Origin of the sequence: Corynebacterium sputi DSM 45148 (assembly GCF_000427865.1) — a bacterium.
Classification (GTDB): domain Bacteria; phylum Actinomycetota; class Actinomycetes; order Mycobacteriales; family Mycobacteriaceae; genus Corynebacterium; species Corynebacterium sputi.
Genome location: NZ_ATYV01000008.1, coordinates 1 through 163,878, shown reverse-complemented (window position 1 = coordinate 163,878; position 163,878 = coordinate 1). Strand labels below are relative to the sequence as shown.

Annotated in this window: 161 protein-coding genes, 6 tRNA genes, 3 pseudogenes and 1 riboswitch; of the genes and pseudogenes, 96 read left to right on the top strand and 74 right to left on the bottom strand. The window is 61.8% G+C overall.

Annotated elements, in window-relative coordinates:
- Positions 1 to 64: 64 nt before the first annotated feature.
- Positions 65 to 253, top strand: a pseudogene (locus YWU_RS15375) (IS3 family transposase); the annotation flags it as partial.
- Between the two features lie 286 nt (positions 254 to 539).
- On the opposite strand, the gene YWU_RS0105470 reads toward YWU_RS15375, so the two are convergent.
- Positions 540 to 2,645 carry a PhoX family protein gene (locus tag YWU_RS0105470; protein WP_027019672.1) on the bottom strand — a complete coding sequence of 702 codons (2,106 nt, stop codon included), beginning with the start codon at positions 2,643 to 2,645 and terminating at the stop codon, positions 540 to 542.
- Between the two features lie 243 nt (positions 2,646 to 2,888).
- Here YWU_RS0105470 and lysS point away from each other — a divergent pair, with 243 nt between their 5' ends.
- The 6 genes from lysS to YWU_RS0105440 all read left to right on the top strand — a co-directional run bounded on the left by lysS (position 2,889) and on the right by YWU_RS0105440 (position 11,456).
- Positions 2,889 to 4,433 carry a lysine--tRNA ligase gene (gene lysS / locus YWU_RS0105465; protein WP_027019671.1) on the top strand — a complete coding sequence of 515 codons (1,545 nt, stop codon included), beginning with the start codon at positions 2,889 to 2,891 and terminating at the stop codon, positions 4,431 to 4,433.
- A 287-nt stretch (positions 4,434 to 4,720) separates the two neighbouring features.
- The gene (locus YWU_RS0105460) at positions 4,721 to 6,139 is read left to right on the top strand and encodes an acyl-CoA dehydrogenase family protein (RefSeq protein ID WP_027019670.1); all 1,419 of its coding nucleotides are present in this window, start codon (positions 4,721 to 4,723) and stop codon (positions 6,137 to 6,139) included.
- Positions 6,140 to 6,184: 45 nt separating this feature from the next.
- On the top strand, positions 6,185 to 7,393 hold the full coding sequence (locus YWU_RS0105455) for an acyl-CoA dehydrogenase family protein (RefSeq protein WP_027019669.1): 1,209 nt from the start codon (positions 6,185 to 6,187) through the stop codon (positions 7,391 to 7,393).
- Positions 7,394 to 7,553: 160 nt separating this feature from the next.
- A complete protein-coding gene (locus YWU_RS0105450; RefSeq protein ID WP_034647150.1) occupies positions 7,554 to 8,543 on the top strand; it encodes an arsenic resistance protein in 990 nt (329 codons plus the stop codon).
- Between the two features lie 9 nt (positions 8,544 to 8,552).
- Positions 8,553 to 9,941, top strand: a complete 1,389-nt coding sequence (locus YWU_RS0105445; protein WP_084141826.1) for an MFS transporter — start codon at positions 8,553 to 8,555, stop codon at positions 9,939 to 9,941.
- Positions 9,942 to 9,992: 51 nt separating this feature from the next.
- Positions 9,993 to 11,456, top strand: coding sequence for a metallophosphoesterase family protein (locus YWU_RS0105440; protein ID WP_084141824.1), 1,464 nt, complete (start codon positions 9,993 to 9,995; stop codon positions 11,454 to 11,456).
- 129 nt (positions 11,457 to 11,585) lie between these two features.
- Here YWU_RS0105440 and YWU_RS0105435 read toward each other — a convergent pair whose 3' ends face one another.
- Positions 11,586 to 13,307: an AMP-binding protein gene (locus YWU_RS0105435; protein ID WP_027019665.1), complete on the bottom strand. Its 1,722-nt coding sequence runs from the start codon at positions 13,305 to 13,307 to the stop codon at positions 11,586 to 11,588.
- Positions 13,308 to 13,540: 233 nt separating this feature from the next.
- Positions 13,541 to 14,899 (bottom strand): magnesium transporter, encoded by a 1,359-nt coding sequence (mgtE, locus tag YWU_RS0105430; protein ID WP_156892725.1) that lies wholly within the window; start codon positions 14,897 to 14,899, stop codon positions 13,541 to 13,543.
- 198 nt (positions 14,900 to 15,097) lie between these two features.
- Here mgtE and YWU_RS15370 point away from each other — a divergent pair, with 198 nt between their 5' ends.
- Entirely contained in the window at positions 15,098 to 17,719 is a 2,622-nt protein-coding gene (locus YWU_RS15370) for an ATP-dependent Clp protease ATP-binding subunit (RefSeq protein WP_084141834.1), read from the top strand.
- A 363-nt stretch (positions 17,720 to 18,082) separates the two neighbouring features.
- Here YWU_RS15370 and YWU_RS0105420 read toward each other — a convergent pair whose 3' ends face one another.
- Entirely contained in the window at positions 18,083 to 18,937 is an 855-nt protein-coding gene (locus YWU_RS0105420; RefSeq protein WP_027019663.1) for an HhH-GPD family protein, read from the bottom strand.
- Between the two features lie 90 nt (positions 18,938 to 19,027).
- On the opposite strand from YWU_RS0105420, the gene YWU_RS0105415 reads away from it, so the two are divergent.
- Both YWU_RS0105415 and YWU_RS0105410 read left to right on the top strand, forming a co-directional pair.
- The gene (locus YWU_RS0105415; protein WP_051260071.1) at positions 19,028 to 19,648 is read left to right on the top strand and encodes a carbonic anhydrase; all 621 of its coding nucleotides are present in this window, start codon (positions 19,028 to 19,030) and stop codon (positions 19,646 to 19,648) included.
- Positions 19,649 to 19,729: 81 nt separating this feature from the next.
- Entirely contained in the window at positions 19,730 to 20,407 is a 678-nt protein-coding gene (locus YWU_RS0105410; protein ID WP_156892724.1) for a hypothetical protein, read from the top strand.
- Between the two features lie 31 nt (positions 20,408 to 20,438).
- Here the strand turns inward: YWU_RS0105410 and disA are convergent, their stop codons facing one another.
- Genes disA through YWU_RS17450 form a run of 3 tightly spaced genes read right to left on the bottom strand, consistent with a single transcriptional unit; the run spans position 20,439 to position 23,685 of the window.
- Positions 20,439 to 21,539 (bottom strand): DNA integrity scanning diadenylate cyclase DisA, encoded by a 1,101-nt coding sequence (gene disA, locus YWU_RS0105405; protein ID WP_084141821.1) that lies wholly within the window; start codon positions 21,537 to 21,539, stop codon positions 20,439 to 20,441.
- Positions 21,482 to 22,885, bottom strand: coding sequence for a DNA repair protein RadA (gene radA / locus YWU_RS0105400; protein WP_027019659.1), 1,404 nt, complete (start codon positions 22,883 to 22,885; stop codon positions 21,482 to 21,484). Before radA ends, disA begins: the two co-directional genes overlap by 58 nt.
- A 23-nt stretch (positions 22,886 to 22,908) precedes the next feature.
- Positions 22,909 to 23,685, bottom strand: coding sequence for a hypothetical protein (locus YWU_RS17450; RefSeq protein WP_051260070.1), 777 nt, complete (start codon positions 23,683 to 23,685; stop codon positions 22,909 to 22,911).
- Positions 23,686 to 23,838: 153 nt separating this feature from the next.
- Here YWU_RS17450 and YWU_RS0105390 point away from each other — a divergent pair, with 153 nt between their 5' ends.
- From YWU_RS0105390 to rlmB, 3 genes are all read left to right on the top strand, one after another.
- On the top strand, positions 23,839 to 24,405 hold the full coding sequence (locus tag YWU_RS0105390; RefSeq protein WP_027019658.1) for a CarD family transcriptional regulator: 567 nt from the start codon (positions 23,839 to 23,841) through the stop codon (positions 24,403 to 24,405).
- A 100-nt stretch (positions 24,406 to 24,505) separates the two neighbouring features.
- On the top strand, positions 24,506 to 25,918 hold the full coding sequence (gene cysS, locus YWU_RS0105385; protein ID WP_027019657.1) for a cysteine--tRNA ligase: 1,413 nt from the start codon (positions 24,506 to 24,508) through the stop codon (positions 25,916 to 25,918).
- Between the two features lie 42 nt (positions 25,919 to 25,960).
- A complete protein-coding gene (gene rlmB, locus YWU_RS0105380; RefSeq protein WP_027019656.1) occupies positions 25,961 to 26,905 on the top strand; it encodes a 23S rRNA (guanosine(2251)-2'-O)-methyltransferase RlmB in 945 nt (314 codons plus the stop codon).
- Between the two features lie 125 nt (positions 26,906 to 27,030).
- On the opposite strand, the gene YWU_RS15360 is transcribed toward rlmB, so the two are convergent.
- The 3 genes from YWU_RS15360 to YWU_RS15355 are packed head-to-tail and all read right to left on the bottom strand — an operon-like array spanning position 27,031 to position 29,679.
- On the bottom strand, positions 27,031 to 27,927 hold the full coding sequence (locus YWU_RS15360) for a metal ABC transporter permease (protein ID WP_034647146.1): 897 nt from the start codon (positions 27,925 to 27,927) through the stop codon (positions 27,031 to 27,033).
- Positions 27,927 to 28,634, bottom strand: coding sequence for a metal ABC transporter ATP-binding protein (locus tag YWU_RS0105370; RefSeq protein WP_027019655.1), 708 nt, complete (start codon positions 28,632 to 28,634; stop codon positions 27,927 to 27,929). Before YWU_RS0105370 ends, YWU_RS15360 begins: the two co-directional genes overlap by 1 nt.
- Positions 28,627 to 29,679 (bottom strand): metal ABC transporter solute-binding protein, Zn/Mn family, encoded by a 1,053-nt coding sequence (locus YWU_RS15355; protein WP_051260069.1) that lies wholly within the window; start codon positions 29,677 to 29,679, stop codon positions 28,627 to 28,629. Before YWU_RS15355 ends, YWU_RS0105370 begins: the two co-directional genes overlap by 8 nt.
- A gap of 90 nt (positions 29,680 to 29,769) precedes the next feature.
- Here YWU_RS15355 and YWU_RS0105360 point away from each other — a divergent pair, with 90 nt between their 5' ends.
- Positions 29,770 to 30,846, top strand: a complete 1,077-nt coding sequence (locus YWU_RS0105360) for a LacI family DNA-binding transcriptional regulator (RefSeq protein ID WP_027019654.1) — start codon at positions 29,770 to 29,772, stop codon at positions 30,844 to 30,846.
- Position 30,847: 1 nt separating this feature from the next.
- Here the strand turns inward: YWU_RS0105360 and otsB are convergent, their stop codons facing one another.
- The gene (otsB, locus tag YWU_RS0105355) at positions 30,848 to 31,645 is read right to left on the bottom strand and encodes a trehalose-phosphatase (protein ID WP_156892723.1); all 798 of its coding nucleotides are present in this window, start codon (positions 31,643 to 31,645) and stop codon (positions 30,848 to 30,850) included.
- 34 nt (positions 31,646 to 31,679) lie between these two features.
- On the opposite strand from otsB, the gene YWU_RS15350 reads away from it, so the two are divergent.
- On the top strand, positions 31,680 to 32,246 hold the full coding sequence (locus YWU_RS15350; protein WP_051260067.1) for a flavin reductase family protein: 567 nt from the start codon (positions 31,680 to 31,682) through the stop codon (positions 32,244 to 32,246).
- Between the two features lie 11 nt (positions 32,247 to 32,257).
- Here the strand turns inward: YWU_RS15350 and YWU_RS0105345 are convergent, their stop codons facing one another.
- From YWU_RS0105345 to YWU_RS0105335, 3 genes are read right to left on the bottom strand one after another with little or no spacing between them, the layout of a single operon-like run.
- Positions 32,258 to 32,752 (bottom strand): META domain-containing protein, encoded by a 495-nt coding sequence (locus YWU_RS0105345; RefSeq protein WP_027019652.1) that lies wholly within the window; start codon positions 32,750 to 32,752, stop codon positions 32,258 to 32,260.
- The gene (locus YWU_RS0105340) at positions 32,749 to 34,185 is read right to left on the bottom strand and encodes an alpha,alpha-trehalose-phosphate synthase (UDP-forming) (RefSeq protein ID WP_027019651.1); all 1,437 of its coding nucleotides are present in this window, start codon (positions 34,183 to 34,185) and stop codon (positions 32,749 to 32,751) included. Before YWU_RS0105340 ends, YWU_RS0105345 begins: the two co-directional genes overlap by 4 nt.
- A 2-nt stretch (positions 34,186 to 34,187) precedes the next feature.
- Positions 34,188 to 34,511, bottom strand: coding sequence for a hypothetical protein (locus YWU_RS0105335; protein WP_027019650.1), 324 nt, complete (start codon positions 34,509 to 34,511; stop codon positions 34,188 to 34,190).
- A gap of 246 nt (positions 34,512 to 34,757) precedes the next feature.
- On the opposite strand from YWU_RS0105335, the gene YWU_RS0105330 reads away from it, so the two are divergent.
- Positions 34,758 to 34,830, top strand: a tRNA-Thr gene (locus tag YWU_RS0105330).
- 156 nt (positions 34,831 to 34,986) lie between these two features.
- Entirely contained in the window at positions 34,987 to 35,949 is a 963-nt protein-coding gene (locus YWU_RS15345) for a tyrosine-protein phosphatase (protein ID WP_034647143.1), read from the top strand.
- Positions 35,950 to 35,967: 18 nt separating this feature from the next.
- On the opposite strand, the gene YWU_RS18780 is transcribed toward YWU_RS15345, so the two are convergent.
- Together YWU_RS18780 and YWU_RS0105315 are read right to left on the bottom strand one after the other, a co-directional pair.
- Entirely contained in the window at positions 35,968 to 36,096 is a 129-nt protein-coding gene (locus tag YWU_RS18780) for a hypothetical protein (protein ID WP_276201917.1), read from the bottom strand.
- A 210-nt stretch (positions 36,097 to 36,306) separates the two neighbouring features.
- Entirely contained in the window at positions 36,307 to 36,540 is a 234-nt protein-coding gene (locus YWU_RS0105315; RefSeq protein WP_027019649.1) for a hypothetical protein, read from the bottom strand.
- 161 nt (positions 36,541 to 36,701) lie between these two features.
- Here YWU_RS0105315 and YWU_RS0105310 point away from each other — a divergent pair, with 161 nt between their 5' ends.
- Positions 36,702 to 37,133: a low molecular weight phosphatase family protein gene (locus tag YWU_RS0105310; protein ID WP_027019648.1), complete on the top strand. Its 432-nt coding sequence runs from the start codon at positions 36,702 to 36,704 to the stop codon at positions 37,131 to 37,133.
- Here YWU_RS0105310 and YWU_RS0105305 read toward each other — a convergent pair.
- The 3 genes from YWU_RS0105305 to YWU_RS0105295 all read right to left on the bottom strand — a co-directional run bounded on the left by YWU_RS0105305 (position 37,106) and on the right by YWU_RS0105295 (position 39,356).
- Entirely contained in the window at positions 37,106 to 37,885 is a 780-nt protein-coding gene (locus YWU_RS0105305) for an esterase/lipase family protein (protein WP_084141819.1), read from the bottom strand. The two genes, YWU_RS0105310 and YWU_RS0105305, sit on opposite strands and share 28 nt — an antisense overlap.
- Complete coding sequence (locus YWU_RS15340) at positions 37,812 to 38,867, bottom strand: esterase/lipase family protein (protein WP_240484063.1); 1,056 nt, start codon at positions 38,865 to 38,867, stop codon at positions 37,812 to 37,814. The genes YWU_RS0105305 and YWU_RS15340 overlap by 74 nt, the downstream gene beginning before the upstream one ends.
- Before the next feature lie 72 nt (positions 38,868 to 38,939).
- On the bottom strand, positions 38,940 to 39,356 hold the full coding sequence (locus YWU_RS0105295; RefSeq protein ID WP_027019646.1) for an HIT family protein: 417 nt from the start codon (positions 39,354 to 39,356) through the stop codon (positions 38,940 to 38,942).
- A gap of 115 nt (positions 39,357 to 39,471) precedes the next feature.
- On the opposite strand from YWU_RS0105295, the gene purD reads away from it, so the two are divergent.
- Positions 39,472 to 40,752 carry a phosphoribosylamine--glycine ligase gene (gene purD, locus YWU_RS0105290; protein WP_027019645.1) on the top strand — a complete coding sequence of 427 codons (1,281 nt, stop codon included), beginning with the start codon at positions 39,472 to 39,474 and terminating at the stop codon, positions 40,750 to 40,752.
- 15 nt (positions 40,753 to 40,767) lie between these two features.
- Positions 40,768 to 41,931, top strand: a complete 1,164-nt coding sequence (locus tag YWU_RS0105285; protein ID WP_027019644.1) for a pyridoxal phosphate-dependent aminotransferase — start codon at positions 40,768 to 40,770, stop codon at positions 41,929 to 41,931.
- Here YWU_RS0105285 and trhO read toward each other — a convergent pair.
- A complete protein-coding gene (trhO, locus tag YWU_RS0105280) occupies positions 41,915 to 42,862 on the bottom strand; it encodes an oxygen-dependent tRNA uridine(34) hydroxylase TrhO (RefSeq protein ID WP_027019643.1) in 948 nt (315 codons plus the stop codon). The two genes, YWU_RS0105285 and trhO, sit on opposite strands and share 17 nt — an antisense overlap.
- 171 nt (positions 42,863 to 43,033) lie before the next feature.
- On the opposite strand from trhO, the gene YWU_RS0105275 reads away from it, so the two are divergent.
- The 4 genes from YWU_RS0105275 to YWU_RS0105260 all read left to right on the top strand — a co-directional run bounded on the left by YWU_RS0105275 (position 43,034) and on the right by YWU_RS0105260 (position 47,002).
- On the top strand, positions 43,034 to 43,924 hold the full coding sequence (locus YWU_RS0105275; RefSeq protein ID WP_027019642.1) for a DUF4299 family protein: 891 nt from the start codon (positions 43,034 to 43,036) through the stop codon (positions 43,922 to 43,924).
- An 89-nt stretch (positions 43,925 to 44,013) separates the two neighbouring features.
- On the top strand, positions 44,014 to 44,538 hold the full coding sequence (locus YWU_RS0105270; RefSeq protein WP_027019641.1) for an HXXEE domain-containing protein: 525 nt from the start codon (positions 44,014 to 44,016) through the stop codon (positions 44,536 to 44,538).
- A 115-nt stretch (positions 44,539 to 44,653) separates the two neighbouring features.
- Complete coding sequence (gene purB, locus YWU_RS0105265; RefSeq protein WP_034647141.1) at positions 44,654 to 46,081, top strand: adenylosuccinate lyase; 1,428 nt, start codon at positions 44,654 to 44,656, stop codon at positions 46,079 to 46,081.
- Positions 46,082 to 46,165: 84 nt separating this feature from the next.
- Positions 46,166 to 47,002: a MerR family transcriptional regulator gene (locus YWU_RS0105260; RefSeq protein WP_051260065.1), complete on the top strand. Its 837-nt coding sequence runs from the start codon at positions 46,166 to 46,168 to the stop codon at positions 47,000 to 47,002.
- Between the two features lie 24 nt (positions 47,003 to 47,026).
- Here the strand turns inward: YWU_RS0105260 and YWU_RS0105255 are convergent, their stop codons facing one another.
- The 3 genes from YWU_RS0105255 to YWU_RS0105245 form a co-directional block, all read right to left on the bottom strand.
- Positions 47,027 to 47,593: a TetR/AcrR family transcriptional regulator gene (locus YWU_RS0105255; RefSeq protein WP_027019638.1), complete on the bottom strand. Its 567-nt coding sequence runs from the start codon at positions 47,591 to 47,593 to the stop codon at positions 47,027 to 47,029.
- On the bottom strand, positions 47,586 to 48,788 hold the full coding sequence (locus YWU_RS15335; RefSeq protein ID WP_051260064.1) for an SGNH/GDSL hydrolase family protein: 1,203 nt from the start codon (positions 48,786 to 48,788) through the stop codon (positions 47,586 to 47,588). The genes YWU_RS0105255 and YWU_RS15335 overlap by 8 nt, the downstream gene beginning before the upstream one ends.
- A gap of 128 nt (positions 48,789 to 48,916) precedes the next feature.
- The gene (locus tag YWU_RS0105245) at positions 48,917 to 49,585 is read right to left on the bottom strand and encodes a superoxide dismutase family protein (protein WP_027019637.1); all 669 of its coding nucleotides are present in this window, start codon (positions 49,583 to 49,585) and stop codon (positions 48,917 to 48,919) included.
- Positions 49,586 to 49,665: 80 nt separating this feature from the next.
- Between YWU_RS0105245 and YWU_RS0105240 the strand changes: the two genes are divergently transcribed.
- Entirely contained in the window at positions 49,666 to 50,676 is a 1,011-nt protein-coding gene (locus tag YWU_RS0105240; RefSeq protein WP_156892722.1) for a winged helix DNA-binding domain-containing protein, read from the top strand.
- Here YWU_RS0105240 and YWU_RS15330 read toward each other — a convergent pair.
- From YWU_RS15330 to YWU_RS0105215, 5 genes are all read right to left on the bottom strand, one after another.
- Entirely contained in the window at positions 50,664 to 51,758 is a 1,095-nt protein-coding gene (locus tag YWU_RS15330) for a heparan-alpha-glucosaminide N-acetyltransferase domain-containing protein (protein ID WP_051260063.1), read from the bottom strand. The genes YWU_RS0105240 and YWU_RS15330 overlap by 13 nt on opposite strands.
- Positions 51,759 to 51,761: 3 nt before the next feature.
- Complete coding sequence (locus YWU_RS15325; protein ID WP_240484062.1) at positions 51,762 to 52,475, bottom strand: lysozyme family protein; 714 nt, start codon at positions 52,473 to 52,475, stop codon at positions 51,762 to 51,764.
- Between the two features lie 237 nt (positions 52,476 to 52,712).
- Positions 52,713 to 53,591, bottom strand: a complete 879-nt coding sequence (locus YWU_RS0105225; protein ID WP_027019635.1) for a MaoC/PaaZ C-terminal domain-containing protein — start codon at positions 53,589 to 53,591, stop codon at positions 52,713 to 52,715.
- A 36-nt stretch (positions 53,592 to 53,627) separates the two neighbouring features.
- On the bottom strand, positions 53,628 to 54,971 hold the full coding sequence (locus YWU_RS0105220) for a 3-oxoacyl-ACP reductase (RefSeq protein ID WP_027019634.1): 1,344 nt from the start codon (positions 54,969 to 54,971) through the stop codon (positions 53,628 to 53,630).
- A 48-nt stretch (positions 54,972 to 55,019) separates the two neighbouring features.
- The gene (locus tag YWU_RS0105215; RefSeq protein WP_027019633.1) at positions 55,020 to 56,330 is read right to left on the bottom strand and encodes an acetyl-CoA C-acetyltransferase; all 1,311 of its coding nucleotides are present in this window, start codon (positions 56,328 to 56,330) and stop codon (positions 55,020 to 55,022) included.
- 115 nt (positions 56,331 to 56,445) lie between these two features.
- Between YWU_RS0105215 and YWU_RS0105210 the strand changes: the two genes are divergently transcribed.
- The 7 genes and pseudogenes from YWU_RS0105210 (at position 56,446) to purL (ending at position 63,871) form a co-directional block, all read left to right on the top strand.
- Positions 56,446 to 57,339 (top strand): phosphoribosylaminoimidazolesuccinocarboxamide synthase, encoded by an 894-nt coding sequence (locus YWU_RS0105210; protein ID WP_027019632.1) that lies wholly within the window; start codon positions 56,446 to 56,448, stop codon positions 57,337 to 57,339.
- An 18-nt stretch (positions 57,340 to 57,357) separates the two neighbouring features.
- Positions 57,358 to 59,451: pseudogene (locus tag YWU_RS15320) on the top strand (S9 family peptidase); the annotation flags it as partial.
- A gap of 89 nt (positions 59,452 to 59,540) precedes the next feature.
- Positions 59,541 to 60,242 (top strand): DUF2334 domain-containing protein, encoded by a 702-nt coding sequence (locus YWU_RS0105200; RefSeq protein ID WP_027019631.1) that lies wholly within the window; start codon positions 59,541 to 59,543, stop codon positions 60,240 to 60,242.
- 41 nt (positions 60,243 to 60,283) lie between these two features.
- Positions 60,284 to 60,562, top strand: coding sequence for a thioredoxin domain-containing protein (locus YWU_RS0105195; protein WP_027019630.1), 279 nt, complete (start codon positions 60,284 to 60,286; stop codon positions 60,560 to 60,562).
- 96 nt (positions 60,563 to 60,658) lie between these two features.
- A complete protein-coding gene (gene purS / locus YWU_RS0105190; RefSeq protein ID WP_027019629.1) occupies positions 60,659 to 60,901 on the top strand; it encodes a phosphoribosylformylglycinamidine synthase subunit PurS in 243 nt (80 codons plus the stop codon).
- Positions 60,898 to 61,563 (top strand): phosphoribosylformylglycinamidine synthase subunit PurQ, encoded by a 666-nt coding sequence (purQ, locus tag YWU_RS0105185; protein ID WP_027019628.1) that lies wholly within the window; start codon positions 60,898 to 60,900, stop codon positions 61,561 to 61,563. Before purS ends, purQ begins: the two co-directional genes overlap by 4 nt.
- A 13-nt stretch (positions 61,564 to 61,576) precedes the next feature.
- The gene (gene purL / locus YWU_RS15315) at positions 61,577 to 63,871 is read left to right on the top strand and encodes a phosphoribosylformylglycinamidine synthase subunit PurL (RefSeq protein WP_034647136.1); all 2,295 of its coding nucleotides are present in this window, start codon (positions 61,577 to 61,579) and stop codon (positions 63,869 to 63,871) included.
- 80 nt (positions 63,872 to 63,951) lie between these two features.
- Here the strand turns inward: purL and YWU_RS0105175 are convergent, their stop codons facing one another.
- Entirely contained in the window at positions 63,952 to 64,932 is a 981-nt protein-coding gene (locus YWU_RS0105175; RefSeq protein ID WP_051260061.1) for an acyl-CoA thioesterase, read from the bottom strand.
- 96 nt (positions 64,933 to 65,028) lie between these two features.
- Here YWU_RS0105175 and YWU_RS0105170 point away from each other — a divergent pair, with 96 nt between their 5' ends.
- From YWU_RS0105170 to purM, 3 genes are all read left to right on the top strand, one after another.
- Positions 65,029 to 65,418 carry a sterol carrier family protein gene (locus YWU_RS0105170; protein ID WP_027019626.1) on the top strand — a complete coding sequence of 130 codons (390 nt, stop codon included), beginning with the start codon at positions 65,029 to 65,031 and terminating at the stop codon, positions 65,416 to 65,418.
- 105 nt (positions 65,419 to 65,523) lie between these two features.
- Entirely contained in the window at positions 65,524 to 67,032 is a 1,509-nt protein-coding gene (purF, locus tag YWU_RS0105165; protein ID WP_205618301.1) for an amidophosphoribosyltransferase, read from the top strand.
- A gap of 52 nt (positions 67,033 to 67,084) precedes the next feature.
- Positions 67,085 to 68,161 carry a phosphoribosylformylglycinamidine cyclo-ligase gene (purM, locus tag YWU_RS0105160; RefSeq protein ID WP_027019624.1) on the top strand — a complete coding sequence of 359 codons (1,077 nt, stop codon included), beginning with the start codon at positions 67,085 to 67,087 and terminating at the stop codon, positions 68,159 to 68,161.
- 105 nt (positions 68,162 to 68,266) lie between these two features.
- Here purM and YWU_RS0105155 read toward each other — a convergent pair whose 3' ends face one another.
- Positions 68,267 to 68,467: a DUF3073 domain-containing protein gene (locus YWU_RS0105155; RefSeq protein WP_027019623.1), complete on the bottom strand. Its 201-nt coding sequence runs from the start codon at positions 68,465 to 68,467 to the stop codon at positions 68,267 to 68,269.
- A gap of 187 nt (positions 68,468 to 68,654) precedes the next feature.
- Entirely contained in the window at positions 68,655 to 69,677 is a 1,023-nt protein-coding gene (gene ygfZ / locus YWU_RS0105150; protein ID WP_240484061.1) for a CAF17-like 4Fe-4S cluster assembly/insertion protein YgfZ, read from the bottom strand.
- A 65-nt stretch (positions 69,678 to 69,742) separates the two neighbouring features.
- Here ygfZ and YWU_RS0105145 point away from each other — a divergent pair, with 65 nt between their 5' ends.
- Complete coding sequence (locus YWU_RS0105145; RefSeq protein WP_027019621.1) at positions 69,743 to 70,597, top strand: aminodeoxychorismate lyase; 855 nt, start codon at positions 69,743 to 69,745, stop codon at positions 70,595 to 70,597.
- A 14-nt stretch (positions 70,598 to 70,611) separates the two neighbouring features.
- Here YWU_RS0105145 and YWU_RS0105140 read toward each other — a convergent pair whose 3' ends face one another.
- Both YWU_RS0105140 and YWU_RS15310 read right to left on the bottom strand, forming a co-directional pair.
- Positions 70,612 to 71,250 (bottom strand): heme-binding beta-barrel domain-containing protein, encoded by a 639-nt coding sequence (locus YWU_RS0105140; protein ID WP_027019620.1) that lies wholly within the window; start codon positions 71,248 to 71,250, stop codon positions 70,612 to 70,614.
- 81 nt (positions 71,251 to 71,331) lie between these two features.
- Positions 71,332 to 72,096, bottom strand: coding sequence for an LmeA family phospholipid-binding protein (locus tag YWU_RS15310; protein WP_051260059.1), 765 nt, complete (start codon positions 72,094 to 72,096; stop codon positions 71,332 to 71,334).
- 68 nt (positions 72,097 to 72,164) lie between these two features.
- Between YWU_RS15310 and YWU_RS0105130 the strand changes: the two genes are divergently transcribed.
- From YWU_RS0105130 to YWU_RS15305, 7 genes are all read left to right on the top strand, one after another.
- Positions 72,165 to 72,842: a winged helix-turn-helix transcriptional regulator gene (locus YWU_RS0105130; protein WP_027019619.1), complete on the top strand. Its 678-nt coding sequence runs from the start codon at positions 72,165 to 72,167 to the stop codon at positions 72,840 to 72,842.
- Positions 72,843 to 72,923: 81 nt separating this feature from the next.
- Positions 72,924 to 73,721 (top strand): mycothiol synthase, encoded by a 798-nt coding sequence (gene mshD, locus YWU_RS0105125; protein WP_034647134.1) that lies wholly within the window; start codon positions 72,924 to 72,926, stop codon positions 73,719 to 73,721.
- Between the two features lie 227 nt (positions 73,722 to 73,948).
- Positions 73,949 to 75,037: a phosphate ABC transporter substrate-binding protein PstS gene (pstS, locus tag YWU_RS0105120; RefSeq protein WP_027019617.1), complete on the top strand. Its 1,089-nt coding sequence runs from the start codon at positions 73,949 to 73,951 to the stop codon at positions 75,035 to 75,037.
- Between the two features lie 92 nt (positions 75,038 to 75,129).
- Positions 75,130 to 76,179, top strand: coding sequence for a phosphate ABC transporter permease subunit PstC (gene pstC, locus YWU_RS0105115; RefSeq protein WP_027019616.1), 1,050 nt, complete (start codon positions 75,130 to 75,132; stop codon positions 76,177 to 76,179).
- A gap of 87 nt (positions 76,180 to 76,266) precedes the next feature.
- Positions 76,267 to 77,124, top strand: coding sequence for a phosphate ABC transporter permease PstA (pstA, locus tag YWU_RS0105110; protein WP_420805290.1), 858 nt, complete (start codon positions 76,267 to 76,269; stop codon positions 77,122 to 77,124).
- 40 nt (positions 77,125 to 77,164) lie between these two features.
- Complete coding sequence (pstB, locus tag YWU_RS0105105; RefSeq protein ID WP_027019614.1) at positions 77,165 to 77,941, top strand: phosphate ABC transporter ATP-binding protein PstB; 777 nt, start codon at positions 77,165 to 77,167, stop codon at positions 77,939 to 77,941.
- An 89-nt stretch (positions 77,942 to 78,030) separates the two neighbouring features.
- Entirely contained in the window at positions 78,031 to 78,363 is a 333-nt protein-coding gene (locus YWU_RS15305) for a helix-turn-helix domain-containing protein (protein WP_084141808.1), read from the top strand.
- Between the two features lie 12 nt (positions 78,364 to 78,375).
- On the opposite strand, the gene YWU_RS0105095 is transcribed toward YWU_RS15305, so the two are convergent.
- The 5 genes from YWU_RS0105095 to YWU_RS0105075 all read right to left on the bottom strand — a co-directional run bounded on the left by YWU_RS0105095 (position 78,376) and on the right by YWU_RS0105075 (position 82,504).
- On the bottom strand, positions 78,376 to 78,975 hold the full coding sequence (locus tag YWU_RS0105095; RefSeq protein WP_027019613.1) for a ClpP family protease: 600 nt from the start codon (positions 78,973 to 78,975) through the stop codon (positions 78,376 to 78,378).
- Complete coding sequence (locus tag YWU_RS0105090; protein WP_027019612.1) at positions 78,972 to 79,592, bottom strand: ClpP family protease; 621 nt, start codon at positions 79,590 to 79,592, stop codon at positions 78,972 to 78,974. Before YWU_RS0105090 ends, YWU_RS0105095 begins: the two co-directional genes overlap by 4 nt.
- A 182-nt stretch (positions 79,593 to 79,774) precedes the next feature.
- Positions 79,775 to 80,503, bottom strand: a complete 729-nt coding sequence (phoU, locus tag YWU_RS0105085) for a phosphate signaling complex protein PhoU (protein WP_027019611.1) — start codon at positions 80,501 to 80,503, stop codon at positions 79,775 to 79,777.
- 80 nt (positions 80,504 to 80,583) lie between these two features.
- The gene (gene dusB / locus YWU_RS0105080) at positions 80,584 to 81,705 is read right to left on the bottom strand and encodes a tRNA dihydrouridine synthase DusB (RefSeq protein WP_051260058.1); all 1,122 of its coding nucleotides are present in this window, start codon (positions 81,703 to 81,705) and stop codon (positions 80,584 to 80,586) included.
- Positions 81,706 to 81,844: 139 nt separating this feature from the next.
- Positions 81,845 to 82,504 (bottom strand): helix-turn-helix domain-containing protein, encoded by a 660-nt coding sequence (locus YWU_RS0105075; protein ID WP_027019609.1) that lies wholly within the window; start codon positions 82,502 to 82,504, stop codon positions 81,845 to 81,847.
- Positions 82,505 to 82,787: 283 nt separating this feature from the next.
- Here YWU_RS0105075 and YWU_RS0105070 point away from each other — a divergent pair, with 283 nt between their 5' ends.
- The 4 genes from YWU_RS0105070 to YWU_RS0105055 all read left to right on the top strand — a co-directional run bounded on the left by YWU_RS0105070 (position 82,788) and on the right by YWU_RS0105055 (position 85,469).
- Positions 82,788 to 83,105 (top strand): hypothetical protein, encoded by a 318-nt coding sequence (locus YWU_RS0105070; protein ID WP_027019608.1) that lies wholly within the window; start codon positions 82,788 to 82,790, stop codon positions 83,103 to 83,105.
- Between the two features lie 181 nt (positions 83,106 to 83,286).
- Positions 83,287 to 84,255 carry an RDD family protein gene (locus YWU_RS0105065; RefSeq protein ID WP_027019607.1) on the top strand — a complete coding sequence of 323 codons (969 nt, stop codon included), beginning with the start codon at positions 83,287 to 83,289 and terminating at the stop codon, positions 84,253 to 84,255.
- Between the two features lie 91 nt (positions 84,256 to 84,346).
- Complete coding sequence (locus tag YWU_RS17445; RefSeq protein ID WP_051260057.1) at positions 84,347 to 85,330, top strand: phosphatase PAP2 family protein; 984 nt, start codon at positions 84,347 to 84,349, stop codon at positions 85,328 to 85,330.
- A gap of 66 nt (positions 85,331 to 85,396) precedes the next feature.
- Positions 85,397 to 85,469 (top strand) — tRNA-Lys (locus YWU_RS0105055).
- A gap of 59 nt (positions 85,470 to 85,528) precedes the next feature.
- On the opposite strand, the gene YWU_RS17440 is transcribed toward YWU_RS0105055, so the two are convergent.
- The 6 genes from YWU_RS17440 to YWU_RS0105035 form a co-directional block, all read right to left on the bottom strand.
- Complete coding sequence (locus YWU_RS17440; RefSeq protein ID WP_338025275.1) at positions 85,529 to 86,806, bottom strand: MFS transporter; 1,278 nt, start codon at positions 86,804 to 86,806, stop codon at positions 85,529 to 85,531.
- Between the two features lie 15 nt (positions 86,807 to 86,821).
- Complete coding sequence (locus tag YWU_RS18115) at positions 86,822 to 87,010, bottom strand: hypothetical protein (RefSeq protein ID WP_169718880.1); 189 nt, start codon at positions 87,008 to 87,010, stop codon at positions 86,822 to 86,824.
- Positions 86,989 to 87,327, bottom strand: a complete 339-nt coding sequence (locus tag YWU_RS17435; protein WP_051260055.1) for an MFS transporter — start codon at positions 87,325 to 87,327, stop codon at positions 86,989 to 86,991. The genes YWU_RS18115 and YWU_RS17435 overlap by 22 nt, the downstream gene beginning before the upstream one ends.
- Positions 87,328 to 88,095: 768 nt before the next feature.
- A complete protein-coding gene (locus tag YWU_RS15290; protein WP_240484059.1) occupies positions 88,096 to 88,566 on the bottom strand; it encodes an SRPBCC domain-containing protein in 471 nt (156 codons plus the stop codon).
- 6 nt (positions 88,567 to 88,572) lie between these two features.
- A complete protein-coding gene (locus tag YWU_RS18575) occupies positions 88,573 to 88,719 on the bottom strand; it encodes an SRPBCC family protein (protein WP_240484058.1) in 147 nt (48 codons plus the stop codon).
- 1 nt (position 88,720) lies between these two features.
- A complete protein-coding gene (locus YWU_RS0105035; RefSeq protein ID WP_027019606.1) occupies positions 88,721 to 89,074 on the bottom strand; it encodes an ArsR/SmtB family transcription factor in 354 nt (117 codons plus the stop codon).
- A 189-nt stretch (positions 89,075 to 89,263) separates the two neighbouring features.
- On the opposite strand from YWU_RS0105035, the gene YWU_RS0105030 reads away from it, so the two are divergent.
- Together YWU_RS0105030 and YWU_RS0105025 are read left to right on the top strand one after the other, a co-directional pair.
- Complete coding sequence (locus tag YWU_RS0105030) at positions 89,264 to 90,784, top strand: FAD-binding oxidoreductase (protein WP_027019605.1); 1,521 nt, start codon at positions 89,264 to 89,266, stop codon at positions 90,782 to 90,784.
- A 25-nt stretch (positions 90,785 to 90,809) separates the two neighbouring features.
- The gene (locus YWU_RS0105025) at positions 90,810 to 92,186 is read left to right on the top strand and encodes an SAM-dependent methyltransferase (RefSeq protein ID WP_240484057.1); all 1,377 of its coding nucleotides are present in this window, start codon (positions 90,810 to 90,812) and stop codon (positions 92,184 to 92,186) included.
- 39 nt (positions 92,187 to 92,225) lie between these two features.
- On the opposite strand, the gene YWU_RS0105020 is transcribed toward YWU_RS0105025, so the two are convergent.
- Positions 92,226 to 92,795 (bottom strand): hypothetical protein, encoded by a 570-nt coding sequence (locus YWU_RS0105020; RefSeq protein ID WP_027019603.1) that lies wholly within the window; start codon positions 92,793 to 92,795, stop codon positions 92,226 to 92,228.
- A gap of 89 nt (positions 92,796 to 92,884) precedes the next feature.
- Positions 92,885 to 93,430 carry a GNAT family N-acetyltransferase gene (locus tag YWU_RS0105015; RefSeq protein ID WP_027019602.1) on the bottom strand — a complete coding sequence of 182 codons (546 nt, stop codon included), beginning with the start codon at positions 93,428 to 93,430 and terminating at the stop codon, positions 92,885 to 92,887.
- Positions 93,431 to 93,598: 168 nt separating this feature from the next.
- Here YWU_RS0105015 and YWU_RS0105010 point away from each other — a divergent pair, with 168 nt between their 5' ends.
- The 8 genes from YWU_RS0105010 (at position 93,599) to YWU_RS0104975 (ending at position 101,284) form a co-directional block, all read left to right on the top strand.
- Positions 93,599 to 95,101, top strand: coding sequence for an MFS transporter (locus YWU_RS0105010; RefSeq protein WP_034647128.1), 1,503 nt, complete (start codon positions 93,599 to 93,601; stop codon positions 95,099 to 95,101).
- 49 nt (positions 95,102 to 95,150) lie between these two features.
- Positions 95,151 to 95,708, top strand: a complete 558-nt coding sequence (locus tag YWU_RS0105005; protein ID WP_027019600.1) for a TetR/AcrR family transcriptional regulator — start codon at positions 95,151 to 95,153, stop codon at positions 95,706 to 95,708.
- Positions 95,709 to 95,729: 21 nt separating this feature from the next.
- Positions 95,730 to 97,868 (top strand): alpha/beta hydrolase family protein, encoded by a 2,139-nt coding sequence (locus tag YWU_RS17430; RefSeq protein WP_027019599.1) that lies wholly within the window; start codon positions 95,730 to 95,732, stop codon positions 97,866 to 97,868.
- Positions 97,865 to 98,410 (top strand): DUF1990 family protein, encoded by a 546-nt coding sequence (locus YWU_RS0104995; RefSeq protein WP_084141806.1) that lies wholly within the window; start codon positions 97,865 to 97,867, stop codon positions 98,408 to 98,410. The genes YWU_RS17430 and YWU_RS0104995 overlap by 4 nt, the downstream gene beginning before the upstream one ends.
- A gap of 245 nt (positions 98,411 to 98,655) precedes the next feature.
- A complete protein-coding gene (locus YWU_RS0104990) occupies positions 98,656 to 98,883 on the top strand; it encodes a CbtB domain-containing protein (protein ID WP_027019597.1) in 228 nt (75 codons plus the stop codon).
- Between the two features lie 11 nt (positions 98,884 to 98,894).
- Positions 98,895 to 99,671, top strand: a complete 777-nt coding sequence (locus YWU_RS0104985; RefSeq protein WP_205618299.1) for a CbtA family protein — start codon at positions 98,895 to 98,897, stop codon at positions 99,669 to 99,671.
- A 3-nt stretch (positions 99,672 to 99,674) separates the two neighbouring features.
- The gene (locus tag YWU_RS15280) at positions 99,675 to 100,265 is read left to right on the top strand and encodes a histidine phosphatase family protein (protein WP_051260054.1); all 591 of its coding nucleotides are present in this window, start codon (positions 99,675 to 99,677) and stop codon (positions 100,263 to 100,265) included.
- 29 nt (positions 100,266 to 100,294) lie between these two features.
- The gene (locus YWU_RS0104975) at positions 100,295 to 101,284 is read left to right on the top strand and encodes an MsnO8 family LLM class oxidoreductase (RefSeq protein ID WP_027019595.1); all 990 of its coding nucleotides are present in this window, start codon (positions 100,295 to 100,297) and stop codon (positions 101,282 to 101,284) included.
- 16 nt (positions 101,285 to 101,300) lie between these two features.
- On the opposite strand, the gene YWU_RS0104970 is transcribed toward YWU_RS0104975, so the two are convergent.
- Positions 101,301 to 101,975: a metal-dependent transcriptional regulator gene (locus tag YWU_RS0104970; protein ID WP_034647176.1), complete on the bottom strand. Its 675-nt coding sequence runs from the start codon at positions 101,973 to 101,975 to the stop codon at positions 101,301 to 101,303.
- Positions 101,976 to 102,227: 252 nt separating this feature from the next.
- Between YWU_RS0104970 and YWU_RS0104965 the strand changes: the two genes are divergently transcribed.
- Positions 102,228 to 102,830 (top strand): manganese efflux pump MntP, encoded by a 603-nt coding sequence (locus YWU_RS0104965; RefSeq protein WP_027019593.1) that lies wholly within the window; start codon positions 102,228 to 102,230, stop codon positions 102,828 to 102,830.
- Here YWU_RS0104965 and YWU_RS0104960 read toward each other — a convergent pair.
- Positions 102,762 to 103,328 carry a hypothetical protein gene (locus tag YWU_RS0104960; RefSeq protein ID WP_027019592.1) on the bottom strand — a complete coding sequence of 189 codons (567 nt, stop codon included), beginning with the start codon at positions 103,326 to 103,328 and terminating at the stop codon, positions 102,762 to 102,764. The two genes, YWU_RS0104965 and YWU_RS0104960, sit on opposite strands and share 69 nt — an antisense overlap.
- Positions 103,329 to 103,434: 106 nt before the next feature.
- Here YWU_RS0104960 and YWU_RS0104955 point away from each other — a divergent pair, with 106 nt between their 5' ends.
- From YWU_RS0104955 to YWU_RS0104925, 7 genes are all read left to right on the top strand, one after another.
- Positions 103,435 to 103,980 (top strand): 2-oxo-4-hydroxy-4-carboxy-5-ureidoimidazoline decarboxylase, encoded by a 546-nt coding sequence (locus YWU_RS0104955; RefSeq protein WP_240484056.1) that lies wholly within the window; start codon positions 103,435 to 103,437, stop codon positions 103,978 to 103,980.
- The gene (gene uraH, locus YWU_RS0104950) at positions 103,977 to 104,315 is read left to right on the top strand and encodes a hydroxyisourate hydrolase (protein ID WP_027019590.1); all 339 of its coding nucleotides are present in this window, start codon (positions 103,977 to 103,979) and stop codon (positions 104,313 to 104,315) included. The genes YWU_RS0104955 and uraH overlap by 4 nt, the downstream gene beginning before the upstream one ends.
- A 153-nt stretch (positions 104,316 to 104,468) precedes the next feature.
- Positions 104,469 to 105,713, top strand: coding sequence for an aromatic ring-hydroxylating oxygenase subunit alpha (locus YWU_RS0104945; protein WP_084141803.1), 1,245 nt, complete (start codon positions 104,469 to 104,471; stop codon positions 105,711 to 105,713).
- 8 nt (positions 105,714 to 105,721) lie between these two features.
- On the top strand, positions 105,722 to 106,747 hold the full coding sequence (locus YWU_RS0104940; RefSeq protein WP_051260053.1) for a PDR/VanB family oxidoreductase: 1,026 nt from the start codon (positions 105,722 to 105,724) through the stop codon (positions 106,745 to 106,747).
- The gene (guaD, locus tag YWU_RS0104935) at positions 106,744 to 108,021 is read left to right on the top strand and encodes a guanine deaminase (RefSeq protein WP_240484055.1); all 1,278 of its coding nucleotides are present in this window, start codon (positions 106,744 to 106,746) and stop codon (positions 108,019 to 108,021) included. Before YWU_RS0104940 ends, guaD begins: the two co-directional genes overlap by 4 nt.
- Positions 108,022 to 108,119: 98 nt before the next feature.
- Positions 108,120 to 109,541 (top strand): NCS1 family transporter, encoded by a 1,422-nt coding sequence (locus YWU_RS15275; protein ID WP_051260052.1) that lies wholly within the window; start codon positions 108,120 to 108,122, stop codon positions 109,539 to 109,541.
- Between the two features lie 800 nt (positions 109,542 to 110,341).
- Complete coding sequence (locus YWU_RS0104925) at positions 110,342 to 110,989, top strand: PDDEXK family nuclease (protein ID WP_027019586.1); 648 nt, start codon at positions 110,342 to 110,344, stop codon at positions 110,987 to 110,989.
- Between the two features lie 12 nt (positions 110,990 to 111,001).
- Here YWU_RS0104925 and YWU_RS15270 read toward each other — a convergent pair whose 3' ends face one another.
- Genes YWU_RS15270 through YWU_RS0104885 form a run of 8 tightly spaced genes read right to left on the bottom strand, consistent with a single transcriptional unit; the run spans position 111,002 to position 119,524 of the window.
- Positions 111,002 to 112,429, bottom strand: a complete 1,428-nt coding sequence (locus YWU_RS15270; protein ID WP_034647127.1) for an amidohydrolase family protein — start codon at positions 112,427 to 112,429, stop codon at positions 111,002 to 111,004.
- Complete coding sequence (locus tag YWU_RS15265; RefSeq protein ID WP_051260051.1) at positions 112,426 to 113,121, bottom strand: pyridoxamine 5'-phosphate oxidase family protein; 696 nt, start codon at positions 113,119 to 113,121, stop codon at positions 112,426 to 112,428. The genes YWU_RS15270 and YWU_RS15265 overlap by 4 nt, the downstream gene beginning before the upstream one ends.
- The gene (locus YWU_RS0104910; protein WP_205618298.1) at positions 113,121 to 113,906 is read right to left on the bottom strand and encodes a creatininase family protein; all 786 of its coding nucleotides are present in this window, start codon (positions 113,904 to 113,906) and stop codon (positions 113,121 to 113,123) included. The genes YWU_RS15265 and YWU_RS0104910 overlap by 1 nt, the downstream gene beginning before the upstream one ends.
- The gene (locus YWU_RS15260; protein WP_084141800.1) at positions 113,903 to 115,339 is read right to left on the bottom strand and encodes an FAD-binding oxidoreductase; all 1,437 of its coding nucleotides are present in this window, start codon (positions 115,337 to 115,339) and stop codon (positions 113,903 to 113,905) included. Before YWU_RS15260 ends, YWU_RS0104910 begins: the two co-directional genes overlap by 4 nt.
- Positions 115,339 to 116,553, bottom strand: coding sequence for a nitrate ABC transporter substrate-binding protein (locus YWU_RS0104900; RefSeq protein WP_051260050.1), 1,215 nt, complete (start codon positions 116,551 to 116,553; stop codon positions 115,339 to 115,341). Before YWU_RS0104900 ends, YWU_RS15260 begins: the two co-directional genes overlap by 1 nt.
- A gap of 60 nt (positions 116,554 to 116,613) precedes the next feature.
- Positions 116,614 to 117,537, bottom strand: coding sequence for an ABC transporter permease (locus tag YWU_RS0104895; protein ID WP_027019583.1), 924 nt, complete (start codon positions 117,535 to 117,537; stop codon positions 116,614 to 116,616).
- Complete coding sequence (locus tag YWU_RS0104890; protein WP_027019582.1) at positions 117,534 to 118,289, bottom strand: ABC transporter ATP-binding protein; 756 nt, start codon at positions 118,287 to 118,289, stop codon at positions 117,534 to 117,536. Before YWU_RS0104890 ends, YWU_RS0104895 begins: the two co-directional genes overlap by 4 nt.
- 8 nt (positions 118,290 to 118,297) lie before the next feature.
- Positions 118,298 to 119,524, bottom strand: coding sequence for an amidohydrolase family protein (locus YWU_RS0104885; RefSeq protein WP_027019581.1), 1,227 nt, complete (start codon positions 119,522 to 119,524; stop codon positions 118,298 to 118,300).
- A 420-nt stretch (positions 119,525 to 119,944) separates the two neighbouring features.
- Here YWU_RS0104885 and YWU_RS0104880 point away from each other — a divergent pair, with 420 nt between their 5' ends.
- Both YWU_RS0104880 and YWU_RS0104875 read left to right on the top strand, forming a co-directional pair.
- Complete coding sequence (locus YWU_RS0104880) at positions 119,945 to 121,024, top strand: PDR/VanB family oxidoreductase (protein WP_084141797.1); 1,080 nt, start codon at positions 119,945 to 119,947, stop codon at positions 121,022 to 121,024.
- Positions 121,021 to 122,361, top strand: a complete 1,341-nt coding sequence (locus YWU_RS0104875) for an amidohydrolase family protein (RefSeq protein WP_027019579.1) — start codon at positions 121,021 to 121,023, stop codon at positions 122,359 to 122,361. The genes YWU_RS0104880 and YWU_RS0104875 overlap by 4 nt, the downstream gene beginning before the upstream one ends.
- A 290-nt stretch (positions 122,362 to 122,651) precedes the next feature.
- On the opposite strand, the gene YWU_RS0104870 is transcribed toward YWU_RS0104875, so the two are convergent.
- Positions 122,652 to 123,716 (bottom strand): isopenicillin N synthase family dioxygenase, encoded by a 1,065-nt coding sequence (locus YWU_RS0104870; protein WP_027019578.1) that lies wholly within the window; start codon positions 123,714 to 123,716, stop codon positions 122,652 to 122,654.
- A 126-nt stretch (positions 123,717 to 123,842) separates the two neighbouring features.
- Here YWU_RS0104870 and YWU_RS0104865 point away from each other — a divergent pair, with 126 nt between their 5' ends.
- Together YWU_RS0104865 and YWU_RS0104860 are read left to right on the top strand one after the other, a co-directional pair.
- On the top strand, positions 123,843 to 124,697 hold the full coding sequence (locus YWU_RS0104865; protein ID WP_027019577.1) for an Fpg/Nei family DNA glycosylase: 855 nt from the start codon (positions 123,843 to 123,845) through the stop codon (positions 124,695 to 124,697).
- A gap of 88 nt (positions 124,698 to 124,785) precedes the next feature.
- A complete protein-coding gene (locus YWU_RS0104860) occupies positions 124,786 to 125,214 on the top strand; it encodes a pyridoxamine 5'-phosphate oxidase family protein (protein ID WP_027019576.1) in 429 nt (142 codons plus the stop codon).
- Between the two features lie 120 nt (positions 125,215 to 125,334).
- Here the strand turns inward: YWU_RS0104860 and YWU_RS0104855 are convergent, their stop codons facing one another.
- A complete protein-coding gene (locus YWU_RS0104855; protein ID WP_051260049.1) occupies positions 125,335 to 126,273 on the bottom strand; it encodes an ABC transporter substrate-binding protein in 939 nt (312 codons plus the stop codon).
- A 94-nt stretch (positions 126,274 to 126,367) separates the two neighbouring features.
- On the opposite strand from YWU_RS0104855, the gene YWU_RS15255 reads away from it, so the two are divergent.
- Positions 126,368 to 127,387: an MBL fold metallo-hydrolase gene (locus YWU_RS15255; protein ID WP_156892720.1), complete on the top strand. Its 1,020-nt coding sequence runs from the start codon at positions 126,368 to 126,370 to the stop codon at positions 127,385 to 127,387.
- Positions 127,388 to 127,419: 32 nt separating this feature from the next.
- Here YWU_RS15255 and YWU_RS15250 read toward each other — a convergent pair whose 3' ends face one another.
- The 8 genes and pseudogenes from YWU_RS15250 to YWU_RS0104815 all read right to left on the bottom strand — a co-directional run bounded on the left by YWU_RS15250 (position 127,420) and on the right by YWU_RS0104815 (position 135,477).
- Positions 127,420 to 127,827, bottom strand: a complete 408-nt coding sequence (locus YWU_RS15250; RefSeq protein WP_156892719.1) for a PRD domain-containing protein — start codon at positions 127,825 to 127,827, stop codon at positions 127,420 to 127,422.
- Between the two features lie 79 nt (positions 127,828 to 127,906).
- Positions 127,907 to 128,227: a CAT RNA binding domain-containing protein gene (locus YWU_RS17855; RefSeq protein WP_084141794.1), complete on the bottom strand. Its 321-nt coding sequence runs from the start codon at positions 128,225 to 128,227 to the stop codon at positions 127,907 to 127,909.
- 15 nt (positions 128,228 to 128,242) lie between these two features.
- Positions 128,243 to 128,497, bottom strand: a pseudogene (locus tag YWU_RS17850) (family 1 glycosylhydrolase); the annotation flags it as partial.
- 463 nt (positions 128,498 to 128,960) lie between these two features.
- Positions 128,961 to 130,523 (bottom strand): NAD(P)-binding domain-containing protein, encoded by a 1,563-nt coding sequence (locus tag YWU_RS0104835; protein WP_051260047.1) that lies wholly within the window; start codon positions 130,521 to 130,523, stop codon positions 128,961 to 128,963.
- 165 nt (positions 130,524 to 130,688) lie between these two features.
- The gene (alc, locus tag YWU_RS0104830; protein ID WP_027019572.1) at positions 130,689 to 131,747 is read right to left on the bottom strand and encodes an allantoicase; all 1,059 of its coding nucleotides are present in this window, start codon (positions 131,745 to 131,747) and stop codon (positions 130,689 to 130,691) included.
- Positions 131,748 to 131,790: 43 nt separating this feature from the next.
- Positions 131,791 to 133,326 carry an allantoinase AllB gene (allB, locus tag YWU_RS0104825; protein WP_027019571.1) on the bottom strand — a complete coding sequence of 512 codons (1,536 nt, stop codon included), beginning with the start codon at positions 133,324 to 133,326 and terminating at the stop codon, positions 131,791 to 131,793.
- Positions 133,323 to 134,675 (bottom strand): DUF6986 family protein, encoded by a 1,353-nt coding sequence (locus tag YWU_RS15245; RefSeq protein ID WP_051260046.1) that lies wholly within the window; start codon positions 134,673 to 134,675, stop codon positions 133,323 to 133,325. The genes allB and YWU_RS15245 overlap by 4 nt, the downstream gene beginning before the upstream one ends.
- 40 nt (positions 134,676 to 134,715) lie before the next feature.
- On the bottom strand, positions 134,716 to 135,477 hold the full coding sequence (locus tag YWU_RS0104815; RefSeq protein ID WP_276201916.1) for an aspartate/glutamate racemase family protein: 762 nt from the start codon (positions 135,475 to 135,477) through the stop codon (positions 134,716 to 134,718).
- A 344-nt stretch (positions 135,478 to 135,821) separates the two neighbouring features.
- On the opposite strand from YWU_RS0104815, the gene urtA reads away from it, so the two are divergent.
- From urtA to urtE, 5 genes are all read left to right on the top strand, one after another.
- Positions 135,822 to 137,135 (top strand): urea ABC transporter substrate-binding protein, encoded by a 1,314-nt coding sequence (gene urtA / locus YWU_RS15240; protein ID WP_051260045.1) that lies wholly within the window; start codon positions 135,822 to 135,824, stop codon positions 137,133 to 137,135.
- A gap of 1 nt (position 137,136) precedes the next feature.
- A complete protein-coding gene (gene urtB / locus YWU_RS0104805; RefSeq protein WP_027019569.1) occupies positions 137,137 to 138,021 on the top strand; it encodes an urea ABC transporter permease subunit UrtB in 885 nt (294 codons plus the stop codon).
- A gap of 143 nt (positions 138,022 to 138,164) precedes the next feature.
- Positions 138,165 to 139,202, top strand: coding sequence for an urea ABC transporter permease subunit UrtC (urtC, locus tag YWU_RS0104800; protein WP_169718882.1), 1,038 nt, complete (start codon positions 138,165 to 138,167; stop codon positions 139,200 to 139,202).
- Complete coding sequence (locus tag YWU_RS0104795; RefSeq protein ID WP_027019567.1) at positions 139,199 to 139,930, top strand: ABC transporter ATP-binding protein; 732 nt, start codon at positions 139,199 to 139,201, stop codon at positions 139,928 to 139,930. The genes urtC and YWU_RS0104795 overlap by 4 nt, the downstream gene beginning before the upstream one ends.
- Before the next feature lie 64 nt (positions 139,931 to 139,994).
- Entirely contained in the window at positions 139,995 to 140,741 is a 747-nt protein-coding gene (urtE, locus tag YWU_RS15235) for an urea ABC transporter ATP-binding subunit UrtE (RefSeq protein ID WP_084141788.1), read from the top strand.
- A 98-nt stretch (positions 140,742 to 140,839) separates the two neighbouring features.
- On the opposite strand, the gene YWU_RS15230 is transcribed toward urtE, so the two are convergent.
- Positions 140,840 to 142,201, bottom strand: coding sequence for an AI-2E family transporter (locus tag YWU_RS15230; RefSeq protein ID WP_084141785.1), 1,362 nt, complete (start codon positions 142,199 to 142,201; stop codon positions 140,840 to 140,842).
- A 358-nt stretch (positions 142,202 to 142,559) separates the two neighbouring features.
- Here YWU_RS15230 and YWU_RS0104780 point away from each other — a divergent pair, with 358 nt between their 5' ends.
- From YWU_RS0104780 to YWU_RS0104740, 9 genes are all read left to right on the top strand, one after another.
- A complete protein-coding gene (locus YWU_RS0104780; protein ID WP_027019566.1) occupies positions 142,560 to 142,865 on the top strand; it encodes an urease subunit gamma in 306 nt (101 codons plus the stop codon).
- 8 nt (positions 142,866 to 142,873) lie between these two features.
- Positions 142,874 to 143,647, top strand: a complete 774-nt coding sequence (locus YWU_RS0104775) for a type IV pilus inner membrane component PilO (protein WP_027019565.1) — start codon at positions 142,874 to 142,876, stop codon at positions 143,645 to 143,647.
- A 17-nt stretch (positions 143,648 to 143,664) separates the two neighbouring features.
- Positions 143,665 to 144,072: an urease subunit beta gene (locus YWU_RS0104770; RefSeq protein ID WP_034647124.1), complete on the top strand. Its 408-nt coding sequence runs from the start codon at positions 143,665 to 143,667 to the stop codon at positions 144,070 to 144,072.
- Positions 144,069 to 145,790 (top strand): urease subunit alpha, encoded by a 1,722-nt coding sequence (gene ureC / locus YWU_RS0104765; RefSeq protein ID WP_027019563.1) that lies wholly within the window; start codon positions 144,069 to 144,071, stop codon positions 145,788 to 145,790. The genes YWU_RS0104770 and ureC overlap by 4 nt, the downstream gene beginning before the upstream one ends.
- A 3-nt stretch (positions 145,791 to 145,793) precedes the next feature.
- On the top strand, positions 145,794 to 146,516 hold the full coding sequence (locus YWU_RS0104760; protein ID WP_034647122.1) for an urease accessory protein UreF: 723 nt from the start codon (positions 145,794 to 145,796) through the stop codon (positions 146,514 to 146,516).
- 34 nt (positions 146,517 to 146,550) lie between these two features.
- Entirely contained in the window at positions 146,551 to 147,168 is a 618-nt protein-coding gene (gene ureG, locus YWU_RS0104755) for an urease accessory protein UreG (RefSeq protein ID WP_027019561.1), read from the top strand.
- Positions 147,169 to 147,239: 71 nt separating this feature from the next.
- Complete coding sequence (locus tag YWU_RS15225) at positions 147,240 to 148,151, top strand: urease accessory protein UreD (RefSeq protein WP_051260044.1); 912 nt, start codon at positions 147,240 to 147,242, stop codon at positions 148,149 to 148,151.
- 11 nt (positions 148,152 to 148,162) lie between these two features.
- Positions 148,163 to 149,008 carry a threonine/serine exporter family protein gene (locus tag YWU_RS0104745; protein WP_027019560.1) on the top strand — a complete coding sequence of 282 codons (846 nt, stop codon included), beginning with the start codon at positions 148,163 to 148,165 and terminating at the stop codon, positions 149,006 to 149,008.
- A gap of 20 nt (positions 149,009 to 149,028) precedes the next feature.
- Positions 149,029 to 149,445, top strand: coding sequence for a threonine/serine exporter family protein (locus YWU_RS0104740; RefSeq protein ID WP_156892718.1), 417 nt, complete (start codon positions 149,029 to 149,031; stop codon positions 149,443 to 149,445).
- On the opposite strand, the gene cls is transcribed toward YWU_RS0104740, so the two are convergent.
- Both cls and YWU_RS0104730 read right to left on the bottom strand, forming a co-directional pair.
- Positions 149,439 to 150,962: a cardiolipin synthase gene (gene cls / locus YWU_RS0104735; RefSeq protein ID WP_034647119.1), complete on the bottom strand. Its 1,524-nt coding sequence runs from the start codon at positions 150,960 to 150,962 to the stop codon at positions 149,439 to 149,441. The genes YWU_RS0104740 and cls overlap by 7 nt on opposite strands.
- 226 nt (positions 150,963 to 151,188) lie before the next feature.
- Positions 151,189 to 152,289 carry a baeRF3 domain-containing protein gene (locus tag YWU_RS0104730; protein ID WP_027019557.1) on the bottom strand — a complete coding sequence of 367 codons (1,101 nt, stop codon included), beginning with the start codon at positions 152,287 to 152,289 and terminating at the stop codon, positions 151,189 to 151,191.
- Between the two features lie 154 nt (positions 152,290 to 152,443).
- Here YWU_RS0104730 and YWU_RS0104725 point away from each other — a divergent pair, with 154 nt between their 5' ends.
- The 8 genes from YWU_RS0104725 (at position 152,444) to YWU_RS0104690 (ending at position 155,670) form a co-directional block, all read left to right on the top strand.
- Positions 152,444 to 153,439, top strand: coding sequence for a zinc-dependent alcohol dehydrogenase family protein (locus YWU_RS0104725; protein WP_338025274.1), 996 nt, complete (start codon positions 152,444 to 152,446; stop codon positions 153,437 to 153,439).
- Positions 153,440 to 153,510: 71 nt separating this feature from the next.
- Positions 153,511 to 153,813 carry a hypothetical protein gene (locus YWU_RS0104720; RefSeq protein ID WP_027019555.1) on the top strand — a complete coding sequence of 101 codons (303 nt, stop codon included), beginning with the start codon at positions 153,511 to 153,513 and terminating at the stop codon, positions 153,811 to 153,813.
- 122 nt (positions 153,814 to 153,935) lie between these two features.
- Positions 153,936 to 154,011 (top strand) — tRNA-Glu (locus YWU_RS0104715).
- Positions 154,012 to 154,046: 35 nt separating this feature from the next.
- A tRNA-Asp gene (locus tag YWU_RS0104710) sits at positions 154,047 to 154,120 on the top strand.
- 534 nt (positions 154,121 to 154,654) lie between these two features.
- Positions 154,655 to 154,731: transfer RNA gene (locus YWU_RS0104705), tRNA-Asp, on the top strand.
- A 22-nt stretch (positions 154,732 to 154,753) separates the two neighbouring features.
- A tRNA-Phe gene (locus YWU_RS0104700) sits at positions 154,754 to 154,826 on the top strand.
- Positions 154,827 to 154,924: 98 nt separating this feature from the next.
- The gene (locus YWU_RS0104695) at positions 154,925 to 155,377 is read left to right on the top strand and encodes a hypothetical protein (RefSeq protein ID WP_027019554.1); all 453 of its coding nucleotides are present in this window, start codon (positions 154,925 to 154,927) and stop codon (positions 155,375 to 155,377) included.
- Positions 155,378 to 155,385: 8 nt separating this feature from the next.
- Positions 155,386 to 155,670: a GNAT family N-acetyltransferase gene (locus YWU_RS0104690; protein WP_027019553.1), complete on the top strand. Its 285-nt coding sequence runs from the start codon at positions 155,386 to 155,388 to the stop codon at positions 155,668 to 155,670.
- A gap of 81 nt (positions 155,671 to 155,751) precedes the next feature.
- Here YWU_RS0104690 and epsC read toward each other — a convergent pair whose 3' ends face one another.
- The 4 genes from epsC to YWU_RS18770 all read right to left on the bottom strand — a co-directional run bounded on the left by epsC (position 155,752) and on the right by YWU_RS18770 (position 158,548).
- Positions 155,752 to 156,345 carry a serine O-acetyltransferase EpsC gene (gene epsC / locus YWU_RS0104685; protein WP_027019552.1) on the bottom strand — a complete coding sequence of 198 codons (594 nt, stop codon included), beginning with the start codon at positions 156,343 to 156,345 and terminating at the stop codon, positions 155,752 to 155,754.
- 113 nt (positions 156,346 to 156,458) lie between these two features.
- Positions 156,459 to 157,391, bottom strand: coding sequence for a cysteine synthase A (gene cysK / locus YWU_RS0104680; RefSeq protein WP_027019551.1), 933 nt, complete (start codon positions 157,389 to 157,391; stop codon positions 156,459 to 156,461).
- Between the two features lie 147 nt (positions 157,392 to 157,538).
- Positions 157,539 to 158,000, bottom strand: coding sequence for a hypothetical protein (locus YWU_RS18775; RefSeq protein ID WP_027019550.1), 462 nt, complete (start codon positions 157,998 to 158,000; stop codon positions 157,539 to 157,541).
- A 2-nt stretch (positions 158,001 to 158,002) separates the two neighbouring features.
- Positions 158,003 to 158,548: a uroporphyrinogen decarboxylase/cobalamine-independent methonine synthase family protein gene (locus YWU_RS18770; protein WP_027019549.1), complete on the bottom strand. Its 546-nt coding sequence runs from the start codon at positions 158,546 to 158,548 to the stop codon at positions 158,003 to 158,005.
- Positions 158,549 to 158,554: 6 nt separating this feature from the next.
- On the opposite strand from YWU_RS18770, the gene YWU_RS18110 reads away from it, so the two are divergent.
- From YWU_RS18110 to ramA, 3 genes are all read left to right on the top strand, one after another.
- A complete protein-coding gene (locus tag YWU_RS18110; RefSeq protein ID WP_156892717.1) occupies positions 158,555 to 158,821 on the top strand; it encodes a hypothetical protein in 267 nt (88 codons plus the stop codon).
- Between the two features lie 119 nt (positions 158,822 to 158,940).
- Positions 158,941 to 159,147, bottom strand: a riboswitch (cobalamin riboswitch).
- Between the two features lie 151 nt (positions 159,148 to 159,298).
- Positions 159,299 to 160,081: an enoyl-CoA hydratase-related protein gene (locus YWU_RS0104660; RefSeq protein WP_027019547.1), complete on the top strand. Its 783-nt coding sequence runs from the start codon at positions 159,299 to 159,301 to the stop codon at positions 160,079 to 160,081.
- A 377-nt stretch (positions 160,082 to 160,458) separates the two neighbouring features.
- The gene (ramA, locus tag YWU_RS0104655) at positions 160,459 to 161,295 is read left to right on the top strand and encodes an acetate metabolism transcriptional regulator RamA (RefSeq protein ID WP_027019546.1); all 837 of its coding nucleotides are present in this window, start codon (positions 160,459 to 160,461) and stop codon (positions 161,293 to 161,295) included.
- Positions 161,296 to 161,330: 35 nt separating this feature from the next.
- On the opposite strand, the gene YWU_RS0104650 is transcribed toward ramA, so the two are convergent.
- Complete coding sequence (locus YWU_RS0104650; RefSeq protein ID WP_027019545.1) at positions 161,331 to 161,903, bottom strand: cob(I)yrinic acid a,c-diamide adenosyltransferase; 573 nt, start codon at positions 161,901 to 161,903, stop codon at positions 161,331 to 161,333.
- Positions 161,904 to 162,034: 131 nt separating this feature from the next.
- On the opposite strand from YWU_RS0104650, the gene murA reads away from it, so the two are divergent.
- Complete coding sequence (murA, locus tag YWU_RS0104645; protein WP_027019544.1) at positions 162,035 to 163,300, top strand: UDP-N-acetylglucosamine 1-carboxyvinyltransferase; 1,266 nt, start codon at positions 162,035 to 162,037, stop codon at positions 163,298 to 163,300.
- The last annotated feature ends 578 nt before the right edge of the window (positions 163,301 to 163,878 follow it).

Genomic DNA, 163,878 nt, shown 5'->3' with positions numbered 1-163,878 from the left:
AGCCGGGATCGTGCAGTCGATGTCTAGGCGGGGCAACTGTTTGGATAATTCGCCGATGGAGTGCTTTTTCGGCCATCTGAAGCAGGAGATGTTCGTCGGCCGGGACTTCAGCAGCATTGATCAGCTGGCGCTGGAGATTGATCAGTACATGCGTTGGTACAACTACCAGCGGATTCAAGAAAAGCTCGGCGCAATGTCACCGGTGGAGTACCGACAAAGCATTGCGTGGAGGTTCGACTCAGTATCGTGTTAACTACGTCTCTTTAACTTTTGGGGTTCAGTTCATTCGTTTTTCCGCCCCGACACGGATACCTATTCTCGTTTCGATCCGATTTGCAAACGTGCAGGTCAGCGACTTTGGCTAAATCGGACGGTGAAACAAAAGGGGGGTCTGTGAATCGCGGCGAAAACGAAAAGGGGGCAGAGTGGATCTGCGGCGCCAGGTGAGCGTCGCCGACGCACCATCTGCGGCAAAACAACACCCCGATGATCTCCAAAAAGGAGGTCATCGGGGTGCTGTCGTTAGCGAAGCGCTGTAGCTACATGCCGATGGCGCCGCCATCAGTGCGGCGGACCTGGATCACGGCCGGGCGGGGCTGGGAGTCGCCGCCGTCGGGCCAATTGGAGGTGGGGTCTTCGGTGGTGGCCTCGTCGTTCTCGCCGGGGTGCTGGGCGTTGACCATCACTAGGTCGTGCTCGACGATCGGGCCACAGGTCTCCGCGCCGTAGGGAACGGACATAAAGAGCTTGGTAAGGCCGCGGGTATCACCGTCGACGGAGACGGCATACAGGCCGTCGTTCATCTCCATGGCGTAGAGTGCATCGGTGGAGACCCACAGGTTGCCGTACTCGTCGAACGCGAGGTTGTCCGGGCAGGTGATGGGGGAGACCTGCGACTTATCGAAGCCGCCGAAGTAGGTGTACGCCTCATCCGGATCTCCACAGACCAGCAGCAGGTTCCAGGTTCCGGAGGTGCCGGCGTGATCGTCGTCCATCTCGATGACGTAGCCGTTCTTGTTCTCCGTGACCGGGGCGACCTCGGTGACTCCCTCGTACTCACGGCCGGCGGCGTCAGTACCGTCTTCGCCGGTGGCGCCGCGGTACTTGTTGTTGGTCAGAGCGGCGTAGACCTTGCCGGTGATCGGGGAGGGCTCGACGTCCTCGGGACGGTCCATGCGGGTCGGGTTGACGGTGTCCGCTGCCTGGCGGGTGTAGATGCAGACCTCCGCGCCATCGAATCCATCGACGTGTGACTCGGAGGTGCCGTCCGCGTTGGCGGTCATCAGCGGGATCCAGGTGATCGAACCGTCGAAGGCGCCGTCTTCTGGAAGCTGCGCGGAGCCGTCGATCTCGCTTTCGGGGGAGTTGCCGTCGAACTGGGCGACGTACAAGGTTCCCTCGTTGAGGATGCCCATGTTGTGCGCCAGATCGCCCTCGACCATCTTGCGGGAGGAGACGAACTTGTAGATGTATTCGAATCGCTCGTCGTCACCGGAGTAGCAGACCACGGTGCCGTCGTCGGTGATGTAGATGTTGCCGCCTTCGTGCTTGAAGCGGCCCAACGCGGAGTGCTTGATCGGGGTGGACTCCGGGTCTGCGGGGTCGATCTCGACGACGTAGAAGAAGCGGTTCGGCTCGTTCTGCTGCTTCGTCAGGTCGAAACGGTCGTGGAACTTCTCCCAGTTACGAGTAGAGGTCTCGCTGGTGATGCCGTAGCGGGACAGGTTCTCCTGAACCTCTTCGTCCTCGATCTGGTCGAATCCACCGAAGTACTGGTTGCAGTTTTCCTCGCCGGAGAGGATGGTGCCCCACGGGGTGAGGCCGCCGGCGCAGTTGTTTAGAGTGCCGTAGACCTTGGTGCCGGTCGGATCATCCTCAGTCTTCAGCAGGTCATGGCCGGCAGCCGGACCGGCGATCTCGAATTCGGTGTTCGCTGTGATTCGGCGGTTCAGCGGGTGACCAATGACCGGAGTCAGGAAGCCGTCGTCGCCCTTGTCCACGGCCAGCACGGTGAGGCCGTGGGCAGCAAGACCGATGTTGACCTGCTCTTCGGTGGTGTCCTCCGGCGTCCAGTCGTGGAACATCATCGGCTCGGTGGTGTACTCGTGCGAAGAAACGTGGACGAGCTGGCCACCCGGAGTCTCAACGAGTGCGCCGTAGTCGTTGTTAAACCCGTACTGACCTTCCTGGGCCTTGGCGGTCTGATTCTCGAAGTCGAACTTCGGCACGTCCTCGAAGATCGGGTCGCCCCAGGCGATCAGGACACGGTCCTCATAGCCTTCCGGGACGGTGACCTTGTCGTCCATGTTCGGCGAGACCATGTCGAAGCGCATACCGCGCGGGACCTCGTACTCGTTCTCTCCGTCTGAGATGGTGTTGCCACCATTGCCGTTGTTACCGCTGTTGTCACCGCATGCGGCCAAGACGGAGCCGCCGCCGATGACGAGAGCTGCGCCGCCGCCGGCCTGCAGCGCACGACGACGAGAGAACGACTTCTTCACCACATCACCGAAGTAGGCGTTGGCTGACGCGAATTCATTGGGTGCTTCGCCGTTGCAGGCATCGCCACACTTGTAGACGCAGGTGGTCCGGCTGCGGGAGGAGACAAAGCGGTTGGTCAGCAGATTGATGCCGCGAATGGTCATGGGGGTTCCTTACGGGAGAGCTGGGTGAACCTGGGCTGAGTATTCGCTGAGGAAGATAACGATTCTGGGTTGACGTGCGGTTCCCTCTCGGTGGCATTGGAGTGAACAGGCGGTGCGTGAGAGTGGGCGCGGGGTAAACGAGAGGAAACAACTGGTGGTTGAGGGAAGTTTTGTGGGTTTTCTCCGGTAGCCCAGGGCAGGGTGAGTACCGGCACAGCGCGGGGTGGACTACCCTTATCCACCGTGAGTGACGCGAAGAATTCCCCCGTTTCCCAGGCCGCCGACGATCTGCCGGAACAGCTCCGCATCCGACGCGAAAAGCGTGAGCGACTCCTGGCTTCCGGGACCGACGCGTACCCCGTCGAGGTGCCCCGCACGCATTCCCTGGCGCAGGTCCGTCAGCAGTGGGGCCACCTGGAGTCCGGTGAAGAGACCGAAGACCGTGTGACCGTTGTCGGCCGCGTGATCTTCGTCCGCAATACCGGCAAGCTGTGCTTCGCCACCTTGCAGGAAGGCGACGGCACCCAGCTCCAGGCCATGCTCAGTCTCAAGGAGGTCGGCGAGGATCGTCTGGCTGACTGGAAGGCTGACGTTGACCTCGGTGACATCGTGATCGTCGAGGGTCGCGTGATTTCCTCGCGCCGTGGGGAACTCTCCGTCATGGCCGCGTCCTGGCAGATGGCTGCTAAGTCGCTGCGCCCGTTGCCGGTAGCGCACAAGGAGATGAGTGAGGACTCCCGCGTGCGTCACCGCTACACCGACCTGATCATGCGAGAGGAAGCGCGTGCCAACGCAGTCAACCGCATCAAGGTGATCCGTGCGCTGCGGAATGCTTTTGAGCGTCGTGACTTCCTCGAGGTGGAAACCCCGATGCTGCAGACCCTCCATGGTGGCGCTGCTGCACGTCCGTTTGTGACGCACTCCAATGCGCTGGACCTGGACCTTTACTTGCGTATCGCGCCGGAGCTGTACCTCAAGCGCTGTGTTGTTGGCGGTATGGAGAAGGTCTTCGAGATCAACCGCAACTTCCGTAACGAGGGCATCGATTCCACGCACTCGCCGGAGTTCGCGATGCTGGAGTACTACGAGGCCTACGGCACCTACGACGACTCCGCCCGCACCGTCCGCGAAATCATCCAGGAAGTTGTCCAGGAGGTATACGGCAGCACGACTGTCACCCTCGCTGATGGCTCGGAGTATGACTTCGGCGGCGAGTGGAAGCAGATCGAGATGTACCCCTCGCTCAACGAGGCACTTCAGAAGAAGTTCCCCGGCCAGCCCGAGGTCACGGTCGATTCGACCGTGGAAGAGCTCAAGGTGCTTTCCGACGGCGTGGGCCTCGACGTCCCCGCCAAGGGCGGCTGGGGACACGGCAAGCTCGTGGAAGAACTTTGGGAGCACCTGTGCGAGGACCAGCTCGACGGTCCGGTCTACGTTCGTGACTTCCCGGTAGAGACCTCCCCGCTGACCCGTCAGCACCGCAGCAAGCCCGGCGTCACTGAGAAGTGGGACCTGTACGTCCGCGGCTTCGAATTGGCCACCGGCTACTCCGAGCTGGTCGACCCGGTTGTCCAGCGTGAGCGTTTCGAGGACCAGGCTCGCCTGGCCGCCGGTGGCGACGACGAGGCCATGGTTCTTGATGAGGACTTCCTGCAGGCGATGGAGCAGGGAATGCCCCCGACCACTGGTGTTGGCATCGGAATCGACCGCCTGCTGATGGCCTTCTCCGGCCTCGGCATCCGCGAGACTGTGCTCTTCCCGGTCGTGAAGCCGGAGCGCTCCGAGTAGCTGGAGGAATCGTCGGCTCGAATAGGGCCGGCAAGCTGGCTCTTCTCCTGGCCATCCCAGACCCGGGTCCCCTTGTGGGGCCCGGGTTTTGTGGTGCTGGGGGCGTCGTAAAGCGAAGCTTTACAGGCAGTGAACAATCGGCAGACGATAGTTTTCCATCACAGGCGGGGGTGCCTTCACCCCCGAAACATTGGAATGTGCAGGACTTTTAAAATATATATGACACGCGTCACGTCATATGTTTATGGTTATCCATGTAACACCACTGACGTGAAAGGCCAAGACCCATGAGCGACAAGAAGAATCGCGAAGATTCTACGGTCGGGCGCAACAACCCCAAGCGGGACGCGGTTGGTGCCGCGATGCGGTTCCTGACGACCATCACTGGTTCGGACTTCGCCAGCAAGTACGACCTTCAGCCGAAGATCGACCGTGTCGTATACCAGTCGACCAAGTCAGGCTTCAAGACACTCGGCGCAGCGAACCGCCAGTTCAAGAAGGTATCCGGAGCCGGCAAGCCGGAGCGCCCCGCAGCGGAGCTGCAGGCAGAGGCAGAAGCCAAGGCCGAGGCCAAGGCAAAGAAGTTGTTCGACATCACCCCCTCCGAGGATCAGGAAATGATCGTCGCGACGGTGAAGGAGTTCGCGGAGTCCCGCCTCCGTGACGCTGCCTACGAGTGCGACGCCAAGGCTGCCGCACCGGAGACCCTCGCATCTGAGGCTGCCGAGCTCGGTGTCACCCTCATCAACGTCCCCGAGGCATTCGAGGGCATCGCCACCGGCGCCGACGTGACGACCAACGCGCTGGTAGCCGAAGCACTGGCATACGGCGACATGGGTCTGGCCGTCTCCGTGCTGGCACCGGCTGGCGTCGCCTCGACGCTGACCGCACACGGCTCCGACGCACAGCAGAAGACCTACCTGCCGGCGTTCGCAGGCGAAGACGTCCCGGCTGCAGCCGTGGTCATCTCCGAGCCGCGCCCGCTGTTCGACGCCCTCAAGCCGGAGACCAAGGCCAAGCGCGAAGGCTCTGAGCTCGTCCTCAATGGCGTCAAGTCGCTCGTCCCGAACGCTGGAGCCTGTGAGCTCTTCATCGTCGGCGCTGAGCTCGACGGCAAGCCGGTCCTGGTTGTCCTCGAGTCCGACACCGATGGCCTTCACGTCGAAGCAGACCCGTCAATGGGTATCCGCGGTGCCGCACTGGGCCGCCTGATCCTCAAGGACGTCCGAGTCCCGGTCGAGAACGTTCTCGGTGGCGTCGAGGCGCTCACCGCTGAAGGCGACGAGAACGCAACTGAGGCATACCGCGACGTCGTCCGTCGCTCCCGCCTCGGCTGGGCCGCACTGGCCGCAGGCACCGCACAGGCTGTCCTCGACTACGTCGTGCCCTACGTCAACGAGCGTGAGGCCTTCGGCGAGCCGATCTCCCACCGTCAGGCAGTTGCCTTCATGGTTGCCGACATCAAGATCGAGCTCGACAGCCTCCGCATGATCCTCCTCCGCGGCACCGGCCGTGCAGACCAGGGCCTCAGCTTCTCCCGTGAAGCCGCTCTGGCGAAGACCTTCGCAGCGGAAAAGGGCATGAAGATCGGCTCCGACGGCGTCCAGCTGCTCGGCGGCCACGGCTTCACCAAGGAGCACCCGGTCGAGCGTTGGTACCGCGACCTGCGTGCCATCGGTGTCGCCGAGGGCGTCGTCGTCCTGTAATCCCGCCACGAGCACCACAGCGAAACTCCTAAAGAGGAACACATCATGATCAACCTCGAACTCCCCAAGTCCCTCAAGGCGGGCGCCAACCAGGCACATCAGGCTGCGGCCGAGATCTTCCGCCCTATTTCCCGCAAGTACGACCTCGCCGAACACGAGTACCCGCGCGAGCTCGACACCATGGCTTCCCTCATGGACGGCGCCGCTGACGGCGGACTGTCCGTCGCAGGCGCCAAGGGTGGCCGTGGCGACGAGAAGAAGAAGCAGACCGGCAACAAGAACGGCGGCAACATGGCGGCGTTCATCAACGTCATGGAAACCTGCTGGGGCGACGTCGGACTGACACTGTCGATGCCGTACCAGGGCCTGGGCAACTCTGCCCTCGCCGCGGTCGCCACCGACGAGCAGCTCGAGTCCTTCGGTAAGACCTGGGCCGCCATGGCCATCACCGAGCCGTCCTTCGGCTCGGACTCCTCCGCGGTCACCACCACCGCGGTCAAGGATGGCGACGACTACATTCTCAACGGCGAGAAGATCTTCGTCACCTCCGGTGAGCGCGCCGACTCCGTCGTCGTGTGGGCGACCCTGGACAAGAGCCTCGGCCGCGCCGCCATCAAGTCCTTCCTAGTCAAGAAGGGCACCCCGGGATTCACCGTCGAGCGACTGGAGCACAAGCTCGGTATCCGTGCCTCGGACACCGCCGTCCTGCGCTTCAACGACTGCCGCGTCCCGGCTGCGAACCTCCTCGGTTCCCCGGACATCGACGTCAAGAAGTCCTTCGCAGGCGCCATGGCGACCTTCGATAATACCCGCCCGCTGGTCGCTGGCATGGCGATTGGTGTGTCCCGCGCATCCCTTGAGGAGCTTCGTCGCATCCTCGAAGAGGCCGGCGAGACCATCGACTACGACGTGCCGGTCTACTCCCAGTCCGCCGCAGTCGCTGAGTACCTCCGCCTCGAGTCCGACTGGGAGGCCGCATACCTCCTGGCTCTGCGCGCCACCTGGATGGCCGACAACAAGAAGCCGAACACCCTCGAGGCATCGATCTCGAAGGCCAAGGCCGGCCGCGTCGGTGTCGAGATCACCCTCAAGGCAGTTGAGCTCGCCGGTGTCTACGGATACTCCGAGCGCAACCTGCTGGAGAAGTGGTCCCGCGACTCCAAGATCCTCGACATCTTCGAGGGAACCCAGCAGATCCAGCAGCTGGTCGTCGCACGCCGCACACTGGGTCTGTCCTCCAAGGAACTGAAGTAATTCCTCGGTAGCAGGTCAGGACGCTAGCGAAGCATCGATGCAGCCCCCTCCGGAAATCTCCGGAGGGGGCTGCTTCTGTCGGTCTGCTTAGCAGTCGCGTGACAATATGTACACCCTCAGCACTGAAGTGAACCCCAAGAGTCGGAGGGAAGATCACACGATGCCCGCACTGATCAGCCGGGATGCGCTCGAACGTCACCAGGTGTGGTTCTACCTCGTGGCAGCGGTTCTTGGGCTGCTTGTCGGTAGTGCTGTTCCTGGACTGGGCTATGTCGCTGAAGGAATCCTCTGGCCGGTACTCGCGCTGCTGCTCTACGTGACCTTCGTGCAGATGCCCCTGGCGAAGGTCCCGGCGGCGTTCGCCGACGTCCGATTCCTCGTCACCGCCCTGATCGGTAATTTCGTCCTGGTTCCGCTGCTGGTGTGGTCCCTGGTGCAGATGGCACCGAATGACGACGCCTTCCGGATCGGCCTGCTGCTGGTTCTGCTGGTCCCATGCACGGACTGGTTCATCACGTTCACTCAGCTCGGCGGTGGTGACGGCACCCGCGCGATCGTCCTCACTCCAATTCTGCTCATCCTGCAGCTTCTGCTGCTGCCGGTGTATCTCGGGCTCATGACGGGCATCAACGTCGCCGACGTCTTCGCCGTCGCCGATGTCTGGCCCGCACTCCTGGTGGTGTTAATACCGCTCAGTGTGGCTGCGGTCACCGAATCCTGGGCGAAACGACGCAACGTCCGTCGTCGGGTCGTGCAGAGTCTCGGTTGGTGGCCGGTTCCGTTGTTGGCGGTCGTGATTTTCCTGATCGCCGTCGCGCAGGTCAGGGACGTGATGGGGAATCTCAATGTACTGCCGGTGGTCATCGGCATTTCCATCGCGTTCCTCGCCTCAGTTCTCGTTCTCGCGAAGCTTCTCGGAACCGTCGCCCGGCTTCCCACCGCGCAGGGCCGCACGCTCACATTCTCGATGGGCACGCGCAACTCGTTCATCGTTCTGCCATTTGCACTGTCACTGCCGGCTGGGTGGGAGATCGCCGCGATCGTCATTGTGATGCAGGCGTTCGTCGAACTCTTCGGAATGGCCTTTTGTCTCTGGTTCGTACCGCGCGTGCTTTTTCGGGACCGCGCCACAACCCCACAAACGGGTTAATCTTCTTTTATGAGCAACATCACTGGGGCCCACGAATCGAGGACTGGCGATGGGGTGTCGGTGGAGCCGGCGAGGGAGACGTCGGGAAGCAGCTCTTCCACGGACACCAGCCGCGGAGCGGTGGTGGCGTGGGCGTTCTGGGACTGGGGCTCGGCGGCCTTCAACGCAGTGCTGGTGACCTTCATCTTCGCGGTCTACCTCACCGACTCTGTCGGTGCGACGCTTCCCGACGGCCAGAACGCCACATCCCTCTATTCCGGTGCGGTGGCGATCGCCGGCGTGGCCATCGCGCTGATCGCACCCGTGATGGGCAGACGGTCCGACCTCCGCGGAACACGGCGTCGGTCGCTGCGGCTGTGGACGCTGATCACCGTCGTGCTGATGTTCCTGCTGTTCGTGGTGAAGAACGACTCTCCGGAGTACTTCTGGATCGGCGTGGTCGTCATGGCCGTCGCGAACGTCACGTTCGAGTTCGCCGAGGTCAACTACTTCGCGCAGCTGTCGCAGATCTCCACGAGGGAGACGGTTGGACGGGTCTCGGGATTCGGCTGGTCGATGGGGTACTTCGGCGGCATCGTGCTGCTGCTGGTGTGTTACTTCGGATTCGTCGCAGGGGAGGGGGAGACCCGTGGATTCTTCAACCTGCCGGCCGAGGACGGCTTCAATATCCGGATGGTCGCAGTGCTGGCGGCGGTGTGGTTTCTCCTCTCTGCGCTGCCGGCGATGTTCCGCGTGCCGGAGATCGCGCCGGTCGCCGCTGACGGGAAACAGCCGAAGGGCGTCGTCGAGGCATACAAGGATTTGATCGGGCAGATCAAGGGACTGTGGAATACCAACCGTACGGCGACGTATTTCCTGCTGGCATCCGCCGTTTTCCGCGATGGGTTGGCTGGTGTGTTCACGTTCGGAGCAATTCTCGCGGTGACCGTCTACGGACTGTCTGCAGGTGACGTGCTGCTGTTCGGCGTCGCGGCGAACGTGGTGTCGGCTCTCGGTGCTGTAGCCGGTGGATTCCTGGACGATCGAATTGGGCCGAAGCCGATCATTCTCGGATCCCTCGGCCTGATGATCCTGTCCTGCTTGGTGCTGTTCTTCCTTGATGGGGCTACGGGTTTCTGGGTGTTTGGCCTGGTGTTGTGCGCGTTTGTGGGACCAGCGCAATCGGCCTCTCGTAGCTTCCTCACTCGGCTGGCTGGTGAAGGACAGGAAGGTCAGTTCTTCGGTTTGTACACGACCACTGGCCGAGCCGTGAGCTGGATGGCTCCGGCGCTGTTCGGGCTTTTTGTCTGGTTCTCAGGTGCGGACCGTGCCGGAATCCTGGGAATTGCACTGATTCTGCTGGCAGGAGCGGTGATGCTGGCGTTTGTGAAGCCGCCTGTTTCCGAAAATAACCTGTGAGTTTAAGTCACGGACCCCTATCGGCAACTGTTCGGCCGTAATCTGGTTGTTATGAAGCAGATGTCTAGCCGAGCGCTTCGCTCCGTTGCATCGGTTGCGGCTGGCGGTATGGTTCTGGCTCGATCCTCTCGACCGGTATCCAAGCTGTTGGACCCGGATCTTCCGCCGCACCTGACCGGTGACATTGATCGTGACTTGCTGTTGACCTCTGGCACCGGCGGCAGAGTTCGAGCGAAGGACCTAGAGGTGCCGACCGTCACTGACACAACGATCGCTTTCACGTGGGCGACCTACGGTAAAGAGGTACGAACCCCGTATGGTCCTGCTCGTCACACCGTAGGGTCAAACACCGTGGTCCTCATGGGCCCCGCCGATGGCGGCCCGATGAGGGTTGTCTACAACGACGACACTCCGCGGGGTGTCCACCATGCAGTGGTGCGGGGGCTGGATCCGGATCGGAGCTACCGCTTCGAATGCTGGTCGAACGGTTACCGTGCGACTCCGTCGCTCGTGGCTACCCGACGCATGGGCGCGCCCGAAATGACTGGGGTGATTCGTACGCTGCGCAGGCCCGCGGGCGACTTCATCGAGACGATCGCAGTTACGAACGACACCCACATCGGAAAGACGAACCACAGTCGGTTGACGTCTCCAGATGCGGACGGCCTCGATTTCCCCGAGATGCAGCTCGAGGGGCTGGTCGCCGCCGCCAAAGAAGATGGAGCCAGCGCGCTGGTCGTGAACGGCGACTGCACCGATACAAACACCGCTGATCAGGTCCGTACATTCCGGAAGCTGATGAATGAGTTTGGTGAGCAGGACAAAGACTGGTTCGCGGTCCGCGGCAATCACGACAACTTCACGCCTGGCCGGAAGAACACTAAGAAGTCCAACAAGAAGGGCATCAAGGCCGGTGACGACGTGGAGGACAACTTTGGTGACTACTTCACCGGACGTCAGCAACACTGGTCGTCCCGGGTGGGCGGACTTCGCTTGCTTGGGGTGGATACCGCGGACATCTTCGAGGACGGCGGATATATTTCGCCAGAGCAAATGGACGCCTTGCGTGCCGATCTCCTGTCAGACCCAGATCGGCCGACGATCATGTTCGGCCACCATCCAGTGACCATGTGTGCGGGAACCTCCAATATGGGAGGCTCTGACTTCATCCTGGGGCAGGATATGTCGCTGGAGCTGCAGGACATCATGGCCAAATCTCCTGGCGTGATGTCGATGTATGCCGGACACACTCACCGCACCCGTCGTGGCAGCGCAGACATCGGCAGCGCGGACTTTGGCGAGCGTGGTGCCTCCCTCGGCTATCCCGGCGGGTACACCCTGATCCACGTCTACACAGGCGGATATATGGTCACCTACCACCGGATCCCGGCTCGGGATTCGCTCGACTGGTCGGGGCACACTCGCTGGTCGATGTTCGGTATGGAGCCGGAGTACATGCTCGGTTCCCTCTCTGACCGTAACTACACCGTGGATATGGACTTGTCGGGCTTGTAGACCCCGCGTCGTGTCCGCGAGCAGGTGGAGCACCATCGCGCTGAACTTGATGGCAGATAGAGAAGGCCCCGGCTCCGAGTTTTATTTCGGAAACGGGGCCTTCATAGCGAAACCTGGGGCTGAGGCTATTTAGGCGTCAGCCTTGGCTTCTTCCTTCTCCCACGGCTTCGGGAGCTCGCGGGGGACGACCTTGCCGACGCCATTGCGCGGCAGCTCGTCCAGGAACACGGCTTCACGCGGGACGCTGGAGCGACTCAGGTGCTCCTTGACGTAGGTACGCATGGAGTCGTTGTCGATCTTCTTGCCTGCAGCATCGTCCTTGCGGACGATGTAAGCGACTAGTGCCTGGCCGAACTTCTCGTCCTCGACACCGACGACGGCACATTCGCTGACGCCCGGCATGTCGTAGAGGACTTCCTCAGTCTCACGCGGGAACACGTTTTCGCCGCCGGAGACGATCATGTCGTCCTCGCGGCCGCTGATGAAGAGTCGTCCGTGCTCGTCGAGGTAACCGAGGTCACCGGTGCAGACCTGTCCTTCGACGAAGTTCTTGTCGGCACCCGGTCGGGTGTATCCCTCGAACAACATGTTGTTGCCGACGAAGATGCGGCCGTGCTCGCCCTGGGCGAGCGGCTTGCCGTCCTCATCACGGATGGTGATGCGGGTACCCAGCGGCGGGCCGCCGGCAGTGTAGGAGTTCTCGGCGAGTTCGTCCGGAGTCGCGATGGTGGCCCAGGAGACCTCAGTGGAGCCGTACAGCGAGTACAGCGTCGGGCCGAACTTCTCGATGGACTGGCGAACTACCTTTTCCGGGATGGCGGAGCCGGAAGACGCGATGATCTTCGGTGCCATTTCATCGGTGATGGTGAGGTCGTCAGGCATGGCGTCGATGACTCTCTGGAGCATGGTCGGGACCAGGATGACCATGTAGGGGTTGTGGTTCTGGATGACCTGGAGGATGTCCTTCGGGTCAAAGTTGCGACGCAGGATCATTGTCGAACGTAGTGCCATGCACAGCTGGATGTTGGCGAAGCCCCAGGTGTGGAAGAACGGTGCAAGCAGCAGCGACGGACGGTGCTGACGCATCGGGATCTTGCTCATGATCGACGATGCCGGCATCCAAGACTTCGGCTCCGGGCGGCGTGCGCCCTTCGGGGTGCCGGTGGTGCCGGAGGTCAGGATCACGACGCGGCCGCGGCGCGGGCGGGTCGGCAACTTGGCTGCGGGGAGGCTCTCCGGGGGAGCGGTCCGGATCATTTCCTGCATCGAGGTCCAGCCCTCACGCACGCAGGAGGTGTCTTTGTAGTTCTCAAGCCATGCCACGGCGACCGGGCACTGGTCGAAGTCCTCCGGGAGGATGTGGGTGAACTCTTCGTCGATGAACAGGAAGTCGACCTTCTGCTCATGAATGACAGCGAGAGTCTGCTTCGAAGAAGCGCTCGGGTTCAACAGGACGATGTCGGTACCGAGGCGGCCGTGAGCGCACAGTGCCTGGATAAATCCGCGGTGATTGCGGCAAAGAACGCCGATCTTGTCACGCGGACGAATGTACCCGTGGCGCAGGGCGCGGGCGAGCTGGTTGGTGCGGTTGTTCAGGTGCTCGTACGTCAGTGATCCACCATCGTCAATGATTGCGGTGTGGTGGGGATCCCGGGCTGCTGCCAGAGCCAGCAGGCCGGCCGGGACGAAGTCCCACCGGTAGAGGCCCTTGAGGGAATTTGCAGCAGCACCCGGGCCCATGAGACCGAGGACACCTGCCTTCGCGGCGGGAGCCATACCGACGACGAGATCGGTCATGCCGCGAAGGCGCTCACCCACTTTGGGTGTGTGCTTTTCAGGTGCAGCGGTCATCTGTGGCCTCCTGGGAAATAGATCGGATAACAGATGCGAGCATAATTGTGTTGGGCGCCACATGTGGGCTTTTTTAGGAATTATTTTGATAACAAGTGCATTTTTCTGCCCAGCTCGCCCCCTAGAGCCCCTGGCTTTGACCAGGGTAAATAGGCTCACGTCGAGGCGGTAAAAGTTTTGCCAGTAGAGGCTTACTGTGTTCCGGTCAGTCACCCTGGCGGCGCTGGCGCGCGTCAGATTCCCAGAATCGTTGTCGCGATGAGGAAGTAAACGATCAATCCGGAGGCGTCACAGAAGGTCGAGATGAATGGCGTCGAGAACACAGCCGGGTCGGCCCTGATTAGCTTCGCCAGCATCGGCATCAGTCCGCCGACAGTCGCGGCGATCGTGCAGATACTCACCAGCGTCAGGCCGATGATGAGTCCGAAGTCGAAGCCAAAGATAAGCCCGGCAAGGACCAGACCGATGACACCGAGCATCACTCCCAGTAGTGAACCGACGCGGACCTCACGCCAGGCGACCTTCCAGGCGTCGCGGAGGCGGACCTCTCCGACAGCCAGTGCGCGTGTCACCGTCGTTGCGGCCTGCGCGCCAGTGTTACCGGCAGTACCGGTAAGAAGGGGAATGAATAGGGACAGCGTGACGACGGTTGCCAGTGCGTCTTCGAACATGTCCAGCACCTGGACCGTCAAGATGGCAGACAGTGCTAGCACCAGAAGCCACACCACACGGGAGCGGAAGATCTGGTTCACCGAGGTTGCCAGGTAGGGCATGTCGAGGGGTTCGACGGCGCCGGCTCGGGAGGAGTCCTCGAGGTCGGCGCGGTCAACGATGCGGGCGGCGTCGTCAATAGTGAGGACGCCGATCAGGCGTCCCTGCGCATCAGTCACCGGGGTTACCAGGTGGTTAGTCTTAGTCGCGCGACGTGCAGCAGTCTCAGCGTCTTCCGACGCCATGGCGAACTCCGGATCGACCATCAGCTCGGATACGGGCGTGTCGTCAGAGGCGAGTAGAACCTCACGTAGACCGACGACGCCAAGTAGTTCCCGCCGGGAGCCGACCACCATGATCAGATAGACGGTCTCGGCCTCTTCGCCGTGATCGTGGACGGCCTGGATAACCTCAGCCGCGGTCGTGTCCGGTCCTACTCGGATGTACTCCGTGGACATGTGACGGCCGATGGATTCGGCCGGGTATCCCAGCATCGGAGCGGTGAGCTCGCGCTCGTGAGATGACAGTCCTCCCATAAGGCGGGCGGCGACAGAAGCTGGGAGTTCGTCGATAAGCGAGACACGGTCATCCGGGTCCATCGTTTCGAAGACTCCGACGACCTCTTCTTCCCGCAGTCCTTCGATGAGGTCGGCGCGCATCGACGGCTCGAAGCGCTCAAAAACCTCGAGGGCGGTGTCGCGCGGCAGAAGTCGGTAGATGATCGCGCGATCCTGGTGATCTTCGCGCTGGAGCACGTCAACCAGAATAGGGGCGGGCATCTCCACCACCATGTGTTCCGCGGCGACGAGATCATGCTCGCGCAGTAGATCGGCGAGCCGGTCTGCGATTGCGTCTACGTCGTACGCTTCATGGATGGCCATGAGTCGCAATCCTACCCACCGCCCATGATTTCGCCGGATTGCTGTGGCTCGGCTGGCGGTGACCTGTGAAACGCGCAAGGATCAGGCCGTAAACAGCGTGTTCGCTGACGGCGTACGGCTAAGGGGACGTTCCTGGGCACCATCGTCGTTATGCTCGGTGAAAGCCTGAATCAAACCCTGCAGAAGGCGAGGAAAGAGATGTTCGAGAGGTTCACCGACCGCGCACGGCGCGTGATCGTCCTGGCCCAGGACGAGGCTCGCGAGCTCAACCACAATTACATCGGTACGGAGCACATCCTGCTGGGGCTCATCAGCGAGGGCGATGGCGTCGCAGCCAAGGCCCTCGAGTCGATGGGAATCTCCCTGGAGGCAGTGCGTGCCGAGGTTGAGGAGATCATCGGTCGCGGCGCACAGCCGCCGAGCGGCCACATCCCGTTCACCCCCCGGGCCAAGAAGGTCCTGGAGTACTCGCTGCGTGAAGCACTGCAGTTGGGACACAAGTACATCGGCACCGAGCACCTGTTGCTAGGCCTGATCCGCGAAGGCGAAGGCGTTGCGGCACAGGTGCTGGTAAAGCTTGGCGCCGACCTGCCGCGGGTTCGTCAGCAGGTTATCCAGTTGCTGTCCGGCTACCAGGGCCAGGAGTCCGAGGCCGACGGCGGCGCACAGCCGGGTCCGGTCGGCGCGACCTCCGGCAACCGCTCCACCGACACCGGTCAGCAGTCCGGCTCCCTGGTCCTGGACCAGTTCGGCCGTAACCTGACCGTCGCAGCCCGCGAGGGCAAGCTTGACCCGGTTATCGGCCGTGGCCAGGAAATCGAGCGGATCATGCAGGTCCTCTCTCGCCGTACCAAGAACAACCCTGTTCTGATCGGTGAGCCGGGCGTCGGTAAGACCGCCGTCGTCGAGGGCCTCGCACTGGACATCGTCAACGGCAATGTCCCGGAGACCCTGAAGGACAAGCAGCTCTACTCGCTGGACCTCGGTTCCCTGGTCGCTGGATCCCGTTACCGCGGTGACTTCGAGGAGCGCCTCAAGAAGGTGCTCAAGGAGATCAACCAGCGCGGCGACATCATCCTGTTCATCGACGAGATTCACACCCTTGTCGGCGCAGGTGCAGCAGAAGGCGCCATCGATGCAGCCTCGATCCTGAAGCCGAAGCTGGCTCGCGGTGAGCTGCAGACCATTGGTGCCACCACGCTGGACGAATACCGCAAGCACATCGAGAAGGACGCCGCTCTTGAGCGTCGTTTCCAGCCGGTGAACGTTCCGGAGCCTTCGGTGGATCTGTCCATCGAGATTCTCCGTGGTGTCCGCGATAAGTACGAGCAGCACCACCGCGTGTCCATCACTGATGAGGCACTGGTCGCTGCAGCAACCCTGTCGGGTCGCTACATCAACGATCGCTTCCTTCCGGACAAAGCTGTCGACCTCATCGACGAGGCCGGCGCCCGCATGCGCATCAAGCGCATGACCGCTCCGCCGGAGCTCAAGGAGATCGACGAGAACATCGCCAAGGTGCGCCGCGAGAAGGAAGCCGCCATCGACGGGCAGGACTTCGAGAAGGCCGCATCGCTGCGTGACGACGAGCGCAAGCTCGGCGAGAAGCGCCGTGAGCAGGAGTCCAAGTGGCGCTCCGGCGAGTCGGACGTCATCTCTGAGGTCGGCGAAGAGCAGATCGCGGAGGTGCTGGCTCACTGGACTGGTATCCCGGTGTTCAAGCTCACCGAGGAAGAGTCCTCGCGACTCATGCGTATGGAAGATGAGCTGCACAAGCGGATCATCGGCCAGAACGAAGCAGTTGGCGCTGTCTCCCGCGCGATCCGTCGTACCCGCGCAGGTCTGAAGGACCCGAAGCGTCCGTCCGGTTCGTTCATCTTCGCCGGCCCGTCCGGTGTTGGTAAGACCGAGCTGTCGAAGGCTTTGGCAGAGTTCCTCTTCGGCGAAGAGGACTCGCTGATCCAGATCGACATGGGTGAGTTCCACGACCGCTTCACCGCGTCGCGTCTCTTCGGTGCTCCTCCGGGGTACGTCGGACATGACGAGGGTGGCCAGCTGACCGAGAAGGTCCGCCGTAAGCCGTTCTCCGTCGTCCTGTTCGACGAGATCGAGAAGGCACACAAGGAGATCTACAACACGCTCCTGCAGGTTCTGGAAGATGGTCGTCTCACCGATGGCCAGGGCCGCGTGGTCGACTTCAAGAACACCGTGCTGATCTTCACCTCGAACCTGGGAACGCAGGACATCTCCAAGGCCGTCGGACTTGGCTTCACCGGTGTCGGAGAGACCGACTCTGAGGGGCAGTACGACCGGATGAAGGACAAGGTCAACGATGAGCTGAAGAAGCACTTCCGACCTGAATTCCTCAACCGTATCGATGAGATCGTTGTGTTCAGGCAGCTGACGCAGGAAGAGATCGTCGAGATGGTCGACTTCATGCTGAATCGCGTGCGCAACCAGCTCGTGGAGAAGCGGATCTCTCTCGAGGTCAGCGATCGCGCCAAGTCTCTGCTGTCCAAGCGTGGCTTTGATCCGGTGCTCGGTGCACGTCCTCTGCGTCGCACCATCCAGCGCGAGATCGAGGACCAGCTTTCCGAGCAGATCCTCTACGGCCAGGTCGGCATCGGCGATGTCGTCGAGGTCGATGTCGAAGGCTGGGACGGCGAAGACAAGGACATTGGCAAGGGCAAGTTCGTGTTCAACGTCGTTGCTTCCCCGGACAACGTCGACGAGATTGAGGTTCCCGAGGGAACTGACGAGATCGAGCCGCCGGAGACTGCCAAAGCCTCTGACTCCAATGGTGACAACACCAACGAGTAAGCAGCGTTAGGCGTCAGTAGCGCCGCTGCAGGGTAGAGCACCCCACCAGGGAAACCTGGTGGGGTGCTTTTTCATGCCGTGTGGAGATGAGGCTGCTTGCGTAGGTGAGGAGAAAAAGCTGGTGGAAGCAGGGCCCTCCGCGCGTGCGCCGAACACCCTGTCGACGTTGCATATCCGAGTTCGCTGTGCGACATCTACAGGGTGTTCGGGCTACGCAGACAGGTGGTACCCGTGGGACATGGCCAGCGGCCGTGCTTCAACAGTTCCAGTCTGTTGGCACCTGTAAGCGACAACGCCGTGAGAGCACCCTGCCCAGGCCTGACCCACGCGCGCCCGCGCACGTGCCCGCGTTTGCATCTGGTCCTACCGAGGCAGATGGAAGAGCCCCCGTTCGTCCTGCTCTGCCAGGCCGTCCGTCAGCAAAGAATCAAGGGCGCGGGAGCGCTGCACGTCGTCGTCCCAGACGGCGTCTAATAACGATTGCTCGACGGGGGAGTGGGCGGCGCGCAGGACGTCCAGGAGCTTTCCACGAACCTGCCGGTCGGTGCCCTCGAATTTCTGCACGCGACGTTTGGCTGCGGCCAGCTCTGACTCCTCTGGAGCCGGCCGGCCGAGTTGCACCCATTCACATGTCGACTCAACTGGGCACTCGGAGCACCGAGGCGTGCGGGCTATGCACACCGTCGCGCCCAGTTCCATCACGCCTGCGGAAAACTCTGCCGCGTCCCGAGCTGGCAGCAACGAATCCACTGCCACTAGATCCGCAGACTTGTGAGTGCCCGGCAAAAAGACTCCCTGGCGGTGCCTGCGCAACACCCGTCGCACGTTCACATCGACCACCGGAACCGCCGCGTCGAAGGCGAACGCCGCGACAGCGCGGGCGGTGTAGTCACCGATGCCAGGCAGGGAGAGGAGGTGGTCGACGGTGGCGGGGACCTGGCCGTCGTGAAGCGAAACGATGGCCACCGCAGCCTCTTTGAGCCGCAATGCCCGTCGCGGATAGCCGAGCTTGCCCCAGGCCCGCAGAACCTCGTCGGTGCTTGCCGCGGCCAGGTCCGCAGGCTCCGGCCACCGCTGTATCCACTCCTCCCACCGGGGAGCAACGCGAGCGACGGGGGTCTGCTGGCTCATCACCTCACTGACCAAAATGCCCCAGGCTGTAGTCCCGGGGTGTCGCCAGGGCAGGTCGCGGGCGTTGTGCCTGAACCAGTCGATAATTTCAACACTATTTTGACAGTTACCCCCGTTAGGGGCTGGTCTTGAGGTGGGGCTTTCAGGCTGATCATGCACGCGACAACAATAACTTTCATGACTCAAACCCCGGACACCGTGTGGAAAGAACTCATCGATGGCAACCGTCGCTTTATGGACGGTTGCTCCGATCATCCCCATCAGGATCTTGATCGCCGTGCGGAGTTGACCGGCGGGCAGAAGCCGAACGTTGTCGTCCTGGCCTGCTCGGATTCGCGTGTGCCTGTTGAGATCATCTTCGATCAGGGCCTCGGTGACGTCTTCGTGATCCGCACCGCCGGTCACATCACCGACCTATCGGTGCTGGCTTCCCTAGAGTTCGCCGTGGTGTCCCTGGGTGTGAAGCTCGTTGTCGTTCTCGGCCACGAGTCTTGCGGAGCCGTGAAGGCCTCTCTCACTGCGCTCAATGGTGGAGACATGCCGTCCGGGTTCCAGCGCGTGCTCATTGAGAAGGTCACTCCGTCGCTGCTGACCGCCCGTCGTAGCGGTTCCACTTCGCCGGATGAGTTCGAGGCACACCACGTTGCTGAGATCGTCGAGCACATCATCGATCGTTCCCCGGAGATCCAGTCGCGCATCGTGAATGGCCAGGTGGGAGTCGTCGGGATGCGTTATCAGCTCTCTGATGGACGGACTGCGCCGGTGGTGGCTCGGGGCGTCGGGATGCCGGGCGAGTAGCCCGCAGTTGCAGTAACTGGTGTGACACGGGTGCACGCGGGTTAAACCGCTGACGCCCACACAAGTTGTAACCTTGGCAGGGTGACGAACCAGCAGCTGCCCCCTGAGATCTATCGCCGACGCCGGATGGCGGCCATTGTTGCCGCCGTGGTCGTTGTGCTCGTCATCGTCCTGCTGGTGTGGCTGGTCACCTCCGGCGGGGAGGATGGACAGGACACTGCGACGGACGAAGTGGTCACCGCTAGCCGTGAGGACGGCGAGGATGTGACCTCCGTGCCCAGCGAAAGCTCCTCCGCTGAGCGTTCCTCCACGGAGGCGCCGGCGTACCAGTCCAGCGCGCCGCGAGAGACTGTCGACAAGGACACGTGTGAGGTCTCAGACGTGCTTCTCGACGTCCGCCCCGACAGCCTCGTCTACCCCGAAGGCGATGACGCCGAGTTCTTCGTCGAGCTCTACAACCCGACCCAGGGCACCTGCGAGGTCGACATGGTCGAGGTCCCGGTTGGTTTCGTGGTCTATGACATCACCACCAATACCCGTGTCTGGTCGAGCCTTGATTGCCGCGAGGAAGCGGAGGAGGAGATGCTTGACCTCGGCCCGGATGACGAGGAGATCTTCAGCGTCGGCTGGAACCGGACCTCATCGGCACCTGGTGCTTGCGGTGAGTCTGAGCGCGTCGACGTTGGGGCTGGCGAGTTTGCTGTCCACGCTGTGTTCGGTGAGCAGGTCTCGGAGTACGAGACGTTCCGATTGGGCTAAAAACCTAAAACCCCGCTTCCCGACGCCCCCGTTACTTCAACCGATCCAACCCTTGACGGACATGACCGGCCCACAGGGGGCCAACCCCCTCGATGGCCTCGAGGTCGTCCCGCGTGGCTTTGAAGAGAGACGGCAGGGTGACGTAGCGGTCGATGACCTTCTCCATCAGTGAGATCGGTACCCGGGGAATGCGCGCCAGTGCGCGGAATCCACGTGGGTCGATGCGTCCGTTGAAGCTGTCAGAGCCTGAGGGGAATCCCAAGACTTGGGCGACTCCGGCGGCACCGACCAGGTCGGATTCCTGTAATTCGGAGAGCTGCCGCTGGGCATCATCGACCTCAGCGAGACTTGGCATACCGGTGGAGGTCAGCAGGTAGTCGAACAACAACAGCCTGCGATTGGTTTCGGTGTCTGCGACCAGTTCGCGCAGCTGCAGATCGAGCTGGTGGCCATCTGAGCCCAGTTCGATCACGTCGCGGGAGATGGTTTCAGCAGCACGCCGGAGCAGTTCGGACAGTCGCAGCACGCCGAGAACCTCGGCGGCAGAGGCGTAGCCGTCGATCTCGGCGGTGAAGAGGGCCTCGGAGTCGGCATCGAAACGCGCGCGGTATCGCTCGATGGTGGAGAGTGCCTGGTTGGCGTGAGAGAGGATCTCCGAGGAGTCCTTCAGCACATGCCGAACCCCGTCCACGTACACGGTCATGAGATTCATCGACTGGGACACGCTGATGACTGGCCGGCCCGTCTGTAGGGCAGTGCGCTCCGCTGAGCGGTGCCGCGTGCCGGACTCCTCCGTCGGCAGGGATGGGTCCGGCACGAGCTGCACATTGGCCTTGCGGATGCGAGTGGCATTCGCGGACAACACCACGGCGCCGTCCATCTTGCACAGTTCGCGGAGCCGGGTAGGGGCGAAGGGCACGTCGATATCGAAGCCGCCGTCGCAGATGCTCGCGACCTCGTCGTCGAAGCCCATCACGATGAGTGCGCCGGTGCCACCCCGGCGGATGCGCTCCAGGCCGTCCCGGATGGCTGTTCCGGGGGCCAGCTGCATCAGTAGCTCTTGGCTCAGATCATTCACCTGCTCAGAATAGCCGCACGTAGGGTGTCCGCGACTGTTCCTACTTCGTCCCATGTCATGCCGGCGGGAACTTCGGTGCCGCGAGGGACAATCGCGTGGGTGTATCCCATTCGGACCGCCTCCTTCAGACGGCGGTTCGCATCAGGTACTCGGCGTACTTCTCCGGCTAAGCCGAGTTCACCAAGGACGATCGTGCGTTCCCGGATCACTTGATTTCGGATCGAGGAGGCCAACGCCACGGCGATTGCTGCATCAGCGGAAGGCTCTGTCAGGGACATACCGCCGACGGTAGCGACGTAGATCTCCTTGTCCGCCAGCTTCTTCATCCCGCCATGCTGCTGGAGAATCGCAGCCACCATTGGTACCCGTCGCGGATCTAGTCCGGTGACATTGCGCCTGGGATTGTGTTGCTGGGAATCGACCACCAAGCCTTGGACTTCGGCGAGCAATGGGCGGCGACCATCCACGGTCACTGTGATCGCAGTGCCTGGGGCCGGGTCGCTGTGGTGAAGGAAGAGCCCGCTGGGGTCCGGTACCTCGCGAATGCCGTCGGAGGTCTGCTCAAAGCATCCGACTTCATCAGTGGCACCGAAGCGGTTCTTTAGTCCGCGCAGAAACCTGAGGCCAGTGTGGCGGTCACCTTCAAAGTTAAGGACTGCATCCACCAGATGCTCCATGACCCGGGGGCCGGCCACATTGCCGTCCTTGGTCACGTGACCCACCAGAAGGATCGCAGTACCGGTCTCTTTCGCCATGGAGGTCAGCGCAGCGGTGACCGCACGGGCCTGGGCGACGCCGCCGCGGGTGCCTTCCACGCCGTCGGCAAGCATCGTTTGAACTGAGTCCACAATCATCAGGCCGGGGCGGTGCTGCTCGGCCATGTCGAGCACCATCCCAACATCCGACTCCGCGGCCAGCAACAAATTCTTGTCCAACGCACCGGTGCGCTCCGCGCGGAGGCGGACCTGTCCAGGAGATTCCTCACCAGTCACGTACAGGGCAGTGGAGTTGCCAGCTTTTGCCCAGCGGTAGGCGACCTCCAACAGGAGAGTCGATTTTCCTACCCCTGGTTCGCCAGCCAGAAGAATGACCGAACCCGGCACCACTCCGGTGCCGAGTACGCGGTCGAGTTCGCCGATCCCCGTGGCCATCGCGACCGTGTCCCCCGACGCGATGCCCGTGATCGGGCGAGCGGGTGTACTTGCCCCCGCTAGATGTGAAGCCGTGGACCGGGAGGCAGAACTCGCCTTACCGGTCTTCCCCGTGGAACCCCCGCCAACAGAGGCGGGAACAGCTGACTCCGCGAGAGTTCCCCATTCTTTGCAGGACGGGCATTGCCCAACCCACTTGGAGACCCGGTGTCCGCACGCGGTACACCGGTAGGAGGGTCCCTTGGCCACGGAGTGAAGTGCCGCTCAGAGTGTTACTGGACGGTGGTCAGCGGCTGGGTGGTGGTGCCGGTCTCGCCGGTCATTCCATCCTCGTCGACGTCGCCGTCGGCGGCTGCACCCGAACCGGAAGCGGTGCCCGGCTGGTGAGCCTCGTGGTCCGGCAGTCCGTCAACGCGGTACGGGTCGCCCGGCTCCGGGATGTATGCCGAAACGGTGGCGTAAAGGACGATTTCCTCGCTGCTTCCGTCAGATCCGCTGATGTTGAACGTGATGTCGCGGCTCAGGCCAGCGGCATTGTCGTTCTCACCGGTCAGGGTCTCCGGATCGAGCTCGGTGGCGACGTAGCTGATGCAGGACTGGTTCTCGTCAGCAGCTGCGGCGATGGACTGCAGGGCGACATCGGCGTGAGCAACGACGACGCAGTCGCGGCCGAAGGACAGCGGGTCAAAGCTGCCGCCAACCTGGGAGCGAGCCTCAGCGGCGCTCGTGGCGGCGAAGGGGGAGAACTCGACCTCGCTGACACCCTCAACGTCGATGGAGTCGATCGTGTAGGTCACGTCGGCACGCTCTTCATTGACCGCGGTGAACTTCAGAGCGGCGTAGTCGCTCTCCGGGTAAACGATGATGTGTGCGTCACGGATGCCCACACCACTCGGGATTCCGTCCTTGGAGTTCTTGGCACCGTCAACTGCGGCGACCTGGTCCGAGGTCTGGGTCACCTGGCCGGCGCTGCAGGCGGTGAGAGCCAGGGCGGAACCGACGGCAACGGTGGCGATGGCACTGCGGCGCATTACCGACTTGAGCGACATAACTCGCGTCCTCCATGCTGATTCGAGGAAGGGGGCTGAATGAGATCAACCTTATCTGCTTCATATGGTGTTCTCATACTAACGTAGGTCCACGGGGGCATTCACCTGGACCGTGATAGGCTGGCTGGTCGTTGAAAGGGGCGTGGAAACCAGATGGATTTCAAGGTCGGCGATACGGTCGTTTATCCGCACCACGGTGCGGCGAAGGTTGAGGAAATAACTCAGCGCGAGTTCGACGGGGAAGTGCGCGATTACCTCGTCCTGGAGATCCTCCAGAGTGATCTCCGGATTCAGGTTCCGGCGTCCAACGCTGAACTTGTCGGCGTGCGTGACGTGGTCGGAGAGGCAGGCCTACTGAAGGTCTTCTCCGTGCTGCGTGAGACGGACGTTGAGGAGGCAGGTAACTGGTCTCGTCGGTACAAGGCGAACCAGGAACGTCTGGGCTCCGGTGACATCAACAAGGTTGCTGAGGTTGTTCGTGACCTGTGGCGTCGCGACCAGGACAAGGGACTGTCTGCTGGTGAGAAGCGCATGCTGAGCAAGGCCCGCCAGGTCCTCGTCGGTGAGCTGGCGCTTGCTGAGGGTGTTGATGACCCGAAGACTGAGACCCTCTTCGCTGAGATCGAAGAGACGGTCGCGCGTCACCGTGCGGCGAACCCTGCTGCAGCCGAAGAGGCTCCGGCCCCGGTGGTTGATCTCGACGAGGATGAGGACGAGTAAAAGCTCTCGCTTTACGACGTTGTGGTCCGCAGCCGCCCCGCCCCACAGGCAGGGCGGCTGAGTCATTTGTGGACTGGCCCTGGCCGGTATGCTCAAAATCGTGACTTTCCGTATTTACGACACCGCCACACGCTCCCTCAGAGATTTCACGCCGGTCCGTGAGGGCCACGCGTCCATTTACCTGTGTGGTGCCACCCCGCAGGCGCTGCCGCACATCGGCCACGTCCGGTCGGGTGTCGCCTTTGACATCCTCCGCCGCTGGCTGCTGGCCAAGGGTTTGGATGTTGCTTACGTGCGGAATGTCACAGACATTGACGACAAGATCCTCACCAAGGCCGCGGAGAACAACCGCCCCTGGTGGGAGTGGGTGTCGACTTACGAGCGTGAGTTCACCTGGGCCTACGACCAATTGGGCGTTCTGCCCCCGAGCGTGGAGCCCCGCGCCACCGGCCATGTCACCCAGATGGTCACCTACATGGAGCGCCTCATCGAGCGTGGCTTTGCGTATGCGACCGAGGACGGTTCGGTGTACTTCGATGTCGACGCGTGGGTGAAGTCCCCAGACGGCGACTATGGCCATCTCTCCGGCAACCGTGTCGAGGAGATGGAACAGGGCGAGCCGGATTCGCGCGGTAAGCGCAGCCCGAAGGACTTCGCCCTGTGGAAGTCCGCCAAGGCCGGTGAGCCGTCCTGGCCTACCCCCTGGGGAGATGGCCGTCCCGGCTGGCACCTGGAGTGCTCTGCTATGGCGACGTATTACCTGGGACCTCAGTTCGACATCCACTGCGGCGGACTAGACCTGCAATTCCCGCATCATGAGAACGAAATCGCCCAGTCGCATGCGGCTGGAGATCCCTTTGCGAACTACTGGATCCACAACCACTGGGTGACGATGGCTGGCGAGAAAATGTCCAAGTCTTTGGGCAATGTTCTCTCTGTCCCGCACATCCTGAGCCTGGTTCGTCCGGTGGAGCTGCGTTATTACCTGGGTAGTGCGCACTACCGCAGCGTCTTGGAGTACTCGGAGGAATCGCTACTTGAGGCCGCGGCAGGGTACCGTCGCATCGAGTCGTTCCTGAACCGTGCACTCGACTCGTTGGGGGAGGTCCCGGTCGGTGAACCGACTGAGGCATTTGTCGCAGCGATGGACGAGGATCTGGCGGTGCCACGTGCACTCGCTGAAATCCACCGTGCGGTCACCGAGGGCAATAAGGCACTCGGGGCCTCGGATGCCGAATCCGCCGCAGCCTTGGCTGCATCTGCCCGGGCCATGGCGGAAGCCCTCGGCATCGATCCGCTGTCCGAACAGTGGCGGGAGACCGGTGCTGGTGCTTCGGATGCGGCGATTGCCGCCCTTGACGTCCTGATCGGTGAGCAGCTCCGGCTGCGCGCTACCGCCCGGGAGGAAAAGGATTGGGCTGTCGCGGACGCGGTGCGCGACAGGCTGACTGAGGCGGGAGTCGAGGTCACCGATACCGCGGACGGCCCGCAGTGGTCGCTCAGGGACCAGTAGTTCCACCGGGGTCGGTGGGCGGAGAATTTAAAGGAGAAGTTGATGACGGGTAACTCGCAGCGCCGCGGCGCCGTACGCAAGACCAGCAAGAAGGGCTCCGCCGGTGGCACCGGTGGGCACAAGCGCGGCCTGCAGGGCAAGGGTCCGACTCCGAAGGCGGAGGAGCGTACCTACCACCAGGCGTACAAGCGCAAGCAGAAGCAGGAACGCCGCGATCAGGGTCGCCATCAGAAGGAAGAGGGCCCTGAGCTCGTCGTCGGCCGCAACCCGGTGGTGGAGTGCCTGCGCGCTAAGGTTCCTGCCGCCCAGATGTTCGTCGCACTAGGCACCGACAATGACGACCGCCTCGAGGAGGCCGTCCGCGTCGCCAACAGTCGTGGCATCTCCATCACGGAGGTCCCCCGTCATGAGCTTGATCGCATGACCGGAAGCTCCCTGCACCAGGGCATTGGCCTGCAGATCCCCCCGTACGAGTACGCCACTGTGCGTGACCTCGTCGACCGCGTCACCGCCTCCGGCGAGCCCGGCCTGATTGTCTGCCTGGACAACATCACCGACCCGCGCAACCTCGGTGCGGTTGTTCGCTCGGTCGCTGCGTTCGGTGGTCATGGAGTGGTGATTCCGGAGCGTCGTTCGGCGTCGGTCACTGCCGTCACGTGGCGTACCTCTGCCGGTACCGCAGCTCGCCTGCCAGTTGCCCGCGAGACCAACATGGTTCGCTCCCTTAAGGAGCTGCAGAAGGCCGGTTACCAGGTCGTTGGTCTGGATGCCGGTGGCGACCACACCCTGGACACCTACGACGGCACGACCCCCACGGTCATCGTCGTCGGCTCTGAGGGAAAGGGTCTGTCGCGCCTGGTTCGCGAAACCTGTGACACCATCATGTCGATCCCGATGTCCTCTGAGGTTGAATCGCTCAACGCCTCCGTCGCAGCAGGTGTGACTCTCGCAGAGTTCGCCCGTCAGCGTCGCGCAGCCACGAAGTAGGACCACCGCCGGGGCCCCGTCCCGGCAATGTCGACGGCCCACCCTTCAGTCACCGTATCCGCGGTTTTCTCGACCCGGATCGTGAGTCTGTAAGGGTGGGCCTTCTTAGCTCACTGCCGTCGAGATCAGACGGTTTGTGAGTGAGAATGGTGCGGATCAGCCCATCGGCTCGCGGCCACGTCGTCGCGCTTGGCGTTCCGGCCTCGCACCGTCCCGATGATCCGGCACACCACGTAAATGCCAAACGAGATCATGGTGACAAACACGCTTACCGGCATGCCCGGCGCCAGTGACAGGATCACGCCACCGACGGCGGCGGTCTCGGCAAAAATCACCGACAGCATCACGGCCTTCACCGGCGAGGACGTCACCTGAGCTGCCGCAGCACCCGGTGTGATCAACAGCGAGGTAATCAGCAGAGCACCAACGATCTGCACACCCTGCGCCGCTGTCAGGCCGGTGAGGACAGCGAACAGAATCGCCATGGACCGCACCGGAATCCCGGATGCAGCGGCCATCGCCGGATCCGCCGAGGCAAAGATCAGCGGACGCCAGAACAGCACCACTGCAGCGACGACAACTACGGTGACCACCGCGAGCACCCACACGGACGCTCCGGTCACGCCCACGATCTGACCTGTCAACAGTGAGAATGCTGTCGACGTCCGTCCTGGATACAGGTAGATGAACAGCACCGACAGGCCCATGCCGAAGCCCAGGACCACGCCGACGATGGCATCTCGGCTGCCTTTTCTTGCTAGCACTGCCAGCAGGATTGCCGCAGCCACCGATCCGACGACCGCGCCGACTCCGACGGACACCCCGGCCAGCAGCGCCCCCGCTGCGCCCATGAGCGCTAGTTCAGAGGTGCTGTGCACGGTGAAACTCATCTGCCGCATGACGACAATCGGCGTCACCACACCGGACACGATCCCCAGCAGTGCCGCCGCGATGAGGGCAGACTGGACAAATCCCACGTTGAGTAGGGCCGCGGTGTCCGCGAACCACATGGAGGGGTCCATCAGAGCACCACTACCTTTCCCTCGACTCGGGCGACGGTCATCTTCGTCCGGTACAGGTCAGAGAGGTTCTCGGAGGTCATGATCTCGTCAACAGTGCCCACGTCATGCCCATACGGGGTTAAGTAGACGATGCGATCGACGACATCGAGCACGGGATTAATTCCATGCGTCACCAGAACCACGGCAGTTCCGTGGTCGCGGCGGCGCCGATCCAGCCGTTCCACGGTGCGCTTCTCAGCGGCGGGGTCGAGGCTGAGGAGCGGCTCGTCGCACAGCAGCAATTGCGGATTGCGGATGAACGCCTGTGCCTGCCGGACCAGCTGCTGCTGGCCGCCGGAGAGGGTGCCGACACGACGATCGGCAACGCCGGCTGCACCGACGGCCTCAAGAGCCTCCATCGCTTTACGACGCATACTTGCCCTCCGAAACACCCCTGCATCCCCGGAAAGTGCGACAAGATCCCGGGCTCGCATAGGCAGATCCGGGTCAAACATTCGCTGTTGGGGAATGAAGCTCACACGGGCAGAGCAGTCGACGCTGCCCGCGGTGAGAGGACGGGTGCCCAGAATCGCATTGAGCAGCGACGACTTTCCGACGCCATTGGGCCCCAGAATCGCCACGAACTCACCGGACTCCACAGTCAGATCGAGTCCTGACCACAGCGGCTCAATCGCGGCGTTGTGGAACTGAAGAAGTGGTTCACTCATCGGTTGCGGTGGGCTCCGGGGTATTCAACAGGTCTGAGTCGCCCTCGGACTCATCGTCAACGGGGGACTCGGTGCTGTCGGAGCCGGTGGAATTTCCGGCGTCCGGGTTCACTGAGAATTGATCCAACGTCGAAAGGTACAGATCGATGAAGCTCTGCTCTTCGGAGGGTGACTCGAAGACGTCGATGACACGCAGTCCATTGGCAGTCGCGGCATCTAGCAGTCGTGCAGAGACTTGATCTGAGGTCTGCGGTGCGTAGATGAAGTAATCGGCATCGCCGGACTCAATGATTTCGAGCATTGCGTTGACGTCGGCGGCAGAAGGCTCGGCTTCGGCAAGGGTGGCGCTTCGGTAGCCCTCTGGGGTGATCTCCTCCAGGGCGGTGCCTTCGAGGATGTAGTCCGCTACTGGGTGCGCCTGGACGACGGTGCCGGCATCGAGAGTGGCCTTCTTCTCGCGGATTTCCTCCAGGTCGCTCTCGAGTGTGGACATCGAGGCGGAGCCGTCGCCGAGACGCTCGTTGACGGCGTCCGTGAGCTCAGATCCGACAGTCTCAAGAGCCTCGGTGTCGTACCAGACGTGCTCGTTCACTTCGCCGTCATGAGCATGGTCATGGTCATGAGCATGTTCGTCCTCGTGCGAGTGATCGTGATCCTCATGGTCGGTTTCATCGACATCGAGTGCAGAGATGACCAGAGCGTCCGTCTCCGCGGCAGCGGAGGCAAGCCACGCGTCGTAGTGACCGCCGCCGAGGACCACGATGTCCGACTGCTCGACCAATGCCATGTCGCGTGCGGTCGGCTCGTAGGAATGTGGGTCGGTGTTATTTCCGCTGATAATGGCGGTGATGTCGACCTGATCGGTGTCCTCCACGACAGTGTCGGCGATGTCGGCCCACACCTGGGTGGAAGCAGTGACGCGGAGTTCGGCGTCCTCGTTCACGGTGTTTGAGGAGGTGCTATCCGCGGAGCATGCGGTGAGGCTGATCCCCAGGGTGAGGGTGAACGCCGACGCGGCCGCAATGCGGGGGATTCTGGTCTGCATGCAGCAAGCATAGCCTGCAAATGAAAATCATTGCCAGTTAGCGGAGTGTCGTCTCTTCGGACGTCCACGCTGGAAGGTAGAATTTACCCTGTGAATGAAGCATCCCGACGCCGTGTTCGCGGCACCCTTGCGTCCATTGCCGCAGAGGTCGGGGTGTCCAGGACGACAGTCTCCAACGCGTACAACCGCCCAGGCCAACTGTCGACGGATCTGCGCGACCACATTTTGGAGGTCGCTCGGAAGCAGGGCTATCCCGGTCCAGACCCGATGGCTCGGAATCTGCGCACCCGTCGTGCCGGCGCTGTCGGCGTGCTGTTTACCGAGCAGCTCTCTTTCGCCTTCGATGACCCGGCGTCGGTGGAGTTTCTCTCTGGCCTGTCAGAGGAATGCGGTGCCAGAGAATCGTCGATGCTGGTGATTCCAGCCTCGTCTCACGCGGATAAAGAAGGCCTAGACCTGATCAGGGGAGCAGCAGTGGACGGATTCATCGTCTACTCCGTTGCTGACGATGATCCCTTCCTCGACTACGTAGCCAGCCGCGGCCTCCCGACGGTCATCTGCGACCAGCCAACCGACCGCGACGACCTGCCGTTTGNTGGTATCGACGACCGCGAAGCGATTAAACCCGTTGCGCGAGCACTGACAGAGGCCGGTCACCGGAAGGTCGGCATTCTCAATGTCAGACTCTCCCGAAAGCCTCATGACGGCCCTGTCACCGACCAACACCTCATCAATGCCCACCACCATCTCCAGCGCTTCCGCGTTGAAGGTGCGCTTGAGGCACTAGAGGAGGCTGGGGTCGACCGGGCGGATGTGCCCGTTGTCGGACGCCACCTCAATACCCGCGAGCGCAATTACGAGGCAGCTCGCGAATTGCTCACCGGCAATCCCGACCTCACCGCGGTTGTCTGCACCACGGACACACAGGCTCTGGGTGTCCTGAAATACGCCGAAGACAACGGAATCCGCGTCCCTGAGGACCTGTCAGTTACCGGATTCGACGGCATTGAGATCGCCCGTATGGCAGGGCTAACCACCGTCGCCCAGCCGAACCGCGAGAAGGGCCGCGCCGCCGGGCGGGCCCTGTTCTCAGGAGAACTGGGTCGGACAATCCTGCCGACGGAGATGGTCCCCGGGCGGACAGTTGCTGCTCCGAGGAACCACTAGATCAGCGGCTAAGAGCTGCCTCACGTGCATCAGCTAGCGCCTCGAGGAACTGCGTGACCGTCGCGGTGTCCGGCACCCGGCAGGTCGCTGCAGTATCGCCTTCGCCGACCTTGATTCCGACATCCTGCGGCTGTAGAACCTGAAGCACCGTCTCATCAGTGACGTCATCGCCGATGAAGACGATCGTCTTCTCGCCCTCAGCTCCGCGGAAACCAGATAGGTACGACCCCTTCGTGGCTTCCATGACTGTCGCTTCAACCATGCCTTTTCCCTCAGCGGAGTGAATGGGAACGTCGTGGTGGGCGTCGTTAAGCGCCTGAATTTTGTCGCTGGCCTGGGCGAGGATCTCCGCGCGCCGGGCCGGATCCTGCACCGGGCGGACGTGGACCACGCGGTGGGCGGGCTTGCGCTCAAGGAAAGCGCCCTCCGCTGCGGCAGCGTCAACGATCTGCTGCATCGCTGCATCAACCTCGTCGAGACGCTCGCGCTGCGCCTCCGTCAGCTGCAGTCCACCCTCCGGCTCCGCGCCGTGGCTGCCTACCAGGCCCACCGCCGGACCAAGAGCCGATAGCGTGCGCAGCGTTTCCAGATCGCGACCGGACACCAGCATCACTGCGGTGTTCTTAAGCGCGGCCAGCCGGGCAATCGCCTCCGGGTTGCCCTCGCGCAGGTGCACTGCCATCGGGTCGTCGCTGAAGTCCGCGAGAGTGCCGTCGAAGTCGAGAGCGACGAGAAGATCCGGTGCCTCCGCGACCTTCGCCACTGCGTCTGTAACTGAGATCATCTGGGGAGTGTTCACGGTTCCCACTGTAAACGGACTACAGTCGCCCTACATGGAGCACTCGGAAGCACACGCAACACCCTCGGCACTGGCGACTCTCGACGAAATGTCGATCCGCCGGGCGCTCAGCGAGTTCGCGACGGGCGTCACCGTGGTCACCACCTCTGGCCCGGGCGGACCGTATGGCTTCGCGTGCCAGTCCTTCTCATCCTTGAGCCTGAACCCGCCGTTGGTGCTGTTCACGGTGATGAAGTCCTCCCGCACCTGGCCGCATATTGAGTCCAGCGGCACCTTCACGGTCAATGTCCTCACAGAGGAGCAGAAGAGCGTTTCCGCGGCGTTCGGACGTCGTGGCGAGGAAAAGTTCTTGCACGGCCATTGGGAGGCATCCCCACTGGGTAACCCGGTTCTGGGCGGATGCGCCATTTGGATCGACTGCACCGTGGATGCGGTGTACGACGGTGGCGACCACCACATCGTCGTCGGCGCGATCAAGGACATCGGCCACCGGCAGGATTCCTGCCCGCTGGTGTACCACCGCGGTTCGTACGCCAAGCTCACTGCCTCTGGCGTGGACGCCCCGGCGTCAGAGCCGTGGCGCCAGCGCCCCTCGGTGTAAAAAGCTCCGCTTTACGACGCCCCGGCCCCCACCGTCACCGCCGCAAACCCAGGCTGTGCTTCACCCGGTGGCGCCTCCTCAACTGCAGAGACCCGCAGTTCGCCATTGGTCACGGAGATGGTCACCTCGCCCTCGAGCTGTTCCATCAGTCGGCGTTCGAACTCAGCCGCCGATGACGAGCAGTCCTGCTCTCGGAGAATCTCCAGGTCGCTGAATTCGGCGGTGTCTCCGTTGAGCCAATTCAGATTGCCGCCGAACTCACCACATGAGGAGGATCCGGTGTAGGACACGTGCCCGAAGACGATCGATGGAGGGACTACCTCGGGCGGCAGGGCATGGGGCAGCGACGGGTCGTCGTAGACCGCGGAGACCTGCCAGTCATAGCCCAAGACGTCATCGCCATCCTCCGTGGCGGTGCAGCCGGCGGCAACGATGCCAAGGGCCGCGGCACCAGCAATTGCTACGGTGCCGCGAACTACGCGACGGAGAGAGTGACTAGACCTCATCGCCGCAGTTCAGACAGGAAGCTGTCGGCCCACAGGTGCACGTCATGGTCACGAACCTGCTCGTACATCTTCTTCATCCGGTCCTGCAGGTCGTCCTTCGAACCGTTCGTCGCGGCCATGATCGCCCGCTTGACCGACTCGATGTCGTGGGGGTTGCACAGGAACGCGCCATCGAGTTCGTCGGCTGCACCGGTGAATTCAGAAAGCACCAGTGCACCGCGGTAGTCCGCGTGGCAGGCGACGTATTCCTTGGCGACGAGGTTCATGCCGTCTCGAAGGGGGGTCACGACCATGACATCCGCTGCGGTGTACAAGTCGATCAAGGTCCGGAACGGCAGATTGCGGTGCAGGTAGTGGATCACCGGCTTACCGAGCGAGCCGTACAGACCATTAATGCGACCGACGGTCTGCTCGACCTTGATACGCATGCGGCGGTAGTCGTCGACACGCTCACGAGACGGGGTCGCTACCTGGACGAGCACAGTCTCGGCGGGATCGATAGCCCCTGACTCCAGCAGCTCCTCGAATGCTTCCAAACGCTCATGGATGCCCTTGGTGTAGTCCAGACGGTCCACACCAAGCAGCATGTGCTTCGGATTGCCCAAGTCCTCGCGGATCTGCTCCGGATTGGCACCCTCAGCCATCTTCATGACCGAGGGCGAATCGATGGAGATGGGGAAGGACGCAACGCGGACGGGGCGGCCATCCGGAGCGGTGACCGTAGCGGTCGCCACGCGGACGCTGGAGCGGCCCTCAACCTTGAGCTTTGCCGGCAACCCGGTGTGCGGCAGGCCGCTACCGGAGACGTTGGCGCAGAGCTCCAAGAAGTTGTTCGCGAACGAGTCGAGGTGGAAACCGATCAGGTCGGATCCGAGCAGACCGCGGACCAGTTCCTCACGCCACGGAATCTGACGGAAGATCTCCGGCGGCGGGAACGGAATGTGGAGGAAGAATCCGATGGTCACATCTGGGCGCAACTGGCGCAAAATGCCCGGCACCAGCATCAGCTGGTAATCCTGCACCCAGACAATGGCACCTTCGGAGGCCTGGTTAGCGGCCTCGATGGCGTAGCGGTGGTTGACCTCGCGGAAAGACTCCCACCATTCGGTGTCGTACTTCGGTGGGACGATGAGGGAGTGGTGCAACGGCCACAGGGTGCCGTTGGAGAAACCCTCGTAGAAATTCTCGTAGTCGTACTCCGAGAGCTCCACCGGGTAGAGGTGCAGCCCGTTGTCGGTGACGATCTCCTCCGGAGGAGCGTCGTCACCTTCACGGGTGCCGGCCCAGCCGACCCAGGCACCTTCGTTCTCCAGCAGGACTGGAGTCAATGCGGTGACCAGTCCTCCAGGGCTGGCCTCCCATGTGGTGGAGCCGTCTGGTTCCGTCGTCGGCGCGACAGGTAGACGGTTGGCGACGACGACGAAATCAGACATTGTTAGGCCTTCTTTGCAGCTTTCTTGGCGGCCTTTTTGGCCGTCTTTTTCGTTGCTTTCTTGGCGGTCTTCTTGGCTGCCTTCTTAGTCGACTTCCGCGAACGGGTGGTCGGCTTCGGGGCGTTGGCCTCCATCCACTCTGCGTGGACCTTCTTATGCTCAAGACCCTCGGGCTCGATGCCGAGCATGCACATGAGGGTCACGCAGTCATGGAAGTCATCGGAGAACGATGCGACAACCTTGCGGGCTCCAGCGGCGGTTTCCTCTTCAACCTTGACGAGGGCCTCATTCTGGGCGGTGCGGGTGTCGGTTACCTTCGGCGGCACGAATCCTCCTGATTTTGGACTGCGAACGGACAACCTAGTGTACCAGCGCCAATGGTAGGTGAATCCGGCCGGCCCAGCCATCGGTCGAGGATGTGGACAGTGTTCATCTGAGACGTTGCTGAAGCGCGGTCGGAAACACCGATTCGCACCCGCTCAGGCTGGTGGCGGGGTTGATGCGCAACCTCCGTGCAGGACCTAGTAGCATGCAGAGCTGCAATTACCGCCGGGCCGGTGGATGGTTGCACTGCTGGAGTGGCGCAATTGGTAGCGCAACGGTCTTGTAAACCGTAGGTTGCGAGTTCAAGTCTCGTCTCCAGCTCAAATGAGCAGTGCAGTACCTCGCAAGCGGGGTGCTGCCCTGTTTCGTATGAAATCGGTCTTCTTTCCAGGTCGGCCTAGGGAATTCACCCGCTAGTTCATCCAGTTGTTACTGAGTCTTCCAGCATTATTTTTGTGGGAAACATATGTTCAGGCGATGAGAACCACAATTCGTCGGGAAGCCCTGTCAGTCGGTGTGTCCGCGGTCTTAGTCGGTGGTGCGCTATCAGCTCCGGCAGCGGCAGGTGCCTCGTCGGGGTCAGTGGGAAATCTGTACGGGCCCCAATCACCTCTGTACGTGGTGTCCGGTGCATACAGCGAACCGGTATGGGTCGACGTAACCGATGAGAGCGGCAATCAAGCTTCCGGCCCGATTCCCTCGGGCGCGTTGCAGTCCCTGTCCAATTTTCGAGACGTGTCAGGACCGGCCGGGCAGCCGCTGACCACATCTGACGGTCGCACGGTGAAGTCCGGCCTGGCCTATCGATCGAACTCCTTGCATCGGGCCGCAGATTCAGACCTGGCCAACATGGTCGCTGCGGGTGTCACGGAGGTCATCGACCTACGCAATGCCAAGGAAAGGTCGGAGGATCCAGACCGAATCCCGGTCGGCGTGGCCTACACCGTGGCTGATCTGGTGGATCTGTCCCAGGGAGTGTTCTTCGATGAATCACCAGTGGTGACAATCGCCCCAACGTTGGTGGATAAGGTGCCCGCCGCAGTAACCGATGAGCAGGAGCGGAAGGACCTCGGGCAGTTGCTCGGTTATCAATTGATGGCGACAAATTCGGCATCTCACCGTGCCTTCGCCGACACGTTCCGTTCACTCATTGATGCTGATGGTGCGGTGGTGTTCCACTGTTCGGCAGGGAAGGACCGCACCGGATTGGTAGCGGCCTTTCTGCTCAGGATTCTCGGAGTCGACTTGGCGGATATCGACGCTGACTTCCTCGCTAGCAACAGCTACCTGGGGCGGGAGGACTCGGTGAAACTCGAATGGCCGCACGCAACGTGGAATGACATCGACCGGGTGTATGGGAGCTTCGATGCCTTCGTTAGTGGGCCTCTGGGCCTGAATAAGGCTGACATTTCGAAACTTCGGGGCGACTACCTGCAGTAGAAAAGCAGCCGACTGCGATTAGTACTTGACGCCCAACCGGTCCAGAGTCAGCCGCATCATCGGCGTGGGCTTGTTGTGCTTAAGCCACTCTTCGGCGCCCGCGATCTGCCGCTCTTCGGGGGCATCCGTGAGTCCGAGGTCCTGCATGAGTGACTGCCAGCTAACGGGGCCCTTGTTCCCGTTGCGGTTCGTGTCAAGAACCCCTGCTTGCTAGTCAGACTCCCAGGTCTCGGCAAGCGGGCTGGCATCTTCATACAAGGTCACTACGGGCCTCCTGGTCGGGCGATAGGACTTCGATGACCTTACGTCCTGCGGAGCGACCTCCGTCACACGGCTTGGCTTTGTGATGCAGACAATTCAGGCCCGACGAACGCCCTGTCGCTGGTCTGCGGCCTGTGGAGAGAATCTGGCGGCTGACTGAATGTCCGCGCCGGGCGGAGTCAGGATGTCGTCCTGAATGGTGAATTCAGGAAAACCAAGATGTTCTCGAAGTTCACGGTCGCGGCGCTTCCTGGACCACACAGAAGCGGACCAGACCACGGCCATGGTCACCATCACGGCGACGAGCCAGAAGAAAACAGAAATGGACATAGGGAGGACCATAACGGTCTGTTCGCTCTGTGACCAGATGCCCCCGGTTGTTATCCCTCACTAGGACTCGCCTGTGGAGGATTAGACCCCCGAAAGGGTGCTATCACTGATGAAACAGTCAAACGGTCCTATCCTGGGCGATGCGATCGAGGAGAGTGATTATGAAGAAGACTCGAGTCTTGTTTGTAGGTTCCCAAGACATGGGGATGTCCCGCATCGCGGAAGGTCTCCTGAGATACGCCGATCCGAACGCGCTGGTCTCCTCTGCGGGAGTCGATGTCGATCCCGATGACCGAGGCGTTAACCAGGACGCGCGCCAGGCGATGGCAGAGATCGGCGCGCGGTGTGATGGAGACCCGGTGCAATTGACGGCATCAGTCGCCGATCGCCAGGACGTGGTGATTGTCGTCGGAAATGTCGATACCGCAGAGTGCATCGCCCCTGACTGCAGTGAATTTCGATGGGTACTGGAGGATCCCGCCAATCGTGGGATCACCGGAATAGCGCGCTACCGCGTGCTTCGCGATGAACTGAAGGTCCGCATCCACCGGATGGTCGACGGGGGTTACTCTCCGGAGGCCTGCCGCTTCTGAGTGTCATCTCGGAGGATCTCGGCGATCACCTTCGCCACCCTCGGGCTGCTGGGCAACAAATGATGGGGAACCCGGTCCACGACGGTGGCGCCAGGTGCGGCAGGGACGATGACATCTGCAGATCCGTGGACATCTGACCACTGAACTGACTCAGTGCCAGGCACCGCCCCGGTCTTGCGACTGCGAGTGCCAAACTGCTGCCGCACCGCAGAGCCTGCGAACACGGGTGCCAGCGGCGACCACCAGGGCTTCGGCAGACCCAAATGAGTTCCGCCAAGGGCGACAACCTTGCGGATGGGAAAGATGCTGTCCCCATCGCGACGCTCGCTGAACCGCGCCACAATCTCATCTGCAACGCGTGCACCCAGGGAATGCCCCACTAGGTCCACCTGATGGGCACCGGTGCGAGTCAGCACGTCTTGCACGACCTCCCACGCTTCATCAACACACTGGGTGATCGGCGCGGTTCCTCGGTTTCCGTAGGTGGGACAAGCCACCGGCCGATCCCGTAATTCCTCGACCAGTGGCATCCAGCTTCCCCCGCTCGCCACAGTCCCGTGGAAGCAGATGAGTGGGGGAGGGGTGGTGAGGGAGGCGTCGGGAAGCGATGCGTTATTGAACGCGAGAGCGTTCCCCCTCGCCGGAAACCACAGTCCCAGCGGGTAGAGCCGCCTCACGTCACTGAGTCCTCGACTCCGAGAGCTCCTCAGATGCGCCGTCCCCGGCCATCTCCTCAGCAGACTCGGTGTCATTGTCGACCAAAGCTAGAAGCTGCTCGCGGATGATCGGACGAACCCGGCGATCGGACACCATGTCTTCGTGGAGGATCACCGCACGCGGGTAGAGGTCTTGCACGTACATGTTGGTGACGCGGCCGGAGCCGTCATCCTCCAAAAATGTCGACGACGGGGGATTGATGAGCTGATCGGTCTTCGAGGCCAGACACGTGTACGTGACCCCGGGGGCGAGGTCTTTGCTCTCGGAGATGGTTCGCACCGTCTCCGAACCAGCGAGCTGATCGAGGCCTGCACCGCCGAAATACCGCTCAGCGATGTTGTGTACCAGGGACTCGACTGCGTGTTTGCTGGTTTCCGGGAGCCCGGGAATTTTGAGGATGCTGGAGGAGCGGCCCAAAATGTCCGTCCCGTGGTTTGGAGCGGAGATACACACCACGTGATGGATGTCCGCGGGCATGGAATAGGAAAGCATCGTCGACAGCAGACCACCCTGGGAATGGCCGCAGACGATCACTTTCTCCGCGCCAGTGATCTTCTGCACGGCGTGGATGTACGCGCGTACGTGATCGAGAGACTCGTTGACCGGGTTCGTCGCGCGGAAACCGTAGTCCGGTGCGAACACCGCCCAACCGTCCTCACGAAGATCCTTGCCGAGCTCCTGCCACACGCCTTTCGATAAGCCAGTTCCATGAATAAGGATCACCGGCCAGGGACGCTCATCGGTGACCTTCGCTCGCCAGTCGTCTTCGAATATGCCGCGCCGGGTGATCCACGTCGCTACCGGAGCGGCTGCTTCCTTCGCCGAGACCTCACCGGCCAGAGCCTCACGGTCGGACATTTCCCCTTCCGTCGCATCATCGTCCTGATGACCGAGGATCTTGGGGAACTTCGGCAGTTTGAGCTGCAGAAAATCAGACTTCTCCGACTGCTCCTCCGGCAACTTGTCAGCCGCGTTCTCGTTGGAGTCGTCGTCCCTGTGGTCCAGCTTTCGGGTCATCGTCTATTCCTCTGAACGGTGGTAGATCGGTGAACTGGTGTCGGCCCCGGCGGTGGGCGTCTTCTGTGTCGGCTACGGACGACCGTCAGCGTCAGTACCAAGAGCGGCGCGGAGCTTCTCTGCTGCCTCGTCCATCTTCTGCGGGTCTGGGTCCCGGAGCGCGTTGGCCAGAGAGTACCCAGACATGTCTGCTGCCGGGAAGACGTGGACGTGCAGGTGCGGGACCTCAAAGCCGGCGATGAGGTAACCGGCGCGAGGGGCATCGAAGGAATCGACGACGGCGCGGCCGACCATCTGGGCGACCTCGTTGACGCTCGCCCAGACCTCCGGTGAGGCGTCGGTCCACTTGTCGATTTCCTGGACCGGGACCACAAGAACGTGGCCGTATGCGACCGGCTCAATGGTGAGGAAAGCGACGACTGAGTCATCGCGGTACACGAACCGCCCCGGGAGTTCGCCGTTGATGATTTTCGAGAAAACAGTAGCCATGTCTCTACGTTAATCGGGAATCACTGATATCGCCCGGAGAACGCGCATCCTTCTCGGGTGAAGTTGAATCACGGGCTGTGCAGCCGCGGTCGGCGCCTGTGGATAGAATCACCCCATGCGCATCTTCGTCATTGGTAACGGTGCCCGCGAGCACGCCCTCCTCAACGCCTTCAGCACGGACCCGCAGGTGACAGAACTGCACGTTGCCCCGGGCAACGTGGGTATGGAGTCAATCGCGACGCTCCACCAGGTCGTCGCTGATGACCCGGAGGCTGTTGTTTCGCTTTCCGACGCCCTCGTCCCCGACCTCGTCGTCATCGGCCCCGAGGTCCCCCTCGTTGCCGGCGTCGCCGATGCAGTGCGTGCCGCGGGCTACCCGGTCTTCGGGCCGAACGCCGATGCTGCCCAGATCGAAGGTTCCAAGGCGTTCGCCAAGGACGTTATGCAGGCAGCGGGTGTGAAGACCGCGCACGCCGAGGCTATCCAGCCCGATGCCACTGGCGAGCAGATCGACGCCGCTATCGATAACTTCGGCCCGAACTGGGTGGTCAAAGATGACGGACTGGCTGCAGGCAAGGGTGTTGTGGTGACGCAGGACCGCGCTGAGGCTCGCGCCCACGCCGTCGACGTCCTGTCCGCCGGCAACCCGGTCTTGCTGGAGTCCTTCCTGGACGGCCCGGAGGTGTCCCTCTTCTGCTTGGTCGATGGTGAGACCGTGGTCCCACTGGTCCCAGCTCAGGACCACAAGCGAGTAGGCGAAGGCGATACCGGCCCGAATACCGGCGGTATGGGCGCCTACGCACCGCTCGATTGGCTGCCGGAAAACGCAGTCCAGCGCATCGTCGATGAGGTCTGCATCCCGGTCGCTTCGGAGATGTCCAAGCGTGGCGCTCCGTTCCAGGGCCTGCTCTACGCCGGCCTGGCGTGGGGTTCGGACGGCCCGTCTGTCATTGAGTTCAACTGCCGCTTCGGTGACCCGGAGACCCAGGCCGTACTGGCACTGCTGGAGTCGTCTCTGGCCGAGGCCCTGCTGGCCGCCGCCACTGGAAAGCTCGCCGAGCACCCAGAATTGCAGTGGAAGGATGGTTACGCACTGACTGTCGTTCTGGCCTCCCTCGGGTACCCGGCCGCCACCCGCACCGGTGACGTCATCACCGGCGCCGAACCGGGCCGCGAAGTCGATGGTGTTCTGCATGCGGGAACCAAGCGCAACGACAATGGTGAGATCATCTCCGCCGGCGGCCGCGTCCTCAATGTCATCGGAGTTGGCTCCACCCTCGAGGAAGCCCGCAACTCCGCCTACGACACGCTGAAGAGCATCTCCCTGGACGGCTCTCACTTCCGCGGCGACATCGCCCTGCCGGCAGTCGAAGGCCGAATCTCCATCCCGGAGTAACGGATCGAACCCCGCATGATTCCGTCCTCCCGCTCGGACGTTGCTCCGTTCCACGTCATGGACGTCCTAGCAGCGGCGCAGGAGCGCGACCGAACTCACGGTGACGCCCTGTTCCTGTGCACCGGTCAGCCCTCCACGCCAGCACCTGCGCAGGTCTTGGCCGCGGTGGAGGCAGCGGTGTCTACCGAGGTCCTCGGATATACCCCGGCTGTTGGAATGCCGCAGTTGCGACGTGCGATTGCGGACTTCCACAACGCCACCTATCGAGCCGGTGCAGCACCGGTTCGATGGGAGGAAGTGGTGGTGACGACGGGGTCGTCGGGAGGCTTTGTGCAGCTTTTTCTCGCTGCACTGAACCCAGGCGACGAGATCGTTCTCGCCCGTCCCGGATACCCCGCGTACCGCAACACCCTGGAGGCCCTTGGCGCGTCCGTTATCGAGATCGACTGCGGAGCGGAGACTCGTTTCCAGCTCACCGCCGAGATCCTCGACTCGCTGCCATCGGTTCCGCGCGCGGTCATTGTGACCAGCCCGGACAACCCGACCGGAACGATCATCGACGCCGAGGAACTACAAAAAATCTGTGCTTGGTGCGACGCACATGATGTCCTCCTCATCAGCGACGAGATCTACCACGGCATCTCCTACGGCCGCCGCTGCGCCAGCGCCCGCGAATTCAGCGATAACGCTCTAGTGGTCGGCAGCGTCTCGAAGTACTTCTCCATGACCGGCTGGCGAGTCGGTTGGCTCATCGCGCCGGAGTGGCTATTGGCACCGCTGGGGCGCTTGGCCGCGAATCTCACGGTGTGCCCGCCGGCGGTGTCGCAGGTCGCGGCGATGGGGGCGTTTTCTGAGGCCTCGATTGCCGAGCTCGACAGCCACGTCCGCAGGTACGCCGCGAACCGCGACCTGCTCATCCGTGAACTTCCGGGCGCAGGCCTGCCCACTTTCGCCCCGCCGGATGGTGGTTTCTACATCTATGCGGACGTCTCCCACCTCACTGACGACTCAATGGTGTGGTCGAAGGCGCTTCTCGACGCCACCGGTGTCGCCGTAGCCCCCGGCATCGACTTCGACCAGGTCAATGGGCACCGGTTTGTGCGCCTCTGCTTCGCGGGAACGACCGCAGATATCGCCGAGGCGTGCCGGCGCATTGGTGAGTTCACTGGTGATCAGTAGCGGCCAATTCTTTAGCAGCGAGCTCGGTAGCAACCTCTCGGCACTGGTCCTGGCCACAGTGATGCGTCTCCGTTGACCCCGCGCACTCAGCGCACAGCAATATCAGCTGACGGCACTCGTCCTCATTGATGCAGTTCTCGAACTTGTTGGTGGGGGCGTCGCAAAGCACGCAGTGTCCTAACTGCTTGTAGTCCGCGTCGCCCTCCTCGCCGAACTCCATGTGCATGCGCTTGTCGAAGACATAGAGCGAACCTTCCCACAGGCCACTATTGCCGAACTTCTCGCCGTACCGAACGATGCCGCCATCGACCTGGTAGACCTCCTCGAATCCGCGCTCCTTCATGAGGGAACTGAGGATCTCGCATCGGATGCCACCGGTGCAGTAGGTGACGACGGGCTTGTTCTTCAGGTCGTCATACTTGCCGGACTCGATCTCTTCGATGAAGTCGTGGGTCGTCGTCACATCCGGGACGATGGCGTCTTTGAATTTGCCAATTTGAGCCTCGAAGGCGTTGCGGCCGTCGAAGAAGACGACGTCGTCACGCGTCTTGACCAGTTCGTTGACTTCCTCTGGCTTCAGGTGCACGCCACCGCCGGCGACGCCATCCTCGGTCACCGACAGCTCCGCAGGTGCGCCAAATGACACGATCTCGTCGCGGACCTTCACGCTGAGCTTCGGGAAATCCTCCGCGCCACCCTCGGACCACTTGAACTCCATGGTGCTGAAGCCCGGGTACTCGCGAGTCTTGCGGATATACCGCTTGCAGTCGTCGAGGTCGCCGCCGACAGTGCCGTTGATGCCGTGCTCGGAGATCAAGATGCGACCGCGCAGATTCAGCGACTCACACAGGTCGCGCTGCCAGAGCATCACCGCCTTCGGGTCTGCGAGGGGAGTGAATGCGTAGTAAAGGAGGATCTTGCTGATAGCCACGGAACGAGCATAATCCTCCGCATTGTGGCCTACCCCAGAGAGGGGAGCACCCCCGGCCCTGGAGCCAAGAACGGCATTTCCGACTACTCATGGAAGGCAACGAGCGCGCCTGCGACAGCTGCCGTCCCTCAGGAACTCCGGACGGTTGGCAGAGCAATCCGAGAGGAATCTATGAGCCAGACGTTCAGCCTGACCCCGCCGGGACCTCACACGTCACTGACTCTGTGGCAGGCACTCGCCGCGACGAATGAGGAGCTCACGGCATTCATCGTGGATGAACTGCCGATTGATGCGGATGTCCACGGGAAATTGCTCCATGCCCCGTTATCGACGTCGGTCATCACCATCGGCAATCCTGCGCTTAGCGGCCGCGGATTTGAGCTGTCATTCACCAATGGCGCCTATGTGGTCCGTGAGTTCACTCCGACTACCACCATTGATTGGAGGTTCGTTCTGACCTTTATGTCTGACCTGAGCGCGAAGATCGGTGCAGACATCGTCGCGGAGAACGGCGAGACATACACCCCAGACTCGATCCACCGCTTCGATTTCGAGAGTGACATTGCCTCGGGCATTGAAATGCTGACGAGCCTGACGTCGAATGGATCAGTGCCAGTGCTGAGGGGACTTCGGCGAAATGTCGGTCTCAACGCTGAGTTATTGGAAGCCGTCAACCGAGCCGCGTCTCCGGTGGATCAGTTTGAATCGACCTTCATGCGGGTCCAGACATTCCCAGCACATGATGCCCAGCAGTCGTTGATGCAGGACGCGCAGGGACACATCATCGGGGCGTACATGCTGACGGAGGGAGTCCGAACCACGCTTCCACACACTCCCGCGCTGGATTTTCACTACGAAGGAATCGACGCGGCCACGTTCGACAACTGGATGGTCTACCTCTTCGTCGCAACGCCTGAGGGGCCAGAGCTCCTTGGTGCATTACCGCACGCGCAGATGCTTGCTGGTCTCCCGGAGGAAAAGCACTCGCTTCTCGACGCCTACTCCCTCGTCATCGAACCCCTCACCCGAGCGGAGATGCTGGAGATGTGCCGGGGGCGCTAACCCTATCGACGAGCGCATTGTCTGGAGGCGCTTTAGGCTGTCGTCGTCTTAGTTCGGTGGGTGGGTGCGACAGCCGAGGAGCTGCGTCAATGAAGGACACGACCGTCGTTAGTGTGGGGTTGTTCGCCGCGTGGGTGGTGCATGACATCGAGGAGCTCCTCACGATGCGCACCACGTCCCGGCGTGTTCTGCAGAGGTCGCCTAGGTGGGTGCCATTGCCACCAGAACTGGAGCGCAGTGGTATTTCGCAGGCGCAGGTCAATCTCACGGTGGCGCTGATGGCTCCGGTAGTCGCTGCGGCCAGCTGGCGTGGCGCGGTGACCGAGTGCCGCTCGCCGTTCTTTCGAGGCGCTGTTCTCGGCTTCGGATTCCATGGACTTGCCCACCTGGCCGGTTCGTTTGTGGCGCAGGGCTACACCACGGGCCTGCTCACCACGCCCACAGTCGTCTTGCCGTTCTGGCGCAAAGCACACACACTGCTGCGCAGAAAGAACCTGCTTAACGACGCCCCCATCCTCACCACCACCATCGCCCTCTGCGGACTTCCACTCCTCGGTGGAGTGCACGTTATTGCTTGGCGGATCCTCGGAGACCGAGTGTTGGGGGAGAAATAGCTACGAAAACTTCTGGGTATTGAGTGTTCCCCTGGGTGGCATCCGCTGCAGGAATCGGGGTGAGGACAGCAGCCTGACACCGTCCGGGCTGCCTCACCGTGAAATACTGGTCGTCGTGGCCAAGAAGAATATCTCAAACGTCCTTGCTTCCCGCTACGCCTCCCCGGAGATGGCGCAGCTGTGGAGCCCCGAGCAGAAGATCATCATGGAGCGCCAGCTGTGGATCGCTGTGCTGAAGGCCCAGAAGGCCCGCGGCATCGAGGTCCCGGAGGGAACGATCGAGGCTTACGAAGCCGTGGTCGACCAGGTTGATCTCGGGTCCATTGCCGACCGTGAGCGGGTCACCCGCCATGACGTGAAGGCCCGCATCGAGGAGTTCTGTGCTCTCGCTGGCACCGAGCACATTCATAAGGGAATGACCTCGCGTGATTTGACCGAGAACGTCGAGCAGCTGCAGCTCCTGAGCTCCCTGACGCTGGTCCGCGATAAGGCCATTGCCGTCGCTGCCCGCACCACTGAGAAGGCTGTCGAGTACAAGTCGCTGGTCATGGCTGGCCGCTCCCACAATGTCGCCGCGCAGGCGACCACTCTGGGCAAGCGATTCGCCTCTGCCGCTGATGAGATGTTGCTGGGCATTCAGCGTGTCGAGGACCTGCTGGCGCGCTACCCGCTGCGCGGCATCAAGGGACCGATGGGCACTGCCCAGGACATGTTGGATCTGCTTGATGGTGACGAGGCAGCCCTCGCTTCCCTTGAGCAGGAGATCGCCGAGGGTCTGGGTTTCAAGGAGGTCTTCGACTCCGTCGGGCAGGTCTACCCGCGCACCCTGGACTTTGACGCGCTGTCGGCACTCGTTGAGGTCGGCGCTGGTCCGTCGTCGCTGGCCACCACCATTCGTCTGATGGCCGGCAACGAGACTGTCACCGAGGGCTTCAAGGAGGGTCAGGTTGGCTCCTCCGCGATGCCGCACAAGATGAATGCCCGCTCCTGCGAGCGCGTCAATGGTTTCCAGGTGCTGCTGCGCGGTTACATGACGATGCTTTCCGAGCTCGCCGGCAACCAGTGGAACGAGGGCGATGTGTCCTGCTCTGTCGTGCGTCGTGTTGCTCTCGCCGACGCCTTCTTCGCTATTGACGGCATGTTCGAGACCTTCCTTACCGTCCTCGATGAGTTCGGTGCATTCCCAGCGATGATCGAGCGCGAGCTTGAGCGTTACCTGCCGTTCCTGGCGTCGACGAAGGTGCTTATGGCTTGCGTTCGTGCAGGTGTCGGCCGTGAAGAGGCCCACGAGGTCATCAAGGAGCACGCTGTCGCCACCGCTCTGGACATGCGCGAGAAGGGTGCTGATCAGAACCTCGTGGAGCGTCTTGCCGAGGATTCCCGCATTCCGCTGGACCTAGCTGGTCTGGAGGCGGCCTTGGCGGACCGCCATGCTTTCATCGGTGCGGCGGAGTCCCAGGTGGACAGGGTGGCGCAGCGGGTGCAGGAGTACGTCGAGAAGCATCCCGACGCCTCCTCTTACCGCCCCGGCGACATCCTCTAAATAGGGAATCGGCCGGGAAATTTCCCGGCCTTTTTCGTCGCACCCCTTGAATCGGACGCGACGTCAGGTCCTTTGATGAGTCCTATGCGAGAGAGCGAATCGGCTGCACACGGCAGCGACGAGAGCGTCACGGACATTGATGGCTATGGCATCGGTGACACCGCAGACCTGCTCGGCGTGACCGTGCGGACGCTGCGACATTGGGACCAGATCGGCCTGCTGTCGCCGCAGTGGCGCACTGTTGGAGGTCACCGCCTTTACACGGCGGAGGACATCGGTCGTGCACACCGGATTCTTGTCTACCGCGAAGCAGGAGTGGGCCTTGATGAGGTCCGCCAGCTTCTCGACGGGAAATCCGACGAACGCAGCCAACTCATGCGCCAACGGAAGGTGCTTGAGGAAAAAGCCTCGCATCTGCGCCAGATGATCGGCGCAGTCGATGAGCTATTGGAGGCGATTGACATGAACAAACCGATGAGCCCGCAGGACGCCGCGAAGCTGTTCGGCGAAGAGTGGCGACAGGACTGGCAGGACGAAGCTGAGCAGCGGTGGGGAAACACCGACGCCTGGGCGGAATCACAAGAACGACAGAAGAATTTCACCCAGGAGGACTGGGCGGAGATGTACGAACAGCAAGAGCTGATCGTGCAGAAGCTCGCTGAGGCGGTCCGCGCCGGTGCCCACCCCGACTCGGAGATCGGCCGGGAGATCTCGGCGATGCACCGGAAGAGCGTCGGGAAGCATTATGAGTGCGGCCACGGTCGTCAGGTGATCCTGGCGCGGATGTACCTGGCCGACGACCGGTTCCGGCCGGCGTATGAAAAGGGCGGTGAGCCCGGAGCCGTAGAATTCCTCGTCGCAGCAGTTGAAGCAGACGCCCGGGCCAACGGTGTCGATCCGGACGCCGCCCAGTGGGATTGATCAGCTGGATCGAGTAGTCGGTCCCTATTTGGGCCAGCTGCTCAGCGCCCGATCCATGGCGGAGACCGTGTTCTGCCAGGATGTTTCGAGGTCGGGGGCTCTGTGCTCGACTGCGCCAGAGCCTTCAAGTGTGAGCAGCCCGGTGATCGTGGCGGCGACGAACTGGACCGCGTGAACGGCGCGCTCGCCTTCGATGTCATAGCCGTGCAGCGTGGCAGTCATTAGACGCGCCACCCTCGCTGCCTCATCGGACTGTACGGTCTCTGCATCTGCCGAACGTTGCATCGCCTCCCACATTCCGGGATGCGCGAAGGCAAGTTCCCGATGCGCCTGAACCAACCCATGCAGCGCGGCCTGCTGGGATTTTCCTGCCGTTGCCTCAGCGATGAGATCAGCCAAGTTGCCGAGCGAGCGTTGGTGAAGACGACTGAGCAGCTCCGCCTTTCCCGACACATGTGCGTACAGGCTCGGTGGTCTGACACCAAGTTCTCGAGCAATCGCAGACAAGGAGACAGCGTCGTATCCGTCGCGATCTGCAACTGTGACGGCCGTCGACACAATTGACTCTGCGGACGCCCCGACCCTAGGCATGAGCAGTGCTTTCGCGCAGCTTCTGCGCTTCGGCCAGATGGCTGAAGGCACTTGAATCCGAGTGTGCGTACTCAACGAAACGCTCGCCGATGAGGTGGTGGGCGGGGGCGTCGGGATGCAGACCGTCAGCTAACGGATATCGGTCAGCGTCCGCTGCTCCGAATAGTCGAATGCCGTCGAGATAGTGCAGATGTGGGTCGGAGGTGGACCTGGTGCTGAAGACACCGTCGAGTGCGTCACGGATCACCTCGAGAGTGAGCCGGCCCTGCGAGGTCTCCTTCTCATCACCGGTGGCGAGAAACCCTGTGGTTCCTGCGGCCAGGGCTTCCGGGTCCATCGCCAGGGGGCCGGGTGTGGTCTCCTGCAGTCCGCAGTACAGCGGCGACATAACTAGCAGCGGTGTTTCCGGGTGTCCGTCGCGAATGGTGTCGAGGAAGCCGTGCACCGCAGGGACAAATGAGCGCAGCCGCATGGAGTCAGTGTTGGCGATGTTGATACCGATCTTGATTGAGATCACCTCAGCCGGTGAATCCCTGATGACTCGGGCCATGAAGGGGTCGAGGACGGCGCTTCCGCCGAAACCGAGATTCTCCAGATCCAGGCCAAGGCGTCGGGAGGCAATCGACGTCCAGGTTTCAGACGGCGCCGCCGCGTTGGAGCCCTGGCTAATGGAGCTGCCGTAGTGAGTCCATCGGTGCTGGGCATTGTCGGTCACCGGTGAAACGGGGGCATCGGCGTGGAGCGAGACAAGATCCATCGACTCGTTGTGTGGCAGCCACATTTCGATCGTCTTTTCTGCAGAGGGCAGTCCTGTCACATGGGTAGTGCAGTGCTCTCCACTGCGTCGCTCAACTGCTCCCGTGAGCATATTGAACTCCACGACATCTCCACCGGTGAGAGTGTTTCGGGCCGCGAGCTCGCCGTCGATAAGCACATCGACTGTTCCGCGAGGTCGGCTCAAGCCCACATAATTGGTCCAGCGCGAATGTATGACTAACTCAATCTCAGTGGCGCAGGTGCGGAACGTTAGCCGGATACCTGCAGGCTGTGCTTCCATCGCGAGCAATTGAGGGCCAGGAAACTGATGTCGGACCCAGGTGGGTAGGCGGTGTAGTCGGACCCGACCGTCGGCGTGCTCGATTTCTGAGGCGCCTCGGATGATGTCGGCAGTAAGGGGTATGGATCGCATACTCATGCCTATGCCCTATAGGAAAAAACCTAATGGACATAGGCAGCGGGGCAGTGGTTGTCACTTATAGGTGACAACCGCAGTATGCGACCCCTCCTGCTCCTGCAGTGCTAACACTGCCGGCGCGGTTGTAGTTAGCTCGGCTCGATGGCTCCGCAGAGCTCACGGTCACCAGCATCGCCGGTGGACAGCGTGTCCTCATCCGGGCCATCCGGGGCGTAGCGCTCCGGGATGTGAGCGAAGTTGTCCGGGTCCTCGTGGACGATGACTGCGGCGCCGTCGTCGTCGAGAAGCAGCTCGTGGCTCAACTTGTCAGAAAGGCTGCGGATTTCACCGGTGCCGTCATCGTTGATGTAGATCGACGGCAGATCACCGGGGTGGCCGCCACCGTGCTCCGAGTCGCCGTTCAGGTGCCCGCCGGCGGAAGAGAAGTCATCTTCGCAGAGGCCGGTGTCATGCAGGTGCATGCCATGGAACCCGGGGGCTAGGCCGGTGGCGGTGATGTGGACCTCCACCTTGCCGTCCTTGTCGTAGAACGCGGCAGTGCCGGAGTCGTCTCCGTCTTGGTTGACCAGCTGCGCGGTGGCGAACTGCTCGCCCTCCTCGCTAGCGGGGGCATCTGGGTCGGCGGCAGGCTCAGTGGTGCCATTGTTGTCGGTCGTGGCAGCGGTGTTCTCGGTGCCGGACATGTTCTCTCCGTCATCGGCACAGGCAACGGCGGTGAATGCTAGCGCTCCGGCGGCGGCCAGTGCCATAGACGTACGGCGGATGGAGGGCGTGCGGATCATGCTGGTCGAGCTCATTGGGGGACTCCAAACTGTTGGTCGTTCTCGGTTCCTCTAAGGGCTGGTTCCGACCGTACCTGCGTGTGTACTCTCCGGTCATGGATGTACCTGAAGCACGCGTGATCACTCCCACCGAAGCCCGGGCGGCACGGTCACATGCGCAGTGGCTGGATGGTAGGTCTGGGGATGGCCCGTTGGACGTCGCACAGCACATGCTTGCAGTTCAGGCGCAGAACTATGGCGCGGCCCGCAAGGCGCTGTCGATGCGATCGGGCAGAGGCCACACCACTACGGAGGTCGACGCGGCGCTGACCAACGGCGATCTCATCCGCACCTGGCCGATGCGCGGCACCCATCACATCATGGCGGCAGCTGATGTTCGCTGGCTTACGGAGCTGTGTGGGAAGCGGGCACTGGGAGGCGTCGAGAAGCGTCGTGAGGGATTAGGGCTTTCGCTTCCCGAGGTCTCTCTGATCTCCTCCCTCATCATCGACACCACAACCGACACTGCGGCTGAGCGCGATGGCGCGGTTGAACTCGGAAACGGACACAGCGCGTTGACCCGCGATGGGGTGAAGACACTGATGACGGAGGCTGGGGTTGATCCGGATGGTGGACGCAGTTCCCATATCCTGCGCTACCTCTGCCAAATGATGGAGTTAGTGCAAGGGCCCGGGGAGACGTTCACTGCGTTCGATAACTGGGTACCGGAGTCGAAATCTCCTGATGCTCCGATGGTGCACCTGGTCGAACGCCATTTGGCTGCGCGGGCACCGGCGACGGTCGCAGACATCGCGTGGTGGTCAGGCCAGACACAGACGGCGGTGAAGAAGGCGGTGGCAGAGGCCGCAGTCGGAGAAGTGACCATGAACGGTGTGGAGTACCTCGTTCCCGAGGGCTGGGAACCGGCAGGCAAGGCCACGGGAACACTGCAGTTGCCTGCGTTCGACGAGTACCTGATGGGGTACAAAGACCGCACTCTGGCCGTAGACCCGATGCACACGCCAGTGGTTGGGCCGACGAAGAACGGACTGGTGGCACCCGTAGTTGTGCGCGATGGCGTTGTTATTGCGACATGGAAGGGTGACGACATCACTTATCTGGAGTGATCTCGTGACGCCATTGCTATCGCAGTTCTTCCCAGCCCCATTTCTAGCGGTCCGCGGCCGATGAGAAGCGCCCACAGTGAGCACCCGATCAGCAGCGTAATGATGGACGGCCACAGCGGGTTTACAGCCTGGAAGTCCCACAGCGGATCAAAGGTGATTCCGATGATGCCGGGCTGGAACTGAATCCACACCCACCACGACAGGACGTGGGCGGTATATGCCGTCAACGGCATGGACCCCACCGCCCGCAGTGGCCACAGGAGCCATCGCACTGGTGTCGCACAAAGCAAGACGCACAGACCGAGGACAGCGAGGGCGAAACCACCTGAGCCCACTGCTTCGCCGATGCCTGATTCGTGAGGGACGTCGTTAAGCAATGACAGAGCCCGGATGCGGGTGGTGCCTGCCACGGGGCCAAGGACTCCGTAGCCGATCGTGGCCAGCACTGCGCCGACCGCGGTGAGCACCAGCGCTGCGCGAACTTGCCGCTCGAGCAGCATTCGGCCAGCGACGACTCCGGCTGCAATGAACGCCAGCCACATCGCGAATGGGTAGTGCCATCCGGTGTAGCGATAGAGCAGTTCCGAAGCCACCGGGCCCAGTGGGTTGATTCTGCCTACGGCCGCGACGATAACCGGCCCGAGCACCGCTGCGGCCGCAGCGACGGCGATCAGCACTGGCGTTGAGAACCTCAGCAGCCATGTCCCGACCAGGAGCAGAATTCCGTACGCAGGCAGGATGATGTGCAACGGCACAGACAACGTTGCCAACACCGCTCCCAGTACCCAGATCAGTAAGGCTCGGGAGCAGAACAACCGGCGAAGGTATCCCGACGGAGGGGTAGCGGACCCGGCGACCAGCGCCAGGGATACACCCGCCAGCGTTGCGAAGAGAATGGAAGAGCGACCGTCGACAACCCCATCCCATGATTGGGGATCAGACCACGTGAACCGGCTGACGATCATCAAGTGCGCCACCAGCATTCCCAGGAGGGCGATCCCACGCGCCAGGTCCACAGCAGGAATCCGTGCTGGAGACTCCAGCCTCTGGACGTTATTGCGGATCCTGGCGGCGGCGCTCATCGTTTAGGTCTCAGCCCAGTACTGCGTTGCGTACTCCGCGACCTCACGTGCGTAGGCCACTGACTGGTTGTAGCCCATCACCGCAGTGTTCCAGCCTTCATCGGAAATGATCTCCCCACCGGTGTGGCACAACAACGCCGCTGCGGACAATGCAGCGTCATCGATGTGATGCGGATCCGCTACGCCGTCCATGTTTCCGTCCTGACCGATCCAGGACCATGTCTCCGGAATGAACTGCATCGGGCCCACAGCACGGTCCCACTCGTCGTCGCCGTCCATGTCACCGCCATCGGTGTCCGAGATCTCTGCGACGCCGGGACCGCCGTCCAGCGGAATCCCGATGACTGGGGGATCGACAAGACCATCCGGCTCAATGTCGGAGTCGCCATACCGGCCGTGGAATGACTCCACCGCACCGATGCCGGCCAACGTGTTCCACCCCAGACCGCAGTCAGGGGAGGTTACGCTGACTCGGATGGCGGCGCCGGCATAGGCCGCTACCGCCCGGGCCGGAATGCCATGGTCAGCCGAGGTCGCACCGACCCACTCTGGATCAGGAAGATCTGCGATGGGGATCTGTGCCAGATCCACGCCCTCGTCGAAGACCGCAAGGACCGGAACGTGTTGCTCTGGAGCGTCCGGAGCGCCCGAGGCTGCGATGTCCGGAAATGACTTTCCCCCATCGGAACATCCAGCAACTACCAAGGCAGCGGTCAACAGGGTCGCCGTAAGCACCCCACGCGAATACCAGGTGATGTGCGAATTCGTGGACGAAGAAGGCGAAATGACAGGTCCTCGGGTGTCGATGGCGTATCTCCCTTATTCAGCTGATGGTATGGGCGACAGCGGCGTATGAACAGGCGCAGCCTCCGGAAAAAGCTATGGCGCCGACCCCAGAATTGGAGCCGGCGCCTCAGCCGATGATCTGACCTTACAGGTCAGAAAGCCGTACCTCTACAGATCGCGGACGCTCGCAGTGAAGTGCGGACGACGCTTCTTCTTGTCCCACGCCACGATGTCGCGGTCGTTGGATGCCGAGGACTCACCCGACAGGCGAGTAATGGCGACCGGCACCGTTGCCGGCAGCACGACCGGTGCGCCGAAAGCGATGTCGAACTCGAAGGAGCCGCGTGCGTCGGCCTCAGCCAGCGCACGGGAGGCGGTGTACATGCCGTGCGCGATCGCGCCGGGCATGCCCAGTGCCTTCGCGGACAAGCCGGTGATGTGGATCGGGTTCCAGTCGCCGGACACCTTGGCCCACTTGCGGCCGATGCCAGCAGGCAGACGCCAGATGGCAGTCGGTGCCGGAACCTTGAACTTCTCGCGGTCCTTAGATTCAGCAGCTTCGGCGTCCTTCAGACGACGGCCACGGGCCAGGTAGACGGAGCGCTCCTCGACGGCGACTTCACCGTTCTGGGAGACGACGGCGTCGAGGAGAATCTCGGTGCCGACGCGGTGCTCTCGGAAACCGGAGACGCGGACCTCAAGATCGACCGTGGAGTCGACAGCGATGGGCTTGAGCTGCCGGTAGGAGTTGTCGGTGTGGACCAGTCCCATCATCGGCAGCGGGAAGTCGTCGGCGCCCATGAGCTGCAGCTGCAGCGGCATGATCAGCGAGTGGATGTGGCCGAAGAAGGCCTCATCCGATTTCTGCTCGCCACCGACGAGAGCGCGGAACTTCTCGTCCTGCGCACGGGTGACCGGGACGTCCTTGACGGTGAAGGCGTTGACCTCGATCTCGATGGAGCTCGGGCGCTTCTTCGACGCGCCAGCGGCGGCCTTGCCGTACAGCGGAGCGAGGCTGGGGACCTCGGGGAGGGTAACCGTTTTCATGTGTGCCCTTTCCTCAATTCCTGTGGAGTTGCCGGTTTACTGGCCGACGATGTTCTGGCCACACACGCGCACGACGGTGCCGTTGATGCCCAGAGCCTGGTCGGAAGAAAGGAACGCGATGGCGTTGGCAACGTCCACCGGCAGACCACCCTGCTGCAGGGAGTTCACGCGACGAGCGACCTGGCGGTTCATGAACGGAATCGCGGCGGTCATCTCGGTCTCGATGAAGCCCGGAGCGACAGCGTTGATGTTGCCGCCCTTCTCAGCGAAGGTGTCCGCGTATGCGGAGACCATGCCGATGACACCGGCCTTGGAGGCGGCGTAGTTGGTCTGGCCACGGTTGCCGGCGATGCCGGAGGTGGAAGCCAGGGACACCACGCGCGGGGACTCCTGGAATGCCGGGTGTGCGAGGAGCTGCTCGTTCATCTTGAGCTGAGCCTCGATGTTCACGGCGATGACGGCGCCCCACTTGGCCTCGTCCATGTTGGACAGGAGCTTGTCCTTGGTGATGCCAGCGTTGTGGATGACGATGTCCAGGCGGCCGTAGCGGTTCTGGGCAGCGTCAGCAATGTTGTTGCCGGCGTCGTCAGCGGTGATGTCCTGCTGCAGTGCCAGGCCGTCGATCTTGTTCGCGACCTTTGCCAGAGCCTCGCCTGCGGCGGGGATATCGATGACGATGACCTTGGCGCCGAGCTCGTGCATCTGCTCTGCGATAGCAGCGCCGATGCCACGAGCAGAACCGGTCACTGCTGCAACGCGGCCGGCCAGCGGCTTGTCCCAATCCTCCGGCAGGGTGCCGTTGGAGGAGGAGACGCGCAGGAACTGACCGTCGATGAAGGTGGAGCGGCCGGAGAGGAAGAAACGCAGCGCGGAGACAACCGGGCTCGCGGTGACGTCCACACCGTCGGCGACGACGATGCCGTTGGCGGTGGAGCCGCCACGGACCTCGTGGCCCAGGGAGCGGACGATGCCCTCGACGCCGGAGCGCGCAGCGTTGACTGCCGGGGAGTTCTCCTCGTTCGACTCACGGGAGATGAAGACCACTCGGCCGCCCTTGTCGAGCTTGCGCAGGTGCTTCGCAGCAGCCAGGACCGGACCCTGCAGGTCGGTCGGGCGCTCTGCCTCGGTGAGCACGACGACGATGGCGCCGACCTTGTCGTCGCCTGCTTCGTCACGGCGGACCTGGAGCTCCCAGTCACCGAGCTGCTTGGCGACGGCCTCGGCGTCGGCACCGGAACCGGTGACGAGGACCTTGTTGTTCTTCAGGACATCGTCGCCAGCCTTGTGGCGGCGCAGGTGCGGCGGCTGCGGGAGGCCGAGGGACTTAGCGACACCGGTCAGCGGGCCGCCATTGACGAGCTCCTGGTACTTGTCAGACATGTAATGCTCCTAATCGAGTCTTTGCGGTAAAGCGAGAGGTGAGAGGGGTTACGGACGAGCCTCGAGGATGGCGACGACGCCCTGGCCTCCGGCTGCACAGACGGAGACGAAGCCGCGGGAGACCTCACCGGTCTCGTTGGTCTTCTGGCGGAGCATCTTGGCCAGGGAGGCACCGATACGGCCACCGGTAGCGGCGAAGGGGTGTCCGGTAGCAAGGGAGGAGCCGTTGACGTTGAGCTTCTCGCGCGGGATGGAGCCCAGTGCGGAGTCCAGGCCCAGCTTCTCCTTGCAGAACTCCTCGTCTTCCCATGCCTTCATGGTGGCGAGGACGGTGCCGGCGAATGCCTCGTGGATTTCGAAGAAGTCGAAGTCATCGAAGGTGAAGCCATTGCGTGCCAGAATGCGCGGGGTGGCGTAGACCGGAGCCATGAGCAGGCCCTCGTCGCCGTAGACGAAGTCCACTGCAGCGGCCTCGGTGTCGATAACGTCAGCCAGGATCGGCAGGCCACGCTCTTCGGCCCACTCGACGGAGGAGATCAGAACCGAGGAAGCGCCGTCGGTCAAGGTGGTGGAGTTACCAGCGGTCATGGTCGGCTCGGTCTCCAGGCCACGGCCGAAGGCCGGCTTGAGCTTAGCGAGCTTCTCAACGGTGGTGTCCGCACGCAGGTTGGTGTCCTTAGTGACACCGCGGTACGGGGTGACCAGGTCGGTGAAGAAACCCTCGTCGTAGGCACGGGCGAGGTTCTGGTGCGAGGCGGCAGCCAGCTCGTCCTGCTCAGCACGGGTTACGCCCCACTTAGCGGTGGTGATGGCCTGGTGCTCACCCATGGAAAGGCCGGTGCGCGGCTCGCCGGTGCTCGGGGTAGCCGGAGCAAGGTCGGACGGGCGAATCTTGGTCAGTGCCTTGACCTGGTCCAGCGGGGTCTTCTGGCGGTTCGCCTCGAGCAGAGCCTTGCGGGCGCCGTCGGAGATAGCGATCGGAGCATCGGAAGTGGTGTCAACGCCGCCGGAGATGCCGGAGTCAATCTGACCGAGCTTGATCTTGTTGGCGATGGAACCCATGGTTTCCATGCCGGTGGCGCAGGCCTGCTGCACGTCGTAGGCCGGGGTGGTCGGAGCGAGGGAGGTGCTCAGGACGACCTCGCGGACGAGGTTGAAGTCACGCGAGTGCTTCAAAACGGCACCTGCGGAGACCTCACCGATCTCTTCGCCTGCCAGGCCGAACCGTGCGACGAGGCCTTCGATGGCGGCGGTCAGCATGTCCTGGTTGGACTCGTTGCTGTACTCCTTGTTCGAACGAGCGAACGGGATACGATTGCCGCCGACGATGACTGCGCGGCGGATTTCCTGGTTGGCCATGTGACTCGGCCCTTTCGTCTAGGTAGTTGTGACGTGAGTTACTAAAAGTAGACAATACTTATAGACATGTCTGTTGTCACGGGAACACACCGATATGAGGGCTAAGCTTTCCCCCATGCGACCTGAACTTTCTTCGTACAACCACCTGTCTGCCGGAAAAGTCCGTGAGATCTATGACATTGACGATTCGACGCTTTTGATGGAGGTCAGTGACCGCATCTCCGCGTACGACCACATCCTTGATTCCCCCATCCCGGACAAGGGCCGTGTTCTCACCGCGATGAGTGTCTTTTTCTTCGACGCTCTGGACTTCCCGAACCACCTGGCAGGCGCACCGGACGACGAGCGAATCCCCGCTGATTCCCTCGGCCGAGCACTGGTCTGTAAAAAGCTCGACATGATGCCGTTCGAATGCGTCGCCCGTGGCTACCTCACCGGTTCCGGCCTGAAGGAGTACCGCGAATCCGGCACCGTCTGTGGAATTGAGCTCCCGGAGGGCCTTACTGAAGGCTCCCGCCTGCCCGAGCCTATTTTCACCCCCGCAACAAAAGCCGAGATCGGCGACCACGATGAGAATGTGACGTTCGATCGGGTCGTGCAGGACCTCGGCCGCGAGCGCGCAGAACAGCTTCGCGACGCCACTCTCGAGATCTACTCGAAGGCCGCCGCTATCGCCCTGGAGAAGGGCATCATCCTCGCGGATACCAAGTTCGAGTTCGGATTGGACACCGAAGGCAACCTCGTCCTCGCCGATGAGGTGCTCACCCCGGACTCCTCTCGCTACTGGCCCGCAGACACCTGGGTCGAGGGACAGGTCAATCCCTCCTTCGATAAGCAGTACGTGCGCGATTGGCTCACCTCAGCCGAATCCGGTTGGGATAAGGAAGGCGACACCGAACCGCCGTCGCTGCCCAGCGAGGTTGTCACTGCCACCCGCGATCGCTACGTGGAGGCCTATGAGCGCATCTCCGGCAAGAAGTTTGCCGACTGGTACGGTGCCGGGAATTAAAACGAGTAACAGGAGGATCACCGGTACATGAGGACCGTTCACGGCCGAGAGTTCGACGATCAGTGGGAGTGGCTCCGCGAGAAGGAGTCACAGCGGGTCATCGACCACCTGAATGCGGAAAACGCGATCACTGAGGAGGCGACGGCCGATCTGGCGCCGCTACGGGAGACGATCTACAAGGAGATCAAGTCTCGCGTGCAGGAGACTGACATGTCGGTGCCGGTGCGCTCCGGTGGCTGGTGGTATTTCGGCCGCTCGGAAGAAGGCCGATCCTACGGTCTGAGCTGCCGCGTTCCCGCTGAGGGTGACATCCCGCCGGTGACTGCCACCGCTGACGGCGAACCACTGCCGGCGCTGGACGGCGAGCAGATCTTGCTGGACATGGACGCTATGGCTGAAGGACACGAATACTTCAGCCTCGGAGCTGCATCTGTGACTGTTGACGGCACGCTGCTGGCGTACTCCACCGATGTGGTCGGCGATGAGCGCTACAACCTGCGGGTAAAAGACCTTCGTACCGGCGAGCTTCTCCAGGACTCCATCGACGGCATCTCCGCCGGCGCCTCTTGGGTCGGTTCGGAGTACATCTTCTACCAGACCGTCGACGACGCCTGGCGCCCCGATTCGGTCTGGCGCCACCGCATCGGCACCCCGTCCTCTGAAGACGTCCGCGTCTTCCACGAGCCGGACGAATCTTTCTTTGTCGGAGCCGGCACCACCCGTTCCGAGAAGTACCTCATCATCGAGATGGGCTCGAAGATCACCTCCGAGTGCTGGTACATCGACACCTCTGCGCCGGAATCTGCCCCTGTCTGCATCCGCCCGCGCGAAACCGGCGTGGAGTACGAGGTCGAACACGCCATCATCGGAGGTCGCGACAAGTGGCTGGTCACGCACAATCTCACCGGCCCGGACTTCGCGCTGAGCATTTGTGATGCCGGTCCGGTCGGCGATGTCAGCGAGCTCAAGGATCTCGTCCCGCATCTGCCAGGCCGTCGCATCGAGGGCGTCGACTGCTTCGCTAGTTTCATCGTCTTAGCCTTCCGCGAAGGCGGTATCGGCAGGTTGTCAGTGTGGAAGCTCGGCAACGATTCGCTTCCCGACGCCCCCACCGCACACTTCGAACCCCTCCAATTCCCAGAGGAGCTCTACACCGCCGGTGCCGGTGGAAACCCCGAGTGGGACACCACGGTATTCCGATTCGGCTATGGATCGTTCACCACTCCAGGGGAGCTGTGGCAGCTCGATGTCCCAACCGGGAAGCGGACCCTGCTGAAGCGTCAGCCGGTGAAGGGTGGTTATGACCCGGAGGAGTACGTCGCAAAGCGTCTATGGGTAACTGCCCGCGATGGTGTCGACGTCCCCGTGAGCCTGGTGCACCGCGCTGACCTGGACATCACTAAGCCCAATCCGCTGCTGCTGTACGGCTACGGCTCCTATGAAGCGTCGATTGACCCGGGCTTTTCGGTTGCTCGGCTATCGCTGATGGATCGCGGCATGATCTTCGCGATCGCGCACGTTCGCGGTGGCGGCGAGATGGGTCGCGGCTGGTGGGAAAACGGACGCGGACTGTCGAAGAAGAACACCTTCACCGACTTCATCGACGTCGCTGACCACCTGCGTGAATCCGGCGTGACCGATTCGATGGTCGCCGAAGGCGGCTCCGCCGGCGGCATGCTCATGGGCGCAGTGGCGAACATGGCCGGCGACCGTTTCAACGGCATTCTTGCCGCGGTACCGTTCGTCGATCCGCTGACCTCCATGCTGATGCCGGAGCTCCCTCTCACCGTCACCGAATGGGATGAGTGGGGAGATCCCCTTCATGATGCCGAGGTCTACGACTACATGGCTTCCTACTCTCCGTACGAAAACGTCGGCGGCACGTATCCTCCGATTCTCGCGACGACGTCTCTCAATGACACCCGCGTCCTCTACGTCGAGCCGGCGAAGTGGATCGCGCGTCTAAAGGAAGTCGCCGACGGCGGTCCGTTCCTCTTCAAGTGCGAGATGTCCGCCGGCCACGGTGGTGTCTCCGGGCGATACGCCAAGTGGAAGGAAACGGCATTCGAGTACGCCTGGCTGTTGAAGCAGGCCGGCGCCGCCGATAAGTGAGCGGACGTGGTCTTTCCGTCGAATTGAATTAACGGAAGGACCACCGGTGGAACACCCTGTGTTCACCGTGAACTGGTTGGCTTCGGAGCATGAATTCCGAAGCACCGGCACTGGTCGTCTCCATCTCGGGTATCCGTGATGATCGACTTCTTGATGTGGCCCGCTTCGCGACCGCTCTGACGGACCGCGGAGTGGTTCCGTCCCTGCTCGTGGCCCCGCATGCAGGGTCGGATTGGTCGCTGCGTAATTCGCAGGCGGTGATGCGGTGGATTAGGCGCAGGGAAGAGGAAGGTTCTGAACTTCTCCTGGCCGGATTTGACCAGACGGACAAGGGGCGCCGCGGAGAATTCGCTGCCCTCGGGGAACATGAGGCCCGGCTCCGACTGACTGCCGCCACCCGCCAGATGCAGGCGCTGGGGCTGAACACCGACATGTTCGCACCGCCTAGGTGGAATCTCTCCCGGGGCACCAAGGCCGTACTGCCAGACCTCGGCTATCGCATCGCTGCAGATCTCAATGGAGTCCACGACTTGGTCAGCGGGACAGTAGACGCCACCCGCGTCGTGGCGTTCGGTGAAGGCTTCGGAGCGGCCGGGTGGTGGCGCCGGGCAGTGGCCGCGACCATCGAGCGGAACATCGATGCGGGGCGATCCATTCGTCTCTCCGTTTCCGCGTCCCGTCTCTCTGAGCTCAAGGTCCGACGAGACGCCCTGCGCACTATTGATTACGCAGTGAACTCCGGAGCCGTGGCTACCGGGTACCGAACGGTGCCGCTGACCCTCGCTGCCTGAGCTTGGGGCAGGTTCGGGCCTCTCCGAACTATCCTGGCCGCATGTACACCACACTCGACGGACGCACTGTGACAATGGACGACCTGGCCGGACACGTGGTCTTGGTCGCACCAGATAATCCGGACTTCCGGGAGGCCTTGGAGGCCCTCACCGATGAATTTGCCGAACGCGGGTTTTTCGCGGTGTTTGGTGGCGAAGTGGGGGATGGGGGCGTCGGGAAGCCAACGCTTTTCTCGCCGAAAGGCGAGCAGGTCGGGCAGGCCGAGGACCCCGAGGAGGACACCTTCGTCGCTCTGCTTGAGGAGCACCTTCCGGTGTGAGGAAGCGACCTACTCAGGTGCGGCTTAGAAAGCACGCCTCCGGCTTGTAAGCTGGCCCGTGGAGCACTCCACCCAACACTTTCAAGGGAGCAAAGCGTGGCCCGTGTAGTTGTCAATGTCATGCCGAAGGCGGAAATTCTGGATCCGCAGGGGCAGGCCGTCCACCGGGCTCTGGGACGCATCGGCGTCACCGGCGTCGAGGATGTCCGCCAGGGCAAGCGATTCGAGATCGAGGTCGATGACACCGTCACCGACGAAGAGCTGGAGAAGGTCGCTGCGACGCTTCTGGCCAACACCGTCATCGAGGACTACGAGATTGTTCGCGAGGGGGCGCAGTGACGGCTCGTATCGGCGTCATTACTTTCCCGGGCACGCTCGACGACGTTGACGCCGCACGCGCCGTCCGCCTCGCCGGAGCTGAGTCCGTGGAACTGTGGCACGCGGACGCGGATCTGAAGGGCGTCGACGCTGTCGTCGTCGCAGGCGGCTTCTCCTACGGTGACTACCTGCGCTCCGGCGCGATCGCGGCACTGGCCCCGGTCATGGGTTCCGTAGTCGACGCAGCCAAGGGCGGCTTGCCGGTGCTAGGCATCTGCAATGGTTTCCAGATCCTCACCGAGGCTGGACTGCTGCCGGGCGCACTGACCCGCAACGAGGGGCTGCACTTCCTGTGCCGCGACATCAACCTCACCGTAGAGAACAGCAACACCGCCTGGACCAGCCGACTGTCCACGGGCAGTGAGATCCTCATCCCGTCTAAGCACGGTGAGGGCCGCTTCCAGGCCGCACCGGACACCATCCGTCAGCTCGAGGACGAGGGCCGCGTGGTGTTCCGCTACGCCGAGAACCCCAACGGCTCGATCAACGACATCGCAGGTGTCTGCAGCGAAAACGGCCGAATTGTCGGACTCATGCCGCACCCGGAGCACGCCGTGGAGGCGTTGACCGGACCGTCGCTCGACGGACTCGAGCTGTTCCTGTCCGCAGTGGACAACGTCTAGGAGGAATGCGGATATGAAGCAAGACACCGTTGACAACGCAACGTCCACCCCGGACATCGACCAGCCGTGGGCCGAGCTCGGCCTGAAGGAAGACGAGTACGACCGGATCCGTGAGATCCTCGGTCGCCGTCCTACCGACGCTGAACTGGCGATGTACTCCGTCATGTGGTCGGAGCACTGCTCCTACAAGTCCTCGAAGGTGCACCTTCGTTACTTCGGAGAGACCACCACCGACGAGATGAAGTCGAAGATGCTCGCTGGCATCGGCGAAAACGCCGGCGTCGTCGACATCGGCGATGGTTGGGCTGTGACCTTCAAGGTCGAGTCCCACAACCACCCGTCCTACGTCGAGCCGTACCAGGGCGCCGCAACCGGCGTCGGCGGCATCGTCCGCGACATCATGGCGATGGGTGCACGCCCGGTGGCCGTGATGGATCAGCTGCGTTTCGGTGCAGCTGACGCGGCGGACACCCAGCGGGTCCTGCCGGGCGTGGTGTCCGGCGTTGGCGGCTATGGCAACTGCCTGGGTCTGCCGAACATCGGCGGCGAGACCGTCTTCGATAAGTCCTACGCTGGCAACCCACTGGTCAACGCGCTGTGCGTTGGCGTGTTGCCCGTTGAGGACCTGCACTTGGCTTTCGCTACCGGCGAGAACAACCGCGTGGTTCTGTTCGGCTCCCGCACGGGCCTAGACGGCATTGGCGGCGTGTCAGTGCTGGCCTCGGAGACCTTCGAGGATGGCGCTGAGCGCAAGCTCCCAGCGGTCCAGGTCGGCGACCCGTTCGCTGAGAAGGTCCTCATCGAGTGCTGCCTGGACCTGTACAAGGCCGGCGTGGTCGTTGGCATCCAGGACCTCGGCGGCGCCGGTCTGTCCTGTGCTGTTTCCGAGCTCGCCGCTTCCGGTGAGGGCGGAATGGAGGTGGACCTCGACCAGGTGCACCTGCGCGCAGACAACATGACTGCTGCAGAGATCCTGTCCTCGGAGTCCCAGGAGCGCATGTGCGCCGTGGTGGCACCGGAGGACATGGACGAGTTCATGGCGATCTGTCAGAAGTGGGACGTCATCGCCTCCGACATCGGAGTCGTCACGGAGAACCCGAACCTGGTCATCAAGCACCAGGGCGAGATCGTGGTAGACGCACCGCCGAAGACCATCGCTGACGAGGGCCCGACCTACAACCGTCCGTATGCACGTCCGGCTTGGCAGGACGAGCTGCAGGCAGAGCCGACTCTGGCTCGCCCGGAAGGTGCCTCCGAGCTGCGTCAGACAGTACTGGATCTGGCCGCGTCCCCGGCGCTGTGCTCGCGCGGTTTCATCACCGAGCAGTACGACCGCTACGTGCGCGGCAACACCATCGCAGCCAAGCACGCCGATGCTGGCGTTCTGCGCGTTAACGAGGACACCGGCCGTGGCGTTGCCATCGCGACGGACGCCTCGGGCCGCTACACCAAGCTCGACCCGCGTACCGGCGCCCGCTTGGCACTGGCTGAGGCGCACCGCAATGTGTCGGTCACCGGCGCGCTGCCGTATGCCGTCTCCAACTGCCTGAACTTCGGCTCCCCGGAGAATCCGGACGCCATGTGGCAGTTCGCTGAAGCCGTCCGCGGTCTCGCCGACGGTGCTGCTGAACTGGGCGTCCCGGTCACCGGCGGCAACGTCTCCTTCTACAACCAGACCGGCGACGAGCCGATCTTGCCGACCCCGGTCATCGCCGTGCTCGGCATTATTGAGGACGTGGAGAAGACCATCGGCAACCGTCTGGGTACCGCCGACGACGAGGTCCTGTACCTCCTCGGGGACACCACCGACGAGCTCGGCGGTTCCATCTGGCAGCAGGTCGCCCACGACACCCTCGCGGGCATGCCGCCGGCCATCGAGCTCTCTGATGAAGAGAAGCTCACCGAGTTCTTCCACGGCACGATCGTCGCGGAGGGCGAGCACTTCCTCTCCGCCGCTCGCGATCTGTCCGAGGGCGGCCTGTCCCAGGCTCTCGTTGAGGCCTGCATCCAGTCCGGCGTCGGCGCCCAGATTGACCTCGCCGCAGTGCATGACGACGCTTTCGTCGCGCTCTTCTCCGAGTCCGCCTCTCGCGCGCTTGTCGCTGTTCCTGCAGCCGAGGCAGAGAAGCTCGAGGCCCGTGCTGCTCAGGTCGGCGTCACCGCCGCCCGCATCGGTACGGTCACCGCAGACAAGGTTCTGCGCACCGACTCCTTCGAGATCGGTGTCGATGAGCTTGAGACCGCTTGGCGCGGCACCCTCCCGGGCCTTTTCGGCCACGCGGTCGGCGCCAACTCCGTGGTGGAGTAAAAGAGCAAAGACAAAAAACGCTTCCCGACGTTTCTTACCTGCGAGTTAAGGAGAACGTCGGGAAGCGTTTTTTGGTGCTTTTAATCCTTGCGTTTGTCGCTGCGCTCGTCATCAGCGAAGAGCGGCAGCGGCTCGTACTTCTGGCGCAGAGCGCGCAGGCTCAACTCGTGAGCGGCCAGGCGCTTGTCCTCGTCGGTGACGGGGTTGAAGAACGGCACCGGCTGGGCGTTGAACTCCTTGTCGACCGCGACGTAGGTCATCGAGGAATGCAGCGCCTTCTGCAGGCCTCCACGGCCCTCACGCGGCGGGCCGGCGTACACGTGCACCGAGACGTTCATTGACGACTTACCAGTGCTCAGCAGGCGAGCGCGGACCTCCACAAGATCGCCGATGTGAATGGGGCGGTAGAAACGAACGCCGCCGACGTACACCGCGATGGTGTCGCGCCCGGCCCAGTTCATGGTGCAGGCAGTGGCGGCCTCATCAATCCACTCCATCGCAGTGCCACCGTGGACGTTGCCGCCCCAGTTCACGTCTGAGGGCTTAGCCAAGAAGCGAGTAGTGGTCTCCGGGGCGGAGGAATCCGCGGTATACATCTGGGCGCGCATTTCCGCCTCGATGGACTTGCGCAGATCCACGCGAGACAGCGCAGCCTCGCGGACCCGGACCTCCTCTTCGTTGTCCGGCTCGAAGGACGGCACAGTGGTCGGCTTGCCGTCCTGCATCGCCACGAAAATGACCAAGCAGTCCGCAGCGCGGGTGTACTCGCCGGTTCGCGGATCGGCCGAACGGACCTCGTTAACGATATGCATCGACGACCGGCCGGTGTACGCGATCTTCGAGGTGATCTCGACCATGTGGCCGGACGGGATCGGGCGAGTGAAGTTGATGTGGCCGAAGTACGCGGTGACGCAGTACTGCTGCGCCCAACCGGTGGCGCACGCGTACGCGGCCTTATCGATCCACTGCAGTACACGGCCTCCGTGAACGCTGTTAGAGCCGGCCATCAGCACATCGCTGGGGGCGGCGAGAAATCGGAGAGTGACGGAGGAAGAAGGCATGGGGACAACTATACGATTGGCCCGTAGACGGGCAGGAATGACGTCCGTGTGAGTAACCATCAGGGCGCTTGCCGATAGGTGCACAATGGGGGAGTTATGGCGAAAAAGATTGATCCGGCAGAGGTTCGAGCTGCAGTGCTGGCGGTGGAAGATTGGATTCTGGCCTCGGAGGAGGAGATCGCATCCAAGGCGGTTCCAACCCCCTCTCGGCAGGCGACAGCGGCGGCGGTACGGCTTAGCGCGAGGATGCTTGCCCAAGAAGCGCCCGGTCACACCGTTGAGGTTCGAGTGCCGCCATTTGTGGCAGTGCAATGCTTTGAGGGGCCGCGACATACCCGAGGGACCCCGCCCAATGTGGTGGAGACCGATGCCCGCACGTGGCTTCGGATGGCCACCGGGGAGCTCGAATTTGCCGACGCCGAGGTCGATGCATCCGGAGTGCGGGCCGCCGAGATCGCCCACTGTTTTCCCGTTGTCCGCCTGTGACGTGAATCACTGCAGGCCGCTAGTGTGTGGCGCCGTTTTCCCGTGTGACGGTGTCACCGCTATCGTGGGCTTGTGACCGATACCTTGATCACCGGTTCTTCAGCCCTGAACACTCCTTCTTCACCTCTAGACGACCTCGATGAGCAGTCGCCGCGGGAAGAATGTGGCGTATTCGGAGTCTGGGCACCGGGCGAAGACGTGTCCAAATTGACCTACTACGGGCTGTTCGCGCTGCAGCACCGTGGCCAGGAAGCAGCGGGAATCGCCGTCGGAGACGGTGACCAGGTGCTGGTCTTCAAAGACTTGGGACTGGTGTCCCGGGTTTTCGATGAGCAGACCCTAGAGGCCCTGAAGGGGCACGTTGCAGTGGGCCATGCGCGGTACACCACCGCCGGCGCCCCGTCCTGGGATAACGCCCAGCCGATGTTCCGAATGGCTGACGACGGCACCGACATCGCCCTCGGGCACAACGGAAACCTCGTCAATCACATGGCATTGGCTGATGAGGCCGAAGCACTCGGCCTGGTGGACCTGAGTAAGCATCTGCCATCCGACTCGGACATCATGACGATGCTGCTCGCCCACGAGATCGGAAAGCTCTCCGATACCTCCAGTGAGGACCTCGGCGGCCGCACCCGCACCGAAGAAGCGGCACTGAACCTCATGCCGCGGCTGCAGGGCGCGTTCTGCCTGACCTTCACTGATGGCGACACACTGTACGCGGCTCGCGATCGCAACGGAGTTCGTCCGCTGGCGTTGGGCCGCCTGAACAGCGGGTGGGTCGTGGCCTCTGAGACGTGTGCTCTCGACATCGTCGGTGCGTCCTTCGTTCGTGAGATCGAGCCGGGCGAAGTTGTCGCCATTGACGCCTCCGGTGTCCGCTCTTCCCGCTTCGCGGAGAAGAAGTCCGCTGGTTGCATCTTCGAGTACGTCTACCTGGCCCGCCCGGACTCCGTCATTGCGGACCGTTCGGTGAACTCGGTGCGAGTGGAGATCGGACGTCGCTTGGCGAAGGAGTACCCCGCCGATGGCGACATGGTGATTCCGGTTCCCGAATCCGGCACCCCGGCTGCAGTCGGATACGCCCAGGCTTCCGGCATCCCCTTCGGCCAGGGACTGACGAAGAACGGCTATGTCGGACGTACCTTCATCCAGCCGTCTCAGACGATTCGCCAGCAGGGCATTCGGCTGAAGCTGAACCCGTTGAAGGAAGCAATCGCGGGCAAGAAGCTTGTGGTTGTCGACGACTCCATCGTCCGCGGCAACACCCAGCGCGCCCTCATCCGCATGCTGCGTGAAGCCGGTGCCGCTGAGGTACATGTGCGTATCGCTTCGCCGCCGGTGAAGTGGCCGTGCTTTTACGGCATCGACTTCGCATCCCCCGGCGAGCTCATCGCCAATGGCGTAGACCAGGCGGACGTCGTCGGAGGCATCGCCACGGCGATCGGCGCGGACAGCCTCGGCTTTGTGTCTGTCGAAGGCATGACCGAAGCAACGGAACAGCAGGCTGGCGATCTGTGCCGCGCCTGCTTCGACGGCAACTACCCGTTGGGAATGCCGGAGAACAACGCAAATGCGGAATCGGTCCTGCGTATGCAGGCCTCTGCCCGCTGATCTCGACACCCCACCGGCTGAGCCGACCACAACTATCAGGAGCTGAAAACACGTGACCGACAACAAGGGCGTCAACCAGGGAGCCTCTTACGCGGCTGCCGGAGTCGACATCGAGGCCGGAGACCGCGCAGTCGAACTGCTCGCGCCGATCGCTAAGAAGGCGACTCGCCCCGAGGTCCGCGGTGGGCTCGGCGGCTTCGCCGGACTCTTCGCACTGGGTGAGTACCGCAAGCCGCTCCTCGCCGCCGGGTCTGACGGTGTGGGCACCAAACTGGTCGTCGCACAGCAGATGGACAAGCACGACACCATCGGCATCGACCTGGTTGCCATGTGCGTCGATGATCTCGTGGTCTGTGGCGCCGAGCCGCTGTTCCTGCAGGACTACATCGCCGTCGGCAAGGTTGTCCCCGAGCACATCGCACAGATCGTCTCCGGCATCGCTGAGGGTTGTGAGCAGGCTGGCTGCGCCCTCCTCGGTGGCGAGACCGCTGAGCACCCAGGTGTCATGGAGCCCAAGCATTATGACGTCTCCGCCACCGCCGTCGGCGTCGTCGAAGAGGACGAGGTCCTCGGACCGGACCGCGTCCGCGAGGGCGACAGCATCATCGCGATGAAGTCCTCCGGTCTGCACTCCAACGGCTACTCCCTGGCCCGCCACGTCCTGCTGGATACGGCAAACCTGGACCTGAACGCCCACGTGGACGAGCTTGGCCGCACCCTCGGTGAGGAGCTGCTCGAGCCGACCCGCATTTACGCCAAGGACTGCCTGGAGCTCATGAGCGAGGCTCAGGTTCGAACCTTCTGCCACGTCACCGGCGGCGGCCTGACCGCCAACCTTGCCCGCGTGATGCCCGAGGGCTTGACCGCGGACATGTCCCGCAGCACGTGGGCCCCGGCGCCGGTCTTCGGCTTCATCCAGGAGACCGGCTCGGTCGCCCGCGACGAGATGGAAAAGACCTTCAACATGGGTGTCGGCATGATTGCCATCGTCGCCCCGGAGGACCGAGACCGCGCGCTTGCGATCCTCACCGCTCGCCACGTTGACTCCTGGGAACTGGGCACCGTGCGTGCCTCTGCACCGGACGAAGAGAAGGCTGTGCTCGGCGGCGAGCACCCGACCGCCAACTGACACGAGAAGACCCGCCCCGGATCAACGGGGCGGGTCTCTTCGTCTGAGGCTCAGGAATTCGCAGGTCCTAGACCGGCGCACTGCTTCGGGAAAGCGGCGGAGGAGTTACCTCTCGTCCCATTCGCTGTCGGGGCCCCACTCGTCCACATCTTCGTCGCTTTCGAGATCATCGTCTTCGACGTAATCCGCGTGGCTCGAGTCTCCGGTCAGCTCCCGCTGAAGCCGGTCGAGATCCATCTCCGGTGTGTTGTACTTCAGGTTACGTGCAACCTTCTGCTGCTTAGCCTTGGCACGGCCGCGACCCATGACGAGACCCCCTTGCGTGGTCAAGGGCGGACGCTGAGCGTCGGCCCCTCATTTTGTCTATTAGTGATTCCTGCAGAACACCATAGCCGAAAGAGGCATAATTAATCTACGCGCGCACGCAGGCGGTTTGCCGAGTAAGGGGCTGACCGGGGAAGTGCGCGTGGCCGTCAGGGGGTCGTATCAGGGGTCAGTCGCCGCGCCCCCGAAGTTTGTCTACGGCGGCACGTCCTGGCCGAACCGATTCGTCGCGGTCGACAGAACTTGGATCGACGGCCACCGAGCAGTCACCCACCGAGAGATCCACACCCTCTTGTGAGGACCGCTTGACCAGCGCGAGAGCAATCGGACCGTAGTCGCAATGGTCCACAACTGTGCCGACTCGGCCGACAGTGCGTCGACCTGCCGTCACTGGGTCACCGGCTTCCGGGAGGGTCGCTGCGGAGCCGTCGAGCTGCAACATCACGAGCGTGCGGGGAGGTCTGCCGAGATTCTGGACTCGGGCGACGGTTTCCTGCCCCCGGTAACAACCTTTATTCAGGTGAACGGCAGTTTCTATCCACCGTGGAACCTCATGGGGGATGGCCTTCTCGTCCAAGTCCACCGGCTCGGGGCGAAGCGCAGTGACACGCTCGGCTTCCCATGCCATCAGGCCGGTCGGCAAGGCTCCTGTAGCGACGAGACGGTCCCACACCTCCACCAACTCCGAGCGGGGAACCACCACGTCACGCCACTGGCCATGGTCGAGCACGAGGAGTTCCTCCGGCGCGGGGGAGTCGCCGATAAGGGACAGTACTGTGAGATTGGTCTCTTCGATGGTGACGTCTGACCAGAACACCATCATCGTTAGGTACTTGACCAGTGATTCCAGCTGACTCGGGGCAATTATCAGCAGGACGCAGTCCTCGAGGACCACGAGGTCCATATGGTGCAGAATTCGGCCCTGTCCGTCTAGGTCGAGTGCCTCAGTGACTGTGCCTACTTCAGCATTGTCGACCTTCTGAGAGAACAGGGTATTCAGCCAGGTCAGTCGGTCCGCCCCGCCGATCCTCACGACCTTCCGGTCGGATCTGTCGATGACTCCGGAGTTTTCCAGGGCCTTGTGTTGCTCACCAAGCGGGTCGCCGTAATGCCAGGCGACACTTTCCCCGTCGCGCGCCGCTGCGCCGGGCACATGTTTGATGATCGGACTCAGTAGATTTGCGTCGCTCACGTATCCGATCGTAGCGCCAAAGCCTGAGAACGGAACCCCGCCCCGGAGTGGGGCATGATTGAGACATGACTGCCGTTCTGATTGACGTCACTGCGCCGGACGGCCCCAGGGCCGCCGATGTCGCTGCGCCATTCCTCCATGCGGACGACCTTGGGGCTGTCCGTGGCGATGGGGTGTTCGAGACTCTCCTAGTCCGCTCAGGCCACCTATGCAATGCTGACCGCCACCGGGACAGATTCGTGTCCTCTGCGGCGATGCTCGACCTGCCTGCGCCGGATCTTGAACTCTGGGACCGCGGCATCGACTTGGCGTTGCGCCAATGGGCCCAGGGCGGCGGCGGGGAGGCCGCGATGCGGTGGGTGTACTCCCGCGGACGCGAATCGACCGGAACTCCCACTGGGTACATCCTCATGTCGCCGGTTCAGGGCCGTTCGGGCGAGGTACGCGTAATGCTCGCTGAGAGGGGATTCTCCCTTGATCTCGGCTCCCGGGCGCCGTGGGCATTGATCGGGGCTAAGACCCTGTCCTACGCCGCGAATATGGCGGCTCTGCGGTACGCGAAGGGCAACGGCTTCGACGACGTCATCTTTACCTCCGCGGAGGGCAACCTCTTAGAGGGGCCTACCTCGACACTAGTGCTGGTCCGTGGCGACGAACTGCTCACTCCGAACCCCGGTGAAGGGGTGTTGCCGGGAACGACACAGGCCTCGCTATTCGACGTCGCGGCGGACCGTGGCTACACGTGCACCCTGGCCCAGTTGCGGCCGGAGGATCTGCACACCGCGGATTCAGTGTGGTTGGTCTCCTCGGTGCGGATCTTGGCGCGCGTGACGTCGGTGGACGGCCAGGATCTGCGGGCGGTGTCCGCCAGGCAGATCGAGAGCTTCGTTTCGCTGTGCGATGACGCTCTCACCGCGTGAACTAACCGCTGGTTCTAGCCCGCCCAGCGGGAGAGCTGGCCCGAGATTCGCGGAACCATCTCGCCGTCGACGAGGCGCTCGTCGACCCAGCCCAGGTCGTTGTTCGGCATGAGGCCGTACAGGCGCTTGCCCGGGCCCAGATCCTTTGGTCCGGTGGATGTCACCATCGTCGAGGCGGATTCCACCTGCCAAGCCCGCTCGGTCATCGGCTCGCCGTACATGATCTCGACGTAACCGTTGGATCCAGCGACAACCAGTTCGATCTCATCCTTCTCGGAGATGCGCCAGAATCCGGTTTCGCGCGAGTCTTGGCCGGTGGCATTGCCCTCAGAATCGGTACGCCAGATGCGGGAGTCATAGCGAATGTAGTTTTCGCCGTCGTGGGCGAAGATGATCTGCTGACCGACCTCGTAGTCACCGTTGTCGTCATGAGCCTGGCCATGGCCCCGCCAGACGCCGACCAGCGGCAGCAGTGCCAGCAGGCCATCGTGGATGTTCGGGCCCTGTCGGAGGTTAGCGGTGTCCTGCTCAACGGGCAGGTCAGGCAACTCGACGATGTTTCGTCTAGAGGTGCTCTTCGACTGTTCCGCGGCGAGGTTCACGGCGTCGTTTCCATTGAGTTTTTCAGTCATGGTTCCACGATACTTCGCCATCCATGGCCGCCGCGACAGCCGCCCGTACCTCAGTTTCTGGTGTGGTCGTCCCAGTCTTGAGGTTGGTACATGTAACGCGACTTACTTGAAATCAACCTCTTCGCCGGCGCGGGGCAAGAAATCTTCCGGTGAAACGTGGGCGTTTCTCTGCTCACTCTCGATGTTGACGGAGCCGCCCTGCACGAAGATGCGGGTGGGGTTCTGGGGGAGCGGCAGAGTTCCTGACGGGAACGTGATCCGGAAGGCATCCAGGGCCTCATCCTCGGGGACGTCTGATGGGTTGGCCAGCACCTCGGTCGGCGTCAGCTCCACAGTGGCCTGATGGATTCGTAGCTCGACGAGCACGGAGACGGTGTCGTCTGCGCCAGGCGGGGTGCCCTCGAAGATCGCCTCTGCTTCCCAGTTGCCGGCAGGGGAGATGTCTTTGTAGTTCTCGATGAGCAGGTCGGAGATACCCAGCTGTGCCCCCAACGCCACACCATCGAACTGCAACCGGGCGTAGAAGAGCTCGGACAAGGAGTCGGAGAATTCACCGCTCCACACAGATGACGCGGGCACCTGGACATTGATGGCGTCAGCGTTGACGGTAACGAGACCGAACTCTTCGATCTCCATGTCGCGTGATCGGACGGTGACGGAGCTCCACTGCCCGGATAACAATGACGACAAGTAAGCGAATCCGCCCAGGCTCACATACGGCTCCGCGGGAAGATTCTCCGCTTCTCGCAGGTGACGGGCGAGATTTCGCTCGGCGTTGGCCGCCGCGACGGAGTCGACGAGGAAGAGAGCTGCGACGACGGCGACTATTACAGCGCTGAAAATAACGCCCCTGCGTTTGTTAACCACGTGTCTATTTATACCTGAGGGGTTGTTTCACATAATATTTTAAGGAGGACGACTAGGGAGACTGCAGAATGCGACTTGCATTAGTGAGCAACGATCCGGATATCCGGGCGAAGGTGCCGACCCTCGGGTTGCTTAACCACGAGGTGGTTCGGTTGCCGGCGTCGCCGCAGGCCGCCACGATGCTCGACGACGCTACGGTGGTTGTCGTCGACGCTACCGGACCGAACCTTGTAGCGGCGAGGGACATGTGCCGCTCCATTGCCGCAGCCAACCCGGACCTTCCGGTGGCCGTGCTGGCGATGGACACAGCACTGATCGCACTCGACGGCGGTTGGGCAATTGATGACTTCCTGTTGCCCACTGCGACACCGGCTGAGGTGGATGCGCGGCTTCGCCTGCTGCTGGCCCGCCGTCCAGTGCCGGTGACGGAGGAGGCTTCGGTCATCAACGTCGGTGCTCTTGAGGTCGACGAACACACGTACACCGCGCGTATCGACGGCCGGTCGATGGATCTGACCTACAAGGAATTTGAGCTGCTGCGCTACCTGGCAGGAAATGTCGACCGGGTATTCACCCGTGCGCAGCTCCTGCAGGATGTGTGGGGCTACGAGTACCACGGTGGTACGCGCACCGTGGACGTTCACGTGCGTCGCCTGCGTTCGAAACTGGGCACCACCTACGAGGGCCTGATCGCCACCGTCCGCAACGTCGGCTACAAGATCGTGGAGTCCGCGGACGACGAGTGACCTGCAACGTCGTCGCCGGTGCGTCACTTGCTTGTAAATTGCAATTCAGAGGATGAATTCAACGACAGGCAGGTGCCGGTGATGGACGACAGCAAGATTCTGGAAGACGCGGAGAGCCACGATGGCGTGGAGCCGATGGGCGAAGCCTTCGTGAACAGGCTCGACTCCGCGGTGCGCGCGAACATCGACGGACAGTGCGTCGGCATAGCGGTAGAGCATGAGGGCGTTACCGAAGTCGTAGTGCACCCTGCGTACCGACGTCGTGGGGTGGGCACAAAGCTTCTCGACGAGATCGATGCGAAGAAGATCTGGGCACACGGCAATTTACGGGCAGCCCAGGTGATCGCAGAAAAACGTGGTCTGACGGCTGTACGAACGCTGCTCCAGATGTCGATTGAGGACATCCCCACCGAACTGGAGAATGCTCCCGAAGGCGTCGTGGTAGAGACCTACCCGGAAGCCGTGGACAGGCTCGGCGCCCAAGAAATCGACGGCCAATGGCTGGCGGTGAACAACGAGGCCTTTGATTGGCACCCCGAACAGGGGGGTTGGACTCCGGAAGACCTGAATGAGGCTCGCGAAGCCGACTGGTTTGATCCGGAGGGCGTGCTGTTTGCCGTGGAGAAAGGCAGGATCGTTGGCTTTCACTGGACCAAGGTTCACGGACCCGAACTCGGTGAGGTCTACGTTATCGGGCTCTCGAGGCTCTCTCAGGGCCGAGGCATTGGCGGCTGGCTGACCCGCGCCGGGCTAGTGCATCTGGCCTCGAAGGGCGTGAAAACCGTGATCCTCTATGTAGAAGGGGACAACGTGGCGGCCGTCCGTACCTACAAGAGCCTCGGTTTTGAGGTCTCTCGGGAGGACGTTCTCTACGGGTAGGCGCACGATCCGCGCCAAATAGTGACATTGAGCACTCTGGGTCCGAGCGAAGGGAAAGTGACAGCAGGTATTCACCTGTCGTTCACCTACTCGCTGGGATGTGTATACCCAGCGGGTTTAGGTTCTCCTCTTGTTGGATGAGCTCCGTTCCTGGAGCCGAACCGCCGCGCGTCCTTTCTTTATCTGGAACTCACCCAGGGAAGTCGCGCTTAATCCCCGGAGGAAATGTGCTCAACAAGAATCGTCGCCTAGCCGCAATCGTCGGACTGACCGCTGCTGCTGGCCTTACTCTTACCGCCTGCTCTGAGGGCGGCGGAGAGAACTCTCAGGTCGAAGGCCTGGCAGATGTCACCGGTGAGCTGCAGGGCGAGGGCGCTACCTCCCAGCAGCGCGCGATGGACCATTTCGCGGCACTGTTCGAGATGTCCAATCCGGGTTCCACCCTCTCCTACAACGCAACCGGTTCCGGCGCCGGACAGACCCGCTTCCTTGCAGGCGAGGTTGCATTCGCCGGATCTGACTCCGCACTGGACGAGGAGCAGGCTGCACAGGCTGCAGAGCGTTGTGCTGGCAACGAAGCATGGCACCTTCCGATGGTCATCGGCCCGGTCGCTGTCGCCTACAACCTCGACGGCGTGGACATCACCCTTTCTCCCGAGGTCATTGCCCAGATCTTCAACGGTGACATCACCAACTGGAACGACCCGGCTATCGCCGAGCTCAATGAGGGCGAACTGCCCGACCAGAACATCACTGTCGTTTACCGCTCTGAGGAGTCCGGTACTTCCGACAACTTCATGAAGTTCCTGTCCGCTGCCGCACCGGAGGCATGGCCGCACGAGGCTTCCAAGTCCTTCCCGTCCGCCACCGGCTCCGGAGCCAACGGTTCCGCCGGCGTCGTCGACGAGGTCTCTCAGATCCCGGGCGCCATCACCTACGTCGAGACCGGCTTCGCTAAGGACAAGGACCTCGGAGTCTCCAAGATCGACTTCGGCCACGGTGCCGTCGAGTTGAACGCTGACACCGTCGGCAAGGCAATGGACCAGGTCGAGTACTCCGGCGAGGGCAACAACATGGTCGTCGACGCTGACGCCCTATTCTCCATGGATGAGGAAGGCGCCTACCCGCTGGTCCTCACCACCTACGAGATTTTCTGCTCCTCCGGTTACGACGATCAGACTCGCGACCTTCTGAAGAACTTCCTCACCGTCTCGCTTGAGGAAGGCCAGAACGAGGAGCTCGAGGCTCTCGGCTACATCCCGGTTCAGGGTGACTTCAAGCAGAAGCTTACCGACGCTGTCGAGGCCATTAGCTAGTTAGGCCTTTCCTGCGGGCCTGGCCCGCACCCGGCCGCGGATTCAGTTCCGGTTTCCACCGCCAAGCACTTCTCATTCGCAAAGGAACGCCCATGTCATCCTCCATGTTCACTAAGGGAGAATCGTTGTCGGAAACAGAGCCCTCGAGCGTCGCTACCCCCGACATCGCCCCGCAGGGATCCCAGGACCCTAAGTCCTCGGAAGTCGCCTCTGACCGCGGCTCCGTCATCCGCCCGGGTGACCGGGTGTTCCAGATTCTGTCGGTTGGCGCATCCGGCCTGGTCTCCGTTTTCATCGTCGCCATCGCGGTCTTCCTCCTGATCCGCGCGGTACCTTCGCTGCTCAACAATGACGCGAACTTCCTGACGTACAGCCAGGACTGGAACCTGTCGAACACGTCGAGCATGTACTTCGGCATTCCGAACCTGTTCTTCGTCACGGTGATGGTCTCGCTTTTGGCACTGATCATCGCAATGCCGGTTGCTCTCGGAATTGCGATCTTCTTGACCTCGTACGCACATAAGCGGCTGGTTAAGCCGCTGGCTTTCTTGGTGGACCTTCTCGCTGCGGTTCCCTCGATTGTCTACGGACTCTGGGGATTCATGGCGCTGGGACCGGCCCTGTCTTCCTTCTACGTGTGGATGTCGAACAACCTGGGCGGCTTCTTCCTGTTCACCCACTACGGCAACTCACCGGCGTTCGAGACCGGCCGAAACATCTTCACCGGTGGCATCGTCCTGGCGATCATGATTCTCCCGGTCATTGCGGCCACGACCCGCGAGGTCTTCGTTCAGACCCCGCGAGGACACATCGAGGCGGCGCTCGCCCTTGGTGCAACCCGCTGGGAAACTGTCCGACTCGCCGTCCTGCCCTTCGGTAAGTCCGGCTTCATCTCCGGCTCCATGCTGGGCCTGGGTCGAGCACTCGGTGAAACGATGGCGCTCTACATGGTCATCGCGCCGACCTCTCAGTTCCGTGCTTCGCTGCTGGACGGCGGTACGACCTTCGCCACCGCCATCGCGAACGCTGCACCGGAATTCAACGACAACCTGCGTGCAGGTGCTTACATGTCCGCCGGCCTGGTGCTGTTCCTGTTGACCTTCCTGGTCAACTCCGCCGCCCGATCGATCGCAAAGAAATAGGGGAACGACACCATGAATCCCTCAGATAACTCGGTCCTGGAGAACCCGGACGCAAAGGTCTCCACCACAGAGACGACCTTCACCCCGATGACTAACCGTCGCAAGGTGACAGACAAGGCCGCGACTGTCATCATCTACGCGTCGATGGGCCTGGCCCTCGTTCCGCTGATCTGGCTGTTGTGGACCGTTCTCTCCCGCGGACTTCCGATGATCACCTCCGCTGACTGGTGGTCCACCTCCCAGCTGGGTGTCACTGTCGGCGCCGACGCCGGCGGTGCAGCGCACGCGATCATCGGCACCCTCGTGCAGGCGGCTGTTACCTCGGTTCTGACGATCCCAGTCGGCATCTTCGTCGCCATCTACCTGGTCGAGTACGCGGGCAACTCCCGCCTCGGCAAGATCACCACCTTCGCCGTGGACATCCTCTCCGGTGTTCCCTCGATCGTCGCCTCGCTGTTCATCTACTCCATGTGGGTCGTCATGTTCGGCATGAACCGCTCGGGCTTCGCAGTGTCGCTGGCCCTAGTTCTGCTGATGCTCCCGATCGTGGTGCGCAATACCGAGGAAATGCTCCGAGTCGTTCCGATGGACCTGCGCGAAGCTTCCTACGCACTGGGAGTGCCGAAGTGGAAGACGATCGCCAAGATTGTTCTTCCCACCGCACTGTCCGGAATCGTCACCGGCATCATGTTGGCTGTCGCCCGCGTCATGGGTGAGTCTGCTCCGATGCTGATCCTCGTGGCCACATCCCGAATCATTACCTGGGATCCGTTCGGTCAGTCCCAGTCCTCGCTGCCGCTGCTCATGCTCGATATGTACAAGGCCGGTAACACCGGTGCAGCGTTCGACAAGATGTGGGGCGCAGCCCTGACGCTGGTCCTCATCATCGCCTTCATCAACATCGCAGCGCGAGTCATCTCCGCGAAGTTCTCCGTCAAGAAGTAGCCCTCCGGGCAACCCAGAAACACCAGAAAGGTCCAGAGTCATGGCTAAGCGCCTCGATCTGAACAACCTCAACATCTACTACGGCGACTTCCACGCGGTGCAGGACGTTAACCTCCACGTTCCCCCTCGCTCGGTCACTGCCTTCATCGGCCCCTCCGGCTGCGGTAAGTCCACCGTCCTGCGGTGCCTGAACCGCATGCACGAGGTCATCCCGGGTGCGTACTGCGAGGGCGAGGTCCTCCTCGACGGCGAGAACATCTATGACCGCAAGGTCGACCCGGTGGCTGTCCGCAACACCATCGGCATGGTGTTCCAGAAGGCGAACCCGTTCCCGACGATGTCGATCGAAGAGAATGTCGTCTCCGGACTGGTTCTCTCCGGTGAGCGCAACAAGAAGAAGCTCAAAGAGGTCGCTGAGAAGTCCCTGCGTGGCGCGAACCTCTGGGAAGAGGTCAAGGACCGTCTGGACAAGCCCGGCGGCGGCCTCTCCGGTGGTCAGCAGCAGCGTCTGTGCATCGCACGTGCGATCGCCGTGCAGCCGGAAGTTCTCCTCATGGATGAGCCGTGCTCTGCACTGGACCCGATCTCCACCCTCGCGATCGAGGAACTGATCCACGAGCTCAAGGAAGAGTTCACCATCGTCATCGTGACGCACAACATGCAACAGGCTGCTCGTGTGTCCGACCAGACCGCCTTCTACTCCCTCGAGGCCACCGGCAAGCCCGGCAAGCTCATCGAGGTCGGACCGACAAAGCAGATCTTCGAGAACCCGACCAAGAAGGAGACCGAGGACTACATCTCCGGTCGCTTCGGATAAACCACTCCGAGCACACCGGGCTGTCCCCCGGCAGCGAAAAACCGCTCTGAACTCAACGTTCAGGGCGGTTTTTGCGTACGGTGGTGGCTATGGGAAACGTCGTGAAGATGCAGTTCTCCCCGCTCTGGCGGGAGCAGGTGGGTCAGGCCCTGCGGGCCTTGCGCAATGAGAGAAAAGAGCGGCTTAGCGACGTCTCCGAGGCCGCAGGCATCTCACCCCAATACCTCTCAGAGGTGGAAAGAGGGATGAAGGACCCCTCCTCAGAGGTACTGGAGGCGATCGCAGGTGCACTTGGCTCGGATGTCGCGGGCATCATGCGGTTGGCGTACCCGCTGGTGGAACGCACCACCCCGGCTGCGAACTCCGATACCGGCACTGGCACCGGCATTTCCTCTGTTTCTGTGCTGGCTCTGGCGGCGTGAGTCGGCGCTGTCTTAACTGACCTCTCGAGAGGTAATGACCCGGTCGACTATGCCGTACTCTCGTGCCGCCTCGGCGGAGAACACCCGCTGCCGTTCAGAGTCCAGGTGGATCTCCTCAGTGGAGTGGGAGGTGTGGGAGGCAAGGATGGCGTCGAGAAGCGCTCGAGTTCTTTGCATTTCCTCCGCCTCTAGAAGCAGATCGGGAATCGCCGCGCGGCCGCCTTCGGACGCTGGCGGAGCCAGAATGACCCGGCCGTGACGGAGAATCGAACGGCTTCCCTTAGCGCCTCCGGCGAGCAAGACCGCTGAACCTGCGACGGCCTGGCCCACGCAGGTGGTCTCCACATCGGGGCGAATGAACTGCATGGCGTCGTAGATAGCGAGAATCGACGGCAGATCTCCACCTGCGCTATTGAGATAGAGAGACACGGGCAGATCAGACGATTCGCTCTCCAAATGGAGGAGCTGGGAAATGATGCTATTTGCGACCTCATCATTGACGGCGGTGCCCAGGTAGATCACGCGCTCGGTGAGGAGCCTGCTGTAGATATCCAGGGCACGCTCGCCCTCAGGAGTGCGGGTGATGACGTTGGGGATGATGAAACCACTCATGAGTGGACCTCGATGCCGAAGGAAGGGCGGGGTGTGGATAGGACGTCGGAAAGCGAAGTAATGATGCCGTCGATGAACCCGTAGTCGAGAGCCTCCTCGGCGGTGAACCAACGGTCCCGGAGGGAATCGCTGAAGACTTGGTCGATCGGACGCCCGGTGTCCTGAGCGATACAGCCCAGGACGGTATCGCGAGTGTGGGTGATGTCATCGGCCTGGATGGAGATATCTGGAGCAGCCCCTCCGATACCGCCAGAGCCCTGGTGGAGCAGGACCTTTCCGTGCGGCATTGAAAACCGCTTGCCGGAGGTACCCGCAGAGAGCAGGAACTGGCCGGCGGAGTACGCCATGCCGAGATTTACGGTCACCACGTCATTGGGTATGGCACGCATGGTGTCTCGGATCGCGAGCATTCCTGGGACGGAGCCGCCGGGCGAATTAATGACCACGGTGATGTCGGCAGTTGGGTTATCGGTAGACAGAGCAAGCAGCGCCATGCACAGGCGGGTGGAGTTGTCTTGGTCGAGAGCGTCGCCAAGAACGAGCACTCGGCGAGAGTAGAGGGATTCGTGCAAGTGCTGGTCGAGCACGAAGCTGGTGTCGCGTGTGGAATCGGTCATGAAACCGATGCTGGTGCGCTAAGAAGCCGCTGTGGGGCCATTCTGCGGTGGGCGGATCTGCTCACAGCGGAACTGGCCAGATAGATCGACACAGATAAGGAACCGGCGCCGATCACTGAGTGATCAGACGCCGGTTCAGGGCTTGCGCGGAGCCGCGCCGGGGTGGCGGGAAAGAGATGGGCCTAGTTGTCGAAGTGACGTTCCAGGTTGGAGATTCGAGTGCGGAGCTGGTCGAGCTCCTCTTGGCCCTCGATGCGGCCTAGGTACTCACCGGGCTTGTAACCGGTGGCCAGGTAGACGACGCGTGCGGCGACCTCGACGGCGTGGTCAGCGAAGCGCTCGTAGTAGCGGCTCAGCAAGGTGACGTCGACGGTGACCTTGGATGAGTGTGCCCAGGTGTCCGAGGTGGTCAGGGAGAACAGGTGCTGGTGAATGTCATCGATGCTGTCATCCTCCTGCGCCATTGTCAGTGCCATCTCCACGTCATAGGTGGTGAGGATTTCCCGGGTGTGGGTGACGATGCTGTCGCAGACCTTGGCCATCTCGCGGAAGTATCCTTCGGTGTCCGCCGGAACAGCCTTGTCCGGGTGGCGGCGACGGGCAGTCTTGGCAATGTGCACGGACAGAGCGCCCATGCGTGCCATGTCCTCGACGATGTAGATGCCGGAGATGATCTGGCGGAGGTCACCGGCGACGGGACCTTCCAGCGCCAGGAGCTCGATCGCTCGGGTCTCGGATCGCTCGCGGAGCTCATCGAGCTTGTCGACGGATCCCAGGACGGTTTCGGCTGCAGCGATATCGGCGTCGAAGAGCGCCTTGCTGGCCTTTCGGTTCATGTCATGGATCTGGTCGCACATGAGGAGAAGATCATGTGCGAGGTTATCCATCTGTTCGCGGTAAACGGTGCGCATAGAGACGAATCATAAGGCTGGCCAGCTACTTCCGCTCGTTGAACAGGCGGTCAACCGAGATAATTATTCTTTTGGCGGCGTTAGCCGCCCGAATGCATCAGATCTGCGCCTTCTGGAACGGCTTCGTCCTCGGGATCGTCGAGCCAACCGTCGGGAAGCACGACCTTGCCCGGCGAGCCCTGACGGCCACGCGGGCCGTCTGCGTCGATGGGGAGGGAGCCGGCCACGGAGCCGTCGTGAAGCGGTGCGAGAAGTTCCTTGAGGGACTCCACGGAGGTGACCTTCGCCAGGTTCGCGCGAAGTTCACCACCGGCCGGGTAGCCGCGCAGGTACCAACCGATGTGTTTGCGAATATCGCGGCAGGCGAAGCCCTCTCCGCCGTAGTAGGCCATGAGTTCGGTGTGGCGCAGGATGATGTCGGCGACCTCAGTGAGGGTCGGCGGTGTCGGCACTTCCCGGCCCTGCAGTTCAGCAGAGAGCTCCGCGAAGAGCCACGGGCGACCGAGGCAACCGCGGCCGACGACCACTCCGTCGCAGCCGGTCTCGTCCATCATCCGGCGAGCGTCTCCGGCGGCAAAAATGTCGCCATTGCCGAGCACCGGAATCTCACCGAATCCAGAATCGACCATGTGGTTCTTGAGGTTGGAGATCTCCATCCAATCCGCCTGCCCGGAGTAGCGCTGGGAGGCAGTGCGGGCGTGGAGGGCCACCGCGACAGCACCGTTGTCGGCGGCAATACGGCCGGCGTCGAGATGCGTCTTGTTCTGGTCGTCGATGCCCACACGGAATTTCACCGTCACGGGGATCTCGGCAGAGCGGCCGGCATCGGCCACGCCTCGGACCGCTGCGTCGACGATGTTGCCGAACAATCGACGCTTGTACGGCAGTGCCGAACCGCCGCCCTTGCGGGTCACCTTGGGCACCGGGCAACCGAAGTTCATGTCGATGTGGTCGGCCATGCCCTCGTCAGCGATCATCCGGGCGGCACGATAAGTCCACTCCGGATCGGTGGTGTAGAGCTGCATCGACCGCGGATCCTCGTCGTCGGCGAACTCGACCATCGACATGGTCTTCTCATTCCGCTCGACCAAGGCACGCGCTGTAATCATCTCGCAGACGTACAGACCCGCCACTGTTCCCATCCGCTCGCGTTCCTGTTCGCGGCAGAGCGCGCGGAAAGCGACGTTTGTCACCCCGGCCATGGGGGCGAGGACGACGGGGGAGGAGAGTTCATGGGGTCCGATACGCAACTGGGTCACGACACGGATTCTTGCAGTTCGCAGGTGAAGGGGGAAATCCGGTGAGGTGCGAGACAGTGCAGAAGTGCTCAGGGTACAACCTCTACGCTTCTTCCTGTGGATATGCGGTGACAGCGAGGAAGCGGATCGGTAGTTCGATCAGGTCAACCGGGCCGTGTGTGCCTTGTCCGTCGAACATCAGAGAGTCCCCTGGCCCCATTGGATAGTCAGTGTCTTGGAACCGGTACGTCATTCGTCCCTCGAGCACGTAGAGAAGTTCAGTTCCTGGGTGTTGGAAACGTGGATATGAGTCCGAATCATTACGCAAGGTCACCAGGACTGGTTCTAGATGCGGTGCAGCGGAGCCGTCGCCGCGTCCTCGGAAAGACCCCAGGAGTTCATAGAGGTGTCCGTGGCGGGTACCGCGCCCGTCGACTCTCGTGCCCTTGCCGGCTGGGGTGTACGCGGACGGTCGGTCGGCGCATACATCGCGGAAGAGTGTGGGGACAGAGACGTCGAGAGCGCCAGCCAAAGCGGCGACCGACGTGAGCGAGCAGGAAGTTTGGGCGTTTTCGATCTTGGAGAGCATCGCCTTGGACATCCCAGCGCGCTCTGCCAGGCCTGCAACGGACAGCCCGCGCGACTGCCGCAGTTCTCTGACTCGTCGGCCCAGTCCGACTTCAATGGCGGGCTCAGTTCCGGAATCACCGGGCTCGCTGTGCATATCTGGGTAGGCGCGTGCCGACTCGTCGGAGATGCTCATATCTCCCGATGCTAGACATTTCGGCGGTCGTTTTGTCGTCGATGTTGTGGTTTGTATACGCCGAACCGAGAATTCCCAGGAAAAGCTCGCGCGGTCAGACACCGGCATTCAGAAATTTTTGCTTTACGACGTTGCCCACCACCAAATCCCACGACCCCTTACTGAGGACTGTCTCAGATCTTGGGATGGACCTGGATTGTGAATCCCGGGATCCTTTGCGGAGGCGGTGGGTTGTCGTCTTATGGTGGCGGCCACATCGCCCCATCAAGGAAGGACGAAGATCGTGAAGAACATGAAGAACATCCTGGCAGTTGGCGCAGTTGGCGCCCTCGCATTCGGCGCAGCAGCTTGCAACGATGAGGGAGCGAACGAGCCCGAGACGACTACCCAGGAAGTCGAAACGACTCAGCCTGACACCGGCGTTGATGGCGGTACTGACCCCATGGCTCCTGAGGGCGGTACTGACCCCATGGCCCCTGAGGGCGGCCTTGAAGGTGGAACCGGCGGCGACATGGGCGGTGGCGCTGGCGGCGAGATGGGTGGCCAGCCCGGCGCCGGTGATCTCGGTGGCGGAGCTGCAGAGGGAACTGGCGGACTCTGATCCGATCCGGTGACCAGATTTAAGATCTGACGCAGCGGCACCCGCGTTCCTCCGACCCGCGAAGGGTTGGAGTAACGCGGGTGCCAAGCTTTGTGTGAGGAAATTGTCGGAAGTGACGGTATCCTTATAGTCCGTACCCGCGCGGGGGTGCGGCACGCGCGAAGAACGAGGAGAGTTGGCCATGAACGGTAGCCCGCAGGACCGGATCATTAACTTCTATGAGCTGTTCTGCCTCGAGCGCGATTGGGACTCGACCCGGCTCGGTGTCGAGGTCTCCCGGAAGTCAGAGACCAAAGGCGAGCTCGGCGAAGTCGCCTACGGAATTCTCTCTGATGAGAGCAACCGCGCTTGGTATGACCTACAGCTGGATGACTCCGGCTTTGGCAGGATACCCTTCGCGATGTTGCGCTCCCGTGCCATTTTTGGAGACGAGCNACATCTAGCCAGCAATCCCGGCATGCCGGTGTGGCCGGATGGAGATTCTCGCAATGGCCCTCCGACTCCACACCCGCACATGCACCCGCACATGCAGCCGCAGCCGAACCCAGGGCATCCGCAGCAATATCCCGGTAACCAGATGCCGCCGACGGCGAATCCTATCCCCACTGCGAATCCGTTCGCGAGCGCTGCCAACCCGTACCAGCCGCAGAACCCCTACCGTCAAGTTCCCGTCGGTGGGCCGGTGATGCCTTCGCCGGGCATGGCTCCAGGGATGACACCTGGTCTGCCCAATCCCACGGCAAACGCTGAAGCCGGCACGCGCCTGGGAATGAGGTTGGTGGATTTCTTCATCTACTCAATCGCAGCTAGCTTCACCGTGGGGATGATCCCGGCAATCGGACCCGTCCTCATTGGAGTTGGAGCGCCCCTGTGGATGGCGGCCTTCACTAGCTCCACGGGAGCGAGCCCTGCGAAGCATCTGTTCGGATACCGCGTGGCCGATAACAGCACCGGTGAGAAGCTAGAGTTCGGCGCAGCCTTCAAGCGGGAAGCATGGTTGCTATCGCAGTTGTTGTTCTTCTTCCCGGTGCTGATCTTCATGGGCACCATCGGTTCGTCTATTTCGAGCAGCGCGGACAATCGCGGCTACCACGACAATTGGGCCAATTCGCGAGTTACCAAAAAGAACAACCCGGAAATTCAAAGTTAATATTCAGAAAACCAGGTCGGAGGGGCTTCTCGCCCCTATGTGCGGAGAAAACCGGTCTGACTAGGCTGTTCAAGCTGGTAACTTGCGGTGAATGCATTACCGAAGTTCACGCATCGTACGGCTCACCGGATGGCTCGTAGCTGTCCTGGTGTTGCTGGCGGTTGCTACCTACTTTTTCCGGGAAACCCTGTACCGGGGTCTGTCTGGCTGGACTGCTGAATCAGCGGTGCGGTCCTCAATGGCCACCATCATAACGGATCCGGGGCTAGTGCTGCTCGTCTTGATCACTGCGGTCTTGGCCGCCTGGACATGGTTACGGGATCGAGTCGCCTTCGTTCGGCTGGCGTGTGCCGGGGTGGGAGTTATTGCGGCGTATATGACCAGCGAGGTCATCAAGCGGATCGTGCAGCAGGAACGGCCCTGCAACACTTTTGAGGTAGCCACTGTGTTGGTCTGCCGGGAGCCAGGAAACTTCTCGTGGCCGTCGAACCACACAGTGATTGCGGTATCCTTCGCGGCTGCCTGCATTGTTGCTGTTCCCGCTGCGCGAAAACTGGTGGGCTTAGTGATCACTCTCGCCGTGCTGATCGGACTCTCTCGTGTCGCGGTGGGCATGCATTATTTCCACGATGTGTTCGCAGGAATGGCGCTTGGCATCGCAGTGGTGACGATCGTGTCTTTGACCCTCACACCCTTCTTGGAGAGGCTCACCGCGAACTGGAATTGGCTGTGGGGGACTAATCCGCAGGCCCGCGCGGCGATGCCAGCGATGAGCCGTGAGGTTCGCGAGTTCTCCCTGTCGGCGCAGTCGTTGTCCGCTCATGTGAGCGCCTCCCGACGCACTGCTCAATCAGCCACCCCACCCCAAGGCTCCCGATCGACGCTTCGGCCGGCCGGTGTGCGCCCAGCCGGTTCTAGGCCGGCCGAAGGCAGGTCAGTTCGTAGCCGTCCTGCGGGGTCGCGACCGTCGGGTGGTCGGCAGTCGCCGGCGCGTCCGGCACCGCGTCGAGCTGCTTCTGACGGAGAGATTCTTCGACAAGAGGACATCCCTGGATTTCCCGGTGACCACAGGTGACCGTGGGTGTCAGGGGGTGAAATTAAATTCTTGCGGCCGCGCTGCTAATCTCAGTGGCAGCACTGAGGGCCTCTAGCTCAGTTGGTAGAGCTACGGACTTTTAATCCGCAGGTCGTGGGTTCGAGCCCCACGGGGCCCACTGCTCACCCCTTCACCTTTTTCCAGGTGAAGGGGTGGTTTTATTTCGGTGGAGCCAAACTATTCGTCGTTTGGTCCGTCTTCATGGGCGGCTGTTCGCGGCGGGAGATTCCAGTACTCCTTGGCCTGCTTCGTCACGTCATCTACTTGGATGATGATCACGTCCGATGCAGCATTTTGCACGACCTTTGCAGCCACGTCCCCGAGGGAACCACGCTCGGCGCCGATGCCTCGGTTGCCCACGATGATCAGGCTCTTGCGTGAGAAATCGGAAGCCGCCAGTAGCGTATCGGCGACGTCCCCTGGGACAACGAGCTCGTCGTAGTTCCTCAGGCGTTCCTGGTTGAGTTGATTCACGGTGCGCCGCAGGGCGTCTCGGCCGGCCTCTTTGCCAATCAGGTGATGGCGGTTGGGGTCTGCGGGGCCTGATTTCTCATGGTGGAAGACGGAAATGATGGTCAACCGTGCATCGGCTTCCTCAGCGATCTTCATTGCACGACGAACGGCAAACATCGTGTTCTCGGTGCCGTCGGACCCGACGATGACTCGGTCGTAGCCCTGGTGTCCGGCACCGGCGCGGCCCATGGGCACGATGGTGGACTCGCTGGCTTCACTCGGAGCTATAACCCACAACATCGCAACAGAGGCAATGAGCAGCAGTGCTCCGGACAGGAGAATTGCATTGGTGGGGTTGTTTCCGAGGAGGTTCTGGTAGATCCAACCGAAGGTGAGGGTCTGGACGAGCATCGGGACGACGATCATCATGTTGAGGATTCCCATATACACGCCCGATTTGTGGGTCGGGACCATACTCGCCACCATCAGGTACGGAACACCCATCACCGATGCCCACATGATGCCGATGCCGATCATCGGCACCAGGCTCAGCCAGCTACTGCTCGCGGTGGAGAGCCAGACCATGCAGGCACCGCCGATGACGAGACTGAAGGTCTGGTTGAGTCGGCCGCCGTAGCGCTCCACCACCTTCAGGAGGAACAATGCGCTGAGCACTGTGAACAGGTTATAGGTTCCGTTGAGAAGGCCAGACCAGCCGACGGCCACTTGGTATGCCTCGGAATCAACCTCTGGGGACACTCCAAACACTGACTGGCCCACGCTCAGTGCCACGAACTGCCAGTAGATGAACATTGCATAGAACTGGAACGCGAACACGATGCCGATCTTGTGCATTGCCTTCGGCATAACTCGCACCCCAGATGCGATGTCGGTGATGATAGAGAACGGTCCGCCTTTGGCCTCAGCCCGTTCCTTGAGTTCGGCTTTGGTCGGCGGAAGTTCAATTGGCTTGCGCATCGCCATACCGACGGTGATCAGGATGCATACAGCGCCGAGTCAGGAGCAGATGTAGGCCCAGTAGGGGATGCCGTTGGCCGCCACCCCGGGCACGAACTTCTGTGAGATGAAGATCGAGAGGTTAGACAGCACCGCACCGCCACCGGTGAACATACTCTGCACGAGGAAGCCACGGGCGAGCTGGTTTTTCGGCAGTCTGTCGGAGATCAACGCTCGATACGGCTCCATTGCAGTGTTGTCACCGGCATCGAGGAGCCACAGTGCGACGACCGCGAGTCACAGCACCGAAATGAAGGGGAATGCCAGCACGTCAAGATCATCAACAGGGCACCCAGAAGGATGGCTGGCCGACGACGGCCCCATCTCGGATGCCAAGTGCGGTCGGTGATTGCACCGATCAGCGGCTGGATCAGGAGGTCGGTGATCGGGCCCGCCAAGTTGAGGAGCGGGAGCTGGTGCCCGTCTGCACCGAGGGCGGAGAAGAGGGGGTTCACCGCGGTCTGAGTGAGGTCGAATCCGAACTGAACTCCAAAAGAACCCGACATTCATCATGAAGATGTTGCCGGTGGACATCATCGGTTTATGGGTGATGACCTCGTCCGCGTCTTGGAAGTGTGGTTCCTCGCCGGGAGGCAGTCCAGTGTCCTTGGTGCTGGTCATCAGGAAGCCTTCCGGTATTTGCACCGCGTGATCGACAGTGTGTTCTCTAAGCTAAGTGTTAATAATGCAAAACTGTGATGTCGAGTGCATTTTCTTCGGTTCTGCGGTATCCGACGTAAGCTCGGGAACTTTATTTATAAGATATCGGCGCGGTATTTGGTGAGATGTTCTGGGATGCATTTCATGAACACGCACAGGATTGAACTTTGGTGGCTCCCCGTTGGGGCTGGTGGGTGCGTCGTCAAGCGCACGAGTCGGTTCTGGGAACTGCTCTGTGCCGCGCGTGATCGACGGCGACCCCAGCCGCTCTTCGATGCGGCGCTAGAGCTATACCTCGCAGACCACCGGTATGTCATCGAGATGACCCCTGCTTGGGGGAAGCCTAGTGAAGCCCGGGGAGTTATCGGTCAGGGGCCGGTGGGCCTGAAGATTCTTGGGCAACTGAGGCTTTTCGATATGCGGTCCGAGCCTGGCCGGAGGGGATACTGCCGGACCGTGACTTCGCGGTGGGGTCACCTGTCGTCATCGGGATAGGGAGTCAGGCAGCGGAGGGATTGCTGGCAAGCCTGGCTCACCTTCCAGAGCTGACATGGGGGCGTGCTGTACTTGGGGTGGGGGATATGTGAAATAGCAATTCCCTCGTCGCCTGGCTTCTAGTCAATGCTGGTGTCGATGCGGGCAAGTATTCGCCGCCGGCGGGAGGCAGAGCTCCTGGGTGGAATGCGGGGAACGCCCTGGCGCGCACGGGCAAGCGTGTATCGGCGTGATTGTTGTTGGTCGTGCGCCTGCTGCTGAAAATCAGAAGATGCGAGCAGGTCGTCGAGGCGGTTATGAGTCTCCTGCATACCTGCTTCCATCCCTGACTGGATGTGGCCGTCGCGGTTCTGTTTGCTCTGGTGGGTGACGAGAGTGGTGAGTGTTGTGACTCCGTCCGATTCTTCGTAGGTGGTCGATGTGAGGCATTCAGCGTCCGGCATCAACTCGAAGATCTCAGTGGTGACGATGCGATGCAGGGGCTCGATTTCTTGGTAGGTGCCGTGCCAGGAGAGCTCCTGCCCGTCCGCTCCACGTGAGGTGTAGCGCCAGGTTCCACCAACTCGAAGGCCGATCTGGCAGTCGACCATCGGGTGCTATGACGGTCCCCACCAGCGCAGCAAGTGCTCGGGGGTCGTCATCATGTCCGACACCAGTGGCAGGGGTGCCTCGAAGCTGCGCACGATCTGTATTTCGGTGTCCGACCGGAGCGTCACCTGTGCGGATCCGTGTCTGGTGGCCATGTCATTCCTCCGTGAATGAAGTGTTGTGCCCGGCGTGAACTTCTGCGAGGTAGTCATCGAGCCGGTCATACGAGCTATTGATCTGGGCAACGAGGTCGTTAAGCCAGCCATGAAGCGGGTCAAGGCCGGTGCGGTCGATCCGGTACAGGCGCGAGCGCCCGACGTTTCTGCAGCTCACCAGGTTGACTTCCCGCAGTACCCGCAAGTGTTTGGATACCTGCGGCTGAGGGCGTCCAACCTTGTCCACGAGTTCCCCAACCGTGAGTTCACCTTCTGCGAGTTCGTCGAGCATCGCTCGGCGGGTCTGGTCGCCTACAGCATTGAAGGCGTCGGTGGTTGTGGGTGCTCTGGACATGCGCCCATCATATGTCCATATCGACATGCGTAGAAGAGTATTCCTCGCTGAGCGCCGTGCGGCCGCGGTGGATAAGCCTGTGGTCTGCGGGAAGGGCGGTTGCATCGGGCTACTGATTGCTCATCATTGCCCCCTCCATCCCCTCTTTGCCCGATCTGTGCGACAGCGTCATGGATAGGGTGGGTTGGCATGAGCCTGAAGGAACAAGTTGTCCGGATCGCGGGAAAGTTCACCGACTCCGTCCGGATCGGAAATGGATTAGAACAACGGGACCTGTCACCAGTGGGCTGGTGGGCGCACGATCAGGCTGTCCAGCGGTTGAAGGACAGCTTCGAGGCGGTGCCGACAGGTGAGCGAGTGCGTTTGGCGAAGAAGACGTCGAACCTCTTCCGTGGCAGGGATACCGAGTCCGCAGGACTGGATGCCAGTGGCCTTGGAGGGGTAGTCGCCGTTGACCCCGTAGAAAACACCGCCGACGTCCAAGGCATGTGCACCTACGAGGATCTTGTCGACGTCCTGCTGCCACACGGATTGGCGCCCACGGTCACCCCGCAGTTGAAGACAATCACCCTCGGCGGCGCGGTGACTGGAATGGGCGTGGAATCGAGCAGTTTCCGCAATGGCTTGCCGCATGAGGCAGTCCTAGAGATGGATGTTCTTACCGGTACCGGCGAGGTTGTTACGTGCTCCCCGACGCAGAACCTGGATCTTTACCGTGGTTTTCCTAACTCCTACGGCTCGCTCGGATATGCGGTTCGGATCAAGGTCCGGGTCGAGAAGGTGATGCCGTTTGTGGAGTTGAGGCATGTGAGGTTTGGGGACGTCGGGAAGCTCACTGAGGTTCTTGCCCTTATTGCCGAGGGAAAGGCGTACGACGGGGAACGAGTCGACTACCTCGACGGGGTCGTGTTCAGCTTGGACGAGTGCTATTTGGTGCTCGGAAAAGGCACGGATGAAACCGGTCCAGTTAGCGATTACACCCGCGACCAGAGTTATTACCGCTCAATACAGCATCCCGACGGCATCCTGCGCGACCGCCTAACCATCCGCGACTACCTGTGGAGATGGGACATCGACTGGTTCTGGTGCAACCGAGCATTTGGCGCCCAGAATCCGACGGTGCGGGCGCTGTGGCCCCGAGACTTACTGCGGTCGAGTTTCTACTGGAAGATCATCGGATGGGATCGCAAGTTCGATATCGCCGACCGACTTGAGGCACGCGCCGGGCGCCCAGCTCGCGAGCGCGTGGTGCAGGACATCGAGGTGACGCCGCAGAATCTGCCGGAGTTTCTCACATGGTTCTTCACCACCTGCGAGATTCAGCCAGTGTGGCTGTGTCCGATCCGGCTGGCGGACGGCGTGGAGTTACTGGCTGGCACGACTGAGGTCTTGGATTCGCAGGAGGCCACCAAGAATCCATGGCCGCTGTATCCGCTGACACCGGGGGATACCTGGGTCAATGTGGGGTTCTGGAGTTCTGTGCCAGTGGACCTCATGGGTGCAGATGCTCCGGAAGGGGCCTTCAACCGTGAGATCGAAGAGGTTGTTTCCGGCCTCGGCGGGCACAAGTCGCTGTACTCGGAGGCGTTCTACTCCCCTGAGAAGTTCGCCGAACTCTATGGCGGGGACCTGCCGCAGAAGTTGAAGTCCGTGTACGACCCGGATGGACGATTCCCGGGGTTGTACGAAAAAACCGTGAAGTGGCACTGACGGGAACAATCGAAAGGAGCATGACGTGGGAACACGAGGATTTGAACCGCTGACCGTGGGGCAGATCGTGGAGAAGGTGGTCACCCCGCCGGCTCCCTTCCGCGTAGAGGCTTTCGACGGATCGGTCGCTGGCCCGGAAGAGGCTAATCTGACTCTGCGAATCGAGTCTCCGGACGCATTGGCTTACATCGTCACGGCTCCAGGAGACCTTGGGTTGGCTCGGGCGTATATCACCGGTCAAATCACGGTGGTGGGCGACCATCCGGGCCATCCATACCTTCTTTTCGACAACTTGCAGAAGCTATACGACAGCATCCGGAGGCCATCTGGATCCGATATCTGGGCGATTACTCGGTCTTTGAAATCACTGAGGGCCTTCCGTTTTCAGCCGGCTCCTCCCCAGGAGACCTTGCCTGGGTGGAAGCGAGCAGTATTGGAGGGGCTATCGAGGCATTCGCGAGAGCGCGACAAAAATGTGGTGAGCAGGCACTACGACGTCGGCAATGCCTTTTACGAGAAATTCCTCGGCGATTCGATGGGCTACACTTGTGCTTACTATCCGGCATCAGTTGATGGCGGCGCGAACCCGGTGACCGGGCCCGGTGGCGACTGGAATCAGGGCAACTGGCCGAAGGGGGCTGCAGCAAACGAGCCGCTTACCGACGCCCAGGACAACAAACATCGACTCGTATTCGACAAGTTGGACCTGAAAGAGGGAGATCGGCTTCTCGACGTCGGGTGCGGGTGGGGCGGCATGGTTCGCTATGCGGCATCTCGGGGTGTGCGAGTCATTGGCGTCACGCTGTCGAAGGAACAGTACGAATGGGGCAAAGCGAAGATCGAGGAAGACGGGTTGGATGACCTCGCCGAGATCCGCTGCATGGACTACCGCGACGTTCCCGAATCAGACTTCGATGCCGTAAGCGCTATCGGGATTCTCGAGCACATCGGCGTGCAGAATTACGAGGACTATTTCGGCCGACTCTTCGGGAAGCTCCGTCCAGGCGGCAGGATGCTCAATCACTGCATCACTCGGCCGCACAACCGGAAGACGAAAACGGGCCACTTCATCGACCGCTATATCTTCCCCGATGGAGAATTGACCGGTGCCGGCACCGTCATGACGATCATGGAGGACACCGGCTTCGACGTCATCCATCAAGAAGACCTGCGGCCGCATTATCAGCGCACGCTTCACGACTGGTGCGAGCTGCTTGCAGCTAATTGGGATGAAGCAACCCCGCTGGTCGGCGAGGCCACCGCTCGACTCTTTGGTCTCTACATGGCTGGATCTGAGTGGGGTTTCGAGCACAACGTCATCCAATTGCACCAGGTACTTGGGGTGCGACCGGACGAGGAGGGCCGGTCAGAGGTACCAGTCCGGCAATGGTGGGAATCCTGATCCTGCCCTCGCGGTCCCGGTGGGGGCCGGCGGAGGGGATTACCAGCCCTGGACGACCTGCACCATGTCTGAGGCTCCCTGTGCGCAGTGGCGGGGGACTCCGTCCACGTCGTCGATCGGCACCGCGACGCCTGCGAACCGGATCTCCTCGCCGACGTACAACGGATCCAAGTCCCCGGAACTCACCGACGGACGCTGGTTGTTGAAGTCGAACTCAGTGTCCTCCGGGAAGACGACCAGGTCAGGGCGATCATTGTCTGTGACGGACAGGCAGTTGCCAGAGGCGGTGATCAGCCGGCCCTGGTAGATCCCGGCGGAACCGGAACCGTTGGCGGACACGTCCCCGGTGCCGTGCTTCGCGCGGAGACCGGTCGGGCCATCGCCGACCGAAGACACCTCGACCTTGGAGCCACCCTGCGGGGCATCCTGCTGTGACTCCTGTGGCATCTCGGCGGTGCCATTGCCGGTCGGGCCGTTGATGGCTTCACCGGAGTTGGAACCACCATCCGAACACGCTGCGAGTGACACTGCCATCGCCAGTGCGGCGATACCCGCACCAGCAGTTCGGGCGGTTCCTCGGAAGTGCGGGCGGCGGAGTCGGTCAGTCATTGTCGGTTCCTTTCCGGGCAGGTTGTGGCCTTAGGAAAGGTCATTATGGCATTGGGTAGGGAGACGTCGTTAAGCGAGTTCTTGATGCTTTACGACGGTGACTTCCGGTCATCCAGCGTCAGCTGCAGAAAGGCCAGATCGAGCCAGTTGCCGAATTTCGAGCCGACCTGGGGCAGCAGTCCGACCCGTTCGAAACCAAGGCGCTCGTGCATGGTGATTGAGCCGGAGTTCGACGCGTCAATGCCCGCGACCATCGCGTGCTTGCCCAAGTGCCGTGCGCGGTTGATGAGCTGCTCCATCAACTTGGTTCCGATGCCATTGCCCCGCTGATCGTCGCGGACGTACACAGAATGCTCGACGGTGTACCGGTAGCCGTCGAAGGCACGCCAGTCGCCAAAGGTTGCGTAGCCGAGAACCTCTGGGGCACTAGGAGAGTCCTCATCAAAGGAGAGTGAATCCTTCGCCAGCGCCACCAGGACCGGATAACCGGCGCTGACGCGGCCAACCCACCAGTTGAAACGGTTGTCGCGGCTCACGGTGTCTTCGTTCCAAATCGCCGTGGAGTTGCGGACCGCATCATTGTAGATCTCGGTGATGCCCGGGATGGTCTCGGCGGTGGCGTCGGTGATGATCATCGTTGTCCTTGGTGTGTCAGTGTCCAGATGAGGTGGATGAGTTCAGTCTAGACGGCCTCGGCGCAGGTCACAGACGAGTATGTGGTCCTGTTTGGCGAGAATGGACTGAATCGGTAAAAATGTACCGGCGGGACGGTTAAGTTCTGCGGTGACGAATGAGGAGATGTGATGAGTGACGTGCTGGGGCCCGCACGCAGGTGGGGCTCACTCGTGGTGCTGGTCGGTGCGGTCTTGCTACTGGCAGTCGATGCCACTGTGCTGTACCTGGCGGTGCCGGCGCTGACCGCGGAGCTCTCACCGACCTCGACTCAGGTGCTGTGGGTGGGCGACATCTATTCAATCGCCTTGGCAGGGCTTCTGGTGACGATGGGCAACCTTGCTGATCGGATCGGCCGAAAGCGGCTGTTGTTGACTGGCTCCTTCGCCTTCGGCATGGCATCACTGCTGGCAGCGTTCGCCCCGACGCCCGAGGTGCTTATCTTGGCCCGCCTGCTGTTGGGCATCGCTGGTGCGACGATTATGCCGTCGACGCTGTCCCTGATCCGCAACATCTTTACCGACCCTGTCGAGCGCACTCGTGCCATCGCCATCTGGTCTGCCGCCGCTGCCAGCGGTATTGCACTCGGGCCACTGGTCGGCGGTGTTCTGCTGGAGCGGTTCTGGTGGGGGTCGGTGTTCCTGATCAACTTGCCGGTGATGGCTGTGGTCATCATCGTCGGCGCCTGGTTGTTGCCAGAGTCGAAGAACCCGAACCCCGGAGCCTTTGATCTGTTCTCCAGCCTGCTGTCCATGGTCGCGATCGTCCCGTTTGTTTACACGGTCAAGCAGGTCGCGGGAGGAAACCTTGGACCGTCGACGATCGCTGCAATTACCATCAGTGTCGTCGGTTCCATCTGGTTCGTGCGACGACAGCGGCGATCGAACTCCCCGATGATCGACGTCGACCTATTCCGCAATCCAGCCTTCACTGGTGCGGTCCTCGTGAACTTCTTCGCGGTCTTCGCTTTTACTGGTGTGCTGTTCTTCTTCTCTCAGTACCTGCAGCTCGCACGTGGGCTGACACCCTTGGAGGCAGGCATCGCGCAATTGCCAGCAGCGCTGTCGGCAATGGCTGCGGTCGCGGTGGTGGGGCTGCTGCTGGCGAAACTGGGCAGGGGCCGAGCGATTGCCTTTGCCCTGGCGCTCGGTGCGGTCGGACTGACGCTCGTTTCCTACGTTGAAAGCGCGGAATGGCTCGGGTGGGTGTTGTTGGCGATCGTGCCGTTGGGCATGGGAATCGGCATCACCCAGACACTCAGCGTCGATGCAGTGGTCTCTGCGGTGAAGCCCGCTAAGGCTGGCGCCGCGGCGTCCATTTCGGAGACGGCTTATGAACTTGGTGTCGCACTCGGCATCGCCGTTTTGGGCTCGGTAATCTCTGCACTGTACACACGGAATCTGACCGTCCCCGGTGATCTGCCAGCGGAGGCGACCGAACTGGTCGAAGATTCCCTGGCATCCGCGTCGACGGTCTTGGACTACGGCAGCCACGCCTTCATCGCCGCCCAGCACGCGTTTGTCGAGGCGATGCGGTCGACCACTCTCATCGCAGCTGGCGTGATGTTGTTCGCAGCTTTCCTCGCCTATCGGCTGATCCCGAACACGAAGGAGTCAGTGGCTGTGGACCACTGAGCGGAAACGACAAGGAACCACACCTAACCCCACAGAAGGAGGCCCACCCATGGGACGCACCGCTGGCCGGACAGCCGAAGACACCAGACGCAACATCCTCGACGCAGCAGCCCTTGTCATCGGGGAAAACGGCACCAAGGTGCCCGTGACCGTCATCGCCGAGGCAGCCGGCGTATCCAAAGGCGGTCTGCTGTACCACTTCCCAAGCAAAGAGAAGCTCCTCATTGACCTGGCCACGTATCTCCTGGAGCAGTTCCGGGACCTTGTGGAGGAGTTCACCTCCGCAGAGCCAGAAGGAGCAAAAGGCAGGCTCACCCGTGGGTACATCCGCGCCAGCTTTGCCTATGCCAAGGATTTTGCAGAGCAGAAGCGGCACATCGCGTTGGCTTCGAACCTGATGCTGGAGCCCGGTCTCGGAGAGCTTGCGCAGGAAGAGGCGGAACGGTGGAGAACAGATCTGCTTCACGACGGACTCAACCCCGCAACTACTCGACTCATCGTCGCAGCCACCGACGGCGGCAATAGCGCTCCGCTGTGGGGTGCTGTCCTTTCCTACGGTGATCGAGGTGACCTGGAGCGGCAATTGATCGGTCTGACGCGGCGCTAGATTCGCCGGTAGTTTCTGGGCATGACTACAGCACCCGAGGCCCCCGAGGACACTGACGCTCCGCGGCCCCGGACTAGGGCGCGGCGCATTGGGGAGTGGTTTGCCCGGTACTGGCTGACTGGACCTGGACTTAATGGGGCGGCGGTCGGCACTGTCGTCCTGGGCCTGGTGGTGTGGGGTTGGCGAGCGGCAGAGCGCATTGTCCCGTCGGCTTTGGGCATCAGCCTTCTGATTACTGCTGCTGATCTGCTGGTCATCATCGGAGTGGCACTTGCTGTCGTGGTGGTCGGCACCGGCGTGGCGAGGCTTTTTACGCGCCGATTTCCAGTTCCGTTCCTCGCCGCGTTCGCCTCATCCGCAGTGTTGCTTGGCTCGATGGCGCCGGGACCGAGCGTTGGGTGGTGGGCCTGGATGACGACAATCATCGCGCTGTCCGGTTCAGTAGTCGGAGGTGTTATTGGGCATCTATGGGCCGGTCGGCCCACCTACTCGCGGAAGATCCAGATTGCCGCGCGCACCACGGTGTCGGTTGTGGCTCTCGCAGCGATGGTGACTGGAACCATTCTGGTGTGGCCGGGCTCGGGAGAGTCGGCTGAGGACGTCGTAAAGCATGGCGGAAGCGGTACTACCGTGGACAATGCGGCAGATGCCGGACCGTTGGCTGTGACGTTTTTCGCTTATGGCGGGCAAACCGGTAGCGGTCGGTACGGCGATGACGCGGACGTGGCCTCTGGCACCGTCGATGCCTCAGAGCAGCTGCCCGAATGGGCTGATCAACCACTGCGCACCCGCGGTATGGGTTTTGATGCCTCTGAACTTCCCCTCAATGCCACCGTCTGGGCGCCGGACGCAGAGCCACCGGCGGAAGGATTCCCGCTGGTGCTGATCGCACATGGAAACTCCGCAAAGGCCGACAATGAACTCGGATTTGAATACCTCGGTGAGCACCTGGCGAGCCAGGGTTATGTGGTGGCGTCGGTTGAGCAGACGTACCTGAACACCGGGCTGTTCGACACTCTCGGGAGCCTGGAATTGGCGAACCAGATGCGCGCCCGGATGCTGATGGAGCACCTCGATCAGTGGCAGACCTGGGAGAGGGAATCCTCTCCAGAGGTGCCGCGTGTGGATCTGTCGAAAACCGTTCTAGCCGGGCACTCCCGCGGTGGTGAGGCTGCTGCCGTGGCCGCGACAATGCACAACGGGACTGCGAGCACTTCCGTGCCGTGGCCAGTGCCGGACTTACCTGACGTGGACATTAGGACTGTCGTGGCACTCGCTCCAACTGCCGGTGTGATCGTCCCCGTCGCAGAATTGAAGGGGATCGACTACCTCACCGTGTCAGCCACGCATGACGCCGACCTGTCGACGTTCGCCGGAGCCCGCCAGTTCGAGCACACCGCCCCTGGCCCGGATGGAATCTCCGCGGCGGTTCTCCTCGAGAGGGCGAATCACACCCAGTTCAACGAAGATTGGGGCCGCTACGACACTGGTGCAGGAATCTCGACGCGCATGCTCAACACCGCGGTTCTCATAGAGCCTGAAGAGCAGCAACAAGCGACGAAGGGCCTGTTCACAACATTCCTCCGGGACAGCCTGTATGACGACGGCGACGCCCGCGCCTACTTCACCGGCGACATTGAAAGCGCCTCCTGGCTGCCGCCGTCACACCTCCGCGCCGCCGTGAAGACGGGTCTGCCCGAACCAATCGCGGATTTCGCCGGTGCCGCCGTCGAGATGGAGGATTTGCCCAGGCGCTCTGGAAGTTGGGATCACGAGGTCATCCGTATCCGCGGTGAAGGCTCCGACGGATCCGTGGAATTCCGCGTGAACAGCCTCGTGCAGCCGGACGCCCCCGAAGAGGTCACCTTCGACCTCGCTGACGCCGCTCCGGTCGGTTATCGCACCGAACCTATGGCCGTTCGCTCCACCGCTGAGATGCCAGATGGTCCGAGCATCGTGTGCGACATCGGAGAAGTCGGAGCCACCTTCGATGGCCAGTACGGAAAGATCCCGGCGCTCATGCCGAACGGACCAGGTGAGCCGTTCCTCTCTACGTTCACTGTGCCCTCGGAGTGCACCTATGGAGCCGTCGGCGTTGTCATCTCCGTGAGCGGCGTCGGTGAGCAGGGCATTTACCTGGATGGGGTGGAGGTGCGATGAGTCGCGCGAGCAAGGTCACTGCACTGGACGGTGCCACCGCCGGCCGCCTCCGCGCCGCCCCGCTGACCTATCAGCAAGTAGGCCAGTCCGCAGTCGGCCCCGTCGAGGAGTACCGGTGGTTTTCCAAGACCACAGTCCTGACCCGCCGGGACTTCGAGGGCGCTGCCCGAGATCTGCTCACCTGGCAGGTGCAGGCGCGCGCCGGGTTGGCGGTGGCGGCGTCGCAAAGCCCTCTCGTAAAGGGCACGGTGGTGCAGATGACTCTCGGAGTCCGGCCGTTGGCCACGACCATTCCGTGCCGCGTCGTCGAAGTCATCGACGAGCCGACCCGCTGCGGCTTCGCGTACGGCACCTTGCCCGGCCACCCGGAGCAAGGCGAAGAAAGATTCGTTCTCGAACTGCTTCCCGACGCCTCCCTCACCCTCACTATCTCCGCCTTCTCCAATCCCGCGACGTGGTTAACCCGCCTTGGCGGACCGGTGGCCCGCGCGTTCCAAGATGTGATGACGGACCGGTACCTGCGCTCGCTCGATAAGTGCTGAGCAGTGGCGGTCCGAACGGGGGTGAACCGCAAGAAACCCTAGGTGCGGTGGGACTTTCTGAGTAACTTCAGCTTCACGAGGTGAACGGAAGTCGGTGTGAATCCGACGCGGTTGCGCCACTGTATGGATAGGCCACGCTGTCCCGGTTTGATGACACGTCCCGGGTGGCCCTGCTCCGAGTCAGACCCTGACCCTCGTGTGAATCAACCATTCGTGAGTCGCACAAGCTCAGAAGGAGTCCCGTCATGACCTCAGCAGTATCCGTCCCCAATTCAGGTGCGGTGGATCTTCCCGCACTTCCTACCTTGTCCTTGTCTGCGGCCTGGCCGTGGGCAGTGTTCGGGGTGTTGCTTTCCGTCCTCGCGCTGTACTTCGTTGGTGCTGAGCAGGGGGCGACGGCGATCGTCTCCGGTGACGGTGTCCATGAGTGGGTTCATGACGGACGCCACCTCCTCGGATTCCCGTGCCACTAGGAGGTCTGCACATGCTGTCATTGAGGGATTTCCTTGTCCGCGGTTTGATCGCGGGAGTTATCGCGGGTTTCGCCGCGTTTGTTGTGAGCTATGCGGTGGGGGAGCCGCCCATCGAATCGGCCATTGCCATCGAAGAGGCCGCCGGCCGCCATGACCATGGGGAGCATGCCGCAGCGGAGGAAGAGGAGGGGACCGAGGTTTCTCGCGGATTGCAGTCCTCGGCGGGCCTTCTCACCGGCATGCTCGTCGTCGGCGCTGCTTTAGGAGGACTCACGGGTATCGCTACGGGGCTGGCCATGGGCCGGTTCTTTAGCCGTACCGATGTTCGCGTCACTGCTCTCTCGGTTGCTGGGGTGGCTTTTGTCGCGGTGTATTTTGTGCCGTACCTCATCTACCCGCCGAATCCGCCGGCGGTCGGTGACGGCGACACCATTGGTTATCGGACTGGTCTCTATTTCCTCATGTTGGCGATTTCGCTCGCGGGAGTCGCAGCGGCGCTGGCGGTCAGTCACACTCTTCGGTCGAAGGTCGAGTACTGGTACGCCGCGCTCGCGGGCCTTGTCACGTATCTCCTCGTCGCGGTGTTGGCGCTGTCCTTCATGCCGCGGTACGACGAAGTTCCCACCGAAGGTTTCCCGCCCTCACTGCTCTGGGATTTCCGCTTGTCCAGCCTGCTGGTGCAGATCGTGCTGTGGGGCGTCCTTGGCCTAGTCCTCGCAGAGCTCTCTCAGCGAGCGATCCGAGCGAAGTCGGCCCCTGCTTCGCAGCCCCAGCCGGTCAACGCCTAGCCGATGCGCATCACCCTCGTCGCCCATGGGCTCACGTTAGGCAGCAGGCGGGGCATCTTCGGTGACCACACCGACCTGCTTCCCGGCGCACCCCTCCCTCACCTCCCCACCCACCACACCGGACTCATCCTGTCCGGTCCCGAACCCGCCTGTCGGCGTACCGCCGAAATGCTCCAGGGCTCGGTACGGATCGATGATGATCTGCGTGGACCTGATGCAGGGGAGTGGTCAGGCATGTCACTCGATGAGGTAGCCGCGGACCCGGCGTCACTGCAGCAGCTGCGGACTTGGATCGGCAGCCCCTCGGCGGCTCCACCTGGCGGCGAGTCCCTTACCGGGCACCTCGATCGGATCTCTAGCGTTCTCGATTCGGATCAGTGGCCGGACTCTGGGGCAGTCATCGTCGCCAGTTCCTCGACTGTTCGCGCAGCCTGTGTGTACGCGATGGATGCACCTGCTCAGTCGCTCACCAGGCTGGATGTCGCGCCGGGCTCCTATGCCACGATCACTCGACGCCCCGGCGGGCCCTGGCACCTACGCGCCATCGTTCCTCCGTCCCGAAGCGAGAGACACACCACCGAGTCAACGGAATAGTTGACGCGCAGTCAGCCGTTGCACCGGGCATGAAGCTCTCACTGCTCGACCGCTCCCGTACCCGTGTGAACTCTGACGGTGGGCAGGTCGATAGTGCTGATCTGCAGGCGGTGGTGCAGCGCGCCCGCCATGCCGAGGAGCTCGGCTTTCACCGGTTCTGGGTCGCAGAGCATCACGCCGTGCCGGGAATCGCTTCTGGTTCGCCGGCGGTGTTGTTGGCGGCGATCGGGCAGGTCACCTCGTCGATCCGGCTTGGCTCTGGTGGTGTGATGCTGCCGCAGCATCAGCCGCTCATTGTCGCCGAGCAGTTCCGACTATTAGAGGGGCTTTTTCCCGCACGAGTAGACCTGGGGATTGGCCGCTCGGTGGGATTTACCGAACCGGTGCGTCAGGCACTGCGACGACAAGAGCAGAACTCCGACGAGTACCGATCAGATCTCACGGAACTGCTTGGATACCTCGACGACACCGGCACCGTCACCGCTAGGCCGGTCACTGACCCGGTTCCGGTCTTCACGCTGGCGACCGGATCCGGCATGGATATTGCTGCGGCCCTCGGACTGCCTGTTGTTGTCGGCGGCCCGATCGTTCGCTCGCCGGAGATATCCGATCTTCTTGCCCGCTACCGAGAGAACTTCCGACCCTCGGCCTCCACCTCAGGTGCCAGCGAGCCGTACGTGATTGTCAGCCTCGACGCTTATATTGCGGGCACCACCGAAGCCGCACGTGATCTCGCCCTGCCGGAGGCCTGGGCGATGGCGATGTCCCGCCAGCAGGGCGAGTTTCCTCCTCTGGAATCACCAGAGGCGATCCATGAGTATCGGTGGTCGGGGCAGGTAGAAAGGCGCGTCGGGAAGCAACTTGGTCAGGTCGCGGCAGGAACCGCGGCCGAAGTTCACGACAACCTGAGCTCCATTGTCCAGGCCAGTGGGGCCGACGAACTGCTGTTCTCCACCTCGACTTATTCCACCGCAGACCAGCTCCGTCTCGACGAGAAGCTGATGGCCGCCATGGGATAGCGATTCGGACGCGGAATTAGTGCGGGTCGCTGACGTGAATTGCGGTGGCGATGACGGTGCTGAGTTCGATGGTGGTGTCCGCGTGCCGGATCGTCATTAGGCCTGTGGTGCTCATCGGAGTGATGACTTCCAGATCCGACCCGACCGTGATGTTCCGGTCTGAGAGGAATCGGAGGATTGCGGGATTGGCGTCGGAGACTCGAGCGACCCGAACCGTCTCGGTGTCTCGGCAGGAAGTCAATAGCCGTGCCGGAACGCTGACGTCGATTCCCGGCCGAGGGATCGGGTCACCATGGGGGTCGACGGTCGGGTGCCCGAGCATCGCATCAATGCGCTCAATCAACAGATCCGACGCAGCATGCTCTAGGCGATCTGCCTCATCGTGGACCTCGTCCCATTGGAATCCGAGGAACTCCACTAAGTACGTCTCCAGCAGACGGTGCCGCCGCACCACATCCAGAGCGATCCGCTCGCCGGCATCGGTCAATCCGATGTCCCCATAGGGCTCGTAATTGATCAGTTCCTCGCGGGCGAGCTTTTTCAGGTTCGCCGACACCGTCGACGGGGTGACCTGGAGCGCCGAGGCGAGGTCAGAGGTGGTGACGCGAAGACCGTCGCCGGGCCATTCGCTTGCCTTCCAAATGAGGGTGACGTAGTCCTCAATGACGCGGCTGTTCTCCTGCGCGGGCATTTCACCATCCTGCCTGATGTAGTCGGACCAGTCCTGTCGGGAAAAAGTCACATGGACGCGCTCAGACTTACCCGTGGACAGGATACGAAATCCTACCTGAGGAAGGTTTCGCTTCACTCCAAAAGAATTCTGGACGACCCACAACCATAGTTATCCGTAGACACATAACAGGTGTATCGATGACAGTGGTTCATCGCGCGGACATTCCGTCCCACGCCACGCGGGACCCTGCCAGAAAGGCCATCGACCGTCATGCCGTCATGGACAATTCTCCTCGTTGCAGTGGGGATCTCTGTCGACGCATTCGCAGTCGCGTTGGTCAATGGCGTCGGGGTGCGGAAGTTCCTGTACCGGCATGCAGTGATCGTCGCGAGTATTTTCGCAGTGTTCCAGGTCGCGATGCCTCTGCTCGGCTGGTTCTTTGCGTCCCAGTTCGCGCAGTTCCTTGAACCGGTCGATCACTGGATCGCTTTTGTTCTGCTCGTTCTGGTCGGCGCGAAGATGATCGTCGATGCCTTCTCCGGTGACAGTGACGATTGCGCAGATGCCCCGGACCCGAACGCCAAACACTCTTTCGGCATTCGCAGGCTGCTGATTCTTGGCGTGGCCACCAGCATCGACGCTGCGGCAATCGGTGTCTCCTTTGCCGTGCTAGATGTGTCGATCTGGTCCGCCGTCCTCATTATTGGCGTGGTGACCTGGTTCTTGTCATTCGGTGGCGTGCTGATGGGGCAGCGCGTTGGACTGAGGTTCCGCAAGCCCGCAGAGATCTTCGGCGGCCTCGTGCTAATCGCGATTGGTGCCCGAATCCTCGCCGAGAACTACGGACTCATCGCCGCCATGGGTCCCATCTGACGTTGTCGGTACCGAGAGATCCCTCAGCATTCGCCAGGTCATCGCCGTTGTGATACCGGTCGTCAACCGCATCTGCGCCTTCGCACCAAGCGAACCCGCCGAGTGCCGTTGCCGCACATGAAGTCGGGTCTTCGGCCATCCGTCGAGGCCATGTTCCGGGCGCATATAAAAGCCGACTGACATTCCCGCGCTACCGGTGACGACAACGAATTTCGGCTCCTCAGAAAGTGCCACCTTCAGCCCTGATTCAGCCGCGAGCCGCTGCACCCGCGACCAGACCTCGTCGACTGGTGCGTCCACGGTTACTCCGTGGTCGTCATGGACCTGTGCGTCCGCGACTAGGTCGTCGCCCGGCCGGCGTGAATATCGCTCGGCTTCTGCGGCGTCGAATCGTTGGAACATTCGGTCTCGCAAGGCCAGTCCGCCTAGCAGCGCACTTGATCCTGCAGTGATCGCGACGCCCGTCCAAGCTGCGATTCGCTTGTGCCTCGGTTCCATCAGACACCTCCATTATCTGCCCGACATTCTACGTATGAGCTTGTCGTTTGCCGATCCGCAACAGCCGATTTACAGACGGGAAATGGTCGTGTCGGACACTGGTCGCATGACAGTTTCGCCGACGCCCACCGATTCCCCTCCCACCCTCGCCGGTCCCATTACCGTCGAGGAGTTCAATGCTGCCTCGGGTGGGGCATTGGAGGCGTCGTTGAGCGAGCTTTTCGGCAGCGCGGAACTTGCCGCCGCTGTTGTCGCGGTGCGTCCGATGACTGACATTGAGGAGATCTGCGCAACTGCGTCGAAGCAACTGCACTCGCTTCCCGACGACCAGATCCTCACCTCCATCAACGCCCACCCTCCGATCGGCGGAACTGTGGCAGCCGGCAGCCGCTCTGCGGCTGAACAATCCGAAGCTCAGTCCGATGCCGAAGCGCTGGATCGACTGCGGGAGCTACAGCCGGAGTATCGCGATCACTTTGGGTTCAACTTCCTGATCCGTGCTGCGGGCCTGTCGAGCCAGGAGATCTTGGACCAGCTCACTGAACGCATGGGTAATGACCCGGGTCAGGAAATCGACATCGCCCACCGTCAGCTCGACCAGATCAATCAACTGCGCCTGCGCGGATTCATCGCCGAGGAGGAGAACAAATGAGCCTGTCGACCCACGTCCTGGACACGTCCACCGGGCTGCCGGCGGCAGGAATGACCGTTGAACTGGCAGAGGTGAGCTTCGACGGGAAAGATCGCCCGATCGTCACTGTCACTACCGACGCTGATGGGCGCCACAAGTTCCGCGAGTCGCCCGGCGTGGGTGTCTACCGGATGCGCTTTCTCACCGGCGACTACCTGGCCGGCTCCGGGGCCGCGACCTTGTACCCGTGGACTGACGTGACGTTCTCCATCACCGGGGACCGCAATGAGCCGTCTCATCTGCACATTCCGCTGCTGCTGTCGCCGTATGGCTACTCCACGTACCGGGGGAGCTGACCTCCTGTGACCTCACCTCTCATCGCCTCCTCAGCACTGTCCACGGGATGGAACCCCGGTCAGATCGCACACGGTTGTTGACCTGCGCCGATTCCGCGCGCCTGACACCCGACCCTTCTTCTGATCACCAGCCCATCTGAGGAGATGAGAGCAATGACGACCACCCCTGCCACCGATACCCGCTTCGAAGCGGACAGTCCCCTCCAACGTTCCCGACTCTCCCGACCGTCCTTCACCCCGGATCTGACCGGAGTGCAGGGCCAGGGCGCCGGTTCCGTCGGAACCTTGCCCCGAGCTGCCGCAGCCTCGACTGATACCGGCTATGAACCCCAGCCCGGTGACCTGCCGCTGCCGCGCAACCTGACGTTCGAGCCGCGCGACTGGCAGATCATCGCGAAGTATTGGTATCCGGTATCGAAGGTTGAAGACGTCACCGAAGGTCCCACCGGCGTCACTCTCTTGGACATGCCGCTGGTGCTTTACCGCGCAGACGGGGTCACAACTGTCGCCGACGACCTCTGCCCGCACCGCGGCATGAAGCTCAGCCTCGGCGAAAGCCAGCACGACGGCAAAGGCTTAAAGTGCCCGTACCACGGCCTTCGCTTCGGTTCGAATGGCGAATGCACCGACATTCCGGCGCACCCGAAGAACCGGATCCCGGCGAAGATGAACCTCAACTCCTATGCAGTGGAGGAGCGTTATGGTCTGGTGTGGGTGTGTCTCGCAGCGAAGCCTGGCGCAGTTCCTGGCGTCGATACCGTCGCTGACATTCCGCCGGTCCCGCACTGGGATGACGAGGGCTACCAGCAGATCAACTGCCCCATCATCGATATCGAGGCATTCGCCGGCCGCCAGGTTGAGGGCTTCTTGGACGTCGCGCACTTCGCCTTCGTCCATGCGCCATCTTTCGCCCTCGCCGACCAGCCTGAGGTCCCTGACTACACCCCGGTAGTGATCTCTGATGGCTTCGAAGCCGAATACTGGTCGACCATGCCGAATGTTCCGCACACTGCCACCGAGGCAGTCGCCGCCATCCCCGAAGGCTTCAATTGGCTGCGCCACTTCCGCTTACATGTGCCGTTCACCGCGACACTCGTCGTCCATTTCCCAGAGGGCGCGGTCCTCAGCATGATGAACGCAGCCTGTCCGGTCTCGGCGAAAAAGACCCGGCTTTTCGACGCCCGTTGCCGCAACTTCGACACCGACCAACCCGTCCAGGACGTCTACGACTTCAACGTCCAGGTATTCGAAGAAGACCGTGCCATGGTTGAGGCCCAGAAGCCGGAGAACCTCCCGCTCGACCCCGCCTTGGAAGTTCACATCCCCGCGGATAAGTCCTCCATCGCTTACCGACGCGCTCTCCGCGGCATCGGCCTGTCCGAATTCTTCACGGTTTAGGGGCAGCAATGACTACCAGCACCCCGACTACTTCGACCACACCCACGACACTGATGGTCGTCGAATCCATGGCCCGCGCAGGAAAAGACGTCCTGCTCATCGAACTGCGCGCCGCCAACCTCGACACCGACGGCAGCGGAGCAACCCTGCCGGAATGGACCGCCGGCTCCCACGTCGATATCCATCTTGGCCCAGTGCTCCGCCAGTACTCGCTGATCGGCGACCCCTCGGCCGAGGGCTCACGCGACCGCTGGCACATCGCCGTGCGCCGAGACGACATCGGCCGTGGCGGCTCGAAAGTAATCCACGAACAACTCCGCGTCGGCCACACCCTGGAGGTCACCGGCCCTCGCAACAACTTCCCACTTGCTGAACCATCGGATACCGAAAACCCCGGCCGCACGATCCTCCTCGCTGGCGGCATCGGCATCACACCGCTTCTCTCGATGGCCGAAGCGCAGACCGCCGTGGACCTGCCGGTTCGATTCCACTGCTATTCGTCCAACCAGACAACAATGCCGATGTCCGGATGGATGGAGGGGAAGGTGTGGGAAGAGGACGTCGTGAAGCATTTCAGTGAACGAGGCGACAGCCTTCGCACCGCCTCGATGCTGCCGGAGGCGTGCCTACCCGGTGACCACCTATACATCTGCGGCCCAGCCGGATTTATCGACCGCGCCGTCGCGATCGCCGAGGCCGATGGCTGGCCCACCGCAGCCGTTCACGTGGAACGGTTCGCCTTGTCCGAACCGGTCGACCTCACCGGCGACAGCTTCACCGTCACCGCCGCCTCAACCGGAGACACCATGACAGTTGGGGAGAATCAAACCATCGCTGAGGTCCTCCTAGAGCATGGTTACCCCGTGGAACTGTCCTGCGAAATGGGAATCTGCGGCTCCTGCCTGACCGGAGTTGTCGCAGGAACCCCAGAACACCGAGATGAATCCCAGTCGCCGGTTGAACACGCCTCCAACTCGCGGATCAACGTGTGCTGCTCGCGTTCGAAGACACCGTCCCTGACACTGGAGGTGTGAGGTTGCTGAACATTATCAAGGGCCATGTGCTCACCCCAGTCACCGGCGGCGACGTCCTCGACATCCCCCGCGGTGCAGTGGCCTGGTCGGACGGCGCGATCGTAGATGTTGGGCCAGTGGAGGAGGTGCTCCGACGCAATCCCGGCGCCGCGTCAATCCTGGACCACGGCGAACGCCTGATCATCCCCGGGCTCATCGACACCCACGTGCATTTCCCGCAGATCGGCATGATCGCCTCGCCCGGCCATGAACTACTGCAATGGCTGGAGCAGTACACCTTCCCCGCCGAAGCAGCCTTCGCCAATGACGGCCACTGCGACACCGTCGCCGACTTCTTCACTGACCAACTCATCGCCAACGGCGTCACCACCGCATGCGTCTACGGCACGGTCCACCCAGGCAGCGTTGACGCCCTCTTCCGTCACGCCCGCACCCGCGGCCTCAGGATCATCAGCGGCAAGGTCTGCATGGACCGTAACGCCCCCGATGAACTCTTGGACACTCCCGATTCCGCTGCGCAGCAAAGCTTGGAGCTCTATCACCGCTGGCATGGCGTTGACCGGCTCGAATACGCCATCACGCCGCGCTTCGCGCCAACGTCCTCCGACGCGCAACTTCAAGCGCTCGGTGAACTCGCTTCTTCGCTTCCCGACGTCCCCATCCAAACCCACCTCTCCGAAAACTCCGGGGAATGCGCCTGGGTATCCGAACTTTTCCCCTGGGCCACCGATTACACCGATGTCTATGAGAAATTCGGTTTGGTGCGCAGGCGTTCTGTATTCGGCCACGCGATTCATTTGTCCGATTCAGAGCTCAGTCGTTTGGGGGCCGCGGAGGCATCCTTGGCACATTGTCCGACCTCGAACTTCTTTCTCGGCTCCGGAATCTTCGGAGTGAATCAGGCGCAGAAGTACTCCGGCCTGCATGTCGGACTCGGCTCTGACGTCGGTGCCGGCACGAGCCTTAATCCCTTGGCTACCTGCGCTGCGGCCTATCAGGCCTCCCGCATGATCGGGTCTCCATTGTCAGCCACAGAGCTGCTGACGCTGGCGACGCTGTCGAGTGCGGAGGCTTTGGGCGCCGGGAAGCATGTTGGTTCCCTGGAACCAGGCAAGGACGCAGACCTTGTCGTCCTCGACCCTGAGAGTTCCCCGGTGCTGCGCAACCGAGCCGACTATGCCACCACCACGGCGGAACTGCTCTTTGCCCTGATGATGCTTGGCGACGACCGAGCGATCGCAGAGGTCATCGTGGCCGGTAGGCGAGTCAACTGAGGAATCTGTGAGTCTTTTCTGAAGAAACAGAGTTGACATGCGGGGCCACTCAAATGGGAAAGGAACCCACAGCCCGGACCTCCTCGAAAGGCCCCCGCATGAGCGCCCCGTCCGAACCTCTCACAGCCCCTACGGCCCCTCCTCTCGCACCGCCAGCCGGTTCCGCCGACGCTGGAACCGCCGCCTACGACCCGAACCAGTCCGACTCCCTGGCCCCCACCACTAACCGCATCATGGGCAAAACCACGTACATGTTCACGTGGATGGGTGGCTGTATCTCGATCGGCACCTTCACCATGGGCTCCTCTCTGGTCGGTGCCCTCAATCTCTTCCAGGCGGCCGTCGCCATTGGCATTGGTTGTCTGGTGATTGGTGTCGGCCTCGCGCTCAACGGCGCAGCCGGAAACCGGTGGGGCATCCCCTTCGTGATCCACGCCCGATCAATGTTCGGCGTGTCCGGCACCAAAATTCCCGGTCTCATCCGCGCTATTCCAGCAGTGGTCTGGTACGGATTTCAGAGCTGGGTCGGGGCCGTCGCGATCAACACGATTCTGGACGTGATGTTCGACTTCAACAACATCATCCTCGTGTTCGTCCTGTTCCAGGCACTGCAGATTGGCCTGTCCGTCGGCGGCTTCGAGGGCATCAAGTGGCTGGAAAACATCGGCGCGATCTTCATGCTCGCCGCACTGATCTACATCTTCTACGCCGTCGTCAACGAATACGGTTCTGAAATCGGCGAGTCCATGAATGTCGAGGGCTCCTGGGGCGTGCCCTTCTGGGGTGCCACCATGTTGTTCCTCGGCATCTACGCCAACATGATCATTAACGTCAGCGACTACTCCCGCGAGCACACCAAGGGCACCAGCGGTGGTTTCCGCACCGCGCTCTACACATTCGCTCTGCTGCCGGTCACCCTGTTCATGGGCGTCATCGCCTTCATGGTCACCGACGCAACCGGTGCCGTCGACCCGGTCGATGTATTCTCCAATGCCGTGGGCAACCCGGTTCTCCTGGTCGTCACCCTGTTCTCCATCGCCTTTTCCCAGGTCACAACCAACGTTCTAAACAACGTTGTCCCGCCGACTTACGTCCTCATGGACATCTTCAAGATGAAGTTCTGGCACGCCACCGTCATCGTCGGACTCCTCGCACCGCTGACGTTCCCGTGGCTTCTCGTCCGCGACGAATCCGCTGACGGCCTGCAGACCTTCGTGCAGATCTACTCCGCTTTCCTCGGCCCGATTTTCGCCATCATGGTCATCGACTACTTCTTCTTCCGGAAGCAGCGTCTGGCCTTGGAGGAGCTGTACGACACCAACGGCTCCTTCCGTGGCACCAACTGGGCAGCAGTCATCGCTGTCGCCGTTGGCGCCGCCAGTGCTGCACCGTTCGCAGACGTCGGTTGGTACGTCAGCCTCATCCCGGCGGCCGTTGCCTACTGGGTATTGATGAAGGTGCTGCCGTCCTCGAAGAGGTTTCATCCCACCGAGAAGGCGAAACAGGTCGTCCTCGACTGATTTAGGTCTATCGAGCCGCCGCTCGCACACTGCCTTTTCCACCCATACCCAGCCGTTCCCACCCATTCCGCCTGGCGTCCGAGTGAACCGAGTTTCTTGCGGTTCCCTCGGGCGTTTTCGCACGTCCGCTGGGCCCGGATTAGCACATGTATTCGTCACGTGACGAAAAGCTGCAGGCAGTGAGCACTTCCATAACCTCGCTGAGTGGCAGAGACTTCCTCGCAAAGTGGCACTTTAGGGGCGAAAAGCCGCCGAATCTGCCACTTCATGGGTAATCGGGTGACTCGGAGAGGGGTGCTTCTTTCGATTTGAGGGAACCTCACCCCTGGTTCGTCACGTCCAACTAGGTGAGAGGGCCTACAAAGACCAGACGACTGTGCGAAGGCGGCACCATGAACTCACCACAGCACCCATCGACACCGGTTCCCAATCAGGGTTTCCAAGGATTGCACCCGACAGGACCGTTGATCGCAGTTCCGGGTGATGCCACCGCTCGGTCGAAATACCGTCGAGCAACGGCGCGCGGTTTCGCCTGCCGGATTTTCCCGGGTGTTTACATCTCGCAGAATCGCTGGAACACGGCACCGACTTGGGAGAAGACCAGGACGGCCATTGTCTCCGCGGCTTTGGCCTATCGGGCCAGATTTCTGTGTGGTGAAGCCGCGGCGATTCATCACGGATTGTGGTTACCGGAAGATCCTGAGCAGCTGATTCTGGCGTCAGCGAATTCTCGTAGGTACAGCGAAATTCGGAGCAACACAGGGGGCTACCGGGTTCTATTGCGCAGGCGGATCGTACCGGTGGGGGAGGTAGTTCTCCGCGACGGGATTGCGGTCACGACGATTGCCCGGACGGTCGCCGATGTGGCAGCAGCGGTCACGGCGGATGAAGGATGTGCGACTGTGCTGATGGTGATGGAGTCAGCACTGGCGAAGGGGATCTCGAAGAAGGAGATTGCTCGGCACTGCCGGCTGCAGTCGGGGAGTTTGCGGGGAGTGCACACTCAGATGTGCCTGCATCATGCGGGAGAAAGATCGGAGACTGCGGGGGAATCGCTGACGAAAGCGATGTTTCTGGACGCAGGGATGTTTGATGTGAAGCAGCAGGTCAAGGTGTTTGACCCGCATGGACGCGAGAAGGCCCGGGTCGATTTCTTTCTCCCGGAGTACAACATGGCAGTGGAGTTCGACGGTCGAGGGAAATATCTGGGGGAGCATGGGCCGTCGGAAAAGGTCATGCTCCGAGAACATGACCGGAAAATCGACTTGGAAAACCAGGGTTACGTGGTGGTCCAGGTGGGATGGAGGCAGGTCAGGAGTGGAGAGGCACTACGTCTGATCAAAGAGGCAATGAAAAGACATCCCGCCGGCTCCCGAGAAATATCGGGGTGCTGGCGGGAAGCGGAATTGATCGGGTGGGACGAGAACGGTGAGAAGGTCTGGGATTAGTGCGACTGGGGATTAGTACTGGAAGGCAGGTTCGAAGCCGCCGGATTGGGCGGAGGCGATCATGGCGTCGTCGGCACGGCGGTTGACATCCTCGATGGTGAATCCGTCTTCGCCGGCGAAGTCAGATGAATCGGCTGGATGGGTACGGGACCAAACTTCAGAGCCTCCGACATAGACGTGCTTGAGGTTCCGCTGACCGCACGCGAGGACATATGTAGCAATGGGATCCCAGATCGGACCGGTGGCAGGCTCGCGGGGATCGACAACGACGAAGTCGGCGAACTTGCCGACCTCCAGGGAACCGACCTTGTCCGCGACTCCGATCGAGGCGGCGGAGCCGAGAGTGTGCAGGTGGAGAACCTTGTCGACGCTCATGATGGCGGCGTCGGAATGCACTGCGCGCTGAGTGAAGAGACCGGTGCGCATGTTCTCGAAGGGGTCAGTGAGGTCGGTACAGGACTGGTCGTCCACGCCCATGCCGACAGTGACGTCGCGGTCGAGCAGCGTTATGACGTCGGCGATGCCCGAGCCCAAGCGGCCGTTCGACATCGCCTGCCACACCATAGATGTGCCGGTTTCCACGACCCGGTCGACCATGCGCTCGGTGGGATGGACGAAGTGGCCAAAGGCGAATCCCTCGCCGAGGACACCGGCCTCGTCGTACCAGTCGAACTTGGACTGTTGGACTTCAATTTGCTCGGCGGTCTCCACGAAGTGGGCCTGATTGGTGATGCCGTAGCGGTCCATGAGGACACGCTCGCGCTCGGCGGTCCGCTTGGAGGACGACCACTGGACTGCGCCATAGACCGAACCTCCGAGATTCAGTTCCGGATGGGTGGTGTCGATGTTCTCGGAGAGGTGTTTCATGACGTGGTCGAAGGCACCGAAGGCTTCCTCTTCCGGAAGCTGTTCATCGTCGAGACGCAGGCTCGTGACGGAACGGATGCCGGAGTCGACGACACCGTCGACCTGGCGGGTGAGGAACTCGGGTGCGTTGACCTTGACGGCCTTCAGAGTCGAGGTCTCGTAGTCGAAAGCGCAGATCACCCGGGACTGGGTGAAGTTGTAGACCGAGGTGATACCGGCGGCGAGATGGTCCACTCCACCTGCACGGGAGAGCCAGTACATAGTCTCCGGGTCGGCTCCGGCGAGCATTGCTGAGTTCTGAGTGACCCAGGCGTACAACGGATCTGAGTGCGCGACTCCCCGCATACCGCCGGTGTAGATGTGACTGTGTGCGGAAATGAAACCAGGGGCGAGGATAGAGCCGTTGAGGTCGATGTGGATGGGGTCGTCGGGAAGCGAATCGGGTGCCTCACCTTCGCCGAGCCCGGCAATCTTGCCCTCGGAATCCACCGCGAGCCAGCCGCGGAACCAGCGCGGCGCCTCAGCGCTGACGGGCAGAATTACCGCGTTGGTGAAAATGGTGTGTGCGTTCATCCGGGCAGAACCTCCGTGGTCCAGGTGTCGGTGGTGTGGCGGGCGCCGTTGCCGGCGGCGGGATCAGGGGCAGGATTGGAGCGGTGTAAAAAGCGAGTGCGTTGCGACGGCCCGTCCACATCCCCCTGCCAGAACAAAAACTCGCGAGGGATGATGGCGTAGCCGGCCCAGGTTGATGGTGGGCAGTCGGATAGATCCGGGTGGGCCTCGCCGAAGGCATCCCAGTTGCGGTGTCGTTCGTCGATGGGCAGGAGCGCCTGGAAGTCGTCATTGAGCCAGGCGAGAATCTGCAGGTAGCGCGAGCGGTTGCTGTACGCGGTGGCGTTCTCCTCGTCGGTGGCGGGAACGGCGACGCCGATGACGGTGATCTGGCGGGAGCGGTCTGGGGCCAAGATCGTGGCGCTGACCCTGGGGTTTGCCTCCAGTTGAGAGGCCTTTTCCGAGCGGGAATCGGTGTGGAAGCAAATGCGCCCAGAGCCGGTTCCGGTGCCGGTGAAAGAACTGACCATGACGTTGCGGGTACGGGGATACCCGTCCGGGCCAACGGTCGACAAAGTCATGAGGACCGGCGGTGCCGGGTGCGGTGGCCAGGCGTGTTCGGCCTGGTGAGCTAGGTCGTCGCGGAACTTCTCGATCCAGAAGTCGAAGGCCGCCATGGGGTCGGTGAGAGTGGACATCATCGTGTCGGTCATCAGAGGGCTCCCGGGTTGAAGGTCGCGATGTCAGGCAGCGCCTCCACAATCGAGGAGATGTATTCCTCGACCAGACGCTCACCGGCGGCCGCGGAGGCACCGGTGGGATCTCCGACGACACCGGAGGGGGACAGGTCAGTCGACAGCCATCCGAACTTCACCGGGCCTCCAAAACCGATGTGTGTGCAATCGGCGACCGAGTGCGCCACCTGCGGGCCAAGGTCAGCCGCCGCATCCATGTCCACCAGTTCTGGAGCGAGGTGCAGCATCATGGAGGTCTCTGACCAGCCCGCATGAACGCCGATGCCTCGCTCGCTCTCGCCCGGAGTCGGAGGAGAGGAGACCAGGAAAGTTCGCAGGTCGTGGTGGTGGCGAAGGTCGCGGAGGAGGACGTCGAGAAGCGAGGAATTTCCGCCGTGTCCGTTGACGAACACCAGTGTCTTCGCCGGAGTCTCGGCGACACTTGTGCCGATGTCCATGACGGTGTCATAGAGCGTAGACGTAGAAATCCACATCGTGCCTGGTAGTCGAGCGTGCTCGTTGGACTTGGTGTAGCCGATCGACGGCAACAACCACACATCTGAGCCGGCACCGTCACCGGCTGCCGCACGGCGCACCGCCTTTGCCGCCACAGATTCCGCCATCACCAGGTCCGTCGCCAACGGCAGGTGCGGGCCATGGGGTTCGATGGCCCCGAGCGGCAACACCATGATGCTATCGGAGGTCACCGCATGGGGCACCTCTGCGGTTGTTAGGTCGGCGAACCGACGGGCTGGCCCAATCACATCCACCGTCCTGGGTTCAGCAGTCCATGCGGGTCAGCAGATTCAGACAACGCACGGATGCGTTCGACGTCCAGGTCGATGTACCACTGATGCGGCGAGTGGACCCCGACGCCGAGCTCTGCGAGCTTCGGCACTCCCGACGCGATGATTGCACGGGTCTCAGCGGGATCGCCGCTCTCAGGCACCCGGCCGTTGAGCATGCCGAACATCATGCCGTTTCCGATCTCCAGGTGGAATAGGCCGCCGGGGTACACGGCTTCGACCTCGGCCAAACGGTCCACCACTGCATCGCCCTGGCATTCCATGTGGAACCACTGGCCGGGGTACTTCTTCTGCAGCCACCACGTGGGGTGGTTATAGGAGATGGTGGACAATTTCACTGACTGGTTGATGCCGTGTCGCACTGCCTCTAGTCGGCCGCGATGGCGCGATACGATGCTGCCGAAGGACTCCAGATCACACTCATCGATGATTCCCCGAAGGCTAGCGCGGCCGGGGACGAGGGCGGGGTCCACGGGAAGCGCGTCGACGATCTCTGCACTATCTGCCGACATCAAACGAGGCTGCAGACCGGAGGTCATCACGGCCTTGGCCGCGGCGAATGCCGAGTGGTGGTCCGGGAATGAGGCGTAGACACACTGCCATTCCTGCAGCGGTTCCACGCGGATCGTGGCCCGGACGATGATGCCGGCGACGCCGTAGGTGTGGATGTACGGCTGCGCGTCCTCACCTTCTAGGTGGATGATGCCGCCATCGCCGAGCTCCAGGCAGTCGTCAGTAGCCATGACCACGTCGACGGCAGTAACGAATCCCTGATGATTGCGGCCGTGCACGATAGTCCCGGTGCCAGCGGAGCCACCGGCGAGGAAGCCACCGATGGTCGACTGGACAGTCGAGGGGTACATCCACAACTGCTGGTCCCGTTCCCAGGCGTATTGCTCCAGGGCAAGCATGCGGGCGCCGGCGTCGGCGGTGATGGTGCGGGAGCCGTCGGGAAGCGTCCCGAGGCCGTGGATATCCGTCAGCGAGGTCATATCCAGCACCAAGCCACCAAAGCGGGGCAGAACCTGGCCGTAGTTGCCAGTGCCTTTGCCGCGGGTGGTCACCGGCACGCCATGGCGCACCGCGGCGGCGACGATGTGTGGAACTTCCTCCACTGACCGGGGGAAACATACCAGGTCAGGTGTGCCCAGTTCACCGTCGGACACTTGCCGGGAAAGCACCGGACTCATGCCGGAGCCGTCCCGGGAGGCACGCTCCAGGGCACGCGGCAATTGACTCACGCCACGGGGGCCGAGGACCTCTATGAGATCGTCAATCAGTGCGTCCAAGTCCCCGTCGCTGAACTGCGGCCGACCTTCCTCTGTCGCTGTGGCGAAGAGATGGGAGTCTGGGGTGACGACGACAACCGGTGCGTCGGTATCCGCCGTCATTAGCGCGACACATCCGTATCGAGGAACTCGTTGGTGGCCACGTCCTCAGGGGTCAGGCCTTCACGAACCGGAGTGCCCTGCTCGTCGAAGATCGGGGTGAGCATCTCGATGAGGCCTTCGACGCGGTTCTCGTCGAACTCGCCAAGGTAACCGGACGGGCCGTTGTCCTGCAGGCCTTCGCGGATCAGGGTCTCGTGTCCGTAGACGGCGCTCTCGGGGCCGTAGACCCAGCCACCATCGAAGTCGTCGACAGCTTGGACGATCAGTTCATTGGCCTCAGTCGGGTCGTCCAGGTAATCGGCAACTCCGCGCTGCAGAACCGGGACCAACTCGGAGAGGCACTCGGACTTGGACTCCAGGTCATCGGCCTTCACTGCCAGCGGGGACTTGTAGGTTTCGAAGCCGGCGTCGTGAAGTAGCTGGTATTTCACAGGCTTCATCCACCCGTCGACTTCATTCTCATACTTGTAAGGCTCCGAGGAGGAGTAACCCTGCTGGGCGTTCTCTCCGCCGGCGGCGACGAAGGTAGCCGGGGCGCCGTCGTAGCTGCTGTCGATCTGGGCCTCATCGAGGATGCCGGAGCCGGTGAGGTAATCGATGTAGGACATATCCGGGAAGGTCAGCACCGTCGCGCCGGTCTCCTTCAGGTCAGCGATCTCCTCCACATCCGGGTAAGTCTCCGGATCCCACATGATCATCTGGGGGCTCTTTTCCAGCACGTTCATCACACCGATGGTCGGCATGGCGTCGGACTGCTGGATGGACTGGTCCGTGTCGACGTAGCCCATGAAGATGTCCGGGTCCTGGTACAACTGCGAGGTCACGTTCTGGTAGCCGATGGCCGGTCCGCCGGAGCGGATTTCGATGTCAACGCCGGTGTAGCCGTTGTCGCCGTCAAACAGCGGGCCGGAGACAACCATGGAGTCAGAGTCGATCACCGCGTCCTCCACGGTGCCGTCGCCGCCGACAATCTGCTGGTACAGGTGGCCGTGCTCAGCTTCGGGGAACCAGTCGGTCTGGACGACGATGTTGGCCGGGCAGACTGCGGAGAGGTCGGTGGAGCCCACCGTGCCCTCGTAGTTGACGTCGTTTCCGCCGTCATCGCTCGAACAAGCGGTTAACGACGCCACGGTCGCCGTCACCACTACTCCCGCTAGGACGGTGCGGGGGATGCGTCGGGAAGGAATGACGGACGAGAAGGTACTGCGGGACATGATGGGCTCTCCTGGGGTATGTGAGTTAAGGGGTAAAGCAGTGAACGAAGGCGCTACGGACTACTTGCCGTACCACTTGCCGACGACCCGGTTACCGAGCCAGCCGAAGAACAGGAACACAACGACACCGAGCAACGAGGCCAGCACGATGGCGGCGAACAGTTCGGGCGACTGCAGGCGGGATCGGTAGTTATCTAGCAACATGCCGATGCCCGGGGTGCCCTGGCGGAAGAAGAAGTCACCGACGATTGCACCGACCACGGCCAGACCAGCGGAGGTACGCAGACCGACAAAGATCGACGGCATCGCGGCGGGCAGTTCCAACTTGCGCAGCACGGTAAAACGCGACGGCTTCTGCAGCGCGAACAAGTCACGCATGCCCGGCTCCACGGACTTCAGTCCGAACAGGGTGTTGGACACCAGCGGGAACAGCGCGATCAGCACACAGACGAAAACGCGGGCAGAGAAGCCGAAGCCAAACCAGAAGCCAACCAACGGGACCAGGGCGAGGATCGGAATACACTGCAGGAACACCGCGTAGGGGAACAGGGCAGTCTCGGCGTTCTTTGACATCGACATGAGGATTGCCCAGCCGATGCCGATCACGCTGGCGATGAACAGGCCGGTCAGCGCGATGCCGGTGGTGCGGCCGAGGGCGGCCCACATGTCAGGGACGGCGGATCCGAGCAGGCCATCAACGATGACGACGTGCGGCGGGGGCATGAGGAACCGGCGGGCATCATCGAGCAGCACGTAACTGACGAAATACCAGGCAGCGATGACTCCGGCGAACACTCCCAGCGGCAGGACGATGCCGCCGAGGTCGAAGTTTCCGACCTTCGTGGTCTTCGGCTCCTCGGTGGGCTTCGAGCTCAAAGACGTGCTTAACGACGCCCCCGTCTCCCCAGTTCCAGTCCCAGTCAGGGGCTCGGGGTCGTGGGTATTGGCGTCGGGAAGCGAGGGGGTTTTGGTGGGCGTGCTCATGAGTGTGCCTCCTGGAGGGCGAGGGAAACGCGTTCGGCGATTTCCACGAATTCTGGGGTGAAACGCAGGCCGGGATCGCGCGGGAAAGCGAAGGGGACCTCGACTTCGTCGACGATCGTGCCGGGGCGACCGGACATCACCACGACCTTGGTGGAGATGTAGACCGCTTCACTGACCGAGTGGGTAATGAAGAGGCCGGAGAACTTTCTCTCCGCGAACAGGGCAGTTAGTTCGACGCCGAGACGCTCACGGGTGATTTCGTCGAGCGCGGCGAACGGCTCGTCGAAGAGGAACAGTTCCGGCTCGAGGGTCAGGGCCCTCGCGAGGGAGACGCGCATTTTCATGCCGCCGGAGAGTTGGTGGGGCAGGTGGTCTTCGAAGCCGGCCAGCCCAACCGCCTCGAGGGACTCGGAGCAGCGGCGCTCGCGCTCGGCCTTGGGCATGTGGTCGAGTTCGCCGAGGAGCATCACGTTCTCCCGAACCGTTCGCCACGGAAGGAGAGTGGCGTCCTGGAAAACGTAGGCAATGCGGTCGGTGGAGGTTGTCATCGATCCTTCGGTGACGTTTTCCAGGGCAGAGGCCAGACGAAGCAGGGTGGACTTGCCGCAGCCGGACGGGCCGACAACGCTGATGAATTCACCCTTGTCCACGTCGAAACTCACGTGCTGCAGGGCAGTTGTGCCTCCAGGGAAGGTGACTCCGGCGTCGGTGAAAGACACCATCGTCCCGACTGAAGTTGTAGGTGCTGACATGGTCTCTCCTAAGTGAGGGTGATGGTGCGGGTCTCGGACACGATGTGCCCGTTCGAGATCACGGTCCGGTCTGCGGGAGCAGCAGCAACGAGATTGGCGACGGATCGGCCAGAGCCGCGAACACAGAGCAGGTCGGCGCGGGCTCCCGGGGTGGGGCCGGCAGGTTGGAGTTTCATGACGGTGCGGGAATGGTCGGTGACCAGTCGCAGCGCTTCGGCGGGACTTTGGTGGGCAGCGGTGACAAGAAGTGCTGCCGTCTCCAAGGCATCTCCGCGTCCGGTGGGGTTGAAAGGGTCGCGAATGTTGTCGCCGCCGGCTGCAACCTGCACCCCGTGCGAGGCGAGGTCCGATAGCGGGGCGATAGCGCGACCAGTGCTTGCCTGCAGGTACAGGTTCGTGGCGGGCAGTGCGATAACCGGGATGCCGGCCTCGCGGAGATGCTCAGACAGGTCCTGGAGCTCATCTCCTGACATCTCGGAGAAGCGGCAGCAATGCCCCGCAGCCCGGTCCAGATCCGACGCTCGGCAGGTGACCCGTTCCGCGTATCGGTGGATAGTCTGGACGCCGTCGCCGAGGAACTCGTCGATGTGTAGGTCAGTGCCGGCGAGGAGATGCTCGGCGGCATCCATGAGTGCATCAGTCTGCGCCACCGGGTCGGCCGCCAGGTGCGGGGCACCTCCGATGAGGTCTGCACCTGCGGCAATAGCGTCAGCGGCCAACCGCATGACATCCGCCGGCAGAACAGACGGGGGAATCAACGCCACGATCTGCAGCGTCATGATCCCGTCCAACTCATCTCGCAGTCGGTCGATAGCGCGAATTCCGCGCTGAGGGTCCGGCTCTGCGTAGATGTCGACGTGTGTGCGCACCGCAGTTGTGCCAAAGCCCAGCATCAACTGCGCTGCATCGCGGGCCCGGGACAGAATGTCGTCCTCGGTGAACCCCACGGAAGCTTCATGCCAGGCGGACACCGCGCCGGGCAGATCCCCAACCGGCGGGTTAATCAGGTCCCAGGACAGAGCCTTGTCTAAGTGCGCGTGGGGGTCCGCGGCGGCCGGGAACGCGGTATATCCGCGCAGGTCGGCCCATCCCTCCATGATTCGGTCATCCACCAGGGAGTCGTCGTGAGGCTCCACGGAGGTGACTGTGCCGTGGGTGAAGGTGATGTCGTGGAGGGAGGCGTCGGGAAGCGAAATCCCTACGATCCCAGGTAGCGGTGGCTGTTCTGCCTGCATTGAATCCTCCTTGAGGTACATGCAAGGACCGGCTGCGGTGTGCAGGCGTGCTCTGTTGGGGAAACGCGGATGAAACCGGGCCAGGGGAATCCACGTCACCCGCGGTCGTGCACCGCGGCGGTGTGTCTTGCATTTATCAAGGTATGGAGGGGTTATTTCGCCCCTGTTTCGGCGGCGGATAACGTCCGTGACCTTGTGGTCGGATTCGTGCCGCAATGGCACCGTTTGCGTTAAACGGAGTTTCACGACGGTTACGTGAGTGTGTGACCTGCGGTAATTCCGTGCTTCCCGACTAGAAATCCCGAGTTGCACCGGTTCGAGCCATTGATCGACGGTGGTTTCCACCGTTAGAGTGAGTCTCGTACGAGCCGGGCCGGGGAGTACTTCTGCACAAGGTCTATTAAGGAATCGAGTCCTTCGATGAACGCCGCCCCTGCCGCTCTCGCCGCCTCTGTTACGTCTCCCGCCGCCCCCGTTATCGACGATGGGTGGACCACAGTCACCATCGCCTCGCGCCGGCATCTCACTGATTGGGTGGATGAGTTCCGCTTCGAATCCCCGGATGGTTCACCTCTTCCTGCGTGGACTCCCGGTTCGCACATTGATGTCCAGATCCCCGAGTGCGCCATCCCCGGCAAACGCTGCTGGGGTGACGATTCCGCCGCAGCCCCCGCACACATCGACTCCCTGATCCGCCAGTACTCCCTGTGCTCTGACCCTGCGGACCTGTCCAGTTTCACCATTGCTGTGGACCGCACCTCGATCAACCGGGGAGGCCGGGGCGGCTCCGAACGCATCCATCAGACCTTCGACCCGGGCGCGCTGGTGCGTATTGGGCAGCCGCGCAACCACTTCGCCCTGCAACGTGCACTGAATTATGTGTTTATCGCCGGTGGCATTGGCATCACGCCGATCCTCCCGCTGATCGCCCAGGCAGAGCGCACCGGTCGCCCGTGGACCCTACTGTGCCTGGCCAGGACGGAGGGGGAGATGCCGTACTTCGACGACCTGCAGCACACCTGGGGTGACCGGGTCCGCATCCACACCAGCGGTGACCATGGGCGCATCGACTTTGTCAGTGCTCTGGCCAATCAGCCTCGAGGTACCGCGGTGTACGTCTGCGGACCAGGGGCGATGGCGATGTCAGTGCGCATGGCGGTGGATCCGCAGCCAGCGGTGGACGTGTTCACCGAGCAGTTCAGCGCCCCGGTTCGCCCGACCGGCGAGGGCGACACTCCCTTCGAAGTGACCATCGCCTCGTCTGGTGACACGGTGGCCGTTCCAGGCGATCAGTCCGTCTTGGATTCCCTAGAGGAGCGGGGAATGCTGCTGGCGTCATCGTGCCGGGAAGGTATGTGCGGCACGTGTGAGGTGGGAGTGGTCTCCGGTGAAATCGAGCACCGCGATACCGTTCTCACGCCAGAGGAGCGCTCTGAGAATGAGTCCATGATGATCTGCGTCTCTCGGTGCAGCAGCGGCCGTCTGGTTCTGGACCTATGAGCGCCGTAACTGCTCTCACTGGTGCGGTGGCGGTGGTCGGTGCGGGAGACCCGCAGGCAACAGACGTGCTTATCGACGCCCACGGCGCCATCACCTCCGCCCCCACTCGGGACATCACTGGGAGTGTGGATGTCTCCGGCTGCGTGATTACCCCAGGCCTGGTCAATGCGCATCACCACCTGTTGCAGTCGGCCTTTCGAACCTTGCCGGGTAGTCGCTTTCGTCCAATGCGTGAGTGGCTGACGGTGATGGCCGAGGCTTACCGGTCCTATGCGGTAGACCCAGAACTGGGCCATGCTGCTGCGTCGGTCGGGATGGCGGAGTCTCTGCTGTTCGGAGTGACGACTGTCGCAGACCATCACCTGACCTGGCCCGCCGGTGTGGATCCGGTGTCCATGGCGGAGGCAACGGGTGCGGCGGCTAGGGACGTCGGGGGGCGGTTGGTGTTTGTGCGCGGAACCGCAGGCGACGACCCTGCCATTGCTGCAGACTCGATCCGCGCTATTCACAGCGCTCTCATCGGCGATGCGACCCGCCGCGATGCCCGTTGCCTCCGCGGTGTGTCCGCAGACGGGATGGTGCAGTTGGCAGTGGGCCCATCGGGAGTCCACGCCGACGGGCCGGAAACCTTCCACGCACTTACCGACGTTGCCCGTGACCTGGGCCTGCGCCGCCGAGCCCAGTCCAATGAGCAGGTCGACGTACACATCGCTCAGGAGAAATATGGCCGCCGGCCACTGGAGCTCCTTCAGGAGTGGGGCTGGCTAGAGTCTGGCGTGACGCTGGCGCATTTGTGCGACGTCACCGATGAGGAAATCGCTGTGCTCGCCGCGTCCGGAGTCACCGCTACCCATGCCCCAGGATGCGACATTCCCATGGGATGGGGGATCGCCCCTGTCGCCAAGCTCCTCGAGGCCGGGGTCACCGTTGGGTTGGGCACCTCCGGTGGCGGCAGCAATGATGGAGGACACCTGCTTTCGGACGCCCGCCTTGCCATGCAAATTTCCCCCATCGCTGGAGGCTCACTGGCCGCGAACACCGTCATCGATATGGCGACCCGAGGCTCAGCGATTGGACTCGGCCGCCCGGAGTTGGGCTCGCTCACCGAGGGCTCTGCCGCGGATCTGTGTGTCTGGGATGTCAGTGATGCCCCTGACGCCGGAGTTCATGACCCTGTCCTCGGCCTATTGTGGTCCAATCCGGGGCGCCGGCCCCGCGACGTCATGGTCGCCGGCACCTGGGTCGTTCGCGACTATGAGCTGCTGACGGCGGATTCCCGGGAATTAGCCGCCAGGCTGAACGACATGCTCCGGACCCGCCAGTCAGCCCTGGTCTGAACGGCTCGGAACTGGCTGATCCCGTCACTTCCAGCCGCCCGCGGATTCAGACCCTCGCTGAGTGGCAGTGAGTTCCTCGCTCAGTGGCAATTTCACGGCCTTTTCGGTCCAAAAGTGCCACTCTCCGAGGTTGTCGCTGCCACTGAGCGGGGTTCTCAGTGCCGGACTGACCTGCACCTTTACGTCACGTGACGAAAATGCTGGCTCACCGACATGCCATGGCACCGTGAAAACGCCCGAGAGAACCAAAGGAAACTCGGTTCACTCGGGCGCCTGGGCATCAGCAGTTGCTAACGGACTGAGTTGAGGACTCGTTCGGCTTCACGGCCAGTGTCGGAATCATTGAGAGTGAGGCTGCGAGAGCCGGAGAGTTTCCGTGCGATGTGCTCGCCGACAGTCATTGGCTCGTAGACCGCCGGATGATCCTCGTCGACCATGTTCGGCAGGGGTCCGACTACGGCGTCGACGTTGCCGTCGTGGAAAAACGCCACCGACCGACGCCGACGAATCGTTCCATCGACCACTGGCGGGCGGACCCGGTGCAAGGTGGAACGCCATTGGTCATTGGTGAGGCGGGCAGTGACGTCACCGAGATTGACCAGTAGCGCGCCGGGTTCAGGGAGGACGTCATTCCAGGAACCATCGGTGCCCAGCACTTGCAGCCCAGCGACCCGATCAGCCCACAGCACAGTGACAATTCCGTAGTCGGTGTGCTCGCCCATGCCGGTCAATTCCCCATCGAGTTCAACCTTCTGACCCGGGTCCAGGGCGTAATTGATCGTGCGGACCACGTCGATCGAGTGGTCGGTGAGGCCGGTGATCGTGCCTCGTTTGACCTGTAGCGCATCTTCGAAAGCGATGGTCAGCGTTCGTGCCACGGATTGGGCTGCGGAGAAGTATGTTTCCAGGTCGGCACGGAATTTCTCCATGCCCTTTTCGCCGGTGTCTGGCCAGACGTTTTCGGGATAATCCGCCTCCGAGAGGTCAAGGTCGGTGAAGTCGGAGGCTTGGGTACCGATGTTGAAGGCTTCGAAAAAGTCGTTCATTCCGGTCGCTGACTCGACGCCAAGAGACAGACTCAGCCGCTCTGACTTCGGCGGGGAGTATCCGCGATTGATCTCCGGGGGAGTGCTGACGCGCTTCTTCAGCTCCAGTTCGCGCAGGAAGAAGGCGTCGAGAGCATTCTCGAGACCAGCGATCGTCTCATCGGTGATGCCGTGCCCAGTGAGTTGGATGAATCCGACCTCGCGTGCTGCGTTATCAATCTGCTTCGCGACGTCCTGCTTCTCATCCGCACTTCCCACTCCGGAGATATACGGGGAAATGTCGATGATGGGCACGTGAAACTCTGACATACAAATGGCTCCTCAGACGGTTTTTCTTCTCTGTCATTGAATCTAGGGAGCGTCCGTTTCATTGCTGTTTCATCGTCAGGGAATGCCTGTGAATGCTGCGCCACCGGCGGAACTAGGCTGTCACCCATGCCCGAAGGACACGTGATTCACCGACTCGCCACCGAACTCAATGAGACTTTCGGCGGGGCACCGGTGCACCTCAGTTCACCGCAAGGCCGATTCACTTCAGAGGTCACTGAGATCCTGAAATCCGACGGCGACGGCCACGAGGTCCCCTTTGATCACGCGGAAGCGTGGGGAAAGCACCTGTTTATTCACTTCGGAATCCAGGAGAACCCGTCCCCTCATACGATTCACATTCACCTGGGCCTGATCGGCACTTTTACATTCGAGCCGGTCGACGAACCCCGCGGGCAGGTTCGCCTGCGCATTGACAATGGTTCTGTCGCTGCAGATCTTCGTGGACCGCAGTGGTGTCGGGTGATTGGGCCGGTGGATGTGGATGAGAGCGTCGGGAAGCTGGGGGTTGATCCCATCAGACCCGATGAGGGCCTGAACCACGAGAAACTGCAGACCACGCTGGCGAAAACCCGACGGTCGGCGAAGCCGATCGGAGCGCTGCTCATGGATCAGTCTTTGTATGCCGGAGTCGGGAGCATTTACCGCACTGAGGCGCTGTTCCGCGCAGGTGTGCATCCGCTGATTCCCGGGAAGGAGGTGCCCGCCGACCAGCTCGACGAGATCTACGCGGACATGGTCGACCTCATGCGAGACGGCGTGCGCATTGGCCGCATCGACACCGTCCGCGCCGACCACACTCCCGAGGCGATGAACCGCGAACCGCGTGCCGACGACCACGGCGGCGAAGTCTACGTCTACCGCCGCACTGGCCAGCCGTGTCATATCTGCGGAACTCCAGTCACACTGTTCGATCTCGCCGGGAGGAAGACCTACGCCTGTCCGACGTGTCAGCCGCTGTAGACGGTGGTGGTGAACAACACCGTTTTCGTGGGCTCTGTCGGGGGTGGATTCCGGTGACACTCCGTATGAGAACTGGGACACTGGAGGTATGAGCCAATCGCATAACCCCGTGAAAATTCTCAGCAACGACGAGTGCTTCGAGTTGCTGGACACTCAGTCATTTGGGCGCGTTGTGGTGCGCCGCAAAGATGACATGGACCTCTTCCCGCTGAACTACGTGGCGCATGAAGGCAAGGTATATTTCCGCACTGCTGAAGGCACGAAGCTGTTTAGCCTTGCCCTCAATGCGGATGTTCTCTTCGAGGCAGATCATGTGGACCAAGAAGCTCAGACTGCGTGGTCGGTGATCATCAAGGGCACCGCCCGTGCGTTGAGTTCTACTAAGGAGATTGAGGCCGCTGACGACTTGCCGTTGCGACCGTGGCTGCCGACCTTGAAGTACAACTACGTCGAGATCACCCCGAAGGAGGTCTCCGGTCGCGCGTTCGAGCTGGGGTCGGAGCCGGATCGATACTAAGCGATGCCCGGCCAAGCCAGGCTAAGACCTTTCCTGCGTTGGATGAGGTCCTCGCCGGAGTCGCAGAATCGGCTCGGATGACCCCGGAGGGGAAAGGGTGGGGCCGGAGAATAAGCGCACTCAGGTGGAGAGAGCCGGCTCCAGGTCATCCAGGATTGCATTGCCGCCGAGAACCCCGATGCCGACCATCCAGGTCTCATCCTCGAACTCGTAGACCTGCCCGTTCTCGACGCCCGGCTGGTTGCCCCACAGGCCTTCGACGGTGGGCTTGGTGGTGAGAGTCTCGTCGCCGCCAGGGACGGTGTAGAAGATGTAGTCGCCGTCGATCTGAGCGAAGTTCTCAGGGCTCAGTTCCATCATTGAGTACTCGTTCCAGTCCCGTTCACCGAGGTCGAAGCCGACCTGGCTGAGGATGGATCCGGAGAAGGTTTCAGGTCCGTAGAGGCGGAAGTTCTCAGGGCGGAATCGGACCATGGAAGCGGTCGCGCCTTCCGGAATGGATTCTCCAAGGGCTGCTGCGCGCTCATCGAGGGCTGCGATTTGCTCCTCCATCTCGTCAGATTTGTTCACCGCTGCGGCGGTAATGGTCGCCTGTTCCTGCCAGTTGGTGCCGGAGCCCTCGGAGTAGACGGTCGGGGCGATGGCGGAGAGCTGTTCGTAGATCTCCTCGTGGCGCACCTTTGCGCCGATGATGAGGTCCGGCTCTGGGCTCGCGATCTTCTCGATGTTCGGATCCATCGTCTCGCCCACGGATTCGGTCTCTTCCAACTGATCGGGGAGGTAATCCGGGAATCCAGCGGCGGCGCCGGATTCGGTTGCTCCGACGGGGATCACGTCCAGGGCCACCAGTGAGTCCAGGTGCGGGGAGTCGATGACCACCACGCGGTCAACAGGGCCGTCGATTGTCGTCGAACCCATCGCGTGTTCGACGGTGTAGCTGCCGTCGGAGGCATTGTTCTCGGCCTCTGCGTCGGTTGAGCATCCGGACAGTGCCAAGGAGGCGGCCAACGCGAGGGCGAGGAAGGTTTTAGTCGTGGAACGCCACGAAGTTGTTGTCATGGGAAGAAAAGTAGGCCACCGGAACAAATAAGGCGATCCTGCCCTAATTTTCACGGGTTGATCCGGGCTCGTGCGGCACGAGTACTCTGCGGTCATGGTTCAACCGGTCTTTGATCCCCAGCCGACTCCCGTGCGTATCGACGCTGCCTCCACGAGCGAATCCAGCTTGTGGGTCCGCGCAATCCCGCTGCCTGGGGAAGGCTCGATGGCGAGTGTGTTTTCGACGGTGTACTTGGGTCCTGATCATGTGACGGTCATCGATCCTGGCTGGATTGACGAGTCGGATCCGTCGGCGGCTGACAAGTATTTGTCCGATCTGGATGAGTTCCTGAGGTCCGAAGGTCGGGGGTTGGGGGATGTGGATGAGGTCGTCGTAACGCATGCGCATCCAGACCACATCGGCGCTGCTGCAACTCTTCTGGGCGCTACCGGCGCTCGTTACGCGATCAGTGCCCTCGAACAGGAGACCATCGACGCAGCGAGGAATGGTACCGGGATCGATGATTTCCCCGTGACGGTGGCGACCACCGGCGCTCCCGACGGGGTGCTGGAACCGATCCTGGAACAGCTCGCGACCCCGGTTCGTCTGGAACATATCCCCGACCAGGCGCCGGACATCCTGCTCCATGAGGGTGACACCGTGTGCGGCTTCCAAGCGGTGCTGACTCCGGGCCACACTCCTGGGCATCTGACGCTCGTTGACGAGGCGTCGCAGGTCGCGATCGTCGGCGACCACATTCTGCCGGACATCAACGCCGGCGCCGGGCTCGGCATCGCCTCGATCGGCGGCAACCCGGTCGAGGATTACCTGCTTTCACTGCGTAAATACTCGCTTTACGACGCCTACCTCACCATCCCCGGCCACGGTTTCTGCTTCACCGGCCTTGGGGAGAGGCGTCGCTTCGCGGAAGATCACGTGCTGGCCCGCGCCACGGAAGTGCGACAGGTATTGGAGAAAGACCCGGCGGTGAGCATCTGGGACCTTGCCGCGCAGCTCACGTGGTCCCTTGGGTGGGAGGGGATGGTGGAGTCGCCGATGCTCGTCTCTGGCCTGCGTCAGGTGATGATGTACCGCGAATTGGTCGGACGTCCAGACCTGAGCGGCGGACAGTGAGAACCGATTGTTACTGCGAGGGACGTGCCTTGTCATTGATGGTAAGCCGGGTGACGTGCAGCGCCAGATAGTTCCTTGTCGAGTCGTAGTTCCAGAATGTCGGCAATACGGTTGCCGCAGATCACCGCTTCGGGGTGAGACTGCGACAGGGTGTCGATGAGCGTGGAGAATCCCTCGTTGAGCTGGGTGTTCTCCTTCATCCGCACAAATAGGTAGCGCATGTGTGTGATGAATCTGGCGGCGTTTGTTGAGGAGCGGTCGACGGTGATGCCGTAGGCGGAATCTACGACGTCAAAGAGCTGGGAGAGGATCTCGGTGATTTGGTGTGTCTCGCGGAGGTCTCCTGCTCCGAAACCGGAGTTGACCAGATGCAGCGCGATAGCGACCTTTTCCGACTCCGGTAGGGCAGGAATCTCCTTCTCTGCCAGGCGCTGGTTCACCCGATGAGCAGATCACCGGCGGTGGCGAACTCTTTCGGGTACAGGTGCCGGACCTCGGCGCCGAGTGGATGTGAGTCCGTCAGTGCGCCGAGTTCCTGGCGTCGCACTGCCATGTGGAGGTGATCGCCCAACGCCAGCACAGTGGGGGAGGGGACCTCCAGATGATCGGTGAGGGATCCTGCCAGCTCGACGTACCACGGGGGGGAATATCCGCAGCCAGCGCAGCGACATGGTCAGGCTCCCGATGATCCTCGGGAACGAACATCCGGACCACTTTCGACTCATCGACCGGATCGCCTGCCGATGCCCCGAAACCGAGGCCGCGCCCGGTCAGCACGACCTCCGTACCGGAGTGGTTGGCCAGCACCACGTTGTTGTTAAACACCCGGAGGATCCGCATGAGGGCCACCCTAGGCTACGGCTGGAGGCTACGGCCGTTCGACGCGATGACGTTCCGGTACCAGTTGAAAGACTTCTTGCGGTACCGGTCGAGCGAGCCCGTTCCATCATCATTGCGATCGACGTAAATGAAGCCGTAGCGCTTAGATAGCTCCGCCTTCGAAGCCGACACCAAGTCGATGCAACCCCATGAGGTGTAGCCCATTACGTCGACGCCGTCCTCGGCTGCCTCGCCGACCTGCACGAGGTGATCATTGAGGTAGTCGATGCGCTGGAAGAACCCGATGGTGGTGGCCGCATTCCAGAGTTCCTCGGCCTTGACCTCCCAGTCAGCCTCGCTCAGATCCCAGTTATTGAAGTCGATCACCGGAACCGAACGGTCCTCGGTCTCGGTGCCGAGTCCACCCATGATGGACTCGAGTTGAAGTTCAGCGTTGTCGTACGTGCTGGTCATGATTGACCTTTCGGCGTCGGGCGGTTTCCCCTCCGGCTCGCCACGATCTGTGTCGTGGGGCCCGGCTGCGCCGCTGAAAAATCTAGTCTCTCCGGGGGCGGTCAGCTGGCGTGAAAATTCACGCCAACGCCGGCCAGCCTCGTCCGGAGAGAAGTGCAGTGTGCGTCAGGAACTCTTTTCCCTTGCACCACTAAAACTAGGAGCACTGCTTTGCAGGAACGTGCACCTGATGTGAAAGGTGCGTTACCAGTTGGTGGATGCTTGGTGGAACGCGCGCTGCTTAGTACCGCGGAGCCGCCGGGTACCAGGCTTCACCGTCAACATGGCGGCCGACGTTGGTGACCTCTTCGTATTCGAAGGCCTTGAACTCGTTGAAGAAGTCGGTCCAGTTTTCTCGGGTGATATCCGTGGCGATGCGATTGCCCAGACGGGAGATACCGGCGAAGATTCCGGAGAGCTGATTGCCGGCCACCCCGTGAGAGACCCGGGCTCCGGTAGACAAGTGGAACAGGCGCGGAATGTAGTCCGCTGCGGCTTCAGAAGCACCGTCCTTAGCCTGGAACTGGAAACCGTCACCGAGGTACGGACACTGACCCATCGCATGCTCCGCGGCGGGCTCATACTGATCTGACCACAGTGAAATGTCCGGGAGGAACTCCTGGAGCTCCGGGCGCAGCCCCAGATCCACGGCGTATCCGGTCGCAGAGATGACGAAGTCGCCGACGTGCTCGCGCCCCAGATCATCCACGATCACGACTTCCTGTCCGTCCTCGTCAGTGGTTCGGATCTCTGCTGATGCCCAGCGGACGTCTTTGACCAGGGAGAAATTGTCGTGAGCGAATGCGCGCCACACTGAGGCCTGCGTCGGTGGCTGCGGGAGGCCGCCGTTGAAGGCGGAGAATTCCCATTTTTCGTCGTCCGATAGGTCGTAGAAGTGCTCTTGCATGCCCGGAAACTCCATCCAGCGCAGGGAGTTCTGGCGGGGGATCTCGGTGCGTCGAATTTGCATCTCGACGCTCTCGGCTCCCTTTTCCAGTGCAGTCGACGCATTGTCGAAACCTGAGGCACCACCACCAAGGACGATTACTCGCTTACCTGCCAGAGCCTCGAAGTCGATGGAGTCCTCGGTGTGGGCGCGCATCTCTTCCGGCAGAGCCTGCACCAACGGCGGCAAATAGGTTCCGCCACCACCGGTCAATCCCATGGAGAAGATCACGCGACGTGCGCGGTACTCAGTCTCGCCGGATGGGCCGGTCGCGGTGACTACGAAGAAGCCGTCCTCTCCTGGCTGCTTCACGGAGGTGACGGTGGTGCCGAAGTCGATGTCGAGAAGCGTGGTTTTGCGGAACCACGTGAGGTATTCGTTCCAGTCCTCTCGCGGAACCAAGTCAGTGACTGCCCAGGCGTCCTTGCCGTACTTGGCCTCGAACCAACGCTCGGTATGCAGGGACGGGATGTCCAGCTCGATCCCCTTCATGTTCTTCGGGCTGCGCAGGGTGTGCATGCGGGCGTAGCGAGTCCAGCAACCGACCTCGTCCTCCGGACCAGCCTCGATGACCTTCACCGAGCCGACACGATGCCGGCTCAGCGCGAATGCAGCTCCAAGTCCAGCCTGACCGCCGCCGATGACCAGTACGTTGTAGGTGTCCGCGTCGGTCGGCGCAGGCACCCAATCGTGGTTGTGGCCGATGAGCGCCATATCTGCCCTGGCCTGCTCAGCCAGTGCCACCAGGTTCGCAGCAGACTCCTCAGCAGGCAGCGGCTCCGGGCGATTGCGTGCAGGGACCGTCGGATCGAATCCAATGGCTTCGGCCGTCTCGGTCGTGGTGATGGTGCTGGTCATGGTGGCACGTCCATTCGGGTCTTCAGGGGAGGTTTCCCTGAATTACCGTATGAATCAGGGGATTCGCGACAGGGTCATGCGGGTAAACAGCCTGTTTCTATTTTCCAGGCACTGGCCGCAGCGCGATAAATCACCGAAATACGCCTAGGTATCGCCGATGTGGGTTTACCAGAACGAGGCGATCTGGGAGGCGCCCATCTCAGTGAGTTCGCCCCAGACGCGGAAGCGGGCCAGGCCGCCGTCGGGATACACATTCAGGCGCACCGCGACGATCGGAGTACTCATACCGTCTTCGGTTTCAGAGGTGATCTGCAGGCGGTGACGGGTATCGGGGAGGACGGAGGTCTTAGCAAGCAGCGGGATCGTGGAGCCATCCGCTGTCACTCCAATGATGTCAATGTCACCAGGGGCGTTGAACACGAAGTAACTGGTGTCGACCTCGATCCAGCGGATTCGGCCTTCTGCAGCCAGACGGACGGTGAAGTAGTCCAGGGACGTACCGTCTGCGCCGGCTTCACGACGGCGGGCGTTCTCCCAGCCGCCGCCCATGTTGCGGGCCCGCCCCAGGCCGATGACCTGGTTGGGAGAGGAATAGAAAGTGTTTGAGCACTCGATGACACGGGCGCCGTTCTCCACGGAGGCCAGGTCAATGGTGCCGGCGAGGAAGGTCGGGTCCGGCGACGGGATGCCGTGGACGCGCAGGCGAGCGATACCGCCATCGGGAAGCATGTCCAGACGCACATGGGTGACCCGGCGGGTGGCGAACTCCTCGCTGATCTCGAAGTAGTGCTTGTGATTTCCTTGCGCAGGAGTTGGCTCGACGAGCGGGATCCAGCGGTCCTCGGGAAGGGCGGCGAGCTCCGCGCCGGTGAGGTACTCATCGCAGGTCAGTCCGTACACAGCTACCGCCGGCGGATAGTTGCCGGTGAACCAGGCAGTGTCCACAACGATGCCTTTGATATGGCCGGGAACGCCTAGCCGCACGATCGCCGAGTCATTGCCACCGATCTCCGCGTGGCGTCGACGACGCGTCTCCCACCCGTCATAGACCTTGCCCTTGTTGCCAAACGCAGCCGGATCGAACAGGGGCTCGTGCGGCATAATCAGGTTCTCGCGCTCGGCGAAAGCCTCATCGCTGGCCCACACAACTGATCCAGCCAGGTCGCGATTGGCCAGGTCAGGGAGGGTAAGGAAATCAGGGAGGGTGGCGGGGATGTCGGTCACTAGAGACTCCTCATAAGTAATGAAAGGGACAATCGGATGGGATCTATCGAACTGTAAAAGGCTGCGCAGTTCCTGGGAAAACCGATGAATCAGAAGCGTCTTCGCCCGTCAAGGGGCGGCGGTACACCAGCTCGCCTCCGACCCACGTGCGGGTAACGACGCCGGCAAGCGCGCGCTGAGCGTAGGCCGAGAGTTTGTTCTTCTGGTGGAGTTTCTCCGGAAGGACGACGAACGCATCATCCGCACTGATCGTGACTAGGTCGGCCCTTTTACCTGGGGAAATAGCTCCACGGTCATCGAGTCCTGTCCATGCGGCGGGGTTGGTGGACATCCAGGTGAGGACGTCGGGAAGCGAAAGACCGCGAACGCGGGCTTGAGACCAGATCACCGGTAACCCGAGCTGCACCGAACTGATGCCGCCCCACGCCTCACCAAATGAACCGCCGGTGCCACGCCCGTCCGCTCCCTCGCCGCCGAGGTCAGTACCCTTCGCTGCCAGCGCCGAAAACGCCGCCAGCTCACTGTCTTCACCGGCCTTGCGCTGCGATTCTGCGATCTCCTCGAAGCGCTTGAGCTCGGCGGTGCAGGGGGAGTGGTCCGAGACAACCATGTCGATTACGCCGTCAACGAGCCCCTTCCACAGCTGCTCTCGATTGCCGGCAGTGCGGATCGGTGGGCAGCACTTGAACTGCGTGGCACCGTTCTGAATCTCCTCGGCGAACAACGACAGGTAATGGGGGCAGGTCTCCGCGGTGATGCGGACGCCGCGGACCTTCGCCTCCTGAATCTGCGCCAGCGAATTGGAGTCGGACAGGTGCAGGATGTGGGCGCGACAGCCGGTGGCTTCAGATGACTCGATGACGCTCGCGATTGCCTTCGCCTCAGCGTCTGCTGGCCGAGAGGCAAGAAACGTTTCGTAGGTTTCGTCGATGCCACCGTCAGCATTCACTGCTGCTTCACCTGCTTCGATGGCGTCGGCGTCCTCAGCGTGGACGATGAGCAGGCCATCAAACTCGGCGATTTCCTCCATGGCGGCGTGGAGCTGCTTCTTGTTCAGCGGCGCGAACTCATCAACGCCCGAGTGCAGCAGGAAGCACTTGAATCCAAACACGCCGGCGTCCCATAGCGCCTTCAGATCTCCGGTGCCAAGGTTCTCGGGTACGGCGCCGCCCCAGAAACCGACGTTGACCCGGGCCTTGTCGCGGGCGACGTCCTGCTTCACTGCCAGCGCATCAACAGTCACCGTCGAGGGAATCGAATTCAGCGGCATATCCAGCAGCGTGGTCACTCCACCTGCGGCGGCGGCACGGGTGACTGAGGCGAAGCCCTCCCAGTCGGTACGGCCCGGCTCATTCACATGCACATGGGTATCGACCAGGCCTGGGATCAGAACCTCGTCAGAGGGGACGTCGATGATGTCGACATCGTTAGAAAGAGATTTTTGCTTTACGACGTCCACCTCCAACACCTCACCTACAACCTCCGTCACTCGCCCCTTATCGACGAAAACTGTTGCGGGACCATGAGTTGCGTCGACACCGTGGATTGCCTGGGTGGCGCGGAATACCTGCGTGGTCATTGATTCGGGGTCCTTCCGGTGAGGATGAGGGAATGCAGATCGTCGGGCCCGACGGTGGTGGTCGACAGTTCTACATCAGAGATGGCACCACAGGCGTGCGCTCGATTGAGGTAACCGGCGAGGGCCTTGGCAGTGGCGGGCTCGTCCATCCACTGGGAGGTATCCCCGTCCACGTAAGCGCGCAGACGCTCGGCGCTGGCTTCCCAATTGGAGCGGAAATACGCGACGGTCGCCAAATGTCGGGTAACTAGATGATTCGGATGCAGATCCCAGCCTTGCCGGATGCCACGGTGCAAATGACGATCGACTAAACGGAAGTGGTTACGCCAGCCCTCCAAGACCTGCTCTGGCGATCCGGTAGGGATGCGGTTGGTCGAACCATCGGAGAGCTCGACACCAATCGTTGAGGTTGCGACCTGAAGGATGTCCTTCGCGTGGTCGGCTACTGGGTGCTCCAGGGATTGGTCTGCGGCGTCAACGCCAAGAGAAGCGGAGTAGTCGTAGGTCCCGTAGTGCAGCGATAAGACTCGGTCTCGTCCAGCGGTGAGGATGCGGGTCGCTTCAGCGGAGCCATCAGAGCAGAGAATCGCCTGGGGAGTCTCGATCTGGATCTCAAACGGGATACGCGGCAGGTCAAGAGTCTTTTCGATCTGCTCCAGAGCCTCCACAAACGCGGCCACCTGCAGGTGGTGTTGGGCCTTTGGGAGGGTGATGCGCAGGGATCGAGGCCGAGATTCGAGCGCTTCCTGCAGGACACCGCGTGCAGCCAATTCGGTGAGGACAATGACCAAAGTGCGCAGGCCGCGGTTCCGCACCGACGGGTCGAAGGATTTGATCCGAATTCCCGTGAAACCCGGTGCGGTACCTGCGGATGCGGTCAGCCACTGCGCGAGAATTCCCGCTGACTCGACGGCCTTGGCATCCTCGTCAGCCTCACGGTCGACGAAGGCAATAGCGCGCTGAGTGAATCCGTCTTCAAAGTCGATCCGGAGGTCTTCGATCGGCTCAGTGCGCAGCTTGTCAGCGGCGCGCTCAGCGACTTCCCCGGCGATCTCCTCTGGAACTCCCAGCTGACCTGCGATCGATTCAAGAGCCCGCACTGGATCGTCCTCGCCGGTGGTGCCGGTGGCTGTCGCCACAGCAGTGGCGCCCCACTCTGACACCAGGCCGGCGCCCTCGCGCACCGCCTGATCTGCGGGTACGTACACGGTGTGGACTGGCTGCCGGGAGGACAAGGGAGAGGCCCATTCTCCGGTGACGCGGGGGTCAATGGTCGCTAGGGTCGCGTCCGCAACGGCACTCAATTGGCCGGTGAGAATATCCAGGTCCGGGCCTTTGGCCTCGAGCATCAGGTTCCTTTCGGGGTAGGAGAATTGCGAGGGCGCTGAGTCAGTTGATCTCGAGTTCCTCGAATCCCGTGAGCTTCTTGGGACTTCTCGGGGCGTAGGTGCCGACCCGGGAAGTGTGCAGTCCCTGGCGGATCAAGGACTCGGCGATTCCCACAGCAGCAGTCACACCATCGATGACCGGTGCTCCGAGCTTCTGCGTCAATTCCGGGGCGCGACCAGCCATGCCGCCGCAGCCCAGGCAAATCGACTCGGCGCCGTGTGTCAGGGCCTCAGCCGCCAGTTCAAGGATGAGATCGTCGGTCCGGTCTTGATCTTCCTCCAGCTCGAGTACCCCAAGGCCGGTTCCCTTCACCGACACACAACGGTCATATAATCCGGCCAACTCCAGTCGGCCGCGGATCATGGGGACGGTCCGATCCAGCGTCGTCACTACGGCGTACCTATCACCGACGGACATGGCAGCGAACGCGGCGGCTTCGGTGATGTCTACGACGGGGACGTCGATAAGCTCTTGCAACGCCTCACGTCCCTCGTCGCCATACCCCGCGATTATCCAGGCGCTGATGGGAGGTAAATCCGGCAGCGCCGGATCGAGCCCCTCACTGTGGCGGCGGTGAACAGCCAAAATGACGCCGACCTGAGATAGCGCTGCTTCAACGTGGGTCTCTACCGATTCCGGGCCGATAGTTGGGGTAACTCCCTCAATGACGGTGTCCGGAGCAGCGACGGCGGCAGCGGCGGTGACGATGGTGCCCGTCATCGACCGACTGGTGTTGACGTTGACAATTCCAATCACTGACACAGGGGAGTACTCCTCGGCTGGGGCGCTGACCGGACGAGCGAACTGTTAGCTGGGCAGGAGCAATGTAACCGACATTCGATTTCACATCGTCACCCCGGTCGTTACTTTCGGGTTAATAGCTTCTGGGCCAAATATGTGACGAGCCGCACACTTTTTGTGGATAATCGTTCGTCTATTGAGGTGAATCAGACAATAGTATGCGGAAACGATTGTTTCAGGTATGTGAGACAGCTGCTGGAAACAATTGCCTCACCGACAGGAAATCTGCGTTCCATAACTTCCTCTATATCCGCTGAATCGGGCGAGCATTCGCCCGTGTCAAAGGCGTCGACACAGGAGGAAGCATGGAACCGCCCACTGAGGGTAGATCGAGAAGTCGCCGTAAATTATGGGGATTCACTGCGGTGGTCTCCGCGTTCGGCCTAGTGCTCGCCTCCTGTGGTGGCGCGCGTGTTGGTGACGACCCGATTCAAGCGCAGTCCTGCGTAGACACCTCCGGTGACACGGTGAAGGTCGGATTCATCAACTCCCTGTCGGGAACCATGGCGATCAGTGAGACCACGGTCAACCAGTCGCTCAACATGGCGGCCGAGGAGATCAACAACTCCGGCGGAGTCATGGGAAAGAAGTTGGAGATCGTCGAGGAAGACGGAGCATCCGACCCCGCGATCTTCGCAGAGCGCGCCGCCCGCCTTATCGAAGTCGAATGTGTCGCTGCCGTCTTTGGTGGCTGGACCTCCGCTTCCCGCAAAGCGATGCTCCCGGTCTTCGAGAGCAACAACTCGCTGCTGTTTTACCCGGTCCAGTACGAGGGGCTCGAGGCCTCCCGCAATGTGTACTACACCGGCTCCACCACTAATCAGCAGATCGTCCCGGGTCTTGAGTACCTCAAGGACGAAGAGGGTGCGGATTCCATCTTCTTGCTCGGCAGTGACTACGTGTTCCCCCGCGCAGCGAACATGATCATCAAGCAGTGGGCCGAGGAAAATGACGTTGAGATCGTCGGCGAGGACTACACCCCGCTCGGATCCACCGACTTCACCACGATCGCCAACCGCGTCCGTGACTCAGGTGCAGACGCAGTATTCAACACCCTCAACGGTGACTCCAACGTCGCATTCTTCCGCCAGTACCGAAGCATGGGCATGACCCCGGAGACCACTCCCGTCTTGTCCGTCTCCCTCGCAGAAGAGGAAATCGGCGGCATCGGTGTGAATAACATCGGCGGGCAGCTCACGGCGTGGAATTACTACCAAAGCGTCGATACGCCCGAGAACCACGAATTCGTCGACCGTTTCAAGGACCGCTACGGCGAAGGCCGAGTCACCTCTGACCCGATGACCGCCGCGTACACCAGCCTCTATTTGTGGCGCGAAATGGTCGAAAAGGCCGGTTCTTTCGATGTCGACGAGGTCAGAGAAGCCGCCGACGGCGTCTCCTACGACGGACCAGAAGGCACCGTCACCGTCGATGGCTCCACCCACCACGTCACGCGCACCCCGCGCATCGGTCGGATTAACGAGGACGGACTCATCGACACCGTCTGGGAGGCCGATGAGCCTCTCACCCCGGACCCGTTCCTGGACAACTACGACTGGTCCGACATACCGCTCGACGCCCGCACGGGCATCGGCACCGGCGCCCTCAGGGAGGACTGACATGGACATCCTGACATCACAGTTGGTGGCAGGACTGAGCATTGGCTCCGTCCTCCTACTTGTGGCCATTGGCCTGTCCCTGACCTTCGGTCAGATGGGCGTGATCAATATGGCCCACGGCGAGTTCATCATGGTCGGCGCTTACACCGCGTACGTGGTGCAGAGCTTCCTCGGCTATGCAGGGCTCTCGCTTTTCATCTCTATCCCCGTCGCTTTCGTCATCGGCGGTCTGCTCGGTGTTCTCCTCGAACAGGTGCTCATCAGGAGGATGTATCACCGGCCACTGGACACGCTTCTAGCAACCTTCGGCGTCGGTCTGATCCTGCAGCAGCTCGCCCGTGACATCTTCGGCGCCCCCGCCGTGGACGTTCAGGCACCCACCTGGCTCCAAGGCAATATCGAATTCGCCGGTGCCGTTATTCCCACCTCGCGTCTTTTTATTCTGCTCGTGGTCATCATCGTTGTCGCAGGCCTGGGCCTATTCATGACGAAGACTCCAATGGGTCGCCGCATCCGCGCAGTCGTGCAGAATCGCGATCTCGCAGAGACCAACGGAATCAACACCCGTGCCACTGACCGCCTGACGTTCTTCGTCGGTTCCGGCCTCGCCGGCGTCGCTGGAGTCATGATCACCCTCATCGGTGCCACTGGCCCGACGATCGGCACTACCTACATCGTTGACGCCTTCCTTGTCGTCGCAGCCGGCGGAATCGGCCGCATCAAGGGCGCTGTCATTTCGGCGTTTGCACTGGGTCTTATCCAGGCGTTCGTCGAGTACTCCACCGGGGCGTCCATCGCGAAGTTCGTGGTTCTCGTCGCTGTGGTCGCATTCCTCCAGTTCCGTCCGCAGGGACTGTTCACCGTCAAGACCAGGAGCCTCGCATGAGTCCGTTGAAGACGAAAAACGCATCGCTTCCCGACGCCTCCCTCTCCACATCCCGCACCTCCACACCGGACTCCTCCAGTAGTCGGCTTCTCGGTCCAGGCTCCGTGATCGGTGCGCCCTCGCTCAAGAGCGTCGGCATCGGCATGATGCTGCTCGGCATTGCCCTGCTAGTGATTGCTCCGATCGTGCTGACCCCCTTCGGGCTGGGCCAGCTATCCCGCTTCATTTGTTATGCCATCGTTGCCGTGGGAATCGGCCTGGCCTGGGGTCGAGGCGGAATGCTCACCCTGGGACAGGGCGCGTTCTTCGGTATCGGTGCCTACGTCATGGCGATGCACATGCAGCTCGCCGACGCCGACATCGCCGGCACCGGAACCCCCACCTTCATGGCATTGACCGGCGCCACGGTTCCCGTGTGGTGGGAGCCTTTCCGCAGCCCGGTGTTCACTCTGGCCATGATCGTCGTGCTGCCGGCAGTGGTGAGTTTCCTTCTCGGCTACTCGATCTTCCGCCGACGTATCCGCGGCGCCTACTTCGCGATCCTCAACCAGGCACTGGTTGCAGCAGTTGTCGTCCTCCTTGTTGGACAGCAGGAAACCCTTGGCGGCTCCAATGGTCTCAGCGGATTCCAGTATTTCTTTGGATACGACCTCAACGACCCGGTCAACAAGCAGATGCTCTACTTCATCGCCGCTTCAGTGCTGCTTGCGATGATTGCGATCTCGTACTGGCTGATGCGGAGCAGGTACGGCGAACTCCTCGTCGCTACCCGTGATGCTGAAGAGCGCGTCCGATTCCTCGGCTATGACCCGGCGCTGATTAAGACCGCTGCCTACGTGATTGCCGCTGTGATGGCGGGAATCGCCGGCGCGCTGTTCGTACCGATCGTCGGCATCATTTCCCCGGCGGAAATCGGTGTCGTCCCCTCGATTGTCTTCGTCATCGCCGTCGCCGCAGGTGGCCGTGCCAGCCTCTTCGGTCCGGCTCTGGGAGCGCTTCTCCTCGGATGGGCTGAGTCGTTCCTCTCGGGCGTATTCCCCTCCGGCTGGTCCTACTTCCAAGGCATGTTGCTTGTCCTCGTCATCGCCCTCCTGCCGGGAGGCCTCGCTTCGTTGGCCAGCGTGCGCAAGTTCAGATCCGTGAAGAAAGAGTCGTCGAACAAAGAAGGAGCACAAGCATGAGCGGCCTCATCGCCACCGACCTGACCGTGAAGTTCGGCGAATTCACCGCCGTCGACAACGTCAGCTTCCACACCGACCCCGGCGAAGTTCACTTCCTCATCGGACCCAACGGCGCTGGTAAGACCACCTGCGTCGATGCCATCTCCGGCCTCGTCCCCGGCACCGGTTCCGTGACTCTTGATGGCCGCGAGATCCTCGGCACTCCGGTGCAGCAGATCGCCCGGATGGGCGTCGGCCGAACCTTCCAGACCGCCAGCGTCTTCGAAGCACTCTCTGTCCTGCAGAACCTCGACATCGCCTGCGGGATCCACCGCAAGAAGTCGGCGCTGTGGGGAGTGCGTCGCCACCTGGATCCCCGCATTGAGGAAGCGCTGGAACTCTCTGGCCTCACCGAGATCCGGAACCGCCGCGCGGGTGTCCTGTCCCACGGCCAGAAGCAGTGGCTGGAGATCGCCATGCTCCTGGTTCAGGACTCCAGAGCTTTGCTTCTCGACGAACCCGTCGCCGGCATGAGCCTCGACGAACGCGACGCCACCGGCGAACTTCTCCACCGTGTCTCCAAGGACCGGATGGTCCTCGTCGTCGAGCACGACATGGACTTCATGAGGAACTTCGCTAGCCGCGTGACTGTCCTCAACCGCGGCACGGTCTTGGCAGAAGGCTCCGTCGACGATGTTCAGCACCACAGCGAAGTCCAGAAGATCTACCTCGGTACCTCAGCTGCCTAAGACCAGCTGCCTAAGACCCCCCTTTCTCGCACCCCGAAGCACCACACCGGAAGGAACCGGACCAATGCTCACCATCGACTCAATCACCTCCGGCTACGGACAGACCAAGGTCGTCCATGACGTCAGCCTCACCGTCCCCGACGACGGAGTCGTTGCAGTCCTCGGACACAACGGCGCCGGCAAGACCACCTTGCTGCGCACCGCAGTCGGACTCATCAAGCCGACCTCGGGCACCATCACCTTTGACGGCGAGGACATCACCTCCCTTGCCCCTCATGCCCGCATCAAACGAGGAATGGCCTATGTTCCGCAGGGACAGAAGTCCTTCGAGCAGCTCTCCACCATGGAGAACCTCCAGGTTGTCGCCGAAGGTATCGGACGCCAGGCACGCGGACGCATCGATGAAGCTCTGGAGCGTTTCCCCGCCCTCGTGCCGTTCCTCGATCGTCAGGCGGGCCTCCTATCCGGCGGTCAGCGCCAGCAGCTTTCGATCGCCCGAGCACTGATCACACAGCCGAAGCTCCTGATCCTCGATGAACCTGCCGAAGGCATCCAGCCGAACGTCGTCGCCGAGATCCAACAAACCATCCGCGACCTGGCGAAGGAAGGCGTCGCCGTACTCCTGGTCGAGCAGCACATGGGATTCGCGCTGTCCGCCGCCAGTGAATACGCCGTGATGGCCTCCGGTCGAGTCATCCAACAGGGCGAGGGCGGAGCCACCCTGGTTCCGGATACTCCGGAGTCGATCACCTCCGGTGCCCATGACATGGAGGAAGTGGAGGAGAAGGTCCGGATGGCCTTGGCTATCTAATCCGCCCGGTACGGGCAATAGCCGAACCCCCGGCTTCCGAGAAATTTTCTCGGAGGTCGGGGGTCTGGAATGTGGAGGGAGACGTCGGGAAGCAGGGGTTAGTTGCTCTTCGCTTCCTCGACCTTTTCCTGCACTTGTTGCTTCCGTTTGTTGAATTTCTTCTTCAACGCATTCCAACCTGAGTTCTCACGTTTCTTCCGTTGAGTCTCAGGATCTGTGGCGACTTCAATATCGTCCATGGTGATTTCACCGGACCGAAGCCCGACCATCTCTGCGTGGTAGCGGAAAGCAACGGCGATCGTCGCAGCGACCGGGACCGCGAGGAATGCGCCGGTGATGCCGAAGAGGGTGGAACCGACGGTGACCGACAGCAGGACCATCGCAGCGTGGAGCTGCATTGCCTTGGACTGGAGCACCGGCTGGAGGACGTTGCCCTCGAGCTGCTGCACCGCGATGATCAGGACCAGCACCATGATCGCGTTGGTAAGGCCATTGCTGACCAGCGCAATAATGACGGCGAGCGAGCCGGCCGTGATCGCACCGACGATCGGGATGAAACCTGCGAAGAAGGTGAGGACCGCCAGAACGAAGGCGAGCGGAACTCCCAGGAGGACTAGGCCGAGTCCGATGAAGAAGGCATCGACGAACGAGACAACTGCCTGCGTGCGAATGAATCCACTGAGGGTGTTCCACATGCGGGTCAGCAGCTCGCTGATGTGCCAGCCGGCGGTGCGGCCGCTGTACTGACGGATCCACGGCAGGAACTTGTCGCCGTCCTTCAGGAAGAAGAACACCAGCACCAGCATGATGACTAGCGTCACGACCATCGACGTCGCGGCGCTGACACCGGTTACGACACCACCTGCGATGTCACCGGCTCTCTCCTGAATAAAGGTGGTGATCTCCTGGAGAGTCTCCTCCACCTGCGCCATCTCGATGTTGAACGGGAGCTGCTCGACTAGCTGGAAGAGCTCAGTTAAACCTTCCTGAGCCTGTTCGACTAGGTCGGATCCCTGAGAAGCGACGATCGGACCCATCGCAATGAAGGTTCCGCTGACGATGCCAAGGAACCCCAACAGCGTCACCGCAGCAGCCAACGCGGCGTTCACACCACGCTTTCGCATCGCAGCAGATACCGGCCAGAGCACTGTGGTGAGCAGCAGACCCAAGACCACTGGCAGGATGCCCTGCCAGAAGTAACCGATGATCCACAGAATCAGAGCGGCTCCGGAAAGGATAAGAATCATCCGGAGTGATGACGCGGCGAGTGCACGCGCGTCATAGCCGAGCACCGTCGCACGGTTGATTGGTTCGCTAGCGACCGGGGCGATGTCCGCGAATGACTGAGCCTCGTTGTCCAGTTCCGCGGGTGTTCTGCCCGGGTCATTCCCGGCGACTAGATCCGCCAGGTCTTTTTCGGAGCCAATGTGAGATTCGGCGCGTGAATCCTTGTCGTCCATGATCCAACTATGGCACAGAACGGGAGTTCTGGTTCAGGGGATTTTCAGGGTGTTGGACCGGTCCTCGGAATCGGCCCGGACATCGTTGACAATGGCGACGTTTCCCGTGGTTATCGGCGTGAATGTCCACTGAATTGTGTGGTGGCGTCAGTCACACAAGGGGTTTCCTGAATTGGCTGAGACCTATGGGGCGTCAGAGTGCGATGTTTCCATTGCATTTCGGCCGAGCTGATCGTGATAAACCGTTGTGAAATATGTCTGGCCGCTGACCACAACAACATTATTCAGCATTAACCTTGCTTAGGTTGGCCGTGCCGACACCGCACGTTGTTGCGTACCAAGATGGAAGGGACCCGCCGTGAATCTGACACCCCGGGAGCAGGAGAAGCTCATGATCTTCACGGCGGCTGAGGTCAGTCGCCGGAGGTTAGCTAGGGGAGTGAAGCTCAATCACCCGGAGGCCGTCGCGATCATCTCGGACGCAGTGATTGAAGCGGCCCGCGATGGACTGTCTGTCGCAGAGGCGATGCGGGTCGGCACAGAGGTCCTGTCACGGGACGACGTCATGGATGGCGTTCGGGAGATGCTCGACCTCATCCAAGTTGAGGTGACGTTCCCAGACGGCACGAAACTTGTCAGCGTCCACGATCCGATTGGTCAGTGAGGAGCACTATGACTTTCGATCCAGAGCTTTACCGCGTTGTTCTCTATGCGGGAACTGAGGTTCCGTTCCCGGATGAGTTGCAGGAGGAAGTCGGCTATTCGGTCGTCGTGAGGCCTCGTGAGCTCTCACTTCAGGTGGAAAAGGCGACGAAGGACCATAAGAGTCTTATCGTTGTTCCGGCCGGCACCGGACGAGATCTCACATCGGTGACGCAGGCCGCGCAGGCCTTGCAGTGGGCACAGCGGTTTGGCCATAAAGTCGCTCTAGCTCCCTCGCTTATCGACGCCACCCGCACCATCGCCGAGCTCCGCCGCCACTTGAGGGCTGCGGTCAAGAGTCATGACAGCGTGCTCTTCGTTGCACAGACCGTGGACCCGTTCGCAGACGCAGAATTGGTTCGCCGGATTCGCCTGGCCCGGCAGTTTTCCGAGCAGTTGCTTGTGGAGACCACATTTGAGGGATCGTGGCCGGAGCCGGAACGTGCAAAGGAGCGGCTGCGGTTGCTCGGTGCAGAAAACCCCGCCGTGATTCGTGCGGACCTGGGCGTGGAAAGCGGAGCAGTTCAGCTTTTCCGCAAGGGTGCGCTGGTGACAGCGTTGGAGGAAGCTACAAAGACTGCAGTCCATCGGCTGCGTGACCATGGAGACAATGGTGTCGCCGCTGGTCTGCTGGCCGACCACGGGCAGGGCTTCGCCCACTCGCACGGTGACGAGGACCATTCCCACGGGCACAGCCACTCCCACAGCCATGGTCACTCACACGGCCACACTCATTCGCACTAGAGCCAGGAGCATCCATCATGTCCGGATCGGCGACACGTTATGAGACACAAGCCGGGGAGATCGAGCTGAACCCAGGCCGGCGGACGGCGACGCTGCGGGTGTCCAACACCGGCGACCGGGCCGTGCAGGTTGGCTCGCACTATCACTTCTTTGAGGCCAACGCCGCCTTGGACTTCGACCGAGAGGCCGCCTGGGGAATGCACTTGTCAATCCCATCAGGGCTGGCAGTTCGGTTCGAGCCGGGCAACACCCAAGAGGTGGAGCTGGTGGACTTCGGTGGAAAGCGCATCCTCCATGGCTTCGCTGGCCTCGTGGAAGGTGCCCTCGACGACCCGGCGGTCAGGACCGCGGCGCTGCAGCGGCTGCCGGAGTTCCTGCGTAGCAATGACCCGCTGGACGACACTGAGCAGGAGAACGACAAGTGAGCACCATCGACCGGGGTAGGTATTCGGAGATTTATGGGCCGACGACGGGGGACGTCGTAAAGCTCGCGGACACCAACCTCCGCGTGCGCATCGAACATGACCACTTGGCGTCCGCATATGGCGATGAGTCGGTGTACGGCGGCGGCAAAGCAGTGCGCGATGGCATGGCGCAGGACCCGACGGCGCTGCCGGAGACCGGCGCCCTCGACACGGTCATCACCGGGGTCATTGTGCTGGACGCGGTCGCTGGCGTGGTCAAGGGTGACGTGGGAATTCGCGACGGCAAGATCGTCGGCATCGGCAAGGCTGGCAACCCGAATACTCAGGATGGTGTCGATCCGGACCTCATTATTGGCGTCGGCACCGAGGTCATTGCCGGTGAGCATCGCATTCTCACCGCCGGGGGTGTGGATACCCACATTCACTACATCACCCCGCAGCAGGCCGAACACGGTTTGGCTGGTGGCATCACCACTTTCTTCGGCGGTGGCACTGGCCCGGCCGAAGGGACTCTCGGAACCACCAGTACTCCGGGAGCTTCCTCGGTTCATTTCATGCTCAAGGCCGCTGAGGGAATGTCCGTCAACACGGGCTTTCTCGGCAAGGGGTCCGGCGCGCTGCCAGAGGCAGTTGATTCCCAGATTCTCGCCGGCGCTGCCGGGTTGAAGATCCACGAGGACTGGGGCGCGACCCCTGCGAATATTCGAAACGCCATGAACGTGTGCGATGAACGCGACGTCCAGCTCGCCATCCACACCGATACTCTGAACGAGGGCGGCTTCTTCGAGTCGACTATCCGCGCCTTCGACGGTCGGCCGGTCCATACCTTCCACTCGGAGGGCGCCGGCGGCGGCCACGCCCCGGACATCATTCGGGTCTCCGGGATGGAGAATGTTCTGCCGGCCTCGACGAATCCGACCCTGCCGTACACGGTCAACTCCGTTGAGGAACTTCTCGACATGGTGATGGTCTGCCATCACCTGTCGCACAACATCCCCGAGGATGTAGCTTTCGCCGATTCCCGGGTTCGTGTGGAGACCATCGCCGCTGAGACAGTGCTGCACGATATGGGTCTGATCAGTATTTTCAGTTCCGATTCGCAGGCAATGGGCCGCGTTGGCGAGTCCTGGATCCGCGCTTTCCAGACTGCCCACCACTGCCGCGAGCAGCTAGGCGAGCTCGAAGGCGACGACGGTGACGACAACAACCGTGTCCTCCGGTACGTGGCAAAGATGACCATTAACCCGGCCATCGCGCAGGGCATCGGCGACTACATCGGCACAATTGAACCCGGAAAGCTCGCTGACCTGGTGCTCTGGCCGATCGATTCGTTTGCCGCCAAGCCCCGCCTGGTTCTTCGCCAGGGGCGGATTTGTTTCGCCGCCATGGGTGATCCCAATGCATCGTTGTCCACACCTCAGCCGGTGTTCTATCGCGATCAGTTCGCTAACTTCGGCTCGGCTCTGACGGACACTCGCGTCACATTCATGTCGCAGGCCTCCATCGACGCCGGGGTTCCGGAGCAGCTCGGCTTGAAGTCAACGGTGCTGCCGGTGAAGAACTGCCGCAATATTGGCAAGAAGGACATGATCCGCAATGACCGGTTGGCGGACATCGAGGTCGACCCGGACACGTACGTGGTGCGCGTTGACGGCGAGGTCGCCACCATTGACCCAGCGTCTGAACTTCCGTTGGCCCAGCGCTACTTCATGTTCTGATCCATGGCCCATTCCTTCCTCCACGCCCTGACCTATGCGGATTCTGCGTATCCCTCGGGCCGCTACACCCTCTCGCATGGCTTGGAGGGCCTGATTCAGTCCGGCCGAGTGAAGGGTCTGGAGCAGTGCACCGAGGCGCTGCTGGATCATCTGCGGTTTATGGCCGCGCCAAGTGATGGGGTCGCCACGGCCGCGGCGGGGCTCGTGCAGAGCCTCGACGATCTCGTGGACATCGACCATGAACTCAGCGCTACGAAGGTCACCACTGAACTGCGCAAGGCCTCCACTCGTGTTGGTCGCCAGACGCTTATCGTCACAGGTCAGGTCGATGAGCTGATGGAGAAGAGCGAGAAAAACTCGCTTTACGACGCTTACCTCCACACCCTCAACTCCCGCCTTACCCCCGGCAACCAGGCAGTTGCAGTGGGTCTCGTCCATGCTCGAGGAGGGTTGGCTCCAGTTCAGGCGGTGGAGACGGAACTGCTGGGACTGGCAGTCGGCTGGTCCGGGGCGGCGCTGCGATTGCGACAATGCGATCACATTGGTGCGCAGTACATGATCACTCGGGCGCACCCAGCAATCACCGAACTGAGTCAGCAGTGCGTGGACACAGCAAACGAGATGATTGAGGCAGGGGATTGGTCCCTGCTGGGCCGGGCTGGGCCGGGAAGTGATCTGGCGTCGGCGGCGCACGAGACAGCGCCCGCGCGATTATTTATGAGTTAACAGAGCATGAGTTAGACGACATTTAGGAGACACCATGAGCAACCCCATCGCACCGCTGCGCATCGGCATCGGCGGACCGGTCGGATCAGGCAAGACCGCCTTGATCGAAGCACTGGTGCCGCTATTTGTGAACCAAGGCCGTCAGGTCGGAGTCATTACCAATGACATTTATACGCAGGAAGATGCGCTGCATGTGCGTCGGGAGTTGGACGGGATTCTCGCCCCAGAGCGAATCGTCGGCGTTGAGACCGGCTCGTGCCCGCACACCGCCGTGCGGGATGACCCGACCATGAATCTCATGGCGGCCGCAGACCTCGTCGACGAGCACCCAGAGATCGACACGATTTTCTTTGAGTCCGGTGGCGACAACCTCACCCTCACCTTCTCCCCGGCGCTGGCAGACGTGTTCGTCTTTGTCCTGGATACTGCCGAAGGCCAGAAGATGCCGAAGAAGCGTGGACCCGGAACGACAGAATCGGACATCTTGGTGATCAACAAGATCGACATCGCGAAGTACGTTCGCTGCGATGTCGACATCATGTACGCCGACGCCGTCGATGTTCGCTCCGGAGGCCCCGTCATCCTCACCGACTGCCTGGAAGGGATCGGTATCGAGGACCTTCGTGAACAGCTAGAGACGTTCCGGAAGTGACAGTTTCACTACCGAGCTCTTTACTGACCTCACCACCGTTGAGCCGGATCCCCTCTGAGGTGCGGAGGTATGTGGGAGAGGGGGACGTCGGGAAGCGAACTGGAACGATCCCCGTTGGCTTTCCCGGAAAGGTCGGGATTGCCGACCTCACCCTGGCGCCCGATGAGCGCGCAGCGGACCGGCAGACTGGGTTTGTCGACCGGTTTATCAAGGCGCCGATGTACGTGTCCCGGCCGCTGTATATCGATGCCGGTGACACTGGTGAGGCGTTTGTCTACCTGCGCAGCACCGGTGGCGGACTGGCTGCGAACGATCGGGTTCGGCAGAAACTGACGTGTGAGCCTGGCGCGCGGGCGACGATCACCACGCAGGCGGCGACACCTGTGCAAAGAATGGACGAAGGTCTGGCGATTCAGTGGACCACCCTGGATGTGCGGGCGGGCGCCATCTGCGAATACCTGCCGGGTCAGACGATTCTGTTTGGTGGGTCGAGACTGCTGCAGATCACCGATGCGGTTGTCGAGCCGGGAGGCGCTCTGCTGGCTGCTGATGTCATGCTGACCGGGCGATTGGCGAGGGGTGAGAGGAACCAGTTCGATGCCCTCAGCCAGGTCTGGACCATTCGCCAACCCCGGCATGGTCGGTCCATTCCGCTGCTATCGGACACTTTGTGTGTGACGGGCGAGGGAGCGCAGAGCCAGATGCTCCTGTCGAAGTACGCCGTGTGGGGCACGGTGCTGGCGGTACCTCCGGAGAAGTCCATGGTCCCCAGGATCGTCGAGGAGCTGCGGATAGAGGTGGGACGGATGCCAGGCGGCGCCGATATCGAGATTGGTGTTTCCACGCTGGTGGAGGACTATGGCGTGATGGTCCGCATCGCAGGCAATGACCCGGTCGACGTGGAGACGGCAGTGCGGCGCTCATATAGCCTGATCAGGAAGGCAGTGGTGGGACGGGCCGCCATCGATCTGCGTCGGATGTAAGGGGGCCACCCATGGCAGACACCGAAATCGCACTCACGGAGAGTGAGATCTGGGATCGGATCGACGTCCTCCTGCATTTGGGCAGAGCCCATCTGGAATCAGGGGTCTCTGCGCATGAAGTCATCTCTGCGGTGACCGACAGCGGTGCCGGGCTCGGGCTGCCAGGCCTGAATGTGACGGTGGTTGGCACCGTGCTGCAGGTCGAACACGTCACCGAGGATCTCCGGTCGATGAACCGAAGCCTCCGATCCACGCCGACGGACACCATTCACTGTGAGCGGATGTACCGCTTGAGCCGCACTGTCGCGCAGATCAGGGCTGGCGAGCTGACGGTTGCAGAGGCACGAGCCTCAACCGAGGCGGATTCGCAGCCGCTGGTCTCCTTCTGGTGGACGCTCACCGGAGCGGCGTTCCTCGGGTTCTGCATTGGATTGCACGTCGGAGGTGGTTTTCTCACGGCGGTGTGTGCAGGGGCGACGTTCTTCGCGTCGACTGCAGCTGGACGGGTTGCAGCGAGAATCGGACTGACCCGCCTATACGCGGTGGTCCTGCAGACCATGTTCAGCGGTGCTATCGCTGGCGTGTTGGTGCTGACTGGGGTGTTGTCGCCGTCGTTTGCTGTCGGGGTCATGGCGGTGTCGTGGGTCCTATCAGTGCTGTATCCAGCTCTGATCGGCGTGGTGGTGGACTTCGTGAACTCGGACCATTTAGCGGCGGTTGCCAAGATGGCGCAGTTGGTGCTGGTCGTCGGTGGCATCGTCGTCGGCGCGGTGATCACGTTTGCACTGAAGGACGTGGTGCTGGCGGGCCCGTGGATCAAATCGACATCCCGACTTTGTCCATTGCGGTCGGCATAGTGTTGTCAACGCTCGCGGCAGTGTCGAACGCGATGGCCAAGTCCGGAGGGATGGGTTTGCTCCTGCCGGCGGCCATCGTGGGCCTGCTCACCGCGTGCTGCAATCAAGCGTTGATCAACTTCGCCGGAATTCAGGCGGTGTGGGCGGCAGGACTTTCCGCAGTCGTTCTCGGTATCGGCACTGCACTGTGGAGTAGGTTCTCCGATTACTCGGCGACGATCCTGTCCGTCATGGGAATTATGGGCGCCCTATTGCCTGTCATGTACGTGTACGAGGGCCTGGATCAGGCGATGTTCTATGAGACTGGCCAGCACCTGCTGCTGCAGGCGACGGGCATGATCATGATGGTCGGCATTGGAGTAGTCGCCGGTTTCCAGGTGACCAGATTTATCCCGCACCGCTCCCGCCGCAGTAGCGGGACTGCAGCCAATTACTGAAGGGCAGAGGTCAGCCGCATGACTGACTCGGAGTACTTACGGAAGATCGAGCGCTTCTTCCACTGCGCGGCATCGAGCTCCTTGCTCTTGTCCCGATAGGTGGTGACCACGTCGCGCACCTGGGTGACGATGTCTCCGCCGTAGGACAGCAGACTTACTTCATAGTTGAGTCCGAAGGAGCGCATGTCCATGTTGGAGGAGCCCAAGACCGCGTACTTGTCGTCGACAACGAAGCACTTGGTGTGCAACACCTGCGGCTTCGGGTACATGAAAATGCGAACCCCAGCCTCGAGCAGCGCCTGGTAGTACGAGGACTGAGCGCGATCGACCATGTACTGGTCCGCCTGCTCACTGACGTACAGCTCCACGTCCACTCCGCGGTTGGCAGCAGTAATGACAGCGGCGAGTAGGGACTCGTCGGGGACGAAGTAGGGGCTGACGATGGAAATACGCTTACGCGCCATGTACATCATCGAGGTAAACACGCGGAGATTCGGATCGGTACGGAAACCGGGACCAGAGGGGATGATCTGGCAGAGGTTCACCGCGGCATTGTCCTCCGGAGGCGAGGAGTGGACGGACTCCAGCACGTGTGAATCCAGCCGCTGATTCTCTGTCGATAGCCTGCGGTACGCGTGAATGTCAGTGATCTCGCCACATTCGCTGTACCAGTCCACCGCGAAGATTGACTCAAGGGAGGACACGATCGGACCGCTCAGTTCGATGGAGATGTCGTTCCAGTGGCGGCCGATGGCCGCGTTCTTCTCGGAGCCGTAGGCGGAATCCACGAGGTTCTGCGAACCCATCACGGCGTACATGCCGTCGACGACCATGAGCTTTCGGTGATTACGCAGATCTGGCCGACGCATCTTGCCCTGTAGCGGCAGGAAGGGCAGCATCAGATGCCACTCGATTCCAACCGAGGACATCCAGCGCAGGAACTCGCGGAAACCGTCGTACTTGCGAGAACCAATGTGGTCGAGCAAGACACGGACCTTCACACCTCGCTTAACGGCCGCCTCCATCGACCTGAGGAACTCAACGGTCGTCTTGTCCCGGACGGTGATGTAGAACTCCAGGTGAACCGTTTCTTCGGCGTCATTGACCAGGGCAGTCATCCGTTTGATGCTGGCCTCATAATCCATCTCCACGCCACCGTTGTAGCCGTGGACCATAGGCAGTGCAGTCAGGGAACGAGACAGCCGGACGATGTTCTCCAGCGGCTCCGGGACATCCTCATCCGTGGGGATGTTCGCCAAACCCTCGGTACCGAGCTGAAGCAGCTCGTTCGCCTCGGCCTGGATTTTCGAGCGGCGGGCCGAGTTGTACGGGCTCCCGATGGTCAAGAACGCCGGCACTCCGACGGCCGGGAAAAACAAGATCAACAGCAGCCACGCTGTGGACGACGACGGACGGCGGTTCTCCGGCACGATGCCGATGGCCAGAATTTTAACAATGTATTCCAATACCACGATGACACCGGACGACTTCAGCATCTTGAAGGGCAACTTACGCATGAGATCCTTATCCGTACGAGAGGGGTGACCTGGGGTACCTACCGAAGCCATGGTCCTCTGATCTACCTGAAGAGGTGCTCACCTGGGAATATCTGGAGGCTCGTAATTCAGGAACAACTAATTGCGCCTGCCCTCGAAGGGACCACCACAAAAGAGGCAGAAAACAATTGCGCCGGCTGACCGGCCCAGGCAAGGGACGATCAGTCGGCGCATGGTGGTCTCCGAGTCAGTATCGGTAGGTCGCGAAGACCTCGTCATCGGAGAATTCGTCCAGCGCTCGGATCGTGCCGGAGTCCCGGAGTGTCGCGAGCAGTGCGCGGTTGGCGAACACTCGAACTTCCTGTGCCTTGAGCTGGGTGACGTCGCGCGGCAAGTAGATGGTGTCCACACGCCCGACCTCCGCGACGTTCGCGATCTCTGCGGGATCGGTAGAGCCGCGGCCATTGAAGACCTCGGTCATCGCGTTGTCGCGCTCTTCAGCCTCGCGGGAGCGCTCAGAGCCTTCCAGCTCACGCCACACTGCAGAGCGAAGTTCCTCCGGCTTAGTGTGCTCTGGGTTTCCGGCCAGCACGTTTTCGTGGACATCCTGGTATGGGCAGTTGTCCTTGAATGCGCTGAAGTATTCGGCGACGGATGCCAGAACCAACGGTTGCCCGCCGGTTCCAAGTTCCTCGGCGACCAACTTGGCAACGGCTTTGAGCCAACGCTCATTGACCTTCGATTCAGATTCGCCGGCACTGCCAGTGCCGTAGAACGCCGAGTCGCCACCGCCGATGGAGCGCTGCTGCAAGGACTGCTGGAACTCTTCGTCAATGACGTCCTCGAATGTCTCCGGGATCTTCCCCAGCGGCAGCTCGACGATGGCATTGCGCGTCGCCTCATACAAACGGGTTTTGTTCTTCGATAGGGCCAGGATGAAGGCGCGGCCATTCGCGTCGAGAACAGGAGCCAACGGCAGCACCTTGAACTGATCTCCGACGTAGACGTCTTCGGCGACTTCGATGGGGATCCGCACAGCCTTGTGGAATCCCTCAGCAGCGAAAATGATCAAGCCACGGCTCTGCAGGCGCCAGAAGCTCGAGTCATTCACCAGCTCCGATGCAGGAGCGAGAATGGCCTCGGCGTCATGATCGGACAGGCCACCGTCGACAAGCTCGTGGTGGGCCTTCTTGATCTCGGCACGGAGAATCAACGCGTAGGTGTCAGAGTCGATCCCGACCGGGCTCGTCGGAACGGTGATAGTGACCTTGAGGCCGTCTTCGCTGCCCCGAGTGAACACGTCGGAAAAGTCGAGCGGGTCAACTGTTCCCTGAGGGTTGGATGTCATCGTCTTACCCCTTCTCTTTGGCGTACTACCTGCGGACATGTTCCGTCACCCCCGAAAGTACCTGAGATTAGTGAACAGTGATTTCTGGTTGGGGGTAGCGCGGTGGGTGCCTATCGGGTAGACGGGAATGATCGTGAATCAGAACTGACGGAGGATGCGGATGCCTAGCGACGAGCGGAACCTCGCAGTGGTTGCCAAAAGACCGGGCACCTACCGTGCAGTGCTTACGACGTCCTATCTTCCATACCCACCACCTCCTGGGCCGGGAGAAGTGGTTGTCCGGATGTCATTGAGCACCGTCAATCCATCCGACACAGTGACGGTCTCCGGCGCGTATTCACGCACCACATTCCCGATGGTTCCAGGCTTCGAAGGGGTAGGCGTGATCGCTGAGGTGGGGGATGGGGTGAGTGAGGAACTCGTCGGGAAGCGGGTTTTGCCCTTGGGCTCCGCGCAGAATTGGCAGCGTTTCAAGATCGTTGATGCCGAGTGGTGCGTGCCAGTGCCGGATTCAATTACCGACGAACAAGCCTGCTTCGCCTACGTCAATCCGCTCACTGCGTGGCTGATGGTTGAGCGGTTCTGCGCATCGGGAACTAGGAATGTGGTGGTCACTGGAGCGAACTCCACCATCGGTGCGCACCTTGCTGAACTGCTGAACATGCGGGGAATTCGACCTTTTGGGGTCCTTCGCAGTCAGAACAGGCCAGTTGCAGAGCCCGCGCGATGGGCCTCGGTGGTGCACACGGAGAACCAACACTGGATGTTGAACCTGTCCAGGGACCTCGGATTCGACGGTGCTGACATCGTTTTCGACTGCGTCGGTGGCCTGCAAGGTGCAGAACTTGATGCGCTGCTTAATGCGCACGGCTCATTCATTCACTACGGGCTGGCATCCGGTACACCCCTCCCGGCTGATCATTTCACCGGGGGTCGCGCCGGGTCATTGACTTTCTTCCGACTCCGCGATGTGGTGCATTCGATTCCCAGATCGGAGCTGCCAGCGCTGATGGCTCCCGTGTTCGGCCTCATCGCTGACGGACATCTGGGATCACCGGTAGGGGAGAGGGTTGGATTGAGTGATCTCGTGGAACACCTGGAGAAGGACGCCGGTGTGCCGGGGAAGGTTCTTATCGACGTGCAGCGGTAGAGACCGGGCGAGAGCTTCAATCCGACCGTCAGGTGAAACAATGGCTCGCGAACATCTGAGCAAGGAGTGAGATGGCAGAACGCAGGACGCTCGACGACGTCAACGACCATATCGCCATTGAAGGGACCGCCTGGGCGCGCCGGGTTCCGTTGGTGACGCTGCTGGTTGTCGTCCTGTCGCTAGCAATCTATCCGTTCAGCGCAGGGTTTTTCCATGAGGCGGAGATGGCTTTCCTGGTGTACGTGCCCCTTGCTGCCGGCGTGGTCGGGGCAGTACTGGGAATGTTCGTGCGGCAGTACTGGCTCGGAGCGGCGAATTTGATCATCGGAGCCTTGGTTCCGCCTGTCATTCTCGTTGTGGGGTACGTGTTGTAGTCGGTGGGCATATTTCACGAGTGCGTTGGTGCCTGAACGGGGCATGAGCAGCGATTTTGTCGCCGGCGTGGAAATCCTCTAAAGTACTCTCTGTTGCCTCGCAAGAGGCGCGAAGAAGGCGAGCCCCCATCGTCTAGTGGCCTAGGACGCCGCCCTTTCACGGCGGTAGCACGGGTTCGAATCCCGTTGGGGGTACCATCTTCCCTTTTTGGGGAGTTCGTCTAATTTTATATGGCCCTGTGGCGCAGTTGGTTAGCGCGCCGCCCTGTCACGGCGGAGGTCGCGGGTTCGAGTCCCGTCAGGGTCGCAGTATGCGGCAGTCACCCTTGTGGTGGCTGCCGCTTTTTTATGTCTGCACCCCGTTCTGTTGATTGGCAGGTAACTGATTCTGGTCGGATCGACGGAGGTGACCTGGGGAAATGTTGCGAGAGGCGATCGGAATCGGTCACCTGTCATCGTCGTGAAGGGTGGATCCCTCCGTTCGTGGGGATTGGGTACCCGGTTCGCAGCTCCGAGGGTGGAAACTTGCAGGTGGCGGAGTCGGGAACTCTGCGAACCGGGGGTGTCGCGGCCAGGTTCCATTGTTGGGAGGGAGGAGGGGAGCGTCAGGCCGGAATGGCAGGCGCTGGAGGCGCTGGAGGTGCTCGGGGTGCTGTCAAGAATGCCGGGTGGAGATCATGCTTACGCAGCGGTTGGAAGTTGGTCATCTTGGTGGAGAGTTAGTGTTTCTGGCGTGGAAACATGAGTTGTACAGCGGGTTTGTCAGCGTGGTGCGAGCCTGTGTAAAGTTTCCGCTTGTGCAAAGGGAACGCCGCAAGGCAATCCTGGGAGCACGGCGAATGGCCCTGTGGCGCAGTTGGTTAGCGCGCCGCCCTGTCACGGCGGAGGTCGCGGGTTCGAGTCCCGTCAGGGTCGCCAGAATTCCCTTCGGGGTTTTCCTGGCCAGATAGCTCAGTTGGTAGAGCGTCCGCCTGAAAAGTGGAAGGTCAGCGGTTCGATCCCGCTTCTGGCCACAATATGGTCCGTAACGGGGCACCCGGTAGAGATACTGGGTGCCCCGTTTTTGCCTTCACGGTCCGGAGTGACATGGACAAAAGGTAAACTCCTCCCCATGACTGTCGAGTACGCATCGCCTGGCACGCTCTCCGTCGATGAAGCCCTGCCATCGGTGATCAGGCTGTTCCTGTTCGCCGATGAAAGTGAGCGAAGTGCGGCTGCGGACCGCATCCGGGAGTTCCTAGATTCCCTAGAACTGGAGGTGGAGACGTTAGTCTACGAGGACGAGATGCCCGTCTCAGAGAGCCTCAAGGACTTCGCTTCCGTGTGGCGCCAGCTGAACCCGGGACAGGCTCCAGGCGACCGCACGCGGCAACGCATCTCGGTGATCGTGCCCGGGATGACCTACGCAGAATTGGCGGATCTATCCGGGCCGGTTGCGGATTCCGTCGTTCCAGGGTGGCATGAAGGGCACGCGGTTCTGCCGTGTCAGGTCTCCGTCGGCCGTGCCGATGAGGCTCCGGGGCACGCCCCGATCATCTACGAAAATTCAGACAACGAGAGGTAGGACAGACCATGGCACAGGAAGTCACGTTCGATGAGTCCGGCCAGCGCTACGTGCTGACCGTCGATGGTGAGGAAGCGGGATTCGCGGCTTTCGCGGAGCTCGGCCCGGACCTGCTGGATTTCAACCACACCGTGGTCTACGAGAAGTTCAAGGGACAGGGGCTGTCGAAGCCTCTCATCAAGGGCGCCCTCGATGATGTCCGCGCGCGTCACTGGGAGGCTTTGGCCACCTGCAGTGCCGTGGAAGCATTCATTAGTAAGAATCCTGAGTATGAGGATGTGTTGGCGTCGTAAAGCACGTCTGAAGCACATACACAGTTCCCCCAGTCCGCATATGCGGACCGGGGGATTACTGTCGCAGCGAGATCCGAAGGATCAGATGTAGTCGCCGTCGCCGACCACGTACACGGACGGGTCGACGAGAGGCTTCTTCTGCTCCGGGGAGCGTGGGCGGCTCTTGGCCGGGATGCCGGTGAGGATGGAGTCCTCTGGGCAATCGCGGGTGACGACCGCATTGGCACCGACAGCAGAGCGCGCGCCGATGACGACAGGTCCTAGGATCTTAGCGCCGGCGCCGACGGTGACGCCGTCACAGAGCGTCGGGTGGCGCTTGACCTTCTTAAGGGTGACGCCGCCGAGAGTGACGCCGTGATAGAGCATCACGTCATCGCCAATTTCGGCGGTTTCACCAACGACGATGCCCATCCCGTGGTCGATGAAGAACCGACGACCGATGGTGGCGCCCGGGTGGATCTCGATTCCCGTAATGAACCGGGAGAACTGCGACAAGATTCGCGCGGCACCCTTTGCCGCGCCCCCCTTCTGCCACAGACGGTGGGAGATGCGGTGCATCCAGATGGCGTGGAGTCCGGAGTAGACGATCGCGTTCTCTACGTCACTGCGGGCGGCCGGGTCATGTTCCCGGGCGTTGTCCAGGTCTTCCTTGAGAAGGGACAGGATCGAATTCATGGTGTTCGCTATCGGGTCAGGGGGTGGGGGCATAAAGCAGTTCCAGGGAGCCGGTCTGGTGCGTGTTGACGCAGGTGGGACTGGCTCCCTGGAACTTATGACTGTTTCTGCGACTAGTCGCGCAGGTCCTCGTACAGGACGGAGGAGACGTAACGCTCACCGAAGTCCGGGATGACAGCGACGATGAGCTTGCCCTCAGCCTCGGGGCGAGCGGCGACCTCGAGGGCTGCCTTCAGGTTCGCGCCAGCGGAGATGCCGCCGAGGATGCCCTCGTCGACAGCGAGCTGACGGGAGGTAGCGATGGAGTCCTCGTTGGTGACGTCGATGACCTCGTCGAGGACGTCCTGGTCCAGGATGTCCGGGATGAAGTTGGCGCCGATGCCCTGAATCTTGTGCGGGCCGGCCTTGCCCTCGGTCAGCAGCGGGGAGTCCTTCGGCTCGACGGCAACGATCTTGACGTCCGGGTTCTGGGACTTCAGGTAGCGACCGACACCGGAGATGGTGCCACCGGTGCCGATGCCGGCGACGAAGTAATCGATCTTTCCGTCGGTGTCGTTCCAGACCTCCGGGCCGGTAGTGGCCTCGTGTATAGCCAGGTTCGCCGGGTTGGCGAACTGACGGGCCAGGATGGCGTTGTCCGTGCTCTCGACGATCTCGTTCGCCTTGTTGACGGCTCCCTTCATTCCCTCAGCGCCCGGGGTCAAGACCAGCTCCGCGCCGAAGGCACGGAGGAGGACGCGACGCTCGTTGGACATGGTGTCCGGCATGGTGAGGATGACCTTGTAACCGCGGGCTGCGCCGACCATGGCCAGGGCGATACCGGTGTTGCCGGAGGTGCCCTCGACAATGGTGCCGCCCGGCTTGAGCTCGCCGGACTTCTCGGCTGCGTCGACGATTGCGGCGCCGATGCGATCCTTAACGGAGTTGGCCGGGTTGTAGAACTCGAGCTTCACTGCGATGTCGCCGGGCAGGTCAGCGCCCAGTCGGTTCAGCTTGACCAGCGGAGTTCCGCCGATGAGTTCAGTGATGTTCGAATGGATGGTCATCCGTGAGTTCCTTTCGGAGGGTTGGCTTCGTCGTCCGCGAATGTTACGCGTACCGAAGAACTTTGTACAGACTGGTTAGTCTATTTCTGGCCGTTGCGCGCCGTGCGCCCCGATGTGAGGGAGCCCACATCGGGGGGGGGCGACGAACTACTGCTTCCCGACGCCGTGAGCCCGCCGCGACTCCGTGAACGCTCGACGAACGGAGCTGAACTTTCTGTCGTGTGCGGGATGGTGAATCTGATGGGACAGGGCAGTCACTTCCGAGATCTTGGCCCGCTCCAGTGCCAGTTCAATTCGACGGGCCGGATCCTCGGCTAATGCCTGATCGAAGGTGCTGCGGTAGGGAGAGTGCACCTGGGAGCAAGAGGTCGAAATTGCGACTGGGAACTCCTGTGAGACAACTCGAATCAGGATTAGCGCGGAATCGAGGTCAGTGCGCAACACACTGTGCCCGTCGACCAGCCCGGCGACGATGAGCGTGTCGATTGGAACATCGGTGAGGTCGGGGATCTGGTCGTTAACGAAATCGAGGCCGAGCGCGTCTACCCCGGTGCCCGACATAATCCGGACGAAGCGGTCCGGATTGCCAAAGTAGGTTTGAGCCAGCATCTTCAGTCCCAGCGCATGGGCGTGGTCGACGAGACGCGTCCACGCTCGGGTAATCCTTCGTCGTTATTGCTCGGGGCAGCCTGATCCGAGTCGGGGGAACTCAACGCCGGTTCATCAACCTGTACCCATCGACTCCCAGCAATTGCGACATGAGTGAGGATTCGGCATTGGACCTCCACCAGTTCTTCGATCCGCTCCAGTGGGTCAGTGCCGTCTGTCGTCAGCGCGAGAGTGAGGAACGTAGCGGGGCCGATGAGTGTTGCCCGTCCTGGGATGTGGTTTCGGCGGGAGTCCTCCAGCCGCTGGACAAGGAAGTCTGGCTCTGCGGAGAAAGGGCGATCGGGGTCGAGTTCTGGGATCGAGTAGTTCAGCTCAGTGCCGAACCGGATACCAGTGGTTATCGGATCGATGCCCGGCCCGCCGTGAGCAGCAGTGAGATAGCGGTCGATCCACGCAGGCAGCTGGTCGTCCGGGGATGCGGGGATGTGATCATCGACGTGGTCGACTCGTGCGGGAAGCGCGCCATAGAGAACTGCGGCGTCCAGCATCCGGTCGTGGAAAGAAAAGGTACCGACCGGGACACTGTCGAGTCCTCCCTGGACCGCGAGCCGAGCCTCACGGTGTCAGAGCCTCTGGACAGTCGCAGAAAGCTCTTCTGCAGCACCGGCTACATCGTTTCGGTACGCAGTGACTGCGGTGGTCCGTTCATGGTGCGGTCCGTGACGTGGGAACCCGGAAACGGTGGCAGTGAAATGGGAGCGGTCTCGCTCGCTGTGGTGAAACGGGTGCATGGTGTGTGCTCCTTGATCCTCGTCAAGTAGAAGACCGTGGTCGGACGAGGTGGGAGCACAGGAAAAACACACGGGGCCAGCATCACCTCCGTGCTTTTCACGGTTTCCACGGTGATCTTGTCCACGGGCTTCCTCTGGGCCGTGCCGGATTCGGTATGGCACAACGGGCAGGTATTCGGGCTTACCGGCATGCCTGTGTGGCGTCTACTGGCCATCGCTTCCCAGGGGCAGACCCCAGTGCTGTGTGACGGCTGTCGTTCCGGTTTACCGCTGCGGGACAGCTCTGGATTTTCACCAGATTCCCTCGTGCGCCCGGCACCTGAATCAGGGACGGGACCTGTTGCGGACTTAACGTTAGCCAACCGCAGGTCGACCCGGGCATGAACGGGAAGACGACCACATCCGGTGCCGTCTCTGCCATTATCAGTGTCGGACCTGGCCCCGCGCCCGTGGGGCCGAATGACGTACGGGGCCGCATCCGATCGGCCCGAGGAAGGTTTACCGGACATGTCTGAGACCACTTACGAGACCATCATCACCTCGGTGGAGGGCCGCGTCGCGACGATTCGGCTCAACCGTCCGAAGGCGCTTAACGCACTGAACACCACCGTCATGCGCGAGCTGGTGGGAGCTGCTGAAGGATTTGACGCTGACCGCGGCATTGGCGCGATCGTCATTATCGGTTCGGAGAAGGCATTCGCCGCCGGCGCCGACATCCTGGAGATGAAGGAACTGGAGTTCCCGGACCTCTACGTCGACGACATCTTCGCGACCTGGGACCGGCTATCGAAGGTTCGTACTCCCATTATTACTGCTGTCTCCGGCTACGCTCTCGGCGGCGGCTGTGAGCTGGCGATGATGGGCGACGTGATCCTGGCTGCGGACAATGCCAAATTTGGCCAGCCGGAGATCACTCTCGGCATCATCCCCGGGATGGGTGGATCCCAGCGCCTGACTAAGGCAGTGGGCAAGTACAAGGCGATGGACCTGGTCTTGACTGGGCGCATGATGGATGCCGAGGAAGCAGAGCGTTCCGGTCTTGCCTCACGAGTCCTGCCGCTGGACGGATTCGAAGAGGCAGTCACCGAGGTCGCGGTCAAGATCGCCGGTATGCCGACCGCAGCCTCTTACGCGGCCACCGAGGCAGTCGACCGCGCCCTGGAGACCACCCTCGCGGAGGGGGTCCACTACGAGCGCCGGATGTTCTACTCCCTGTTCGGCACCACCGATAAGGCCGAGGGAATGTCCGCATTTGCGGAAAAGCGGAAGCCGGAGTGGGACCGGGGTTAGTCCCTGAGAACCGGGACTATCGGGTGAACTTGGCGGGTAACCCCCTAGTTAGGGGTTGATTCTAAATCGGGGGTAAGTAATTCACCCCCGATTTTTTCATGTCCAGAACGCGAGTCTCATCGAGTCTGCCTATGTAGGGGGTATGTCATTTGCATCCGAAAATGATTGAGGTCAGGGGCTTTTTAGTGATTAGGGGCGAACCGAGAAGTGACTTTTGATGTCAACATCATGTGTCGGGGGTGGGGGCCGATTTGTAGGGGGTGTGAAATTTACCTCCCTTTGAGGGTGAACCGGGCAGGTTATACTAAACGGGAATTCATCTTGTCCCCCCGCCCGGGGTGCTTCCCCGGTGGGCAGGCACCAGGAGGCAGTTAGAAATGGAACCAAGCCGGATCTCCGATGACAACGAGGTCATCCGGGCTTCTCTCGTTTCCCTGAAGAACGGCACCGGAATTCCGGTCGCGATGTTTGGGGATGTCACCGAACCGGGCAAGCTCAAGATCTCTCATTGGGTGGGGCTGCGCACCCCCGCGCTCCACGACCTGGTCATTGATACTGGAGCCGGCGTCGGCGGCCGAGTACTCGCAACTCGTCGTCCGGTCGGCGTAAGCGACTACACCCGCGCCAAGGTCATCTCCCATGAATATGACGACGCGATTCGCGATGAAGGTCTGCACTCTCTGGTCGCCGTCCCGGTGATCGTGAACCGCAATGTCCGTGGCATCCTTTACGCAGGTGTCCATTCATCGGTTCGATTGGGCGACAAGGTGCTTGAAGAAGTCACCATGACTGCTCGGTGCCTGGAGCAGGACCTCGCTGTCGCTGACGCCCTGCGCAGTGTCGACCGCGGAAACGCGGGCAAAGGCCGCCGAGTGATGAACGGTGCAGAGTGGGAGCAGGTGCGCTCCACCCACTCCAAGCTCCGCATGCTAGCCAACCGGATCGACGAGAAGAAGGTCCGTGACGAGCTCGAGGAACTGTGCGACCAGATGGTCAGCCCCGTCCGCGTGAAGCAGGCAACGAAGCTTTCGGCGCGGGAGCTCGACGTCCTGGCATGCGTGGCACTCGGTCACACCAATGTTGAGGCAGCGGAAGAGATGGGCATCGGCGCTGAGACCGTGAAGTCTTACCTTCGGTCGGTCATGCGCAAGCTCGGTGCCCACACTCGTTACGAGGCAGTTAACGCTGCCCGGCGTATCGGCGCTCTGCCCTGATTGACCTCTGGGCCTGAGCGTCCGATCGTGGGTGCCTAGCGTTCACCGCCGGGGACCCACAGCACGTCATCGCCGTCATTGGCCACGCGCGACAGGATGAACAACAGGTCCGACAGCCGGTTCAGGTACTTCGCAGGCAGCGTTGATGTTGTCTCCGGGAAGGCTTGGACGGCTTCCCAAGCCGAACGCTCTGCGCGCCGCGCGACGGTTCTTGCGGAATGTAGCAGCGCCGCCGCAGGGGTTCCGCCCGGGAGGATGAAGGAGCGAAGGTTCGGCAGTTCCTCATTGAACTCGTCGCACCAGGTCTCCAACTGATCGATGTACTCCTGCTTGATTCGCAGCGGCGGATACTCAGGATCCTCGACAACCGGCGTCGCCAGGTCCGCGCCAGCGTCGAACAGGTCATTCTGGATGTGCTTTACGACGCTCCGGATCTTCTCTCCAGCATCCCCAATCGCCACAACCTGTCCGAGTAGAGCATTCGTTTCGTCGCAGTCGGCGTACGCCACCAGTCGAGGATCCGACTTGGGGACGCGACTGAAGTCAGAGAGTCCAGTAGTTCCGTCGTCGCCGGTTCGCGTGTAGATACGTGTCAGATTCACAGCCATGGTTTCCGAGCATATCGACGAAATCTGTTGGGCGGTCGGATGGTGTGGAAAGGGACGTCGGGAAGCAGATCGGGGAAAATGCTCTGCCTGCCGGCCCGCATAGGGGCGCGAAATATGGTTGGGTTGAGGCCGTGGAACAAGAACGCTTTCTCGTAGGTGGAGGTGCACGGCTCAGCGGACAAGTTCGCGTTGCCGGTGCAAAGAACTCGGTGCTGAAGCTCATGGCTGCAGCGCTCCTGGCAGAGGGGACCACGGTTCTGCGGAACTGCCCCGAGATCGATGACGTGCCTCTGATGCAGAAGGTTCTCGAGGGGCTCGGGTGTCAGGTCGAACGGGATGGATCGGTCGTAGCGATCACCTCCCCGAGGGAACTGTCCGAGCGAGCGGACTTTGAAGCAGTGCGCCAGTTCCGTGCCTCGGTGTGTGTGCTGGGCCCGCTGACCGCACGTAATCGGCATGCGATCGTCGCACTCCCGGGCGGAGATGCAATTGGGTCGCGCCCGCTGGACATGCACCAGTCGGGGCTGGAAAAGCTCGGAGCGACCACGCGTATTGAGCATGGTGCAGTTGTTGCCACCGCAGACCGTCTGGTGGGCGCTGACATCAAAATCGACTTCCCGTCGGTTGGCGCGACGGAGAACATCCTCACCGCTGCTGTCCTCGCCGAGGGTGTGACGACCCTCGATAACGCTGCGCGGGAGCCGGAGATCGTCGATCTCTGCAACATGCTCAATGAGATGGGCGCACGAATTACTGGCGCGGGCACCAACACCATCACTGTTGAGGGCGTAGAGAAGTTGCATCCGACCGAGCATTCGGTGGTTGGCGACCGCATCGTCGCGGGTACTTGGGCATTCGCCGCCGCGATGACCCAGGGCGACATCACCGTTGGTGGCATCGACCCGCAGTACCTGCACCTTCCGTTGGAGAAGATTCGAGTTGCCGGTGCAGATGTGGAGACCTACCCGACCGGATTCCGAGTCCGTGGAACCAAGCGGCCCACTGCAGTGAACTACCAGACGCTTCCATTCCCGGGTTTTCCGACGGATCTTCAGCCGATGGCCATTGCCCTGTCTTCCGTATCCGAGGGAGTCAGCATCCTCACCGAGAACGTCTTCGAATCTCGATTCCGCTTCGTCGACGAGATGATTCGTCTGGGAACCGACGCCACGATCGACGGACACCACGTGATGATCCGAGGCAAGAAGCACCTGTCGTCAGCTCCGGTTTGGTCCTCGGACATCCGTGCGGGCGCGGGCCTGGTGCTCGCGGGCCTCTGCTCGGAGCCGGGCGGGACCACTGAGGTTCACGAGGTCTATCACATTGACCGCGGGTACCCGCTCTTCGTGGAAACGATGAATTCACTTGGTGCGGACATCCGACGAGTGAAGGCGTAACCGAAAGATCGAACGAACCCACGGCGGGGGAGCAAGGCTGAGTGCCTACTCTCCCGCCGTTGTCGTCTTCCTAGGGGATGACAGGCACCGGATCTTCGGCGGAACCGAGGAATCCGGGTGAATTTCGAGAGGTTTGAGCCGGATTCGCGGTTAACAACAGGAAAACATGGTGTTTCACCTGCGGCTTTGTGGTGGGTGGGTGCTTATGGCTAATGTTTACCGGGCAAGCAGCGCACAGCGCAGGCCACGCAGAGACTCCCAATCGGGTGAGGATGCTGGTTCTGAGAAGTGCACAGCATGCGACTGAGATAATTTCTTCTCTGCTCGGTTTGACACCGAGAAGGTGAGGAACTAAGTTTTTCTCTTGCTGCCTGGGCGAGTCGGACATGATCTGATGAGCAGGGTGTGCGAATGTTTTTTGAGAACTCGATAGTGTGCCGATGTACTTATTATTTACTTCGGTTTAATGATGCCGGCAGCGCCTAGCGGTGGCTGCTTAAACATTAACCGTATTTTTTGCGCATCCCATTTATACCCCGTCGGGTGGGGGTGTGCTATTTTTTTGGACAGATTATGTA

Excerpts from the sequence above, each read along its gene's own strand:
- YWU_RS0105470 (WP_027019672.1), bottom strand. The coding sequence starts at position 2,645 with ATGACCATTCGCGGCATCAATCTGCTGACCAACCGCTTTGTCTCCTCC.
- YWU_RS0105460 (WP_027019670.1), top strand. The coding sequence starts at position 4,721 with ATGAGCGACAAGAAGAATCGCGAAGATTCTACGGTCGGGCGCAACAAC.
- YWU_RS0105455 (WP_027019669.1), top strand. The coding sequence starts at position 6,185 with ATGATCAACCTCGAACTCCCCAAGTCCCTCAAGGCGGGCGCCAACCAG.
- YWU_RS0105450 (WP_034647150.1), top strand. The coding sequence starts at position 7,554 with ATGCCCGCACTGATCAGCCGGGATGCGCTCGAACGTCACCAGGTGTGG.
- YWU_RS0105445 (WP_084141826.1), top strand. The coding sequence starts at position 8,553 with ATGAGCAACATCACTGGGGCCCACGAATCGAGGACTGGCGATGGGGTG.
- YWU_RS0105440 (WP_084141824.1), top strand. The coding sequence starts at position 9,993 with ATGAAGCAGATGTCTAGCCGAGCGCTTCGCTCCGTTGCATCGGTTGCG.
- YWU_RS0105435 (WP_027019665.1), bottom strand. The coding sequence starts at position 13,307 with ATGACCGCTGCACCTGAAAAGCACACACCCAAAGTGGGTGAGCGCCTT.
- mgtE (WP_156892725.1), bottom strand. The coding sequence starts at position 14,899 with ATGGCCATCCATGAAGCGTACGACGTAGACGCAATCGCAGACCGGCTC.
- YWU_RS15370 (WP_084141834.1), top strand. The coding sequence starts at position 15,098 with ATGTTCGAGAGGTTCACCGACCGCGCACGGCGCGTGATCGTCCTGGCC.
- YWU_RS0105415 (WP_051260071.1), top strand. The coding sequence starts at position 19,028 with ATGACTCAAACCCCGGACACCGTGTGGAAAGAACTCATCGATGGCAAC.
- disA (WP_084141821.1), bottom strand. The coding sequence starts at position 21,539 with ATGGGACGAAGTAGGAACAGTCGCGGACACCCTACGTGCGGCTATTCT.
- YWU_RS17450 (WP_051260070.1), bottom strand. The coding sequence starts at position 23,685 with ATGTCGCTCAAGTCGGTAATGCGCCGCAGTGCCATCGCCACCGTTGCC.
- YWU_RS0105390 (WP_027019658.1), top strand. The coding sequence starts at position 23,839 with ATGGATTTCAAGGTCGGCGATACGGTCGTTTATCCGCACCACGGTGCG.
- rlmB (WP_027019656.1), top strand. The coding sequence starts at position 25,961 with ATGACGGGTAACTCGCAGCGCCGCGGCGCCGTACGCAAGACCAGCAAG.
- YWU_RS15360 (WP_034647146.1), bottom strand. The coding sequence starts at position 27,927 with ATGGACCCCTCCATGTGGTTCGCGGACACCGCGGCCCTACTCAACGTG.
- YWU_RS0105370 (WP_027019655.1), bottom strand. The coding sequence starts at position 28,634 with ATGAGTGAACCACTTCTTCAGTTCCACAACGCCGCGATTGAGCCGCTG.
- YWU_RS15355 (WP_051260069.1), bottom strand. The coding sequence starts at position 29,679 with ATGCAGACCAGAATCCCCCGCATTGCGGCCGCGTCGGCGTTCACCCTC.
- YWU_RS15350 (WP_051260067.1), top strand. The coding sequence starts at position 31,680 with ATGGAGCACTCGGAAGCACACGCAACACCCTCGGCACTGGCGACTCTC.
- YWU_RS0105345 (WP_027019652.1), bottom strand. The coding sequence starts at position 32,752 with ATGAGGTCTAGTCACTCTCTCCGTCGCGTAGTTCGCGGCACCGTAGCA.
- YWU_RS0105340 (WP_027019651.1), bottom strand. The coding sequence starts at position 34,185 with ATGTCTGATTTCGTCGTCGTCGCCAACCGTCTACCTGTCGCGCCGACG.
- YWU_RS15345 (WP_034647143.1), top strand. The coding sequence starts at position 34,987 with ATGAGAACCACAATTCGTCGGGAAGCCCTGTCAGTCGGTGTGTCCGCG.
- YWU_RS18780 (WP_276201917.1), bottom strand. The coding sequence starts at position 36,096 with ATGCAGGACCTCGGACTCACGGATGCCCCCGAAGAGCGGCAGATCGCG.
- YWU_RS0105315 (WP_027019649.1), bottom strand. The coding sequence starts at position 36,540 with ATGTCCATTTCTGTTTTCTTCTGGCTCGTCGCCGTGATGGTGACCATG.
- YWU_RS0105310 (WP_027019648.1), top strand. The coding sequence starts at position 36,702 with ATGAAGAAGACTCGAGTCTTGTTTGTAGGTTCCCAAGACATGGGGATG.
- YWU_RS0105305 (WP_084141819.1), bottom strand. The coding sequence starts at position 37,885 with ATGACACCGAGTCTGCTGAGGAGATGGCCGGGGACGGCGCATCTGAGG.
- YWU_RS15340 (WP_240484063.1), bottom strand. The coding sequence starts at position 38,867 with ATGACCCGAAAGCTGGACCACAGGGACGACGACTCCAACGAGAACGCG.
- YWU_RS0105295 (WP_027019646.1), bottom strand. The coding sequence starts at position 39,356 with ATGGCTACTGTTTTCTCGAAAATCATCAACGGCGAACTCCCGGGGCGG.
- purD (WP_027019645.1), top strand. The coding sequence starts at position 39,472 with ATGCGCATCTTCGTCATTGGTAACGGTGCCCGCGAGCACGCCCTCCTC.
- YWU_RS0105285 (WP_027019644.1), top strand. The coding sequence starts at position 40,768 with ATGATTCCGTCCTCCCGCTCGGACGTTGCTCCGTTCCACGTCATGGAC.
- YWU_RS0105275 (WP_027019642.1), top strand. The coding sequence starts at position 43,034 with ATGAGCCAGACGTTCAGCCTGACCCCGCCGGGACCTCACACGTCACTG.
- YWU_RS0105270 (WP_027019641.1), top strand. The coding sequence starts at position 44,014 with ATGAAGGACACGACCGTCGTTAGTGTGGGGTTGTTCGCCGCGTGGGTG.
- YWU_RS0105260 (WP_051260065.1), top strand. The coding sequence starts at position 46,166 with ATGCGAGAGAGCGAATCGGCTGCACACGGCAGCGACGAGAGCGTCACG.
- YWU_RS0105255 (WP_027019638.1), bottom strand. The coding sequence starts at position 47,593 with ATGCCTAGGGTCGGGGCGTCCGCAGAGTCAATTGTGTCGACGGCCGTC.
- YWU_RS15335 (WP_051260064.1), bottom strand. The coding sequence starts at position 48,788 with ATGAGTATGCGATCCATACCCCTTACTGCCGACATCATCCGAGGCGCC.
- YWU_RS0105245 (WP_027019637.1), bottom strand. The coding sequence starts at position 49,585 with ATGAGCTCGACCAGCATGATCCGCACGCCCTCCATCCGCCGTACGTCT.
- YWU_RS0105240 (WP_156892722.1), top strand. The coding sequence starts at position 49,666 with ATGGATGTACCTGAAGCACGCGTGATCACTCCCACCGAAGCCCGGGCG.
- YWU_RS15330 (WP_051260063.1), bottom strand. The coding sequence starts at position 51,758 with ATGAGCGCCGCCGCCAGGATCCGCAATAACGTCCAGAGGCTGGAGTCT.
- YWU_RS0105225 (WP_027019635.1), bottom strand. The coding sequence starts at position 53,591 with ATGAAAACGGTTACCCTCCCCGAGGTCCCCAGCCTCGCTCCGCTGTAC.
- YWU_RS0105220 (WP_027019634.1), bottom strand. The coding sequence starts at position 54,971 with ATGTCTGACAAGTACCAGGAGCTCGTCAATGGCGGCCCGCTGACCGGT.
- YWU_RS0105215 (WP_027019633.1), bottom strand. The coding sequence starts at position 56,330 with ATGGCCAACCAGGAAATCCGCCGCGCAGTCATCGTCGGCGGCAATCGT.
- YWU_RS0105210 (WP_027019632.1), top strand. The coding sequence starts at position 56,446 with ATGCGACCTGAACTTTCTTCGTACAACCACCTGTCTGCCGGAAAAGTC.
- YWU_RS0105200 (WP_027019631.1), top strand. The coding sequence starts at position 59,541 with ATGAATTCCGAAGCACCGGCACTGGTCGTCTCCATCTCGGGTATCCGT.
- YWU_RS0105195 (WP_027019630.1), top strand. The coding sequence starts at position 60,284 with ATGTACACCACACTCGACGGACGCACTGTGACAATGGACGACCTGGCC.
- purL (WP_034647136.1), top strand. The coding sequence starts at position 61,577 with ATGAAGCAAGACACCGTTGACAACGCAACGTCCACCCCGGACATCGAC.
- YWU_RS0105175 (WP_051260061.1), bottom strand. The coding sequence starts at position 64,932 with ATGCCTTCTTCCTCCGTCACTCTCCGATTTCTCGCCGCCCCCAGCGAT.
- YWU_RS0105170 (WP_027019626.1), top strand. The coding sequence starts at position 65,029 with ATGGCGAAAAAGATTGATCCGGCAGAGGTTCGAGCTGCAGTGCTGGCG.
- YWU_RS0105155 (WP_027019623.1), bottom strand. The coding sequence starts at position 68,467 with ATGGGTCGCGGCCGTGCCAAGGCTAAGCAGCAGAAGGTTGCACGTAAC.
- YWU_RS0105145 (WP_027019621.1), top strand. The coding sequence starts at position 69,743 with ATGACTGCCGTTCTGATTGACGTCACTGCGCCGGACGGCCCCAGGGCC.
- YWU_RS0105140 (WP_027019620.1), bottom strand. The coding sequence starts at position 71,250 with ATGGCGAAGTATCGTGGAACCATGACTGAAAAACTCAATGGAAACGAC.
- YWU_RS0105130 (WP_027019619.1), top strand. The coding sequence starts at position 72,165 with ATGCGACTTGCATTAGTGAGCAACGATCCGGATATCCGGGCGAAGGTG.
- mshD (WP_034647134.1), top strand. The coding sequence starts at position 72,924 with ATGGACGACAGCAAGATTCTGGAAGACGCGGAGAGCCACGATGGCGTG.
- pstC (WP_027019616.1), top strand. The coding sequence starts at position 75,130 with ATGTCATCCTCCATGTTCACTAAGGGAGAATCGTTGTCGGAAACAGAG.
- pstA (WP_420805290.1), top strand. The coding sequence starts at position 76,267 with ATGACTAACCGTCGCAAGGTGACAGACAAGGCCGCGACTGTCATCATC.
- pstB (WP_027019614.1), top strand. The coding sequence starts at position 77,165 with ATGGCTAAGCGCCTCGATCTGAACAACCTCAACATCTACTACGGCGAC.
- YWU_RS15305 (WP_084141808.1), top strand. The coding sequence starts at position 78,031 with ATGGGAAACGTCGTGAAGATGCAGTTCTCCCCGCTCTGGCGGGAGCAG.
- YWU_RS0105095 (WP_027019613.1), bottom strand. The coding sequence starts at position 78,975 with ATGAGTGGTTTCATCATCCCCAACGTCATCACCCGCACTCCTGAGGGC.
- YWU_RS0105090 (WP_027019612.1), bottom strand. The coding sequence starts at position 79,592 with ATGACCGATTCCACACGCGACACCAGCTTCGTGCTCGACCAGCACTTG.
- phoU (WP_027019611.1), bottom strand. The coding sequence starts at position 80,503 with ATGCGCACCGTTTACCGCGAACAGATGGATAACCTCGCACATGATCTT.
- dusB (WP_051260058.1), bottom strand. The coding sequence starts at position 81,705 with ATGGCCGGGGTGACAAACGTCGCTTTCCGCGCGCTCTGCCGCGAACAG.
- YWU_RS0105075 (WP_027019609.1), bottom strand. The coding sequence starts at position 82,504 with ATGAGCATCTCCGACGAGTCGGCACGCGCCTACCCAGATATGCACAGC.
- YWU_RS17445 (WP_051260057.1), top strand. The coding sequence starts at position 84,347 with ATGCATTACCGAAGTTCACGCATCGTACGGCTCACCGGATGGCTCGTA.
- YWU_RS18115 (WP_169718880.1), bottom strand. The coding sequence starts at position 87,010 with ATGGAGCCGTATCGAGCGTTGATCTCCGACAGACTGCCGAAAAACCAG.
- YWU_RS17435 (WP_051260055.1), bottom strand. The coding sequence starts at position 87,327 with ATGTCGGGTTCTTTTGGAGTTCAGTTCGGATTCGACCTCACTCAGACC.
- YWU_RS15290 (WP_240484059.1), bottom strand. The coding sequence starts at position 88,566 with ATGGTCGACTGCCAGATCGGCCTTCGAGTTGGTGGAACCTGGCGCTAC.
- YWU_RS18575 (WP_240484058.1), bottom strand. The coding sequence starts at position 88,719 with ATGGCCACCAGACACGGATCCGCACAGGTGACGCTCCGGTCGGACACC.
- YWU_RS0105035 (WP_027019606.1), bottom strand. The coding sequence starts at position 89,074 with ATGTCCAGAGCACCCACAACCACCGACGCCTTCAATGCTGTAGGCGAC.
- YWU_RS0105030 (WP_027019605.1), top strand. The coding sequence starts at position 89,264 with ATGAGCCTGAAGGAACAAGTTGTCCGGATCGCGGGAAAGTTCACCGAC.
- YWU_RS0105020 (WP_027019603.1), bottom strand. The coding sequence starts at position 92,795 with ATGACTGACCGACTCCGCCGCCCGCACTTCCGAGGAACCGCCCGAACT.
- YWU_RS0105015 (WP_027019602.1), bottom strand. The coding sequence starts at position 93,430 with ATGATCATCACCGACGCCACCGCCGAGACCATCCCGGGCATCACCGAG.
- YWU_RS0105010 (WP_034647128.1), top strand. The coding sequence starts at position 93,599 with ATGAGTGACGTGCTGGGGCCCGCACGCAGGTGGGGCTCACTCGTGGTG.
- YWU_RS0105005 (WP_027019600.1), top strand. The coding sequence starts at position 95,151 with ATGGGACGCACCGCTGGCCGGACAGCCGAAGACACCAGACGCAACATC.
- YWU_RS17430 (WP_027019599.1), top strand. The coding sequence starts at position 95,730 with ATGACTACAGCACCCGAGGCCCCCGAGGACACTGACGCTCCGCGGCCC.
- YWU_RS0104995 (WP_084141806.1), top strand. The coding sequence starts at position 97,865 with ATGAGTCGCGCGAGCAAGGTCACTGCACTGGACGGTGCCACCGCCGGC.
- YWU_RS0104990 (WP_027019597.1), top strand. The coding sequence starts at position 98,656 with ATGACCTCAGCAGTATCCGTCCCCAATTCAGGTGCGGTGGATCTTCCC.
- YWU_RS0104985 (WP_205618299.1), top strand. The coding sequence starts at position 98,895 with ATGCTGTCATTGAGGGATTTCCTTGTCCGCGGTTTGATCGCGGGAGTT.
- YWU_RS15280 (WP_051260054.1), top strand. The coding sequence starts at position 99,675 with ATGCGCATCACCCTCGTCGCCCATGGGCTCACGTTAGGCAGCAGGCGG.
- YWU_RS0104975 (WP_027019595.1), top strand. The coding sequence starts at position 100,295 with ATGAAGCTCTCACTGCTCGACCGCTCCCGTACCCGTGTGAACTCTGAC.
- YWU_RS0104970 (WP_034647176.1), bottom strand. The coding sequence starts at position 101,975 with ATGCCCGCGCAGGAGAACAGCCGCGTCATTGAGGACTACGTCACCCTC.
- YWU_RS0104965 (WP_027019593.1), top strand. The coding sequence starts at position 102,228 with ATGCCGTCATGGACAATTCTCCTCGTTGCAGTGGGGATCTCTGTCGAC.
- YWU_RS0104960 (WP_027019592.1), bottom strand. The coding sequence starts at position 103,328 with ATGGAACCGAGGCACAAGCGAATCGCAGCTTGGACGGGCGTCGCGATC.
- YWU_RS0104955 (WP_240484056.1), top strand. The coding sequence starts at position 103,435 with ATGACAGTTTCGCCGACGCCCACCGATTCCCCTCCCACCCTCGCCGGT.
- uraH (WP_027019590.1), top strand. The coding sequence starts at position 103,977 with ATGAGCCTGTCGACCCACGTCCTGGACACGTCCACCGGGCTGCCGGCG.
- YWU_RS0104945 (WP_084141803.1), top strand. The coding sequence starts at position 104,469 with ATGACGACCACCCCTGCCACCGATACCCGCTTCGAAGCGGACAGTCCC.
- YWU_RS0104940 (WP_051260053.1), top strand. The coding sequence starts at position 105,722 with ATGACTACCAGCACCCCGACTACTTCGACCACACCCACGACACTGATG.
- YWU_RS15275 (WP_051260052.1), top strand. The coding sequence starts at position 108,120 with ATGAGCGCCCCGTCCGAACCTCTCACAGCCCCTACGGCCCCTCCTCTC.
- YWU_RS15270 (WP_034647127.1), bottom strand. The coding sequence starts at position 112,429 with ATGAACGCACACACCATTTTCACCAACGCGGTAATTCTGCCCGTCAGC.
- YWU_RS15265 (WP_051260051.1), bottom strand. The coding sequence starts at position 113,121 with ATGACCGACACGATGATGTCCACTCTCACCGACCCCATGGCGGCCTTC.
- YWU_RS15260 (WP_084141800.1), bottom strand. The coding sequence starts at position 115,339 with ATGACGGCGGATACCGACGCACCGGTTGTCGTCGTCACCCCAGACTCC.
- YWU_RS0104900 (WP_051260050.1), bottom strand. The coding sequence starts at position 116,553 with ATGTCCCGCAGTACCTTCTCGTCCGTCATTCCTTCCCGACGCATCCCC.
- YWU_RS0104895 (WP_027019583.1), bottom strand. The coding sequence starts at position 117,537 with ATGAGCACGCCCACCAAAACCCCCTCGCTTCCCGACGCCAATACCCAC.
- YWU_RS0104890 (WP_027019582.1), bottom strand. The coding sequence starts at position 118,289 with ATGTCAGCACCTACAACTTCAGTCGGGACGATGGTGTCTTTCACCGAC.
- YWU_RS0104885 (WP_027019581.1), bottom strand. The coding sequence starts at position 119,524 with ATGCAGGCAGAACAGCCACCGCTACCTGGGATCGTAGGGATTTCGCTT.
- YWU_RS0104880 (WP_084141797.1), top strand. The coding sequence starts at position 119,945 with ATGAACGCCGCCCCTGCCGCTCTCGCCGCCTCTGTTACGTCTCCCGCC.
- YWU_RS0104875 (WP_027019579.1), top strand. The coding sequence starts at position 121,021 with ATGAGCGCCGTAACTGCTCTCACTGGTGCGGTGGCGGTGGTCGGTGCG.
- YWU_RS0104870 (WP_027019578.1), bottom strand. The coding sequence starts at position 123,716 with ATGTCAGAGTTTCACGTGCCCATCATCGACATTTCCCCGTATATCTCC.
- YWU_RS0104865 (WP_027019577.1), top strand. The coding sequence starts at position 123,843 with ATGCCCGAAGGACACGTGATTCACCGACTCGCCACCGAACTCAATGAG.
- YWU_RS0104860 (WP_027019576.1), top strand. The coding sequence starts at position 124,786 with ATGAGCCAATCGCATAACCCCGTGAAAATTCTCAGCAACGACGAGTGC.
- YWU_RS0104855 (WP_051260049.1), bottom strand. The coding sequence starts at position 126,273 with ATGACAACAACTTCGTGGCGTTCCACGACTAAAACCTTCCTCGCCCTC.
- YWU_RS15255 (WP_156892720.1), top strand. The coding sequence starts at position 126,368 with ATGGTTCAACCGGTCTTTGATCCCCAGCCGACTCCCGTGCGTATCGAC.
- YWU_RS17855 (WP_084141794.1), bottom strand. The coding sequence starts at position 128,227 with ATGCGGATCCTCCGGGTGTTTAACAACAACGTGGTGCTGGCCAACCAC.
- YWU_RS0104835 (WP_051260047.1), bottom strand. The coding sequence starts at position 130,523 with ATGACCAGCACCATCACCACGACCGAGACGGCCGAAGCCATTGGATTC.
- allB (WP_027019571.1), bottom strand. The coding sequence starts at position 133,326 with ATGACCACGCAGGTATTCCGCGCCACCCAGGCAATCCACGGTGTCGAC.
- YWU_RS15245 (WP_051260046.1), bottom strand. The coding sequence starts at position 134,675 with ATGCTCGAGGCCAAAGGCCCGGACCTGGATATTCTCACCGGCCAATTG.
- urtA (WP_051260045.1), top strand. The coding sequence starts at position 135,822 with ATGGAACCGCCCACTGAGGGTAGATCGAGAAGTCGCCGTAAATTATGG.
- urtB (WP_027019569.1), top strand. The coding sequence starts at position 137,137 with ATGGACATCCTGACATCACAGTTGGTGGCAGGACTGAGCATTGGCTCC.
- urtC (WP_169718882.1), top strand. The coding sequence starts at position 138,165 with ATGATGCTGCTCGGCATTGCCCTGCTAGTGATTGCTCCGATCGTGCTG.
- YWU_RS0104795 (WP_027019567.1), top strand. The coding sequence starts at position 139,199 with ATGAGCGGCCTCATCGCCACCGACCTGACCGTGAAGTTCGGCGAATTC.
- urtE (WP_084141788.1), top strand. The coding sequence starts at position 139,995 with ATGCTCACCATCGACTCAATCACCTCCGGCTACGGACAGACCAAGGTC.
- YWU_RS15230 (WP_084141785.1), bottom strand. The coding sequence starts at position 142,201 with ATGGACGACAAGGATTCACGCGCCGAATCTCACATTGGCTCCGAAAAA.
- YWU_RS0104775 (WP_027019565.1), top strand. The coding sequence starts at position 142,874 with ATGACTTTCGATCCAGAGCTTTACCGCGTTGTTCTCTATGCGGGAACT.
- YWU_RS0104770 (WP_034647124.1), top strand. The coding sequence starts at position 143,665 with ATGTCCGGATCGGCGACACGTTATGAGACACAAGCCGGGGAGATCGAG.
- YWU_RS0104760 (WP_034647122.1), top strand. The coding sequence starts at position 145,794 with ATGGCCCATTCCTTCCTCCACGCCCTGACCTATGCGGATTCTGCGTAT.
- ureG (WP_027019561.1), top strand. The coding sequence starts at position 146,551 with ATGAGCAACCCCATCGCACCGCTGCGCATCGGCATCGGCGGACCGGTC.
- YWU_RS0104745 (WP_027019560.1), top strand. The coding sequence starts at position 148,163 with ATGGCAGACACCGAAATCGCACTCACGGAGAGTGAGATCTGGGATCGG.
- cls (WP_034647119.1), bottom strand. The coding sequence starts at position 150,962 with ATGCGTAAGTTGCCCTTCAAGATGCTGAAGTCGTCCGGTGTCATCGTG.
- YWU_RS0104730 (WP_027019557.1), bottom strand. The coding sequence starts at position 152,289 with ATGACATCCAACCCTCAGGGAACAGTTGACCCGCTCGACTTTTCCGAC.
- YWU_RS0104725 (WP_338025274.1), top strand. The coding sequence starts at position 152,444 with ATGCGGATGCCTAGCGACGAGCGGAACCTCGCAGTGGTTGCCAAAAGA.
- YWU_RS0104720 (WP_027019555.1), top strand. The coding sequence starts at position 153,511 with ATGGCAGAACGCAGGACGCTCGACGACGTCAACGACCATATCGCCATT.
- YWU_RS0104695 (WP_027019554.1), top strand. The coding sequence starts at position 154,925 with ATGACTGTCGAGTACGCATCGCCTGGCACGCTCTCCGTCGATGAAGCC.
- YWU_RS0104690 (WP_027019553.1), top strand. The coding sequence starts at position 155,386 with ATGGCACAGGAAGTCACGTTCGATGAGTCCGGCCAGCGCTACGTGCTG.
- epsC (WP_027019552.1), bottom strand. The coding sequence starts at position 156,345 with ATGAATTCGATCCTGTCCCTTCTCAAGGAAGACCTGGACAACGCCCGG.
- cysK (WP_027019551.1), bottom strand. The coding sequence starts at position 157,391 with ATGACCATCCATTCGAACATCACTGAACTCATCGGCGGAACTCCGCTG.
- YWU_RS18775 (WP_027019550.1), bottom strand. The coding sequence starts at position 158,000 with ATGCTGGCTCAAACCTACTTTGGCAATCCGGACCGCTTCGTCCGGATT.
- YWU_RS18770 (WP_027019549.1), bottom strand. The coding sequence starts at position 158,548 with ATGCTGGACGCCGCAGTTCTCTATGGCGCGCTTCCCGCACGAGTCGAC.
- YWU_RS0104660 (WP_027019547.1), top strand. The coding sequence starts at position 159,299 with ATGTCTGAGACCACTTACGAGACCATCATCACCTCGGTGGAGGGCCGC.
- ramA (WP_027019546.1), top strand. The coding sequence starts at position 160,459 with ATGGAACCAAGCCGGATCTCCGATGACAACGAGGTCATCCGGGCTTCT.
- YWU_RS0104650 (WP_027019545.1), bottom strand. The coding sequence starts at position 161,903 with ATGGCTGTGAATCTGACACGTATCTACACGCGAACCGGCGACGACGGA.